The organism is Demequina activiva (assembly GCF_016862815.1).
In the GTDB taxonomy this organism is placed as follows: domain Bacteria; phylum Actinomycetota; class Actinomycetes; order Actinomycetales; family Demequinaceae; genus Demequina; species Demequina activiva.
This window is the reverse complement of record NZ_BONR01000003.1, coordinates 1-225484: the sequence shown is the minus strand read 5'-3', so window position 1 is coordinate 225484 and position 225484 is coordinate 1. Positions and strand designations below refer to the sequence as shown.

The following is a 225484-nucleotide window of genomic DNA, read 5'->3' as shown; positions in this document are numbered from 1 at the left end:
GAGCCGTACTTCGCGGAGCCGTAGGGATGCTCGGCCGGGGAGGACAGCCGGAAGAAGCACAGCTGGCCGATCTTCATGCCGGGCCACAGGTTGATGGGCAGCGTCGCCGTGTTGGACAGCTCAAGCGTGACGTTGCCCTCGAAGCCGGGGTCGATGAAGCCGGCGGTGGAGTGGGTCAGCAGGCCCAGGCGGCCCAGGGAGGACTTGCCCTCGAGGCGTGCCGCGATGTCGTCCGGAAGCGTCACGGACTCGTAGGTCGAGCCCAGCACGAACTCTCCGGGGTGGAGCACGAACGGCCGGTCCGCCTCGACGTCGACGAGGCGCGTGAGGTCCGGCTGCTCGATCGACGGGTCGATGGCCGCGTACTTGTGGTTGTCGAACACCCGGAAGAACCGGTCCAGCCTGACATCGATCGACGAGGGCTGGATCATGTCCGGCTCGTAGGGGTCCAGAGCCACGCGCCCGGAGTCGAGCTCGGCGCGGATGTCGCGGTCGGAGAGCAGCATGGCGACACCGTACCGGGTGGCAGGTCCGCTGCCCAGGCGTGCGCGCGTGGACCGCGCGGACGAGCGTGCTCGAATCGTTACGTCGCAACGTTTCGACTTCCAGTAGAGTGTGTCCGTTCCACTGACGAACGGAAGGCTCCACCCATGCAGTTCGGCCACTTCGACGACGAAGCCCGCGAGTACGTGATCACGACTCCGCACACCCCGTACCCCTGGATCAACTACCTGGGTTCGCAGGAGTTCTTCGGGCTGGTGTCGCACACCGCCGGTGGCTACTGCTTCTACCGGGACGCGAAGATGCGTCGCCTGACCCGCTACCGCTACAACAACATCCCCGTCGACGACGGTGGCCGGTACTTCTCGATCAACGACGGCGGCGACGTGTGGAGCCCGTCCTACCGCCCGTACAAGAAGGATCTCGACCGCTTCGAGACGCGTCACGGCATGGGCTACTCGCGCATCACCGGCGAGCGTGGCGGCCTCGAGGCCTCCGTGCTGTTCTTCGTGCCGGTGGACGTCAACGCGGAGATCCACCAGGTCACCCTGACCAACACCTCCGATGCCCCCAAGTCAGTGGACCTCTTCAGCTTCATCGAGTTCTGCCTGTGGAACGCCGAGGACGATCAGACCAACTACCAGCGCAACCTGTCGATCGGCGAGGTCGAGGTCGAGGACGGCGCGATCTTCCACACCACCGAGTACCGCGAGCGTCGCAACCACTACGCGGTCTACGGCGTCAACGCCCCCATCGCCGGCTTCGACACCGATCGCGACGCGTACCTGGGATACGGCAACCGCTTCGACGAGGCGGTGGTGCCGCACAGCGGCGCATCGACCAACTCGGTGGCCTCCGGCTGGTACCCCATCGCCTCCCACCACCTGAAGGCGGATCTCGCTCCGGGAGAGTCCACGCAGTACACCTTCGTGCTGGGCTACCTCGAGAACGCCGAGGACGACAAGTGGGAGGCCCCCGGCGTCGTCAACAAGGCCGCAGCGAAGGAGCTCCTTGCCCGCTTCGCCAGCAACGAGCAGACGGACGCAGAGTTCGCGCGCCTGGGCGAGTACTGGGCCAACCTGCTGGGCAGCTACACGGTGTCCTCCACCGACAGCAAGCTGGACCGGATGGTCAACATCTGGAACCAGTACCAGTGCATGGTGACCTACAACATGTCCCGTTCGGCCTCGTACTTCGAGACCGGCATGGGGCGCGGCATGGGGTTCCGCGACTCCAGCCAGGACCTCCTGGGCTTCGTGCACCTGGTGCCCGAGCGCGCCCGCGAGCGCATCATCGACATCGCGTCCACCCAGTTCGAGGACGGCAGCGCGTACCACCAGTACCAGCCGCTGACCAAGCGCGGCAACCACGCGCTCGGCTCCGGCTTCAACGACGACCCGCTGTGGCTCATCCTGGGCGTCGCCGCCTACATCAAGGAGACCGGCGACTTCGCGATCCTCGACGAGATGGTGCCGTTCGACAACGACGAGTCCAAGGCCGCCAGCCTCATGGAGCACCTCAAGCGCTCGTTCGACCACCCTCTCGAGAAGGCCGGCCCGCACGGGCTGCCGCTCATCGGCCGTGCGGACTGGAACGACTGCCTCAACCTCAACTGCTTCTCCACCACCCCGGGCGAGTCCTTCCAGACCACGGGCAACAAGACCGGCGGCGTCGCCGAGTCCGTCTTCATCGCGGGCATGTTCTGCGCGATCGGCCCCGACTATGCCGCGCTGGCACGCCGGCGCGGGGACGAGGCGGAGGCGCAGCGCGCGGAGAAGGCCGTCGCGGACATGCGTCAGGCCGTCACGGACCACGGCTGGGACGGCGAGTGGTTCCTGCGCGCCTACGACTACTACGGCAACAAGGTGGGCACGCACGAGACCAAGGACGGCCAGATCTGGATCGAGCCGCAGGGATACTGCGTCATGGGCGGGATCGGCCTCGAGGACGGCAAGGCCGTGGCTGCCCTAGACTCGGTCCGCGAGCGTCTCAACACCCCGCACGGGATCGTGCTGCTCAACCCGGCGTACACCGAGTACCACGTGGAGCTGGGCGAGGTCACGAGCTACCCGCCGGGCTACAAGGAGAACGCGGGCATCTTCTGCCACAACAACCCTTGGGTGATCATCGCGGAGACCATCGTCGGCCGCGCAGAGAACGCCTGGGAGTACTACAAGCAGATCGCCCCGGCGTACCGCGAGGAGATCTCCGAGGTGCACCGGACCGAGCCATACGTCTACGCGCAGATGATCGCGGGCAAGGACGCGGAGCGTCACGGCGAGGCCAAGAACTCGTGGCTCACCGGCACTGCGTCGTGGAACTTCGTGACGGTCTCGCAGTACCTGCTGGGTGTGCGCGCCGACTATGACGGGCTCGTGGTCGACCCGTGCATCGGCGCAGAGGTGGGCGAGTTCACGGTCCGTCGCCAGATTCGCGGCGCCGAGTACGTCATCACCGTGACGAACTCCGGCGGCAAGGGCGCAGCGCTGACCGTCGACGGTGAGTCCATCGACGGATCCGTGGTGCCCTACGCCGCACCCGGCTCGACCGTGCACGTCACCGCGACCGTGTAAGGACGGCGCATGCCAGCGAGCGCGGCTCGTGCCGAGACGGTGCTCCGCCCATGATCTCGCATCTGAATCCGGGGTTCGAGCTGGCGTGCTCAGTCAAGCGCGGAGACTCGACGCTGCCGGCCGCGTTCACGACCTTCGCCACGGTGTTCGAGCGTGAGTTCGTGGCGCGGCCTCTCGCCGTGGACCTGGAGCTCCTGCTCACGGGGCGCGGCCCCCTGCTCGTGGCACGCGTATGGATCGAGCGCGAGGCAGCCATCCCGCACCTTCGGGGCCCCGACGGCAGGTACGACGGATATGTCGATTTCATGGAACGGCGCCGCCACGAGCTGCCGCGCATGTTCGCCCAGCACACGGACGCCACAGCCTTCGCGCCATACGTGCGCCGCAAGGGCGTCGAGGTCGAGGACCTCGCGCAGCTCCCGCAGTCGGTGTACCTCTGCGAGTTCGAGGTCGCGGCGATCCAGGCCGTCCATGACGCCGTGGGCGTCGAGACGCTGCGCTCGTGGGGAGCGTCACTCGGCCTGGGAGACGATCTGTGGCTCGTGACGTCGATGGGTGGCGCACCGCCGGTCGTCTTCGTCCAGACCGCAGCACAGGCGACACAGCTGCGGAGCTCCGGTGCGCTCGTCCAGTGGCGTGACGCGTACTTCGCGCTCGCCAGCGCCTACGACGAGTTCCACTGCCTCGAGGTGGGGAGCTGCGCCGTGAGGGTGGACTCGCGGGAGACCTTCGAGACCCTCTACGGCTCGAGCTGGTACCAGTACTGGCACTAGCCCCGTCGCGGCGGAACGTCAGCGACGGGACCTGCCCGGCTGCGAGATCAGCTCTCCCGCGTGGGCTCGGCCTGACGGTCGGAGGGCGAGGACTCGGCCGGCTCCGGCTGGGCCGCGCGGTCGCGCGCCCTGCGAGACACGACCGCACGCGCGGTGAGCACGATCACCAGGCCGATCAGGGCGATGAGCGCGAGCCACGGCAGCAGGACTCCGGTGACCACGAGAACGCCTGCCGTGAAGCTGACGAGTCCGTCCCAGCCGGCCACGAGACCGTCCCAGAAGCTCTGGGGGTCGTCGTCGACGATCACGACCGGCTCCGTGGTGAGAGACAGATCGATCGTGGACATCGACACCTGATCGTCGAGGCCGCGCTGACGTGCCTCGAGGCTCTCGAGCTCGGCCTGCCGACGGTCCAGCTCGTCCTCGAGCGTGATGATGTCGGAGATGTCCTCGGCCTGCACCAGCAGCGCTTCGATGCGCTCCGTCGATGCGCGCAGCGTGGAGATCTGCGCCTCGAGGTCCGTCACCTCACGCGTCACGTCCGTCGAGTTGGTGCTGTACTCGTCGACGGTGCCCAGCTCCCGCAGATCGTCCACCACGGGGTCGAGGCGGTCAGAGGGGATCCGCAGCGTCAGCCATGCCGAGCCGCCGTCGTACTCGTCGGGGGCGATCTCGCTGCGCGCATCCACGCGACCCCCGGCGTCCTGGACCGTGTCGACGGCCTGGTCGGCAGCGGCGAGCGGGTCCTCGACAGTGATGTACAGCGATCCGGTGACGATCACCGAGCGGTCGCCCGGCTGCGCCGCGGCGCCGTCGACGGCGGCGCCGTCCTCGGACTCCGCAGAGGCCGCATCGGCGCCGCCGAAGTCGGCCTCGCTCGCGGTCTCAGCCGAGTCCTGGCTGCCCGACGAGCAGGCGGTGAGGAGGACCGCGGTGGCGAGGATACCGGCGACGATGCCGGCCCAGCGGGTGCGTGCTGTCATGTCGCTCATAGTAGGGAGACGCTCGGCGCACCAGAAGCGTTGGGCGGCAACTGTCGCCGCACCGTGACCTCCCGGGCCTCGGCCCTGAGGGTCCGTGCGGACGCTCGCTTGTGCCTGATGCGCGCGAGCCCAGTACAGTAGCGGGCGTCGCTAAGACCTGACGACGCCCTTTCGCGCGCCCCCAGGTCCTGGCGCGCCGCTCGCCGAACACCGATGGGAACAGCAATGCCGAAAGCCAAGAGCGCGCTCAAGCGTCTCGCCGTCAACCGGGTGACCCGCCCCGCATGGAACGCCGTCTACAAGGTGAGCGGGAAGGCAGCGGGCGGTGACGGCCAGACGAAGGCCGTCGCTCAGCTCAAGGCGCGTGAGAAGCGTGCCACCGAGCAGAGCGCCCTGCGTGAGCGCAAGCTCAACGAGCGCCTCGAGATCCTGCGCTCCCGCGCGGACCGGTCGTCCGCGGAGGTGGTGCGTCAGCGCAAGACGCTGGGCCACGAGGCCACCCTCGCGCAGAGCCTGGCCCTGGGCCTCGACCTGGAGACCGCCGTCATCGACTTCGCGCGCACCTCCAACGGCGAGCTGCAGCGCGTCGACGCGCGTGCCGTGCTCCAGACCCTGTTCGACGGGGACAGCAACCGCGAGCTCGGGGCGCTGGGCCTCGGAATCTTCCTCGACGGAGACGGCCTGACCGCCACCGCCCTCGAGTACTTCCGCATCGCGGGCCACGAGCGGGCACGCGCCGCGGCGCCCTTCGAGTACTTCGATGCGTTCCTGAGCGAGGAGCGCGAGGCGGCCGTCGCCGCGCTGATCGAGTACTACGACAGTGCCGAGCTGACGGCGGAGCACCGCATGCGACTGCTCCAGGCCCTCGCCAAGCACCACGTCGAGAGCGAGCTCGAGCCCCGCGCGCTCGCGCTGTGGCAGGAGGAGCAGGAGGAGCCGCGCCTCACGGGCGACGACGCCGTCCAGATCGCGTGGTACCACTCGACGCTCACCCGTCCCACCCCGGACTACGTGACGGACCCTGACGTGGTCAACATCGCGGTCATGGACTACAAGCTCCTGGACTACCGCCGCACCTCCAGCAACCGCGGCGACTACGTGCAGACCCTGGCGGCGCTGTCTCATGTGGTGCGCTTCAGCGACATCGAGTTCGTGGGCGACACCCCCATCGCCGGATACCTCGACGGACTCAAGGACCAGGTCGATCCCGACCGTCGCATCGAGGGCGTCACGACCAAGGTGCAGCCCGTCGAGCTGGACCGCGACTTCGCGAGCGGCCGCGAGTACCCGGACGACACCTGGCTCATCTGCAACGGGTGGTTCATGCACCGCTCGTTCAAGGGCCCGGTGGACTTCCCCTTCCCGGAGACCGTGAACCCCATCATGATCTCCTTCCACATCCAGGACCCCGACGTCCTGACGCCCACGGTGGTGCGCCACCTGCGCGAGGTCGAGCCCGTGGGCTGCCGCGACTGGACCACGGTCTACCGCCTGCGTGACGTGGGCGTGAAGGCCTTCTTCTCGGGCTGCGTCACCACCACGGTGGGCCAGGTGCTGCCGCACGCCGCTGGCACCGGAGACAACAAGCTCGCGCTGGTCGAGACGCCGCTGGACCGCAAGAAGTACGCCGGATGGACGCACGACGAGTTCATCCAGGTGGGACCCCAGGTCCGCGACTTCTCCCTGGTCGAGGGCCTCGAGGACGCGCGGCAGATGCTCGCGGAGTACGCGCCGTACGACGAGGTCGCGACGTCGCGCCTCCACTGCTACCTCCCCGCCCGGTCCATGGGCCTGCCCGTGGACTTCCGTCCCAAGAACCGCGCGGACGTGCGCTTCGAGGGCCTGCTCGACCTGGGCGAGGAGGAGTTCGGAGCCATTCGCGCCGGCATCGAGGACCTCCTCGAGCAGCTGCTGCGAGCCATCCTCGATGGCGCCGGCCGCGACGAGGTCCGCCAGCTGTGGCTGGACCTCACCGCAGACGCCGTCGCGCGCGCCGAGGAGTACTGCACCACGTACGAGCCCGCGCCCGCGTCCTCGATCGATGTGGGCGCCAGCGTGGCGGACCTGCTCGCGACCCGCACGGTGTTCGATCGGTCCCAGGCCGTCTCCGGCGACGAGGTGCACACGGCCTACGCACTCGACCAGAACCTCGAGGACGTGTTCCCGGTGGTGCTGCAGTCCGTCGCGGACCACACCGAGCGCGCCATCACATGCCACGTGATGACCCGTGGACTCGGGGACGAGTTCCGTGAGCGCGTGGTGGGACTGTTCCCGCAGTTCTCGTTCGTGTTCTACGACTTCGACGCCGTCGACTACGGCGACGAGGTGAACCTGCTCAAGCACATCTCGGTCAGCACCATGGACCGTCTGTTCCTGCCCGAGCTGCTGAGCGACCTCGACCACGTGGTCTACCTCGACATCGACATCCTGGTCCAGGCGGACGTGGGCGAGCTGTGGGACATCGAGCTGGGCGACAACGCCTTCGCCGCCAAGCGCACGCGCCTGCGCAGCTGGGCGAACCTCGTGCGGCCCATCACGCGCGCCTCGCTCCGTTTCGAGCCGGAGAAGGCCTGGGACATGCGCCGCCGCCTGCACGACGAGTCGAACCTCACCGCCCGCACCTTCAACGCGGGGATCCTGTCGATCAACCTCGAGCTCATGCGCTCCGAGGACTTCACCGCCCGGCACATGTTCCTCGTGGAGTCCTGCGCGATGAACGACCAGGACGTGTTCAACATCTACTCGCGCGACCGCGTGGTCGAGCTGGACACCGCGTGGAACACCGTGCCCAGCCAGGACTTCATCGAGCAGCCGCGCATCATCCACTGGGCGGGCCCCGCGAAGCCGTGGAAGCCCACGTACGTGCTCTACAAGGACCGCTACGAGGCCACGCGCGACGCGGTCGCCGCCCGGGCGGGGGCCTAGCGGCCACCGACAGCCGCCACGAACGGCGGCGACGGACAGACAGAGGGCCGATGCCCGGGCGACCCGGGCATCGGCCCTCCGCCGTTCCTCGAGACTGTGCCGGGCACGCCGGTGCGGGAGCCCTTCGGAGCCGCGCCGGACGGCGGTGACCACGAAAGCGAAAGAAACTTCGACCAGGGTGCATCCAAACCGGCTCCTCCGCCGGAAGTAGTGAGTGAAGGAGGTCGCAACCGGCGGTCTCCCGAACGTAGGAGGAGAAGGATCATGCGCAAGTCAGCAATCGCCGGCGTCGCCGCTGGTGCACTCATCGCAGCGGGAGTCGCCATCCCTGCAGCCGCCGTCGAGGACGGCATGTCCGAGCTGTCCGTGCTTCACGGCATCCCCGACACTCCGGTCGACGTGTACGTCAACGGCGAGAACACGATCGACGACTTCCAGCCCGGTGACCTTGCCGGCCCCCTGAGCCTCGAGCCCGGCGACTACGAGGTCGCGCTCACCGCGACCGACGCCGCCGACGACTCGGAGCCGGTGCTCGGCCCCATCACCCTGACCCTCGAGGCGGACATGAGCTACACGGCCGTGGCCCACCTCGACGCGGACGGCAACCCCACCGCGAACCTGTTCACCAACGACATCTCCGAGACCGCTGCGGGCGAGGGTCGCCTGACGGTTCGCCACACCGCTGCCGCTCCCGCGGTCGACGTGTGGGCGGACGGCGCGGTGCTGTTCGAGAACCTGTCGAACCCCGATGAGGTCATGGGCGACGTTCCCGCCGCCACCTACGAGGCCGCGGTGTCGCTGACCGGCGAGACCGACCCCGTCCTGGGCCCGGTCGACGTGGAGATCGCGGATGGCGTCAACACCATCGTCTACGCGTGGGGCTCGGCTGAGGCCGGCAACCTCGACGTTGCGGTCCAGACCGTCGACACGCACGCGTCCAGCCCGTCCGGCGTCGCCGCCGGCACCCAGGGCCTCGCGGACGAGCGCGGCGTTCCCGCCGGAGCCGTCGCAGCGATCCTGATCGCCCTGGCGCTCGCGCTGGGTGCGGGGGCCCGCCTGGCGGTCACCCGCCGCTGACGTAGCCCGTACGCTGCGGGGGTGCGGCGATCGACGCACCCCCGCAGCCCCGACTCCGGACAGCCCGATTCTCGACTAGGAGCAGCCATGCGTGCCGTCGCCCTCCTCGCCTTGTGCCTGGTGCTCACCGCATGCTCTGCAGGCGGCAGCGTTCCCGGTGCCGCGAGCACGCGCGACGGCCGCGCTCCTGTTCCAAGCCCCAGCGCCAGCGCCAGCGCCGGCTCCGAGGTGGGGGCGGTTCGGGCGCCCGCCCTGCTGGGCGAGGTGGAGGTGCGCGACGCCTCTCCGGAGTCGCTCGAGCAGCTGCGCTCCGAGCCCCCGCAGAGCCTCCAGATCGACTCGCTCGGCATCGACATGACCGTCGCCGATGTGGGCCTGGCGGAGGACGGCTCGATGGAGATCCCCGCCTCCGCCGCGGTCGCCGGCTGGTATCGGTTCGGCCCCGCACCGGGGGCCGCCTCCGGCAACGCGGTGCTCGCCGCCCATGTGGACGACCCCGACATCGGACTCGGCCCCTTCGCCAGTCTCAAGGACCTGGGGGAGGGCGACGGCGTCACCGTCACCACCGCATCGGGCGACCCGCTGGACTTCACCGTCACCCGTGTCGAGCGCACCAGCAAGCGCGAGGTCGACATGAGCCTGGTGTTCTCCCGCGACGGAGAGCCGCAGCTGGTCCTGGTGACCTGTGGTGGACGCTTCGACTGGGATACGGGACACTACGAGGACAACGTCGTGGTCTACGCGACGCCGAGCACGGAGCCAGCGGCATGAACGCCGTGGCGGTAGAGGAGAGACCTGCAACGATGGCAGCAGTCCCAGCGTCGCAGCCGGACCGCGCCGCCGTGGCGCGTGCCTTCGCTGCCGGCGACGAGAACGCGCTCGAGGATCTGTACCGGGACCTGTCGCCCCTGATCTACACGATGGCGATGCGCGCGCTCGGCAGCGAGCCGGACGCGGAGGACGTCACGCAGCAGACCTTCGTGTCCGCGTGGCGCGGCCGTGAGTCCTTCGACCCCGAGCGTGGAGACCTGCGCGGCTGGGTGGTGGGAATCCTGCGCCGCCGCGTCGCCGATGCGCTCGAGGCCAGGTCTCGCGAGAATCGGCGCCTGGAAGCAGTCCGCGACGCCGCGCCAGCCGAACCAGCACGGGGAGACGACGCCGACAGCGTGCTCCTCGCGTACGAGGTGGAGGCCTTGGGAGACCCGCGCGCGACCATCGTGTCGCTCGCGTTCTTCGAGGGCGCCACACATGAACAGATCGCGCAGCGGCTCGAGATGCCCTTGGGCACCGTCAAGAGCCACCTGCGCCGCAGCCTGATCCAGCTCCGTCACCGATGGGAGGTGTCCGATGTCGCATCTTGATGAGGAGGCTCTCGCCGCGCTCGCGCTCGGCGACGGACGCCCCGACGACTCCTCGCACGTGGGTGCCTGCGCGCAGTGCCGCAGCGAGCTCGACGCCTTCGAGGCCGCCGCGCTGCGCGTGGGCGCCGCATCGGGCGCCGGGCCCCTGCTGACGCCACCTGATCGGGTGTGGGACGCGATCCGTGCGGACGTCGCCGCGCCGCGCGCGGCCCAGCCGGTGGAGCCCATCCATGCCGTCCAGGCGAGCGAGCAGCGCGAGCGAGCCCGAGCATCGGCCGTCGAGGACGACCTCGCCCCGCGGCGGCGTCGCGCGCCGGCATGGGCGATGGTCGCGGCGGCCGTGGGCGGCGCCGTGCTGGGCGCGGCAGCGGTGATCGGCGGGCTGACGCTGGCGACGGCCGATGCCGGCGCCACCGTGGTCGCCGAGGCGCCGCTGCAGGACCTGTCGACCGAGACGGACGCCGGCACGGCAGTGCTGGAGACGCGCGAGGACGGCACCGAGGTGCTCGTGGTCGACACGGACTTCGTCGAGCCCGACGACGCCTACCTCGAGGTCTGGCTGATCGACGAGAGCATCGAGGGAATGGTGAGCCTGGGCCACCTCACCGGGGAGCGCACGGAGTTCGTGCTGCCCGCCGGGTTCGATGCCTCCGCGTTCCCCATCGTCGACATCTCGGTGGAGCCGCTGGACGGGGTTCCCACGCACAGTGGGGACTCCGTGACGCGGGGCGTGCTGACCGTCTGACGGTGACTACGGGCGGTTGGCGAACCTCATCACGAGGTCCTCGTCGCCGCCGATCACCATGACGTCGTCCGGGTGGATGATCGTGCTCTTGTGTCCGTACTCGAACTCGCCCTCGGGGGACATGACGCCGATCACCTGGATACCGTACTTGTCGCGCAGCTGCAGGTCCGCGAGGGAGAAGTTGTGGGTCTCGCGCGGCGGTCGCATCTTCACGATCGAGAAGCCGGCATCGATCTCGATGTAGTCGAGCATGCGGCCGCCCACCTGGTGGGCGACTCGATATCCCGACTCGGACTCGGGCAGCACCACGTGATGGGCCCCGATGCGCTTGAGGATCTTCGCGTGCTCGTCCGAGATCGCCTTGGCCCAGATCTCCTGCATGCCGGCGTCGTGAAGGTTCCCGGTGATGAGCACCGAGGCCTCGAGCGACGTGCCCACGCTCACCACGGCGGCGGCGAACTCCTTCACGCCGGCCTGCTCCAGCGACAGGGGATCCGACGCATCGGCCTCCACCACGGGGAAGTACTTCGAGTAGCGCTCGACGAGGACGGGGTCGCGCTCGATCGCGAGCACCTCCTGGTCCATGCTGTCCAGGGAGTTGGCGAGGGCGGATCCGAACCTGCCCAGGCCGATGACCAGGACGCCGGATGCTGAGTTGCTAGCCAATGATCGGCCTTTCTGACGGGTAGCGGATCACGCGCCGCTGCTTGTTCAACGCTAGCGCGGCCGCGATCGTGAGCGACCCCACGCGGCCCAGATACATCATCGCGATGAGGGTGCCCTTGGCCTCGGGCGGGAGGTCGGCGGTGATGCCGGTGCTCAGACCGCAGGTGGCGTACGCAGACACGACCTCGTACAGCGCCTGGTCGAGGGGGATGTCGGTCTGGGCCATGAACACCGTGGTGCCGATGATCACGATGAACAGCCCGATGAGCGTGATCGCGACGGCCCCGCGCAGCACCTCCGTGCCGATGCGCTTGCCGAAGGCCTCCATGTCGCGCCGTCCGCGCGCCTCCGCCCAGATCGCGAGCAGCAGCACCGCCAGCGTGGTGACGCGGATGCCGCCTGCGGTCGATCCCGAGCCGCCGCCGATGAACATCAGCACGTCCTCGAGGAGCCATGTCTGCTCGCGTGCCTTGCCGATGTCGAAGCTGTTGAAGCCTCCGGAGCGCTGGTTGATGGACTGGAAGAAGATGTTGCCGATGCTCTTGGCGGAGGAGTGGTCGCCGAGCGTGTCTGGGTTGGACCACTCGAAGACGGCGAGCAGGCCCGCGGAGACCACCGTGAGCGCGGACACCATGATGAGGGTGAGCTTGGTGTGCAGCGACCAGTCCCGCGGCCTGCGCCAGCCGCGGATCAGGTTGAGGTAGACCGGGTAGCCGAGGGCGCCCACGAGGACGCCGAGCCCGATGGGCACCAGCATCCAGAAGTCGCCCGCGTAGGGGATCAGGCCCAGCGGATCCGGGGTGAAGCCGGCGTTGTTGAATGCGGAGATCCCGTAGAAGCCCGAGTAGCCGAGGGAGCGCCAGAATCCGTAGTCCAGCGTGAGGAAGCGTGGGAACAGCACCAGCGCGATGGCGATCTCCACGGAGAAGGACACCACCACGACGGTGCGCAGCAGCGAGCGCAGGTCGCCTAGGCCGGCCGCGCGTGCCTCGCCGGCGGCAAGGAGCCGCTGCGTGAGGCCCAGGCGACGCGAGACCGCGAGCCCCACGAGCGAGGCGAGGGTCATGATTCCCAGGCCCCCGACCTTGATGCCGAGCGCGATGATCCCGAGCCCCCACCCGGACCAGTACAGGCCCGTGTCCACGGTCACCAGCCCGGTGACGCACACCGCGGACGTGGCCGTGAACAAGGCGTCGATGAAGGGGGCGCGCTCGCCCGTCTCCGTGGCGATCGGAAGCGACAGCAGGCCGGTGAACAGGAGGATCACGATCGCGAAGCTGCCCAGCGCCAGGCGCGCGGGGGACTTGAGGAGGGACGTGTCGACCCATTCGCCGACAGCGGCGCCCGCCTCGCGCAGCTTGTCCATGCGACTCCTTGTCAGCCCCGGTTCCACCCACCGCGGGCACGCCGCGACGAGGCGCGCGAATGCCCGCCTCTAGACATCATCGGCACGTTTCCCACTCTTCACAACTGTCACTTCTGCCACTACAGTTGGGGAAGCGTTCAGCCGATAGCCTTGCCGAACGCGAGATGAGGGAGACAGGAAACGCATGGCTGACAACGGCGCGTCGCGCACCACGTTCCTCACCGTCGCTGAGGTCGCAGACATGCTGCGGGTGTCGCGCATGACGGTGTACCGCTGGGTCCACGCCGGCGACATGCCCGCCGTCCGCTTCGGTCGCTCTTTCCGCGTCCCCGCCGCCGCCGTCGAGACCTTCATGGAGCAGGCCGAGCTCCAGGGCGGATTCGTCGAAGATGACGACCAGCGCTCCGGCACGGTAGGCTAGATCCTTGTCTGTCGCGTCCAGCGCGTTCTGGACGTCGTAGCACCACTCATCTAGTCGAGGTAGGTTCCGTGGGATCCGTCATCAAGAAGCGTCGCAAGCGCATGTCGAAGAAGAAGCACCGCAAGCTGCTTCGCAAGACGCGCCACCAGCGCCGCAACAAGAAGTAGTCCCGCGCCGGGTCTGACCCGGCAGCGATCACGCACACGCCCGTGTCACCGGTTCCGGTGGCGCGGGCGTCGTCGTGTCCCCGCCTCCCCCCACCTCCCAGAATTTGGCACCATTTTCATCGCCCAAGTCGCGAGAAGAGGAAGAAACCTCCACGCGGCACCCGTGCATCGGCCGATGCGCGGTCACCCACGCGTGGAAGTTTCTTCCTCACGCACTCGCTGAGGCGACGAAAAGGGTGCCAAACTCCCCGGGAGAAAGCGGGGGTGGGAGCGGGCGGGCCCTACAGGCCCTTCGCCTCGTCATCGTGGACCCGCGGGGTGGGCCCGACCTCGGCCGTGCGTGCGCGCACGGGCCGCAGCGCTCCGCGCACCGCGGCCCTGACGCCACGCGCGACCGCCAGTCCGGCCCAGACGGTGCCCGTGATCGAGCCCTTCACCACTCCGCGGCGACCGCTCTTGGTGCGCTTGCGAAACTCCTGGATGGGCCAGCCGCGCTCGCGCGCGAAGCGCCGGAGCTTGGTGTCCGGGTTGATCGCGCAGGGGTGGCCCACCGCCTCCAGCATGGGGCCGTCGTTCATCGAGTCCCCGTAGGCGTGGCATCGGTCGAGGTTGAGCCCCTCCTCCAGTGCCAGCTTCCGCACCGCCGTCGCCTTCGCCTCGCGGTGCAGCATGTCGCCCACGAGGCGCCCGGTGTAGTAGCCGTACTCCTGCTCGGCGACCGTGCCGAGCGCTCCGGTGCACCCCAGGCGCCGTGCGATCACGCTGCCCACCTCGATGGGGGAGGCGGTCACCAGCCACACCTGGTGCCCTTGAGCACGGTGCTCGTCGATGATCGCCTTGGTGCCGGGGTAGATCCGCAGCGCGAGCACCTCGTCGTAGACCTCTTCGCCCACCGCGACCATCTCCGCGGCCGACCATCCCTTGATGATGCCCAGGCCCTCATGGCGGAGATCGTCGATCTGCTCCTTGGTCTCGCCGAACATCGAGTACTTGGCGGACTCCCATCCGAACCTCAGGATGTCGCGCTTGCGCAGGTATCCGCGCTGATGCAGGCCGCGCGCGATGTGGTAGGCGGACGCTCCGCGGACGATCGTGTTGTCCACGTCGAAGAACGCGGCGATTCCGGTAGCGCCGGCGTCGCGTGCGGGGCCTGTCACGGTGCCACCCTACCTACCGCGCGCCAACCTCCGAGCCGTACCCTGGTCCGCATGGCCCCCCGCGTCTCCCTTCTGGTCCGCGCTGGCTGCCACCTGTGCGCGGACGCTCGCGCGCTCGTCGAGCAGGAGTGCGCGACGGCGGACGTGGACTGGCGCGAGGTCGACGTCGACGCGCACGAGCGGCTCGCGGAGCGGTTCGGCGACGAGGTGCCCGTGGTCATCGTCGACCAGCAGGTGGTGGGATTCTGGCGCATCGACCCGGCGCGCCTGCGGGCCGCGCTGCAGGCGGGGCCAGGTTCCGTGCACGCCTGAGCCTGGGCGACAATAGACATCATGCCCACGGTCCACCTGCTCCGTCACGGCCACGTCCACAACCCGGACAAGGTCCTGTACGGACGCCTGCCACAGTTCCGCCTGTCGGACGCGGGACAGGCCATGGCGCAGGCGGTCGCCGACGACCTGGTCGCCCGGGGCGCGACGGTGGGCCGCGTGGTCGCCTCGCCTCTCCAGCGCGCGCAGGAGACCGCCGCGCCCATCGCGGCCGCGTTCGGCCTGGGGATCATCACGGACGAGCGCCTGATCGAGGCGGCGAACGCCTACGAGGGACGGCCCCTCCAGTCCGGCGCCGCAGACTTCATCCACCCTCGCAACTGGTGGCTGCTGCGCAATCCCTGGAGACCGTCCTGGGGCGAGCCGTACACCGAGCAGCGCGACCGGATGTGGGCTGCGATCCGCGACGCCGCCGCGGCGAACCCGGGCACGGACACGGTGATGGTCAGCCATCAGCTCCCCATCTGGGTGGCGCGCCTGAGCTTCGAGAAGCGCCGCTATCTGCACGATCCCCGCTCCCGTGAGTGCGGCCTCGCGTCGCTGACGAGCTTCGCGTTCGAGGACGGCGAGCCGGTGGCGATGGACTATCGGGAGCCCGCCGCGCACATCGAGGTCCCGGCGTGAAGCGGTCCGCGCGGCTGGTGCTGCTTGCCGCGGTGCTCATCGCCGTGGTGCTGTGGCTCACGGCGTGCGCGCCCGGCGACGCCACGGAGTCGCCCGGGTACGTCTCCGGCGACGGCACCGTCACCGAGTGGGCCGTGGCCGAGCGCGGCGAGCCCGTCGACCTCGCCGGCACCAGCTTCGAGGGCGAGGCCGTGGACGTCGCGGACTACCGGGGCCAGGTGGTGCTGATCAACACGTGGTACGCCTCCTGCCCGCCGTGCCGGGCCGAGGCGCCCGATCTGGTCGCGCTCGATGCTCGCGAGGACGTCCAGGTGCTGGGCATCAACAGCCGGGACGATGCGGAGACCGCCCTCGCGTTCGACCGCACCTTCTCGGTGGAGTACCCGAGCATCGAGGACGACGACGGCCAGGCGATCGCCCGCCTGCAGGGCCTCGTCGCGATCAATGCGGTGCCCACCTCGCTGATCCTCGACACCGAGGGCCGTGTCGCGGCGCGCGTCATCGGCCGCGTCGAGCCGTCGACGTTGCAGGCGCTGGTCGACGGGGCGGCGTCCTGATGGGTGGGGCGCTCGCGTCCGGGATCGGCACCGAGCTGTCCTCGACCGTGCTGACCGGCTCGCTGCTGGCGGCGATCCCCATCGCGCTGCTGGCGGGCCTCGTGAGCTTCGCCTCCCCGTGCGTGGTGCCGCTGGTTCCCGGCTACCTGGGCTACGTCTCGGGGATGGCGGGGGCCGATGCCGGGGGCAAGGCCTCGCGTCCGCGCCTCATCCTCGGCGTGCTGCTGTTCATCCTGGGCTTCTCCGCGGTCTTCGTGACCCTGAGCATCGTCGTGTCCACCGCGGGTGCGGAGTTCCGGGCGCAGCTCGACATCATCACCCGCGTGCTGGGCGTCCTGGTGATCCTGATGGGACTCGCCTTCATGGGCGCCGTGCCGTTCCTGCAGAATGAGCGTCGCCTGCACATCAGCCCCAAGGCCGGCCTCGCGGGAGCCCCGGTGCTGGGCGTGGTCTTCGGACTGGGCTGGGCGCCGTGCATCGGCCCCACGCTGTCCGCCGTTCTCGCGCTCGGGCTCAACGAGGGCACCGTGCTGCGGGGGTCCATCCTGGCCGTCGTCTACTGCCTGGGCCTGGGCCTGCCGTTCCTCGCGCTCGCGATCTGGTTCGAGCGGTCCGGGACCATCCTGCGGTGGCTGCGCAAGCACCGTCGCGGACTGCAGCTGTTCGGCGGCGCGATGCTGGTGGTGCTGGGCGTGATGCTCGTGACGGGCCTGTGGGGGCAGCTCACCGCATTGCTGCAGGGCTGGATCGACGGCTTCTGGGTGGCGGTGTGATGGCTCGCGTCAAGATGGACAACTACGCCTACGCGGCGGTCCCGAGGCTGGGCTTCGTGGGCTGGCTGCGGTGGATCTGGCGCCAGGTCACGTCGATGCGAGTGGCGCTGATCCTGCTGCTGCTGCTCGCTCTCGCGGCCATCCCCGGGTCCGTGCTGCCGCAGTGGCCCCAGGACGCGGGCGACACGCGCGCCTTCATCGACGCGAACCCGTTCTGGGGCCCGCTGCTGGACGCGACCGGCTTCCTCGACGTGTTCGGATCCGCGTGGTTCACCGCGATCTACCTGCTGCTGTTCGCGTCGCTCATCGGCTGCATCATCCCCCGGTGCCTGGTGTACTGGCGTGAGCTGCGCGCGCCCGTCCCGGCCACCCCCTCACGCCTGGACCGCTATGAGCCCACCACCGCATCGGCCGATCAGGAGCCGCGCGAGGCGCTGGAGGACGTTCGCGTGGCGCTCGAAGGCACCGGCCCCGCGCCGTGGCGCTGGCTCTCCGGCTACCGCGTGCGGATCGACGAGCGCAGCGCCCGTGAGGGCACCGAGCTCGCGCTCAGCGCCCACCAGGGCCACCTGCGCGAGCTCGGCAACCTGATCTTCCACGTCTCGCTCGTGGGCATCCTGCTCGCGGTCGCGGCGGGATCGGTGCTGACGTATCGCGGCCAGGCGCTGATCGTCGAGGGCGACACGTTCACGAACGCCGTGGTGGCGTACGACTCCTACGAGTCCGGCGCGCTGTTCAGCGAGGACCAGCTCGAGCCGTGGACGCTCTCGCTCGACAGCTTCGACGCGCAGTTCAGCCTCGCGGGCGCCCCCACCGAGTTCACGGCCTACGCGACGCTGACCGAGCCCGGCCAGGAGCCGCGTGAGGTCGAGGCACAGGTCAACCGCCCCATTCAGGTCGACGGCGCCAAGATCTACCTGCAGGGCAACGGCTACGCCCCTGTGTTCACCGTGACCGACTCCTCGGGCGAGGTGGCCTTCCGCGGTGCGGTGCCGTTCTTGCCGCAGGACGAGGTCTACACCTCGACGGGCGTCATCAAGGTGCCCGATGTCACCGAGGGCGAGCAGCTGGGCTTCAAGGCGACGCTGCTGCCCACGAGCTCCGGCGACGCGGTGGGTGCGCAGTCGCTGCACCCGTCACCCACCAACCCCGTGATCTATCTCCAGGCCTACACGGGCGACCTGGGACTCGACGCGGGCATCCCGCAGAACGTCTACCAGCTCGACGAGTCCCAGCTGAGCCCCGTGCGCGGCGACGACGGCCAGCCGCTGCTGGTCGCGATGACGCCCGGGCAGACCATCGACCTGCCCGACGGCCTGGGCAGCGTCACCTGGGACAGCCTGCCCCGCTTCGCCGCCTTCGACCTGCGCCGCGACCCGTCGCTACCGTGGCTGCTGGCGGCGGCCATCGGCGCGCTCGCGGGGCTCGCGATGAGCCTGTTCGGGACCCGCCGGCGCATCTGGCTCGTCGCCCCCGCGACAGCGCCCCCAGGCGGCGCGGCTACAGTGGTGACGGCGGCTGCGTGGGCGCCGGCGCACGACTCAGGAGCGGCCGAGGAGCTCGACCGGATCCTCTCCACCGCCCACCTCACGCCCGCCACGAACGAGCACCCCCCGGAGGACCGATGACCGCGCAGGAACTGAGCTGGTACGCGCTGTGGGGTGCCACCGCGCTGTACGCGATCGCGATGGTCGCCTCCTCGATCCACCTCGCGCGAGTGGCCGATGCGAAGGCCGCCGCCAAGGGCAAGGTGCGGTCCGCGGTGGGCGCCTCGAGCGCTGGCTCGAGCGCCGCCGAGGGAGACGCTGCCACGACCTCTGCCCGTGCATCGGCCATTCCCGCGGAACCGATGCGCACCAAGGCCGCAGGCATCGCCGCCTCGACCACCCTGGTGGGCGCGGTGCTCCAGGGCATCGGCGTGGTCGCCCGCGGCATCGAGGCCGGCCATGTGCCGTGGTCCACGATGTACGAGTACACCATCACCGGCACCTGGGTGGCGGTGGTGGTCTTCCTCATCGTGCAGCGCAAGCGTGACGTGTCCTACCTCGCGCCGGGAGTGACCGGATTCGCGGCCATCGCGTTGGGTCTGGGCCTCACCACGCTGTACCAGGCCTCGACGGGCCTGCAGCCCGCGCTCCAGAGCTTCTGGCTGGTCATCCACGTGTCGATCGCGATCATCGCGACCGGCGTCTTCACGGTCGCGTTCGTGGCGACCGTGCTGCAGCTCATGCGCGATCGCCGGGAGGATGAGCCCGTCGACACGGCCGGCGCCTCGAACGCTCTGATCCGGTGGGGCCGGCAGTGGCGCAACGCGAACCTGCGGTTGCTGAAGCGCTTGCGGTGGCTCGAGGGGGTGCCGGAGCCGGAGAAGCTCGAGGCGCTCTCCTTCCGCCTGCACGCCGTGGGCTTCGTGCTGTGGACCTTCACCGTCATGGCCGGAGCGGTGTGGGCCGAGCACGCCTGGGGTCGGTACTGGGGCTGGGACCCCAAGGAGGTGTGGTCCTTCGTCATCTGGGTGATCTACGCCGCCTACCTCCACGCCCGCACCACCCAGGGCTGGGCCGGGCGCCGCAGCGCGTACATCGCCGTCGCCGGCTTCGTGGCGCTGCTCATGAACTTCACGGTGGTCAACCTCGTGTTCCAAGGCCTCCACAGCTACGCGGGGGTCTAGCGGTCGCATGAAGATTGCGATGGTCCTGGACGACTCGATCGACCGTCCGGACGGGGTGCAGCAGTATGTGCTGACCCTGGGGGCGTTCCTCGAGCGTGAGGGCCACGAGGTCCACTACGTGTGCTCGGAGGCGTCCCGCACCGACGTCACCGTGCACTCGCTGGCCCGCAACGTGGGGGTCACCTTCAACGGGAACGGGCTGCGCGTGCCGCTGCCCACCTCGCGATCCATGCTGCGCGATTTCCTCGAGCGCGAGCGCTACGACGTGATCCACGTGCAGATCCCGCACTCGCCGCTGTTCGCCTCGCGCGTGGTGGACGAGGCTCGCCGGGTGCAGGCCCGCACCGTGCGGATCGTGGGGACCTTCCACATCCTTCCCGACGGCGCCGTGAGCGAGTACGGCACCCGGATGCTGGGGCGGTGGCAGCGTCGCAACCTCGCCAAGTTCGACGCATTCTGCGCCGTGTCCGCGCCCGCTGCGCAGTTCGCGGCGCGCGCCTTCGGCATCACCGCAACCGTGATCCCCTGCGCGATCGACACCACTCTCTTCCAGAATTTGGCACCATTTTCATCGTCCAGGGCCCTGGACGATGAAAATGGTGCCAAATTCTCGGAAAGGCGGGGGGAGGGCGGTCGGCTGCGCATCGTCTTCCTGGGACGCCTGGTCGAGCGCAAGGGAGCGCTCGAGCTCATCGCGGCCCTCGGGGCCCTCCCGAGCTCCGTGCGAGACCGGCTCGAGGTGCGCATCGGCGGCAAGGGTCCGCTCGCGGGAGCCGTCGAGGCGGCGGCAGCCGCGCACGGGCTCGAGACCATGGTGACGCTCGACGGCTTCGTGGCGGAGGAGGACAAGCCCGCGTACTACGCGGCTGCGGACATCGCGGTGTTCCCCGCCACCGGCGGGGAGAGCTTCGGGATCGTGCTGATCGAGGCGATGGCGTCCGGCGCCGGAGTGGTGCTGGGAGGCGCGAACCCCGGGTACCTGTCGGTGCTGGGAGACCGTGCGGAGGTCAGCGTCGACGCACGCGACACGGCCGCCTTCGCCGGGGCGCTGCGACGCCTCATCGAGGACGACGCGCTGCGTGCCGAGCTCCACGCCGAGCAGGCCGAGCGGGTCAAGCGCTTCGATGTCGCCGTGGTGGGCGAGCAGATCCTCGCGCTCTACGCCGCCTGAGCCACGAGCCTCCTCCGGGTGAGGGGCTACTCGCCGCCCTGGCGCTTGCGACGGCGCTCCTGGTCGCGCAGCCACGCGAGGTACTCCGGGTCGTCGTCAGGGGCGATGGGGCCGCGCTGCTGCTGGCCACCTGAGGCCGGTCGCGAGAACTTCAGATAGAGCCAGACGCCGGCGCCGATGTACGGGAAGAACAGGATGATGAGCACCCACGCCCAGCGCGGCAGCCCGTACGGCTGCTCCTCGGGATGCTGGACCGCATCAGCGATGCAGTAGACGGCGAGTGCGATGGGGATCACGAACAGCAGGACGCGAAGCATGGCGTCACTCTAACCCCGCGTAATCTGTTCTCATGAAGATCTTCGCCTACTGGGCCGCCCGGACCGGCATCTTCTTCGCCGTGGTCGCCGCGCTGTGGCTCGTGGGATGGTTCGACATCATCGCGGTCATCGCCGCGTTCGTGGTCGCGTGGCTGATCTCCTACCTCGCCCTGCCGCGGCTGCGGCGCGAGGCGCAGGAGCAGATGGCCACCATGCTCGACAGGTCGGGCAAGGCGCGTCGCGCGGAGGATGCCGAGGAGGACGCGGAGATCGGCGGCGAGGACTCGCAGAGCCGGCGCTGAGCGGCGGCGGTGGGGCTCAGCGCCCGGACGCGCGACGCAGCCGGCGGCCCACGGAGGCGTCGTACAGGAACGCGACGCCGCAGCCGATGAAGGCGAGGCCCATGAGCCCCATCCCCACTGCGGACAGCACCGAGCCGGTCACGAGCGACAGCAGCGCGAACAGCAGCAGCGGCAGCGCCACGACGATGAGGCAGATGCCTCCGACGGTCGACCAGACGGGCTCGAACAGCCCCCAACGGATGCCGCCGCGCGGCTCGAAGGGCTGCGTGTAGAGGGACGGCTGGGCCGAGGCGTTGGATGGATCAACCGGGGCGACTCGCTCGTGTGCCGTCCACGCCGTGCCGTCCCACCAGCGCTCGAGCCCGTCGGAGCGCCGGTACCACCCTGGCGGGGCAGCAGGAGCGGACATGCGCCGAGGCTACCAGCGGACGTGTGCGGCGCACGGCCTCACAGCAGGATCCCCACGGCCATCAGCAGGCCGTAGACCAGGCCCACCGCGGACAGCCCCGCGAAGATCGTCTTGAGCCCGCCGGCGGGCATGCCGGTGCGCTCCCGCAGTGCGCCGTCCACGCGCATCGCGATCGCGAAGTACAGGCTCGGCAGCGCCACCACGGTCGCCAGCAGCACCCACGGGTGCGCGAAGGACACGACGATCGCGACCGCCACGGGGGCCAGCACCACCGCGGCGAACACCTGTCGAGCGCGGAACGAGCCGAGCCGCACCGCGAGGGTGATCTTGCCGGACGCGGCGTCGGTGTCGAGGTCCCGGATGTTGTTGACCATGAGCATCCCCACCGCGTACAGGCCCACGCCGATGGACGCGATCACCGCCCACCACGTCACCGTGCCGGCCTGCACGTACAGCGTGCCCAGCAGCGCCACGGGACCGAAGAACACGAACACGCTCAGCTCGCCCCACCCCGAGTACCCGTAGGGGCGGTCGGAGCCCGTGTAGGTCCACGCCGCGATCATCGCGAACATGCCGACGAGCAGCAGCCAGTACGTCGAGGTCAGGACCACCAGCGAGATCCCCGCGACCGCCGCGACGGCGAAGCTGAGGAATGCCGCTCCCTTGACCGCGCTCGGGGTGGCCTTGCCGGTGGCGACCAGGCGGTCGGGGCCGATGCGGTCCACGTCCGTGCCCTTCACCCCGTCCGAGTAGTCGTTGGCGTAGTTGCTGGCGATCTGCAGCGCGAGCGCGACCACGAGGCACAGCAGCGCGGCGGTGGCCTCGAACGCTCCCAGCGCCGCCGCGCTCGCGGAGCCGACGGCGACTGGCGAGATCGCGGTCCACAGGGTGCGCGGGCGCGCGCCCGCGATCCAGTCGGCACTGCTGGTCATGGGGCCTCCTCCGCAGCGCGCGCGACGATCGCGCGCGCCGTGCTGCGGTCGATCTTGCCAGCATCCGTGCGCGGCACGGCATCCCTCGCCAGGATGAACCGCGGCATCGCATGCCCCGGCACGTCGAGCATCCCGCGCAGCGCGTCGACATCCGGCACGCCCTCGCTCGCGGACACCACGAGGGCCGCGACCCGTTCGCCCCACTCGGCGTCCGGCACCCCCACCACCACGGCGTCGACGATGCCGGGAACCGTGAGCAGCGCACGCTCCACCGCCGCGGGATGGACGTTGAGGCCGCCGGAGATGATGACGTCGTCCGCCCGCCCGTGGACGGCCAGGCGCGAGCCATCCCATGCCCCCAGGTCCGACGTGAGGAACCAGCGTTCACCGTCGCGCTCCACGAAGGCCCCATCGTCACCATCGGCGTAGCCGTCCGCGAGCGTGGGCCCGGCAAGGAGGATGCGCCCCTGTGCGTCTGTGGTGGCGCCGACCGCCGACAGCGGCGCCCCGTCGTAGACGCAGCCCCCACAGGTCTCCGTCATCCCATACGTCTCCACGGCGTTGGACGGCAGCGCCATGCCGGGCGGAGCGCCGCCCACGAGCACCGCGTCGAAGCGCGCGAGCGCCTCCGAGCCCTCAGGACTGGCCAGCAGCCGTCGCACCTGAGTGGGCACGAGCGAGACGTAACGGCGCCCCTGGGGCATGCGCGAGGCCGCCGCAGCGAACCCCTCCGGCGTGAACCTGCCCGCCGCGGTCTCGACCACGGCTCCGCCGCCCACGCGCGCACGAGCGACCACCATCGCTCCGGCGATGCGATCCGTCGGCAGCGCCAGCAGCCAGTGGCCGGCGCCCCCCAAGCGCTCCAGCGTGGCGCGGGCAGAGGCGACCACCGCATCTGCGCTCAGGAGCACCTCGCGCGGCTCCCCGGTCGAGCCGGAGGTCCGCGCCGCCACGCCCCGAGCGCGGCCCGCGAGCGCGTGGTCGATGGCGTCTGCGCCTGCGTCGACGAGCCGGGCGTAGTCCATGGACCCAGCGTATGCCGCGCCTACAATGGCCCACATGAAGAGCCAGCGCATCGCGTCTGTGTCCGCCCTCGCCACTGCGATCGCCGTGGGGCTGACGGCGTGCGCCTCGTCGCCCGACGTCGAGTCCGGTCCGGCGACCACCGCCAGCATCGCCCCCACCCCCGAGCGCACCATCGCGCCGTCGCCGCCGGAGGACCCGCGTCCAGACGTGGTCTGGCCGCTCACCGGGGTGGACGCCGAGAGCGCGGATCCCACGGACCTGGAGCGCCCCGCGCTGTCGATCAAGATCGAGAACTCGGACAACGCGAAGCCCCAGTCGAACCTGCAGTACGCGGACATCGTGTTCGAGGAGCAGGTCGAGTACGGCATCTCGCGGCTGGTCGCGATCTATCACTCGGAGACCCCGGAGACGGTGGGCCCCATCCGCTCGATGCGGCCCATGGACCGGAACATCATGGGCTCCCTGGAGGGCCCGCTGGTCTTCTCCGGCGCGCAGCGAGGCTTCATCAGCGCCGCGCAGTCCTCGGGCCAGGAGCTGATCGCCCAGGACACGGGCGGCTACGGGTTCTTCCGCACCTCGGACAAGCCTGCCCCGCACAACCTTCACGGCACGCTCGCCGACTTCTACGCGCAGACGGACGCCACGGCGCCGCCACAGCAGTTCGAGTATGCGTACCCGTCCGAGGACTCGAATGTCATCGCCGAGGGCACGGCGACCACGACGATCGACATCTACGCGTCGCCGCGCATGCAGCCGCAGTGGGACTGGGACGAGTCCGCGGGAGCGTGGATGCGCTCCGAGGCCGGCACTCCCCACACCACGTCGGACGGAACGCAGCTGAGCGCCACGAACGTGGTGGTGCTGTGGGTCGACATCGTCCCCAACTCGTCCGGAGGCGGCTCGGCTGTTCCCGAGACCGTCGTGGTGACGGACTCCGGCACGGGGTACGTCGCCGCCGAGGACACCTACGTCCCGATCACGTGGTCCAAGGCCGGCCAGTTCGACCCGTACGTCCTCGAGACCGAGTCAGGTGAGGTCGTGGAGCTGGTGCCCGGCAAGACCTGGGTCGAGCTGGTGCCGCAGTCCGGTGGCGCAGGCAAGGGCACCGTCGCGTTCAGCTGACGGCGCGCCGCCCCGGGGCAGGTGCGCGGGCTCAGAACGCGTACGGGAACCGGGTCCAGTCAGGATCGCGCCGCTCGAGGAACGCATCGCGGCCCTCCTGGGCCTCCTCGGTCATGTACGCCAGGCGGGTGGCCTCGCCGGCGAACACCTGCTGGCCCGCGAGCCCGTCGTCCGCGAGGTTGAACGCGAACTTCAGCATGCGGATCGCCTGCGGTGACTTCGCGGCGATCGCCTGCGCGTACGCGAGAGCGGTCGTCTCGAGCTCGGCGTGTGGCACGGCCTCGTTGACGGCGCCCCAGCGCTCGGCGTCCTCCGCCGAGTACTCGCGAGCCAGGAAGAAGATCTCTCGCGCGCGCTTGTCGCCCATCTGGCGCGCCAGGAGCGCGGATCCGTACCCGGCGTCGAAGGAGCCCACGTTCGCATCGGTCTGCTTGAAGCGGGCGTGCTCGCGGCTCGCGATCGAGAGGTCCGCGACCACGTGCAGACTGTGTCCGCCCCCCGCGGCCCAGCCGTTGACGGCGGCGATCGTCACCTTGGGCATGGTCCGCATGAGCCGCTGGACCTCGAGGATGTGCAGGCGGCCGCCGTGGGCGGGAGCGTCCGCGGCGCTGCCCTCGTACAGGTAGCCGTCCTTGCCGCGGATGCGCTGGTCGCCGCCGGAGCAGAACGCCCAGACGCCGTCCTTGGGAGCGGGACCGTTGCCGGTCAGGATCACCGCGGCCACGTCCGCCGTCTGACGAGCGTGGTCGAGCGCCCGGTACAGCTCGTCGACGGTCTGCGGGCGGAACGCGTTGCGGACCTCGGGCCGGTTGAACGCGATCCTCACGGCCGGCAGGTCGAGCTCCTGGTCGCCGTCGCGCGCCACCCAGCGGTGGTAGGTGATGTCGCCATCGGGGAAGCCGTCGATGGAGCGCCACCGCTGCGCGTCGAACGTGTCCGAGACCTGGGCCGGGATGTCGCTCATGCGAGTCAGCGTAGTCGCGCCGCATGCTCCCCCCTCGCCCGGCGGGAGCGAGGAGGGCGGGCGGCAGGTCGCAGGGCCGATGCGCGGCGCGCAGGCGCGTGCGTCGCCGTAGGCTGTGGCCATGGAGTTCCGGCCCTTCACCGTCGAGCTCCGCACGCGTTTCCGCGGCCTCACCAGCCGCCACGGCGTGCTGATCCGCGGCGCGGACGCCGACGGCACGGAGCACTGGGGCGAGTACAGCCCGTTCGCTGACTACGACGCCGCGCGAGCCAACCGGTGGTGGACGTCCGCGATCGAGGCGGCCCGCGGCGCCTGGCCGGACCCGGTGCGCGACTCGGTGACCGTCAACAGCATCGTCCCCCAGGTCGATCCCGCCTCCGCCCGCGCGTATGCCACCGCTGGCGGGGCGCGCACCGCGAAGGTCAAGGTCGCCGGCGGTGCCGCGCTGGCCGAGGACGCGGCGCGCATCGAGGCGGTGGCCGATGCGCTGGGTGCAGGCGGCGCGATCCGCATCGACGTCAATGGCGGCTGGGAGGTCGACGCCGCCGTGACCGCGCTCGCGGAGCTTGAGAGGGCCGCACGCACCGGCGGCATCGAGCGCCTGGAGTACGTCGAGCAGCCGTGCGCGCGGGTCGAGGATCTCGCCGAGCTGCGCCGCCGCACGGACACCCCTGTGGCCGCGGACGAGTCCATCCGCGTCGCGGGCAGCGCGGATGCGGTGCTGGCCGCGCACGCCGCGGACGTCATCATCCTCAAGGCACAGCCGCTGGGAGGCGTGCGGCGCTGCCTCGAGATCGCGGAGCAGGTCTCGCCGCTGCCCATCGTGGTGGCCAGCGCCCTGGAGTCATCGGTGGGACTCGCGGCCGGGATCGCCCTGGCGTGCGCTCTGCCGGAGGAGCCCCTCGCGTGCGGGCTCGGGACCGGTGCGCTGCTGGCGACCGACACCGTCCGCGACACCCTGCTGCCGGGCGCCGGGCGCATCGGCCCCCGCCCCCTGGAGGTGATCGCGTGAGCGCGAACCCGTCCGCCGCCTTCGCCCGTGAGCTGATCGCCTCGCTGGCGGCCAAGGGCGTCGAGGACTTCGTGCTGTGCCCCGGCTCGCGCTCGGGCCCCCTCGCGCATGCGCTCGCGGACGCCGGCGGCGACAACCCGCAGCTGGGTGCGCCCCGCGTCAACCTGCATGTGCGCATCGACGAGAGATCAGCGGCGTTCCTCGCGCTCGGCATCGCCCGTGGCCGCAAGGCGATCGGACAGTGCCGTCCCGTGGCCGTCATCACCACGTCCGGCACGGCCGTGGGAAACCTGCTGCCCGCAGTGATGGAGGCCCACCACGCGGGAGTGCCGCTGCTGCTGCTCACAGCTGACCGTCCCGGCGAGCTGCGCGGCGTGGGCGCGAACCAGACCACGGACCAGGTGGGCATCTTCGGCACCTTCGTGCGGTGGAGCGCCGATGCATCCGCGCCCGTCGCAGGAGACGCGCCCCGGCACGCCGCGACTCTCGCGTACCGAGCGGTCGCGATCGCGATGGGCGACCCGGCGCGCGACGACATGACCGGCACCCCCGGACCCGTGCACCTGGACCTCGAGTTCCGGGATCCGCTGGGCGCGGACGGCGGCGTGTGGCACGACCCGCCGCACGTGGAGGACATGCCCTCGTACGGCACCAGCATCGTCACGCCCGCCGAGGCTCCTGCGGCGCTGCCTGGCGTCGAGCGCGGGGTGGTCATCGCGGGCGACGGCGCGGGGGAGGTGGCCCGTCTGGTCGCCGAGGCGCACGGCTGGCCTCTGCTGGCGGAGCCGACCTCCGGCGCTCGTGCGGGCGAGGCGGCGATCGCGCGCTACCTCGACCTGCTGACCACTCCAGCGGGCCAGGACCTCGCCGATCAGGTGCACCAGGTGGTGGTGATCGGACGGCCCACGCTGTCGCGTCCCGTCCAGCAGCTCATCGCTCGTGCGCCCGCGCTGATGATCGCGGGTCATGGAGCCCGATGGCGCGAGGCGCCGCGGCACGCGGAGCGCGTGCTGCGCGAGGTGCCTCAGGCGTGGCTGGCACGCCACGACGGGCAGCTGGACCTGGGCGACTCGACGTGGTTGTCCGTGTGGCGCGACGCTGCCGCCGCGGTCGAGACCGACCAGCGTCCCTGGGGCAGGCGCGCGATCGCGGGCGCGTTCCTGGATGCGCTGGGCGAGGACGACGTCGCGCTGCTCGGATCGTCCGGCCCCATCCGGGCGGTGGATCGTGTCGCGCCGGCGTGGCCCGTGGGCCGCGCGCCGGCCCTGGTGGCCAATCGCGGCCTGGCGGGCATCGACGGCACGGTCTCGACCGCGGTGGGCCTCGCCCTCGCGACGGGCCGCCCCACGCACGCGCTGATGGGGGACGTGACCTTCCTTCACGACGTGGGCGGCCTGCTGGTGGGTCCGCGTGAGCGCCGGCCGCGCCTGCGCATCGTCGTCGTGAACGACGGAGGCGGCACCATCTTCTCCGGCCTCGAGCATGCGACGGCGGCGCCCGCTGACGTGGAGAGGGTGTTCACCACGCCCCACGGCGCGGACCTGGCGGCGCTGTGCGCTGGCTACGGCGTCGCGCACGCGTCCGTGCGCAGCGCGGATGCGCTGGCCAAGGCGCTCGCGCAACCGCCGCAGGCGCTCGAGGTCGTCGAGGCGCGGCTGCGGTGACCCAACGTCCGCGACTCGGCATGCGTTGTCCTGTCAGGGGAGGTGGGTCGATGCGCGCTGGAGCGATCGTGGCGGCCGCGCTGGCGCTGCTCGCTGGCTGCGCGGGCGACGATGAGGCGCCGCCCGGTCTCGACCCATGGCCCGAGCCCATGGTCGCCGCGATGGTCACCGAGCCCGGACCCGAGGCCTCCACCGTCCCGAACGTGGGTGGATCGGCCCTCGTGCTCGTGGGCGAGGACGGCATCGCGCGCTGGCACAGCGGCGCGGCGGAGACCGTCACCGAGGGCCTCGGACTGGACGGCACCTCGTGGGTGAGGGCCGAGGCGATCGCGTCCGGCGCCCGCTCGGCGCTCGTCACCGCGACCGTCGACGATGCGTTCTCCGTGAGGCTCTGGGCCGTGTGGGACCTGGAGACGGACGCGGTGACGGCCCTGCAGTGCGCGGGGGGCGAGCCCGACGTTCTCGGCCTGCTCGAGCCGCGCGGGGACACCTTCCTGGTGCTCGGCGGGTGTGGAGGCCCCGCGACCGTCGCGACCGTGGACGCCGCGACCGGCGAGGTGACGCCGGGCGAGCCTGCCGCCCGGGAGGCATCCGCGATGTGGCTGCCAGACCGCGATGCGTTCGTGTCCGTCGAGGGCGCCCCGGGGCCCTGCGTCGCGAGCGGCATGCTCGCGGAGACCGAGGTCGCCGTCACCTGCGATCGGGAGGATGCGCTGTTCGAGATCGGCACGGTCACGCTCAGCACGGCCGATGCGCAGTCGGGCACGTATGCTCCGCATCCGCAGTGGGGCGAGTACCCGCAGTTCCACCGGTCCACGGCCTTCGTGGCGCTGGGGCGCCACTGGGTCAGCGCCAACACCGTCGAGGGCACCCCGCTGCTGGCGACCGCGCAGTCCGAGGACGAGTTCTGGCTGACCCCGCTGGGGCACCTGCAGGATCGCATCCTCGCGGGACGCGGCCTCGACTCGTACGGCCCCGTGATCGGCGACGGCCCGGCGCTGGGCTGGTACGACCCCGTCGCGGGAGAGTTCACCCCGCTGCCGCTGCCCGAGGGCGCGCGCGGTGTGTCGCATGCGGCGACCGGCGTGCCGGTGGGCTAGCCGACCTCGAGGACCACCTTGCGCTGGTCGGGGCGCGGCCTCATGGCCACCTCGAACGCGCGCTCCACCTGGTCGATGGGGTAGACGTTGGTGACCATGTGCTGCGCGAGCATCGCGTGCGCGGTCAGGTAGTCCTGGGCCCTCTCCAGCATGGCGCGGTGATCGCGGGTCACGCCGGTCACCAGCGTGCCGTTGCGCCGGAAGAACTCGCGCAGCGGCAACGCGTACCAGTCGTCGTCCGGAACCCCGAACGCGACCACGGTGCCACCCGTCGTGATCGCGCTCATCGCATCGGCGAGAGTCGAGGTCTGATGCCCCACCATCTCCAGCACCACGTCCGGGCGATCGCCCTCCGCGATGTCGCGCGACCATCCGCGCGCGGTGTCGCGCACCAGCGCGTCGAACGGCAGTCCCACGGCGTCCTTCGCGCGGTCCACCGGGTCCACGCCCACGATCCGGCCGGCACCATGGTGATGCGCGAGCGCGCTGGCCATCAGTCCGAAGGGCCCCACGCCCACGATCGCGACGCTGCGGCCCGCCAACGGCCCCAGCCGGTCGAACACCGTCATGAGGCACGCGACCGACTGCGCCACCGTGACGTGGGCGTCGATTCCCGGCATCCGCACCTTGGCGACCTGGTCGCCTGCCGTCACGAAGCGTTGGCGCAGCGCGTCCCACTGGGACGCCCAGCCCACCACCCGGTCTCCAGCGCAGAAGTCCGCGTGCTCCGTCGCGATCACCACGCCCACGACCTCATGCAGCGGTCGCCCCGGCAGGCCCGCTCCCGCCGCCGGCACCATGGCGCCGCGCGCGAAAGGCAGGTCGGAGCCGCACACGGCCCCCGCCGTGAGCTCCACCAGGATCTCGCCCCGTCGCAGCGGGGGAGGCGGGCGGTCCTGAACCCGCTCGAAGCGGTGGGGCGCCGCGACTCGGTAGGCCCAACCAGTGTCCATGCTCATGAAGCGGACGCTAGCGCCGCGCGCGGGCTGCGCCCTGGGACCGAAGGCCGTGGTGCTCTCGCGCAGCGACCTCAGCCGTGGCGCCGGGCCACGAGCACGGAGTCCCGCAGCAGTCGTTCGTGGCCGTCCGCGTCGCGCGTGGTGCGCTCGCGCAGCGTCGCGGAGACCTCCCACTCGGCGCGATCCAGCACGTCCGAGACGTCCTCGGCGGCGAAGGCGGTGTCGCGCAGGTCCTCATGCTCCTGCGCGTGCGGATCGGTGGGGTGATGGCCGATCACCAGCAGCATGCCCCCAGGCGCGACGCCCGGGGCGAGCGTCTCCACGAGCCATCGCCCACCCTGCTCCGGGTGCGTGTAGAGCGACGTGACCAGATTCCACGGCCCGTGGTGGGCGATCACGTCCGCGACGTCGTCGTCGGTGAAGTGGATGTGCTGAGCGACGCCGGCCTCCTGCGCACGCCCGCGCGCCCTCTCGAGCGCGGTCGTCGACAGATCCACGGCGGTCACGAGCCAGCCCTGACCGGCGAGCCACACGGCATCGGCGCCCTCGCCGCACCCCACCTCGAGGGCGGTGCCGGGACTCGTCAGATGCTCGACCTCGTCCACCAGGGGCTGGTTGGGCTGGCCGCTCCAGATCGCGGGTCGCGAGCGGTACCGCGCCTCCCACGAGTCGCGACCCAGGTCGCGCATCGGCTCGTCATCGTGGCTGTGGTCGTGTCCCTCGTTCACGGCGCCTCCCCAGGTAGGCGACGGCCCCGGGCGCCGTCATGCCTGCGCGCCCAGAGCCCGTCGCATCGGCTCGAGCTTCGCTTCCGATTCTGCCCATTCTGCGCCCACTTCGCTCGCCGCGACGATCCCGCAGCCTGCGAACAGCCGCAGCCGTGTCGGGTCGGCAGGCGAGATCTCCGCGCTGCGCAGCCCGATGCACCACTCGCCGTCGCCTGCGGCATTGATCCACCCCACCGGTCCGGCATAGCGGCCACGATCGAGGCCCTCGAGCGCGTCGATCACGCGCGCCGCCGTCAGAGTGGGGGTGCCGCACACCGCTGCGCTGGGGTGCAGCTCGCGAATGAGCTCGAGGGCGCTCGCGTTGTGGCTCAGCACGCCGGTGACATCGGTCGCCAGGTGCATCACGTTGGGCAGGTGGAGCACGCTCGGCTCCTCCGGAACGTTGACGGAGCCGCAGTGAGACTCCAGCACGCTCGTCACGGAGCGCACCGCGTACTCGTGCTCCTCGCGGTCCTTCGAGGAGCGGGCGAGCGCCGCCGCATGGGCGAGGTCCGCGGTCTCGTCCCCGGTGGGCCGGATCGTTCCCGCGAGCACCCGCGACGTCACCAGGCCGTGGTCCACGCGCGCCAGGAGCTCGGGCGTGGCGCCCACCAGGCCGTCCACGTGGAAGGTCCAGCAGCTCGGGTACTCCGTGGCGAGGGTGGCCAGCAGCGACCTCACGTCCACCGGCGCCTCGGCGCGGGCCTGGACCGCGCGGGCCAGCACCACCTTGTCGAGCTCTCCTGCGCCGATGCGCTCGACAGCGGCGGACACGGCGCGCGACCAGGCGTCGCGGTCGCCGGTCGCGATCTCGACGCGGGGCAGCGCAGGCACGGTGGCGGTGCGTGCCGCGACGTCCGCGAACGCCGGCATTGCGGTCAGCCCGTCCTCGGAGATCACGGTGAGCCACGCCTCGTCCCCGCGCACGCCCACGACGTACCGCGGGATCACCAGGGCGCCGCCCGCGTCCGAGGCGTCGGCGAAGGAGAACGCCCCGAAGGCGATGAGGCCCGTGCCCGGCCGGTGGACGTCGTCGCGCACCACTGCGTGGCGGCTCACCCGGCGCCACCAGGCGTCAGCCTCGTCGATGCGGCTGGCGCCGCGAGAGTCGAGGCGAGCCACCTCTCCCCAGGCCACCAGTCCCTCGCCGCGCCGCACCCACGAGATGCCGGCCTCGGGCATGGTCGCGAGCAGGTCCTCGGGCGGGTCGATCGCCACCGTGCGGACCGTCAGCGGCCCCGGCATCGCAGCTTGCACACTCACCCCGTCAGCCTACGTCCGGCCCGCGACCGCGCCGTGCACCGCTCATTCAGGCAGCGGCACTCGCACCCCCACGTAGTCGCCGTCGAGGAACAGCGCTCCCTCGCCCGGGGTGCCGCGGCCCACGAGGGCCTTGGGGATCGACTGGCCCAGCGCCTGGGTGCCCAGGAGGCTGGACGCAGGCTGCAGGACGATGCCTCGCGCGGCCTTCTTGGCCTCCGCGATGGGCCCGCTGAACGCGGTCGCGACGGAGCCGGTGCGCGCCGCCGCGACGTACGTGCGGTTCGCGCCATCCATCATCAGCGCCGCCTCGAGCGGGGTGTCGCGGATGGTGTCCGCATCGTCCACGAGCACCACCGTGCGACCGGGCGGCGGCGTGCCCAGCGTCGCGGCATCGGTCGCGGTGTCCGTCACCACCGGCACCCCGGCCGCGGCGGCAGCCTGCGCGAGCGGCGACGAGCGCGGCGCCACGGCGAGCACGGAGTCTCCGCGCCGCGCCAGCTGGGTGCACAGTGCCGCCAGCACCGTCGACTTCCCGCTCGCGCGCTCGCCGGTGACGAGCAGGTGCTGACCGGCGCCCACGTCGACGGTGAAGCGCGACAGCTCGTCGCCACCCACGGCCACCACGGGATTGGCAGGGTCGCAGCCCTCGGCGGCGGGCAGCGCGAGGGCATCCGCGAGCGAGATGCGGCCGGGGAGCGTGTCCACCCGCATGGGGTGGGTCGCGAGAGCCACGGCGCTCCAGTGGGAGGCGACGCTCGCGATCACGTCGATCGCGTGGCGGTGCTGCGCCTCACCCGACACCTCGGGCGAGTGCACCACCCATTGGAGCTCCCGGCCGTCGGCGCCGTGCATGGCGCGGCCCGCGGGCAGGTCCTCCGGCAGCTCGCGGATCATGATGCCCGCCGAGCGATAGTCGGCGATGTCGCGCATCGGCAGCACGTACGTGGTGTTGACCGCGCCCGCGATGCGGTCCGCGGGCAGCGTGCGGTCGCCGCTGAGCACGAGCGTCATCCCGGTCGCGGGGCCCTCGCGCACGATGCGCATCATCTTGTCTCTCAGCGCGGTCATCTCGTCAGGAGTCATGGTGGCCGAGGCACGCTCCCAGCCGTCGACGACCATCGCGATGATGGGCAGGCGCGCGGCAGGGTCGCTCTCTCGCGCCCGCTGCTCCGCGAGCGATCCCACGCCGGCCGCGGACAGCAGTCCCTGGCGGCGGGTGAGCTCAGCCAGCAGCCTGTCGAGCAGACGTGACACGCGTGCGGCCTCCAGCCCGGGGACGATCGCACCGGTGTGAGGAGCGGCGTCGAAGGGCAGCAGCGCCCCGTTGCCGTAGTCGATGCCGTACAGGTGCAGGTCCTGCGGGGAGAAGCGCTGGACCATCTGGAGCATGAGGGAGCGCAGCGCCGTGGTGCGTCCCGATCGCGCGCCGCCGGCGATCAGCATGTGCGAGTCGTCGAGGAGGTGCCACAGGCGCGGGGCCTGGCGCTGCTCGCCGGGGATGTCCTCGAGCCCGATGATGAGGGCCCCGGACGGCAGCCGCTGGCCCACGAAGTGGTCGAGCGTGAGCACCGGCGGCAGCGGCGTGAGCCACGGCGACGCGTTCTTGGGGATGCCGGCGCGCTCGGCGGCGGCGAGCACCACGTTGACCAGGGCGCGCAGGTCGGTGTCGTCGTGGTCGACGTTGGCCGTGGCGCGCACCTGCTCCGGCGGGAACTGCAGTGCGTAGGCGACCACCTCCCAGTCCACCCGCGCCGCCGGGGGCGCGCCGCGGTGCTCGGCCACCGTGCCCGGTCGCACCCCGGCGACGCGAGCGGCCTGGAAGGCGGTGGGAGCCTGGTTGGCGCCGGCCTTGATGTACCCGCGGCCGGGCGTGGTGGTGCTGATGAGAGCGGCCTCGCCGGAGCCCAGCACATCCGAGGAGTCCGCCTGGTCCGTGACGCGCAGCGCGACGCGCATGTTGATGTTGGACTGCATCTCCGGCGTCACCGCGCCGGAGGGACGCTGCGTCGCGAGCACCAGGTGCACGCCCAGGGAGCGACCCACGCGGGCGATGCGCACCAGTCCGTTGATGAAGTCAGGCAGCTCGGTCTTGAGCTCCGCGAACTCGTCGATCACGAGCACCAGGCGCGCCAGGCCGGCGGCGGCGGCGGCCTCGGGGTTCTTGGCCCACGCGACGTCCACGTCCTTGGCGCCGATCTCGTCCTTGAGCACGCGCTCGCGGCGCTTGAGCTCGGCCTCGAGAGACGCGAGCGCGCGCTCCGTCTCGCGGGCGTCGAGGTTGGTGACCATGCCCACCGTGTGGGGCAGGCGCTCGCAGTCCGCGAACGCGGAGCCGCCCTTGTAGTCCACGAGCACGAAGTTGAGCGCATCGGGGCGGTTGGCCATCGCGAGCGCGATGATGAGCGTCTGGAGGAACTCCGACTTTCCGGATCCGGTGGTTCCCGCGACCAGCGCGTGCGGACCCGCCGTGGCGAGGTCGATCGCCACCTCGCCGTCCGCATCGGCGCCCACCACGACGTAGGTCTGGCGCGGGGTGCGCGACCAGCGCTCGAGGATCGGCTCCGGCCGCTCGAGGTCGACGCCCAGGAGGTCGACGTAGCGGACGCTGCGCGGCATCACCCCGTCATCGCCGATGCCGCTGATGTGGTGGTAGCCGCACAGCGTTCTGGCGATCTCCTCCGCCGCGGCGAGCGACATGCCGTCGAGCAGCACGCGAGCGTGGAACTCTCCCCGTGACTGGACGCGTGCCATGGCGGCGTCCGTGCGGTCGATCTCGATCACGGTCGCGGCCTCCTCGGGAAGGCGTGATCGGTCGTCGTCGAGCGCGAGCACGAAGATCCCGTGGTGGTGGCCGTGCTTGAGGAGCTCCACCATGCCGGGGAGCATGCGGTAGCGACGAGCGCCGTCGAGCACCACGAAGATGTGCGATCCGGCAGCGACGCCCTGAGCCGAGGCGAGGCGCCGCATCTGCAGCGTCGCCGCGAGCTCGCGCAGGCGCTCGCGTCGGGAGTCCTCGGTGTTGCCGATGGTGGCGCCCAGGCGCGCGTCCTCGTGGGTGTGCGGCAGCCAGGAGGTCCACGCCCACTGGTCGGGGTCGTCATCGCAGATGACCACGATCTGGCAGTCGCGCGGCGAGCGCAGGGTCGCGACGGACGCGAGCGCGGCTCGCGCCACCAGCCGGGTCGCGTGCGCCGTGCCGGCGACCCCGATGGGTCCCAGTGCGGCGTCGATCGACACCGGCTCGGGTGACACACCCGCGCTGTGGGGCTGCTCGCGGAACTTCTGTCCGCCGCCCTCGAACTTCACGCGCAGGTCGCCCTGTGCGACGCCGATGCGCACGCGCAGCGCGTCGGGATCGTCGTAGCGACGCTCCCACAGGCGGGCGGTGGGTCGGGTCGCGGTGTCGTGGATCACGACGGGGTCGGGCTGGTCGTACCAGCTCTGGATGCGTTGCTCGCGCACGAGCGAGTCGATGCGCTCCTCGGTGTCGCGGATCTCCTCGCGCCACGTCGCCTCCGTGCGCTCGCCGCGGCGGCGGGCGAGCTTGCGGTTCGCGAGGAAGGACCCGACCACCATGATGGGCGACGCGGCGGCCATCAGCAGCATCACGGCACGCCCGAAGATCATCGCCATCGAGACGCCCAGCACCACGGGCACGATCGCGGACAGCCAGGGCAGCGGCGTGCCCTCCTCCTCCTCGGGACGCTCTCCGGGGAGCGAGACGATCGGCTCGTCCGTGCGCGGCAGGATCCGCGACGGGCGGTTGAAGCCGCGCAGCCCGGTCTCGTCCTGCGTGAGGTCCGCGTCGCTCGCGGGTGCCATGCCCAGGCGCATGATGTGCGCGCCCATCTGCACCACGTCCGCGGGAACCGTGGTGAAGCGGTCCTCGTGGACCGTGACGCCGTTGCGCACCACGAGCGCGCCGGGTGCGGGTTCGATCACGAGCGACAGCGGACCGCCCGCCTCGGGCGCGTCGAGGGTGACGTGCGCGTGGATGGGCTCGAGGTAGGTGTCGTCGATCGTGACGTCGGCGTCGGTGGCGGCGCCGATCGAGAGGCGCTGGCCCGGCACGAGCGGGACGCTGTGCCCCGACAGCGGACCTCCCACGATCTCGAGGCGCAGCTGTCCCGCCGGCTGCAGGTGGTGCGGACGCGCGAGGTTGGTGCCCGAGGCGACGCCCGCCGCATGGAGGGTGAGGTCCGTTCCCGTCGCTCCCACGAGGGCGCTGGGCTGGACCCCAATCGCCGCAGCGAGCTCCTCGACCGTGGTGCCGTCGTCGACGTCGACGAGCCAGTCGAGAGCGGTGTCCGAGCCGTCATCGCTCGGTGTCGTCAGTCGCAGGCGGGTCACAGGACTCCTCGGGTGGACGGGTTCATGGCAGCACGGGGACGCGCGACCACAGGGCGCTCAGGATGCCAACGTCAGCGCCGGGGTCCTGGGTGGGGGTGCTGGGCGGCGCCGGCGTGGCCAGGGGTGCGGTCGCGCCGGCGACGGGCGCGGCCCCGGCCAGGCGCACGGACTCGGCGGTGGGGGAGACGGTGATGCTCGCGGCGGCGGAGCGCCCGTCCGGAGCCGTGAGGATGACGCTCACCTGATCCTCGAGGTCGCCGGGAGCGTCGCCGCGGGTGAACGTCACGGAGTCGGCCGTGCAGGTCACGGAACCCCGGGCCGTCGGGGGGCACTCGACGATGCTCCACTGGGCGCCGAGCGGGTCCGCGACCAGGTCTGCGGCGTCCCACGCGACGGTCTCCTGGAGGGGCACCACCAGGTGCAGGCCATGTCCGCCCTCCGCGTGCGAGGCTAGGAGCGGCACCGTGATCTCCGCTGGCTGTGACGCCGTCTGAGCCCCGTCGCGGACGGTGACGGCGATCACGGCCTCCGTGACGTCCGCGTCCGCGTCGATCACCAGGTGTCGCTCGGCTATCCAGGCTCGCACCCGCACCGGCCCGTCCTCGGGGTCGACGGCCTGCGCGCTCGCGGCCACGCCGGTCGAGCAGAAGGTGCACTCGGCGACCAGCGCCGCGAGAGGGATGAGGGTCCGCCCGCCGGCGACTCCTGGCGACTCGAACGGCCCCGCGACGGGCGTCGGGGCCTCCGGCAGCGCCAGCGCGAGCGTGTAGTCCAGGGTGCGGGGGTCGCCCGACTCGGTCGTGACCTCGATGGGGAAGGGCCATGGACCTGCGTCGGGGTCGAACGCGCTCGCGGTGACGACCACGCCGCCGGACTGGTCCTCGCACGACACCTGGACCGGCGCGCCCTCGGGAGCCGCCGGGCATGCGGCGAGGTCCCACGCCGCATTGATCGAGACCTGCGCCTGGGCGAGGTAGGGAACCTCGATGGTCATGGGGTCGACGGGTGCGGCCGATGCGCCAGGATCGGTGGCATCCGCGTTCGGCTCGAGCGCCGCGCCAGCGGGAGGTGCGAGAGCGATCACCGCGCCTGCGCAGACCGCGACGAGGACTGCCCGGCTGGTCGCGCCTGGGCGACGCGGGTGCGCGTCTCGGCTCATCCGGGCATCCTCCCGCGTCCCCCTATGATGCTGGTGTCACCCACCGCGATCGACGGTCGCCGCGAGTCTATCCGGCAGGACGTGAGGGAACAATGAGCGCCCCTGAGGGTCATCACCGCGTCAGTCATGATGACTACGCAGGGCGTGCCCTGCCGTTCGGCGACGCGCAGGCCGCGCGCGTGCGACTGGAGTCTCCGCGGCGGGTGCTGCCCGAGGTCGAGGAGGCGCAGAGCGCGGGGCGCCGCTGGTTCCGTCACCCCGCATTCATCGTGTCGATCGTGACGACGGTGCTCGCGATCGTCGCGATGGTGGTGCTGCTGGTGCTTGACCCGTTCGGGGACGACGACGCGGCCGCCGCGGTGGACGGCCTGACGATCACGACCGGCGACGGCTCCGTGTCCCTGGCATGGAGCGGCGCCGCGGACGGGGCCGCGCTGTACGCGTACGACCCTGGTGACGAGGCACCCGCGGATCTCAGCCAGCTGGTGCAGGGCCAGACCGCGTGGATCCCGCTCAGCGCGGGGCTCTACACCCCGCGCACGTGCTTCGCGGTGATGCCCGTCTCCGAGCCGCCTGCGCCCGTGCCGACCGCCGCGAGCGGAGCCGAGGATGCCGGCGGCTCGATGATCTGCGTGTCCGACGGGTGAGCCCGCTCCGCCTGGCGCTGGTGCTCGCCACCGCCGTCATCGTCGCGGGCTGCAGCACGAGTGCGCCGCCGGCAGGGCCCTCTCCCTCGGTTCCGGCGGGTCTCGACGCGATCCCGGCCACGCCTCTGCCAGCCGAGCGCAACGGGATCGAGGAGATGCCCTCCGCGACCGTCGAGGCCGCGATCCTGACGGCGGTCGACGCCCAGACGTCTGCGGAGGTCTCCGGCGCCCTGGTGCGCTCGACGACTCGGGAGGACGGCACGGTGACGCAGAGCCCCTTCTCGTTCACGTTCGCCGGGACGGAGCGTGCGTTCGACGCGAGCGCCACGTGGTCGGGCGCGACGGTGGCGCTGTCTGGCGCCGGCGAGGAGCTGTGGATCGCGGCCGACCCGGCTGCGGCGTCAGCGCTCGGGCGGCCCGACGCCGCGGGGCTGTGCCTCGCTTCCGACGATCCGCTGCGGGCGCAGTGGGCGTGGCTGGGCAGCGGGCGGGCCATCGTCGAGACGCTGCTGGGCGACGCCGAGCTGGGAGGAGCGGAGGTGGACGACACCGGCCAGTCGGTGACCTTCCAGGTGCTCGCCGGAGGCGCCGTGGTCGGCACCGTCGAGGTCTCCGCGACGGGACAGCCCGTGCCGTCACGGATCGAGCTCGAGGACCCGTCGGGTGCCGCGACCGTCGAGTTCTCGCGGTGGTCCGCGCCACCCGCTCCGATCGCCTCCGGGTGTGATGATCTCGACACCGAGTGAGGGTCGCGTGCGTCTAGACTTTCGTCCGACTCGCAACCAGGGGGAGTGAACCGAACGTGGCAGCACAGTGCTCGTACTGCGGCAGCGATCTGCGCCCCAACAGCATGTTCTGCCTGGACTGCGGCCAGCTGGTGACGCGCCAGGGTCCCGAGCCCGTGGGCGCCGGTTCTCGCAGCGATCGCTCGGAGAGCACCGCGCCACCGCAGCCTCGAGCGCCCGAGCCGCCGGCCCCGCCCGCGCCGTCCGCGTCCCCCGCGCCCGTCGCCGTCCCGCCATCCGCGGGGGGCGCCGCGCCCGAGCCCGCGGTGGCATCGCCGTCGGCCCCGCCCCCAGGTGCGGCGTCCTACGTGTGGGTGCTCGCGGTCGATGGAGCCGAGCATCTGCTGTCCCGTGACGTGGTCGTCGGCCGGCGGCCCGCGCCGGACGCAGGGGCGGATGCGATCGCCGTCGAGGACCCGAGCCGCACGGTGTCGCGCAGCCATGCGGTGATCCGTCGCCGCGGCGACGCGCTCACCATCGAGGACCTGGGATCGGCGAACGGGACCCGCGTCGAGCGCGGTGGCCGAACGGCGACGTGCGCTGCCGGTGCACCGCTCGCGATCGGCCACGGCGACGTGCTGTCCTTCGGCGATGTGCGCGCGACCCTCACGGCGCGGCTCGACGGCTAGTTCACGACCTCCCACCCACGAAGGAGCACCATGGCAGGCATCGACGACTACTGCGCGGCGGCGAAGGAGCCCACGGTGCAGCTGATGGCGGCCGTGTTCGACATCCAGACGGACCCCGCCAAGGGCGCCGAGGTGGTGGCTCTGGTGGACCAGCTGCTCGCGAACGAGGCGGCTCGTCCCTCGGAGCTGCCGGCCTCGGCCGACGGCTGGGTCAGGCACGGGACGCAGACGCTGCGCGACATGCGTGCCGCGGCGCAGGCCGGCGACGGCGCACGCGTCTGGGAGGTGTTCTCCGACAAGGAGCGCGGCATGTACCTGCTGGGCAACACCTGCCAGGGCCGCGCCGGCTGGTGACCCTGAGGGCCCTCAGTCCCTGATGCCCAGCCTGCGCAGGTGCTGGTTCGCGAACCGCCCCGCCGGGTCCAGCCGCTCGAACTGAGCCTTCGCGTCGGCCAGCCGCGGCGTGACCGCCGCCACCGCATCGGCCGTCATGGTGTGCACCTTGCCCCAGTGGGGTCGCGCTCCGAACGGCGCCAGCGCGGCCTCGATCCGGGGCGTCAGAGAGGCGACGGCGGCGGCGTCGTTGCGCCACGTGAAGTGGATCGCGAGCGTGTCGCGCCCGTATGCCCCGGACAGCCACAGGCTGTCCGCGGCCACCGTGCGCAGCTCCGTGATGAGCAGGTGGGGCGCGATGGCCTCACCCAGCTCGCGGACGGCCCGCAGCGCGTCGGCGCCGTCCTCCAGGGCGACGAAGTACTCGGTCTGGATCTCGTCGCCGTTGGACGGCGTCGAGTCGAGCCGGAAGTGAGGAAGCCGCTCGAGCCACGCACCCTCGACTCCGCCCTTCACGGTGAGGTTGTCCGGCGGCACGTCGACCAGGCCCGACTCCTCGGGTCGCTCGATGCGTGCGCCCATCCAGCGCTCCGCGGGCTCCTCGCCGGCGCCGATGCGGGTCTTGCGCCACACCTGCTGCACCGTCGGCTCGGCCCACATGGTGAATGCGCTGACCGAGTAGCCCGAGGCCATCACGGCCGGCAGGTCTGCGAGCAGGGTGTCCCACGGCAGGCCGCGGTAGACGTCCTGGCGCACCAGGTAGGTGGGCTGGATGTCGAGGGTGATGCGCACCGCGATCCCGTACGCGCCCAGCCCCACCACGAGGCCCTCGAACCCTGGGTCCCCGCGCCGGGACACGGCGAGCGCCCCGGACGCATCGACGTACTCCAGCGCCGCCACCGCATCGGACAGGCAGCCGTTCGTGACGCCCGATCCGTGGGTGCCGGTCGCGACCGCTCCACCCACGGAGATGTGGGGCAGGGAGCCCATGTTGTGCAGCGCCCATCCGCGGGACTCGAGCCATGTCGCGAGGTCGCCGTAGCGCGTGCCCGCGCCGACCGTCACGGTGCGGGCGTCGTGGTCGAGCACGGGGTCTGCCGGGATGCCGGTCACCGTCACGAGCGTGCCGGCGGTGTCCGCGAGGTCGTTGAAGCTGTGGCGGGTGCCGAGCGCGCGGACGGGTCCGCGGGTGTCCCGGACGGCGCGTGCGACGTCCTCGATGCTGGTCGCCTCGATCAGGGCGGCAGCGGTGAAGGTGTGGGTCCCGGCCCAGGTGGCTCCGATGCTCATGCCGTCACCCTACGGTTCCCGAATAAAGATACGTGCGAGTTGCTTTTTCTGAACGGGGAGGGCGCCATTTCGCGTACGGGACCACACCCTCACAGCGCGTAGGCTTGGGACGTGAATTTTGCGGCCGATGTGATCGTGGTGGGCGCCGGACCCGGCGGCTCCGCAGCCGCGCACTACCTGGCCCAGGAGGGCTTCGACGTCATCGCGCTCGAGAAGTCCCGCTTCCCCCGCGAGAAGGTCTGCGGTGACGGACTCACCCCCCGCGCCGTGCGCGAGCTCGAGCTCATCGGCCTGCCCACGCCGCGCGAGGAGGGCTGGATCCCCAACTGGGGCCTGCGCATGGTGGGCGGCGGCCACCGCCTCGAGTTCCCCTGGCACGAGCAGGACTCCTTCCCCAGCTATGGCCTCTCGCTGCCGCGCTCGAGCTTCGACCACAAGCTGGCCGAGCATGCCCGGACCGCGGGCGCCGATGTGCGCGAGGGCTGGTTCGTGACCGGCGCCGTGCGGGACGAGCGCACGGGCCGCGTCACCGGCGTCACCGCCCGGCAGACGGACGAGAAGGGCCGCAAGGTGGGCGACGAGGTGACCTACTCCGCGCCGCTGGTGATCGCGGCGGACGGCGTCAGCGCACGCATCGCCCTGGGCCTGGGGATGGAGCGCCTCGACAACCGCCCCATGGGCGTCGCCGTGCGCACGTACTTCGAGACCGCACGCCACGACGAGGAGTGGATGGAGGGCCATCTCGAGATCTGGGACGGCCCGCGCGGCGAGTCGCGGCTGCTGCCGGGCTACGGCTGGATCTTCCCGCTGGGGGACGGCACCGCCAACGTGGGTTTGGGCACGCTCAGCCCTCGCGGCGCGCCGTCCAAGCTTGACCACCGCGCGCTGTTCGACGGCTGGGTCCGCCACGGCACCGAGGGCTGGGGCTTCGACGCCGACGCGCCGGTCGAGAAGGTCCAGGGAGCCGCCATCCCCATGGCGTTCAACCGCCAGCCGCACTACGTGCCGGGCCTCATGCTCATCGGGGATGCGGGCGGCATGGTCAACCCGTTCAACGGCGAGGGCATCGCGTACGCCATGCAGGCCGCACGCCGCGCCGCCGAGCAGGCCGTGGCCTGGCGCGAGGCCTCGGACGATGCCGCCAAGGAGGCCGCGCTCGCGGCCTACGCGGACCGCATGAAGGAGGACCTGGGCGGCTACTACAGCCTGGGCCGGGTGTTTGCCAGCCTCATCGCGAACCCGTCCGTCATGAAGGCCTGCACCCGGTATGGTCTGCCACGGCCCGTGGTCATGCGGTTTACGCATAAACTCTTGGCAGATGTGTATGAACCGCGCGGCGGCGATTGGGCCGACAGGCTGATGGCCACCCTCACCCGGATCGCGCCAGCGGCATGAGGCGCGGTCGGGCCGAAGGATACGAGAACGACAGGGGAGCGAACGCGTGAATCCGTACGTGCCTATCGTGGTGATGGTCGTCATCGCCGCCCTCATGGCGGCTGCCGGCCTCGTGGTCAGCTCCCTCGTGGGCGGGCCCAAGCGGTACAACGCGGCGAAGGTGGACAAGTACGAGTCCGGCCTTCAGCCCACCCCCGGAGCTCTGGGCGGCGGGCGCGTGCCCATCAAGTACTACCTGGTGGCGATGACCTTCATCGTCTTCGACATCGAGGTCGTGTTCCTGTACCCCTGGGCCGTCGCTCACGACGCGCTCGGGTGGTTCGGGCTCATCGCGACCATGACCTTCCTCGCCCTCATCACGATCCCGTTCGTGTACGAGTGGCGCCGCGGCGGATTCGAGTGGGACTGATCTGACATGGGAATCGAAGAGAGTGCACCTCCGTTCATGCTGGGCACGGTCGAGAAGTTCGTCGGCTACATGCGAGCGGGCTCGCTGTGGCCGGCCACCTTCGGCCTGGCCTGCTGCGCGATCGAGATGATGGCGACGGGAACCCCGCGCTTCGACATCTCGCGCCTGGGCTCCGAGGTCTTCCGCGGCTCGCCGCGGCAGGCGGACATGATGATCGTCGCCGGTCGCGTGTCCAACAAGATGGCGCCGATCGTGCGCCAGGTGTACGACCAGATGGCCGAGCCCAAGTGGGTGCTGTCCATGGGCGTCTGCGCCTCCTCGGGCGGCATGTTCAACAACTACGCGATCGTCCAGGGCGTCGACCACGTGGTGCCGGTCGACATCTACCTGCCCGGCTGCCCGCCGCGCCCGGAGATGCTCCTCCACGCCCTGCTCGAGCTCCAGCAGCAGGTGCGCGACCGTCCCATGGGCGCGAACCGCCGTGAGATCGCCGCGGCCGCCGAGGCCGCCGCCCTGCAGGCGACGCCCACCTCGGACATGAAGGGGCTGCTGCGGTGACGGACGACAAGCACCTCGAGGCACTCGCACCGCAGGGACGGGAGCCTCTCACGCTCATCAACGTGCGCGAGGGCATGTTTGGCGCCAAGGGCGACACCTCGGGCTACGACGGCCTCGTGGAGCGCGTCCAGATGCCGGGCGCCTCGGAGCGACCGTACGGCGAGTGGTTCGACGGCGTCGTGGACATCCTGACCGAGCTGCTGGGAGACGCGGCGGACCAGGCCATCGAGTACGTCGTGGTCGACCGCGGCGAGCTCACGCTGTACATCCAGCGCGACCACCTCGTGGACGTCTGCCGCCACCTGCGCGACGACCAGGACCTGCGCTTCGAGATGTGCCTGGGCGTGTCCGGCGTGCACTACCCGTCGGACACGAGCCGCGAGCTCCATGCGGTGTACCCGCTGCAGTCGATCACCCACAACCGCCGCCTGCGGCTCGAGGTCGCCGTGCCGGACGCCGATGCGCGCATCCCCTCGATCGTGTCCGTGTACCCCATGAACAACTGGCACGAGCGCGAGACCTGGGACTTCTTCGGCATCGTCTTCGACGGCCACCCGTCGCTGGCTCGCATCGAGATGCCCGACGACTGGCAGGGCCACCCCCAGCGCAAGGACTACCCGCTGGGCGGCATCCCCGTCGAGTACAAGGGAGCCGAGATCCCGTCGCCCGACGAGCGGAGGCAGTACCGATGAGCACGCAGACCCCGCACGCGCCCCGCGCCTTCGTCGAGGACCCCGACGCCCCCGAGTACACCGTCTACGGTGCCGACTGGTCAGAGGTGGTCGAGGAGGCCAAGCGCCTGGGCCAGCAGCGCATCGTCGTCAACATGGGCCCCCAGCACCCCTCCACGCACGGCGTGCTGCGCGTGATGCTCGAGATCGAGGGCGAGACGGTCACGGAGACCCGCGCCGGCATCGGCTATCTCCACACCGGCATCGAGAAGAACATGGAGTACCGGACGTGGACGCAGGGCGTCACGTTCTGCACCCGCATGGACTACGTGGCGTCGATGACGCAGGAGCTCGCGTACTGCCTGGGCATCGAGAAGCTGCTCGGCATCACCGACGACATCCCCGAGCGCGCCTCCGTGCTGCGGGTGCTCATGGCCGAGCTCACCCGCATCGGCTCGCACCTGGTCGCGGTCGGCACCGGAGGCAACGAGCTGGGCGCGACCACGATCATGACCACCGCGTTCGTGGCGCGCGAGGAGACCTTCCGGGTGATCGAGGCCATCACGGGCCTGCGCACCAACAACAACTACATCCGCCCCGGCGGCGTGTCTCAGGGCCTGCCCGAGGACGGCGTCGCGCAGATCCGCGCGATGATCCCCAAGGTCAAGGCCAAGCTCGACGAGCTGATGGCGCTGCAGGGCGCCAACCCCATCCTGAAGCTCCGTCTCCAGAACGTCGCCGAGCTCAACCTCTCCGCGTGCATGGCGCTGGGGATCACCGGCCCCATGCTGCGTGCGACCGGGCTGCCCTACGACCTGCGCAAGTCCGAGCCCTACTGCGGCTACGAGACCTACGACTTCCAGGTGCCCACGTCGACGGATCAGGACGCCTGGGCTCGCGTGATGCTGCGCATGGAGGAGTGCTACGAGTCCCTCAAGATCGTCGCGCAGTGCGCGGACCGTCTCGAGCAGCTGGGCGACGGCCCCGTCATGGTCGCGGACAAGAAGATCGCGTGGCCGGCTCAGCTCACACTGGGCGCGGACGGCCAGGGCAACTCGCTCGACCACATCCGTCACATCATGGGCGAGTCCATGGAGGCCCTGATCCACCACTTCAAGCTGGTGACCGAGGGCTTCGAGGTCCCCGCGGGGCAGGTGTACCAGGCCATCGAGGGGCCCAAGGGGCTGCTCGGCGTGCACCTGGTCTCGGACGGCGGCACCAAGCCGTGGCGTGCGCACTTCCGCGACCCGGGCTTCAACAACCTGCAGGCGCTGGGGATCATGTGCGAGGGCGGCCAGGTGGCCGACGTCGTCGTGGCCATCGCCTCGATCGACATGGTGCTGGGAGGCGTGGACCGATGACCTATGCAGCAGACACCCTCGCGCAGCTGGAGAAGGACGCCGCGGAGATCCTGGGCCGCTACCCGGTCCGGCGCTCGGCGCTGCTGCCCCTGCTGCACCTCGTGCAGTCGGTGGACGGCTACGTGAGCCCTGACGGCATCGCCTTCTGCGCGACGCAGGTCGAGCTCACGAGCGCCGAGGTGAGCGCGGTGGCGACGTTCTACACCCAGTACAAGCGCCGCCCCAACGGCGAGTACCAGGTGGGCGTGTGCACCAACACCCTGTGCGCGATCATGGGCGGCGACGAGATCTGGCGCCGTGTGAGCGAGCACTGCGGCGTGGGCCACGACGAGACCACCCCGGACGGCAAGATCACCCTCGAGCGACTCGAGTGCAATGCCGCGTGCGACTACGCACCGGTGATGATGGTCAACTGGGAGTTCTTCGACAACATGACGCCGGACCGCGCGCTGCGCGTGGTCGACGACATCCTCGAGGGGCGCGACGTGGTTCCCACGCGCGGCTCCGCGAAGGTCGCGCCGTTCAAAGAGGTCTCGCGCGTGCTCGCAGGCTTCGAGGACGGCCGCGCGGATGAGGACCAGGGCATCGGCGAGCCCACCGTGGTGGGACTGAAGGTGGCCCGCGAGCAGGGCTGGGAGGCGTCCAAGTGACCGATCTGACCCCCGTACTGAGCGCCACGTGGGACGCCGAGCAGTCGTGGAAGCTCGGCACCTACGAGGAGCACGGCGGCTACGGCGCGCTCAAGAAGGCGCTCGGCATGCCGCCCGCGGACATCATCCAGGCCGTTAAGGACTCCGGCCTGCGCGGCCGTGGCGGCGCCGGCTTCCCCACCGGGATGAAGTGGGGCTTCCTGCCTCCCGACGACGGCAAGCCTCGCTACCTGGTGGTCAACGCGGACGAGTCCGAGCCGGGTACCTGCAAGGACATCCCCACCATGCTGTCCGCCCCGCACGTGCTGGTCGAGGGCGTGGCGATCACGTCGTTCGCGATCGGCTGCAACCACGCCTTCATCTACCTGCGTGGCGAGGTTGTCCACGTGTACCGGCGCCTGATGCAGGCGGTGCGTGAGGCCTACGAGGCCGGCCACCTGGGCAAGGACATCCACGGCAGCGGCTACGACCTGGACGTCACCGTGCACGCCGGCGCGGGCGCCTACATCTGCGGCGAGGAGACGGCGCTGCTCGACTCGCTCGAGGGCCGTCGCGGCCAGCCGCGCCTCAAGCCGCCGTTCCCCGCGGTCGAGGGCCTCTACGCGCGTCCCACCGTGGTCAACAACGTCGAGTCGATCGCGTCCGTCCCGTCGATCGTGGACAAGGGCGTGGACTGGTTCACGTCGATGGGCACCGAGCGCTCCAAGGGCATGGGCCTGTTCTCGCTGTCGGGCCACGTCAACAAGCCCGGCCAGTACGAGGCTCCGCTGGGCATCAGCCTGCGCGAGCTCATCGACATGGCCGGCGGCATGCGCGGCGGCAAGGAGCTGAAGTTCTGGACCCCGGGCGGCTCGTCGACGCCGCTGTTCACCGCGGAGCACCTGGACACGCCCCTGGACTACGAGTCCGTGGGCGCGGCAGGCTCGATGCTGGGCACCCGTGCGCTGCAGATCTTCGACGAGACCACCTGCGTGGTGCGTGCCGTCACGCGCTGGACCGAGTTCTACAAGCACGAGTCGTGCGGCAAGTGCACGCCGTGCCGCGAGGGCACTTTCTGGCTCGCCCAGATCCTGGAGCGCCTCGAGGACGGCCACGGCACGGACGCCGACATCCAGCAGCTGCTGGACACCTGCGACTCGATCCTGGGACGCTCGTTCTGCGCGCTGGGAGACGGCGCGACCAGCTGCATCACCAGCTCCGTGAAGCTCTTCCGCGAGGAGTACGAGGCTCACGTGCAGCAGGGCGGGTGCCCGTTCGACCACAGCGCCGCGGCACTGTTCGACTACGCATCTGCTGAGACCGCCGAGGAGGCGCACGCATGACCTCGACCGCGGACACGGCCACGTCCGAGGCCGTCGAGACCGTCACCCTGACCATCGACGGCACGGAGGTGACGGTCCCCAAGGGAACCCTCATCATTCGCGCCGCCGAGCAGGTAGGCATCGACATCCCCCGCTTCTGCGACCACCCGCTGCTGGCGCCCGCCGGCGCGTGCCGCCAGTGCCTGGTGGATGTCGCGGCCCCCGACCGCGAGGGCAACGTGCGAGCGTTCCCCAAGCCCCAGGCCTCGTGCACGATGCAGGCGATGGACGGCATGATCGTCAACACGCAGCACACCTCCGACGACGCCAAGCGCGCCCAGGAGGGCGTGATGGAGCTGCTGCTCATCAACCACCCGCTGGACTGCCCGGTGTGCGACAAGGGCGGCGAGTGCCCGCTGCAGAACCAGGCGCTCAGCCACGGACGCCCCGAGTCGCGCTTCATCGACGTCAAGCGGGTGTTCGAGAAGCCTCTCGCCCTGAGCTCGGAGATCCTGCTCGACCGCGAGCGCTGCGTGCTGTGCCAGCGCTGCACCCGCTTCTCCAAGGAGATCGCCGGCGACGCCTTCATCGACCTGCAGAACCGCGGCGCGATGCAGCAGATCGGCACCTTCAACGAGGAGGTGCTGAACTTCGACGGCTACGAGCCCATCGGCGTGGCCGCCGAGGACGAGTCCGGCAAGGCCTTCTCCTCGTACTACTCCGGCAACACCGTGCAGATCTGCCCGGTCGGTGCCCTCACCTCCGCTGCCTACCGCTTCCGGTCGCGTCCCTTCGACCTGGTGAGCGCCCCCGGCATCTCCGAGCACGACTCGTCCGGCGCGGCCATCCGCACGGACCACCGTCGCGGCAAGATCCTGCGCCGGCTCTCGGACAACGACCCGGTGGTGAACGAGGAGTGGATCACGGACAAGGACCGCTTCGCCTTCGCGTGGCAGAACCTGTCCGACCGTCTCACGCGCCCCCTGGTGCGAGGCGAGGACGGCGAGCTGCACGAGGCCTCGTGGCCCGCTGCGATCGCACGCGCGGCCGAGGGCCTGCGCGCCGCGGCCGGTCGCACCGGCACCGCCGCTGACAAGAAGGCCAAGGGCGTGGGCGTGCTGCCGGGCGGACGCATCACCCTCGAGGACGCCTACGCGTATCAGAAGTTCGCGCGCGTCGCGCTCGGCACCAACGACATCGACACGCGCACCCGCATCTCTTCGGACGAGGAGCAGGCGTTCCTGGGCGCCGCCGTCGCGGGCACCGGCCTGGGCGTGACGTTCAGCGACCTCGAGAAGGCTCCCGCGGTGCTTCTCGCCGGCTTCGAGCCCGAGGACGAGGGCGGCGTGGTGTTCCTCCGCCTGCGCAAGTCGTGGGGCACGCAGCAGGTGCTCACCGTGGCGCCCTTCCTGAGCCGGGGTGCGGAGAAGCTGTCCGCCACGCTGATCGAGACCGTTCCCGGTGCCGAGGCAGCCGCCCTCGCAGCCATCAAGGCCGGTACCGAGACGGCCGATGCGCTGGGCCAGGACGGTGCTGTCATCGTGCTGGGCGAGCGCCTCGCCGGCTCTCCGGGGGCACTGTCCGAGGCGCTTCGCCTCGCCAAGCGCACCGGAGCACGACTGGCATGGATCCCCCGCCGCGCCGGAGAGCGCGGAGCGCTCGAGGCGGGCGCCCTGCCGGGACTGCTGCCGGGCGGACGCGATGCCGCGAGCGCATCGGCCCGTCAGGCCGTCGCGGACGCCTGGGGCGTGGACGGGCTGCCCGAGACGGACGGCCGCGACGCGGACGCCATCATCGCGGCGGCCGCCGCGCGCCAGCTGGACGCCCTCGTGGTGGGCGGCGTCACGCCGTCCGACCTGACCGCTGACCTGCGCAAGGCGCTGGACCGGGTGGGCTTCGTGGTGAGCCTCGAGGTGCGCCGCACCGAGGTAGCGCAGTACGCGGACGTGGTGCTTCCGGTCGCGCCGCCGTCGGAGAAGCCCGGCACGTTCGTCAACTGGGAGGGCCGCCTGCGCGGTTTCGCCACCGCGATCCGCACGGACGCGATCTCCGATCACCGCGCCCTGGACTTCCTTGCACGCGAGCTGGGCGTGGACCTCAAGGTCGGCACCGTCAGCGACGTGAACGAGCAGCTGGCCGCCCTGGGCGCTGCGGGCAAGGGCGAACGCGTCAAGGCGCCCACCGCCAAGGCTGCGAAGGCCTCCGCCGGCGCGAGCGACGAGCTGGTGCTGGCCTCGTGGCACCTGCTGGTCGACGAGGGCGCGCTGCAGGACGGCGAGCCCTACCTCGCCGGCACCGGCCGCACCGCCGTGGCGCGACTGTCGCAGGCCACGGCCGAGCGCATCGGCGTGAAGGACGGCGTGGTCACGGTCTCCGGTGAGCGTCGCAGCTCGATCGAGCTGCCCGTGGTCATCACTCCCATGGCCGATGGCGTGGTCTGGCTCCCGGCGAAGTCGCCCGGGTCGTGGGTCGCTCAGGAGCTGGGCGTCGAGCCCGGTGCACGCGTGAGCGTGAAGGGGGGCATCTGATGACGTCGATGAGCGCGCTGCTCGCGGACGCCGCTGTCGAGGACCTCACCAACGCGGAGGCCCTGGCGAACGACCCGCTGTGGATGTCGATCGTCAAGGCGGTCATCATCCTGGTCTTCCTGCTGACGTCCGTGCTGTTCGCCGTGTGGTTCGAGCGGCGCGTGATCGGTCGCCTGCAGGAGCGGCCCGGACCCAACCGCCACGGCCCGTTCGGTCTGCTCCAGTCCGTGATGGACGCGATGAAGCTCCTGTTCAAGGAGGACATCACCGTCCGCGCCGCCGACAAGGTGCTGTACATCATCGCGCCTGCGATCTCCGTGTTCTGCGCGTTCCTGATCTTCGCCGTGATCCCCTTCGGACCTGTCACGCACATCCCGGGCACGGACATCCACACGCCGCTGCAGCTCACCGACTTCCCCGTCGCGGTGCTGTTCATCCTGGCGTGCGCCGCGCTGGGCGTGTACGGCATCGTCCTGGGTGGCTGGGCATCGGGCTCGACCTACCCGCTCATGGGCTCGATCCGCTCGACCGCGCAGGTGATCTCCTACGAGCTCGCGATGGGCCTGTCGCTCGTCACGGTGTTCCTGCTCTCGGGCACCATGTCGACCTCCGGCATCGTCGAGGCGCAGACCGACCGCTGGTGGATCTGGCCGCTGTTCCCGGCGTTCATCCTCTACGTCATCTCGATGGTGGGCGAGACCAACCGCCTCCCCTTCGACCTCCCCGAGGCGGAGGGCGAGCTGGTCGCCGGCTTCATGACCGAGTACTCGTCCATGAAGTTCGCGTGGTTCTTCCTCGCGGAGTACATGAACATGATCAACGTGTCCGCGGTGGCCGCGACGCTGTTCATGGGCGGATGGCGAGCCCCGTGGCCCACCTCGTGGGCCGGCGCCGAGTTCCTGAACTCCGGGATGTTCCCGCCGCTGTGGCTCATCCTCAAGATCTGGCTGCTGATGTTCGTGTTCGTGTGGATCCGCGGGTCGCTCCTGCGCTTCCGCTACGACCAGTTCATGAAGTTCGGCTGGAAGGTGCTGATCCCCGTCGGCCTGGGCTGGCTGGTCTTCTTCGCCGTGGGCCGCGAGGCCTTCGCCGCCTGGGGCCGTGACCTCAACGTCTACGATGCGGTGGCGGGCGTGGTCGCCGTGCTGCTCACCATCGCGGTCGTCAGCTTCCTCAAGGGCGAGCCCATCGAGGAGGCGCCGCCGGAGCCGGAGGAGCTCGACGCCTTCGCGGGCGGCTACCCGGTTCCCCCGCTGCCCCATCAGAGCCTGCCGCCCTCGCCCCGCTCCGGACGCACCGTCGAGGCGCGCACCGGTGGCACCGACACGGAAGGAGACGCGTCCGCATGAGCGAGTCCGACGACGTCTGGAAGGTCAACCGCGAGCGCGACGGCGAGGCGCAGCGCTTCGAGTCGAACTTCCCCCAGTACGGCCCCGTGGGCCGCGCCTTCGCGCCGGTCGCGGGCTTCGGCGTGACGCTGCGCAACTTCTTCCGTCCCACCGTGACGGAGCAGTACCCGGACAAGAAGACGCCGGCCATGCCGCGCTACCACGGCCGTCACCAGCTCAACCGCTACGCGGACGGGCTGGAGAAGTGCATCGGCTGCGAGCTGTGCGCGTGGGCGTGCCCTGCGGACGCAATCTACGTCGAGGCGGACTCCAACACCGAGGACAAGCAGTACTCGCCCGGTGAGCGCTACGGACGCGTCTACCAGATCAACTACCTGAGATGCATCTTCTGCGGGCTGTGCATCGAGGCGTGCCCCACCCGCGCGCTGACCATGACCAACGAGTACGAGCTCGCCGGCCCCACCCGCGAGGGACTCATCTACGAGAAGCAGGACCTGCTGGCGCCGCTCGAGGACGGCATGCTGCAGGCGCCGCACCCCATGGTTCCCGGCACGGTCGACGACGACTACTACAAGGGCGACGTCACGAAGGTCGTGAAGGAGCAGACGGAGTGGGTGCGCGAGCACCGTCCCGAGGACCCGACGCTGCCGGAGAACCAGAAGCAGGAGGCCGGTCGTGGTTAGCCCCGTCCTGTTCTGGGTCGTCGCGATCCTCACCGTGGTGCCGGCGCTGTCGCTGCTGTTCGCCCGCAAGGCCGTGCACATCGCGATGTCCATCGTGTGCGTCATGGTGGGGCTCGCCGCCGCGTACGTGGGCCTCGACGCTCCGTTCCTGGGAGTGGTCCAGATCGTCGTCTACACCGGCGCCGTCATGATGCTGTTCCTGTTCGTCCTCATGCTCGTCGGAGTGGACCAGCGCGAGGACACCAGGGAGACCATCAAGGGCCAGCGCTGGATCGCCTTCTTCACGGCAGGCGGCATCGCGTTCCTGCTCATCTCCGTCCTGGGCCGCGTGTCGATCGCTCCGCAGGCGGCCCGCGTGGGCAACCCCGAGGAGATCGCCCTGGTGCTGTTCGGCCGCTACGTCCTGGTGATGGAGGTGCTGGGCGCGCTGCTCATCACCGCCGCGGTGGGCGCGCTCATCATGACGCACACCCCGCGCCTGACCCCGCGCCGCACCCAGTCCGAGGTGCAGGCGGCGCGCGTGCTCGCGGGCGCCGACCCGGTCAACAAGCCCATGCCTGGCGTGTTCGCACGCCACAACGCCCTCGACGTCCCGGCCCGCGACCCGGAGGGCAAGCCCATCGAGCACTCGGTGTCCCGCGTGCTCGAGGCGCGTCACCAGATGTCCGACGGCGACGAGTTCCGCACGCGACTGGAGAACACCTCGAACCCCGAGGACTCTCAGCTCCCCAACGGCGCGCCCTCGGCGGACAGCGACGAGCGCACCCCCCGCATCGGCGAGGAGGACCAGAAGTGAACCCCATCAACTTCGTGATCCTCGCCGCGATCCTGTTCTCGATCGGCTCTGCGGCGGTGCTGCTGCGCCGCAACGCGATCGTCGCTTTCATGGGCGTCGAGCTCATGCTCAACGCCGCGAACCTCGCGCTCGTCGCGTTCTCGCGCATCCACGGTCAGCTCGACGGTCAGGTCATGGCGTTCTTCGTCATGGTCGTCGCCGCCGCTGAGGTGGTGGTGGGCCTCGCGATCATCATCGCGCTGTTCCGCGCCCGCCAGACCATCTCGCTCGACGAGCCCGCCGAGCTGAAGGGGTAACGGAATGCTGACTCTGACCTGGCTGCTCATCGCTGTGCCATTGGCGAGCGCGGCAGTGCTGCTGCTGGCCGGCCGCAGGGCCGACGCCTGGGGCCACTGGCTGGGCGTCGCCGCCTCGGGCACGGCGTTCGTCGTGGGCTTCGTCGCCTTCCTGCAGATGCTGGGCCTCGAGTCCGAGGAGCGCGCCACCAGCGTGCACCTGTTCTCGTGGATCCCCGGCGGGGAGCTGAACCTCGACGCCGGCCTGCTGGTGGACCCGCTGTCGATGACGTTCGTGCTGCTCATCACGTTCGTGGGCACGCTCATCCACGTCTACTCCGTGGCATACATGGAGCACGATGCGGACCGCCGCCGCTTCTTCGCGTACCTGAACCTGTTCGTGGCCGCGATGCTGCTGCTGGTGCTCGCCGACTCCTACCTGCTGCTGTTCGTCGGCTGGGAGGGCGTGGGCCTCGCCTCGTACCTGCTCATCGGCTTCTGGAACTTCAAGCGCGAGTACGCGACCGCCGCCAACAAGGCGTTCTTCGTCAACCGCATCGGCGACCTGGGGCTCATCTTCGCGATGGGCCTCATGTTCAGCTACTTCGGTGCGCTCGACTTCGACTCCGTGCTGTCGCAGGCACCGGAGGCGACCACGGCGCAGCTGACGGCCATCGGCCTCATGCTGCTGCTCGCCGCATGCGGCAAGTCCGCGCAGTTCCCGCTGCAGTCCTGGCTGGGAGACGCGATGGCGGGCCCCACACCCGTGTCCGCGCTCATCCACGCCGCGACCATGGTGACCGCTGGTGTGTACCTGATCGTCCGCTCGGCCCCCATCTTCAACGGTGCGCCCAACGCCCAGGTGGTGGTCGCCGCCGTCGGCGCGTTCACGCTCATCCTGGGTGCGCTCATCGGCATGGCCAAGGACGACATCAAGAAGGCGCTCGCCGCCTCGACCATGTCGCAGATCGGCTACATGATGCTCGCCGCGGGACTGGGTCCCATCGGCTACGCCTTCGCGATCTTCCACCTGGTCACGCACGGCTTCTTCAAGGCCGGCATGTTCCTGGGCGCAGGCTCGGTGATGCATGCGATGAACGATCAGGTCGACATGCGCCGGTTCGGCGCGCTCAAGGGCGCCATGGTGGTCACCTGGGTGACGTTCGGCCTCGGGTGGCTCGCGATCCTCGGCGTGCCGCCGTTCTCCGGCTTCTTCTCCAAGGACAAGATCATCGAGGCGGCCTTCGTGGGCGAGGGCTGGCAGCCCTGGGTGTTCGGGGGCGCAGCGCTCATCGGCGCCGGCCTGACGGCCTTCTACATGTCGCGTCTGTTCTTCATGACGTTCCACGGCAAGGCCCGCTGGACCGACGAGGTGCACCCGCACGAGAGCCCCGCTCTCATGACCGTGCCCATGATGATCCTCGCCGTGGGCTCCGCCTTCCTGGGCCTGTTCCTCGCGATGGGTGATCGCTTCACTCACTGGCTCGAGCCCGTGACCGGCCACGCCGAGCACCACGAGCCCGTGCTGCCCGTGCCGGTGCTGATCGCCCTCACCCTCATCCTGGTCGCCGCCGGCGGTCTGCTCGCATGGCTCAGGTACGGCCGCGCCGAGGTGCCGGAGACGGCGCCCTCGGCGTCCCTGGCCACGCTCGCCGCGCGCAACGACTTCTTCCAGGACTCGGTCAATCGAGCCGTGGTGCAGCGCCCCGGCCAGCACCTCACACGGACCTTGGTCTACGTGGACGCCACCGTCGTCGACGGTGCCGTCAACAAGCAGGCGCGAGGCTGGGCCGGCCTGGGCGAGGCGTCCCGTCGCCTCCAGAACGGACAGGTGCGTTCCTATGCCGCGACGATGCTCGTGGGTCTCGTCATCGTCGTCGCCGTCATCGTGGTGGGGGGTCTCTAAGCCGTGTTCCCGTTCCTGACCATCCTCGTCGCGCTCCCCGCCGCGGGCGCCGCGCTGCTGTGGGCCCTGCCCGCTCCCGCGCGTGCCCGCTCGCGGGAGATCGCGATCGGCGTCACCGGCCTCGAGCTCGTCCTGTTCGTCGTCATGGCGCTGCAGTTCGACAAGGCCGATGCAGGCGCCTTCCAGTTCTCTGAGACCTACGCCTGGATTCCGCAGATCGGCACCAGCTGGGCCCTCGGCGTCAACGGCTTCGGCCTGCTGCTGATCGCGCTCGCCGTGATCCTCACGCCGCTCGCCATCCTGGCTGCGTGGCGCGAGGACACGGATCTCAAGGCGCGCCGCGACTACCTCGCGCTGATCCTGGTGAGCCTGTCCTTCATGGTCGGCATCTTCGCCGCGCGCGACGTGTTCCTGTTCTACGTCCTGTTCGAGGCGATGCTGATCCCGCTGTACTTCCTCATCGGCCGCTTCGGCGGTCTGCAGAGGCGCTACGCCGCAGTGAAGTTCCTGCTGTTCTCCCTCGCAGGCGGGCTGGTCATGCTCGTCGGCGTCGTGGCCCTGTACTTCCAGGGCCCCGGCGGCGAGGACGGCTTCCTCACGGACAGGCTCACCGGGCTCGAGCTGTCCACCACGACGGAGAGGCTGCTGTTCCTGTCCTTCTTCCTCGCGTTCGCGATCAAGGCGCCCATGGTGCCGGTGCACACGTGGCTGCCGGACGTGGCCGAGTCTGCGCGGCCGGGCACCACCGCTCTGCTGGTGGCCGTGCTCGACAAGATCGGCACCTTCGGCATGCTGACGCTGTGCCTGGTGCTGTTCCCCGAGGCGTCGCAGTGGGCAGCTCCGGGAGTGATCGTGTTCGCCGTGATCTCCGTGATCTACGGCGCGCTGCTGGCGATCGGCCAGAAGGACATGCTGCGCCTGGTGTCGTTCACGTCGGTGAGCCACTTCGGCGTGATGATCCTGGGAATCTTCGCGTTCCAGCAGACGTCCATCGAGGGCGCCGCGCTGTACATGTTCAACCATGGCCTGTCGACAGGCGCTCTGTTCCTGCTGGTCGGCTTCCTCGTGGCCCGCACGGGCACCGCCGACGTCGACGCCTACGGCGGGCTCCAGAAGGTGGTGCCGGTGTTCGCCGGCTACTTCCTGGTGGTGGGCCTGTCGTCGCTGTCGTTGCCTGGCCTGTCGCCGTTCATCTCGGAGATCATGGTCTTCGTGGGCGCCTACCCGGTCGCCGCGGTCGCCGTCATCATCTCCGCGATCTCGGTGGTGCTGGCCGCCCTGTACATCCTGCTCACCTACAAGAGGGTGTTCACCGGCCCGCCGCGCGAGGAGCTCGCCGCCACGCGCGAGCTCACCGTGCGCGAGCGGCTCGTCGTGGGCCCGCTGATCGCCCTCATGCTGCTGCTCGGCTTCCTGCCGGGCATCGCCATCGACTACCTGAGCGCCCCGTCCGCTGACGCGGTGTCGCAGGTCGCCATCGAGGAGGCCGGCGCGTGAACTTCGTGACTCCTGAGATCGCCTGGGCTCCGCTGGCGCCCATCATCATCGTCCTGGGGGCCGCCGCCATCGGCGTGCTCATCGAGGCTTTCGTGCGGCGCCCGGCGACGCGCCGCACCATCCAGCTCGGGTTCGGGCTGGTGGTGCTGATCGCCGCGCTGGGCACCACGATCGCGCAGTGGGCCGCCCTCGAGGGCGGTGGCACCACGGTCATGCAGTTCATGCTCACCGTGGACCGCCAGGCCCTCGCATGGCAGACCGTCATCCTCGTGTTCGGCATCCTGGGGATCATCCTGTTCGCCGCGCGCACCCGCGCGGGCGAGCCTGCGTTCACCGCGTTGGGATCCGCGAGCCCCGGTTCGCTCGAGGAGACCCTCGCGCGCCGCCGCGGGCTCGAGGTGACCGAGGTCTTCCCGCTGCTGCTCTTCGCCGTGGGCGGCATGATGCTCTTCACCTGCGTCACGGACTTCGTGTTCCTGTTCGTCGCACTCGAGGTGTTCTCCCTGGCGCTGTACATCCTGGTGGCGCTCGCGCGCCGACGTCGCCTGATGTCGCACGAGGCCGCGCTCAAGTACTTCCTGCTGGGCGCGTTCTCGTCAGCGATCTACATCTTCGGCGTGGCGCTCATCTACGGCGCCACCACCCAGACCTCGTTCGCCCCCGTGGGACGCGCGATCGACGTCATCAGCGACCGTGACCCGCTGCTGCTCACGGGCGTCGTGCTGGTGCTCGTGGGCCTGCTGTTCAAGCTGGGCGCGGTGCCGTTCCACTCCTGGACCCCGGACGCCTACCAGGGCGCGCCCACGCCCGTCACCGCGTTCATGGGTGCGGCGACCAAGGCTGCGGCCACCGCTGCGCTCGTGCGCATCCTGTACACGTCGCTGTACCCGCTCGAGTGGGAGATCAGCTGGATGATCTGGGCGGTCGCGTGTCTCTCGATGGTCCTGGGAACCGTCCTGGCGCTCGTGCAGACCAACGTCAAGCGCATGCTGGCGTACTCGTCCGTGGCGCACGCGGGCTTCATCCTCGTCGCCTTCGCTGGCCTCACGAACGAGGCCGTGGCAGCGCTGCCGTTCTACCTGCTGGCGTACGGCCTCGCCACGATCGGCGCGTTCGCGGTGGTCTCCCAGGTGCGCGAGCGCACCGAGGACGGCTCCGTGGGCGCGGAGGCGGTGCGGCTGGGCCAGTGGGCAGGGCTGGGCAAGCGCTCGCCGCTGCTGGCGGGCGCGATGGCCCTGTTCCTCCTGTCCTTCGCCGGCATCCCGCTGACCGCGGGCTTCATCGGGAAGTTCGAGGTGTTCTCCGCGGCGATCGCCGGTGGCGGCTGGCCGCTGGTGCTGGTCGCGGTGATCGCCTCTGCCGTGGCGGCGTTCTTCTACGTGCGCCTCGTGGTCCTGATGTTCCTCACCGACGTGCCCGAGGGGATCGAGGACGCCGTCGAGGTCGAGGACAGCCCCCTGGCCACGCTCGTGGTCGTGGTGACAGCCGCCGGCGTCATCGTCCTGGGCGTGCTGCCCGCGGGGGTGCTGAGCGTGTTCGAGAGCGCCGCGCAGTTCCTGGTGCTGTCGAACGGCTGACCAGTGACCTCCCTGCCACTCGGCTCCGCCGCCCTCGAGGAGGCGCTCACCCCGCGCCTCGCGCTGGTGGAGGAGCGACTGCGCGACGCGGTCGCGCAGTCGGACCGTTTGGCACACGCGACCTCGCGTCACCTGGTCGACGCCGGCGGCAAGCGTCTGCGTCCCATGCTCACGCTGCTCACCGCACAGCTGGGCGACGGCGCCAGGCCCGAGGTGGTCGAGGCCGGCGTGGTGGTCGAGCTGACGCACCTGGCCACGCTGTACCACGACGACGTCATGGACTCTGCGCCCACCCGTCGCGGCGCTCCCGCCGCGCACGAGGTCTGGGGCAACTCGGTGGCGATCCTCACGGGCGACCTGCTGTTCGCCCGCGCGTCGCGGGTGGTGGCCGGGCTGGGCCCGGAGGCGGTGCGCATCCAGGCGCAGACCTTCGAGCGCTTGTGCCTGGGCCAGCTGCACGAGACGGTGGGCCCTGACGAGGACGCCGATGCGGTGGCGCACTACCTCCAGGTGCTCGCCGACAAGACGGGCTCGCTCATCGCCACCTCGGCGCGCTTCGGCGCGATGTTCGCCGGCTGCATGCCGTCGGTGGTCCAGCAGGTGACCGAGTACGGCGAGTACGCCGGCGTGGCCTTCCAGCTCGCTGACGATGTCATCGATGTGCGCTCGGATGCGGAGACCACCGGCAAGACGCCGGGAACGGATCTGCGCGAGGCCGTCCCCACCATGCCCGTGCTGCTGCTGCGGCAGCGCGTGGCAGGTCCGGACGCGACGGACGACGACCGGCGCCTGCTCGCGGACATCGACGGCGACCTCAGCGCCGACGAGGTGCTCGCGGACGTGGTGGCGCGGCTGTCCCGTCACGCCGTGGTGGACGAGACCGCGGCGCTCGCGCAGGCATGGGCGCGCAGAGCCAAGGACGCGGTGGCGGGCCTGCCCGAGGGCGAGGTGCGCGACGCGCTGATGACGTTCGCCGACGCGCTGGTGGCCCGCGCCGCCTGAGGCGGCGTCACCCCGCGCCACGCGAGCCCGCCGTGGCACCGTCCGCCGCGCATCTCGTTAGGGTGGCGGCATGGACCAACGGTGGCAGGACGTGGACGCGTACATCCAGAGCAGTGTGCTGGGCGAGGACTCCGAGGGCGAGAGGGTGCTCGGTGCTCAGCAGTCCGCGGAGCTGCCGGACATCGCGGTCAGCCGCCCGCAGGGCCGCCTGCTGAGCGTGCTCGCGCGCTCCATCGGGGCCGAGCGCGTGGTGGAGTTCGGCACGCTGGGCGGATACTCGACGCTGTGCCTCGCGCGGGCGCTGCCGCCGCACGGCAGGGTCGTCACCTTCGAGCTCGACGAACGCCACGCCTCCGTCGCGCGCGCGAGCCTTGACGCCGCCGGCGTGGGCCACCAGGTGACCATCCGCGTGGGCCCCGCGCTCGAAAGGATCGAGACGCTCGCGCACGACGAGCCCTTCGACCTCGCGTTCATCGACGCCGACAAGCCCAGCAATGTCCACTACTACGAGGCCGCGATGACCCGCATGCGCCCTGGCGGGCTGGTCATCGTCGACAACGTGGTGCGCGACGGCGAGGTCGCTGACCCGAACAGCGCGGACGAGCGCGTTCAGGGCTCACGCGCCGTGATCGACCGCGTGGGAGCGGACCCCCGCGTCGAGGCCACCGTCATCCAGACGGTGGGCTCCAAGGGCTACGACGGCATGCTGATCGCGACCGTGCTGGACTGACCGGCCCCCAGGCGCCTCCGCCCAACGATCTGTCGCCCGGCTCCGTTCAGGGGGGTAGAACGACGACGAAGGGGAGGTCCGATGGTGTCCTGGGAGCCGTTGGTCGAGCAGCTGGTCCGCGAGCGTGGACCGCGGCTGACCGCGTACGCCGCGTTGCTGGTGGGGCGCGACGGGGACGCCGAGGACCTGGTGCACGATGCGCTGGTCAAGGTGTTCTCCAGGAGACGACGCCTCGCGTCTGTGGGACAGGCTGAGGCGTACGTCCGCTCTGCCATGCCCAGCATCGTCATCGACCGCGCCCGCAGCGCCGCGAGCCGCCGCCGTGCGACCACACGGGCATTCCAGCGGGACCCCGCGCGCTCGGACGTGGAAGCCGGTCTGGACGTGCGACGCGCCCTGCGGGAGCTCCCGCCCCGCGAGCAGGTGTGCGTGGTGCTGCGCTTCTTCGACGACCTCACTGTGCCGCAGATCGCGGACCGGCTGGGACTCGCCGAGGGCTCCGTCAAGCGCTACCTGTATGACGCGACGGCGAGGCTCGCGCCGCTGCTGGACGTGACCGACGAATGGGACGAGGAGCCGATGACCGCCGCAGTGGTCGCGACCAAGGAGAGGGGACGCTGATGCGAGAACTGAGGGACGTGCTGCACGAGGCCTTCACTGGCCACGCCCGCGCGCTGGGGGACAGCGGGGTGGAGGTCGCGCCGGCATCGGCGCTCGGCGACATCCGTCGCAGGCGCGCGCGCCGGTCGGCGGTCGCGGTCGGTGGTGCCGCCGCGGCGTGCGGAGCGATCGCTTTCGCCGCCGTGGCCGTGCCGGCCATGGGCGGCGACGGATCCTCCGTTGCGGCCCCGAACGACGCCGAAGGAGTGCCGGTGCCCGCCGCGGGAGCGCCGCAGTGGTGCCACGTCGACGGCTATCCGGCCCCGAACCCCGAGGCATTCGGTCCGGCAGAGTACGGCGGCCGCGCGTACGCCGACTACGGCGCTGGGCAGTTCCTGTTCGTCGCGCCCGACGGCTCGGTCGAGCAGATGCGCCGCAACGCGGACGGCGACTACGAGGCCACCGGCGCCGCCGGCATCACCATCTCGGTCCCAGGTGAGGACGGCCCGGGCATGCCGTACGTGCACTACGCGTTCGACTTCTTCGGCGGAGGCGGGGGCGGCGGACCGTACCTGGCGTCTCCTGCTGGTCCGCAGCTGGGCTACGAGTGGACCACGGAGGCTCCCGACGACGCACCACGCTGGGTGGACCCGGTGGCGCTGATGCAGGTCCACTCTGCCACGCTCGGCTACTCCGGCATGGGCTTGTCGGGTGCCGTCGCAGGCGCGGATGCGGTGGTCGAGTCCGTGCTGCGCTACGACGACGGCGACGAGCAGGTCAGCGAGATCGGCTTCGGTGAGCCCGGAGCCGCGATCCGGGACTTCGACGGGCTCGTGAGTGCCTCCATCCGCGCGACCAGCCCCGAGGGCGAGACGTACGAGATCACGTCGCACTACGACGCCTCCCAGACCTACGAGGCGGCATGCGGTGTGGCGCTGCCGCTGCTCGAGGAGGATTCCCAGGACGGCTCCGTCCCGGAGCCGGTCGGCTTCGAGGCCGGTGCGTACCTCGAGGGCCCGGAGTCCGACACCTTCCAGTGCCTCGCTCCCGTCCCGGAGGCGCTGATCGCGCAGCCGAGCCGGGTCGAGCACAAGATGGGCTCGTACTACGAGGTCACTGAGGCCGGCATCGAGTTCGACTTCGGTGACGGCGGATACATCGTGGGGGCACCAGAGGAGACCTATCCCGGAGTGGAGGCCCAGTTGTATCAGTACTCCGGATGGAGCAGCTCGTCGTTCGAGATCGGCGGGGCGGTCGAGGGCAACGTCGTCTACGAGGCGCTGATCTGGGTCGACGACGACGGCACGATCATCGCGCGCCAGCAGCACTACACCGAGGAGGACCCGGGCCTGATGTTCGGTCCCGGGCAGGACGATCTGCTTCCCTTGCCCGGATCGCTGGACGGCGAGCACCTCTGGTACATCGGCGATGTGTCGGACCTGGCCCTTGCGTGCGAGGGCATCCAGCCCGCACAGATCGAGGATGCCGAGCTGGGCATGATCTTCGGGCACGGCCCCAGCGAGAGCGAGATGGCCTGGAGCGTCTACTTCCCGGGACGGAGCGCGACGGACTAGACGGGCTCGGCTGGCTCGACGCGCGCGACGCCGCGTCGGGGCCGGCCGCGCCAGCCGTCCACGGTGAGCACCACGAGCGCGACCCATACCAGGATGAAGCCGATGCACCTGGACACTGGCATGGGCTCTCCGAAGTGCCACACCGCCAGGATGAACATCAGCGTGGGCGCGATGTACTGCAGCAGTCCGGTGACGTAGAGCGGCAGGCGCCGCGCACCCGCGGCGAACAGCAGCAGCGCGCCGGCGGTGAAGACGCCCGTCGACATCAGCAGCAGGTCGTGACCGAGTCCCAGGCCCTCCTCGCCGCGCTCGCCGAACGTGCCGCGCCCGGTCTCCTGGATCCACCACAGGCCCACGAGAGCGACGGGCAGCAGCACCAGTGTCTCGACGGTGAGCCCCGTGATCGCGTCGACGGACCCGCCCACCCGCTTCTTGATGAGCCCGTACAGGCCGAACGAGGTCGCGAGCGCGAGCGCGATCCACGGGAACTCGCCCAGCCCCACGCCGATCACCACCACGGCCGCCACGGCGATGCCGATCGCGACCACCTGCAGGCGCCTCAGCCGCTCGCCCAGGAAGATCACGCCCAGCGCGACCGTGAACAGCGGGTTGATGTAGTACCCGAGCGCGGCGGAGTTCACGTGGTCGGTCACCACGGCGTACACGTAGATGAGCCAGTTGATCGCGATGAAGAAGGCGGCGACCGCCAGCACGCCCAGCGTGCGGCGGTTCACGAGCGCGGCGCGCAGCCGCCGCCAGCCGCGCATCACCGCGACGATCACGAAGCACACCAGCACGGACCAGACGGCCCGATGCGCGGTGATCTCGAGGGCGCCCGCGGGCCTCAGGGCATTCATGAGCAGGGGGAAGGTTCCCCAGACCAGGTACGCGCCGGCGCCGAAGGCGAGGCCCGGTCGACTGAGGTTCTCGCTCACCGAGCGATTGTCTCACCGGGGCGAGACCTGCCCGGCCGATGCGCACCAGTGGTGGCAGGCAGGCGCCAGTCGGGCGGTGGCTGGCACCGCCCGACTGCCTCCGGCTAGGCGGTCGCGATCCAGGCGAGCATGTACGCTCGCGAGTTGCCGTCGTCGATCGCGTCGTCGGGCAACGCGATCGCCGCGTCCCACGCGTCCTCCTTCGCCTGCGCGCCTGCGAGCGAGGCGTACATCAGCAGGTAGTCCGCGAAGAGCAGCTCGTCGCTGGGCGCCGTCGCCTCGTCGACGGCGGCCTGGATTCGCTCGCCGTCGACCGCGCCCAGCACGGCCAGCTGCGCCGGCTGTGCTGGCAGCACCTGGATTCCCAGCATCGCGCTGGGCTCGGGGGAGAACCAGGTCGCGTAGTCGCGCTTGGCTCCCCACTCGAGCGCGATGATCTGGTGCTCGAACGCGGGGAACGGCTCGAGATCGGGGGCGAGCCACAGGCGGCGCGCCGCATCGGCCTCCGAGGCGAGCAGCCATCGGGCGCGCTGCTCGAGCGCCTCGTCGCCGCGCGCGGCGGCCCAGAGGGCCAGACCGTTCCACGCCGCGACCGCCTCGGAGCTCGACTCCTGGTTGTTGCCGTCCGCGAAGGGAGAGAAGCCGGAGGCCCACGAGTGGCCGGCGACGGGGTCGAACACCCGCATCGCAGGCATCGGCCCTCCGGTGCCAGCGATGTCCGCGGCGACCAGGTCGAACACGGGGCCGATCTCGTCGGCCAGCGCGGGCTCGGCCTCGACTGCCACCGCCGCGGCGTACAGGAAGTAGCCGTAGTGGAAGTGATGATCGTTGAACTGCTCCGAGCCGAACGACGGCGTGAGTCCCACGACGCCCTCGAGCTCTGTGTCGTACACGAAGCAGCGGGCGTCCGCGCTCGCGCAGCGCTGTGGGTCGCCCCACTCCCGCAGGGCAGGGGACAGCACCGCGAGGACGTCCTGGGCGGCCTCGTCCTCCCCGAGGGCCTGCGCCAGCGACACGAGGTTCGCGAGGCGTGCGAGCGCCTTGCCGCCAAAGTACGTGTCGGAGGGCAGCGGCGGGATGCTCGCGGCGTCGGCCAGCAGCTGCGCGCGGATCTCCGCCTCCTGCTCGGCCGTGACGCCGTCGAGGTCGAGCGTCGCAGACGGCTCTACCGCGGGCACGCTCCACGTCACCTCGCGCGTCGCGCACACTGCGAACGGTCCGTCGATGGTCGCGTAGGTGCCGAGGCTGCAGTCGAGCCCCGATCCCTCGGCGCGCTCCATGGGCATCGTCGCCACGGTCTGCACCCCGTAGTCGAGCGTGGTGCTCACCGTGTCCCCGTCAGAGGCGCCCGCCCAGCCCAGGCTCGTGATGGGCTCGCTCAGTGCGGCCGCGAACGCGGTCGCGTCGCCGCCCTCGGGGACGGCGAACAGCTGGATCGAGCCGCCCTCATCGAGCGTCAGCAGGGCGCCGTCGACGGTCCCGCCGTCCAGCCGCATCCCGTACGCGCGGCCATCGACCTCCGCGGTCGCGAGGGTCTCGGAGACTGCGTCGAACGGTGCGGAGAGCGTCGCGGTCAGATCCGTTGCCGCCGTCATGCCCACCACCGGCCATCCCTGCGCGAGCATCACCGCTGCGCTGTCCCAGCTCACGGCGACGTCCGACGGTCCTGCGTGGGAGACCACGCCCGCGCCGCTCTCGCCGTCGATCATCACGCTGACATCGGCGCGCGCCGGCGCGATGATCGCGGCGGCGCTCGCCTCGGGCGAGGTCACTCCCACCGCGAACCCCCCGGAGACGGTGGAGAAGGCGAGCGGCTTGGGGAACACCGGCAGCCCCTCCTCGCCGAACGCCAGGGAGGAGTACCACCGGTTGGTGGGTGGCGGGACGCCGTCCGCCAGTCGCGTGACGACCTCCTCTGCGGCGGACCGCTCGGGCAGGAGCGCCACGTCTGCGGCCGCGTCTGCGGCGATGTCCGGGGATGCGCTCGGCGTCGCCGCGGGCGCGTCGCCCTCGTCGCAGCCGCTGATCGCGACGGCGAGGCCCGCGGCCAGCAGCGCCGCACTCGCGCGGCGCGCCGTCACAGCCCGATCCTCGCCGCGAAGTCGCGCACCATGTCCTCGACGCCGGCGAGTGGACCGTCGTCGCGCAGGTCGAGGGTGGCCTCGAGCGGGGTGCCCGGCTTCACCAGTGCGTCGTCCCGGCTGTCCTCCAGCGCGATCGACTCGACGCGCGCGGTGACGTGCGCCTCGCCGTCCAGCGTCTCGACGTCGATGTCGGCGACCGTCCCCGTGAGCGTGCGGCGGTCGGGAAGCATCAGCTCGACGGTCGCGGCTTCCTCGAGGCGCCCGAAGTCGCGGCCGGAGAGCACGAACTCCGCCTGCGCGAACAGCGTGCCGTCGGCCTCGATGGTGGCGAGCACGTCTCCGGCCTGCGCGTAGCCGCCCTCGCCGATCGCGACCGCACCCACGGTGCCGGAGGTGCTGGCGCGCACCACGAAGGCTGCGTCGGAGTTCACGGACGGCTCGTCCGCGGACACCAGCCCGTTCTCGACGTCGCGCTCGAGCTGCAGGCTCTCGATCACGAACATGCGCTGTCCCTCGCCCACGTGGTCGCCCTCGGTGACGAAGGACTCGGTCACGAGCCCGCTGTAGTCGGTGCCGACGCCGTACATCGCCGCGCCGATGCTCGCGGAGCTGCTCTCGACCTGCGTGGCGCGCTGATTGAACACGAACGTCGCTCCTGCGACGAGCACGAGCACCATCAGGGTGCCCAGCAGGAGACGAAAGCGATTGCCCCAGGTCATGACGGCTCCTCCGTTCTGTGGTCTCGGCGCGACGAACGCGTGCCCGCGGCGACGGTCTCGCGAGGCTCGCGCTGCAGCGGCTGCTCGGACTGTTCGCTCGCCCGTTCCGCCGACAGGTCCACCGGCTGCCAGCGCACGGGCGATGGCCGCGGCACTCGGGCTTCGCGGGGCAGCGGCGCGGCGAGCTCGAACGGTGCCGGATCGGGGACACGGGCGGGATGGCGCGCGGGCAGCGGCGCGGGCGCGGTGCGGCGACTGCGTCCCGGACCGGCCCAGGCGGCGTCACGGTCGAGGGCAGGCACGGCCACACGAGCGGGCCGTCGCGAGGGAGTGCCCTCCGGGCGGGCCACGACCGTGCGCAGCACCGCGGCCTCCTCACCAGCCTCAGGAGCGACGGGCGGCGACAGCGGCCGCCCCTTGCGCAGGGCTCGCGCCTCGCGCCTCGCGGCGTTGAGGAACGCCCCGAGGATCAGCGTGTTGGTGACGTTCCACGCCGTCGCGAGCGTGAGCACGCCGTTGTCGACGTCGCGCCAGATGGCGACTGCGGAGGTCAGCAGCAGGAACTGGAAGAACAGGATCTGGGGGATCACGAAGTTGTACGGCGAGCTCTTGCGGGCGGTGCCGGTGGACTGCCAGCCCACGTCCTTGCCCGTGAACGCGTTCACGAACGCCTTCGCGTAGATCGCGAAGGACACGGTCGCGAGCGTGAGCGTCTCCCAGCGGAAGGAGCCCAGCGTGTACCAGGCCAGCAGGATCTGCATCGCGTAGAAGCCGCAGTAGTACAGCGCCCAGGTCAGCACCGTGAGCGAGAGGTTCATGGGTCGCAGGTCGAAGTAGATCTCAAGCGGCGGCACGAGCAGCAGCAGCAAGGGGCAGATCCCCGTGAGATAGAAGCTCGCGGTCACGAAGTACTGGATGCGCTGGTCCATGGTGAGGCGGCGGTTCGCGAGCGGGTTGCGGGTGAGGAGGATCTCGAACCCGCCGGTGGCCCAGCGCAGCTGCTGCTTCGAGTACGCCTCGATCGTCTCCGGCGCCTCTCCCATCGCCAGCACCTCCGGGATGAAGACCGAGCGCCAGCCCCGCTCGTGCAGGGCGAGCGACGTCCACACGTCCTCCGACTTGGAGTCCGTGCAGATGCCGTCGACGTCCTCGATGGCGGCGCGCCGGAACAGGACGTTCGTGCCCACGCAGAACGCGGCGTTGAAGCGGTTGCGGCCAGGCTGGATGAACCGGTAGAACACCGCCTGCATGTACGCGGCGCCACGAGCCACCGTGGTGTGCAGGTTGTCGTAGGCCTGCGGCGTCTGCACGAACGCGACGCGCTCGTCCACCATGAACGGCAGCGTCTCCTGCAGGAAGGTGGGGTCGGGCACGAAGTCGGCATCGAAGATCGCGAAGAACTCCGCCTTCGCGAGAGTGAGCGCGTGGTTGACGTTCCCGGCCTTGGCACCGCCGGAGCTGAGCCGGCGCACGTAGCGGGCTCCCAGCTCGTGGGCGAGGTCGCGCACCTCATCCGATCGGCCGTCGTCGAGGATCCAGGTGCGGTGGCGGCCGTGCATCGCCAGCGCCGCCGTGGCGGTGCGCCGGATCACCTCGACGTCCTCGCCGTACACCGTGATGAACACGTCCACGTCGACCCTGCGCCCGCTGATCAGCAGCGGCCACTCACGAGGGTTCGAGCCGTGCGAGCGTCCGTGCAGCCCGTCTCGTGCGCGGTGGTACGCGAAGTCGCGTGGGTCCTGGCCTCCCGACAGGATGGTCCACATCGCCAGCAGCGCGTGGAACACCAGCACCGTCTCCGCGGAGATCACCATCGCGTAGGGGATGAGATCCCCGCGGTTGGCGGGGTTCAGCAGGAATGCGGCGTAGACCAGGATGCCCACCGTGCTCACGAGCACGAGGAGGATCATCACGGGCGACGGGCCACCGCGACTCTCGTGAGCAGCGGGCATGGGGGATTCGACTTCGGCTGGCGCGGGCATGCGGCACCTCCGGACGCGGGACAGAGCAGGGGCGAGGGAGATCGACGTCAGCGGCGGTGGCGCCAGAGGTGGCGCCCTGCGGGTCGTGACGGAGCTCACATGCGCGTGTCTCCGGTCGATACCATCGTCGCCGCGCCGTACGGGCGTTGTCCAGCGCCCTGCGTTAAATCTGCGTGTCCAGCATGTGTCCGTGCGTCTGACGTGTGGCGTATGTCACGTGTGGATGCCGCACTCCGTCTTGCCCTGCCCGGACCAGCGGCCCGCACGCGCGTCCTCCCCAGGGGCGACCTTGCGCGTGCAGGGAGCGCAGCCGATGCTCGGGTAGCCCTGCGCGACCAGCGGATTGCGAGGGAGGCCGTGGGTCTCCTGGTAGCGCTCGACGTCCGCGTCGTCCCACAGGGCGAGCGGGTTGATCTTCACCAGGTTGTGCTTGGCGTCCCAGCTCACCACCGGCATCTCGGAGCGGGTCACGGCGTCGATCCGTCGGGCCCCGGTCACCCAGGCGTCGTAGCCTTCCAGCGCTCGCGCCAGGGGGTCGACCTTGCGCATGAAGCAGCACAGGTTCGGGTCGCGCTTGAACAGCTCGGCGCCGTACTCCGCGTCCTGCTCCTCGACCGAGAGACGCGGCATGACGTTCACGATGGTCACGGGAAACGCCCGAGCGGCCTCGTCACGGGTCTCGATGGTCTCCGCGAAGTGGTAGCCGGTCTCGAGGAACAGCACGTCGACGCCCTGCAGCCGCGAGCCGAACAGGTGGGGGAGGATCGTGTCCTGCATCGAGGAGGCGACGCCCAGTCCCTTGCCGAAGGTCGCGACGGCCCAGTCCGCGATGTGCGACGCGGACGCGGTCTCGAGGCGAGCGTTCACCTCGGCACAGGTCTCGGCGTTCCACTCGCTCGGGTTCAGAGCGGTGAGCGCGAGGCCTCCGGAGAGGGACGGGATGGTCACTTGATGAGCTCCTCGTCGGCACGGAAGGCCCAGTCCGCGAAGCTCTCGTCCGCGGACTCGCGGTCCTCCAGGTAGTTCTGCGTCACGCGCTCCACGTACTCGGGCATGCCTGACTGCGTGACCTTGTGAGCGCGAATCTTGCGGCCGAAGTCGTTGTCCTCGCCGCGACCGAGGCGTCCGCCCAGGTGCACCTGGAAGCCGGGAACCTGCTCCCCTGACTCCTCGTCGAGCACCAGCTGGCCCTTGAAGCCGATGTCCGCAATCTGCACGCGGGCGCAGGAGTTGGGGCAGCCGTTGACGTGCACCGTGATCGGGTTGTCGAGGGTGGGGAACTTCTCGTCGAGCACCTTGACGACCTCGCGGGCCGTCGCCTTGGTCTCGACGATGGCGAGCTTGCAGTACTCGATGCCGGTGCAGGCGATCACGTTGCGGTGGAACTCGCCGGGCTCGGACTCGAGCTCGAGCGCGCGCAGCCCGTTGACCACGTCGCTGACACGGTCCTCGGGGATGTCCAGCACCAGGATCTTCTGCAGCGGCGTGAGACGGATGCGGTCCGAGCCCACGGACTCGGCGATCTGAGCGATGCGCTGCATCTTCTCGCCGGACACGCGTCCTGCGACCGGCGCGACGCCCACGTAGTAGCGGCCGTCGGCCTGCTGGTGGATGCCCACGTGGTCGCCACGGTCCCCGCGGCTCGCGAGCTCGGGTGCGGGACCCTTCGGCAGCTCGTACCCCAGGTAGTCGTCCTGCAGCACCTGCAGGAACTTCTCGCCGCCCCACGCCTTCACGAGGAACTTGAGACGCGCGCGGGTGCGCAGGCGCCGGTAGCCGTGGTCGCGGAAGATGCTGACCACGCCCTTCCACACCTCGTGGGCGATCTCCGGCCGGACGAACACGCCCAGACGCACGCCGAGGTGGGGGTTGATCGACAGCCCGCCGCCCACCCACAGGTCGTAGCCCACACCCAGCTCGGGGTGCTCGACGGCGCAGAACGCGACGTCCTGCACCTCATGGAGGATGTCCGGCACGCGCGTGCCGGTGAAGGCGGTCTTGAACTTGCGCGGCAGGTTCGAGAACTCGGGGGAGCCGATGTACCGATCCATGATCTCGCGGATCTGGGGCGTGGGGTCGATCAGCTCGTCCTTGGCGATGCCCGCCACGGGCGAGCCCAGGATCACGCGGGGCACGTCGCCGCACGCCTCGGTGCACAGCAGCCCCACCTCCTCGACGCGACGGAAGATCTCGGGGACGTCCTCGATGCGGATCCAGTGCAGCTGGATGTTCTGGCGGTCGGACACGTCGGCGGTGTCGCGACCGAACTCGGAGGAGATGCGACCGATCTCTCGCGCCTGCGCCACGGACAGCTGCCCGCCGTCGGAGCGGATGCGAAGCATGAAGTACTCGTCGTCGAGCTGGTGCGGCTCGAGCACGGCGGTCTTGCCGCCATCGATGCCCTGACGCCGCTGCGTGTACAGGCCCCACCAGCGGAAGCGTCCGCGCAGGTCACCAGGGGGGATCGACCAGAATCCCCACTTGGAGTACATCGACTCGATGCGCTGGCGCACCTCGAGGGGGTCGCCTGCGGCCTTCATCTCCTCGTTGGGGTTCAGCGGCGTGCGGTCGCCCGCGGCCCACTGGCCATCCTTGGAGGCGGTGTTCTTGCGCGCGGCGGCCTCGCGAGTGCGAATCATGCGCGCCTCTTCGCGGTGGCGGCGGCGCTCGTCGGCGTCGGCGATCTCCTGCGCGCTGCGCGCATCCGGGGTGCTGGCGTCGGTGCTGGTCACCGATTCTCCTCGACTCGTGGTGTCTTCAGGGAGCGAGGCCGTCCGAGCGCGACTGGTGCGCGCTCGCCGGCCGAGCGCCCAGGGCTACAGGGGGGGTGTATCCGTGGGCTCAGGCCTCGGGACACATGGCGCAGCAGACACAGCACATCATCGATGCGCATGCGGTCCGCGTGTCAGCCATGCCGGACAGTCTCGCACACGGCACGGCCGATTCGCTAGCCCGTCGCCACGGGCGCCGCGACGGACGTCCGGTGGAACGTCAGCAGCTGCTCGATCAGCGCGGTCGAGCGGGTCTCGAGGGCGATCTCTCGGGTCCCCAGCCGCACCCCGCCCAGCACGAAGTTGTGCGAGCCGGTGATCGCCACGCGCTCGCCGCCCGCCATGGTGAACACCAGGCACTTGGCGTGCAGGTACCGGCGTGACCGGTAGCGAGTCCGGTAGCCGGTGACGGCCATCGAGCCGGCGATGAGCGCGCGATTGGCGGGCGAGGCGTTGCGGGGCGCGTTGAACCACAGCTGGTGCGGGCGCGCCGCGATCGCTCTGCCGAGCGGCCCGGTGGGGCAGTACTGCGACACCAGCAGCACGTGCTCCGCCTGTGACGCCAGGGTGAGAGCGCGCTCGTAGATGACGGACTCGCCCGGCATCCCTCCGTCCACCAGCACCGCATCCTCGCCGCGCTGCAGCACGGCGGACCGGTGGCCTCGCTCGCACGCGTTCATGCGGACGATGCGTCCGTACACCGCGGTCAGCTGGTCCGCGAGCAGGGGATCCGCCAGGCGCAGCATGTAGTCGACATTGGTCGCACCGCGATCGTCCAGGTTCACGCCCCCGAACGCGTACGCGACGTCGTCGACCACGCACAGCTTGGTGTGGGTGCGGCCGCGCCAGATCAGCCCGCGCTCGGAGCCCAGCCAGGTGAAGCGCACCCCGGCATCGCTCAGCCGAGAGGCCAGCGCGGAGGACTCGCGGCGCCGACGGGTGAGGTAGCGGCGCGGCAGGAAGGTGCCCGCCGCATCGGCGTAGGTGAACACGTCCGCGGCGACCCGCACGTCGACGCCTCGCCGCGCCGCGGCCACCAGGGCCTCGATGAGGTCGCCCGTCCGGTCCTCGTCGGCGATGGTCAGCGTGGTGACGCGCACGCGGGTGCGGGCCTGCGCGATCGCGGCCGTCGCGTCGGCCAGGTACTCGTGAGGCAGCAGCAGGCGCGCCGGCGCAAGGGGGACGTCGACCACGGCCGATGCGGCGGTGGTCGGGGTGCGGAGGGGCAGCGCGGGCGCGGTCACCATGGTCCGAGCGTGGCACCGGGGCAGGGCCTTCGCCAGAGCCGCGCGGAACGGCCATCAGACGTTCATGTCTATACTCATGGCCATTGCGCGCAGAGTGTCCTGCCCGCCTGCCCCCTGCACCCCGTGAGGATTGCGAGTCCTGCTGTGACCACCGAACGCCCCTTGCGCGTCGCCATCATCGGCGCCGGGCCCGCCGGCACCTATGCCGCCGACATCCTGTCCAAGTCGGACGTCCCCACCTCGATCGACATCATCGAGCGCCTTCCCGCCCCGTTCGGTCTGGTGCGGTACGGCGTGGCGCCTGACCACCCGCGCATCAAGCAGATCGTGGTGGCGCTCGCGAACGTGCTGGGCCGCGGCGACATCCGCCTGCTGGCCAACGTCAACATCGGCACGGACCTGACGCTCCAGGACCTGCGCGACCACTATGACGCCGTCATCTTCGCGACCGGCGCGTTCAAGGACTCTGACCTCAACATCCCTGGCATCGACCTGGACGGGTCCTATGGCGCCGCGGACTTCGTGAGCTGGTTCGACGGCCACCCGGACGTGCCTCGCACCTGGCCGCTGGAGGCCAAGGAGGTCGCGGTGTTCGGGGTCGGCAACGTCGCCCTCGACGTCGCGCGCATCCTGGCCAAGCACCCCAAGGACCTCGCCTCCACGGAGGTGCCGGCCAACGTCATGGAGCTGCTCGAGGCCTCGCCGGTCACCGACGTCCACGTGTTCGGCCGTCGCGGCCCTGCCCAGGTGAAGTTCTCGCCGCTCGAGCTGCGCGAGCTGGGCCACGTGCCGGACGTCGACGTGGTGGTGTATCCGGAGGACTACGACTTCGACGAGGCCTCGATCGACGCCGCCGAGAACAACAAGCAGACCAAGCAGGTGGTCAAGACCCTGACGGACTGGACCCTGCGCGAGCCTGGCAACGCCTCGCGTCGCATCCACCTGCACTTCCTCCAGAGCCCGCACGAGGTGCTGGGCGAGGACGGCAAGGTCACCGGCGTGCGCGTCGAGCGCACCGCCTTGCAGGGTGACGGCACGGTCAAGGGCACGGGCGAGTTCATCGACTACCCGGTCCAGGCCGTCTACCGCGCGGTGGGCTACTACGGCACCGAGATCGACGGCGTGCCGTTCGACGCCTCGAAGGGAACCATCGCGAACGAGGCCGGCCGCGTGGTCGACGGCGGCGACGTGGTGCCTGGCTTCTACACCACCGGCTGGATCAAGCGCGGCCCCGTGGGGCTCATCGGCCACACCAAGTCGGACGCGCAGGAGACCATCGCGAATCTGGTCGAGGACGCCCCGCGCCTGTATGCGGAGACGCAGGCGGGCGCTCAGCAGCTGAGCCCCGACAACCTGCTGCACCTGCTCAAGGATCGCGGCGTCGACGTGGTGCAGTGGCACGACTGGGAGATCCTGGACCAGCACGAGCGCGCCCTGGGCGAGGCCGACGGCCGTGAGCGCGTGAAGATCGTGCCGCGCGACGAGATGACGGACATCGCGCTCAAGCGCGCGTAGCGCGTGAGCGAGCACGGGGCCGGCGCAGGGAGCGATCCCGCGCCGGCCCTCGTGCGTCTGGCGGTCCTGTCGGACGACCACGACGCCGCGGCGGTGTCGCGGATGCTTGCCGCGTACCTGCTCGAGACCGAGCGCGAGAAGGGCGCGAGCGTAGCCGGCGCATCGGCCCTGCCAGAGCGCTACCGTCACGAGGTCGAGCAGCCGGCGCGGGCCTTCGCGGCCGCTGAGGTGTGGATCGCGCAGGCGGACGGCGCGATCGCAGGCATGGCTGTGCTCACCGCGCCCGAGCAGGGACGATGCGAGATCAAGCGGCTCTGGACGGAGCCGTGGGCGCGGGGCACAGGGGTAGGGCGACGGCTGGTCGAGCACTGCGTCGACCGGGCGCGTGGACGCCGTGACACGGCGGTCGAGCTCACGGTGTGGCGGTGGCGCGAGGGTGCCATCAGGCTCTACGAGCGTGCCGGCTTCGCCGCAGTGGAGTCGTGGGACGACCGTGCCGGTCTGGTCTGTCTGCGGCATGTGCTCCGCGACCGCTGACGCCACGGGAACCGCGCTGTCACGCTGGCCGTTCTTTCTCCGGTAGAAATGTCTCCCGGAGGGTGAGTTGGGAAAGCGATACTTCAACGGTCTCAAGACCGGCGGCCTGTTCGTGCTGCTGTGGGTGGTGCTGCTCGCCGTGGGCTCGTTCGTGGGCAGCGGCCAGTACATCTGGATCTTCGCCGGTCTGGGCGTGATCGGCACCATCTACGGGTACTGGAACTCGGACAAGCTCGCGATCCGCGCGATGCACGCGCGGCCGGTCACGGAGGTCGAGCAGCCGGCGATGTACCGCATCGTGCGGGAGCTCTCCGCACAGGCGAACCAGCCCATGCCTCAGCTCTATGTGTCCCCCACCCAGGCCCCGAACGCGTTCGCCACCGGGCGCAATCCCAGCAACGCCGCGGTGTGCTGCACCGAGGGCATCCTGGGCCTGCTCGACGAGCGCGAGCTGCGGGGCGTGCTGGGTCACGAGCTCATGCATGTGTACAACCGCGACATCCTCATCGGCTCCGTGGCGGCGGCGTTCGCCGGCATCATCACCGCGGCCGCGCAGATGCTGTTCTTCTTCGGGGGTGGCGGCAACGGCCGCGACAATCCCCTGGGTCCCATCGGGATGCTCGCGATGCTGTTCCTCGCGCCCATCGCCGCGGCCCTGATCCGCATGGCGATCTCCCGCACGCGGGAGTACGACGCCGACGAGGACGGCGCGAGCCTCACGGGCGACCCCCTGGCGCTTGCCTCCGCCCTGCGCAAGCTCGAGCGTGGCACCGAGGCGCGCCCGCTGCCGCAGGATCCGAAGCTCGAGAACGTCTCCCACATGATGATCGCGAACCCCTTCACGGGCGCCGGCATGGCCAAGCTGTTCTCGACGCACCCGCCCATGGACGAGCGCATCGGGCGCCTCGAGGGCATGGCGCGAGCGAACGGCCAGCACTTCTAGGCCGCCGTCCACGGAATGCCTGCGCACGGCTGACGCGTTGGCCTGAGTGGGCGCGGAACGTCGCCGACCGTGCGACGCTCGCCCGCGACGGAGGCATGATGAGCCGCACGATCGCAGGAGACATCGTCACGGCGCTGGCCGATCACGGCGTCACGCAGGTGTGGGGAGTGGTGGGCGACGCCCTCAATCCCCTCACCGATGCGATCCGCACCGAGGAGCGCGTCGAATGGATCGGCGTGCGTCATGAGGAGGCAGGCGCGTTCGCCGCGTCCGCTCAGTCGCAGCTCACGGGGACCATCGGCGTGTGCATGGGGACCGTGGGTCCCGGCTCGCTGCATCTGCTCAACGGCCTGTACGACGCCCAGAAGTCCCACACTCCCATGCTCGCGATCTGCGGGCAGGTTCCCACGGCGGAGATCGGCACCGACTACTTCCAGGAGATCCACAACGACCGCGTCTTCGACGACGTCGCGGTGTGGAACCAGACCCTGACCTCTCCCGATCAGATGCCACAGATGCTCGAGCAGGCCGTCAACGCGGCATACGCCGAGCGCGGCGTGGCTGTGCTGACTATCCCTGGCGATGTGGGCGGGCTGGACGTGCACGATGATGCCCCGGCGCCGCGCTTCGCGCCCGCCCCTCGCCCGCCGCTGCCCGACGAGGAGCAGCTGGCCGCCGCCGCATCGGCGCTGCAGGACGCGCACAGCGTGACGATGCTCGTGGGGCAGGGCGCCGCTGGAGCCCGCAACGAGGCGCTGGCCCTGGCCGCTCGCCTGCAGGCGCCCATGGTCGTGACGCTCAAGGGCAAGCCGGGCTTCGAGGGCCACAATCCGTATGAGGTGGGCCAGGCCGGGCTGCTAGGCAACCCGGGCGCGATCGAGGCGCTGTCCTCGTGCGACGTGCTGCTCATGGTGGGCACCGACTTCCCCTACCGCGAGTTCTACCCGTCCGACGCGACGGTGATCCAGATCGATGCCCGTGCCCAGCACATCGGCAGGCGCGTGAGCGTCGACGTCGCCGTGGTCGCCGATGCGGCCGATGCGCTCTCGGCGCTGCTGCCGCAGCTGGACGTGCGCGCCGACACCGCGCACCTGGAGGCTGCGCGATCGACGTACGGCGCCTGGCGCGAGCGCCAGCGCAAGGTCGCGGACCCTGACTACGAGGACAGCGGCCTGGTGGCGAAGGTGCGCTCGGTGTTCGACAACCCGGACGACCGCATCCGGCCGGAGGCGCTCGCCGCCGCCGTGGACCGCCACGCGCCTGACGACGCGGTCTTCACGGTCGACACCGGCATGTCGACCACCTGGCTCGCGCGGTTCGTCGAGATGCGTGGCCAGCGAGAGCTGATCGGGTCCTTCAACCTGGGATCGATGGCCAACGCGCTTCCCCAGGCGTTGGGCGCGCAGGCGCTCGATCGCACGCGCAGCGTGGTGAGCATGAGCGGCGACGGCGGGCTGATGATGCTGCTGGGCGACCTGCGCACGGCGGTGGCCTTCCGGCTGCCCATCGTGGTCGTCGTGTTCGACAACGCGTCGCTGGGCATGGTCCAGCTGGAGCAGCAGGAGGCCGGACAGGCCTCCTTCGGCACGGAGCTCGACAACCCGGACCTCGCTGCTGTCGCAGCCGCGATGGGGCTGCAGGCCCGACGCGTCGAGGACCCCGGTGCGGTGGACGACGCGGTGGCGTGGGCCTTCGCGCAGGACGGCCCCGTGCTGCTGGATGTCATCACCAATCCCGATGAGATCGCCGTGCCACCCCACCCGAGGGCATCCCAGGCGTGGGGCTACGCCGTCGCCAAGATCACCGAGGCAGTCGAGAGCAGGAGTTGAAGGTCATGAGGACGCAGGAAGCAGAGCAGCTGGTCGCATTGGAGCGGGACGGCTGGGACGCGCTCACCCACGGGCATGCGCGCGAGTTCTACGACGAGGTCCTGACCAGTGAGGCCGTGATGGTGTTCCCGTTCGGCGTGATGGAGCGGGGCGATGCGATCGACGGCATGGCGGAGTCGCGTCGCTGGCGTGACTACTCCCTCGATCACATCGAGGTGCACGACCTGGGCGCGGGCCTGGCCGTCGTCACCTATCACGTCCACGCCGAGCGGGACGAGGAGGACCCCTTCGACGCGATGCTCGCGAGCACCTACGTGCGCTCGCGCGGCGGCTGGCGCATGATGCTGCACCAGCAGTCGCCGTGAGCGCGCGAGGCCTGCCTAGCGGAAGTTGACGAACTGCAGGTCCACGTCCACGTCAGCACCCTTGAGGAGCTGGATGGTCTTCTGGAGATCGTCACGCGACTTGGACTGCACTCGCAGCTCGTCTCCCTGGATCTGCGACTTGACGGACTTGGGCCCCTCCTCGCGGATGATCTTGCCCAGCTTCTTGGCCGTCTCCTGAGTGATCCCCTCCTTGAGGTCCGCGACCAGGCGGAACTCCTTGCCGGAGGCCACCGGGTCGCCGTACTCGAGCGACTTCATGGAGATGCCGCGCTTGGCGAGCTTGCCGATCAGCACGTCGAGCACCGCCTTCACGCGCTCCTCGGAGTTGGCCTTCATGAGGATCGCCTCGCCGGAGAACTCGATCGAGGCTCCCACCCCGCGGAAGTCGTAGCGCTGGTTGATCTCCTTGTGCGCCTGGTTGAGCGCGTTGTCGACCTCCTGGCGGTCGATCTTGCTCACCACGTCGAAGGTGCTGTCGCCTGCCATGGTTCCTCCTCGAGTCGGGGCGCGCGGAGCGCCGCTGCGGTCGCCGGTGCGGCGGGCCCCGTACCGGTTAGCGCTGGGGCCGTTTCTGTTGCTATCCTTCCATGCGCGCCGCGTTCGCTTCGAGCGGGGAGCACGGCAGGTTGCCCGAGCGGCCAAAGGGAGCTGACTGTAAATCAGCCGTCATCGACTTCGGGGGTTCGAATCCCTCACCTGCCACACACACGAAGGCCCGGCGCTTGAGCGCCGGGCCTTCCGCGTTGGTGTCGCCTGCGCGCCCCAGCGGTCCGTGAGTGTCGGTTACGGACCCGCGGCGCGTCCCAGCGGTCAGTCGATGTGAGCCGGGCCCGCGGTCTCGCGCACGAAGTGCCCGCGCTTGACCTTGACGTCGGAGTTCATCGCCTCGAGCTCCATGCCCTTGGTCTCCGGCACTCGGAAGAACACGAACACCAGCGACAGCAGCGCCATCGAGGCGTAGAACCCGTACGCGAACGTCAGGCCGATCGAGGCCATCTGCGGGAACGAGACCGTGATGGCCCAGTTGGCCAGCCACTGCGCGGCAGCGGCGACGGCGAGGGCCGATGCGCGAATCCGGTTGGGGAACATCTCGCCCAGCAGCACCCACACCACGGGGCCCCAGGTCGCGCCGAAGAACACGACGAAGGCGTTCGCGCCGACCACGGCGATGGTGCCCCACGCGCCCACGAAGTCGGTGACCTCTCCGGCGTCGTCGGTGATCGCCTGCGAGAAGGCGACCGCCATGAGCCCCAGGGAGACGGTCATGCCGGCGGATCCGATGAGCAGCATCAGTCGCCGCCCGATGCGGTCCACGAGGATGATGGCGACGACCGTGACCACGATGTTCGTGATCGACGTGATGGTCGAGGTCAGGAACGCCTGGCTCTCCTCGAATCCCACGGACTGCCACAGGGTGGTCGAGTAGTAGAAGATCACGTTGATGCCCACGAACTGCTGGAACACGGACAGCAGGATGCCAGTCCACACGATGGGCTTGAGCCCCAGGGCACGGCCCCGCAGGTCGCGCAGGCTCTGCTTCTCCTCGCGGTGCAGCGACTCCTCGATCTCCTCGATCTTGTGGTCGACGTCCTCGACGCCGGTGAACATCCGCAGCACCTCGGCGGCCTGCTTGTCGTCTCCGCGCCCCACGAGGTAGCGCGGCGACTCGGGAAGCCTCAGGGCGGCGAGGCCGTAGATGGCGGCCGGGATCGCCTCCGCCATGAACATCCACCGCCACGCCTCGAGTCCGAACCAGAACTCCTCCGATGCGCCGCCGGCAGCCTCCGCGAAGAGCTGGCCGGTGAGCAGCGCCGTGAAGATTCCGGTCACGATCGCGAGCTGCTGCAGCGAGCCCAGGCGCCCGCGGAACTTCGACGGCGAGACCTCCGCGATGTACGCCGGCGCGATCACCGAAGCGGCTCCCACGGCGAGTCCGCCCAGCACGCGCCAGATGACCAGGTCCCAGATGCCGAAGGCGAGGCCCGATCCCAGAGCGGATGCGAGGAACAGGATCGACGCGAGCACCATCACGCGGATGCGCCCGTAGCGGTTCGCGATGGTCCCGGCGAACCACGCGCCCACGGCGCAGCCCAGCAGCGTCGACGCGACGGCGAAGCCGGTGAAGGCGTCGGAGAGCTCGTACTCGCCTTGGATCGAGTCGACGGCACCATTGATGACGGAGGAGTCGAAGCCGAAGAGGAAGCCTCCCAGCGCGGCTCCGATGCTGATGCCGATGACGCGGCGATTGAGGCGCGAGGCCACGGGGCTGGCGGGTGCTGGGGACTCGGTCACGGAGTTCTCCTCGTCTCATCTCGCACGCGCCGGTGCGCGCGGGCCTTCGTCTCGAACACTAACCCCGCTCCCCGCATTCCGCCTGGTCAGCCAGCGAGGGCCACGGCGAGCCCGGTCGACAGGTCGCCGCGATCCGCGACCGCGATGGTGTCCAGGCCCAGCCAGCCCCGCATCACCTCCAGCTCCGCGGCCGCCTCGGCGGCCACGCGGTCGCCCGCCATGCGCGTCGCACCGGGCGCGCGCCCCGGCTCGAGCCACGCCGCCTGCACCAGCAGCGCGCCGCGCTTGCGGTCCGCCTTGAGGTCGAGGCGGGCCACGATGCGGTCGCCCACCAGCAGCGGCAGCGCGTAGTACCCGTAGACGCGCTGAGGCTCGGGAGTGTAGATCTCGATGCGGTAGTCCACGCCGAACATCCTCAGCAGTCGCGGCCGGAACCAGCACACGGGGTCGAAGGGGCTGAGCAGCGCGACCCCGGTGGTGCGACCGGGGTCGCGTGCGACGCGCCTCCACGGCGCTTGCGCATCCGGCTCCGCGCTGGCGAGCAGCGCCGGCTCCTTCCATCCCTCGACGCTCACCCACTGCGCCAGCCCCCTCTCGACGGCAGATGCCGCCCACGCCTTGCCTCCCGCCACATCGGGGGTGCGCGTGCCTGCCTGGTAGGGCAGCCGGAAGTGGTCGCACAGGTCCTTCGCGGTGCCGATCCCGCATGCCGACAGCGCTCGATCGAACAGTGCCTGATGCGCATCGGCCGGTCGCATCCCCCAGTCGCCCTGGGACGCCGGCGGGCGGCCCCACGCACGCCCGGGCGCGTCGTAGGTGCGGGAGAAGTGGCGGCCGCGGGACGCGGCCACCTCTCCCGTGATGAACAGCAGCTCGAGCGCGTCCTTCACGTGACCGTGGTCCCACCAGCTGCCGCGAGCTCCCTGCGCAGGCGCGAGGTGCTCCAGGTCGCGTGCGACGAGCGGTCCGCTGTCGTCGACGGCGGAGGTCACCTGCGCGATGAGGCCCGGGCGCTCCGACTCGAGCGCGACGCGCCTGCGCGCCTTCCACGAGGTGGCCTGGACCATCCGGTGGTGCATCGCGGGCAGCAGGTCCAGCGGCATCACGGACGCCTCGTGGCCCCAGTGCTCGAAGGCGTGCGCGGAGTGCCCGTCAGCAGCGCCCCAGAGGAACGCATCGAGACGGGCAGGTTCGTACGGACCCCAGCGCGAGTACAGCGGCAGGTAGTGAGCCCGCGCCAGCACGTTCACCGTGTCGAGCTGCAGCACTCCCTGGCGCTCGAGGTACGTCGCGAAGTCCGCGTCACGCGGCCGCCGGGACGGGCGCCGCCGCGAGAGGGACTGGGCCTCCAGGAAGATGCGACGCGCCTGGGCGGCGCTGAGCTCTGGACCGAGGTCGAGGGGGAGTTCTACGCTCACATCGCCACCCTAGCCAGGGGCTCGGACACCGCCGTCAGCCCGATTTCACAAGCACCCGCTGTGGCATGTATTCTTGTCCGGCTTGCCCCGATAGCTCAGTCGGCAGAGCGTTTCCATGGTAAGGAAAAGGTCCAGGGTTCGATTCCCTGTCGGGGCTCTGAGAAATGCTTCGCCGCCGTCCTCTCACGAGGCCGGCGGCGGTGCCATTCTCGCGGCGGGGTAGCTCAGTTGGTTAGAGCACACGACTCATAATCGTGGGGTCGCGGGTTCAAGTCCCGCCCTCGCTACGCAGCAGACGACCTGTCTGCGACCGCGCTTGTCGAGCGCGTCATCACAAGGCTGGGAGAGAACCATGGCCAAGAACGACGTCCGTCCCAAGATCACCCTCGCGTGCACCGAGTGCAAGGACCGCAACTACATCACGCGCAAGAACCGTCGCAACAACCCTGACCGTGTCGAGCTCTCCAAGTTCTGCCGGAAGTGCGGCAAGCACACCGCGCACCGCGAGACGCGCTGACACCTCAGCATCCAGCGAAGGCCCGCCCCTCCCCGAGGGTGCGGGCCTTCGCCATTCTCGCCCCGGGGCGTGCGACACTCACGCCATGAATCGCACGACGCATGCGGGGACCGCCACCGTCGCGCCCGCCGGTCACGGACCCTGGCGGAGTGCCGGCCTGAGCCTCGGATGGGTCGCTCTCGCCGCGCTCCTCGTGCCCGTCATCGCCCGTGCCACCGGCTGGGAGACGGGGCCGCTGGCCTTCCTGGTCGCGCTCATGCCGTGGATGACGCTGGCGTGCCTGGGTCCCCTCGCGCTCGCGGCGCTGGTGCGCAGCGCGCCGCTGGCCGTCGCCTCCGCTGCGGCGCTCGCGCTCGGCGTGGCATGGCAGGCGCCCCTGTTCACAGCGGCCGATGCGACAGGCGACCCCGTGCTGACGGTCGCCTCCGTGAACCTCACCTACGGCGGCGCGGATGCGCGGGCTGTCGTGGACCTGGTCCGCGAGGGCGACGTGGACGTCCTCGTGGCGCAGGAGGTCACGCCCGAGTCGGTGGAGGCTCTCGAGGCGGCGGGCCTCACCGACCTGCTGCCTCACGCGGAGGTGGCCGCCGAGCCCGGCGTCACCGGCACGGGGCTGTGGGCGAGCACGCCTCTGGGGGACGCCGAGTCGCTCGCGGGCTTCACCACGGCGTCCTCGACCGATCGCTATCTGTCCCGCGCGGTGCGCGCGGACATCGAGGTCGGTGACGAGTCCGTGAGCGTCCTCGCCGTCCATCCCGCGGCGCCCGGCCCGGTGGAGCACTCCGGCTGGGACGCGAGCATGACCGCGCTCACCGAGCATCTGTCGCAGCAGACGGGCCCGATCGTAGTCGCGGGCGACTTCAACAGCACCCGAGACCATCGCGCGTTCCGAGCCATCGAGGCGCTCGGCTACCTGGACGCGGCGGACCAGGCCGGGTCCGGGCTCCAGTTCACCTTCCCGCAGGGCCGCCGGCCGTGGCCCCTGGCGGCCATCGATCACATGCTGGTGCGGGATGCGGCGCTGGTCGCGACGTCGACGTGGACTGCTGCCGTGCCGGGCGCGGACCACCGCGCGCTCGTGGTCGAGTACGCGAGGCGCTGACCCGGCGGTGCGCGCCGGGGACCTTCGCTAGGCTGATGGCGTGCCAGTGAACCCAGAAGCAGTGGGCCGCTCCTACGGCCCGTTCGAGCCCTACGAGGTGACCCGCGTGAAGATCCGCGAGTTCGCGGACGCCGTGGATGCCTTCTCCGGAGCCCACCGCGACGTCGCGGTCGCGAATGCGGAGGGCTTCGCGGACCTGGTCGCCCCCACCACCTTCGCCGTGGTGATCGCGCAGCGAGCGGAGTTCCACGTCGTGACCGACCCCGAGGTGGGAGTCGACTTCTCGATGGTCGTGCACGCAGACGAGCGCTTCACCCACGTCCGCCCCCTGGTCGCCGGGGACGTCATCACCACCACGGTCCACATCGACTCCATCACGCAGCGCGCGGGCATCTCGATGGTGACCACGCGATCCGAGCTCGCTGATGCGGACGGTGCTCCGGTGTCCACCGTGCTCAGCACGCTCGCCGTGAGGGAGGCCGCATGACCGAGTCGACCAGCCCCAGCTTCGACGGGCTCGAGGTGGGCCAGGTGGTCGCCACACGCGAGGTGGCCTTCACGCGCGCGAGCCTGGTGCGCTACGCAGGAGCGTCCGGCGACTTCAACCCCATCCACTACAACGACGTGGTCGCGCAGGAGGTGGGACTGCCGGGCGTGATCGCGCACGGGATGCTCACCATGGGTGCGGCGGCCTCCGTGGTCGAGGAGTGGGCAGGCGCCGGCAACGTCTCGGACTATCAGGTGCGCTTCACGCGCCCCATCACGGTGCCGAACCCGGGAGAGGCGGTGATCGCCGTGACGGCCAAGATCGGCGCCCTCGACGAGGAGCGCCGCACGGCGCGCGTCGACCTCACGGTGCAGCACGGCGAGGCTCGTGTCCTGGGCAAGGCCCAGGCGGTCGTCGACTGCGAGTAGAGCTCAGCGCTCCGGGTTGACCGGACCGGTGGAGGTCCCCTGGCGGAACTCCAGCGGCATCCAGATCTGCGACGGCGTCTCTCCGTCCAGCAGCTCCTGGACCTCGGACGCCAGCGCGTCGCCCTTGGCCACGCCGTCCTGGATCACTGTCGTGAGCTCGAGGGGTGCGAGCCAGGGGATGTCGATTCCGTCGAAGCCCGTGATGGACACGTCCTGAGGCACCTTGAGGTCGAGCTCCCGCGCGGCGAGCACGGCGCCGGCTGCGAGGATGTCGGACTGCGCCACGATCGCGGTGGGAGCCGACTCGTGGGTGAGCGCGAGGTGGCCCGCGGCGATGCCCTCGGCGACCATCGTCTCGCGCGCCTCGACCACCACGCAGGGCTCGACGCCCGCGAGCCGGAAGGCCTCGAGTCGGTTGTGCATGGGCGCCCACGCGGACTTGGGCATGTAGTTCGGGGATCGCAGGCCCGTCTCGACTCCGGGCGCGTGGGGCAGAGTGATGGTGCCGATCCGCTCGTGGCCCAGCGACTGCAGGTGCTCGATGAGCTGGACCGTCGAGGAGGCGTCGTCGATCGACACCTGACCCGCGCCCGCAGGCGCGTCGCCGTCCATCACCACGAACGGCACCGAGCGCTTGCGCAGCTTCTCGACCGCAGGCTCGTCGTGATCGCGCACGCGGAACACGACCGCGGCATCCATCGGAGCGGAGTCGAGCAGAGACTTCTCGTCGCTGTCCCCCGTGGGGTTGGGGATCAGCAGCACCCCCAGGCCCATGTCGCCCAGCTTGGAGATCAGGCCGTCCATGACGTTGAGGATGTAGGGGGAGCGGAACGCCAGGGTGAACGTGTCGTGGATCACGACCCCCACCACGTGCGAGCGGCCCGAGCGCAGGGCTCTGGCCTGGGCGGACGGGCCGCTGTAGTCGAGCGACAGCGCCGCCTGCTCCACGCGCGCCTTCATCTCGGGCGAGATGGGTCCCGCGCCCGAGTACGCAAGAGAGACCGTGGACAGCGACACACCAGCCCGCGCGGCCACATCGGCCATGGTCGGACGTCTCTTGGCTGCCACGGTGCCCCTCTCGCGATTTTGACGCTGGTCACAGCGTAGTCGCACAATGGTCGAGCGGGGCCGCATCCGCAGCCCCCGAGCGCCGACGATGGCGCGCCGTCGCCATGCCCGGCGCCGCCACGATCGACAGGACACCATGCCCCTCACCTTCGGCCTCGAGCCCACCACCACGCCCACGCCTGCGCGCGTGCGCACCGCTCGCTGGGGCGTGCTCGGCATGTTCGCGATCATGGGCGCGATGCTGTCGACCTTCCTGTCGCGCGTGCCATCGGTGCGGGACCTGCTCGAGGTCAGCGTGTCCGGGCTGGCCAACCTCATCATCTTCGGCGCGTTCGGTGCGCTCGTGGGCCTGATGGTCACCGGCTGGGCGGCGGCGAGGTTCGGCACCCGGGCGCTGCTGTTCTGGTCCGCGCTGTCGCACCTGGCCGCGTTCAGCCTCGTCGCCCTGTCCACGGTGACCTCCTCCGGCGTGATGTTCGCGATCGGCCACTTCTTCGTGAGCTTCTCCTTCGCGTTCACCAACGTCGCGATGAACGCGGAGGCCGCCGAGGTCGAGCGACGCATGGGTCGCGCGGTGATGCCCCAGTTCCATGGCGCGTTCTCGATCGGCATGGCCGTGGCGCTCGGCCTGGGCGCGATCCTCTCCCACGCCGGAGTGCAGCCCGTCTGGCACTTCATCGGCGTGGCCGCGATCCTCACCGTGATCCGCATCGCGATCATCCCCGCCTCCGCGATCAACGGCCGGCCGGACGAGGACGCCGCTGCCGCGACGCTCGGCGGTCCCTTCGCGACCGCGCGCAAGGAGTACACGGAGAAGCGCGTGGTGCTGATCGGGCTCATCGTGTTCGCCGCGTCGATGACGGAGATGAGCGCCGCGCAGTGGATGTCGCTCGCGGTGGTGGACGACTTCGGCATGCCGGAGGCGATGGGCGACCTCATGTACTGGGTGTTCGTCGTGTCGATGGTCAGCATTCGCTGGTTCGGGGCGCCCATCATCGGGCGCCTGGGACGCGTGGTCTCGCTGCGCGTCAGCGCCGTGAGCGTGGTGTGCGGGTTGCTGCTGTTCGCCCTCACGCCCGTCTTCTGGCTGGTGCCCGTGGCCGCGATGCTGTGGGGCCTGGGTGCAGCGCTGGGCGTTCCCATCGGCTTCTCCGCCGCGGCGGACGAGCCCAAGCGCGCCGCCGCCCGCGTCGCGGCCGTCGCGTCCTTCTCGACTGTCGCTGGACTCATGGTGCCCCCGCTCATCGGCCACCTTGCCGAGGTCGTGCCGCTCAACGACGCGCTGCTGGTGGTGGCCGCGGCCTCGACCACCTCGTTCCTGCTCGCGCGCGCGGTCCGCAAGGAGGGCGCGCTGTTCACCAGCCGTCGCGCCCAGGAGCGCAAGGTGGGAGCCGCGCGGCTGGCGCTCGCGGACAAGGAGCGGGCCCTGGAGGAGCCGGTGGTCGCTCCGGGCTCGGCCACCGGGACGGGCGCTCCCGACGCGCCGGTGCGCGGCCAGTGATGGGCGCGTCGGCGCTCGCGGGCCTCACTACGCTGAGGCCATGACCCGTCTCGCGGACCTGACCACGCTGCGCGTAGGCGGCGCCGTGCGCTCGCTCGTCCAGCCCGCGACCGAGCGCGAGCTCATCGATGCGGTGCGCGCCAGCGACGCGGCGCACATGCCGCTGCTGGTGCTGGGCGGCGGCTCGAACATCCTCGCGGCAGACGCTCCCTTCGATGGCCTGGTGGTGCGCGACCCGCGCCGCTCGGTGTCCGTCCAGGACGACGGCATGTGCGGAGGCGTGTCCGTCACGGTCACCGCGGGCACGCCGTGGGACGACGTGGTCGCGCGCGCCGTGGACGAGGGCTGGGTGGGGATCGAGGCGCTCAGCGGGATCCCCGGCTCGACGGGAGCCACGCCCGTGCAGAACGTGGGCGCGTACGGCGCCGAGGTCGCGGACGTGATCGCGCTGGTCAGAGTGTGGGATCGGCTCGAGAGTAGGGTGCGCTCGCTCGCGCGGGTGGACTGCGGGTTCGCCTACCGCGACTCGCTGCTGAAGCGCTCGATGCGCGGGGCGGCGCCGGACGCCGGGGTGTGGTCGCCGTCACCGCGCTACGTGGTGCTCGACGTGACGTTCCAGATGCGCCAGGGCACGCTGTCGTCGCCCATCCGCTATGCCCAGCTCGCTGCGGCGCTCGATGTCGCCGAGGGCGAGCGCGCGCCGCTCGCGGACGTGCGTGCCGCCGTTCTCGCGGTGCGCGGGAGCAAGGGCATGGTCCTCGACGACGCGGACCCGGACACCTGGAGCGCCGGCTCCTTCTTCACGAATCCGATCCTCGATGAGGCCGTGGCGGCGACGCTGCCCGAGGACGCGCCGCGCTTCGCGGCAGGCGAGGGGCGGGTCAAGACCTCGGCCGCGTGGCTGATCGAGCAGGCGGGCTTCACGCGCGGCTTCGCGGTGACAGAGGGTGCGCCGGCGACGCTCAGCACCAAGCACACGCTCGCGCTCACCAATCGGGGCGCCGCGTCCGCGGCCGATGTGCTCGAGCTCGCGCGCGCGGTCCGCGATGGGGTGCGCGAGCGCTTCGCCGTCGAGCTGGTCCCGGAGCCGGTGCTGCTGGGCGCCACGCTCTGAGTCACCGCTGCGCGGCCGATGCGCCGGCCGTCCTGACGCACGAGGGCCGGGTCACCGTGGGGTGACCCGGCCCTCGTGCGCGTGCGGAGACGAGCGTCAGCCGTCCGTGGCGATGGCTTTGAGGATGTCGAGCCGCGATGCCCGCCAGGCGGGCCAGATGGCCGCCAGGACGCCGGCGATCGCCGCGAGCACCGTGTAGACGATCAGCCAGATCCACGGCACCGTGACGCCGTCGAACCCGAAGTCCTCGAGCGCGAGCACCAGGGCGGAGCCGAGCGACACTCCCAGGATCATGCCCAGGATGGTGCCGAACACCGCCATCACCATGGACTCGACCGTGATCATCCGCCACACGGATGAGCGCTTGAGGCCCACCGCCCGGAGGAGGCCGATCTCTCGCGTGCGCTCCGTGACGGACAGCAGCAGCGTGTTCGCCACACCCAGGATCGCGATCACCAGAGCGCTGGCGAGCAGCGCGGAGATCACTCCCAGCAGCAGGTCGATGAACTGGTTCGCGAACTGCTCGAGCGCGCCAGGCTGCTGGAGCGCCACGAGCGGGAAGTCGTCAGCGAGGGCGTCCTGGATCTGGGTCTGCGCCTCGTCGACATCCATGCCGTCCTCGAGCACCACCATGCCGCCTGAGGTCTCGAGCGTGTCGCCCGCGAGCTCGACGCCCTGCGCCCAGTCCACCCACAGCGAGGCCTCCTCGCTGGTGGCCATGGTGCCCGTCACGACCAGCGTCACGTCGCCTTCAGGCCCCTCGAGCGTGACCTCGTCGCCCACGGCGACGCCCGCGTCCCGGACGTCCGGAGAGATGAACACCCCGCCGTCGATGCCGGAGAACTCGGGCTCCGTGTCGTAGTCGAAGGCGCGGTCGACGGTGTCGGCGTCGAGCGCGGACAGCTGGTACGACTGCCCGTCGAGGTCGACGGACATGTATCCCTGACGCACCACGGCCGAGACCCCGTCCTGCTCCGCGATGACGTCGAGAGCGCCCTGCGGCACGGGACCCTGCGCGGAGAACACGAAGAACTCGGCGCTGGTCTGCGAGAACTGCGCGGTGACCACCGTCTTGAGCGACTCCGTGAACGTGGCGACCAGCGCCAGCAGCATCACGCCGATCATCAGTGCCGCGGCGGTGTTCGCGCTGCGTCGCGGCTCGCGGCGAATGTTGTTCGCGGCGAGCTTGCCGTCCACCCCGAACATGCGGGTGAGGAGGCTGCGCAGGCCGAACGCCATCGGCACGAGCACCTGCGCCGCCAGGAGCGTCACGCCGATGACGAGTGCCACGGCACCGGCACCGACGTAGATGTAGGGGCGCTCGAGATCGAGGAAGAGCCCCATCCAGATGACGATCCCGCCCACCAGAGCCAGCGCGGTGCCCACGATGTTGCGCACCTTGAGCGGCTTCTTGCCGCTCGTGGCGGACTCGCGCAACGCCTCCATGGGGGAGATCTGCGAGGCGTGGATCGCCGGCAGCAGCGCGGAGACGAGCGTCACGAGCGTGCCGAGCCCGTAGGCCCACAGGATCGCGTCGATCGGCAGCGTCATGGTGCCGAAGATGTCGCCCACGAACAGGCTCACGAGAGCGGACGCCCCGAGCGCGAGCAGGTAGCCGGCGATAATGCCCAGCGTCGACGCGAGGATCGCGACCACGATGGCCTCGAGCAGGATCATCGAGCGCACCTGCGAGCCGGTCACGCCGATCGCGCGCATGAGGCCGAACTCGCGCGTGCGCTGGGTGACGATGATGCGGAAGGTGTTGACGATGATGTACGCGCCCACGAACAGAGAGATGAGCGCGAAGGCGATCGCGAAGATGTCGACGTACTGCAGCACGTCGTCGAGCGCCTCGGTCTCCTCTGCCGCCTTGTCCTCGCCGGTGATCGCACGAGTCCCGTCCGGGATCACCTCGCCGATCGACCCGGCCACCGCCGAGGCGTCGGCGCCGTCCTCGACCAGGACGCTGATCTGCTGGAAGTTGGGGTCTCCGGCGAGCGCGTGCGCGTCCTCGTCCGCGAGGTAGGCCAGGGTGGCGCCCTGCAGGCTGTTGGACTCGCCGAACTGCACGGTGCCCACGAGCTCGAAGTCCTGGACGCCGCCATCCGTCGCGATGCGCACCGTGTCGCCCAGCTCGTAGCCCAGCCCGGGCGCGGAGTCGATGTCGAGGACGATCTCGCCAGCCTCGGGTCCGCGACCGTCCACGAGGGTGGACTGGTCGATCTCCGGGATGCCGGACCAGTTGAAGATCTGGCTGGGCGGCCCGCCCGCGAACGGGTCGGTGGGCGCGTCCTCTCCCGTGTCAGGGGGCAGCACGGAGCCGGCGACCTGGATGCCGCCCACGGCGACGTCGACGCCGTCCACCGCCGCGACGTCGTCGACCACTGCGGGCTCGAAGACGGCCTCGACGGCCGCGAAGGGGTCGCCGCCGTCGGACTCAGCGGACTCCGGGTCGGTCTCGACGATCACGTCGGTGCCGGCGTAGATCTCGGAGAAGAGTCCCGAGAAGCCGCTCGACAGCGCGTTGGTGAAGGTGTGCGACGCGGCCACCAGAGAGACGCCGAGCGCCACCGCGATCGCGGTGAGGATGAGCCTCTTCGGGTTGTGCCGGACGGACTTCAGCGCAAGTCTGAACATCGTGGCCTAGTGCCCCATCTGCTTCATGCGGTCGAGCACGCGCTCCGCGGTGGGCTCGCGCATCTCGTCCACGATCTGACCGTCCTCGAGGAACAGGATCCGGTCCGCGTAGGACGCGGCGGTGGGGTCGTGGGTGACCATCACGATGGTCTGGCCGAACTCCTTGACGGCGCGCTGCATGAAGCCCAGCAGCTCCGCGCCGGAGCGCGAGTCGAGGTTGCCGGACGGCTCGTCCGCGAAGATGATCTCGGGGCGCGACACGAGCGCGCGTGCGACCGCGACGCGCTGCTGCTGGCCGCCGGACAGCTCGGCCGGCAGGTGGGTCAGGCGGTCACCCAGCCCGAGGATCCCAATGATCTCGTCGAACCACGCCTTGTCGACGTCCGTGCCGGAGATGTCCAGCGGCAGCGTGATGTTCTCCTTCGCGGTGAGCGAGGGGATGAGGTTGAACGACTGGAAGACGAAGCCGATGTACTTGCGTCGCACCTCGGTGATCTGAGCCTCGCTGAGCGTCGTGATCGTGGTGTCCGCGATGGTCGACGCGCCTGCCGTGAGCCGGTCGAGCCCTGCGAGGGTGTGGAGCAGGGTGGACTTGCCGGAGCCGGACGGGCCCATGATCGCCGTGAACTCGCTGCGGGCGATGTCGACGTTGACGCCGTTGAGGGCGCGCACGGCGGCGTCGCCGAAGCCGTAGTCCTTGTAGCCGTCGCGCATCGTCGCCGCGAGCGCGGGAGCAGCCGTGGTCGTCATGGGGTGACCTTTCATCTGAGGGGGTCGAACGGGACCAGTCTGCCAACGGCGGCCGATGCACGGATATCCCTCGCGAGAACGGTTCGGCTCCGTCGTCCTCAGGGATGACCCTTGCGGGCTCAGCCGCGCGGAAGGACGATGCCGGAGTCGTAGGCCTCGACCACGGCCTGCACGCGGTCGCGCACTCCGAGCTTGGTGAGGATGTGGCTCACGTGTGTCTTGACGGTGGTGGGGGAGACGAATAGCTCGGATGCGATCTCCTGGTTGGACATGCCGCGCGCCATGAGCTGCAGCACCTCCACCTCGCGCTCCGACAGGTCGCCGATGGCCTCGGGGGAGGGCACGTGGGTCTCCGGGTCGGCAGGCGCGCCGAGCGGCTCCAGGTCCCGGCCGGCGAAGCGCTCGATCACGCGGCGGGTGACCTCTGGCGCCAGCAGCGCCTCGCCGGAGGCGACCACGCGGACCGCATTGACGAGCGTGTCGCCGTCCGCGCTCTTGAGCAGGAACCCCGACGCACCCACGCGCAGGGCCTGGTAGACGTACTCGTCGTCATCGAACGTGGTGAGGATCACCACGTGGGCGTCGGGGTGGGCTGCGAGGACCTGCTCGGTGGCGGCGAGGCCGTCCATCCCGGGCATGCGAATGTCCATGAGCACCACGTGAGGCGCGTGGTCGCGCACCAGGGCGACCGCGTCGGCGCCGTCGGAAGCCTCGCCCACGATCTCGATGTCGGGCTCCGCCTCGAGGATCATCTTGAGACCCACGCGCACCATCGCCTGATCGTCGACCAGTCCCACTTGGATCACGCTGTCACTCCTTCTGCTGTGGCGGGCCTGTCGCCCCGGATCTGATCGTCTCCCGACGGCAGCACGGCGTGCACCTCGAAGCCTCCGCCACGGCGGGACCCATGCGACAGCGAGCCGCCCAGCGCCTGGACCCGCTCCGCCATGCCGGTCAGGCCGTGGCCTCCTGGGAGCCTCACGGTCTCGGAGGTGGCTCCGCGACCGTCGTCGACCACGGTGATGCGCACCGCATCGGCCGTGCGCTTGACCGTGACCTCCGCGCGCGCCCCTGACCCTGCGTGCTTGAGGGCGTTCGTCAGCGCTTCCTGCACGATGCGATAGGCGCTCACCTCGACTCCCGCGGGCACGTGCGCCGAGCCAGAGATCTCGAGCGTGACCGGCAGCCCTGACTCCTGGACGTGACGCACGAGCGTGGGCAGCGCAGCCAGCGATGGCATGGGCGACAGACCGTCGAGCACGCTCGCGCGCGGGGGAGCCGTCCCGGCCGCGAGGGCGCGATCCGCGTCCGCGCGCTCGTTGGCCTCCTGCTCGGAGGCGCGCAGCACCCCGATCATGCGCTGCATCTCCTCGAGTCCCGTGCGGCCAGACGCCGCGATGGTGGCGAGCGCCTCCCGAATCTCGGGGTCGCGCTCTCCGAGCGTGCGGCGGGCGCCCTCGGCCTGCAGGGTCATGACGGTGATCTCGTGCGCGACCACGTCGTGGAGCTCGCGCGCGATGCGGGCCCTCTCCGCGCGCACCGCGTCCGTCGCGGCCTCGAAGCCGGCCTGCTCACGCCTGACGTTGGCGACCTCCAGCTCGGTGATGCGCTGGCGGCGGCGCCGGTCCGCGATGCCCAGCGCAAGCGGGATCAGGACTCCCAGCGGCACGGCCACGAGCGCGGACCAGGGGATGTTGTCGTAGGTCGCGAGCCCTGCCGCCGTCCACGTCATCATGACGCCCAGCAGCACGGCGCCATGCCTGATCGCCGTCCAGCGCGGCAGGTACGCACCCACACCGTAGATCGCGACGAAGACCGCGAGCATGGCCGGTCCGGACTCGTAGCCCAGACCCACCGTCACCACCCAGACGCTGCCCGTGAGCCACAGCACCGCGCGCGGGAAGCGCTGACGCCAGATCAGCGGGATCACCTGACCGATCAGCAGCAGGTAGCCCCACAGGTCCATGTCGCGCGACGCGGACAGCAGCTCGGCGCTGTCGAGCGAGACCGCCCACAGCACCCCGAGGATGAGCAGGCCTGCGGCGACGAGCGCATCGTTCCAGCGCGGGGGCCTCAGGTCCATGGCTCCACAGCGTAAGCCCCTGGAACGACCGGCGCATCGGCCGTGCGCACGAGCGCTCAGCCCACGAAGCGGTAGCCGACCCCCCGGACCGTCTCGATCGCGTCCGGTCCCAGGTGCGTGCGCAGGTAGCGGATGTACACGTCGAGCACGTTGTCCTTGGCGGCGGCGCCCCAGACCTCGTTGAGCGCGTCCGCCCGCGGCACCACCTCGCCTCGCCGCGACATGAGCAGCTGCGCGAGCTGGAACTCGCGTGGGCTGAGCGGGATCTCCGCGCCCCCGCACAGCAGCGTGCGGTCCACCGGGTCGAGCTCGCAGCGGCCCACGCGCAGAGTGCCCGTCTCCGGCTGCTCGCCCTCGCCGGGGGTGCGAGCGCGCAGGCGCACGCGCGCCACCAGCTCGTCGAAGCTGAACGGCTTCGCCATGTAGTCGTCCGCGCCTCGCTCGAGGCCCCGCACCGTGTCCTCGGCGGACGTGCGCGCCGTGAGGATGATCACGGGGAGGTCGGAGCCCGTCGCGCGCAGTCGACGCAGCACGGTGAACCCCTCCTGATCCGGCAGGCCGATGTCCAGGACCATGATGTCGAAGTCGTTCTCGATCGCCAGGGCGAGCCCCTCGCGTCCGGTGCGTGCGCTCGTGACGGCGATGTCGGCCGTGCGCAGGCCCTGCGTGAGGGTCGCGACCAGCTTGTCCTCGTCCTCCACCAGCAGCATCCGAATCATGACGTTCCTCCGTTCCGGGGAATGATCAGCGCGAACGCCGAGCCCTCTCCCAGGGTCGAATCTACGGCGAGACGGCCCCCGTGCGCCGCCGCGATCGCCGCCGCGATGGGCAGTCCGAGGCCGGCGCCCTCCGCCTCGGGGTCGACGCGGCTGAAGCGCTCGAGCACGCGCGCCTGGTCCTCGGGCGCGAGCCCGATGCCCTCGTCGCGCACCCACAGGTGGGCCTCGGCTCCGACGATCGCCGTCCCGAGCGCCACCGTCGAGCCCTCGGGCGAGAACTTCACCGCGTTGGCCGCGAGCTGCAGCCACGCCTGCGTGATGCGCTGCGCGTCGACCATGATGGCGCCCGTCCCGGTCGACTCGAGCTGCCAGTCGCGCTCGCCCAGTGCCGTGGCCCGCGCGAACGTGGTCTCGGTGAGCTCGTGGAGGTCGACCCGTTCGCGCAGCACGAACTCGGGGCGGTCGGACTTGGCGAGCGTGACCAGGTCGTCGACGAGGCGCGACATCATGTTGACCTCGTCCAGCAGGTCGCGCTGCGTGCGCTGCACCTCGTCCGGGTCGCGCGGCTCGATCAGCTCGAGGTTGGTGCGCATGATCGCGAGCGGGGTGCGCAGCTCGTGCGAGGCGTCGTCGAGCAGCTGACGCTGGTCCGCGAACGCCCGCTCCAGGCGGTCGAGCATGCCGTTCACCGTGCGCGTGAGCCGCGACAGGTCGTCGTGCCCCGTGACCGGGATGCGCTCGGCCAGGTCGTGCTCGTTGATGTGGCGCGCCTTCTCCTCGAGCACGGAGATGGGGCGCAGCATGCGCCCCACGGTGGTCCAGGCGACCACGCCGATCATCGCGAGCGCGACCGCCGCCACGAGGGCGTAGAGGCGGAAGGTCTCGCGCAGGTTGTCGATGAGCGCGCCGCGGTCCGTGGCGATCGTGAACACGCCCACCGTGGTGCCGTCCGGCTCGACGATCGGCACCGCGGCATAGCGGTAGTCCGCCAGCTCCGTGATGGTCGAGCGCACGCGCACGACCTCGGTGGCGTTGTCCGAGGCCGCCTCCAGGAACTCGCGATCATCCTCGAGGCGGAGCCGGTTGGGCGCTGAGGGCACGAAGCGCGGGATGGTGCCGTCATGGGCCACGGCGCTCTCCGTGGGCGTGGCGACCATGCGGATCATCGCCTCGCGCATGAGGTCGTCGGACGAGGCGTAGGGCTCGCCGGTGGCGGGGTTCGGCTCGTTCGCCAGGTCGATGAACGCCTCGGTGCGCAACGCGATCACCTCGGTGATCGAGGCGTCGATGCGGGCGCGTTCGATCCCGAACGCGGTGATTCCTGCGACGGTCAGCGCGAGAGCGGTGAGGCCCACCAGGTACGCGAGGACGCGCGCCCGGACGGACATGCGGCGTGCCGGGCGCGTGAGCGTGTCATACAGGCGCGCGATAGGACCCTCCCGAGGCCCACGCTACCGCCCGTGCCGCCGCGGAAGACGGCATCACCGTTCCCGGTGGCTCCATGCGCGGTCGCTGAGGCGGTGCGAATCCCAGCCGCGTGAGGCGTGGTGGCGGCCATGGTCGTGGCCCGACCAGCGCGACCGGTGCTCCTCCCACGACGCCTCGGCCATCTCCCTGCGCCAGTCCGCGGTCTCGAGACCGCAGTCCTGCGCCGCCGCGGCGAGGTCCTCCGCCCACGCCCTCACGCTGCGCTCCCACGCGCGGCGGTCGCCGTGCTCGGGCCGCTCAGGACGCACCGGGAGGTCGCATGACTCGGGGGCGCTCGCGTGCGAGGCGGACGTCGCGGCCGCCGGCTCCGTCTCGCTGGCACTCACGTCGTTCGCCACCGTGGACGTCTGTGGCGGCTGGACGCCGCACACGCCCTCCGGCGTGCACTCGATGGGCGCTGCCGGCACCTCGACCGCGGTGGCCGGGGGCGCCTCGTCCGCTGAGCTCTGCAGCGAGGCGTCGTTCGCCGGACCCTGCTCGATGGTCACCGCCGTGGCGACCGGCTCGTCGCTGGGCTGCGCCGTCATCGCCGTCGCGGCTCCGGCCACCACGAGCGACAGCCCCAGGAACGCGGTGGCCACGGCCACGGTACGGATGCTCGGAGCATTCATGGCGTCCAGTGTGCCCCGCACGCCCTGAGGGTGCTCTCAGAACCGCACGAGCGCATCGGCCGTGGTCCTGGATGCCTCAGCGGTCGTCGGGTCGCTGCCAGCGGAACGTGCGCACCGCGACGACGAGGCCGATGACGAACCACACGGCGAGCACCGCGGCCGTGAGCCCGTGCTGCCAGCTTCCCGCGGCCTCCTGTGCCGCGAAGGACTCCGGCAGGAACACCGATCGCATGCCCTGTGCGAGCCACTTCAGGGGGAACACCTCTGCCACGTGCTGAAGCCACTCGGGCAGCTGGGTGAACACGAAGAACACGCCGGACGTGAACTGCAGGAACAGCACGATGGGGGTGAGGATCGCCGAGGCTGCCTTCGCGTTGCGCAGCAGCGAGCTGGTGGCGATGCCCAGGGCGGTCGACGCCGCCGTGCCCAGCAGGAACACCCACGCGAACGTGAGCCATTGCGATCCGGACGGCACCTGGACGTCGTAGAGCGCGACGCCCATGGCCACGAGGATCGCGATCTGCACCAGCGAGACGAGCAGCACCTGCGCGATCTTTCCCGCGAAGAACGCCGTCGCGGGCAGCGGCGTGGCGTGGATGCGCTTGAGCGCGTCCTCGTCGCGGTCGATCGCGATCGAGATGGCGAGCGACTGGAACCCGGTGTTGAGGATGCCGCTGGCGACCATGCCGGCCATGAGGTACTGCGAGAAGGTCACGCCGGTGTCGCCCAGGGTCTGGCCGCCGAAGATCGCGCCGAACATCGCGAGCAGCAGCAGCGGGAACGCGAAGATGAAGATCATCTGCTCGCGTGAACGGGTGAAGTCCTTGAGGTCCACCACCAGGCGATCGAGCGCCAGGCTCGTCCAGGTGGGACGGGTCGTCGCGGTGGTGGTCATGACGCCTCCTGGGCGAGGGCGGGCTGGTCGAGACCGACGAGGTCGAGGTAGACGTCCTCGAGCGACGGGTGGCGCACCTCGAGGTGCTGGATCTCGCCGTCGTGACGCGAGAGCAGCGTGCGCAGGAATGCCGACGGCGTGGTTGTGGACTCGGTGCGCGGCTCGCCGGCCTCGGTCCAGCTCACCTGCGCGCCGGTGGCGCGCGCCCGCAGCCCCGCAGGGGTGTCGAGCGCCACCAGCGAGCCCTGGGCGATGATGCCGATGCGGTCCGCCAGGTAGTCCGCCTCGTCCAGATAGTGGGTGGTGAGCACGATCGTGGTGCCGTCGTCCTTGAGGGACTCGATGAGCCGCCAGAACTGGCGCCGTGCCTCAGGGTCGAAGCCGGTGGTGGGCTCGTCCAGGAACACCAGCTCGGGGCGGCCGATGACCGCGAGCGCGACGTCGAGCCGGCGGCGCTGGCCGCCGGACAGCAGCTGTGGCTTGACGTTCGCCTTCGCCTCGAGACCCACGGCCGCGAGGGTGTCGTCCACGCCCCGCGCGTGCGGGTAGAGCTTGGCGGCGTGGTGCAGCGCCTCGCGCGCGGACAGGAAGGACCGCCCCGAGGTGGTCTGCAGCATGACGCCGATGCGCTCGCGGAACGCGCGGTCCGCGTGCTGGGGGTCCTCGCCCAGCACGGTCACGTCGCCCGCGGTGCGCTTGCGGAACCCCTCGAGGATCTCGACGGTCGTCGACTTCCCGGCGCCGTTGGGGCCGAGGAGCGCGAACACCTCGCCGCGGCGGATCTCGAGGTCGAGATCGGCCACGGCGACCAGTTCGCCGTAGGTCTTGCGCAGGCCGCTGACGGCTATCGCGGTGTCGGTCATGCACACGAGGCTAGCGGCGCCCTCATGGGCGCGCATCGGCCTCGCGGGTGAGCGTCGCCGCGAGGCGGTCCAGCTCGCGCTCATCCAGCCGCGGGTGGCCGTGCGAACGCAGCACGAACTCACCGATGAGCGTGCGGTACAGGAGCTGCGAGCGGGTGAGTGCCGCCGCGGGAGCGAGGCCGCAGCTCTCGATCAAGCCCGCCACGTACTCGATGCGCCGCGCGTCGACGCGCGCCGCGACCGTGCGGGCTCGATCGTCCCTGACGGCCCAGGCGCGGATGCCGAGCTCGATGCCATCGTGCTCCGGCTGGCCGAAGGTGTGGTGCACGAGTGCGCGCAGGCGCGCCTGCGCGTCGGACTGCTCGGCCTCCACGTGGGCGATGATCGCCTCCGTGCCGCGCTCCTCCCACAGCTCCAGCACCGACTCCAGCAGTGCGTCGCGGTTGGCGAAGTGCCAGTAGAAGGAGCCCTTCGAGACCCCGAGGCCCTCGGCGAGGGGCTCGACCCGCACCTGGTCCGCCCCGTGGGTGGCCAGTCGGGTGGCGGCGGCGACGGTCCAGTCGCGCGCGGTGAGGGTGGCCATGCCTTGACCATACGCCACCGTATGTCCTAGCCTCTCCATACGGCACCGTATGGCGTGCCACGGCGAGAGGCGACATCAATGGCGGCATGGGCAGCGGCGATCATCCTGGTGGGCATCGGCATCGCGCATTCGGCGCTCGGGGAGGCGCAGATCCTGCGGCCCCTCCTCGCCTCGCGCACGTGGTCCATCCCCGCGATCCCGAGGGGCGCCATCGACCGTCTGCTGCGGTTCGCCTGGCACCTCACCACTCTCGCGTGGTGGGCGCTCGCAGCCACGCTCGTGGGCGTCCCCGTCGCCGTGACCTTCGCTGCCACGTGCCTGAGTGCCGCGGCCATCATCCTCGCGGTGCTGCCCGGCCACCTCGCCTGGCCAGGGTTCCTCGCGGCGGGACTGCTGGCGCTCGGCTCCGCCGGCATGCTCCCCGCCTGGCTGCTGGGAAGCGTGGTCGCGGTCGCGGTGGTCGTGGCGCTCGTGGCGGCAGGGTTCCATGTGGCATGGACGCTCGGCTCACGCCGGGGTGTCGCCAACGTGGTGCCGCAGCGATCGGACGGCGGCGAGCGCACGTTCGTCCCCGGGCCCGTGCCCACCGTGGGCGTCGCCGTGCTCCTGACCGTCTACGCGATCCTCGTGCTGCTCAGCGCCTCCGGGGAGCCTGCGGGGTGGGCACGCTGGCTCCTGATCGCGGCGCTCGTGGTGCTCTCGCTGCGGGTCATCGGTGACGGACGCTGGATGGGGGTCACCAAGCGCGTGCGCGACACCGGGTTCGCGCGGGCGGACGATCGCTGGTGGACGCCCGCCGCCGCGCTGCTCGCCACGGGTGCCGCCGCCGCTCTCGCCCTGGGGTGAGCCGCGCATCGGCCGCCGGGGCGGTCGCCGCTACTCGGCGAGCAGCCTCTGGATGCGGCCCACGCCCTCGGCCAGGTCGTCGTCGCCCAGCGCGTAGCTGAGTCGCGCGAAGCCCGACGGGCCGAACGCCTCTCCCGGCACGATCGCGACCTCGGCCTCCTCGAGGATGATGGTCGCGAGCTCCGCCGAGGTGGTCGCGACGCGGCCGCGGATCTCACGGCCCAGCACGCCCTCCACCGACGGGTAGGCATAGAACGCGCCGGTCGGAGTCGGCACCTGGAAGCCGTCGATCGCGGACAGCATGTCCACCATGGTGCGCCGGCGGCGGTCGAAGGCCGTGCGCATCTGCTCGACCTCCTCGAGGCCGCCGTTCAGCGCCGCGATCGCGGCGCGCTGCGAGACGTTCGCGACGTTGCTCGTGAGATGGCTCTGGAAGTTGGTGGCCGCCTTGATGACGTCCTGGGGGCCCACCATCCAGCCCACGCGCCAGCCGGTCATCGCGTAGGTCTTCGCCACGCCGTTGAGGACGATGCACGTGTCCGCGAGATCGGGGACCACGGAGAGCATGGGGGTGAACTGCGCGTCGTCGTAGAGCAGGTGCTCGTAGATCTCGTCGGTGATGACCCAGATGCCGTGCTCGAGGGCCCACTCGCCGATGGCCTGCGTCGCCTCGGGGGAGTACACGGCGCCCGTGGGGTTCGACGGGCTGCAGAACAGCAGCGCCTTGGTGGCGTCCGTGCGGGCGGCCTCGAGCTGGTCGACCGTGACGAGGTAGTCCTGGTCCGCGCCGGCGAACACCTCGACGGGCCGTGCGCCGGTGAGGCTGATCGCCTCGGGGTAGGTGGTCCAGTACGGGGCGGGCAGGATGACCTCGTCGCCGGGGTCGAGCACAGCGGCGAAGGCCTGGAACACCGCCTGCTTGCCGCCGTTCGTGACCAGGGTCGTGGCGGGGTCGATCTCATAGCCCGAGTCGCGCCGGGTCTTGTCCGCGATCGCCTGGCGCAGCTCCGGCAGTCCGGCTGCGGGCGTGTAGCGGTGGTTCCTGGGGTCCTTGGCGGCCTCGATCGCGGCGTCGACGATGAACTGCGGCGTGGGGAAGTCAGGCTCGCCGGCGCCGAACCCGATGACGGGGCGGCCAGCGGCCTTCAGGGCCTTCGCCTTCGCATCGACGGCGAGGGTGGCGGACGGCGCGATGGCGCCAAGGCGGGCGGAGACGCGGTTCTTGGAGGTCACGGCCCTGATTCTTCCACGTCTGCGCGGTAGGGTCACCCGAGGGGCGCGGCCCGGGTCGCGCATGCGGACGGCCGATGCTCGCACCGGCCGCAGGGGCCGGTTCGCATTCCCGCGCCGGAACCCGTACTATTGCAAGTCGGCGATTGACAGTCGTCATGATGACTCGCGCCCCGGCGCGGTTTGACGGTGGCTGTCGAGATCCGCGGGAGTTCCCACCTCTCCCGAAGGGCAGTGGCGCAATTGGTAGCGCATCGGTCTCCAAAACCGACGGTTGGGGGTTCGAGTCCCTCCTGCCCTGCGGAGCGTGGCGCGTCCGCGCCGCACAGCACCCCCACACACGTAAGGACTTCCTGGTGAGCGAATCTGCCGTGACGGATTCCGGAGACAAGGACCCGCGGCACGAGAGCCGCGAGGGCCGGAGCATCTTCGGCCGCATCGCGCTGTTCGTGCGTCAGGTGATCTCCGAGCTCAAGCGCGTGGTCACCCCCACGCGTGAGGAGCTCATCCGCTACATCTGGATCGTCCTCGCGTTCGTCGCGGTGATGATGGTCATCGTGTTCGTGCTGGACTTCGTATTCAACTGGCTGTCGGCTGCCGTCTTCGGCGCCTGACGGCCACCTGAAAGGTAAGTGATCACCCGTGAGTGACGACAAGCTCGACGCAGCAGGCGACAAGCTCGATGAGCTGGTGGCCGACATCGCCGAGGCGACCGAGCGTGCCCAGGAGGCCGCCGATGCGCCCGCGGACGAGACCACGCCTGCCGTCGACGAGGCGTCGCTGAGCGACGCCCCGGAGGACGCGGTGGTCGAGGGCGACGACGACACCGTCCCCGGCGACGCGTCGGAGGACGTGGTCGAGGCCGAGACCGCTGAGGCGATCGCGGTCGAGGACGCTCCCGCCGAGCCTGCGGAGGACCCGGCCGAGGACTTCCGCCTCGAGCTGCGCATGCAGGAGGGCGACTGGTACGTGGTCCACAGCTACTCGGGTCACGAGAAGCGGGTCAAGCAGGCCATCGAGCACCGTCGCGCCAGCCTCCACATGGAGGACTACATCTTCCAGGTCGAGGTCCCCATGGAGGACGTCACCGAGGTCAAGAACGGCCAGCGCAAGCTGGTCACCCGCGTGCGCATGCCCGGATACGTCCTGGTGCGCATGGACCTCACCGACGAGTCGTGGGGCACCGTCCGCAACACCCCTGGAGTGACCGGATTCGTCGGTCACGCCCAGCAGCCCGTGCCGCTCACCCTCGACGAGGTGTACGGCATGCTCGCGCCGTCGCAGCCCGCGACGTCGTCGTCCGAGCCCGAGCCCGACTCGGCGGCCAAGGCCGTCGAGGTGGACTTCGAGGTCGGCGAGTCGATCACCGTCATCGACGGACCGTTCGCGACCCTGCCCGGCACCATCTCCGAGATCAGCGTGGAGTCTCAGAAGCTCCACGTCCTCGTTTCCATCTTCGGCCGGGAGACCCCGGTCGAGCTGGGGTTCACCCAGGTCACGAAGATCTAGTTCCCCCAGCACACCCGGCGGCAACCGTCGCCACGAAACACAGAAGGACCCGAAACCACCATGGCAGCACCGAAGAAGAAGGTCGCCGGCCTGATCAAGCTCCAGATCCAGGCAGGCGCCGCCAACCCCGCGCCGCCCGTGGGCCCCGCCCTCGGTCAGCACGGCGTCAACATCATGGAGTTCTGCAAGGCCTACAACGCGGCCACCGAGTCGCAGCGCGGCAACGTGATCCCCGTGGAGATCACGGTCTACGAAGACCGTTCCTTCACGTTCATCACGAAGACCCCGCCGGCAGCAGAGCTCATCAAGAAGGCCGCAGGCGTCCAGAAGGGCTCCGGCGTCCCGCACACCGACAAGGTCGGCTCGATCACCGATGCGCAGGTTCGCGAGATCGCTGAGCAGAAGATGAGCGACCTCAACGCCAACGACATCGACGCCGCCGCGAAGATCATCGCCGGAACCGCGCGTTCGATGGGCATCACCGTCAACTGACGCACCACCCCAGTGGGAGGGCCGCGCTGGCCCGGAACCACGACTGCACAGGAAAGAGAAGCAGATGACCAAGCGCTCCAAGGCTTACAAGGATGCGGCGCAGCTCGTCGACCGCACCCAGCTGTACACCCCGCTCGAGGCCGTGCGCCTCGCGCAGAAGACGTCCTCGAAGAACACCGACTCGACCATCGACGTCGTGTTCAAGCTCGGCGTCGACCCCCGCCACGCGGACCAGTCGGTCCGCTCCACCGTCATCCTGCCCCACGGCACCGGCAAGACCGCTCGGGTCCTGGTCTTCGCCAACGGTGACAAGGCGGAGGCGGCCCGCGAGGCCGGCGCCGACTTCGTGGGCGGCGACGAGCTGATCGAAGAGGTCCAGAACGGCAAGCAGGACTTCGACGCCGTGGTCGCGACCCCGGACCTCATGGGCAAGGTGGGACGCCTCGGAAAGGTCCTCGGACCCCGCGGCCTCATGCCGAACCCCAAGACCGGCACCGTGACGATGGATGTGGCGAAGGCCGTGTCCGACATCAAGGGCGGAAAGATCGAGTTCCGCGTCGACAAGCACGCCAACCTGCACACGGTGATCGGCAAGGCGTCGTTCGGCGACGAGAAGCTGCTCGAGAACTTCCAGGCCGTGCTCGACGAGGTCCAGCGCGTCAAGCCGTCCGCCTCCAAGGGTCGCTACATCATCAAGGCCGCCGTCTCCGCGACCACCGGCCCGGGCATCCCGGTCGACACCGCGGTCAAGGCCGACAGGTAGTCCCTGACACCAGCCGCCCTCGCGCGCGGTCCGGAGACCCCGGTCCGCACGTCTGAGAGCATGTGCGCTGCGGCTCCCGCCTACCCGGAGGGGCCCAGCGCGCCATGGTCCGGCTCCCGTCCGGGAGCCGGACCATCACCGCGTGGGGTCGCCGAGAACCGGCGGGCCGCGTACTACGATCAATGGCAAAGACGCCCGGCACTCGAGCGTGGACATGCGGCTCGTGCCCAGCGCTAAGGAGTCACATGGACATGTCAGGAGTCGTCGTCTGCTCGTTCTACACGGCGGATGACTACTATCGCGCCCACGCGGAGAGCCTTCGCAAGAACCTCGAGAACCTGGGGATCGAGCACGTCCTCGAAGAGGTCGAGAAGAAGGAGGGCGAGGACTGGGCAGACATCTGTCGCAAGAAGATCGGCTTCCTCGCGGGAGTGTGCGAGAGCCACCCTGACAAGCGCGTCTTCTGGATCGACGTGGACTGCAAGCTCCTCGACCTCCCCGAGTACGTCGCGGGCTTCACCGCGGACATCCTCGGCTTCCAGCGCGGCTTCGGCTCGCCGCTGAAGATCGGCTACCACCGCCGCACGCGCTTCTGGGAGCCCTGCTTCTTCGGCATCGCGCCCACCCCCATGGGACGCAAGTTCATCCGTGACGCGTACGAGTACGAGCGCTCCGCTGACATCAAGGCGACCGACGACTACTTCTTCGAGGAGTCCTGGCGCGCCAACGCCGGCACCCTGTCCTTCCAGATGCTCCCTCGCACGGCCGTGGTGGCCCCCGAGGTGGGCGCCGACACGGATGCCCGCCCCTTCTTCTCGTTCGGCTCGAGCGGCAACGTCGCGGAGTTCAAGGGCAAGGTCGTCCAGCACACCGGTGACATGGACACCGTCAAGATTCCGCTGAGCGTGCGCGTGCGGGAGGCAGGTCGCAAGGCCGCCAAGCGCGCCGAGCGCGCGCTTCCTGCGCGCGCCGCGAAGACGCTGCGCCGCGTGTCCGACACCGCCGGCGTGACGGGAGTCCTCACCGGAGGATCGTTCGGGACCGCCGAGGCGACCCTTGGCGCGGCGTCCGACTCGCCGCACCGTCAGGCCATCCTGCGGGAGATCCTCCGTCACGGCCAGAACGGCGATGTCGAGGCGCTGCAGGATCGCGCCGCCGCCCTCACCCGCCTGGGGATCCCCACCACCAAGGAGCGCAACGCCATCCGCGGCGCGGAGGCGTTCGCGTACTACGCCTCCCGCGGCCAGGGATCGCCGCTTCCCATGGTGTGGTGGGCCCGTCCGTTCCCTGGGAACTTCGGCGACTGGCTGAGCCCCCTCATCGCTGCTCACTACACCGAGCGTCCCATCACCTTCCTGCCGCCGACGGCGGTGTCGAGCAAGCCCAACATTGTGAGCATCGGCTCGATCGGTCGCTTCATCAAGAGCAACTCCGTGGTGGTGGGCACCGGCATCTCGAGCCTCGACGTCGAGCTGGTCAAGAAGGCCACCTACGTCTCGGTGCGAGGCCCGCTCACGGCGCAGGCGCTCAAGGACAGCGGCGGCGAGGACGTCGACTCGTTCGGCGACCCCGGTCTGCTCGTGTCGAGGGTGCTGCCCATCTCGCGTGGTGAGACCAACGGCCGCATCGCCCTGGTGCGCCACTACACGCACATCCCGATCCACCTGCAGCTGCCGTCCGACGTCGACGAGCTGAGCGTGCTGCGCTCGCACCCCGACGACATCGCGGAGTTCCTCGAGTCGCTCGTCAAGTACGACATGGTCGTGACGAGCGCGATGCACGTGATGATCGTATGCCACGCGTATGGCATCCCGGTGACCCTGGTGACGTTCGAGGGCTTCGAGTCCTCGGTGCACGGCACGGGGATCAAGTACGAGGACTACTCGCGCGGCGCGGGCCTGCAGCGCGTCTACGAGCCCATCAACGTTCCGATCGACCTCCGTGAGGTGGACCTGCGCGGCATGGCGATCGAGGAGAAGGTGAGCGACGCGAAGCTGGACGAGATCGAGGCCGCGATGCGTCGCGGACTCGAGCTGCTCGAGAACGAGACCGGCGCCTGACGATGCTGGCGCACCTGTGGGGTGCGCTGCGTGAGCTGTTCCCGGCGCGGCGCCACAAGAACGTCATCCTGGGGCTCATCGTGGTCATCGCGATCGTGCCGCTGTCCGAGATGGCGGTGGCGAAGCTGTTCTCCGGGATGGTCATCGACGGTCCCGAGCTGATCCGCACCGATCCGCAGGCGGTGTTCGTCCAGATCGCGATCTTCTTCGCGGCCTTCATCGTGGCGCGCGGGATGCAGCACGCCGCCCGGGCCTATCGGGTGCGCGCGATCAACACCGCGTTCAGGGACTCCGACCGCGCCCCCAGCCCCAGTCAGCAGAGCTGGGAGTGGGCGCTCGCCTTCGAGCTCACCGGGGTGCTCGCGACGCTGGTCCAGGCCGCGGTGTTCTCGCTCCTGTTCCTCGTGCTGGATCCGCTCATCGGCATCGTCAACCTGTTCGTCGCGGGCTTCGTGATCGCCCTCGTCGCCTCGATGTTCGACCGTCAGCTGCGCATCCAGCGCGAGTTCGCGTACACGCGCGCCAAGCCCAGCTCGGACTCGATCGCGCTGCGCGTGCGCACCCGTGTGATCACGGGCGAGCAGGGCGCGATGATCGGCTCCGCGGCGCTGGTGCTCATGCTCGGGGCGCTGCTGTGGCAGGTGCTCGCGGGGGAGGCGCCGCTCGACAACGCGATCGTGCTGTTCCTGGGCCTGCGTCTGATGTACGGACAGCTCAGCAACCTGTCCTCTGGCGCGATGCGCTTCGCCCGGGCGCTCGCGAACCGCGACAAGGGCCTCGTCGGCGCACGGCGCGGCCAGCTGCCCGACGTCACCATCGGCTACTCGAGCCTGTCGTCCCGGCTCGAGGGGATCCCGGACCCGGCGTCCATGCGCGGCGCTGAGGTGGTCGTGGTCGCCCAGACCGGCGGCGACCAGGGCCCGTCGGAGTCGGAGCAGGAGACCATCGCGGCGCTCGAGGACAAGGGGGCGGCCGTCACCGTCCTGCGCTCTCGGGGCGTCGCCAAGAGCCGTAACGAGGTGATGCGCCAGGCGACGCGCAAGTACCTGGTGTTCTGCGACGACGACGTGACGGTGGACCTCGACGGCATCTCCGACGTCGTCGCGCACATGCGGGACACGGGGGCGGCCTTGGTGCTCGCACGCGCCGTCGACGAGGACGGCAACCTGCGCAAGAAGTACACGACGCGGGACCGCCGCCTGTCGCTGCTGACCAGCGGGAAGGCCGCGACCTACGAGATGGTCGTGGACATGGACCAGGTCAAGGCGCAGGACGTCTGGTTCGACGAGCGGTTCGGCGCCGGCGCCCGGCTGTACCTCGGCGACGAGTACATCTTCATCGCTGACGTGATGCGCGCCGGCATGCGTGCGGAGGCCGTGCCCATCACCATCGCGATGCACCCGCGGGAGAGCTCGGGCTCGCGCTGGGCGACGGACGAGGACCTCGAGGCTCGCGCCGCCGCGGTCACCCGCGCCTGGGGATCGCGGGCGTGGCTGGGCCGGTCGCTGTTCGCGGCTCGCCACGTGCGCACCTTCGGCCCCTCCGGCGCCGTCCGCTTCGTCCGCGGCCCCCACGGTCTCTGACGCTCGGTTGCGGGCGGCCCCGCCGGTCGCGTATGCTGTCAAGGCCCAAGACCGCCGGTCGTCGGGTCCGGAGCATCCGGATACGACCGAAGTCCCGCAGCAGCGGGGACCAGCGCAGGTGAGATCGAGAGTGCTTCGCGCGCACACCTCAGGGCGACCTTCGGGTCGCCTTTCGTGTGTGAGGCCGATGCGCCACCGGCCCCGCCTGCGCGGGGCCTTGTCTGTTCCCGGGACGGGCCGTCTCCGCAAGGAGGCGACGGCGGTCACCCAGAGGAAGGACAAACATGGCGACGCCAGACAAGGTGGCGGCAGTCAAGGAGATCGCGGACCGTTTCCGCGAGTCCAACGCTGTCATCGTCACCGAGTACCGCGGTCTGTCTGTTCCGCAGCTCGCTGAGCTGCGTAGCAACTTGCGCGGCGCCGCGACCTACAGGGTCGCGAAGAACACTCTCACGGCGCTCGCGGCCAAGGAAGCCGGCGTGGAGGGTCTCGACGACCTCTTCGTGGGCCCCACGGCCATTGCATTCGTCACCGGTGATCCGGTGGAGGCTGCAAAGGGTCTGAAGGAGTTCAGCAAGACCAACGACGCGCTCGTCCTCAAGGGCGGCGTGCTCGACGGAAATGTGCTCTCGGCATCCGAGATCCAGAAGCTCGCAGACCTCGAGTCCCGCGAAGTGCTGCTCGCCAAGGCAGCGGGTGCCTTCAAGGCATCGCTGTTCGGTGCGGCATACATGTTCCAGGCACCGCTCGCTCAGGCGGCGCGTGCTGTCGACGCCCTGCGTGCCAAGCAGGAAGAAGCGGCCTGAGGGCCGCGCACCCCATCTCACCCCCCTGCTCCACGCAGATAACAGGTAAGGAAACACATCATGGCTAAGCTCTCCACCGAGGAGCTCATCGAGCAGTTCAAGGAGCTCTCGCTCATCGAGCTGTCCGAGTTCGTCAAGGCGTTCGAGGAGACCTTCGAGGTCACCGCCGCCGCTCCGGTCGCCGCCGCTGCCCCCGTCGCCGCTGGCGCCGCCGCCGAGGAGGTCGAGGAGAAGGACGAGTTCGACGTCATCCTCGCCGCCGTCGGCGACAAGAAGATCCAGGTCATCAAGGAGGTGCGCGCGCTCACGTCGCTCGGCCTCGGTGAGGCCAAGGCGCTCGTGGACGAGGCTCCCAAGCCCGTCCTCGAGGGCGCGAAGAAGGAGGACGCGCAGAAGGCGAAGGAGCAGCTCGAGGCTGCCGGCGCCACGGTCGAGCTCAAGTAGTTCCGACCCTCGCTCCACGCAGAGGCCGGGTCGCCCTTCGGGGCGGCCCGGCCTCTGTGCTTGCCCTTCGGGGACGGCCGATGCGGGCATCGGCCGTCCAGGTGAGGGGGAGTGGGTCACGATCTGGTGACGTTACGGTGCGGCGCGCTTGACGATGAGCGCGCACCGGGTGGACAATCCGGCGCGCCGCGACTACTGTAGGTAGTTGCGCTGTCTATGCCCTGCCCTCACATGCCTACCTGGCGTGCGTCCGCTCTGAGAGTGGTTTCGCCCCAGGGTCCGGTGGAGCCGTGGTTCAAGACTCGCGTCACGCACGCTATCAAAAGGGAAGGACCCGCCCTTGGCTGCCTCGCGCACCCCCTCGGCAACTGCCATCGCCAACCGCTCCGCATCACCGCGCATCTCCTTTGCACAGATCGACGAGCCGATCGAGGTCCCCAACCTCCTCGGCATCCAGACCGAGAGCTTCGACTGGCTCGTCGGCAACGCCTCCTGGAAGGCCCGTGTCGACGCTGCGAAGAAGGAGGGACGCGACGACGTCCCCGAGATCGCCGGACTGCAGGAGATCTTCGAGGAGATCTCGCCCATCGAGGACTTCGGTCAGACGATGTCGCTGAGCTTCTCGGACCCGTACTTCGAAGAGCCGCGCCACACTCCTGAGGAGTGCAAGGAGAAGGACTTCACCTACGCGGCACAGCTGTTCGTGACCGCGGAGTTCATGAACAACACGACCGGCGAGATCAAGTCGCAGACCGTGTTCATGGGCGACTTCCCGCTCATGACGCCCAAGGGCACGTTCATCGTGAACGGCACCGAGCGCGTCGTGGTCTCGCAGCTGGTCCGCTCGCCCGGCGTGTACTTCGAGCGCACGGCGGACAAGACCTCCGACAAGGACATCTTCACCGCGAAGGTCATCCCCTCGCGCGGAGCATGGCTCGAGTTCGAGATCGACAAGCGCGACGCCGTGGGCGTCCGCGTCGACCGCAAGCGCAAGCAGCCGGTCACGCTGTTCCTCAAGGCCCTCGGCCTGAGCGACGAGCAGATCGCCGACGAGTTCAAGGACTTCCCTGCCGTCCTCGAGACGCTCGAGAAGGACACGGTGCACTCCCACGAGGAGGCGCTCGTCGACCTGTACCGCAAGCTCCGCCCGGGCGAGCCGCCCACGGTCGAGGCCGGTCAGAACCTGCTCGACAACTTCTACTTCAACGCCAAGCGCTACGACCTCGCCAAGGTGGGTCGCTTCAAGCTGAACAAGAAGCTCAAGGTCGGCAAGGCCCTGGGCGACTCCGTCCTCAGCGTGGACGACATCATCGCCACGGTGAAGTACATCGCCGCCGCGCACGCCGGTCACGCCACCTTCGAGTCCCTCGCGGGCACCGTCGAGGTCGAGACCGACGACATCGACCACTTCGGCAACCGTCGCATCCGCGCCGTGGGCGAGCTGGTCCAGAACCAGATCCGCACCGGCCTGTCGCGCATGGAGCGTGTGGTGCGCGAGCGCATGACGACTCAGGACGTCGAGGCCATCACGCCGCAGACCCTGATCAACACGCGCCCCGTGGTCGCCGCCATCCGCGAGTTCTTCGGAACCTCGCAGCTGTCGCAGTTCATGGACCAGAACAACCCGCTCGCGGGTCTGACCAACAAGCGCCGCCTGTCGGCGCTCGGCCCGGGCGGCCTGTCGCGCGACCGTGCCGGCATGGAGGTCCGTGACGTCCACCCGTCGCACTACGGCCGCATGTGCCCCATCGAGACGCCTGAAGGCCCGAACATCGGCCTCATCGGCGCGCTCGCGACGTACGGCCGCGTGAACCCGCTCGGCTTCGTCGAGACCCCGTACCGCAAGGTCATCAAGGGCAAGGTCTCGGACAAGGTCGACTACCTCACGGCTGACGACGAGGACCACTTCGTCATCGCGCAGGCCAACGCCGAGCTGTCCGACGACAACTCGTTCGCCGAGGAGCGCGTCCTGGTCCGCTCGAAGGGCGGCGAGGTCGAGTTCGTGCCGCGCGACGCCGTGGACTACATGGACGTCTCGCCGCGCCAGATGGTGTCGGTCGCGACGGCCCTGATCCCGTTCCTCGAGCACGACGACGCCAACCGCGCGCTCATGGGCGCCAACATGCAGCGTCAGGCGGTCCCGCTGGTCCGCTCCGAGGCGCCGCTGGTCGGCACCGGCATGGAGCGCCGTGCGGCGATCGACGCCGGCGACGTGGTCGTGGCCACCAAGGCCGGAGTCGTCACCGAGGTGAGCTCTGACCTGGTCACCGTCGCGAACGACGATGGCACCACGGGCTCGTACCGCATCGCCAAGTTCGAGCGCTCGAACCAGGGCACCAGCTACAACCAGCGCGTGCTGGTCGACGAGGGCGACAAGCTCGTCGAGGGCTCCGTGATCGCTGACGGCCCCGCGACGGACAACGGCGAGCTCGCGCTCGGCCGCAACCTGCTCGTCGCCTTCATGTGCTGGGAGGGCCACAACTACGAGGACGCGATCATCCTGTCGCAGCGCCTCGTGGAGGACGACGTCCTGTCCTCGATCCACATCGAGGAGCACGAGGTCGACGCCCGTGACACCAAGCTGGGTCCCGAGGAGATCACCCGCGACATCCCGAACGCCTCCGAGGAGGTCCTCGCGGACCTGGACGAGCGCGGCATCGTGCGCATCGGCGCCGAGGTCCGTGCCGGAGACGTCCTGGTCGGCAAGGTGACGCCCAAGGGCGAGACCGAGCTCACCCCGGAGGAGCGCCTGCTGCGCGCGATCTTCGGCGAGAAGGCCCGCGAGGTGCGCGACACCTCGCTCAAGGTCCCTCACGGCGAGTCCGGCACCGTCATCGGCGTCCGCGTGTTCACCGAGGAGGAGGGCGACGACCTTCCTGCCGGCGTCAACGAGCTGGTGCGCGTCTACATCGCGCAGCGTCGCAAGATCCAGGAGGGCGACAAGCTCGCCGGCCGCCACGGCAACAAGGGCGTCATCTCGGTGATCCTGCCGCAGGAGGACATGCCGTTCCTCGAGGACGGCACCCCGGTCGACGTGGTGCTCAACCCGCTGGGCGTGCCCGGCCGCATGAACGTCGGTCAGGTCCTCGAGACCCACACCGGCTGGGTGGCCAAGCACGGCTGGGACGCCACCGACGTGACGGCTGACTGGGCTAAGCGCCTGCCGGACGCCGCTCGCAGGTCGGAGCCGGGCACCCCGGTCGCGACCCCGGTGTTCGACGGCCTCCAGGAGGACACCCTCATCAACCTGCGCTCGACCATCAACCCCAACAGGGACGGCGAGCGTCTGGTGAACGACGACGGCAAGGCGCGGCTGTTCGACGGCCGCTCCGGCGAGCCGTTCCCCGAGCCGGTGGCGGTGGGCTACAAGTACATCCTGAAGCTCCACCACCTCGTGGACGACAAGATCCACGCTCGCTCGACCGGTCCGTACTCGATGATCACGCAGCAGCCGCTGGGTGGTAAGGCCCAGTTCGGTGGCCAGCGCTTCGGCGAGATGGAGGTCTGGGCCCTCGAGGCCTATGGCGCCGCCTACGCCCTCCAGGAGCTGCTGACCATCAAGTCTGACGACGTGGTGGGCCGCGTGAAGGTGTACGAGGCCATCGTCAAGGGTCAGAACATCCCCGACCCCGGCCTGCCGGAGTCGTTCCGCGTGCTGATGAAGGAGATGCAGTCGCTGTGCCTGAACGTCGAGGTCCTCAACTCCGAGGGTCACGTCGTCGAGATGCGCGAGTCCGAGGACGACGCGTACCAGGCCGCCGAGTCGCTCGGCATCTCCCTGTCCAGCCGCCCCGACGCCTCGAGCGTCGACGAGATCTAAGCAAAGGAACTGACTGTGCTCGATGTCAATGAGTTCGGCGACCTCCGCATCGGTCTGGCCACGGCGGAGGACATCCGCACCTGGTCGCATGGCGAGGTGAAGAAGCCCGAGACGATCAACTACCGCACGCTCAAGCCGGAGAAGGACGGACTCTTCTGCGAGAAGATCTTCGGTCCCACCCGTGACTGGGAGTGCGGCTGCGGCAAGTACAAGCGCGTCCGCTACCGCGGCATCATCTGCGAGCGCTGCGGCGTCGAGGTGACCCGCTCCCGCGTGCGTCGTGAGCGCATGGGCCACATCGAGCTCGCCGCTCCCGTGACCCACATCTGGTACTTCAAGGGCGTCCCGTCGCGCCTGGGGTACCTCCTCGACCTGGCCCCCAAGGACCTCGAGAAGGTCATCTACTTCGCCGCCTACATGGTGACCGAGGTGGACGAGGACGGCCGTCACGAGGACCTTCCGAAGCTCCGCAACGAGATCGAGAAGGAGAAGAAGCTCATCGCGAACCAGCGCGACGCGGACATCAACGCCCGCGCCGAGAAGCTGGAGAAGGACATCGCGGAGCTCGAGGCCGAGGGCGCCAAGGCCGATGCGAAGCGCAAGGTCAAGGACGGCGCCGAGCGGGAGATGGCGAACCTGCGCAAGCGCGCGGACGCCGAGATCGACCGCCTCGACCAGGTCTTCGACCGCTTCGCGAACCTCAAGGTCCAGGACCTCGAGGGCGACGAGCTGCTCTACCGCGAGCTGTCGCGCCGCTACGGCTCGTACTTCAAGGGCTCGATGGGCGCCGAGGCGATCCAGAAGCGCCTGCAGACTTTCGACCTCGAGGCCGAGGCCGAGAGCCTGCGCGACACCATCGCGAACGGCAAGGGCCAGCGCAAGACGCGCGCGCTCAAGCGCCTCAAGGTGGTCAACGCGTTCCTGACTACCACCAACTCGCCCGTGGGCATGGTGCTGGACGCAGTTCCGGTCATCCCGCCGGACCTGCGTCCCATGGTCCAGCTGGACGGCGGTCGCTTCGCGACCTCCGACCTCAACGACCTCTACCGCCGCGTCATCAACCGCAACAACCGCCTCAAGCGCCTGCTCGACCTCGGTGCCCCCGAGATCATCGTGAACAACGAGAAGCGCATGCTGCAGGAGGCGGTGGACGCCCTGTTCGACAACGGCCGCCGCGGCCGTCCCGTCACGGGTCCTGGCAACCGTCCCCTCAAGTCCATCTCGGACATGCTCAAGGGCAAGCAGGGACGCTTCCGCCAGAACCTCCTGGGCAAGCGCGTCGACTACTCCGGCCGCTCGGTCATCGTGGTGGGTCCCCAGCTCAAGCTGCACCAGTGCGGTCTGCCCAAGCAGATGGCGCTCGAGCTCTTCAAGCCGTTCGTCATGAAGCGACTGGTCGAGCTCAACCACGCGCAGAACATCAAGTCCGCCAAGCGCATGGTCGAGCGCTCGCGTCCCGAGGTCTGGGACGTGCTCGAGGAGGTCATCACCGAGCACCCGGTGCTGCTGAACCGTGCGCCCACGCTGCACCGACTGGGCATCCAGGCGTTCGAGCCCCAGCTCGTCGAGGGCAAGGCCATCCACCTCCACCCGCTCGTGTGCGGCGCGTTCAACGCCGACTTCGATGGTGACCAGATGGCCGTGCACCTGCCGCTGAGCGCGGAGGCGCAGGCGGAGGCCCGCGTGCTGATGCTCTCGAGCAACAACATCCTCAAGCCCTCGGACGGCCGTCCGGTGACCATGCCCTCGCAGGACATGATCATCGGCCTGTACCACCTGTCCCTGGGCAAGGAGGGCGAGAAGGGCGAGGGCCGCTCGTTCAGCTCGGTCAGCGAGGCACGGATGGCGTTCGACTCCGGCGACATCTCGCTCAACGCCGAGATTCGCCTGCGCGTGGATGGCGACACCATCCCGCCGCTGGGCGTCGAGCTGCCCGAGGGCCACATCGAGGGCGAGCCCTACACGCTCACCACCACGCTGGGTCGCGCGCTGTTCAACGAGCTGCTCCCGGTCTCCTTCCCTTACGTCAACCGCGACGTGGACAAGAAGATCCTCGGCGGCATCGTCAACGAGCTCGCCGAGCGCTATCCCAAGGTCGAGGTCGCTGCCTCGCTGGACGCGCTCAAGGCAGCCGGCTTCCACTGGGCGACCCGCTCGGGCGTGACGATCGGCATCGGCGATGTCGCGACTCCTCCGAACAAGCAGGAGATCCTGGAGCGCTACGAGGCTCAGGCCGTCAAGGTCCAGGAGCAGTTCGAGACCGGTCTGATCACGGATGACGAGCGCCGTCAGGAGCTCATCGAGATCTGGACCCAGGCGACGAACGAGGTCGACCGCTCCATGCGGGAGAACTTCCCCAAGCACAACACCGTCCACACCATGGTCGGCTCGGGTGCGCGTGGTAACTGGATGCAGGTCCGTCAGATCGCCGGCATGCGCGGCCTGGTGGCCAACCCCAAGGGTGAGATCATCCCGCGTCCGATCAAGTCGAACTACCGCGAGGGACTGTCCGTCCTCGAGTACTTCATCGCAACGCACGGAGCCCGCAAGGGCCTGGCGGACACGGCACTGCGCACCGCCGACTCCGGCTACCTCACGCGTCGTCTGGTCGACGTCTCGCAGGACGTCATCGTCCGCGAGGCCGACTGCGGCACCGAGCGTGGCCTGGCCATGCCGATCGTGGAGACCACGGCCGGCGGCGAGAAGGTCAAGCACGAGCGCGTGGAGACCTCGGTCTTCGCCCGCACGCTTGCGACCGACGTGCTCGACGCGTCGGGCGCGGTCATCGGCACCGCTGGCGCGGACATCGGCGACGTCCTCATCGACGCGCTGATCGCGGAGGGCATCGAGGAGGTCAAGGTCCGCTCGGTCCTGACCTGCGAGTCCGCCGTGGGCACCTGTGCCAAGTGCTACGGCCGCTCGTTGGCGACCCGTGAGCTGGTCGACATCGGCGAGGCCGTCGGCATCGTCGCGGCCCAGTCGATCGGCGAGCCCGGAACGCAGCTGACGATGCGCACCTTCCACACCGGTGGTGTGGCATCTGCGGACGACATCACGCAGGGTCTGCCCCGCGTCCAGGAGCTGTTCGAGGCCCGCACCCCCAAGGGTGAGGCCCCGATCTCCGAGGTCGCGGGAACGCTCAAGGTGGACGACTCCGAGGCGACGCGTCGACTCGTGGTCATGCCCGACGGCGGCGACGAGCCCTTCGAGTACCCGGTCACCAAGCGTTCGCGCCTGCTCGTGCAGGACGGCGAGCGCGTCGAGGTGGGCCAGCAGCTCGTGGCCGGCGCCGTCGACCCCAAGAGCGTGCTGCGCATCCTTGGGCCCCGTGCCACCCAGAAGCACCTGGTGGACGAGGTCCAGGAGGTCTACCGCTCGCAGGGCGTGGAGATCCACGACAAGCACATCGAGGTCATCGTCCGTCAGATGCTGCGTCGCGTGACGGTCCTCGAGGCCGGCGACGCCCCGCTGCTGCCGGGCGAGCTCGCGGAGCGCTCGCGCTTCGAGACCGCCAACCGTGAGACCGTGACGAAGGGCGGCAAGCCGGCATCGGCCCGCCCCGAGCTCATGGGCATCACCAAGGCGTCGCTCGCGACCGAGTCGTGGCTGTCGGCGGCCTCCTTCCAGGAGACCACCCGCGTCCTCACCGAGGCGGCGATGTCCGGCAAGTCGGACCCGCTGCTGGGTCTCAAGGAGAACGTCATCCTCGGAAAGCTCATCCCTGCGGGAACCGGACTGCACCAGTACCGGACCGCGACGGTCGAGCCCACCGAGGAGGCCAAGGCCAACCTGTTCCCGACCTTCGGGTACGAGGAGTGGGACGGACAGTACTTCTCGGAGGGCACCGGCGAGGCCGTGCCGCTCGAGGAGTTCGACATTCCTCGCGAGTAGCACCGTCCGGGCCGCGGGGCGCGCCTGCTCCGCTTTGACGAGGGCGCGGGTCACGGGTATCGTTGATACTCGTGCCCGCGTCGTCGGGCCCTCCAGCGCGCCCAGTCGGACGTGCTCACCACTGGAACGACACGCCCGGGCGCGGGGGTCGGACCATCACGAGTTTCGCAACATACAACAGACGGAGATGTAGTGCCTACGATTCAGCAGCTGGTCAGGAAGGGCCGGCACCCCAAGGCCGGCAAGACCAAGACGCCGGCGCTCAAGGCGAGCCCCCAGCGTCGCGGCGTGTGCACGCGCGTCTACACGACCACGCCTAAGAAGCCGAACTCGGCTCTGCGCAAGGTCGCTCGCGTGCGCCTGTCCACGGGCATCGAGGTCACGGCCTACATCCCGGGTGAGGGCCACAACCTTCAGGAGCACTCGATCGTGCTCGTCCGCGGCGGTCGTGTGAAGGACCTGCCCGGTGTTCGCTACAAGATCGTCCGCGGCTCGCTCGACACCCAGGGTGTCAAGGGCCGCCAGCAGGCCCGCAGCCGCTATGGCGCGAAGAGGGAGAAGAAGTAATGCCTCGCAAGGGACCGGCCCCGAAGCGGCCCATCATCAACGACCCGGTGCACGGCGCCCCCGTCGTCACCCAGCTCATCAACAAGGTGCTGCTCGACGGCAAGAAGTCGACGGCCGAGGCCATCGTGTACGGCGCCCTCGCGGGCGTCGCCGAGAAGTCCGGCCAGGACGCCGTCACGGTCCTCAAGCGCGCGCTGGAGAACATCCGCCCCGCGCTCGAGGTCCGCAGCCGCCGCGTCGGTGGCGCGACCTACCAGGTCCCGGTGGACGTGCGCCCCACGCGCTCGACCACGCTGGCGCTGCGCTGGCTCGTCGACTTCTCTCGCGCACGCCGCGAGAAGACCATGACCGAGCGGCTCATGAACGAGATCCTCGACGCTTCCAACGGCCTCGGCGCCGCGGTGAAGCGTCGCGAGGACATGCACAAGATGGCCGAGTCGAACAAGGCGTTCGCGCACTACCGCTGGTAGTCGCCGCCGCGTTCGACAGAGAACCAAGGAGAACCACTCGTGGCACAGGACGTGCTCACGGACCTCACGAAGGTCCGCAACATCGGCATCATGGCGCACATCGACGCCGGCAAGACCACCACCACCGAGCGCATCCTGTTCTACACGGGTGTGAACTACAAGATCGGTGAGACCCACGACGGTGCGTCGACGACCGACTGGATGGAGCAGGAGCAGGAGCGCGGCATCACGATCACCTCGGCCGCGGTGACCTGCTTCTGGGACAAGAACCAGATCAACATCATCGACACCCCGGGTCACGTGGACTTCACGGTCGAGGTCGAGCGCTCGCTGCGCGTCCTCGACGGCGCGGTCGCGGTCTTCGACGGCAAGGAGGGCGTGGAGCCCCAGTCCGAGACCGTGTGGCGCCAGGCCGACAAGTACGACGTCCCCCGCATCTGCTTCGTCAACAAGATGGACAAGCTGGGCGCGGACTTCTACTTCACCGTGGACACGATCATCAACCGCCTGGGCGCCAAGCCGCTGGTCATCCAGCTGCCCATCGGCGCGGAGAACGACTTCGTCGGCATCGTCGACCTGGTCGAGATGAACGCCAAGGTGTGGCCCGGCGACGCCAAGGGCGACGTGACCATGGGTGCGACCTACGAGACCACCGAGATCCCCGCGGACCTCCAGGACAAGGCGGACGAGTACCGCGCCATGCTCCTCGAGGCCGTCGCGGAGGCCGACGACGAGCTGCTCGAGAAGTACCTGGGCGGCGAGGAGCTGACGCTCGAGGAGATCAAGGCGGGCATCCGCAAGCTCACGATCAACTCGGACATCTACCCCGTCCTGTGTGGCTCGGCGTTCAAGAACCGCGGCGTGCAGCCCATGCTCGACGCCGTGATCGACTACCTCCCCGGCCCGCTCGACGTCCCCGCCATCCAGGGCCACGACGTCAAGGACGAGGAGCTCATCATCGAGCGCCACGCGGATGCCGAGGAGCCCTTCGCGGCCCTCGCGTTCAAGGTGGTCGCGCACCCGTTCTTCGGTCGTCTCACCTACGTCCGCGTCTACTCCGGCCACCTCGAGACGGGTGACCAGGTCGTCAACTCGACCAAGGGCAAGAAGGAGCGCATCGGAAAGCTCTTCCAGATGCACGCCAACAAGGAGAACCCGGTCGAGACCATCCAGGCGGGCCACATCTACGCGGTGATCGGCCTCAAGGACACCACCACGGGCGACACGCTGTGCAACCCGAACCACCAGGTCGTCCTCGAGTCCATGACCTTCCCCGAGCCCGTCATCGACGTGGCGATCGAGCCCAAGACGAAGGGCGACCAGGAGAAGCTGTCCATCGCGATCCAGAAGCTCGCCGAGGAGGACCCGACCTTCCGCGTGCGCCTGGACGAGGAGACCGGCCAGACCGTCATCGGCGGCATGGGCGAGCTCCACCTGGACATCCTCGTGGACCGCATGAAGCGCGAGTTCAAGGTCGACGCCAACGTGGGCAAGCCGCAGGTGGCCTACCGCGAGACCATCCGCAAGACGGTCGACAAGTACGACTACACGCACAAGAAGCAGACCGGTGGATCCGGCCAGTTCGCGAAGGTGCAGATCTCGCTCGAGCCCCTCGCGGCCGACGCCGAGGTCCAGTACGAGTTCGTGAACGCCGTCACCGGTGGCCGCGTCCCCCGTGAGTACATCCCCTCGGTGGATGCCGGCATGCAGAGCGCGATGGAGCTGGGCATCCAGGCCGGCTACCCCGTCGTGGGCGTGAAGGCGACGCTGCTCGATGGTCAGTACCACGACGTCGACTCCTCGGAGATGGCGTTCAAGATCGCCGGCTCGATGGCCTTCAAGGAGGCTGCGCGCCTCGCGAAGCCCGTGCTGCTCGAGCCGATGATGGCCGTCGAGGTGCGCACGCCCGAGGAGTACATGGGCGACGTCATCGGCGACATCAACTCGCGCCGCGGCCAGATCCGCCAGATGTCCGACGCCGCCGGCGTCAAGGTCGTCGACGCGCTGGTTCCGCTGTCGGAGATGTTCGGTTACGTCGGTGACCTGCGGTCGAAGACCTCAGGCCGCGCGGTGTACTCGATGTCCTTCGACAGCTATGCGGAGGTCCCCAAGGCTGTCGCCGACGAGATCATCGCAAAGACCCGGGGCGAGTAGTCCCACCGGTTGAAAACTAGATAAATACAACGACCAGTAGGGATGAAGCCCCGAATGGCCTCGCAGGCCCCCCAGGGATTAGCATCTTTACCCGAGTCTCACTAATCAGGAGGAACACCTCATGGCTAAGGCCAAGTTCGAGCGGACCAAGCCGCACGTCAACATCGGCACCATCGGTCACGTCGACCACGGTAAGACGACGCTGACCGCTGCCATCTCGAAGGTCCTGCACGACCTGTACCCGGACCTCAACCCCTTCACGCCTTTCGAGGACATCGACAAGGCCCCTGAGGAGCGCGAGCGCGGCATCACGATCAACATCGCGCACATCGAGTACCAGACCGAGAAGCGCCACTACGCGCACGTCGACGCCCCGGGTCACGCTGACTACATCAAGAACATGATCACCGGTGCCGCCCAGATGGACGGCGCGATCCTCGTGGTCGCCGCGACCGACGGTCCCATGGCCCAGACGCGCGAGCACGTGCTGCTCGCCAAGCAGGTCGGCGTCCCGTACCTGCTGGTCGCGCTGAACAAGTCCGACATGGTCGACGACGAGGAGATCCTCGACCTCGTCGAGATGGAGGTCCGCGAGCTGCTGTCGTCGCAGGGCTTCGACGGCGACGACGCTCCCGTCATCCAGGTCTCGGCGCTGAAGGCGCTCGAGGGCGACGAGAAGTGGGTCAAGTCGGTCCAGGACCTCATGAACGCCGTGGACGAGAACGTCCCGGAGCCCGTGCGTGACATGGACAAGCCCTTCCTCATGCCTGTCGAGGACGTCTTCACGATCACCGGTCGTGGCACCGTCGTCACCGGCAAGGTGGAGCGCGGCAAGCTCGCGATCAACTCGGACGTCGAGATCCTCGGCATCCGCGAGCCCCAGAAGACCACCGTCACGGGCATCGAGATGTTCCACAAGCAGATGGACGAGGCGTGGGCCGGCGAGAACTGCGGTCTGCTCCTGCGTGGAACCAAGCGCGAGGACGTCGAGCGTGGCCAGGTCGTGGTCCAGCCCGGCACCACCACGCCGCACACCAACTTCGAGGGCAAGGTCTACATCCTCAACAAGGATGAGGGTGGCCGCCACAACCCCTTCTACACGAACTACCGCCCGCAGTTCTACATCCGCACCACGGATGTGACCGGCGTGATCACGCTGCCCGAGGGCACCGACATGGTCATGCCCGGCGACACCACCGAGATGTCGGTCGAGCTCATCCAGCCGATCGCCCTCGAGGAGGGTCAGGGCTTCGCGATCCGCGAGGGCGGCCGCACCGTCGGCTCCGGCACGGTCACCAAGATCGTCAAGTAGTTCCTCGACGCCCTTCCGATGCGGGGCCTGGCTCTCGGGTCAGGCCCCGCATCGGCGCGTAGGGCCTGGGACGGGTCGCCGTAGGGCGCCCCGTGGCAGGGACCTTGCGCGCAATCCGTGGCCGCCACCCTCTCGGTTGGCGTCGCGGGCCGAAATCTGGCACAATATTCAGGTTGCCTTCTGCGGGCAGCCGCACACTCACCCACGACTACTCGAGAGATCGAGAAGCGCGCCAGTGCGTCGCGAATACGCGACACGCCCGAGCGCGGGGGTCGGAGGTGAGGGACCACAAGTCGTACGAGAGAAAAGGCAGAACCACGCCATGGCGGGACAGAAGATCCGCATTCGGCTGAAGAGCTATGACCACGAGGTCATCGACTCCTCCGCCCGCAAGATCGTCGAGACGGTCACGCGCGCCGGCGCCTCGGTGGTCGGCCCCGTGCCGCTCCCGACGGAGAAGAACGTGTTCTGTGTGATCCGTTCGCCGCACAAGTACAAGGACTCCCGCGAGCACTTCGAGATGCGCACCCACAAGCGCCTCATCGACATCGTGGACCCCACGCCCAAGGCCGTCGACTCGCTCATGCGTCTCGACCTGCCCGCGGACGTGAACATCGAGATCAAGCTCTAGAGCTGACGTAAAGGAAACCAAGCACCATGACTACGACTTCCAATGCCCAGCGCACCGTCCGTGCGCTGCTGGGTACGAAGCTGGGCATGACGCAGGTGTGGGACGAGGAAGGCCGGGTCATCCCGGTGACCGTCGTCCAGGTCGACACCAACGTCGTGACCCAGGTGCGCAACGCTGAGCGCGACGGCTACGAGGCCGTCCAGCTCGCGTTCGGCACTGTTGACCCCCGTCGTGTGACGGACCCCCTCAAGGGCCACTTCGAGGCAGCTGGCGTCACGCCGCGCCGCCACGTGGCCGAGGTCCGCACCGCTGACGCCGCCGACTACTCGCTGGGCCAGGAGCTCACCGCTGAGGTGTTCGAGGCAGGTCAGAAGGTCGACGTGACCGGCACCACCAAGGGGAAGGGCACCGCCGGTGTCATGAAGCGTCACGGCTTCGCCGGCGTCGGCGCCTCCCACGGTGCTCACCGCAACCACCGCAAGCCCGGATCGATCGGCGGCGCCTCGACGCCGTCGCGCGTGTTCCGTGGCCTCAAGATGGCCGGCCGCATGGGTAACGACCGCAAGACCGTCCAGAACCTCACCGTCCACTCGGTCGACGCCGAGAAGGGTCTGCTGCTCGTCAAGGGCGCGGTTCCCGGCAACAAGGGCGGGGTCGTCCTCATCCGCTCCGCTGTGAAGGGTGCGTGACACCATGGCTGATGCACAGACCGTCGACGTGCTCGACGCCGCAGGCAAGAAGGCCGGCACCGCCGAGCTTCCCGCCGAGGTGTTCGACGTCGTCACCAACGTCCCCCTGATCCACCAGGTCGTGGTCGCCCAGCGCGCCGCCGCCCGCCAGGGAACCCACTCCACCAAGACTCGCGGCGAGGTCGCGGGTGGTGGCCGCAAGCCGTACAAGCAGAAGGGCACCGGCCGCGCCCGTCAGGGCTCGATCCGCGCGCCCCAGTTCGCTGGCGGTGGCACCGTCCACGGCCCGCAGCCGCGCGACTACTCGCAGCGCACCCCCAAGAAGATGAAGGCCGCCGCCCTCCGTGGCGCGCTCTCGGACCGCGCTCGCGCGGGCCGTGTGCACGTGGTCGAGTCGCTTGTGAAGGGTGACGTCCCGTCCACGAGCACCGCTCTGGCGGCGCTGTCCTCGATCACCGATGGCCGTCGTGCCCTCGTGGTGCTCGAGCGTGCCGACCAGATCGCGTGGAAGTCGCTCCGCAACGCGGCAGCCGTGCACGTGCTCGCCGTGGACCAGCTCAACACCTACGACGTGCTCGTGAACGACGACACCGTCTTCACGACCGGCGCCCTCGAGGCCTTCCTCGCTGGCCCGGTCAAGGGCAAGTCGGCGACCGCCGTCGCGACCGAGTCCGAGGCGGAGGAGAACTAACGTGACCACGCTGAACAAGAACCCCCGCGACATCCTGATCCGACCCATCGTGTCGGAGAAGAGCTACTCGCTCATGGATGAGGGCAAGTACACCTTCGAGGTCGACCCTCGCGCCAACAAGACCGAGATCAAGATCGCGGTCGAGCAGATCTTCGGCGTCAAGGTCGTCTCCGTCAACACCATCAACCGCAAGGGCAAGACCCGCCGGACTCGCTTCGGCATGGGCAAGCGCAAGGATGTCAAGCGCGCGATCGTCACCGTCGGTGGCGGCGAGGCCCTCGACGTCTTCTCTGGCCACGTGGGCTAGGCAAGGAACAGGAATCTCATGGCTATTCGCAAGTACAAGCCGACGACGCCGGGCCGCCGTGGCTCGTCGGTCGCCGACTTCGTCGAGGTGACCCGTTCGGAGCCCGAGAAGTCGCTGACGCGTCCTCTGCACAAGAAGGGCGGCCGCAACAACACGGGCCGCATCACCACCCGTCACCAGGGTGGCGGCCACAAGCGCGCCTACCGCGTGATCGACTTCCGTCGTCACGACAAGGACGGCGTGCCTGCCACCGTCGCTCACATCGAGTACGACCCCAACCGCACGGCGCGCATCGCGCTCCTGCACTACGCGGACGGCGAGAAGCGCTACATCATCGCGCCGGACAAGCTCGCGCAGGGCGCGGCCGTCGAGGCCGGTGCCGGGGCGGACATCAAGCCCGGCAACAACCTGCCGCTGCGCAACATCCCCGTCGGTACTGTCATCCACGCGATCGAGCTCAAGCCGGGTGGCGGCGCCAAGATCGCCCGCTCCGCGGGCGCCTCGGTGCAGCTGGTCGCCAAGGAGGGGCGCTTCGCGCAGCTGCGCATGCCCTCCGGCGAGATCCGCAACGTCGACGCGCGCTGCCGCGCGACCGTCGGCGAGGTGGGCAACGCCGAGCAGTCCAACATCAACTGGGGCAAGGCCGGCCGCATGCGTTGGAAGGGCAAGCGCCCGACCGTCCGTGGTGTCGTCATGAACCCGGTCGACCACCCGCACGGTGGTGGTGAGGGCAAGACGTCCGGTGGTCGCCACCCCGTCTCGCCGTGGGGCAAGCCCGAGGGCCGCACCCGCAAGCCGGGCAAGGAGTCCGACAAGCTCATCGTCCGCCGCCGTCGTACTGGCAAGAAGCGCTAAGGAGCCTGAAGAATGCCACGCAGTCTGAAGAAGGGCCCCTTCGTCGACGACCACCTGCAGAAGAAGGTGGACGCCCAGAACGAGGCGGGTACGAAGAACGTCATCAAGACCTGGTCGCGCCGCAGCGTGATCACCCCGGATTTCCTGGGACACACCTTTGCCGTGCATGACGGTCGCAAGCACGTTCCCGTGTTCGTGACCGAGGCGATGGTCGGGCACAAGCTCGGCGAGTTCGCCCCCACCCGCACGTTCAAGGGCCACGTGAAGGACGACCGCAAGGGCCGCCGCTAAGGCGCCCGAGCGTAGGTAAGAGGAGTAGAGATGGAAGCCAAGGCGCAGACGCGATACGTTCGCGTGACCGCCCAGAAGGCTCGCCGTGTCGTGAACCTGGTCCGCGGGCAGAACGCCACCGAGGCGATCGCCTCGCTGAAGTTCCAGCCGCAGGCAGTCGCCACCGATGTGCGCAAGCTCATCGAGTCGGCGGTCGCCAACGCGCGGGTCAAGGCGGACGCAGCAGGGGAGCGCTTCGACGAGTCCGAGCTCGTGATCGCCGCGATCACGGTCGACGAGGGCCCGACCATGAAGCGCATCCAGCCGCGTGCCCAGGGCCGCGCGAACCGCATTCTCAAGCGCACCAGTCACATCAGCGTGACGGTGGCGACGCCGGTCAAGGAAGGGGCCAAGTAATGGGTCAGAAGATCAACCCGCACGGCTACCGCCTGGGTATCACCACCGACCACCGCTCGCGTTGGTTCGCGGACTCGACCAAGAAGGGCGAGCGCTACCGCGACTACGTGGACGAGGACGTCAAGATCCGCAAGCTCATGTCGCAGGGCCTCGAGCGCGCAGGCGTCTCCAAGGTCGAGATCGAGCGCACGCGTGAGCGTGTCCGCGTGGACCTTCACACCGCCCGTCCGGGCATCGTGATCGGTCGCCGCGGCGCCGAGGCCGACAAGCTTCGCGCGAACCTCGAGAAGCTCACGGGCAAGCAGGTCCAGCTGAACATCCTCGAGGTGAAGAACGCTGAGATCGACGCCCAGCTGGTCGCTCAGGGCATCGCCGAGCAGCTCGCGTCCCGCGTGTCGTTCCGTCGTGCCATGCGCAAGGGCATCCAGTCCGCGCTGCGCGCCGGCGCCAAGGGCATCCGCGTGCAGTGCTCCGGCCGCCTCGGTGGCGCGGAGATGTCGCGCTCGGAGTTCTACCGCGAGGGCCGCGTGCCCCTGCACACGCTCCGCGCGAACATCGACTACGGCTTCTTCGAGGCCCGCACCACCTTCGGCATCATCGGTGTCAAGGTCTGGATCTACAAGGGCGACATGACGGAGAAGGAGTGGGCGGCCGAGCAGGCCAAGGCCCCTCGTCCGCAGCGTGGCCGTGGTCGTGGCGACCGCGGCGCCGACCGCGGCCCCCGTCGTGACGGCGCCCCCCGTCAGTCCGCTGAGGCCCCCAAGGCCGATGCGCCTGCCGCTGCCGAGGCCCCCAAGGCCGACGCAGGGAAGGAAGGCTAAGCCATGCTCATTCCCCGTCGAGTGAAGCACCGCAAGCAGCACCACCCCAAGCGGTCGGGTGCTGCCAAGGGCGGCACCGAGGTGTCGTTCGGCGACTACGGCATTCAGGCTCTCGAGCCCGCCTACGTCACGAACCGCCAGATCGAGGCCGCTCGTATCGCGATGACGCGCCACATCAAGCGTGGTGGAAAGGTGTGGATCAACATCTACCCCGACCGCCCGCTGACCAAGAAGCCCGCCGAGGTCCGCATGGGCTCCGGTAAGGGTTCCCCCGAGTGGTGGGTCGCCAACATCAAGCCGGGTCGCGTGATGTTCGAGCTGGCCGGCGTCGACGAGCCCCTGGCTCGCGAGGCGCTGCGTCGCGCTCAGCACAAGCTGCCCATGAAGACCCGTTTCGTGACCCGTGAGGGTGGTGACATCTGATGGCTATCGGTACCAAGTCCCTCATGCCGTCCGAGCTGGACGCTATGGAGAACGAGCGCCTCGCGGAGGAGCTCAAGAAGGCCAAGGAAGAGCTGTTCAACCTGCGCTTCCAGTCGGCCACGGGCCAGCTCGAGAGCCACGGCCGCCTCAAGGCCGTGAAGCGCGACATCGCCCGCATCTACACGATCCTGCGCGAGCGTGAGCTCGGCATCCGGACGGCGCCCACGGCGTCGGCCGAGTAAGGAAGTACGACAATGTCGAGTAACAAGCACGCGACGGCCACGGCCGAGCACCGCGCGTATCGCAAGACGCGCCGCGGCTACGTCGTCAGCGACAAGATGGACAAGACGATCACCGTCGAGGTCGAGGACCGCGTCAAGCACCCCCTCTACGGCAAGGTTCTGCGCCGCAACAGCAAGATCAAGGCGCACGACGAGAACAACACTGCCGGCATCGGCGACCTCGTGGTCGTGATGGAGACCCGTCCGCTGTCCGCTTCCAAGCGGTGGCGCCTGGTCGAGATCGTCGAGAAGGCCAAGTAACGAACGTTCGACCAGGCTCGGTCAGCACCGCTGAGCGAGAACCAGACGACAGGAGACAGACATGATTCAGCAGGAGTCGCGGCTTCGCGTCGCCGACAACACGGGTGCCAAGGAGATCCTTGTCATTCGCGTGCTCGGCGGCTCCAAGCGCCGTTACGCCGGCATTGGCGACATCATCGTCGCCACCGTCAAGGATGCGATCCCGGGCGGCAACGTGAAGAAGGGCGACGTGGTCAAGGCCGTCGTCGTCCGCACCGCCAAGGAGCGCCGTCGTCCCGACGGCTCGTACATCAAGTTCGATGAGAACGCCGCAGTGATCCTCAAGGGCTCCGAGGGTGGCGAGCCCCGTGGCACGCGCATCTTCGGCCCCGTGGGCCGCGAGCTGCGTGACAAGAAGTTCATGAAGATCATCTCGCTCGCACCGGAGGTCATCTGATGGCGAAGATCAAGAAGGGCGACCTCGTGGTCGTCATCGCCGGACGCGACCGTGGCCAGCAGGGCCGCGTTCTCGAGGTCATCACGGAGAACGACCGTGTGATCGTCGAGGGCGTCCAGCGCGTCACCAAGCACATCAAGCCGGGCACGACTCGCGACAACCAGTCGGGTGGCATCGTCACCTCTGAGGCGTCGCTGCACATCTCGAACGTGATGCTCGTGGACCCGGAGACCAAGAAGGGCACTCGTGTGGGCTACCGCACGGAGGAGGTCGAGCAGGACGGCCGCACTCGCACCAAGCGTGTGCGCGTGGCCAAGCGCTCGGGTAAGGACGTCGAATGAGCACCGCAACGGCTCAGCCGCGGCTCAAGGAGAAGTACCGCGGCGAGATCATCGCCAAGCTCCAGGAGGAGTTCGGCCACGAGAACGTCAACCAGGTTGCCGGTCTGACCAAGATCGTCGTCAACATGGGTGTCGGAGACGCGGCCAAGGACTCGAAGCTCATCGAGGGCGCGATCCAGGACCTCACCGCCATCACCGGCCAGAAGCCGCAGGTGACGAAGGCCCGCAAGTCGATCGCCCAGTTCAAGCTTCGTGAGGGCCAGCCCATCGGCGCGCACGTCACGCTGCGTGGCGACCGCATGTGGGAGTTCCTCGACCGCCTGCTGTCGATCGCGCTGCCGCGCATCCGCGACTTCCGCGGACTGAGCCCCAAGCAGTTCGACGGCAACGGCAACTACACCTTCGGCCTCACGGAGCAGTCCATGTTTCACGAGATCGACCAGGACAAGATCGACCGCGTCCGCGGCATGGACATCACCGTGGTGACCACCGCGACCACGGACGACGAGGGTCGCTCGCTGCTCAAGCAGCTGGGCTTCCCGTTCAAGGAGAAGTGACACATGGCCAAGACTGCGCTGAAGAACAAGGCCAACCGCAAGCCCAAGTTCGCGGTCCGCGCCTACACCCGGTGCCAGAAGTGCGGACGTCCGCACTCGGTGTACCGCAAGTTCGGCCTCTGCCGCGTGTGCTTCCGCGAGATGGCTCACGCAGGTGAGCTTCCCGGAATCACCAAGAGCAGCTGGTAAACAACAACGCCGCAGGTCCGCGACGCGGATACCACGGCGAGGAAGAGTTCAAGACTCATGACGATGACTGACCCCATCGCAGACATGCTGACCCGTCTGCGCAACGCCAACTCGGCCTACCACGAGACGGTGTCCATGCCGCACTCCAAGCTCAAGGCGAACATCGCCACGATCCTGGAGGCCGAGGGATACATCTCCGGCTCGGAGACCGCCGACGCAGAGGTGGGCAAGACGCTCACGCTGACCCTCAAGTACGGACCCAACCGCGAGCGTTCGCTCGCCGGCGTCCGCCGTGTCTCCAAGCCCGGCCTCCGCGTTTACGCGAAGTCGACGAACCTTCCCAAGGTTCTCGGCGGCCTGGGCGTGGCCATCCTGTCCACCTCCTCCGGTCTGCTGACCGACCGCGAGGCCGAGAAGAAGGGCGTCGGCGGCGAGGTCGTCGCGTTCGTCTGGTAAGCGGAAAGGAAGAAAGCTATGTCACGCATCGGCAAGTACCCCGTTCCGGTTCCCTCCGGAGTGGACATCACCATCGACGGCGCCGTGGTCACGGTCAAGGGCCCCAAGGGCACCCTGAGCCACACGGTCGCCTCGCCCATCACCGTGGAGAAGGGCGACGAGGGCATCGCCGTCAAGCGTCCCAACGACGAGCGCGTCGCCAAGTCGCTCCACGGCCTCACCCGCACGCTCATCTCGAACATGGTCGAAGGCGTCACCAACGGCTACGAGAAGAAGCTCGAGATCGTCGGCACGGGTTACCGCGTCGCGCTCAAGGGCCAGGAGCTGGAGTTCGCTCTGGGCTTCTCGCACCCCGTGATCATCGCTCCTCCGGAGGGAATCACGTTCGCTGTCGAGGGCCCCACCAAGTTCTCGGTCGCGGGCATCGACAAGCAGCAGGTCGGCGAGGTCGCCGCCAACATCCGCAAGGTGCGGCCCCCGGAGCCCTATAAGGGCAAGGGCGTCCGCTACGCGGGCGAGCACGTGCGCCGCAAGGCAGGAAAGACGGGTAAGTAAGCCATGAGCATCACCATCAAGGGCAAGGGGAAGACGGTCCAGCGCAAGCGCCGCCACTTCCGCCTTCGCAAGAAGATCTCCGGCACGACCGCGCGTCCGCGCCTGGTCGTGACCCGCTCGTCCCGTCACATGGTCGCCCAGATCGTCGACGACACCGTGGGCAAGACCCTCGTGTCGGCCTCCACCCTCGAGGCGGACGTTCGCTCGCTCGACGGTGACAAGACGGCGAAGGCCACCAAGGTGGGCGAGCTCGTCGCCGAGCGCGCCAAGGCCGCCGGCATCGGCACCGTGGTGTTCGACCGCGGAGGCAACAAGTACCACGGTCGTGTGGCCGCGGTCGCAGACGGCGCCCGAGAGGGTGGCCTGGCTCTGTAGGCCGGGACCACGAAAGGAATTCGTATGGCTGACAACAACCGCCGCGACAATCGTCGCGGCAACGAGCCTGACAACAAGTTCATCGAGCGCGTGGTGACCATCAACCGCGTGTCCAAGGTCGTCAAGGGCGGACGTCGCTTCAGCTTCACCGCGCTGGTCGTCGTCGGTGACGGCGAGGGCAACGTGGGCGTGGGCTACGGCAAGGCCAAGGAGGTGCCCGCGGCTATCTCCAAGGGCGTCGAGGAGGCCAAGCGCAGCTTCTTCCGCGTGCCCCGCATCCAGGGCACCATCCCGCACGCCGTGCAGGGTGAGGCCGCTGCGGGTGTCGTGTACCTGCGACCCGCGTCCCCCGGTACCGGTGTGATCGCCGGTGGTCCGGTGCGCGCGGTGCTCGAGTGCGCCGGCGTGCACGACATCCTGTCGAAGTCGCTCGGCTCGTCGAACGCGATCAACATCGTGCACGCGACCGTGGACGCCCTCAAGCGTCTCGAGCGTCCCGAGGCCGTCGCGGCTCGCCGTGGCAAGGCCGTGGAGGACGTGGCTCCGGCCGCGATGCTCCGCGCCCAGGCAGCGGGGGTGAAGTGATGGCTCGGCTCAAGGTCCAGCAGAAGAAGTCGACGATCGGCATCAAGCCGCAGCACCGCGAGACCCTGCGTTCGCTCGGTCTCAAGCGCATCGGCGACATCGTCGTGAAGGAGGACCGTCCCGAGATCCGCGGGATGGTCAAGGCGGTCGACCACCTGGTCGTCGTCGAGGAGGTGGAGTAATGGCTGAGGACAAGAAGGCCGCTGCCGAGAAGAAGCCGGCTGCCAAGAAGCCCGCAGCTTCGAAGGCCGCCGCTGAGAAGAAGCCGGCTGCCAAGAAGCCCGCTGCCAAGAAGCCTGCCGCTTCGAAGGCCGCTGCGGAGAAGAAGCCTGCCGCCAAGAAGCCTGCCGCTTCGAAGGCGACGGCTGCCGACAGCACGGCCGCGGACTCCAAGGCTGCTGCCAAGAAGCCCGCAGCTTCGAAGGCTGCTGCCAAGAAGCCCGCTGCCGACAAGGCTCCCGCGGAGGCCAAGGTGACCACGCTCAAGATGCACCACCTCCGTCCCGCCGAGGGCGCGCACACCCGCAAGACCCGCGTGGGTCGTGGTGAGGCGTCCAAGGGCAAGACGGCTGGCCGCGGCACCAAGGGCACGGGCGCTCGCTACCAGGTGCCCGAGCGCTTCGAGGGTGGTCAGACGCCCATCCACATGCGCATCCCGAAGCTGCCTGGCTTCAAGAACCCGTTCAAGGTGACCTACCAGGTCGTCAACGTCTCGCAGATCGCCGAGCTGTTCCCCAAGGGCGGCGACGTGACGAAGGCAGACCTGGTGGCCAAGGGTGCCGTCCGCAAGAACCAGCCCGTCAAGGTGCTGGGCGAGGGCGACATCGCGGTCAAGGTGACCATCGTCGACGCCGACAAGGTTTCGCAGTCGGCGAAGACCAAGATCGAGGCTGCAGGCGGCTCGGTCAACGAGGGCTAGAGTCGAGGGCGGGCCGCACAGCATCGTGCGGCCCGCCCCGACGTCTGCATACGCACAGCCCACCACCGTGGAGGATCAATGCTGAGTGGCTTCCTGAGTGCTTTCCGCACCCCTGACCTGCGCAACAAGCTGCTCTTCACCCTGGGCATCCTTGCGATCTATCGCCTGGGTGTCTCCATCCCGACCCCCGGCGTGAGCTACGAGAACGTGCAGCAGTGCGCGAACATCTCCTCGACCAACTCGGCGTTCGAGGTCCTCAACCTGTTCTCCGGCGGCGCCCTGCTGCAGCTGTCGATCTTCGCGCTGGGCATCATGCCGTATATCACGGCGTCGATCATGGTCCAGCTCCTGCGCGTGCTCATCCCGCGCTTCGAGGCCCTCTACAAGGAGGGCCAGGAGGGCCAGGCGAAGCTCACCCAGTACACGCGCTACATCACGGTCGGCTTCGCGGCCCTGCAGTCCGCGTCCTACATCACCATGGCGCGCAACAACGTCTTCTTCCCCGACTGCACGCTGCCGATCATCCCCAACGACTCGTGGAACGTCATCGCCGTCATGGTGCTGACGATGACCGCCGGCACCGTGCTGATCATGTGGCTGGGCGAGCGGATCACCGAGCGTGGCGTCGGCAACGGCATGTCGCTGCTGATCTTCACCTCGATCGCAGCCTCGTTCCCCGGCGTGGCCTCCGCGATCTGGAACTCCTCCAACGGGCTGTCGAACGCGATCATCGTCGGCATCGTGGTGCTCGTCGTGATCGCCGCCGTCGTGTTCGTCGAGCAGTCGCAGCGCCGCATCCCGGTGCAGTACGCCAAGCGCATGGTGGGACGTCGCATGCTCGGCGGCTCCTCCACCTACATCCCGATCAAGATCAACATGGCCGGCATCATCCCGGTGATCTTCGCCTCGTCGCTGCTGATGCTCCCGCAGGTGATCATCCAGTTCACCGGCGAGGACTCGTCCGACTGGGTGATCTGGCTGCGCGACAACGTGGCGGACCCGGCATCGCCGCTGAACATCGCGCTGTACATCCTGCTCATCATCTTCTTCGCCTACTTCTACACCGCGATCACCTTCAACCCGAACGACGTCGCGGACAACATGAAGAAGTACGGCGGGTTCATCCCCGGCATTCGACCCGGAGAGCCCACCGCGGACTTCCTGTCCTATGTGCTGTCCCGCATCACCGCCGCCGGCTCGCTCTACCTCGCCGCAGTGGCGCTGATCCCCACGGTGACCTTCGTCGCCTTGGGTCTGAGCACCTCCATCCCGTTCGGCGGAGCGTCGATCCTCATCCTGGTGGGTGTGGGACTCGACACCGTCAAGCGCATCCAGTCGCAGCTGGAGCAGCGCCACTACGAAGGGTTCCTGAAGTAATGCGCACCGTTCTCCTCGGACCTCCCGGAGCAGGCAAGGGCACGCAGGCCGCGCGCCTGGCCGAGCGCTGGGGCATCCCGGCCATCTCGACCGGAGACATCTTCCGCGCGAACGTGCAGGGCAGCACCGAGCTGGGACGCAAGGCCCAGGAGTACATGTCCGCGGGTGCCCTCGTTCCTGACGAGGTCACGAACGCCATGGTCCGCGACCGCCTGTCGCAGGACGACCTCGGCGACGGCTTCCTGCTCGACGGCTACCCCCGCAACCCGGACCAGGCCGTGGAGCTCGAGTCGATGCTCAGCGATCTCGGCGTCGAGCTGGACGTCGCTATCGAGATCACCGCGGACGCGGATGCCGTGACCGCTCGGCTGCTCAAGCGCGCCGAGATCGAGGGGCGCGAGGACGACACCGAGCCCGTGATCCGCAAGCGCCTCGAGGTGTACGCGCTGCAGACCGCTCCCGTCTCTGCGTACTACGAAGGACGTGGCCTGCTCGTGCAGATCGACGGCCTGGGCGAGATCGACGAGGTCACCGAGCGCATCGTCGCCGCCGCCGAGTCCCGCTGACGCGTGGCTGACCGCATCGAGTACAAGACCCGCGACCAGATGCGGGTGATGGCCCGCGCAGGCGTGATCGTCGAGCAGGCCCTGGCGGCCGCTCGCGCCGCCGCCGTCGCAGGCGCCACCACCGGCCACGTGGAGGCAGCGGCGGCCGCGGTGATCGCGAACGCCGGCGCCACCTCCAACTTCCTGGGCTACCACGGCTTCCCCGCCACGGCCTGCGTGTCCGTCAACGAGGAGGTCGTGCACGGCATCCCCGGCGAGCGCGTGCTCGAGCCAGGAGATGTGGTGTCCATCGACTGCGGCGCGATCGTCGACGGCTGGCACGGCGACTCCGCGATCAGCCTGATCGTGGGCGAGCCGCTGTCCGAGGCCGATGCGCGGCTCGTCGAGCAGACCCGTCGATCCCTGTGGGCAGGCATCGCCGCTCTCGCGACAGCGAAGCGCCTCGACGAGGTCTCCGCCGCCATCGAGGACGTGACCGATGCGGCAGGCCTCCATCCCCTGGTGGGGTACGTGGGCCACGGCATCGGCACCGCGATGCACCAGCCACCGGACGTGCTGAACTACCGCGCGCGCGGTCGCGGGGCACGCGTCCGTCCAGGCATGTGCGTCGCCATCGAGCCGATGACGGTCCTGGGCACCTCGGAGTCCACCGTCCTCGACGATGACTGGACCATCGTGTCCGCCGACGGCTCGCGCGGGGCTCACTGGGAGCACTCGATCGCCGTGCACGAGGACGGCATCTGGGTCCTCACCGCGTCCGACGGGGGCGCTGCCGGCCTCGCTCCGTGGGGCGTCACGCCCGCGCCCCTGGGCTGAGGCGTGCGCCGCGGCGTGTGACGAAGTCCACGGCGGGTCACCGGATCGTTACACCAGGGCCATCGGTCCGCAACGGCGCGTCGCTAGCGTGAGTCACGCGAGCACTGCTCCCAGCCCCAGGGAGCGGACGCGCACCGGAGGCACCACCATGGCACGCGGATTCAACTATGCGCCCGGCGCGAGCGACGAGGTCGAGCTCGCCGGCAAGCCCGATCTCACTCGTACGATGGTGCAGTCGCTCGCGAGCGGCCGCAACGCGGTGGTGCGAGAGGTGATCGCCCAGCGTGGCGACCTGCCGCTGGGCACCATGGTGGGACTGGCGCACGATCGTGCGACCGAGGTCCGCGCAGCGCTGGCCGCGAACCCCGCCGCCACCGAGCCCGTGCTCGAGCATCTGTCCACGGACAGGCATGTCGAGGTGCTGCACGCCGTGATCGCGAACCCCCAGGTCCCCGCAGGGATCGTGGAGAGGCTGGCCTTCCACCGCAAGGACGAGGTGCGCTCCCACGCGGTGCGACGGCTCGACGAGCTGGCGCCGGTGCACGAGTCCGTCGATCACGGCACCCCGGAGCTGCGCGAGCGCGAGCCCATGGCTGATGTGGTCCCCATGCGCAGCCAGCAGGTGTCGCTGCACGATCAGGGTGGCCCGAGGCCCGTGCGCACGGCTCCCGTGCGGGGATTCCTTCCCGCGGAAGAGGCCTGATGGCCTCTGGGCCGCGGGCATGCCGAATGTTCATCTGGCCGCAAGCGAGTCGTCAAGGCACGGTCATCTGACCTCCGTATCGTCGCTCCGAATCGGCTGGGAGGCGACGCATGGCAGATGGGCACCGCGACGACGGCTCCTGGTCGCGCGCCTTCATGGCGAGCTCGGGGATCGGGGTCTCGACGGGGGAGCAGCGTCACGAGTCGCCCGAGCGTCACGAGGCCGCCGGCGCGGATCTGCCGCGTTCGCGATTCGCCGAGCTGGCGCATCATCGCGATGCCGGGGTGAGGGAGGCGCTCGCGCGCCGTCCTGACTGTCCCATGGCGGTGCTCGCCACTCTCGCCCACGATGCCCGCACTCCTGTGAGGGTCGCGGCGGCGGCCAATGCCGGAGCGAACGCCGCGATACTCGAGCACCTCGCCCGCGACCGTGAGGTGGCGGTCCTCAAGGCGGTCGCCCGGAACGTCTCGACCCCAGCGCATGTGCGCGCGGCTCTGTCACGACACCGCAAGGCCGATGTGAGGCACGTCGCCCAGCGCGTCGCCGCCGAGATCGCGCAGACTCCTGCGCCGACTCCGGCGGATCCCTCGGCGCTGCCGTTCGAGCTGCGCGACCGAGCGGGGGAGCAGCCGGCCAAGGCGGACGAGGGGAGCGCCCCCGCCCGCCGCAACGCGCCCCACACCTATGCGCCGCGCCCGGCGGTGGGCCGCCCGCCACGGCGCTCCGCGCCAGAGGCGGAGCGGCGCATCGAAGGCCTGCTTCCGGAGGGCCCCCACCCGGCGACCGGTTGAGACGCGGCCGCCTCGCCTGGCGGTCGTGCTCTGCGGTGCCGCGGCGCCCCGGGCGCGACGCGTGTCGCGGCATTTGTCGGATTTCTCACAGTGTCTCGCACGCCACGGCCAGGGTGCCTAGAGTGGCGGCACAGCCGCAGTCATCCACGAGGATCCGTGGGCGAAGGAGGAAGGTCAGTGGGCATCTCCCCTGCACGTGGTGCATCCGAGGATGTCGCGAAGGCGCTCGACCCGGACCTGGCCAGCGCGGAGCTGCTCCGGCTCGCAGTGCATCGCAGCGCGCAGGTCCGCGCCGCGATCGCCTCGCGATCCGACTGCCCTGTCGCCGCTCTGATCTCGCTGGGGCACGATCACGATCAGCACGTGCTGCGCGCGCTCATCGGGAACCCCCGGACGCCGTCCTCCGTGGTCCGCAACCTGGCCGACCATCGCGTGACGGCGATCTCGGACGCCGCGGTGCAGCGGCTGCGCAACAGCTTCCGCTGACGGCACGGCCGCCAGCCGCGGCACCGGTGCCGCCGGTTGAGAAGGTCTCTCCATTCGCGTATAGTGATGCGTCGGGCGTTTTCGCGCGCCCGAACACACCAATCAACGTGAGTGGAGTCCATGGCCAAGAAAGACGGCGTCATCGAGGTCGAGGGCACGGTCGTGGAGGCGCTTCCTAACGCCTCCTTCCGTGTGGAGCTGACCAATGGTCATCTCGTCCTCGCACACATCTCAGGCAAGATGCGACAGCACTACATCCGGATCCTCCCCGAGGACCGCGTAGTGGTCGAGTTGAGCCCGTACGACCTGTCCCGCGGCCGCATCGTCTACCGCTACAAGTGATCGTCGCAGGCACGCTGCGAGCGTTTCGCGTGCCGAGCGTCAGGAAGAAACATGAAGGTTAAGCCGAGCGTCAAGCCGATCTGCGACAAGTGCAAGGTGATCCGTCGCAATGGCCGAGTCATGGTCATCTGCGAGAACCTGCGCCACAAGCAGCGTCAGGGCTAGACAACACCAGAGAAGACCTCGTTCAGGCGACCGAGAGGTACACCCCCGGCTCGGAGGCCGGGGCCCGCACCACATCCAGCGGGAAGCCTGAGCGTCAGACCTCCGACTACTGAGGAGTAGAAGAAGAACAATGGCACGCATCGTTGGCGTCGACCTCCCGCGCGACAAGCGCATGGAGATCGCGCTCACCTACATCTACGGGATCGGCCGCACTCGTGCGCAGCAGATCCTCGCCGCCACCGGCGTCAGCCCCGACCTCCGCGTCAAGGATGCCGGAGACACCGAGCTGGTCGCCATCCGCGACTTCATCGAGGCCAACTACGAGGTCGAGGGCGACCTGCGCCGCACGGTGCAGGGCGACATCCGCCGCAAGGTCGAGATCGGCAACTACCAGGGCCTGCGCCACCGTCGTGGCATGCCGGTCCGTGGTCAGCGCACCAAGACCAACGCCCGCACCCGCAAGGGCCCCAAGAAGACCGTCGCCGGAAAGAAGAAGTAAGCCATGGCAGCTCCCACGCGCAAGCCGCGCAAGAAGATCAAGAAGACCGTCGCGCACGGTCAGGCTCACATCAAGTCGACCTTCAACAACACGATCATCTCCATCACGGACCCCTCGGGTGCCGTGGTGTCGTGGTCGTCGTCCGGTCAGGTGGGCTTCAAGGGCTCTCGCAAGTCGACCCCCTACGCCGCGCAGATGGCCGCCGAGGCTGCCGCTCGCCGCGCGCAGGACGCCGGCATGTCCAAGGTCGACGTGTTCGTCAAGGGCCCGGGCTCGGGTCGCGACACCGCGATCCGCTCGCTGACGGCCGCCGGCCTCGAGGTGACCTCCATCAAGGACGTCACCCCGCAGGCGCACAACGGCTGCCGTCCGCCCAAGCGTCGCCGCAACTAGTCGCATCGGCGCCTCACCGCGCCACCCCGTCGCCCCGGCGCTGTCACCAGCGTCGGGCGCGGCATCCAATTGAAGAACCGTGACCCCGGCGGCCCAACGCCGCCGGATCTTGCGAGCATCAAATAGCGGGTGCTCGGAAAGGATATGAACAGTGCTCATCGCACAGCGTCCCCAGCTGACCGAGAAGGTCATTTCGGACAACCGTTCGCAGTTCTCCCTCAAGCCCCTGGAGCCCGGCTTCGGCTACACGCTCGGCAACTCCCTGCGTCGCACCCTGCTGTCGTCCATCCCGGGCGCCGCGATCACGTCGGTGCGCTTCGAGGGCGTCCTCCACGAGTTCACGACCATCGAGGGCGTGAAGGAGGACGTGACGGAGATCCTGCTCAACCTGAAGAACCTGGTGGTGTCGTCGCAGCACGACGAGCCCGTGGTGATGTACCTGCGCAAGTCCGGCGCTGGCGCCGTGACGGGTGCGGACATCGCGCCGCCCGCCGGCGTCGAGGTGCACAACCCCGAGCTCCACGTCGCGACGCTCAACTCGAAGGCGAAGTTCGAGGTCGAGCTGACCGTCGAGCGCGGTCGCGGCTACGTGCCCGCATCGATGAACAAGAGCTACGACGCGGAGATCGGTCAGATCCCGGTCGACTCGATCTACTCGCCGGTGCTCAAGGTCACCTACAAGGTGGAGGCCACCCGCGTGGCCCAGCGCACCGACTTCGACGAGCTGATCATCGACGTCGAGACCAAGAACTCGATCTCGCCGTCCGACGCCCTGGCGTCCGCCGGCTCCACCCTCGTCGAGCTGTTCTCGCTGGCCAAGGGCCTGAACGAGGCAGCGGAGGGCATCGAGATCGGCCCCTCGGACTCGGAGGACTCCATCGAGGAGGACTACAACCAGCCCATCGAGGAGCTGAACCTCACCCAGCGTTCGTACAACTGCCTCAAGCGCGAGGGGATCCACACCGTCGGCGAGCTCACCGCTCGTTCGGAGGCGGACCTCATGGACATCCGCAACTTCGGGCAGAAGTCCATCACCGAGGTCAAGGAGAAGCTCGCCGAGCTGGGCTTCTCGCTCAAGGACGGCGCCGTCGAGTACGACGGCGGTTCCGCGGGCGTGTACTTCTCGGGCAGCGAAGAGTAACAAGGAGAACCATCCATCATGCCTACCCCCACTAAGGGAGCGCGCCTCGGCGGCGGTCCTGCGCACGAGCGTCAGATCCTGGCGAACCTCGCGCAGAGCCTGTTCGAGCACGGCCGCATCACCACCACCACCGCCAAGGCCAAGCGCCTGCGCCCGTACGCCGAGCGCCTCATCACCCACGCCAAGCGCGGCGACCTCGCCGCGCGCCGCAAGGTGCTGGGCATCCTCTCGGACAAGGGCGTCGTGCACACCCTCTTCACCGAGATCGGCCCCGGCTTCGCGGACCGCGACGGCGGCTACACCCGCATCACGAAGGTGGGCGTCCGCAAGGGCGACAACGCCCCCATGTCCGTGATCGAGCTGGTCGAGTTCGGCACGCCTGCCAAGAAGGCCGTCAGCAAGGAGGCCGAGAAGGCCACCAAGAAGGCTGCGCCCGCGAAGGCCGAGCCCCAGGCGGAGGAGGCCCCCGCGGCCACCGACGCCGAGGCCACCGAGCCCGAGGTGAAGCCCGAGGACGTCCAGGGCGAGCACGCCGAGGCCGCCGCCGAGGGCGACGACAAGTAACGACGGCCGATGCGCGGCTCACGCCGCGCCGAGGTCTCATCGAGGCGGGCTCTCATGACCGAACTGCAGCGCAGTGACGTCGTGAGGGCCCGCCTCGACCTTTCCTACGACGGCACGGCCTTCGCGGGCTGGGCCGTGCAGCCGGACCTGCGCACCGTGCAGGGCGAGCTCGAGTCGGCACTCGCCCGCATCATTCGGGACGACGCGGGCGGCTCCGTGCCCGTGCGCGTCACCGTCGCGGGCCGCACCGACGCCGGCGTCCACGCCCGCGGCCAGGTCGCGCACATCGACATCCCTCACGCAGCCTGGGAGCGCCTGCCTGGCCGTTCCGACCGCACTCCCGCCGAGGGTCTGCGCGAGCGCCTCGGCGGCGTGCTCCCCGAGGACATCGTCGTCCGCGACGCCACGATCGCGCCCGAGGGCTTCGATGCCCGCTTCTCCGCCACCGAACGGCGCTACGCGTATCGCGTGTGCGACCGCGTCGACCTTCGTGACCCGCTGACGCGCCGTCACGTGCTGTGGCACGACGCGGACGTCGATGTCGAGCGCTTGAACCTCGCATCGGCCGCTCTGCTGGGACTGCGCGACTTCGCGCCGTTCTGCCGGGCACGGGAGGGTGCGACCACCATCCGCGAGCTCAAGGAGCTGTCCTGGGAGAGGGTCGCGGCTGGCCCCGATGCCGGCCTCGTCGTGGCCACGGTGAGGGCCGATGCGTTCTGTCACTCGATGGTGAGGTCCCTGGTAGGCGCTCTTCTGCCCGTGGGGCAGGGACGCCGCGAGGTGGCCTGGCTGGAGGAGGTCGCGTCGGGGTCGGAGCGCTCGCAGGCGATCGCCGTGGCGCCCGCTCAGGGTCTGACGCTGGAGCACGTCGCATATCCGAAGGACGCGGAGCTGGCCGCGCGAGCCGAGCAGACTCGGGCCCGGCGAGAGTCCTGAATTGACCGGCCCCGCCGGGTGCCGGTAGACTTGCTCGTCGTTGTGCGCTCCATGACACGGTGCCTCCCACTCGCCTGCTTTGGACCCGCCGACCGAACCCTCGCGGCGCTGACGCGCCGCACCACCGTTGACTAGTAAGAAGGCTTCACAGTGCGTACGTATTCTCCCAAGCCGGGTGACGTCACCAAGGACTGGTACGTCATCGACGCAACTGACGTGGTTCTCGGTCGTCTGGCCTCTCAGGCCGCTTCGCTGCTCCGCGGCAAGCACAAGGCGACCTTCGCGCCCCACGTCGACGGCGGCGACTTCGTGATCGTCATCAACGCGGAAAAGATCTCGCTGTCGGGAGCCAAGCTGACCGACAAGATGGTCTACCGCCACTCCGGCTACCCGGGCGGCCTCTCCGCCGTCCCCATCGGCGAGCTCCTCGAGAAGAACCCCCAGCGGGTCATCGAGAACGCGGTCAAGGGCATGCTGCCCCACACCAAGCTCGGCCGTGCCCAGCTGTCCAAGCTCAAGGTCTATGCGGGCCCCGAGCACCCCCACGCCGCGCAGCAGCCGCAGGCGTTCGAGATCTCGCAGGTGGCGCAGTAAGCGCCCCCGGACCCCAAGGATTCATGCAGATGACTGAGACGACTGTCGAGAACGACACCCCCACCGAGTACACGTCCGAGTCCGCGCCCGAGCGCGGCAAGGGCGCCTCGGCCATCGCCCCCGGCGCCGGCCTCGGCCGCCGCAAGGAGGCCATCGCTCGCGTCCGCCTGGTGCCCGGCACCGGCGAGTGGAAGATCAACGGGCGCACGCTCGAGGACTACTTCCCCAACAAGGTGCACCAGCAGCTCGTGAACGACCCGTTCACGCTGCTCGACATCGAGGGCAAGTTCGACGTCCACGCCCGCATCACCGGCGGTGGCCCCTCGGGCCAGGCCGGCGCGCTGCGCTTGGGCGTGTCCCGTGCGCTCAACGAGATCGACGAGGACACCAACCGCGCCGCCCTGAAGAAGGCCGGCTTCCTCACCCGCGACGCCCGCGTCGTCGAGCGCAAGAAGGCCGGTCTCAAGAAGGCCCGCCGCGCACCGCAGTACTCGAAGCGTTAATCTCGCGCGCATGGCGCGACTGTTCGGCACGGACGGGGTCCGCGGCCTGGCGAACCGTGACATCACGGCTGAGCTGGCCGTGGACCTCGCCGTCGCTGCGGCCCATGTGCTGGCCGAGCGGGGCGAGTTCTCCGGACACCGGCCTCGCGCCGTGCTCGGGAGGGATACCCGCATCTCCGGTCAGTTCCTGTCCTCCGCGGTGGCCGCAGGCCTCGCGTCGGCGGGCGTCGACGTGCTCGACCTGGGCGTGGTGCCCACCCCAGGAGTGGCCTATCTGACCGGCTCGACCGATGCCGATCTGGGCGTGGTGATCTCGGCGTCGCACAACCCGATGCCCGACAACGGCATCAAGTTCTTCGCGCGCGGCGGCACCAAGCTCGACGACGCCGTCGAGCAGGCCATCGAGGAGCGCCTGGGCGAGCCGTGGGAGCGGCCTCTGGGGGCACAGGTGGGGACCATCACCTCCTCCGAGCGCCTGGCGCAGGACTACGTCGACCATGTGGTCTCCGCGGTGCGCTCGTTCGCAGGAGCGGAGCGCCCCCTCGAAGGTGTGACGGTCGTCGTCGACACCGCTCACGGAGCGGCCAGCGTCCTCGGGCCGCGGGCGCTCGTCCTTGCGGGCGCGACGGTGCACACGATCCACGCCGAGCCCGACGGGCTCAACATCAACGACGGGGTGGGCTCGACCCATCTCGAGGTCCTCCAGCGCACCGTGGTCGAGCAGGGCGCGGACCTGGGCGTCGCGTTCGACGGAGACGCCGACCGGTGCCTGGCCGTCGATCACACGGGAGCCGTGGTCAACGGCGACGCGATCATGGGCCTCCTGGCGCTCGCGCTCAAGGAGAGCGGCGCGCTGTATCACGACACGCTGGTCGCGACGCTGATGAGCAACCTGGGCCTGCACCGCGCCATGACTGCCGCTGGCATCACGATCGTCGAGGCTGCCGTGGGCGATCGCTACGTGCTCGAGGCGATGCGCGACGGTGGGTTCACTCTGGGCGGCGAGCAGTCGGGCCACATCATCGTGTCCGACTATGCGACTACGGGCGATGGCGTGCTCACCGCGCTGCTCGTGGGCGCGCGGGTGCGCTCCGGCGCGTCCCTGCGCGAGCAGTGCGCGAGCATCGAGACGCTGCCACAGGTGCTGCTCAACGTCACCGGAGTCGACCGCTCGCGCGTGTACTCCGACGTGCTGCTCCAGGAGGCGCTGGGCCGCACCCGGACGGAGCTCGGAGACGACGGCCGTGTGCTGCTGCGCCCCTCAGGCACCGAGCCTGTGGTGCGCGTGATGGTCGAGGCGGCGACGGCCGAGCTCGCCAGGAGCCACGCCGATGCGCTCGCGACGGTCGTGCGCGATCGACTCGCCCTCTGACGCCCCTCAGGGTCTGCGCCTGCCTGGGCCGCCTCGCGCATCGGCCGTGAGGATGAGCGCGAATCAGCAGATCGCCCCATCGCGCGCATCCGTGACGCCTGGGAGACTTGGCCTGTGAGCGACCGCACCTTCACGGACTGGATCCTGCACTTCTCCTCGACTGTCGAGGAGTGGGTGCTCGAGCTGAGCGAGTCCCTGTGGATCTACCCCGGCGTCTTTGGCGTGTCCCTCGTGGACGGCGTGTTCCCGGTGGTTCCCAGCGAGTCCGTCATCATCGCCGTCTCGACCGCGTCGTACCAGACCGGCAGCCCCATCCTCGTGCTGATCTTCCTGTGCGCAGCGGTGGGAGCGTGGTGCGGAGATCAGCTCGCGTACGCCATCGGCGCACGGTTCGATGTGCGCCAGTGGCGTCTGTTCCGTCGCAGCCGCGCTCGCCGCGCGCTCGACGTCGCTGAGACGCAGCTCGAGCGCCGTGGAACCACCTACATCATCGCCGCTCGCTTCATTCCCATGGGCCGTGTGCTCGTGAACCTCACGGCGGGAGCGCTGCGCTATCCCCACCGGCGCTTCATGGGCGTCGATGCCCTTGCCGTGAGCATCTGGGCGGCGTGGAGCGTCGCCGTCGGCACGGTGGCCGGTGCGATCTTCCCCGAGGACAACCTGGTGCTGTCGATCATCGTGGGCGTGGTGGCGGGCGTGGTGCTCGGCATGCTCGTCGACCGCATCCTGGGCTGGATCGGCTTCGAGTCGCCGGAGCTGCCCGACCTCGCGGGAGACATCCAGGAGTCGATGACGCCGGAGGAGAGGGCGCGCGCGGACGAGCTCGAGCGCCAGCGGCTCGCGCGCCGCGAGGAGCGGGTCGAGCGGCGCGAGGAGCGCCGCGGCCGCACCGGTCCGGCCACGATCGGGGGACGTCGGCGCGAGCAGGGAGACGCCGACGGTGACGCGGACGACGAGGCGCTGGACCGCGACTGAGCGGACCGCGCCCGGGCCCTAGAGCTTGCGCATCTGCACCGTCTGGACCTGGTGGTCGCCCGCCTTGTTGAGGATGATGGTCGCCCGCGAGCGCGTGGGCGCGATGTTGCGGGCGAGGTTGGGGGCGTTGATCGAGTCCCAGATCTGACCGGCCCGCGCCGTCGCCTCGACGTCGCTCAGCTGCGAGTACCCGTGAAAGTAGCTCTCGGGCTTGGTGAACGCCGTCGCGCGGAGCTCGAGGAAGCGCTCGATGTACCACCGGCGCACGTGGTGCGGCTGCGCGTCGACGTAGATCGACACGTCGAAGTAGTCGGAGACCGCCAGCGCGGTGTCGTCCAGGTCGCGTGGCGAGGCCGGCTGCAGCACGTTGAGGCCCTCGACGATCAGCACGTCCGGCTGACGCACCACGATGCGCTGGTCCGGGACGATGTCGTACGTGAGGTGCGAGTACACGGGAGCGGACACCTCGGCGCGCCCCGACTTCACGTCCGCGATGAACTGGCGCAGCGCTCGGCGGTCGTAGGACTCGGGGAAGCCCTTGCGCTCGAGCAGCCCGCGCTCGCGCAGCACCGCGTTGGGGTGGAGGAAGCCGTCGGTGGTGACGAGCTCGACCCTGGGGGACTGCGGCCAGCGGGCCATGAGCTCGCGGAGCACGCGTGCCGTGGTGGACTTGCCTACGGCCACCGAGCCGGCGACGCCGATCACGAACGGGGTGCGGGATGCGCGCTCGCCCAGGAACTCGCTCGACGCCGCGTGCAGCGCTCCGAGCGCGCCGGAGTAGAGGTCGAGCAGGCGCGACAGCGGCCGGTAGATCTGGTCCACCTCGGCCAGGTCGATCGGGTCGCCCAGGCCGCGCACGCGCGCGATGTCCTGCTCGGTGAGCGGCAGGGGGGTCGCCTGGGCCAGCGCTGACCACTCGGGTCGCGTGAAGGTGACGAAGGGACTGTCGACGTCCTCCGGGGAGCGCTCGTTCACTCGCCCATTCAACCGCATCGGCCGTGGTCGCCTCTCTCGTGCCGCGACCGCGGCCTCCCAGAGGCGGGCGCCACGGGCGTGGTGGGAGCCGGATACCGTCGAAGTGGTGCCAAATTCCACGTGGGGGAGGGCGGGCGGGTGCCGCACCCGTAGACTCGACTGCATGTGCGGCATCGTCGGATACGTCGGCTCGGCCGAGCCCAGTGACCGTGCCCAGGGCGTGATCATGGGCGGGCTGGCTCGCCTCGAGTACCGCGGATACGACTCCGCGGGTATCGCGCTCGTGGGCTCAGGAGGGGATCGCGTCGCGGTCGCCAAGAAGGCAGGCAAGCTCGAGCGCCTCGCGAAGGCCATCGCGGAGCAGCCGCTGCCAGCGGCCACCGCCGCGATCGGCCACACGCGGTGGGCCACCCATGGTGCGCCCACGGACGTGAACGCGCACCCGCATCTCGCGGCAGGCGGACGCCTCGCGATCATCCACAACGGCATCATCGAGAACCACGGAGCGCTGCGCGACGAGCTCGCGGCCACGGGCATCGACTTCCTGTCCGACACCGACACCGAGGTCGCGGGGCATCTGCTCGCCTCCTTCGTGATGGGCGGGATGGGCCTGGCCGATGCGATGCGGGCGGTCGCCGGCCGCCTCGAGGGAGCATTCACGCTGCTCGCCGTCGACGCCCTGGATCCCCGCACCGTCGTGGGCGCCCGCCGCAACTCGCCCCTCGTGGTGGGCTTGGGCGACGGGGAGAACTTCCTGGGCTCGGATGTGGTCGCCTTCATCGAGCACACCCGCAGCGCGCTCGAGCTGGGCCAGGACGAGGTCGTGGAGATCACGCCGGACAGCGTCATCGTCACGGACGCCAAGGGCGCCGTGGTCGAGCGCGAGCCCTATGCGATCGACTGGGACGCCGCCGCTGCCGAGAAGGGCGGGTTCGCGTCCTTCATGGACAAGGAGATCCACGACCAGCCCGCCGCGGTCGCGGACACCCTGCGAGGGCGGCTCGACGCCCAGGGACGGCTCAAGCTCGACGAGGGCGTGGTGGACGAGTACGTGCTCAAGTCGATCGACAAGATCATCGTGATCGCGTGCGGCACCGCGAGCTACGCGGGTCTCGCGGCGCGCTACGCCATCGAGCACTGGACGCGCATCCCGGTCGAGGTCGAGCTCGCTCACGAGTTCCGCTATCGCGACCCCATCGTGTCCGTCAAGACGCTCGTGGTGGCGATCAGCCAGTCGGGCGAGACCATGGACACCATCATGGCGGTGCGTCACGCGCAGCAGCAGGGCGCCACCGTGATCGGCATCGTCAACGCCCAGGGGTCGACCATCGCGCGCGAGGCCGATGCGGTGCTGTACACCCGCGCAGGGCCGGAGATCGCGGTGGCGTCGACCAAGGCGTTCGTGTCCCAGATCACCGCGGGATTCCTGCTGGGGATCTACCTGGCGGAGCTGCGCGGCAACAAGTTCCCTGACGAGATCGACGCGCTGCTGAGCGAGCTCGATGCGATCCCCGCGAAGATCCAGCGCGTCCTCGACACGGCCGCGCCCATCCGTGAGGTCGCCGCGTCCATGGCGAACGAGCGCACCGTCCTGTTCCTGGGGCGTCACGTAGGCTTCCCCATCGCTCTCGAGGGTGCCCTCAAGCTCAAGGAGCTGGCGTACATTCATGCGGAGGGCTTCGCGGCCGGCGAGCTCAAGCACGGCCCGATCGCGCTGGTCGAGCAGGATCAGCCCGTGTTCGTGATCGTGCCCAGCCCGCGTGGACGCGAGTCGCTGCACTCGAAGGTGCTGTCCAACGTGCAGGAGGTCCGTGCTCGCGGCGCTCGCACGCTGGTGATCGCGGAGGAGGGCGACACGGTGGCCGCCCAGCATGCGGACGAGATCTTCTACGTGCCGGCCGCCCCGGTGCTGATGACTCCGCTGCTGTGCGTGGTGCCGCTGCAGATCTTCGCGCTCGAGCTCGCGGCTGCGAAGGGCTACGACGTGGACCAGCCTCGTAACCTCGCCAAGTCGGTGACGGTCGAGTAGCCGTGGCGATCGTGGGCGTGGGGATCGACGTGGTGGCGATCGCGAGGTTCGAGGAGGCGTTGGCCAAGTCGCCCGGGTTCCTTGAGCGCGTGTTCACGCCGTCCGAGCGCGCGCTGGGACACCACAGCCTCGCCGCCCGCTGGGCCGCCAAGGAGGCGCTGGCCAAGGCGCTGGGCGCTCCCGCGGGCATGTCGTGGCAGGACGCCGAGGTGCACCGCGAGGACGGCGGCAGGCCGATGCTCGAGGTCAGGGGCACCGTCGCGGCTCGCGCAGCAGCGCTCGGCATCGATCGCTTCCACCTGTCCCTGTCGCATGACGCCGGCATCGCGTCCGCTGTGGTGATCGCGGAGGCGGACGCGTGAGCGCGCTCGAGGTGAGCGTCGACTATCGCGCGATCACGCGCAACGTCGAGGTGCTGCGCAGCCGCGCCGCTGGAGCGGACGTGATGGCAGTGGTGAAGGCCGATGCGTACGGTCACGGCCTCGCGGCGGCCGCGAGCGCGGCGCGCCAGGGCGGCGCGGCCTGGCTGGGCGTCGCGCAGCCAGGGGAGGCGCTCGCGCTGCGCGCGGCGGGCGACACCGGTCGCATCCTGACGTGGCTGTACGGTCCGGCCTTCCCGGCCCGCGAGCTGGTGATGGCGGACGTCGATCTGTCCGCGTCGTCCGCGGACGTCCTGGGCGAGATCGTCGCCGTGACACGAGAGCTGGGCACTCCCGCTCGCCTGCACCTGTGCGTGGACACTGGACTGGGACGCGAGGGCGTGCCCGCCGGCTCGCTCGAGGCGCTGCTGGACCTTGCCGTCGCCGCTCAGGACGAGGGGCTCGTGCGCATCGTCGGCATGTGGTCCCATCTCGCGTGGGCGGATGCCCCCGGCCACCCGACGATCGACGCGCAGGCCGCGGTGTTCCGGGACGCGCTGGCGCTCGCCGAGCGCCGTGGCGTGGAGCTCGAGGTGCGCCACCTCGCGAACTCCGCGTGCACGCTGACCCGGCCAGACCTGCACTTCGACCTCGTGCGGCCAGGCATCGCGATCTACGGCCTTCCTCCGGTTCCGGACCCCGACGGCGAGCGCTTCGGTCTCACCGCGGCGATGACGGTGCGCTCCGAGGTGATCCTCGTCAAGGACGTGCCCGCCGGTCACGGCGTGAGCTACGGGCACGACTACGTCACGCCGTACCCCACCACGCTGGGGCTGATCAGCGCGGGCTATGCGGACGGGGTGTTCCGCTCCGCCGGCAATCGGGCCGAGGTCGACATCCGCGGCCGCCGCTACACCATCGCCGGGCGCGTCTGCATGGATCAGTTCGTGGTGGATCTGGGTCCGGTCACGGAGGTCAGGGCCGGTGACGTCGCCACCCTCATCGGCCCGACTGGGCCCACCGCGACCGAGTGGGCTCACGCGATCGACACCATCGACTACGAGGTGGTGTGCCGCTTCGGAGCCCTGCGCGCCAAGGAGCCGGCATGATCGACGTGACGGCCACCGTGCCGGACGCGGAGTCGATGCGGCGGTTGGGTGCGGACGTGATCGCGCCGCTGCTGCGGGCAGGCGACCTCGTGATCCTCACGGGCGATCTGGGCGCGGGCAAGACCACCTTCACCCAGGGACTGGGCGCCGCCCTGGGCGTGCGCGGAGACGTGGCGAGCCCCACCTTCATCATCGCGCGCACCCACCCGTCGCTCGCCGACGGCCCCGATCTGGTGCATGTGGACGCCTATCGCCTCACCTCGCTCGCGGAGCTCGACGACCTCGACCTCGACACGTCGCTGGACGACGCGATCACGGTGGTCGAGTGGGGCGACGCCGCCGCGGCGCTCGCGGAGGACCGCCTGCACCTCACGATCCTGCGCGAGCGCGGCGGCGAGGTGGACATGGCCGACCCCTCCGGAGGCGAGCGGACGGTCCGGATCACCTCGCACGGACCCCGCTGGGATGGCCTCGAGCTGCCCGAGCTCTAGGCTGGTGCGCGTGATCCTCGCCATCGACACCTCCGGCTCGGTCTCCGTCGCGCTCGTCGACCGGGGCCGCGTCCTCGCCTCTCGCTCCGAGTTCGCGCCCCGCGGGCACGCCGAGCTGCTCGCGGGCTTCGTCCAGGAGGTGCTCGCCGAGGCGGGCGTCCACGGCCGTGACGTCGAGTCGATCGTGGTGGGCACCGGACCCGCGCCGTTCACCGGCCTGCGCGTGGGACTCGTCACGGCCCGCACGCTGGGCTTCGCCTGGGGAGTGCCGGTGCGGGGCGTGTGCTCGCTCGACGCGATGGGCGCGGCCCACGGCGATGCGGTGGTCGTGGCCGATGCTCGGCGCAAGGAGGTCTACTGGGCTCGCTACGAGAGCGGCGCCCGTGTCGAGGGCCCCGCCGTCGCCGTGCCCGGCGACGTCCCTGACTCACCTGTCGTGGTGGGACGCGGAGCGCTGCTGTACCCCGACGCGTTCCCCCACGCGATCGCGGGCGACCCGGATCCGGCGGCGCTGGTGCCCCTGGTCGAAGCCGCGATCGCGGCGGGGGAGACGGAGTTCCCCACGGAGCCTCTGTACCTGCGCCGGCCCGACGTCCACGGCGTGCCGGGCGCGTGACCGAGAGCGCATCGGCTGTTCCTGAGGCGCCGGTGATCCGCGACCTCGAGGAGGCCGAGCTGCCCTGGGTGGTGCAGCAGGAGCGCGAGATCTTCGGTGCCGCCGCCTGGTCCCCGGAGCTGGTGCGGGAGGACTTCCTGATGGGCGCGTCGCGGTGGCGCGGCGTCGAGCTCGAGGGCGAGCTCGAGGGCTATGCGGTGTACGGCTTCGACGGCGACGCGTTCAGCCTGATGAACGTCGCGATCCGTGCCGACGCCCGAGGCCGCGGCCTGGGCCACGCGGTGCTCACGGACTTCCTCGAGGAGGCGCGGCGTCTGGAGGCCCCGGAGGCATGGCTCGAGGTGGCGGTCACCAACAGCGCGGCGCTTGCTCTGTATCGCTCCCACGGCTTCGAGGACGTGCGCGTGCGCCGCAAGTACTACCAGCCGGAGGGCGTGGACGCACTGGTGATGCGCAGGCGGCTCAGATAGCGGGAGCGGGCGAGAGATCCAGGCGCGATCGCTTCCGCAGCCAGCGCTCCATCGGGATGGTGGTCAGCGGCGGCACGGCGGCGATGAGCACCACGAGCGTGAGCCCGATGCTCCAGCGGAAGCGCAGCGCGCACGCCAGTGCGAGCGCACCGTAGACCAGGAACGCGCCGCCGTGCAGCGGACCGAACACCGTGACTCCCAGCTCCGTGACGTGCAGCACGTGCTCGAGCAGCATGCCGACGAGCAGGCCGGTCCAGGTGACCGCCTCGACGATCGCGATCGCGACGAACGACCTCCCGAGGCGGCTGCCCGGCATGGGCGCGCTCACGCGACCATCACCGCCTGATCCGCCCCCAGCCGGCCGCGCCGCTGGCCCGCGCCATGGTCACCCGCCGCCGGGTAGCCCACCCCGAAGAGGACCTCGGAGCGCCAGGACTTCCCGGCCAGCAGCGCCTGGTCCATGGCAGCCTTGTCGAACCCGCCGTACGGGCGCACGGCGAGACCGAGGGCGCGCAGCCCGATGATGAAGTAGCCGGTCTGCAGCATCGCGCCCGCATGCGACATCGAGGCGCGCTTCGCGGGGTCGGACTCCAGGCGCTCATAGGTCGAGGCGCTGCCGCCGCCCGTGACGTCGAACGTGTCGTGGAAGCGCTCGTCGCGGGCCGCGACCAGCAGCAGGGGAGCCTTCTCGAGCTTCGCGCGATTGCCCTCCAGCGCGTGTGCGATCACGGCCCCGCGGGCCTCGGGCGACTGCGCGACGAGCAGGCGCATGGGCACCGTGTTGTTGCCGGTGGGTCCCCACTTGATCAGCTCCCACACCTCGCGGATGGTGTCCACGGACACCTCGCGATCGGCGAAGCGGATGGAGGAGCGCGCCTGCGTGAAGAGGGCGTCGCGCGCACGGTCGTCGAGCGAGAAGGGGGTTGACATGTCAACCATTCTCGCCCACGCGCGCCGGTGCTCGGATCGGATTCGCGGTGGACGGGCGGGGCCAGCGGCCGCCGGTAGTCTTGTCGCGTGGAGCCGCTGGTGCTGGGAATCGAGAGCACGTGCGATGAGACGGGCGTCGCGCTCGTCCAGGGCACGGAGCTGCTCGTCGACGTGACCGCATCGTCGATGGACGAGCACGCCCGCTTTGGCGGCATCGTCCCCGAGGTCGCGTCGCGCGCGCACCTTGAGGCCTTCGTCCCCACGCTCGAGGAGGCCCTGTCGCGCGCGGGCCGCATCCTCAGCGACGTCGACGCCGTCGCGGTGGCGGCTGGTCCGGGACTGGTGGGCTCGCTCACCGTGGGCAACGCCGCCGCCAAGTCGCTCGCCCTGGCGCTCGACCGTCCGCTCTACGGGGTCAACCACGTCATCGGCCACGCCGCGGTGGACGAGCTGGTGCACGGCGAGTTCCCCGAGCGCGTGATGGCGCTCGTGGTCTCCGGCGGCCACACCTCGCTGCTGCTCGTGGACGACATCGCGACCAATGTCCGCGAGCTGGGCCACACGCTCGACGACGCCGCCGGGGAGGCCTTCGACAAGGTCGGACGACTCCTGGGGCTGCCGTATCCCGGCGGGCCGCACATCGACCGCCTCGCTCGCGAGGGCGACCCCACGGCGATCCCGTTCCCGCGCGCACTGACCGCTCCTAAGTTCCAGGCGTCGCACGCCTACGACTTCTCCTTCTCCGGGCTCAAGACCGCGGTGGCCCGGTGGGTCGAGGCCGAGCGCGACGCGGGCCGCGAGATTCCGCTCGCCGATGTCGCGGCGTCCTTCGCGGACGCGGTCGCGGATGTGCTCGTCATGAAGACCCTGAACGCGTGCCGCGAGCACGGCGTGGAGACGCTGGTGATCGGCGGCGGCTTCAGCGCGAACTCGCAGCTGCGGGAGATGGCGGCCGCCCGCGGCGAGGCGGTCGGCATCGACGTGCGCATCCCGCCCATCCGCTACTGCACGGACAACGGTGCGATGATCGCTGCCCTGGGCTCCGCCGTCGCGCGGCGGGAGCTGCCTCCCAGCTCGCTGGGCTACGGCGTGGACTCCTCGATGCCGCTCGGCCTCGTGGTGGCCTGAGGCGGTCATGACATCTGCGCGACGGCCCGCCGCCGCGCTCGGGGCGACCCTGGGCGTCCTGGTGGCGCTCGCGGCGGCGGTGGTGGTCCCCGACCTCGACCCGAGCGAGGTCGCCGCGCCTCTGGCGCCAGCATCGGCGCCCGAGCCCGACGTCACCCCGGCCGTGGTGGCGCCGTCCCTCGACGTGGCCGAGGATCGCGCCTGGGGGCCGAGCGGACAGCAGTGGAGCGAGGCCCTCGCCGCCGCGCAGGGGCTCAGCCTCGAGGCTGCCGCCGGTCAGGTGATCGTGCCGCGGTGGAGCTCGCCGAACGCCGGTGCGCTCGCCGCGACCATGCACCAGGGCGGCTGGGGCGGTGTGATCCTGATGGGCGGCGCCGTCACCACAGCCGATGCGCTGGCGACGCTCACGGACGCCGCCCAGGCGGCGGACGGCGGGCGAGCGTGGGGCACCCTGATCAGCACGGACCAGGAGGGCGGGACGGTCGCGCGTCTGAGCGGCCTCGTGCCGGACCTGCCAGGGTTCATGGCGGCCGGGGCCGCACGGGACAAGGAGGCCGTGGAGCGGGTCTACGCGCAGGCGGGCGTGGACATGCGCGAGCTCGGCATCACGATGGACTTCGCGCCGGTGGCGGACATGACCATCGGCATGGCGGACCCGATCATCAGGACCCGCTCGGCCGGCAGCAAGGTCGACAACGTCTCCGCCACCGTGGTGAGCGCGGTCGACGGCTACCTCGACGGCGGCGTGGTGCCCGTCATCAAGCACTTCCCGGGGCATGGGTCCGTGACGGTGGACTCGCACGCCGCGCTTCCGGTGCAGGCCGCCTCCCTTGAGGACCTGGAGCGACGGGACATCGTGCCGTTCGAGCGTGCCATCGAGGCCGGAGCTCCCGCGATCATGATGGGCCACATCGCCTTGGCGGCGTGGGGCGGGCAGCCGGCGACGGTCGCCCCGGCCGCCTACGCCTACGTCCGGCAGGACCTGGGCTTCGACGGGCTGATCATCACCGACGCCCTCGACATGGGAGCCATCACGGACTCCTACGTTCCCGGCGATGCGGCCGTGGCGGCGCTCGCGGCCGGAGCGGACGTGCTCCTCATGCCGATCGACCCGCTGGCGGCCCGCGATGCCATCGTCCGGGCGGTGGACTCGGGCGAGCTGCCCCGGGAGCGTCTCGACGAGGCGGCCGCCCGGATGATCGCGCTGCAGGCGTGGCAGCAGCGGCTGGGGCCACGGGTCGACACGGGGGCGAACTACGGGCGCGATCTCGCCGTCGAGGGTGCGACGGTGGCGGCGCAGCGATGCGGCGGCTCTCTCGTGGGCGATGCCGTGGTGGTCTCCGGCGCGGCCGTCGCGGACCGTGCCCGGGTGGCGGGCGCGCTCGAGGCGAGGGGGGTCGACGTGGTTCGCAGCGACTCCGCGGCAGCGGAGGCAGCCACCACCGTGCTGCTGCTGGGCTCGGATGGCGCGAGCGGCACGGCCGATGTGGTGGTCGCCCTGGCGGGGCCGTGGGGGCTGTCGTCGTCGACGGCTCGAGCCTTCGTGGGCCTGTACGGTCGCAGCGCGGACGCGATCGCGGGCCTCGCCGATGTGCTCACGGGCGCTGCCGATCCCGGTGGCCAGTGGCCCGTACCCGTGGACGTGCCTTACGACACCTGCTCCTGAGCGTCGCCGAGCGCACCACGTGCTGCCGCGATTACGGCTTCGGCCACGTGGGTGAGCGCCGTCGAGGACAGCCGCCACTGCTGCCAGAAGAGCGGCACGTCGAGCGTGGGTCCGCCCAAGTCCACGAGATCCGAGCCGTGCACGTCGGCCGCGAACAGCATGCCCCACCCCATCCCGAGGTGGATCGCCTCGCGGAACTCGGTGGAAGACGGCACCTGATGGCGCGGTGGCGTGGCGCCCGGCGCGTGCTCGGACAGCCAGCGCGACTGCAGATTGTCGTCGCCATCGAAGTCCACCACGGGCGCCCGCGCCAGGGAGGCGGCCGTGGGGCCGTGCGGCAGCCAGCGGTCGGCGTAGGTGCGCGAGGCAGCTGCGCGGTAGCTCATGGTGCCGAGCGGCGTGACGGTACAACCGGGCACGGCGGCACCGCGGGTAGTGATGGCCGCGAGCACCGAGCCGTCGACCAGCAGGTCCGCGGTCCGTGCCTCGTCCTCACGGTGCAGGGCGACGGCGATGCCGTGGCGCTCGCATACCCGCGCGAGCGGTGCAAGCAGCCAGGTTGACAGCGAGTCCGCGTTCACGGCGAGCCGGACGCGCGGCGTGTGCTCCGCGTCCGCGCCCAGCGCGCTTGCCAGATCATCGTGGAGGTGCTCGAGCTGGCGGGCGTAGCGGATGACGGCGCTTCCGGCCGGAGTGGCGCGGACCGGACGCGATCGGACCAGCAGCACCTGGCCCACGGCGCGCTCAAGGGCAGCGATGCGCTGGCTGACCGCGGACTGCGTCAGATGCAGGTGACGCGATGCCGCATCGAGGGAGCCAGCGTCGACCACGACGGCGAGCGTGCGCGCGAGATCGTCAGGTACCTGCATATCAGCAATGCTACTGATACTCCAGAAAGTCTTGCTGGTGCTTCATCTAACCGCCACCTACCGTGGCCGCATGACGATCTTCCTCGCCGGCCTGGGATTGGGCCTGTCGCTCATCGTCGCCATCGGGGCGCAGAACGTGTTCGTGCTGCGCCAGGGCATCCGGCGGGAGTACGTCGCGCTGGTCGTGGCCATCTGCGCAGTGTCCGATGCGGCGCTGATTGCCGCCGGGGTGGCGGGTCTGGGCGCGGCCATCACCGCGCACCCGTGGATCACCGTGGCTGCGCGGTTTGGCGGCGCCGCCTTCCTGCTCGGCTATGCCGCGCTCGCCGCACGCCGTGCGCTCAGGCCCTCTGACCGCGGCATGGACGTGCAGGCGGTCGAGGTCCCGACCGCGGAGGCCGGCGAGCCCAACGCCAGCAGCGAGCGCGTCGCCACGCGTGCCGTCGTGGCGCCCACCGCATCGGCCCGTACGGTCGCTGCCACCGCCCTCGCGCTCACCTGGCTCAACCCCCACGTCTACCTGGACACGGTGCTGCTCGTCGGATCCGTGGGCGCCTCGCAGGGTGACCTCCGATGGCTGTTCGCCGCAGGTGCGATGACCGCGAGCGTGCTGTGGTTCAGCACCCTGGGATACGGCTCGCGACTCCTGAGCGGCGTGCTCGCGCGCCCCGGTGCATGGAGGGTTCTCGATGGCGTCATCGCGGTCGTGATGGTGGTGCTGGCGCTCTCGCTCGCGTTCGGGGGATAGCGCGTCTGCAGGGCGCTCTGCGACCACGAGAAGCGGAGAGATCGTTCTTACAGCGGCTCGACGATGAGGGCCATGCGGCGGCCGCCCACACGGGTCACGATGACCGTGGCGCGGGAGTCACCGTGAAGCTTGAGCTGCGGCCGCAGCTGCTCCGGGGTCACGTCGACGCCGCGCTTCTTGATGTCCACGGTCCCGACGTGGCGAGCACGCAGCGCGGCGGCGAGGGCCTTGACCTTGAACGGCAGCGCCTCCAGCACCCGGTAGCCGTGGGCGAAGGGGGTGGCGACAGGCCTGGCGGCGGCGAGGTAGGCGATGGTCGGGTCGACGACGGTCGCGTCGAGGCGAGCGGCGAGCTGCGCCACGATCCCTGACCGGATGACCGCTCCGTCGGGCTCGTAGAGATAGTCAGTCAACTCACCAAGAGGTGCGCGCTCTGTCGAGCCGGCCAGCCGGTGCGCTCCATCGGAGTCGATCACGAGAGCGGCGTGACCGGGCGACTCGGCGAGCGGGCCGAACCACAGCCCTGCCTCCACCACCGCGCCGTCGACGCTCACCCATTCGGCCTCGGCATCGGCCGGGATGGCGTCGTGAGGGATCGCGGGTCCCACCTTGACCCCCAGCGCCGGCACGCGCTCGCGCAGCGCGAGCACGCCGTCCAGCACCGGCGAGTAGTCCCGTGGATCGTGGCGGCGTCCGCGAGCGTTCCGGCGCGCAGGGTCCGCGAAGAGTCCCTCCACGTCGAGCGCGGCGGCCACCGTCATCGCGTCCGCGTTCACCACGCGCGCCGCGTCCCAGTGACGCAGGTTGTGATCCGCGATCAGCGCGGTGGCCTCGTCGACCTCGACGGCGGTCACGTCCAGGCCGAGCGCTGCCGCGGCCATCGCATCGGCGCCGATCCCGCAGGTGAGGTCGCCCACCCGGTCGATGCCCGCAGCGCGGAAGCGCTGCGCGTGAAGCGCCGCCACCTGCAGCCGCGTCGCCTGCTCGAGCCCGTCCTGGGTGAAGAGCATCCCGGCGGCGAAGTCGCCTAACTTGGCGCGCGCATCGGCCCTCATGCGGGACTGCGTCAGGACCGCAGCGACCAGTTCCGGGGCGATGCCACCGTCGCGCAGCTCGCGTCCCACGCGCTCGGCCTCTGTGGGCGAGTAGGGAGGCAGCGCGTCCACCAGCGCCACCCCGTCCGGCGAGGTCAGCAGTCGTGCCAGGGCGGCGTCCATGCCGTGATCCTTTCACGCGCCGCGAACACGCGACGAACGGTTAGCACTCGCGGGTGCTGAGTGCTAAATTGGGCAGTGCTCCATACGGAGCGCGTGGCACCAACGCCCCACCCTCTGACCCCCGCGACGGCAGGGAGTGAGACGGCCGCGATCCAGTTCAGACATTGGATGAATGGAAGGTGAGGTCCGCAGTGTCGGTCTCTATCAAGCCTCTTGAGGACAAGGTCGTGGTGAAGCCGGCAGCCGCCGAGCAGACCACCGCGTCTGGCCTCGTGATCCCCGAAACCGCCAAGGAGAAGCCCCAGGAGGGCGAGGTCCTGGCGGTGGGCCCCGGCCGTGTCGACGACAACGGCAACCGCATCCCGCTCGACGTCGCGGTGGGTGACAAGGTCATCTACAGCAAGTACGGCGGCACCGAGGTCAAGTACGGCGGCGAGGATCTGCTGATCCTCTCGGCGCGCGACCTGCTGGGTGTGGTCGGCTGACGCCGTCCCCCAGACAAGACAAGGCCCCGGAAGAGATCTTCCGGGGCCTTCGTCGTGCTCGTGCTGAGGGAGGTCAGCTGGCCTTCTTGAGGCGGCCAGCGAGCATCGCGTGACGCTCGTCCTCGCTCATTCCTCCCCAGACCCCGAACGGCTCGCGCGCCATCAGCGAGCGCTCGCGGCAGGTGTCGAGGACGGGGCAGCGCTCGCAGTACTCCTTCGCCGCCTCCGCGCGGCGTCGTCGCGCCGAGCCTCGTTCGCCCTCAGGGTGGAAGAAGAGATCGGGATCCGCATCCCGACATGCACCTTCGTACTGCCATTCCCACTGGTCCTGCGTTGGTGCCGGCAGCTTCGCAACCGTATCCATGGCGCTCCCATCTCCTGTGTCGGGAATCGGCCACCCCCTCGCCGTTGAGCGGGAACCGATTGGTGCACTTCACCGTATTCCGGATGAATCGGACAGGTCAAGACCCGATAACATCCGTAGCACAATTCATGCACTACCCCCATTCATACCTGGAATGACTGGCGTTGGCTAGACCCCCGATGGCGCCGTCACCGCGCCTTCACCGCTTGGTCACCGCTTGGCTGGTCGCGGCCGTCCGTGGCCCCCTGCGTTGTTCCGTAGAATCGGACGATGGCGCCCACTGAGACAGACCCCTTCGGCTTCACTGGACTCACCTACGACGACGTTCTGCTCCTGCCGGGACAGAGCGACGTCATCCCCTCCGAGGTGGACACGAGCACTCGCCTCACCCGAGAGATCACCATCGCCATCCCGCTCCTGAGCGCCGCGATGGACACCGTCACCGAGGCGCGCATGGCGATCGCGATGGCGCGCCAGGGCGGCATCGGCGTGCTGCACCGCAACCTCTCCATCGAGGACCAGGCGCACCAGGTCCAGATCGTCAAGCGCTCCGAGTCCGGGATGATCTCGGATCCCGTCACCGTGGGCCCCGACGCGACGCTCGCGGAGCTCGACGCCCTGTGCGGCAAGTACCGCGTCTCCGGCCTGCCCGTGGTGGACCAGGACGGCACGCTGCTCGGCATCATCACCAACCGCGACCTGCGCTTCGTGAACCCGAACGAGTTCGAGGCCCGCAAGGTGCGCGAGGCCATGACTCCCATGCCGCTCATCACCGGCCGCGAGGGAATGTCCAACGCGGAGGCAGCCGAGCTGCTGGGCCAGCACAAGATCGAGAAGCTGCCGCTGGTCGACGATGCGGGCCGGCTCACGGGATTGATCACCGTGAAGGACTTCGTGAAGTCCGAGCTGTACCCCAAGGCCACCAAGGACGAGCACGGTCGCCTGCGGGTCGCCGCAGCGGTCGGATTCTTCGGGGATGCCTGGGAGCGCGCTGTCGCACTCGTCGAGGCCGGCGTGGACGCCCTCGTGGTCGACACCGCCCACGGTCACGCCCAGGCGATGATCGACATGATCCGCCGCATCAAGACGGACCCCGTGACGCAGCACGTGCAGGTGATCGGCGGCAACGTCGCCACCCGCGAGGGCGCGCAGGCGCTGGTGGATGCCGGCGTCGACGCCGTCAAGGTGGGGGTGGGCCCGGGCTCGATCTGCACGACGCGGGTGGTCGCCGGCGTGGGCGTGCCCCAGGTCACCGCGGTCAACGAGGCGTTCAAGGCGGCCGGTCCCGCCGGCGTGCCCGTGATCGCGGACGGCGGCCTGCAGTACTCGGGCGACATCGCGAAGGCGCTGGTCGCGGGCGCGGAGTCGGTGATGCTCGGCTCGCTGTTCGCCGGATGCGCGGAGGCGCCCGGCGACCTGGTGCTCGTGGGCGGCAAGCAGTACAAGTCGTATCGCGGCATGGGATCCATGGGAGCGATGGCCTCCCGCGGCCGCGTCTCCTACTCCAAGGACCGGTACTTCCAGTCGGACGCCCCGAGTGACGACGACATCATCCCCGAAGGCATCGAGGGGCGGGTGCCGTTCAAGGGCTCGCTGCGTGACGTGTCCCGTCAGCTCGTGGGTGGCCTGGGGCAGTCGATGTTCTATGTGGGCGCGCGCACCATCGACGAGCTGCGCGAGCGCGGCAAGTTCGTGCGCATCACGCCGGCAGGGCTCAAGGAGTCGCACCCGCACGACATCCAGATGACCGTCGAGGCGCCCAACTACTCCGGACGCTGACCTCTCCGTGGAGGTCACGTGGGAGGTCCTCGCGCTCCTCGCGCTGGTGGCGCTGCTGGCCGGATGTCTCGACACCCTCGCCGGGGGAGGCGGGCTGCTGACGGTGCCAGCGCTGCTGCTGGCCGGGCTGCCCCCGCTCCAGGCGCTCGCGACCAACAAGCTCCAGGCTCCTGCGGGCACTGGAATGGCGACGTATCAGGTGATTCGCAAGCACGGGGTGCGGTGGGCGGATGTGCGCTGGCCCATGCTGTGGGCGTTCCTGGGATCGGTGGCCGGCACGGTGGCGATCCTGTTCCTGTCGACGGACGCACTCGAGATCGTGATCCCGCTGGTGCTGGCGCTCATCGCGGCGTACTTCCTGCTGGTGCCCAGGTCGCATGAGCCGCCCGCGCGACCCCGCATGAGCGACCCCGTCTACGAGGCCACGGTGGTGCCGGCGATCGGTGCGTACGACGGCGCCTTCGGGCCCGGCACGGGCTCGCTGTACGCGCTCTCCGGCACCGCTCTGCGAGCCCTGCCGCTGCGCCGCTCGACCGCGATCGCGAAGACGCTGAACTTCGCCACGAACATCGCGTCGCTCTTGGTGTTCGTGATCGCCGGCAAGATCGTTTGGGTGGTGGGCGGCGTGATGATCGTGGGCCAGCTCATCGGCGCGTATGTGGGCTCGCACATCCTGCTGCGGGTGAACCCCCTCGTGCTGCGGGTGCTCATCGTGGTGGTGTCCCTCACCATGTTGTGGCGCGTCCTCGCGTCGTGACTGCATGGGCGCGACGGTGCCGCCGTGAGCGCACTGAGCCCGCTGCAAGGTGTCATGATGGGCTCTATGTCCCGCACCAGGTCTGCCATCGCGGCGGACGCCGCCCGACCGGCCCGGCGAGAGGGGAGAGGGCGAGGACCTTGGCCAAAGTACCCGGCGTCGCGTGCCGCGCGGTGGGGACTGCGGCTCTTGATGTCGCTCCCGTTCCTGGCAATCACCGCAGTGCTCGCTCGCGACAGCGACGGATACTTCTACACCGACACGCCCAACGCCGCTCTGGTTGACCAGGTGTCCGCGCTAGCGGAGCTGACCGCAAGCGTCGACATCCTTGTAGCGCTGTACCCCCCAGTGACGACCCTGGTGGCGGTCGCCATGCCAGGAGGAGTGGTGGGGCTTGCCGTGGCCGGGTCCCTCGTCGCTGGCTTCTTTCTCCAGCGGGTGCTGGAGTGGCTGCAGCGGCGGGACTACCACCGGCCAGAACGGGCGCTTGTGGCGCTCATGCTGGGGGCGACTCCGCTGTTCGCTGCCAACGTGACGACCAACCTCGAGATTACGCTCGCGGTCGCGCTCTTTGGGCTCGGTTTGATCGATGTGGTGCGTTTCATCGTCTTCGCCAACACGCAGGCAGGCTTCCGTGCCGGGATCCTCTTTGCTCTAGCGGCCTTGTCCGCTCCGGCTCTGCTGTTCTCCGTGGTGATCGCGGGAAGCGTGGTGCCCTTCCTGGTCCACTCCCGGCGGGGAGCGACCATCGCGAATGCGCTCGTCCTGGTCTTTCCAACGGTCGCGGCGTTCAGCGCCGTCTCGATCTTGGGTCTCGTGTTCCGCTCCGACCTGTTCTGGGTGTTCGACGGCGAAGGCCTGGAGATCGACCTGGAGCGGGCGAATCTCGTGCGAGACGTGCTGACCGGTCCGTGGGGATGGCTGTACTTCGCGCCGGCCGTGGCCGGCGTGGTCTTCGCGCTCGCAGTGCGCCGTCCGCTCCTCGCGCTGATGCCGATCCTGGTCACGGCTTCGATCCTGCTCGCCGTGGTTCTGGGAGCCACGCCGAGCGGCTCGGCCGGCGTCACGTTCCTTCTCCTGCTCACGATCGGCATCGCGCTGCTGCCGCGCCGACCTCGCGGCGGCTATCTCGCCCTCACTATGGGTCTCGCGGCGAGCCAAGCGGTGGTGGCGTGGACGACAGCGTTCGTGCTCTATCCCGCATCCAAAGCATGGTTGGATGCCTTCGTGCAAGGGTGGTCGGCATGACGCGGGTTCACATGGCTGACGCTGAGGTGGCACGCGAGGCGACCTACGGTCTCTGGGAGCGCAATCCGCGGCTCTCTGCTCGTGTGGTCCTGCTCCGCTCGCAGAAGATCATGGTCGCGATCACACTCATCGCGCTGGTCGTGGCGCTGGTGCTCGCGCCGGTCGGCACCGTGGTCGCGGTCGTGGGCGTGTCGAGCGTGGTCTTCCTCGCATCCACGGCGTTCAAGTTCTGGGTGTCGCTGCGCGGCGCGCGCTACGACCTAGTCGACCATATCGATCCTGAGGAGATCGCTGCGCTCGACGACGCCGAGCTTCCCGTCTACACGGTGCTGGTTCCAGTCTTTCGGGAGGCGAACATCGTGCATCGTCTCGTCACGAATCTGGGCGCCCTCGACTACCCCTCGGACAAGCTCGAGGTGCTTATCCTCGTCGAGGAGGAAGACGACGAGACGCGCGCCGCGATCGACGCCTCCCATACCCCGGACTACATGACGGTGGTGGTGGTGCCTCGTGGCAAGCCGCAGACCAAGCCGCGAGCGTGCAATGTGGGCCTATCGTTGTGCACCGGCGAGTTCGTGGTCATCTACGACGCCGAGGACGCTCCCGATCCTCTCCAATTGAAGAAGTCCTTCCTGGGGTTCCGTCACGCGGGGGATCGCACAGCCGTGATGCAGGCGCAGCTGAACTACTTCAACGCGCGCGAGAACGTGCTCACTCGCATGTTCACGCTCGAGTACTCGTACTGGTTCGATTACATGCTCCCCGGGCTCGATGTCGACACTCTCCCCATCCCACTTGGCGGTACGTCGAACCACTTTCGTACGAGCATGTTGAGAGAGCTCGGCGGCTGGGACCCGTTCAATGTCACCGAAGATGCGGATCTGGGCATCCGCGCAGGAGCACTCGGCTATCGGGTGGGAATCGTCGACTCGGTGACGTGGGAAGAGGCCAACACCTCCATCCCGAACTTCATTCGTCAACGCAGCCGCTGGATCAAGGGCTACATGCAGACATCGCTGGTTCACGCTCGCTCGCCCAGGCTCCTCATCGCGGAACTCGGTTGGCGCAGGTTCTGGGGCTTCGCTCTGCTCATCGGAGGCACCCCGCTCACGTTCCTCGGAGTTCTGCCTTTTGCGGTCATCACCTTCGTCACGTGGCTGACGCCCGCGGACGTTCTCGACGCGTACTTCCCGCCAGCAGTCCTCGCCGTGTGCCTGCTCAACTTTCTGCTCGGCAACAGCCTGGTCATCTACCTCAACATGATGGGGCCGTTCAAGCGCGGGGCATTCTGGCTCGTGCCGTGGGCGCTCTTGAACCCGCTGTACTGGGTGCTGCACTCGATCGCGGCGTACAAGGGGCTGGGACAGCTGATCCTCCGCCCGCACTACTGGGAGAAGACGGAGCACGGCTTGAGCGCCCAAGAGGGGCCGGCGCCAGCCGACGCACCTGTGGCGTGACGACGAAGCGCTCCGCCGCGGTCGAGACCGCAGATCAGCGCGTCAGGGGTAGAGGCCCCGCAGATCGTGGGCCTCGATCACACGCTGAACGGCGAGCGCGGTGGCGGCCTCGCGGTAGGACATGCGATGTGCTCCGGCGTAGTCGACGACGGCGTGCCACGCGCGCTCCATGCGCTCCTCGAGACGTTCCTGCACCTCGCGCTCGCGCCACTGATACGCCTGGTTGGACTGCACCCATTCGAAGTACGAGACGATCACTCCGCCCGCGTTGGCGAGGATGTCCGGCACCACGAGGATGTCCTTGTCCGCGAGGATCGCATCCGCCTCGTTGGTCGTGGGGCCGTTGGCTCCCTCGACCAGGATGCGGGCCTGGATCCTGTCCGCGTTCGCCGCGGTGATGACGCCCTCGACGGCCGCCGGGACCGCCACGTCCACGTCAAGCGTCAGGACGCTCGCGGGGTCGATCGACTCCGCGCCGTCGAATCCGGCCACGGTCCCTGCGCTGTCCGCATGGTCGCCCAGGTGCGTGATGCCGAGACCGTCCCCGGCCCAGATCGCGCCGTCGACGTCGCTGACGGCGACCACGCGCACGCCCGCCTCCGACAGGAAGCGAGCCGCATCGCGACCTACCTTCCCGAAGCCCTGCACAGCGGCGGTGGCCCCCACGGGATCGATGCCTCGGCTCGTCATCGCCATGAGAGCGACGTGCGCGACGCCACGGCTCGTGGCGCTGGCACGTCCCAGCGAGCCGCCCAGGCTGATGGGCTTGCCGGTGACCACGCCGGGGACCGTGTGGCCCACGGCAGCCGAGTAGGTGTCCATGATCCAGGCCATGGTGCGCTCGTCCGTGCCGATGTCCGGCGCCGGGATGTCCACGTCGGGGCCGATGATGGGGAGGATCTCGGAGGTGTAGCGACGTGTCACTCGCTCCAGCTCGGCCTGGCTGTGGTCGCGGGGCTCGATCGACACGCCGCCCTTCGCGCCGCCGTAGGGCACATCCACGAGCGCGCACTTCCAGGTCATCCACATCGCCAGCGCCCGGACCTCGTCCAGGTCCACCGCGGTCGAGAAGCGCAGGCCGCCCTTGGCCGGCCCGCGGGAGAAGTTGTGCTGGACGCGGAAGCCTTCGTAGACCGCGGTGCTGCCGTCGTCACGGCGCAGCGGCACGGAGACGGCCATCTCTCGGCGGGAGATGGACAGCATGCGGTGAACGCCGTCGCTCACTCCCAGATGCTCGACGGCGCCGGCCAGCTGTGCGCGAGCGTCGATCAGTGGCCCGGCTGCGACCGGAGCCTGGTTGGGCGGCGTCATCGCCACCTCCTTCGCAAGGGTTCCTGTTCCACTCTAGGCACACCGCCGGCGGTCGACCGGGATCAGACGGCGAGCGGCCATTCCGGTCGTGGAAGGTCCTCGGTCCGACCGCGTGAGCGCAGCCAGGCGGCGAACTCCAGTGCCCACTCACGGTGCGCATCGGCCTGCTGACTGTGCAGGTCCGCCAGCGCGGACTCACCGATCGCGGGATACCGCGTCGCCATCGCTCTCAGCACGTCGAGCGTGGCGAGCACGTCCGCGTCCGCCGCGTGAAGATCGTCCGCGACCACGGTGACGCCGTAGGTCGCGCACATGTCGATCAGCTTGCGCTTGCCCTTGCGCCAGCGGTCCAACTTGCGATCGAGCACCAGCGGGTCCACCACGGGCGCGACCTGGCCGTTCGGCACCCGCGATCCGAGCGACGGCAGCCCATGGCGGGCGAGCTCCGCCTCGAGGATCGACACGTCGAACTGCGCGTTGAACGCGACCACAGGGAAGCCGGCCGCCATCGCGCCGGCGAGTATCGAGGCGATCTCCTCGAGTGCCACGGCCGGCTGAGCGCCCTCGGCCCGCGCCTGCTCGGTCGAGATCCCATGCACCTCCGTGGCGCGCGCCGGGATCTCGATCCCGGGATCGATGAGCCACGTGCGCGCGGTGACGTCGTCACCCGTGCGCGTGATGATCGCCGCGGTCACGATGCGATCGTGCGCGGTCGAGATGCCCGTGGTCTCCGTGTCGAAGCCCACCATGGTCGCGTCCAGCCAGCTCATGCGACCACTGTCCCACGCGGGACCGACAGCGCACCCGCGACGGGCCGCGCGCTGAGGCCCCACGCGCCGTCCGCGAGTCCAGATAGGCTATTGCGGTGAGCAACGAGATCGAGATCGGGCGCGGCAAGCGCGGACGCCGCGCGTACTCCTTCGACGACGTGGCGGTGGTGCCCTCCCGGCGCACGCGCGACCCGGAGCAGGTGAGCCTGTCGTGGCAGATCGACGCGTTCCAGTTCTCGATCCCCGTCATCGCGGCTCCCATGGACTCCGTGATGAGTCCCGCGACCGCGATCGCGCTCGGCAAGGCCGGCGGCCTGGGAGTCCTCGACCTCGAGGGTCTGTGGACGCGCTACGAGGACCCGGAGCCGCTGCTGAAGCAGATCGCCGGCTTCGACGCGGCGGACGCGACAGCGCGCCTGCAGGAGATCTACCGCGAGCCCATCAAGGACGAGCTCATCGCCGCGCGGCTCCAGGAGATCCGTGCGGCGGGCGTGCCCGTCGCGGGAGCCCTGTCCCCGCAGCGCACGCAGGAGCACTACGCGACGGTGCTCAAGGCGGGCGTGGACCTGTTCGTGATCCGCGGCACCACGGTGAGCGCCGAGCACGTGTCCGAGGAGGTCGAGCCGCTCAACCTCAAGAAGTTCATCTACGACCTCGACGTCCCCGTGATCGTGGGCGGCGCCTCCACGTATCAGGCGGCGCTGCACCTCATGCGCACCGGAGCGGCGGGAGTGCTGGTGGGATTCGGCGGCGGCTCAGCGCAGCGCACCCGCACCACGCTGGGCATCCACGCCCCCATGGCCACCGCCGTGTCCGACGTGGCCGCCGCGCGCCGCGACTACCTGGATGAGTCCGGCGGTCGCTACGTGCACGTGATCGCGGACGGCGGGCTGGGGCGTGCGGGCGACCTCGTGAAGGCGTTCGCGTGCGGAGCCGATGCGGTGATGATCGGCGCAGCGCTGGCGCGTTCCACCGAGGCTCCCGGAGGCGGCTTCCACTGGGGCCAGGAGGCGTATCACGCCGAGCTGCCGCGCGGTGAGCGCGTCGAGGTGGGCCAGGCCGGCACGCTGCAGGAGATCCTCCACGGCCCCGGCCACCGCGCGGACGGCACCACGAACATCATGGGCGCGCTGCGCCGCTCGATGGCCACCACCGGCTACTCGGACCTCAAGGAGTTCCAGCGCGTCGACGTGGTGGTCTCTCCGTACCACCCCGCGTAGGGGCGCCCGCATGATCGAGATCATGAGCCCGGGTGAGGTCGCGCGCGGGCGGGAGACCGGGGCCCTGGTGGGCTCCATCCTGCAGACCATGCGCGAGCGCGCGGTGCCGGGCGTCAACCTCTTGGACATCGACCGCTGGACCCAGCAGATGATCGCGGAGGCGGGCGCCGAGTCCTGCTACGTCGACTACGCACCGTCCTTTGGCAGCGGGCCCTTCGGCCACTACATCTGCACCGGGGTCAACGACGCCGTGCTGCACGCGCTGCCCACGGACTACGACCTCCAGGACGGCGACCTGCTCACGCTGGACCTCGCCGTGCTGCTGCACGGCGTCGCGGCCGATGCGGCGATCAGCTTCGTGGTGGGCGAGGCCGAGGCTCCTCAGAGCGACGCGTTGATCGACACGACCCGCCGGGCTCTGGCAGCGGGCATCGCCGCGGCCGGCCCGGGCGCGCGCATCGGCGATCTGTCCCACGCGATCGGCGAGGTGCTCACGGCAGCGGGGTACCCCATCAACACCGAGTTCGGCGGCCACGGCATCGGCTCGACCATGCACCAGGACCCCCACATCCCCAACTCCGGACGCGCGGGCCGAGGCTACAAGCTCCGCCCGGGTCTGATGCTCGCGCTCGAGCCCTGGATCATGGCGGACACGGACGAGCTGGTGGTGGACCAGGACGGCTGGACCCTGCGCAGCGCGACGGGGTGCCTGACCGCGCACACCGAGCACACCATCGTCATCACCGATGACGGCGCGGACGTCCTGACGCTGCCGCGGTGACCCGGACTCGCTAGCGGCGGCGCAGGAGCACCACGCCGTCGGTGAGGTGGCCGGGCTCGCCGTCCGGACCCGTCGCGTCGCGCTCCACGAGCTCGACCCGCCCCTCCTCCCACTGCTGGGGATCGAGCGCCAGCGCATCGGCCTCCTCCCGTGCGTCAAGAAACGTGTGGTGGCGCACGTGAGCCGGGTCTGCCCACGGCGGCGCGGCCGCGTGGGTGATGATCAGCAGGTGACCGCCGGGCGCGACGGCGGCCGATGCGCGCCGCAGTATCGCCGTCCGGTCCAGTGACACGGGTGAGTGGAAGAACGATGCCGTGACGAGGTCGTACGAGCCGTCCGCCTCCCACTCGCTGAGGTCCGCTGCCTCGAAGGAGGCGTGCGCGCCTGCGCCTGCGGCCGCCGTCCGTGCTCGCTCGATCGCCCTGGTGGAGATGTCGACTCCGTGGGCGTCCCAGCCCGCCAGCGCCAGGTGGATCGCATCCGCCCCTTCCCCGCACCCCAGGTCGAGCGAGCGGCCAGGCGCCAAGCCCGCCACGGCATCGGCGAGGGTGGCATTGACGGTGCCGGACCAGGCGGGCACCGAAGCGCCGTAGCGCTGCTCCCAGAACTCCGTGGGAGCGACGTCACGCCACTCGTCGCCGGCGTGCAGCGCCAGGTCGACGTCCTCCCCGACCAGGAACCCGTTGATGCGCGCGCCCGCGACCGCGCCGGCGCTCGCGGCCATGGGCACGCTGTCCATGGGGCTGACGACGTTCCCCGCTGCCCACACGCGTGGGTGGCTCGTCGCGCCGTCCGGTGCGACGGCGATGAGGCTCGTCCCCGGCCCGTCGGTGCGCCCGAGGCCCAGCGCCGCGACGGCGCCGTCGTGCGGCTCAGGGACGCCGCCGGTGAAGATCGCGTCGAGCTCGTGACGAGCGCCGTTCGCGGTGACGACGTGGGTGATCGCGGTGCCCTCGCCCTGGACGGAGACCACGGCCGAGTCCACAACCTCGACGCCGCGCGCGGCCAGGCGCGAGCGCTCCTCGTCAGCGACCAGCTCGCGCGACTGAGCGAACACCGTCACGCGGGCGCTGAGCTGGCGCATCATCTGTGCCAGATGCACCTGGCCGGCGGCGGAGACCAGCACGCCGATGCGCTGATCGCGCACCTCCCAGCCGTGGCAGTAGGGGCAGTGGGCGACGGTGACGCCCCAGCGCTCGGCGAGCCCCGGGATGTCGGGCAGGTGGTCCGTGATGCCCGTGGCGAGCACGACCGCGCGTGCACTCTCGACGGTGCCTGCGGTGTGGACGGCGAGGGTCGCGCCGTCGTCATCGACGCTCTCGACCCATCCCTCCCGGATCTCGACGTCGTACCGCTCGAGCTCTCTGCGTCCGCGAGCCAGCAGATCGGCGGGGTCGAGGCCGTCGTGCCCCAGCACGCCGTGCATGTGTGACGCGAAGCGGTTGCGCGGAAGTCCGGCGTCGATCACGAGCGTGCGGCGGCGTGAGCGGCCAAGCATCTGCGCCGCGGACAGGCCCGCTGCTCCGCCGCCGATAACGATGGTGTCCCAGATGTGTGCGGTCATGGAGCGATCATGCGGACGTCGATGCCGCCAGCGCAAGCAGACTTGCAGAATATGCAAGACTGCTGGGGTGAACGAACTGGCACAGGTGGGGCCGCGGCTGCGGGCGGCACGGCAGGCGCGCGGGTGGACTCTCGATGATCTGGCGTCCCGCGCCAGCATCTCTGCGAGCACCCTGTCGCGGCTGGAGTCCGGCAAGCGTCAGGCGACGCTCGAGCTGGTGGTGCCGCTGACGCGACAGCTGGGCATCCGAGTGGACGATCTGCTGCCTCCGGCCGACCGCGACCCGCGCGTGCGACGCCCGGAGATGCGCCGGGACGGCATGGTGATGGTGCCTCTTGCACCAGAGTCCTCGAGCATGCGCGCCTACCGGATCACGTACACGCCGCAGCATCGCGGCGGCGAGCTGCGCGTCCACGACGGACACGAGTGGCTCTATGTGCTGTCAGGGAGACTGCGGCTGCTGCTCGGCGACCAGGACCTGGTGCTGGAGCCAGGAGAGGCCGCCGAGTTCGACACTCGTATGCCGCACTCCATGACATCCGCGGACGGTGCGGAGGTAACCGTGCTGAGCCTGTTCAGCGAGGCTGGAGAGCGCATCCACACCTGGGGCGCCGGGGTCCCGCCCGATCCGGAGGGGACGTCAGTCCGCGAGGTGCGTGAGCCCGTCCAGGACATCGGCCCTTCGTAGGATGCGGAAGTGGCCGCCGGTGTCGAGCATGATGTTGGTCGCGCCGGGAAGCTCGCTGCGTTCCGGGATGTGCGGGTCGAAGCGCGCGTAGACGGACACGATCCTGCTGTTCACCTCCGTCTGCTCGGCCAGGCCCGCGATCGACGGGTGGCGCGAGGAGAAGGCGCGCAGCGAAGGCAGCCACATGAAGCGTGCGTAGCGCGATCCGCCGAAGGGCGTGGCGATCGCGAGCATGCCCCGCACGCGGTCGCCGCACTCTCCCGCCATCACGCGCTTGCCCGCGAGGCCGCCCTTGCTGTGGGCGACCACGATGACGTCGCGCAGGTCCGCCGCCTCGAGGTACTCCTCGACCCGCTCGGCCATCTCCTCGACGGGGCGATGGCTGCGGCGCAGGCTCTCCACCACATGCACGGGATGGCCCCGACGATGGAGCCGGTCGATCACCGGCTGCATGAACGTCCAGGTCTCGTAGATCCCGGGCAGCACCACGACGGGCGCGCGGGATCCCGCGTGCAGGGATGCCGGATCGGTGCGGATCGCGAGTGCCTTCGCCTGCCACCAGAGCGCGTCGACGTAGTCGGCGGCCCACCACGCTCCTGACTGCAGGACGTCCTTCACGCTGCGGCCGACCGACCCGGCTCGACCGCCGTGGTCGCTACTCGTTGTCGCCGCCCGTGGACTGGGCGCCCTGCAGGGCGCGCCGGCTGTCCTCGTCCGCATCGGGCCACACCCAGTTCGCCACCACGGGGATGTCCTCGCCGTGCTCCCGTGCATACCGGCGCGCGGCGAGGCGCCGGTCCGACAGGTCCTGGCGCAGCGACGCGGCACGCGTCCCCAGCGATGGCACCCGGTCGATCACGTCCATGACCAGCGAGTAGCGATCGATGTCGTTCAGCATCGCCATGTCGAACGGTGTCGTCGTGGTGCCCTCCTCCTTGTACCCGCGCACGTGAATGTTGCTGTGACCGTTGCGCCGGTAGGTCAGGCGGTGGATCAGCCACGGATAGCCGTGGTAGTTGAAGATGATGGGCTTGTCCGTGGTGAAGAGCTGGTCGAAGGCTCGCGAGGACAGCCCGTGCGGGTGCTCCTCCTCCGGCTGCAGCCTCATCAGGTCCACGACGTTGATCATGCGCACCTTGAGCTCCGGCAGCTCCTGACGGATGATGTCGATCGCCGCGAGGATCTCGATGGTGGGGACGTCTCCGGCGGCGGCCATCACCACGTCCGGCTCCTCACCCAGCGGCACGGTGGATGCGAACTCCCAGATGCCCACCCCTCGTGTGCAGTGATCGATCGCCTGGTCCATGGTGAGCCACTGCGCCTGCGGCTGCTTGCCGGCGATGACGACGTTGACGTAGTCGCGTGAGCGCAGGCAGTGGTCGTAGGTGGACAGCAGCGTGTTGGCGTCCGGGGGCAGGTAGACGCGGACGATCTCCGCCTTCTTGTTGACGACGTGGTCGATGAAGCCGGGGTCCTGGTGAGAGAAGCCGTTGTGGTCCTGGCGCCACACATGGCTGGACAGCAGGTAGTTGAGCGAGGCCACCGGCTGGCGCCACGCGAGCTCCCGCGAGACCTTCAGCCACTTCGCATGCTGGTTGACCATCGAGTCGATGATGTGGATGAACGCCTCGTACGACGTGAACAGGCCGTGGCGGCCGGTGAGCAGGTAGCCCTCGAGCCAGCCCTGGCACTGATGCTCGGAGAGCATCTCGATCACGCGCCCCTGGGCGCCGGTGTGGGTGCCGTCGTCCTCGCGCTCCGCCTGCCAGACCTTGTCGCTGACGTCCAGCACGTCCTGGAGCCGGTTCGACGCCAGCTCGTCCGGCGCGAAGATGCGGAAGTTGTCCCGGTTGCCGTCCATGACCGCGCGCAGGAACAGACCCAGCTGCTTGGTGGCCTGCTCGGGGCCGGCGCCGGGGGAGGGGACGTCGACGGCGAAGTCCCGGAAGTCCGGCATGCGCAGCCCGCGCAGCACGCGCCCTCCGTTCGCGTGCGGCGAGGCGGACATGCGCAGGTCGCCCTGCGGCGCGATCGCGCGCGCCTCCGGCGTGGGTGCACCGGACTCGTCGAACAGCTCGTCCGGGCCGTAGGACTGCAGCCAGCTCTCGAGGGTGCGCAGATGCTCGTCGGTGTCGCGAGCGTTGGACAGCGGCACCTGGTGCGCGCGCCAGGAGCCTTCGGTCTGGCTGCCATCGATCTGCGCGGGGCACGTCCAGCCCTTGGGAGTGCGGAAGACGATCATCGGCCACTGGGGCCGGTCCATGTCGGGGTCCTCGGCGGCCTGCGCCTTGATCGCGGCGATCTCGTCCATGACGTCGTCCAGCAGCGCCGCGAAGCGGGCGTGGATCTCATGGTGGGACTCGTCGTCGAAGCCGGCCACGAACACGTGGGGCTTGTGGCCGTACCCCCGCATCAGCGAGTCCAGCTCGTGGTCGCTGATGCGCGCCAGCACGGTGGGGTTGGCGATCTTGTAGCCGTTGAGGTGCAGGATGGGCAGCACCACGCCATCGGTGGCAGGGTTGATGAACTTGTTCGAGTGCCAGCTCGTGGCCAGCGCGCCCGTCTCCGCCTCGCCGTCGCCCACGATCGCCGGCACCAGCAGCCCGGGGTTGTCGAAGGCCGCTCCGTAGGCGTGGGAGAGGGCGTAGCCCAGCTCCCCGCCCTCGTGGATGGAGCCAGGAGTCTCCGGCGCCACGTGAGACGGGATGCCTCCAGGGAAGGAGAACTGCTTGAACAGGCGCTGCACCCCGCGCTCGTCGTACGAGATGTCGGGGTAGGTCTCGGTGTAGGTGCCCTCGAGGTAGCTCGCGGCCACCAGCCCCGGACCGCCGTGGCCGGGGCCGATGATGTACATCGCCTCCTGCTGGCGAGCCCTGATCATGCGATTGAGGTGCCCGTAGAGGAAGTTCAGGCCTGGCGTGGTCCCCCAGTGGCCCACGAGGCGCGGCTTCACGTGGTCTCGATGCAGCGGCTGGCGCAGCAGCGGGTTGTCGAGCAGGTAGATCTGCCCCACGCTCAGATAGTTGGAGGCCCTCCACCAGCGGTCGATCGCCTCGATCTCCTCCGGCGTGGCGGCGTCGGTGGTGCGTGTCCTCCAGGCGGTTCCCGTCATGCTGACCTCCAAGTCGTGAAGCGAACATCGTCAGCATTTCACCCTCGCGACCGATGCGCGCGGGCTTAGGTCCTAGGCGCTCTCCCCGTGAGGCGAGACAGCAGGCTCGTGGCGGGGCCGGTGGCCCCGGCGCGCGGGGGCCCGTCGAGCTGCCGGATCCGCCGGTCGAGCAGGTAGCACCAGGCGTCCGAGCGGGGCTCGGCGTCGAAGGACATCAGCAGCACCACCGTCCCTCCCAGGATCAGCAGCACGAGCGCCACCAGCCAGCCCCAGATGGTCTCCGCCGGCGGCCACAGCGCGAGTCCCACCACAGCCAGCGAGGCGACCACCCCCAGCGCCACCGCGGCGCCCGCGACGCCGCCGCTCGCCCGCTCGGTGATGCCGGCGCGCAGCGTCACGAGCGCGCGCGCATCCTCAGCGGCACCGATCGCAGCGGCGTCCTGCCGCGTGACCGCGCGGACCTTGCCCCAACGGTTCATCACCGGGCGGAACCCGATGTCGGCGGCGGAGGCGACGGCGGCGCGCGACAGGTAGGTCATGGTCCACACTCTTGCGGGATTGCGCGCGGTCCGCAACGGCGCCCGAGTGCGAGGGGGGGATCGAGGATCCCTGGATGAGCGCTGCCTTCATCCGCGACGGCGGAGCCCCGAACCTGGAGGTCCACCACCGAAGGGAGACGCTCATGTCCACTCGTCCACTTGCCCTCATCACGGGCGGCAGCCGCGGTCTGGGGCGCGCGACCGCGCTCGCGCTCGCGTCGCAGGGAGTCGATGTGGTGATCACCTACCGCACGGGTCTGAAGGAAGCCGATGCTGTGGTCGCCGTCGCGCGCGAGCACGGCGCGGCGGCGCTCGCCCTCGAGCTCGACGTCAGCGATCCGGACGCGATCGCTGCGTTCGCCGAGGCGCTGCCACACGCGCTGCGGGAGAGCTGTGGCCGCGATCGCCTCGATCACCTCGTCAACAACGCGGGCCACGGCACCGTCACGCCCATGGGTCAGACGGACGCCGACACCATCGATCACCTCTACGCGGTGCACTTTCGCGGGCCCTACCTCCTCACGCAGGCGCTCGAGCCGATGCTCGTGGATGGCGGAGCCATCATCAACCTCTCCAGCGGCCTCGCCCGCTTCGCGGTGCCAGGCCAGGCGGCATACGGCGCTCTCAAGGCAGGCGTCGACCACCTCACCTGGTACTGGGCCAAGGAGCTGGGTCCGCGCGGCATCCGCGTGAACTCCGTCGCTCCGGGTCCCGTCGCCACCGATTTCGGGGGTGGCCGCAACAGGGACAACGAGCAGCAGCGTCAGTTCCTCGCGGCCCAGACCGCCTTGGGCCGCGTGGGAGAGCCCGAGGACATCGGCCCGCTCATCGCGACGCTGCTGACGGGAGCCACCGGTTGGGTCACCGGACAGCGCATCGAGGCGTCCGGCGGGATCTTCCTGTAGGCGTGGAAGGATGACGAGCATGGACCGCGCGCAGCTCGCCGACTTCCTGCGCACTCGGCGCGAGGCGCTGTCGCCCGAGGACGTGGGGATGCCGCGCGGGCCCCGCCGTCGGGCCACGGGCCTGCGTCGCGAGGAGGTGGCGGCGCTCGCGCAGATGTCCGTCGACTACTACTCCCGCCTCGAGCAGTCGCGGGGCCCACAGCCGTCCGAGCAGATGCTCGCGGCGCTGTCGCGGGCCCTGCGACTGTCGCTCGACGAGCGCGACCACCTGTTCCGGATCAGCGGCCATGGCACGCCGTCGCGGTCGGTGCGGTGGGAGCACATCTCGCCCGGCCTGATGCGGGTGCTCGACCGGCTCGAGGACACCCCCGCACAGGTGATGAACGTGCTGGGCGAGACGATGGTGCAGACGCCGTCCGCCGTGGCCCTGCTGGGCGATCAGACGCACTTCACGGGCCTGTACCGCAACGCGACGTATCGGTTCTTCATGCACGAGGCCTCTCGCGCTCGCTACCCGCGCGAGGACCAGGACCATCACGCCCGGGTGTTCACCTCGGACCTGCGCGAGGCCGCGTCTCGCGTGCCCGACGAGCCGCGCGTGAGCGACGTGGTCGACGCGCTGCAGGACGCCAGCGTGGAGTTCGCGCGCGTCTGGGCCGCTCACGAGGTGGGGCGCCACCACGACGAGAAGCGACTGGTGCATCCTGAGCTGGGCGTCATCGAGGTCCACTGCCAGCACCTGCACGACCCCGCCCAGATGCAGAACCTGCTGGTGTTCACGGCGACGCCGGGCTCCGAGGACGCGGAGAAGCTCGCGTTCCTCAACGTCCTGGGCCGTCAGCAGGTGGGGTGACCTGCCCTCACACGCCCAGGCGGTCGCCCAGCTCCAGCCACCTCTCCTCGAGCTCGGCGGTCTCAGCGTCGTGCTCGCGCAACTGTGCTGTCAGGCGTGCCAGGCCCTCGAAGTCTCCCTGATCATGGGTGGCCATGTCCGCGTGGATGGCCTCGCTCTCCCGCATGAGCCGCTGCAGGCGCCTCTCCACGGAGGCGATCTCCTTCTCCAGTGAGCGGCGCTCCGCGCCTGAGAGGTCCGTCGCGCCCGTCGGCGCAGGCGCGAGGTCGGCGGTGCCACCGGACGCGCTGTCGACGGCCCCGCTGCCGAACGTGCCCACGCCGCCGGTTCCCGCGCGGCGCTCGCGCGACAGACGCACATACTCGTCGATGCCGCCCGGCAGGTGGCGGAGTCCGCCGTCCACGACGGCGTACTGCTGGTCGGTCACACGCTCCATGAGGTAGCGGTCGTGACTCACCACGATCAGCGTGCCCGGCCACGAGTCCAGCAGGTCCTCCATGGCCGCGAGCACATCAGTGTCGAGGTCGTTGGTGGGCTCGTCGAGCACCAGCACGTTGGGCTCGCTCAGCAGCACCAGCAGCAGCTGGAGGCGGCGCCGCTGGCCTCCGGAGAGCTTCTTGACCTGGGTCTTGAGCTGGATCGAGGTGAAGCCCAGCCGCTCCAGGAGCTGGGTGGGCGACATCTCCTGGCCGTCGGACAGCTCGACGGACTTGAAGCGCTTGACGACGCCGGACACCCGCTCCTCAGCGTGCTCGTCCAGCTCGGCCAGACGCTGCGACAGCGTCGCGACCCGCACCGTCATACCCGTCTTCACGCGGCCGGAGGTGGGCTCGAGGTCGCCGGTGATGAGCTTGAGGAGCGTGGACTTGCCTGCGCCGTTCTCCCCCAGGATTCCCGTGCGCTCTCCGGGGCCGATGTTCCAGTCGATCTCGCGCAGCACCTCTCGCTCGCCGCCGTCCGCAGTGGGGTAGCGAACCGAGCAGCGGATCAGCTCCACGACGTCCTTGCCCAGCCGTGCGGCGGCCATGCGCGACAGCTGGACCTTGTCGCGCACCGGCGGCACGTCCGCGATCAGAGCGTTGGCGGCGTCGATGCGGAACTTGGGCTTGGACGTCCTCGCGGGCGCGCCGCGCTGGAGCCACGCGAGCTCCTTGCGCATGAGGTTCTGCCGCTTGGACTCCGTGGCGGCGGCGATGCGGTCGCGCTCCACGCGCTGCAGCACATATGCGGCGTATCCGCCCTCGTAGACGTCGATGGTGCCGTCGTGCACCTCCCACGTGCGCTGCGTGACGGCGTCGAGGAACCAGCGGTCGTGCGTCACGACGGCGAGCGCCCCGCGCCCGCGGGCCCAGCGCCGGTTGAGGTGCTCCGCGAGCCACGCGACACCCTCGACGTCGAGGTGGTTCGTGGGCTCGTCCAGGAAAACCACGTCGTGATCGTCGACGAGCACGTGCGCGAGCGCGACCCGCCGCTGCTGGCCGCCGGACAGCGTGCCGACCACGGCATCGGCGGGAAGGTCAGGAACGAGGCCGGACATCACGTCGCGGATGCGCGGATCCGAGGCCCACTCGTGGGTGTCGGCGCTGCCGCCCACGATCGCCTCCAGCACCGTGAGCGACTCGTCCACGTGATCGGACTGGTCGAGCACTCCCACACGGGTCCCGCGGGTGACGGTGATGGCCCCGCCATGCGGCTCGAGGCGCCCCGCCAGGGTCTTCATGAGCGTCGACTTTCCGGCGCCATTGGAGCCGACGATGCCGATGCGGTCGCCGTCCTCCACACCGATGGTCACCTCATCGAGGACCGTGCCGGTGCCGAAGTCGACGTGAAGCGCCTGAGCGCCAAGAAGGTGAGCCACCCATCAAGGGTAGTCGCGTGCGCTGCGAGCGGTGACGCGGCCTAGCGGCGCTCGCTGTCGAGGCGAGCCGATGCGGGCGCCGGGTTCCACTCGGCGGGGGCCTTGACGATGACGAGCGGCCACAGCGGGTCCCGGGACAGGATGCGCGCCGCACCGTCCGCCTTGAGCTGGGCGATCTCGTCGAACACGTCCTCCATGAGCGCCGCGAGGTTGCGGTGCAGCGCGATGGGATCCTCGCCCATCGTGGTCGCATCCACGGTGTAGGTCGAGTAGCCGTTCGCGCGCAGCAGGTCCTCTCGCTCGAAGGCGTCCTCGACGTCCTCGCCGGCGGCCGCGTACAGGAACGGCACGACGGCGCCGTGCGACTCGGGACGCAGCTGGGCTCCCGAGTGGTCGTCGAACGTGTCGATCGCCGTGAACTGCGGCTCTGTGATCACCGTGGTCGCGACGAGGTGCGGATCCTGCTTGGCGGCGACGATGGCCGCGGCGAGCGCGGAGTGTTCGCCCGTGTGGAACGCGTGCAGCGACTCCGGGCCGTACATGTCGCCAGGGATGAGTGCTGACATCGGGGTGAAGCCGTGATCCTTCGCGCCGCACTCGCCGGCCGCGAAGTAGTGGGTGCGGAGGCGCCGCTTGTGCGTCGCGCGGTCCACGTGAAGCAGCACCAGAGAGTGGAGGAGCTGGGAACGCCACGGGCAGGTGCGCGACGTCGTCGCGAGCCTCTCGCGCCACTTCCGGTCGATCGCGGTCAGGAACTGCTCGGAGGGCTCGCGTGTCGCGTGCGCGGTCCAGGTGGTGACATCGATCACTGTGGCGGGCGTCCTCAGGGTTGGGGCCTCGGTTCGAGGCGCTGCCCTGAAACGATAAGTGCGGCGTGGAGGCCTGGCGGGCCACGACGCTGTGGCATTGGCCACACCTCCCGCACGCGCGGGCAAAAGCGGACGATCAGGACACGGCAGCGATGGACTGCAGCGCTATCTCGCGTTCCTCATTCGTGGGCACGACCCACACCTGGACGGCCGAGTCGTCCGCGCTCACCAGAGTCGCCTGCTTCTTGCGGCCGGAGTTGCGCTCCGGATCCATGACGATCCCCAGCGCCTCGAGGCCCGAGAGCGACGACAGGCGCACGGCGTCGTCGTTTTCTCCGACGCCCGCCGTGAAGGTGATCGCGTCGAGGGCGCCCAGCTGCGCGAAGTACTGGCCCACGTACCCGCGGATCCGCCGGCAGTAGACCTCCAGGCCCACCTGGGCGTCGCGGGATCCGCTATCGGCGGCGGAGCGGACGTCGCGCATGTCCGAGTACCCGGTGAGCCCCAGCATCCCCGACTGTCGGTTGAGCAGGGCGTCGACCTCGTCGATGGTCATGCCGGCCGTGCGTGCCAGGTGCAGCGTGACGGCCGGGTCGATGTCCCCGGATCGGGTCCCCATCACGAGGCCCTCGAGCGGCGTCAGGCCCATCGACGTGTCCACCGAGCGACCCCCCTGGATGGCGCACGCGGAGGCGCCGTTGCCCAGGTGCAGCACGATCATCGAGACATCCTCGATGGGACGGTCCATGAGGCGCGCGGTCTCACGCGACACGTAGCTGTGCGAGGTGCCATGGAACCCGTAGCGGCGCACGCCGTGCTCGTGCGCGACGCGACGGTCGATCGCGTACGTGTACGCCGCCTCCGGCAGCGTGGCGTGAAAGGCGGTGTCGAAGACCGCGACGTGCGGCAGGTGAGGGAAGGCGGCGCGAGCGGAGCTGATGCCGGCGAGGTTCGCCGGTATGTGAAGTGGACCAAGCGGCGAGAGCATCGCGATGTGCTTCTCCACGGAGTCGTTCACCACGGTAGGACCGGAGAACTCCTCGCCACCATGGAGGACCCGGTGGCCCACGACCGTGAGCCTCTCGAGGTCGACCCCGGATCCCGGCTCCGAGAGCTGAGAGATGATGGCGCGGATCGCGTCGCCGTGGTGAGTGACCCGCTCGATGAGCCCGGAGGCCAGCGGCTCGTCCTGGGTGGTGTCCACCACCTGGTACTTCACCGAGCTGGAGCCGCAGTTGAGGACCAGCGCGAGTCCCACGTAGTTCACGCTCACGTGTTCAGTCCTCCTGGGTCTCCAGGCTCTGTGCCTGGATCGCGGTGATGGCGACGGTGTTGACGATGTCCTGGACGAGCGCTCCGCGGGACAGGTCGTTGACGGGCTTGCGCAGCCCCTGGAGCACCGGGCCCACGGCGACGGCGCCCGCCGACCGCTGCACGGCCTTGTAGGTGTTGTTGCCGGTGTTGAGATCCGGGAACACCAGCACGGTGGCCTGACCCGCGACGGGCGAGTCCGGTGCCTTCGAGGCGGCCACTGATGGCTCCACGGCGGCGTCGTACTGCATCGGTCCGTCCACCACGAGGTCGGGCCGGCGCTCGCGCACCAGCCGGGTGGCCTCCCTGACCTTGTCGACGTCGGAGCCGCTGCCGGAGGCGCCCGTCGAGTAGGACAACATCGCGATCCGAGGCTCGATGTGGAACTGCAACGCGGTCTCCGCAGAGGAGATCGCGATGTCCGCGAGCTGCTCCGCGGTGGGATCGGGGTTGACGGCGCAGTCGCCGTACACCAGGACGCGGTCCGCGAGGCACATGAAGAACACCGAGGACACGATCGAGACGCCCGGTGTGGTCTTGATGACCTGGAAGGACGGCGTGATCGTGTGCGCCGTGGTGTGCGCTGCGCCCGACACCATGCCGTCCGCGAGGCCCGCCTGGACCATCATGGTGCCGAAGAAGCTGACGTCCTGGACCACCTCGTGCGCCTGCTCGACGGTCATCCCCTTGTGTGCTCGCAGCTCTGCGTAGGTCTCCGCGAAGCGCTCGACGAGCTCGCGGTCGCTGGGGGAGACGATGCGCGCCGCATCGATCTCGAGCCCCAGCTCTGCGGCGCGGCCGCGGATCGCGGGCTCGGAGCCGAGGATGGTCAGATCCACGACGTCGCGGGTGAGCAGCGTGGAGGCGGCGCGCAGGATGCGGTCGTCGGAGCCCTCGGGCAGCACGATGTGCTGGCGGCTGGCGCGCGCGCGGTCCAGCAGGTCGTACTCGAACATCAGGGGCGTGATCACGTCCGTGCGGGCGACGTCGAGCGCGCGCGTGAGGGCGACGACGTCCACGTGGCGATCGAACATGCTGAGCGCGGTGTCGACCTTGAGGCTCGACTCGCGGGCCAGACGTCCACGGGTCTTCGCGCACGCGCGTGCGGTCTCGTAGGTATCGAGCGGTGTCGAGACGATGGGCAGTGCGCTCCCGAGCCCCTCGACCAGCCGGGCGATCGGCTCGGACGAGCGGAACCCGCCGTTGAGGATGATGCCGGAGAGCTTGGGGAAGCCGTCCGCGGCATGCGCCGCGAGCAGGGCGAGGAGCGTGTCCGCGCGGTCGCCGGGCGTGATGACCACCGCGCCCTCCGCGAGGCGCTCCAAGAGGTGCTCGGGCATCATCGCGCCCACGATGAGGTCGCGGACCTCGCGATTGAGGAGCGCCGTGTCGCCGGCGACCACCGTGCCGTCGACTGCCTCGACGAGAGCGGACAGCAGCGGCGCCTCGAGAACCGGGTCCGCAGGGAGCGCACCCACGCCCACATCGTCCGGGAGCACCGCGTTGATCTCGTCGAGCTGCGCGGGATCGCAGCGGTTCGCGAACACTGCCGCCACCTTGGCGTGATGGTCCTCCAGCTCGAGGCGCGCTCGGCCCACGACCTGTGCGATCTCCGCGGGCGTGCGGCTCTGGCCATGCACCACCAGGGCGACAGGTGCGCCGAGGTTGGCGGCGATGCGCGCGTTGAACTCGAACTCCGCCGCTCCGGACACGTCGGTGTAGTCGGTGCCCACGATCACGACGGCGTCACACCTGCGCTCCACCTCGTGGAACCGGGACACGATGGTCGCGAGCGCACGCTCGGGATCGCTGTGGACGTCCTCGTAGGTCACGCCCACGGCATCCTCGTACGAGAGGTCCACGCCGTCGTGGCCCAGCAGGAGGTCCAGGACGTAGTCGGAGCCATCGGACACACGGGCCACCGGTCGGAACACGCCCACGCGGCCCACGGTCCGCGTGAGCAGGGCCGTCACGCCCAATGCCACCGTCGACTTGCCGCTGTCGCCCTCCGCGGAGGTGATGTAGATGCTTCGTGCCACGACCACCATCCTCCCATGCGCAGCATCGCCGCGCCTGCGACCCAGGTCCCGGCCGCAATTGGAGACATCCGTGCATGTGGAGCGCGCCACAGTCCATTCCGCGCGTCTGGCCCCTCGCCTAGACTCAGGGAACTCCCGACGATCAGGGAGTGGTGCCGTGGGGGAGTGCCGGCCTCACCCGCGGCCTCCCGCAACTGTGACCGCCGACGTCCGAGGCAGCGCCATGACCAAGAACCGTGCCCGTGGGCCGTTCGCGCGCGCTCTCGTCGGGGTGGTCAACGCCGGCGTCACGCCCTTGGACCGCATGCGCGCGCGCTCGGTCATGGCAGCCAACCGGTTCTTCCTGATCGCGGCGGTCGTCAGCCTTCCCTGGGCGCTCATCATCGCCCTGGCGGACCCGCCTGTGACCCTGGCCCCCGGGCTCACGCACCTGGCGATGGTCTGCATCTGGGTCATCTGCGTGGACCTCAACCGCCGCCAGCTGTACCTGTCCGCAGCGGTCAGCGGCCTGCTGGTGCCCATCGCGCAGTTCACGTATCTCGCATCGGTGTTCTCCGTGGACGCGGGCTTCCAGCTCCCGCTGCTCACGGTGGGCGCGCTCGCCTTCGTGATCTTCACGCCGCCGGAGTGGTGGGGCGGGCTCGCGCTGACCATCGTCGCGACGCTCGCACTGGTGTGGACCTATGGCGGAGCAGCGTTCGACAGCGGCCAGGTGGACATGGGTACGCCGGAGCTGAGGGTGCTCGCGGTCTCGAACGTCGTCGTGGTCGTCATGATCCTGTCCGTGCTGGCGTGGTTCAACAACTACTTCTTCGTGCGCGAGCGACGCCGCAACGTGCGCCTGCTCGCCGAGGCGGAGGTCGCGGCCCGCACCGACTCGCTCACCGAGGTCTTCAACCGACGTGGAGTGTCACCGGTCCTGTCCCAGACGGCGCGGGACGGCCACTACAGCGTGGCGCTCGCCGATCTCGACCGCTTCAAGCGCATCAACGATCGCCTGGGTCACGGTGCTGGCGACGTGGTGCTCTCCAACGTCGCGCGCACGCTCGTCGAGGCGGTGGGCGAGCGCGGCACGGTGGCTCGCTGGGGCGGTGAGGAGTTCCTCGTGGTGCTGCCGGGAATGGCGCTCGACGAGGCCGTCGAGCACATGGAGCGCGCGCGCACGGCCATCGAGAAGGAGTATGGGGCAGAGGGAGTCCTCGAGAACGTCACCATGTCGGTGGGCGTCGCGCACGCGCCTCGCTTCACGAGCAAGGACGAGGTGCTCCGGCTCGCGGACGCGAAGCTCTACGAGGCCAAGGCCTCGGGCCGCAACCTGGTGGTCGGAGCCACCCTGGTGGGCGTGCGCCGGGCGTGACGGGTGCACGCGGGCCGTCGGTCGCATCGGCCTCGGACGGCTGAGCGGGTGCGCCGCGATCGGTAGGCTGAGCCCTGTGGGAGCGCAGGCGCGCCCGGCGTCAGGGGCGCCGAACGTGACACCTCTCGGGGGAGGAGATCCATGGGGGCGGAAGACGCGAGCGTGAATGGGCGCCAGCTGAGCGACATCGTCGGACGCGTGCTCGATCGACGTGTCGGCAGGCTGGGCGGCGAGGCCGGGCGAGCGGTCTCCACGACGCATGCGATCGCCGTCTTCGGGCTCATCATCACCCTGTCCTACACCGCGTTCTTCGCGACCTACGACTTCGAGGCCTTCCGTGGGCTCGTCGCTCTCAACGCCGCGTTCTGCGTCGCGTACCTGGGCATGCTGCTGCTCGCACGCCTGGGGCGCCAGCTCGCCGCGGCCCTCGCATTGCTGTGCGCGGCGATCGCGCAGCTGCTGATCTCCACCGCCTGGGTGGGCTGGGAGGCCGGCCTGCACCTGTACCTGCTGCTGGCGGCACAGCTGGTCTTCATGGTGTTCACCCAGCGCCAGCGTCCGTTGCGCTGGATCTTCGCCGCAGTCGCGCTCGCGGCCTTCCTTCTTGCGCAGTTAACGATGCCCGCGTCCGGCGCCGTGGTCCAGATGGCGGACGTGATCCTCAACACCATGCTGTCCGTCAACGCGCTGCTGGTGGCGAGCATGCTCTTCATCCTCGCCGCGTACAGCCACTATCGCGCGGAGAAGGCGCAGGCTGACGCGTCCGAGAGCGCCGCGCGAGCCGAGTACCTGGCCAACACGGACGCTCTCACGGGCCTCGCGACTCGGCGCCCCGTGATGGAGCGCCTGGAGGTGCTCTCGCAGGCGGGCGGCGACGAGTACTGCCTCGCCCTGGCGGACCTGGACCACTTCAAGGCGATCAACGATGCGCACGGCCACGCGTGCGGCGACGCGGTTCTCGCAGAGGTGGGAACCCGGCTGCGCACGAGCCTGAGGGTGAGCGATTCTGTGGGACGCTGGGGCGGTGAGGAGTTCATCTTCGTGCTGCCGGACGCGAGCCTCGGCGACGCGACCATCATGATGGAGCGGGTGCGCTCCCGGGTGGGCTCGACGTCCATCTCCTGCGGCGATCACGAGCACGCCATCACGGTGTCCATCGGACTGACCGCCGGCGACTACGCCGGCACCCCGCATCACGCGATCCGGCGCGCGGACGACGCGCTGTACGAGGCCAAGGCCGCCGGCCGCGATCGGGTGTGCGTCACCCGTGCGGTGGAGCCGTCCGCAGCGCCCGCGGTCGCCTCCGAGAGCGAGACCGCACCGCCCAAGCCCCGCCGTCGCGCTTCATGACCGCACGCGGTCCCGTTCGCTGGGGTCACGTGATCCCAGCGGCGATCCTCGCGGCGGGCGCCGTGGCCGTCTGCGGAGCGCTGGGATGGTGGCAGTGGACCCGCGCCTCGGAGCAGGGCGAGGTGCGCCAGCCCGATCCGGCCGTGCCCATCGCGGATCTCATCGCCCCCGCGACGGGAGCGAGCGGCATCGGCCGCGACGTGTGGGCGGATGGCGCGTGGGCCGATGCGGACGTCGCGCTGATCCCCGATCGTGAGGTCGAGGGCGAACCCGCGGTGCTGGTGGTGCGTGCCTTCCGCGTCGGCGCCGACGCGACGGGCACCGGGGAGACGGCGACCCTTCCCGTGGTCGTGGGCTGGCTCGCCCCGGAGGACGTCGAGGGATTCGACGCGGCCGAGCCCGACGCGGACCGTGTCGAGGGGCACCTGCGCTCGGCGGAGGGCGCCGCTCCCGCACCGGGGCCGGAGGCCGCGCCGCCCGAGGGCACGTTCTGGGCGTCGGGGCTGTCGCCCGCGGTGCTCGCCCAGCAGTGGGAGAGCCCGCTGTACTCCGCTCTGCTGACGGCGACCGAGCCCGAACCCGGGCTGACCGGGCTCCCGCTTCCCGACGCGGAGCGGTCGCTCGACTTCCGCTCTCTCACCTACGCGATCGAGTGGTGGCTGTTCGGCGCCTTCTTCGTGTTCATCGCGGGACGCTGGATACGGGACAATGGACGCGCACGGCCCCGGGCGGCTTCGCCCGACGCCCCGGAAGATCCCCAGGGAGGACCCTCGTGACGGACCCCGCAGCCACCCCAGCCGAGTCCGCGGAGGCGACCCGCGCATCGGCCGTCACCCCCGGTGCGCTGCTGCGCTACCGCGTGATGGCGATCATCACCGGCGTGCTGCTCATCGTCGTGTTCCTGGGGATGCTGCGATACGTGGGCCTGTTCGAGCGCACCGAGGAGGTCGAGGAGGCCTTCGGCATCCTCGCGCAGGTCCACGGGTTCGTGTACATCGTCTACCTCGTGACCGTGGTGCAGCTGTGGCTGCAGGCCAAGTGGGGCTACGGGCGACTCGCGACCATGTTCTTCGGCGGCATCGTGCCGCTGCTGTCCTTCTTCATCGAGCGCCGCGTCACCCGCGAGCTGCGACCCGCCCAGGAGGAGCGCGCATGAGCCCCACCCAGCATCGTCCCGTCCTCGTCGTCGACTTCGGCGCCCAGTACGCCCAGCTGATCGCGCGGCGGGTGCGCGAGGCGAACGTCTACAGCGAGATCGTCCCCCACTCGATGAGCGCGGCAGACATGCTCGCGAAGGACCCCGCGGGCGTGATCCTGTCCGGCGGTCCGTCCTCGGTCTACGCGGATGGGGCGCCCTCGATCGACCCGGCGCTGTTCGAGGCAGGGGTCCCCGTGATGGGCATCTGCTACGGCTTCCAGGCCATGGCGCAGGCGATGGGCGGCACCGTCGCGCAGACCGGGCTGCGCGAGTACGGCCGCACGCAGGCGACGGTGTCCGAGCCGGGCACGGCGCTCGCGGGCAGCCCGGGCGTCCAGGAGGTGTGGATGAGCCACGGCGACTCCGTGCAGTCCGCGCCCGAGGGATTCACCGTGCTCGCCACCACCGAGGGAGCCCCCGTCGCTGCCTTCGAGAATCTCGAGGCGCGCATGTGCGGCGTGCAGTGGCATCCCGAGGTCAAGCACTCGCCCCTGGGTCAGGCGGCGATCGAGAACTTCCTCTACAACGTGGCCGGCATCCAGCCCGACTGGACCAGCGCCAACGTCATCGACGAGCAGGTCGAGCGCATCCGCGCCCAGGTGGGCTCCGCCCGCGTGATCTGCGGGTTGTCCGGAGGCGTGGACTCAGCGGTCGCGGCCGCGATCGTCCAGAAGGCCGTCGGCGACCAGCTCACGTGCGTGTTCGTGGATCACGGGCTGCTGCGCGAGGGCGAGGCGGAGCAGGTCGAGCGGGACTACGTCGCCGCCACCGGCGTGAGGCTGGTGGTCGCAGACGAGCGCGAGCGCTTCCTCGAGGCGCTCGACGGCGTCACCGATCCTGAGACCAAGCGCAAGATCATCGGCCGCGAGTTCATCCGCGCGTTCGAGGCGGCCGAGCGGGACATCGTCGCGGCCGCGCCCGAGGGCGAGCCGGTGAGGTTCCTGGTGCAGGGGACGCTGTACCCCGACGTGGTCGAGTCAGGCGGCGGCGAGGGCGCAGCCAACATCAAGAGTCACCACAACGTCGGGGGACTGCCGGAGGACCTCGAGTTCGAGCTCGTCGAGCCGCTGCGCACCCTCTTTAAGGACGAGGTGCGCGCCGTGGGCGCAGAGCTGGGCCTGCCGGAGGACATGGTGTGGCGCCAGCCCTTCCCTGGGCCCGGGCTGGGCATCCGCATCATCGGCGCCGTCACGGAGGAGCGCCTCGAGATCCTGCGCCGTGCGGACGCCATCGCACGTGACGAGCTCACCAAGGCGGGACTCGACCGCGACATCTGGCAGTGCCCCGTGGTGCTGCTCGCGGATGTGCGCTCCGTGGGCGTGCAGGGCGACGGCCGCACGTACGGCCACCCCGTGGTGCTGCGACCGGTGTCCTCCGAGGACGCCATGACCGCTGACTGGACGCGCGTGCCCTACGAGACGCTCGCCCACATCAGCAACCGCATCACCAACGAGGTGGCCGAGGTCAACCGCGTGGTGCTCGATGTGACGAGCAAGCCGCCGGGCACCATCGAGTGGGAGTGAACCCGGCTACTTGATCTCGGAGCTCTCGAGGATCGTGTGCAGCACGTCGCCCTCGGCTGAGCCGTCGACGTAGCCGTCCACGTCCACGTTTGAGGGGCGCGCGAGGATCCAGACGTCGCCGTGAAGAGCGAACAGCTCGTCCGCTCGACGTCCCTCCTCGTCCTCGGTGACCAGGTGCACCAGCGGCACGTCACGGCCATCGATCACTGCGGCGTCGCCGCCGCGGCCCTCCTCCAGCAGTGAGGCGAGCTGGCTGGCGTCCTCCGGCGCCGGGCCTCCGTACGGCGTCTCCTCGCCGACTCGGTAGGTCTCGACGTGCACCCACACGGAGTCGCGGTACGCGTCCGAGCCGGGCTCTGACAGGTCGAACGGCTGGGAGGCGTCGACGAGCACGGCGTAGGGACGGGTTCCGTCGCCGTAGGTGCCCTCGTACTGCCAGTCCTCGGGCAGCTCGATCGCGATGGTCGCCACCGCCGTGCCCACGGACGCCATGCCCTCCGCATCCTGCGCGCCGGCCGTCGGGTCGCCCGAGGAGTCGACGTCGGGGTCCGGCGAGGGCACGCTGGTCGGGGTGGAGGTCTCGTCCGCAGTGGGGGCGACCGTCGCGGTGGGGTCGCCGTCGCCGTCCGCGTCGCCGGAGCATCCGGTCAGGATCAGCGCAGCGGCCGTCGGGACGGCCCACCAGGAGCGAGCGAAGGTGCGGTGTTGAGGTGTCATGCCCGTACCAACGCGGCACGGCGCAGGGGCCTTCCCCGCGAGCGTGTCAGCGCTCGCGGTCCCGCTCGTTCGGGGCGTCATCGGGCTCGTCGGGGTCCTGGGCGCTGGTCGCTGCGTCCGCGTCCACCGGCGAGGCCTCGTCGTCCTCCGCGGTGAGTGGCGCGGTCTCTCCCTCGCTGTCCTCGGTGGCCGTCGCGGGGCGCGCCGGTGCGGCCTCCTCGACGGTGGGTGCGGTGGCCCGAGCGATCTCCTTGCGACGGCCAAGACCCGACACCGCCGCTGACAGGAGCAGCCATCCGCCCACGGCCGCGAGCACGATGATCGCCCCCAGCTGCAGGTCGATGTCGTAGCCGGACAGCGCGGCGATCATGAGAGCGCCCGAGCCCATCACGAGCAGTCCCCAGACTGCTGCGGAGATGCGCTGGCCCGCACGGCGGCGCAGAGTGAGTGCGGTGGTCATGAGGCGACCTCCTCCAGGTAGATGACGGTGCCGTCGCGTCCGGTGATCGTGAGCACCGGGTCGTCGGCGTTGGTGGCGCTGATCACGCGCACGGGATCGCTGTCCACGGGATTCCCGAACTCGTCCCAGTCGGCCTCCGACCAGTCGTAGCAGGAGATGTCGCGGTTCTCCCAGATCACCGTGGTGGTGCCCAGGCCGAGGATCTCGATGCTGGTGCCGGCCGGCACCGCGACGTGGGTGTAGGCCGCATCGAGATCGATCGCGGTGTCCTCGGCCACGATGTCGAGCCGCATGGTCGCGGTGTCATCGCCCCAGAGGGAGACCTCCTCCCAGGGCTCCATGGACACCGGGGTGGTGCAGCTGCCTGCGGCGTAGATGGTGCCGTACTCGCTTGCGAGCTCCGCACTCAGATCGATGGGCGTCTGCACCTCGGTGGGTTCCGGGGCGGGCTCCGGCGCAGCGTTGATGGTGACGTCGACGTTGCCGTCCCAGCTCCACGACGAGTCGTAGCTGCGGCGAAGTTCCTCGGCGTTCGCGGTGAGGAGCAGGCTCAGCACGACCGCGACCACCGACAGGAAGCCCAGGAAGCCCAGCTTGCGTCCGGCGAGAGCGACGATCACCAGGATCGCTCCCAGTCCCACGGTGATGCATGCGCCCCACGCGAGCAGCGGGTGGACGCCGAGCTCGCCGGCGCGGTCCAGTCCGGCGACGATCGCCGCGGACAGGATCAGCACGCCCAGGAATCCCAGGTAGCCCCCCTTGCCGGGACCTGGCACGTGGGGACGTGGCGGTGCCGGAGGCGCTGGCGGCCCGTAGTACGCGGGCGGCGCCGCGGCCGATGCGGGCGGAGGCCCCTGCGCAGGTGCCCCCGCCGCAGGCGGCGCGGGAGGCACCGGCCCACCGGCCACGTAGCGCGCGCCGGCAGCGGCACCGCGCGACGGAGCGGCGCCAGCACGCGGGTCGCCCGGGAGGAGCGCGGGCTCCCACGGCTGAGGGGTGTGCACTGCCGTGGCCGCAGGGGTCGCGCCCACGGCCGCGAGCCCTGCGTTCCCCGGGGCCTGCGAGGGCGCGTCCACCGGTGCGGACGGCGAGCTCTGCGACTCGGTGACGTCCGCATCGGCCCGGGAGGCCTCGTCGCCCTGCGGCGCAGGTGCGGGTGCCCCGTCCGCAGCAGGAGCGGCGGGCGGTGGCGGCGTCGCACCGGGAGCAGGCGCGCCGGGCATGGGTGGATTCTTGGAGCGTCGAACCAACCAGACGACCAGCACCACGAGGCCCGCGAGGATCGCCAGCGGGATCAGCACCGCGAGCACAGCGAGGACCGCGCGGAACGGGTGGAAGCCACCGTCGCCGAGGTTGTCCCACGGGAACGGATCCCCGCCCCAGCCGAAGACGCCGAACAGCGGTCCGCCGTCGAGGCCGCCGAAGCCGAAGAGCGTGAGCACCGCGATGCCCAGGAGCGCTCCCACGTTGGTGACGCCGCGGCCGAAGTTCTGGATGATGATGTTTCCGCGGCGATCCGGGAGCAGGCCCCAGGCGGCCGCGTATCCCAGCATCACGAGTCCTGGCAGCAGGAGCCACGCAAGAACCGTCAGCAGGCGCGCGGGGACGGCCGCCATGCCGATGCGCTGACCGAGCCCCTCGACCACGCCGCCCACGAGACCGTTGGTGCCGCGAGCCAAGCCCCAGCCTCGGATGGTGGTGAAGAACGCGGCCTCCCTCGGGGGCTGCGGTGTCTCAGTCATGGCTCTCCTCGCACTGTCGTGGCGCCGTCGAGACGCCGGTATGGCCTCCAGTGTCCGCTCCTGCGCAGGGCCTCCGCTATGAGGTACCACCCTGATTGGGACCCTGATCTGTGCGCGGGGCGCACCCTGAGATGTGGCCCAGACGCCCCCACGCGTGCGGGCGCTGTGTGACGATTGCTCCATGACCTCCCAGGCACAGCGTCCGGTCGCGCATCCCCTCGCGCGCCGCCGTGGAGTGCCCGTGGTGTGGCGCGTGCTGGCCGGGGCCGCCCTGCTGATCGTCGCCGCCGTGATCGCTCTGGACCGTTGGGGCTTCGACGAGCTCCCCGCGTGGATCATCCCGCTCGTGGTCTACCTCGCGGGCCTGGGCCTGGTGTGGAGCCCGCTCGACGGAGTGTTCGGGCAGGACGCTCGGCGCCTGGACGTCGCAGGGATCTTTCGCCGCGACGCGTGGCTGCGGCTGCTCGTGGGTCTCGTCCTCGGTGTGGGCGCCCTGTGGTGGTTCGCCGCCTGGGACTACACCGATGCGATGGTGGTGCGCGCGATCGTGACGCCCATCGTGGTCGCGCTGGGTGGCGCGCTGCTGCTCGCGCCGTGGTGGCTGAGGCTCATCCGTCAGGTGGGCATCGAGCGCAACGAGCGCATCCGCGAGCACGAGCGCGCGGAGATCGCCGCGCACCTGCATGACTCCGTGCTCCAGACGCTCACGCTCATCCGCGCCCGGGCGGACGATCCGGATGCCGTGTCGCGGCTGGCCCGCGCCCAGGAGCGCGACCTGCGCTCGTACCTCTACCAGGATCGCCCCAGCGTCGAGGAGTCGGTGGCGACCGCCGTGAAGGATGCCGTGGCGGAGGTCGAGGACGCCCAGGGCGTGACCATCGACGCCGTGTGCGTGGGCGACAGCCCCACGGACGAGCGGCTGTGGGCTGCGGTGCAGGCCGCGCGGGAGGCGATCTCGAACGCCGCCCGGCACGGCGCGGAGCCCATCTCCGTCTATGCGGAGCTGACCGCGACCGAGTACGAGGTGTTCGTGCGCGATGCCGGTCCCGGGTTCGACCCGGATGCCGTCCCGTTGGACAGGCTCGGCATCCGACAGTCGATCATGGGGCGGGTGGCGCGCCACGGCGGCGAGGCGGAGGTGCGCAGCGCACCCGGCTCGCGCACCGAGGTGAGGATCATGATGCCCAGAGGAGGCTCGCGATGAGCGTGACAGTGGTGATCGTGGACGACCACGATGTGATCAGAGTGGGTGTGCGCGAGTCGCTCGACCCCGACATCGACGTGGTGGGCGAGGCGCGCGACGTCGAGTCCGCCGTCGCCGAGGTGCTCGAGCATCGTCCCGAGGTGGTGATCCTCGACGTGCATCTGCCAGGAGGTCAGGGCGGCGGCGCCCTGGACGTGCTCGCGGATCTCAAGGGTCGCGTGGAGGGCACCCGAGTGCTCGCGCTGTCCGTCTCCGACGCGGCGGAGGACGTGGTGTCCGTGATCCGTGCGGGCGCTCGCGGCTATGTCACGAAGTCGATCTCGGGAGCTGAGCTGTCCGACGCGGTGCGCAGGGTCGCCTCGGGAGACGCCGTCTTCTCGCCGCGGCTCGCGGGCTTCGTGCTCGACGCGTTCGGCGCGGCGGGCGGCGAGGTCGCGTCCGCGGACGAGGACCTCGACAAGCTCACCGCCCGCGAGCAGGAGGTGATGCGGCTCATCGCGCGCGGCTACACCTATCGGGAGGTGGGGGAGAAGCTGTTCATCTCGATCAAGACCGTCGAGACGCACGTGGGCAAGGTGCTGCACAAGCTGCAGCTCACCAACCGCCACGAGCTCGCCCATTGGGCAGCCCAGCGACGCATCGTTTAGGAGGCCCCTGCGAGGGCCACGCGAAGGGCCTGCTACAGTGGTGGTACTTGCAGGACCATCCCCGGTCCTCCTGCGTCGCAGATTGCTTCCACTTCTCGCCGCGACCCGGCCATGTGCCCAGGGTGCGGCTCGTAGAAATTCTCTTCGGCGAACGGACGCGGACACCTCCGCGATTCGCCACCACCGCCGGTGCCGTGAACCTCACGGTCTGTGTCGCGCCCAGCCGCGTGACGCACCGGCGCCCTGCCTGAAAGGCAACCTGACTTGTCAGACACCACCTTCGGCGCGCTCGGCGTGCCCGCCAAGATCACCGACGTCCTCGACCGCGAGGGCAAGACCCACGCGTTCCCCATCCAGGTCGACACGCTCCCCGACACGCTCGCCGGACGCGACGTGCTGGGCCGCGGCCGCACCGGCTCGGGGAAGACGCTCGCCTTCTCGATTCCCATGGCCGCCCGTCTGGGCGCCCGCGGCGGTCGTGCGAAGCCGGGCCGCCCCCGTGCGCTGGTGCTCGCCCCCACCCGTGAGCTCGCCACGCAGATCGACGCCGTCATCGCCCCCCTCGCCGCGGCGTACGGCCTCAAGACCACCACCATCTTCGGCGGCGTGAAGCAGCACCGTCAGGAGCAGGCGCTGCGCGCCGGTGCCGACATCGTGGTGGCCTGCCCCGGCCGCCTCGAGGACCTCATGAAGCAGGGTCACCTCTCGCTCGACGCGATCGAGATCACCGTGCTGGACGAGGCCGACCACATGGCGGACCTGGGCTTCCTGCCCGGCGTCACGCGCATCATGACCGCGACCCCGGAGAAGGGCCAGCGCCTCCTGTTCAGCGCAACGCTCGACAACGGCGTGGACAAGCTGGTGCGCCGCTTCCTGTCCAACCCCGTCACGCACTCCGTCGACAGCGCAGAGAGCCCCGTCGACGCGATGACGCACCACGTCTTCAACGTGGGCGGCGCCGACGCGAAGAAGGACCTGGTCCAGGCGCTCGCCTCGGGCACCGGTCGCCGCATCCTCTTCATGCGCACCAAGCACCACGCCAAGCGCACCGCCAAGCAGCTCACCGCCGCGGGCATCCCCGCGGTGGACCTGCAGGGCAACCTGTCGCAGAACAAGCGCGATCAGAACCTCGCGAAGTTCTCGGACGGCTCCGTGCGCGTGCTGGTCGCCACCGATGTGGCCGCGCGTGGCGTGCACGTGGACGGCGTCGAGCTCGTGGTCCACGTGGACCCGCCCACCGAGCACAAGGCGTACCTCCACCGTTCGGGCCGCACCGCCCGCGCCGGCTCCGCCGGCGACGTCGTGACGATCGTGCTGCCCGAGCAGCGCCGCGACGCGCAGGCGCTGCTGCGCCGCGCCAAGATCGACGTGCAGCCCCAGCAGGTCAACGCGACCTCTCCCGCAGTCAAGGAGCTCGTGGGCGAGACCGCTCCCTATGTGAAGCCCGCTCCCGAGCAGGACGCGCCTGCACGCGGCCAGGGGCAGGGGCGCGCGCGCTCGCAGCGTCCCGGGCAGGGCGCAGGTCAGGGCCAGGGTCAAGGTCGCGGTCGAGGCCGTGGACGCTCCGGCGCCCAGACCGACCACCGCCGCCCTGAGGGTGAGCACGGTCAGCACAGGCCGGCGCGCCGTCGTGGCGGCGCCGGTGCGGCGTCCTCGGCCGGCTCCACGGGGGGAGCCGCGGCGTTCTCGGCCGGCTCGCGCCGCCGCTCTCGCTGACCCCGCCGGACCCTCGCGCGTGAACGTCGAGTGACGATCATGCGCGAGCGGGTGCGGCTCGTGGCCGAATTGTGCAGAATCTGAGGTATGAGCCTGCGCTTCGGTGAGCGGAACGGTGCGCGGCGACTGCGGGTCACCCTGCCCCCGGTCGTCCCGCAGGACACTGCGCGCCGCACCTACCGAGCGATGCTCACGGACCAGGTCACTCCCGTGCTCGAGGACTGGGGCTTCGAGTCGGACGGCGAGCGCTTCACCTATCCCAGCACGGTGTGGCATCTGGGCGTGGGCTTCGCGCCCATGGCCTGGAGCACGGTGACCGCGCACCGCTTCGACGTCCTCGTGTTCGCCGTGCCCCGCGAGGCGTGGACGCAGTGGCGCGTGCGCGAACCCGCGCTGCCGGACTCCCCGGACCCGACCGTGTACTACGCGCAGGACGCGTCCGCGCCGGGCGGGCTCACGGCACGCCTGGGCGAGCTGGACGCCGGGAGAGCCGATGCACGGTGGACGGTGCATGCGGGCGTGGATCCGACCCCGGTCGCGGTCACGGTCCTGACCGCGCTGCGCAGGCACGTGCTGCCGGCCTTCGCCGGGCGCTCCGAGATCGCGCGAGCCGCGGTCTGAGCACCGGCACCAGGCGAGGGGTTGCCAAAGGGACGATTCGGAGTATCTTGAGGCTCCAGGAGCGGGCGCCGCGTGAGCGCCCGGGAAGCATGACGACGATGGCAGGCGCCTCGATGCGCCACGAGAGCGATGACGCACGGCTGCGCGCGCTGGCGTTCTGGGTGGGCCACCACCAGGCGTCCCAGCCCGCCCCGCGCATCGGCCCTGCAGGCCCCACACCGGGCGAGACGGCCGCGGAACGCGAGCGTCGCATCGGTGATCTGGTGCGGATGGTTCCCGAGCTCAAGCAGCTTGCGAAGGACTCGCGGCCCGCTGTCCGTGCCACGGTCGCGCGCAGCTTCGCGATCCTTGCGACAGCCCACCGCGCCCCCGCGGACCGTGAGATCTGGCGGCTGCTGCTGGGCCTGGCCAAGTACGACGAGGATCCAGACGTGCGAGCGGCGGCGGAGGCAGCGCTGGCCGCGCTCGAGCGCTACGGCGCAGTGGCGGCGAAGGCCTCCTGACGCATCACGAGCCGGCAGCCCCGAAGCCCACGCCGGCTCCGTTGACCGCGAACGCGGCGTCGGACTCCCACACCAGGAGCTCATGCAGCACCACCTGGTCGGGATCGGAGTAGTCGACGCCGTTCGCGACTGCCTCCTCCAAGGCGTGGAGAGTCATGCCGGCGCTGAGCGTCACGACGGGTTCGCCGTCCGTCCACTCCGCGCGACACATGACCGTGCGAGCGACGTTCGAGGTACCCATGCACTCCGGGTCGTGCGTCGGCTCGGCACCCAGGTGGTCGCTGAGGTCCTCCACGAACTCCCCGAACGACGCCTCGAGGCCGTCCGTCTCTCCGAACGTCCAGCAGGAGGTGGGGGCGTCCTCGGCGCCTGGTGCCCAGTCCTCCAGAAGGTCCGCGCACACGACGGACTCGACGCGCGCATCGGACGGCATCCATCCGGAGGCGTCGACCTGCGGCGGCGACGAGCAGGCCGCCAGCAGAAGGGCGGACGCGGCCACGAGCGCGGTTCTCATGACGGCACTGTAGGCCAGCGATCGTCCCCGCGCGTCACCGCCAGCGCCTAGACTCGTCCGCGTCATGGATGCGCTCTTCGATATCGCCGGCACCCCCCACTCGCCCCTGGTGGAGGGACTGAATCCTTCGCAGACCGAGGCGGTCCTGCATGAGGGCGAGGCCCTGCTGATCATCGCCGGTGCCGGCTCCGGCAAGACGCGCGTGCTGACGCACCGCATCGCGCACCTGCTCGAGACCGGGCGGGCGCGTCCGCACGAGATCCTCGCGATCACGTTCACCAACAAGGCTGCGGGCGAGATGCGCGAGCGCGTCGAGGCGCTCGTGGGCCCCGAGGCGCGCCGCATGTGGGTCGCGACGTTCCACAGCGCGTGCGTGCGGATCCTGCGCGCGGACCACGAGGCAGCCGGTCTCAAGTCGACCTTCTCGATCTACGACACGGCGGACTCCCAGAACCTCATGAAGCTGGTCATGAAGGAGCTGGACATCGACCCCAAGAAGTTCACGGCGAAGGCCATCCTCAACCGCATCGGCACCTTCAAGGACGAGCTGATCGATCCGGCCACGGCGCTGGCCGCGACGGAGATGGCCAGCCGCTTCTCGATCGAGCACGCGGCAGGCCGGGCGTACGGCGAGTACCAGCGCCGCCTCGAGGCCGCCAACGCCGTGGACTTCGACGACATCATCGTCAAGACCGTGCGCCTGCTGCAGGACAACCAGGACATCGCCTGCCGCTACCGGGAGCGCTTCCGCCACGTGCTCGTGGACGAGTACCAGGACACCAACCATGCGCAGTACGTGCTGGTGCGCGAGCTCGTGGGGCCGGAGGGCGACGCGAGCCTGCCGCCCGGCGAGCTCACCGTCGTCGGCGACGCGGACCAGTCCATCTACGCGTTCCGCGGCGCGACCATCCGCAACATCCTGGAGTTCGAGAAGGACTACCCGCGCGCGCACATCGTCCGTCTCGAGCAGAACTACCGCTCGACCCAGAACATCCTCAGCGCCGCCAACGCGGTAATCTCCAACAACACCGGCCGCCCGCCCAAGAACCTCTGGACGGACTCGGGCGCAGGCGAGCGCATCCGCGGCTTCTCCGGCGATACCGAGCAGGAGGAGGCGAAGTACATCGCGGACGAGATCGCCCGGCTGATCCGCGAGGAGGACGTCGCGCCCGCGGACGTCGCCGTGATGTATCGCGCCAACGCTCAGTCCCGGGCGATCGAGGAGCGGTTCATGCGCGCGGACGTGCCGTACAAGGTCGTGGGCGGCACCCGCTTCTACGAGCGCAAGGAGATCAAGGACGCGCTCGCGTACCTCGCCGCAGTGGTCAACGAGGCAGACGACGTGGCGATGCGTCGCGTCATCAACACCCCCAAGCGCGGCATCGGCGACACCGCGGTCGAGGGAGTCGACCGGCTGCGTCGTGAGCTGACCACGGCCGATGCGCCAGTGAGCTTCGGCGCCGCGCTGCGGCGCGCGGAGGAGGCCGGCCTGCAGGCGCGCGCGGTGCGGGCGATCAACGACTTCGTGGCACTCATGGACGACCTGCGCGCGCTCGCCGTGGACAACGGGCCGGCCGGGGTGCTGGACGCGATCGCGGACCGCTCCGGGATGCTCGCCGCGTACCGCGCGTCCGACGACCCTCAGGACGCGAGCCGCGTCGAGAACCTCATGGAGCTGGTGTCCGTGGGACGGGAGTTCTCCGAGGAGAACCCCGACGGCACGCTTCCGGACTTCCTGGAGAAGGTCGCGCTCGTCGCCGATGCGGACCAGCTCCCGGACGCCGACGGCAGCGGTGGCGTGGTCACGCTCATGACGCTCCACACGGCCAAGGGCCTCGAGTTCCCGGTGGTGTTCCTCACCGGACTCGAGGACGGCACCTTCCCGCACATGCGCTCGATCGAGTCCGGCTCGCCCAAGGACATGGAGGAGGAGCGGCGGCTCGCGTACGTGGGCCTCACGCGCGCGCGCGAGCGGCTCTACCTCACACGCGCAGAGATGCGCGCGAGCTGGGGCGCGCCCCAGTACTTCGCCGCCTCGCGCTTCTGCGAGGAGATCCCTGCGGAGCTGATCGAGTGGACGCGCTCCGAGCAGTCGATGGCGTCGCTGCGGGCGCGCACCGAGCGCCGGGGCTCGTCGAGCTGGTCCTCCATGGGCTACGGGGGATCGCAGGACCGCGAGGACGGCAACACCTACTCGCGCGCGGGCGCGGTCACCTCGCGGCGCGTGCCGCCGTCGCCGCCTGGCGGTGCCGGCGGGGACGTGGGCTTCGAGCCCGGCGAGCGGGTCATCAGCGACAAGTTCGGGATGGGCAAGGTGGTGGGCACCGAGGGTGCTGGCCGCAACGCCGTGGTGAAGGTGGACTTCGGCTCCGAGGGCGTCAAACGCCTGGTGCTGCGCTTCAACACCCTCGAGAAGCTCTAGCGCTCAGGCCCACCCCGGCCCTTCAGTTCCCTCACCGACATCGAGGGGGAGCTGATGAAGTGGTGGCTGGTAGGTGGCACCGTGGCGCTCGCCGCGGGCGTCGCGCTGGCACTGCCGGTGTGGCCCGCGGCGACGATGGCCGAGGCCCCCGTCGAGTTCAGCGAGCGCTTCACCTCCGAGGAGCACGACGCGTGCTTCGATCTCGACTTCGACGCGACGCTGAGCGGGCTCGAGCATCGCCCCGCGCTCACGGCTCTGCCGTGGTCTCGATGGACGGAGGTGTCCCTGGGCGACGACGTCGTGATGCGGGTGTCCATGCCGGAGGGGTGCGAGGCACCGCACGGCACGGTCGAACGCATCGAGGGTCACGTGATCGTCGGCAAGCAGGACTGCGGTCAGTGGGACCTGGCGCCGGGAGGCGTCGACGTGATGCCTGTGGGGACCACCACCACCGGCTGCGATGGCCAGACGGTGTACTTCCACGTCGCCACCGATGCGCCTGACGAAGGCTCCACGATGCACACCGGGCTCCTCGACGGTGAGCTCTGGGGCGGCTCGAACGGCTGCCTCGACGTCACCCTGTACGGCGTGGTCGAGATCGATCGCGAGGGTGGCGCATTCCTCGAGGGCATGGCCAGCGATGCGGATCGCGCCGCCGGAGCCGACGGCTCGGAGCCGTCGGCGACGATCTGCCTGCCGACGGCCCGCGAGTCCTAGATCGAGATGGTCGGGTCGGGCTCGGCGACGGTTGCCGGTGCCTCCGCGCGCGGGTGCTCCGCGGGGCCGCGAAGGATCGCGAAGACGACGGAGAGGACCGCGAGCACCGCTCCCCCGAGCACCACGTCCCCAGGCGACAGCGGGCGCAGGGTCGCGGCGAGGATCACGAACGCCGCAGCGAGGACCACCCAGAGCACCCACGCATGCAGGCGCAGCGCCTCGGCAACGCGCTGAGAGCGCCAGCCATGGTGGTCCAACCACCCCGTCACCCGGCCCAGGGTGCGCGACCCTGCCGCACGGGTGCGCACGGCGAGGATGCCAGGCCCTGCCAGCAGGCCCGCGATGATGGCGATCACGCCGGCGAGCACGTAGGCGAGCATGACGGCCGTGACCTCTGCGGTGAGGGCGCGGTAGACCACGTTCGTCGCCGCCGTGGGAACCTGCGACGCGACAGCTGCCGCGACCACCGATCCGCCGATGCTGATCGCGCTGGCTAGCAGCGCGCCTTCCACGAGCAGCAGCGTGCCACCGAGCAAGACGCCGCGAGACGTGCGCGGGTGGCCCAGCACGCCCACCACCAGCAGGCCGATCGCGACCCACGGCAGCACCAGTCCCACGGTCAGGAGCAGGGAGTATCCCAGCCGCACCTGCGCGATCTGCGGAATCTCGGCGATCACGATGGTCGCGTCGATCTCCGGGATCGAGTTCGCGAGCGAGAAGCCGGCGTCGACGAGCGCGGGCTTGAGCGCGGCGATGATGGGCTCGAGCTGAAGCTCCACCACTCCGGTGTCATCGATCGTGACGGCGCCGTCGTTGTCAGCCTCGAGCACGCCCACCGCCTGAGCGTGCGTGATGCGCACGGTCTGCTCCCAGATCGCCGGGAAGGCGTCCGACTCGACCACGCGGGTGACCGCCGTGCGCGTCGCGGTGCGCGCTTGGTCCGCGAGCAGCGGACCCAGCCGCTCGGACGCGGCCGCTAGTCGTGGCCGCGACTCCTCGTCGATCAGCGCGCCCAGCAGGTTGTCGACCAGGGCATCGGTGCCGATCGCCTCGTCGATCGCCGTGCTCGCCTCGTCGATCACGAGCTGCTGCACCGCGGGATCGTCCGCCAGGGGCGCAAGCTCCTCGACGAACGCGTCGGTGTCGCTCAGCTGGCGCGCGCCGAAGGCGGCCACGGTCGCCACCGGGGCGAGCAGCGCGCCGACCACGATCAGGGTCACCGCGACGGCTGCTCGGCCGCGTGAGCTCCGCTCCGTGGCGGCCGCGGGGGCGGGAGCCGCGACGGCCCCGCTGCTCGCGGCGCGCTCGCGCTCCTCCTCGACCTCCGCGCGCAGCCGTGCGTTCTGCGCCTCGAGCTCGTGGAGCCTGGCCTCGATCTCTGCCTTGGTCTGTCGCGGCATGCCGTCCCCTTCGATCGTGCGCGGATGCGCGGTCCTCCAGTGCTGAGCCTAGGGCCCGGCCCGCGGGCACGCTGGGAGCGGCGCGGGCCCGCGCTCCGGTGTGAGCGTCGCTAGGCTGAGTGCGTCGTCGTCATCACTGGAGGAGCACGTGGAAGCCAAGACCTCGAAGGTGTCCATCGTCGGCGCGGGCGCGGTGGGAGCCACCCTCGCCTACGCCGGGCTGATGCGCGGCTTCGCGCGCACGGTCGCGCTGTACGACATCAACAAGGCCAAGGTCGAGGCGGAGGCCCTCGACCTCGCCCAGGGCGTGCAGTTCATGCCCGAGGCGACCGTGCTCGGGTCTGACGATGTGAGCGTGGTCGAGGGCTCGGACGTCGTGGTGATCACGGCAGGGGCGAAGCAGCAGCCCGGCCAGTCCCGGATGGACCTGGCAGGCGCCACCATCGGTCTGATGGACAAGGTGATCCCGCCGCTGATCGAGGCGGCGCCGAACGCGATCTACATCCTCGTCACCAATCCCGTGGATGTGGTGACGTACGCCGCGCTCAAGAAGTCGGGCATGGACCCCGCCCGCATGTTCGGCTCCGGCACGGTCCTGGACAGCTCGCGCCTGCGGCACCAGATCGCCGCCGAATGCGACGTCGCGATCGGCAACGTCCATGCCTATGTCGCGGGGGAGCACGGAGACACCGAGGTTCCGCTGTGGTCGTCAGCGACCATCGGGGGGCTTCCGCTCAGCGAGTGGAAGGGCCGTGACGGCGAGGTGGTGATGACGGACGAGGTGCGCGAGCGCATCCATCACGACGTGATGCGCTCCGCCTACACGATCATCGAGGGCAAGGGTGCGACCAACTACGCCATCGGCGCCGCGGGTGCGCGCATCGTCGAGGCTGTCATGGGGGACCAGCGGCGGGTCCTGCCGGTGTCCACGCTCATCGACTATCCCGGGGTCGGCGAGGTCTGCATGTCGCTGCCGGCCGTCGTGGGCCGCAACGGCGTCGAGCATCAGGTCGAGGTGCCGGTGTCCGCCACCGAGCGTGCGGCTCTCGAGGCGTCCGCCCGCTCGATTCGGGAGACGGCGCAGCGGTTCGGCGCTGTCTGAGCCCGCGCATCGGCGGCCCGCAGTGCCGCGTCAGGCGGCTCGTGACTGGTGCACGATCACCGGGGTGCCCACGGGCGCCTGAGCCCCCAGCTCGATCGCGACGTCGTTGGGCACGCGGATGCAGCCATTGGAGACGTTCTCTCCCAGCAGCTCCGGCTGATTGGTGCCGTGGACCGCGATCTGGGGCGGGCCGCCGTTGAACTCCTCGAGGGTCTCCGAGAATCCGTTGAGCCCCAGCGCGTACGCGCCGTACACGCCGCTGTCGTTCGCGCTGAAGTCCAGTGGGTCCGTGACCCAGAAGGTCCCCACAGGCGTGGGGGACTCGTCGGCGCCGATGACCGCTCGCGTCGTCAGCTCCACCTCGCCGGCGCGCGTGAGGTCCACCTCGCGCTCGTCGAGATAGACGTGAATGGCGACGTCCGTCGCCGTGACCTCGACGTCCGCCTCGCGCACCCACGCGCGACGGTGGTTCGGAGCGCCCACGAGCTCGACCGCGATCCACGTGCTCCCGTCGACGTCCTGCGTGTCGAAGCCCAGCAGGGTGGTGGGGGAGCCGTACAGCGACCACTCCTCGAGCTGCTCCGACGGCTCGGCGTCGCCAGCGCGCGCGTACAGCTGGATGGGCTCTCCGGTGGTCGTGACCACGATCTCGCCGGGAGCGACCCCCGCCGTGGCGCTGGGGCTCGGGCTGGGTGCTGCGGAGTGCGCGCTGGGCGCGGGCATCGCGGAGGTGGGCTCGGCGGCGGTCGCCGGAGCGGCAGGATCGCCACCGCTCAGAGCGATCGCGAGCACCGTGCCGGCGACGGCGACGGCCGCGACGGCCACTGCCGCGATGACGAGCGCGCGGCGGCGGGGCCGGGGAGCGGTCGGTGGGCTGGTCGAGGTCACTCGCACAGGCTAGTGGGAGCGCGCGCGTGGGCGGGACCGCTGACGGCGGTCCCGCCCACGACGTGGTGGTCGATCAGACCCGTGCGAGCGTGCGCTCGTCCTGATCCTCGTCCTCGGGGGCGACGTGCTCGTCCGCCGGCCCCTCGATCCGCACCTGGGGCAGCCACTGCAGCCACCCTGGGAGGTACCAGTTGGCGCGACCGAGCAGGGTCATGATGGCCGGCACCAGCAGGCTGCGAATCACCGTGGCGTCGAGGATCACCGCCGCCGCGAGCCCGAATCCCATCTGCGAGAACTCCGCCAGATCGCCCAGCGCGAAGCCGGAGAACACGGCGACCATGATGAGCGCCGCTCCGGTGATGAGCGAGCCCGTGCGGCTCAGGCCGTGGGCGATCGACGCGCGGTTGTCACCAGTGGCGTCGACGTGCTCCTTGATGCGGCTCAGCAGGAACACGTGGTAGTCCATCGACAGACCGAACAGGACGGCGAACAGGAACAGCGGGATCCACGGCGCGATGCCGTCGACCTGCGGGAAGCCCAGCAGGTCGCCTCCCCATCCCCACTGGAACACCGCGACGAGCATGCCGAACGCGGCGGCGGTCGACAGCAGGTTCAGCGCGATGGCCACTGCTGGCACCACGACGGACCGGAACGCGATCATCAGCAGCAGGAAGCTCGAGCCCAGCACGATGGCGAGAACCCACGGCGCCATGTCGCGGATCATGTCGGAGAAGTCGACGGATCCCGCTTGCTCCCCGCCCACGTGCGCCACGGCGCCCGTGCCCTCCAGGTGCTCCGGCACCACCACCTCGCGAAGGTTCTCGATGGCCTGTTCCGCCAGCGGGTCCGCGGCGTCGTACGAGTCGCGCGTGTCGATCAGCGCGATGTCGCCCACCCAGGTGATCGCGGTCTCGGCGAAGGCCGGGTCCGCCTCGATGTCCGCGGCGAGGGCGTCCACCTGCGCGGACGCATCGGCGGCGCTCTCGATCGCGATCAGAGTCGCGGACTGGCCGTGCCCGAAGTCCTCCACGAGCGTCTCCGTGGCGAGCCTCAGCCCGTTGTCCTCGGGGAGCGAGTCGATGCCGGGGAACGTCAGGCGCATGTCCAGCGCAGGCAGCGCGAGCATCACCAGGATCGCGAGTCCCGACACGGCCCACAGGACGGGACGGCGGATCACGGCCTGAGCGATGGACTCCCATCGCCGCGGCGCGGCGCCGGGGTGCGCCCACGGCAGCCGACCCTTGTTCACGCGGTGCCCGAGCAGCCCCAGCACGGCGGGAAGCAGGGTCATCGCTGCGGCGACGGACATGACGGCGACGATGATCGCGCCGGCCCCGAGCGACCGCATGATGGTCGACGGCACGATCAGCAGACCGGCCAGCGAGATCACGACGGTGATGCCGGAGAACAGCACGGCACGGTTCGCGGTCCCACCGGTGATCGCCACGGCGTCGAGCACGCTGCGACCTCGTGCGAGCTCCTCGCGGAAGCGCTGCACCGCCACCAGGCTGTAGTCGATGCCCAGCGCCAGACCCATCATCGTGATCATGTTGACCACGAAGAAGGACAGCTCCGTCGCCTGTCCGACGATCGCCGTGGCACCCACGGCCATGACGATCGACACGATCGCGACCATGAGGGGGATGCCCGCGGCCACGAGCGCTCCGAAGACCACGAGCAGGATCACCAGGGCGACTCCGATCCCGATCGCCTCGCCGCGGATCAATCCCTCCTCCGCGAGACGATCGAACTCCGCCTCGCCCGTGACCGGACCGATCCCGCGCAGCGTGAAGCCGTCCTGCGCGGCGCTCTCGTAGGCAGCCAGCAGCCCTTGAGCGACCGCGCCGTCCTCGTCCGGCGTGACGGTCACGCTCACCAGCGCGGTGTCGCCCGTCTCCGACACCGGGAACGGCTCGGCCTGCGTGGGCACCGCGACGTCCTCGACTCCGTCCACCGCTGCGAGCACCTGCGCCAGCGACACGAGCGTGGCGTCGAAGGCCGCGTCGCCGAACCTGGCGGACTCCGCCTCGACGATGACGGTCTCGACCGCCTGATCTGCGTCCGCGTCCGCGCCTCGAGCGAGCTGGTCGACTTCGTCAGCCGTCTGCGACTCGGTGGTGATCAGCATGCGCTCCTCCTGCGTGAGCGCATCGCCCAGGCCGCCTGCGGCGACGACCGCGGCGGCGAGCGCCACGACCCACAGGCCCACGGTGATCCACGGCCTGCTGGCCGCGCCTCGGGCGATCCGCCCGGTGACTGACATCCTCATGTTTCCTCCAAGATCCAGGGACAGTGCCGACGCTACGAACGAGCAGGGGCGCCGGTCTGCCCGCTGAGGAGCGAAAGTGCGCCGGTGAGGAGGGACGCCTCGAGGGCGACCGGGGGAGGTGCGGAGCAGGTCGCTCCCTCGCACGGGGGAGGTGAGGTTCGGCCGCACGGGTGTGGGCACGACGGGGCGCGACGGGGCACGATGGTCCCGTGAGATACCTGGGTCGCTACTTCGCCGTGATGTGGTCGGGGCGCACCTGGCGCGCGATCTCGTACCACCTGCTGAGCCTTCCGGTCGCGGTGGTGTGGTTCGTGTACGTGATCACGATGTATGCGGTGGGCGTCTCGCTTCTCATCATCTGGGTGGGGATCGTGGTCCTCGCCTTCGCTCAGTGGACCCTGCGGCCCATCGGCGAGATGGAGCGTCGGCAGGCGAACGCCCTCGCCGACGCCGGCATCGCCAAGCCAGGTGCGCGCCGCTATCGCATCCATGCCCCCGGCGCCTCGCCCACGCTGTCCGACTGGGGACGGTGGGGCCACGCGCTGCTGCACGATGGCCAGTCGTGGCGTGTGCTCGCGTGGCTGGCCATGAGGATCGTGCTGGCCCCCGTGGGATTCACGCTCGCGATCGTCGCGGTGGTGGTGCCGATCACGCTGGTCGCGGCGCCGCTGCTGGCCGGTGGCTACACGATCGGCGCTCTCGCCGGTCCGGGGGCGTCGGACCCGACCGCGCAGCGCATCGTCGACGAGGTGGCGATGTGGGTGCTCCTCGGCACTCCGGTGCTCCTCGCGACGGCCCCTCTGATGATGTGGGTCTGCCATCACTTCACGAGCCTGACCTCGGTGGTCGCGCGGTGGGCTCTGGGTCCCTGCGACGAGGACCGCGTCGCTGAGGCCACGGAGCGCGCCGAGCTCGCAGAGACCCAGGTGAGGATCGACCAGGAGCTGCACGACAGCATCGGCCACATGATCACCATGAACATCGTGCAGGCCGGTGCCGGCGCCCACGTGTTCGAGACCGACCCCGAGTTCGCGCGGCAGGCGCTGCGCAACATCGAGGAGCGCGGTCGCGTGGCGATGGGGGAGCTGGACCGGATCATCGCGGCGATCCGTGGCGACGACGCCGAGCCGCGGGCGCCCTTGCCGACGCTCGCCGACGTTCCTCGACTCATCGACCAGGCGAGGGCGGCCGGGCTCTCCATCGAGGACAGGCTGGAGGCCCAGCAGGTGGCGGCGCCGCTGTCGCGCGCCGCCTACGCCATCGTGCGCGAGGGCGTGACCAACGCCGCCAAGCACGCGCCGGGCGCTGTCATCCACGTGCACACCTCGACGCTGCGGGACGCTCTCGCGGTGGGAGTGTCGAACGGTCCGGCCGATGCTGTGGCGGAGCCGATCGCGGCCCTCACCCACGCCCGCTCCGGGCTGCGCCACGGCATCGCCGGCATCCGTGACCGCGCCGCTCTGCTGGGCGGCTCGAGCATCGTGGGTCCCGACGGCCGAGGCGGGTTCGAGGTGCTGGTCCTCATCCCGCTGGAGCTCGGTCTCGCGGGGCCGGCCGAGGACGAGGACGCGACCTGCTGCCGGTGGAGTCGCGTGCGTGCCAAGGTGGACGCATGAGGATCGCGATCGTCGACGACGACCCGTTGGTGCGGATGGGACTGCGGGCCATCCTCCAGTCCGAGGCGGACTGGGAGGTGGTCGCGGAGGCCGGCGATGGCGCGACGGCGGTCGCCCAGGTGCGCCGCAGCGCGCCCGACGTGGTGCTGATGGACGTGCGCATGCCCGGCGTCGACGGCTTGGAGGCGACGCGTCAGATCGTCGCGTCGGGCTCCGAGGCGAAGGTGCTGGTGCTCACCACCTTCGACGTCGACGAGTACGTGTTCGAGGCGATGCGCTCGGGTGCGTCAGGCTTCGTGCTCAAGCGCGTGCCGCCCACCGAGCTGATCGAGGCGGTCCGGGTGGTCGCGACGGGAGAGTCGCTGCTGTTCCCCGCGTCGACGCGCGCGGTGATCGAGCGCTTCACCGGGCCCGAGGGCTACGACCTTCCTGACCTCACCGAGCGGGAGCAGGGCGTGCTGCGCGAGCTCGCGCGGGGCCTGTCCAACCAGGAGATCGCGACAGGCCTGTTCGTGTCCGTCGAGACCGTGAAGTCCCACGTGGCGTCGATCCTCACCAAGCTCGGGGTGCGCGACCGCACGCAGGCGGTGATCGTCGCCTACGAGTCGGGCTTCGTGCGTCCGGGTGACGCCGCTGACCTCTAGCCGGCGAGCGCGTCGGCCGGCAGGAACGGCGAAGGGGCGGGACCGGGTGGCCCCGCCCCTTCGCATCTGCAGGATCAGCCCGTGAAGGTGGCCTGGATCGCCAGCGCGACCGGGTCCACGATCACGCCGTTCGCGGCGCCGTCCTCGTCGAGCTCACCGCCATCCGTCAGCGTGTAGGTGACCGTCATGCGGTCGGCGGACAGCGTCGCCCCCGGGATGGCCTCCCAGCCGCTGTCGGAGACCTTGAAGGCGCTCGTGAACGGGCGGGGGGCCGTGAGCGTGAGGGTGACGGTGTCGCCGGCCTCGGGGACTGCGACGGAGAACGTCGCGGCTCCGAACGGCAGTGCCGTGCCGGCGGGCGGCGTGGGCAGATCCGCGACGTCTACCCAGGCGATGCCCGTGACAGCGAGCGCCGGGCTCGCCGTTCCGGTCAGGGTGCCGCCCGGGGTCGAGACCTCGAACGCGACGGTGCCGGCCTCGACCACGGGGGCCTCGACCTCCGCGGCGCCGATGTCCCCGGCACCGCCCTGGGGGCGCGAGACGCCCCGCTGGTCCACATCGACCGTGAGCGAGCCCGCAGGGATCGCGTCGATCAGCGGGCTGTCAGCGGACGGCAGCGCCGTGAGGGTGGAGCCGCCGTTGTCCGCGAGCGCGCCCAGCATGGCGTCCAGGCCATCGCCGAGGTCGCCCTCGCCGGACCAGTCGCCGGTGCACGAGCCGTCGTCGAACACGTACGACGTGGCGATCGCCACGTCGCCGTATGCCGCGCAGGCCGCGACGCCTGCCGAGGCGAACGCCGTGCCGTGGATCGTGGCGGAAGTGCCTTCCAGCAGGAGCACCTCGGCGCCGGTCTCGTCGTCCAGGGTGTTGCCCACGAAGGTGGACTGGTGCAGGTCGAGCTCGGCGTTCTCGGCCAGGAGCAGCGTGGCACCTCCATTGACGTTGTCCGCGAACGTGCTGTTGACCACGGTCGCGCTGGCGCCCGCGCCGCTGTCGAAGTCGCTGATGAGCGCGACGGCGGCGCCACCCATCGGAACCTCGCTCAGCCCATCAGGCGAGGTGACGGAGTCGTTCGCGGCGATGGTCGAGCCCGTGAGCGTGAGGTCGGAGGCGGCGAGCAACGCGCTGCCGAGCGTTCCCACGTTCGCAGTGAAGGCGGAGTCGGTCACGGTCATCGCGCCCATCGAGATCACGGCACCGCCCACGTAGGCGGAGTTGCCCGTGAAGTCGGAGTCGCTGATCGAGACGGAGGGTGCGTCGTCGAGGTCACCCTCGCCGGCGAACTGGTAGAGCAGGTTCGACACCGCGCCGCCGTACAGGCCGGAGTTGCCGGTGAAGGTGGAGCCCTCGATGGTCAGGTCGCCGGACGCTGACACGGCGGTGAGGAAGAGCGCCTCGAACGAGGGCGACTCCTCGTCGATGGCGATGCCGTTGTCCGTGAAGGTGGAGCCTGAGATGTGGAGCGGGGCGCCAGAGGCGACCAGCACGCCGGCGGAGGCGGTGAAGTCCGCGAGGTGCACGTTCTCGAGAGTGATGGAGCCCGGGCCTGCGGGGAGCTCCGCCATCGGCTCGATCTCGTTGATCGACGCGGACGGCTCGATCGGCTGCTCGTCGAGGAGCTCGGTGTCGCCGAGGATCTCCTGCGGCGCGGACGGCCCGAACAGCTCGATGGGCAGAGCGACGAGGAAGCTGCCCAGAGTCGGGTCGCCCATCTCCTCACCGGGCTGTCCCGAGACGACGACCCCTGGCTGTGCCGTGATCGTGAGCGGCTGGGTCCCGTAGTACTCGTTGCGCTGCAAGGCGGGGATCGAGAAGTCGTCGATCAGTGTGATGCGCTGAGCGCCCTCGGACGCCTGCGACGCGCACGCCAGCGCGTCCGCGTACTCGTCGGCGGATGCGACGTCGAACTCCGAGGAGTCCGGGCACGGGATCTCCGCGCCGGCGGGGGCCGCGGAGAGCGTGCCTGCCACGAGTGCGGCGGCGGTCACAAGGGAGGCACGGCGCAGGCGCGCGCGTGAGTGAATCGTTGACATGGAGCCCCTCAGCTGGAGTGTTTGTCCTGGTGGTTCGGCGCGAACGTATCACATGCGTCGGTGTAGCAGAAGGCCGGTGTGGCGCGTCCGGCGCGCGGGGCTGGCGCCGCCCCTGCCGGGCCTGTCCTTCCCGCTTCACACGGTGCTCGTGACTCCGCCGTGCTCTTCCGTCATCCGCTCGTCACATGCGCCCATTAGGCTGGGCGGCACCGAACCCAGGCGGCGCGCGCACACCCCGCGCGCCCGCGCGACAGCAAGGACGCACATGGACCTGTACGAGTACCAGGCGCGCGACATGTTCGAGAAGCACGGTGTGCCCGTGCTGCCGGGCATCGTCGCTGAGACCCCCGCGGAGGCGAAGGCCGCCGCCGAGCAGCTGGGAGGCGGCACCGTGGTCGTCAAAGCCCAGGTGAAGACCGGCGGGCGTGGCAAGGCCGGCGGCGTGAAGCTCGCCCACTCCCCGGAGGAGGCGGAGGCCGCCGCACAGGCGATCCTCGGCATGGACATCAAGGGCCACACCGTGCACCGCGTGATGATCGCCGCGGGCGCGAAGATCGCGGAGGAGTTCTACTTCTCCGTGCTGCTGGATCGCGCCGAGCGCCGCTACCTCGCGATGTGCTCGGTCGAGGGTGGGGTCGAGATCGAGCAGCTCGCGGTCGAGCGGCCCGAGGCGCTGGCGCGCGTCGCCGTGGACCCGCTGACCGGCATCGATGCCGCCAAGGCTCAGGAGATCGTGGAGGCCGCGAGCTTCCCGTCTGACCTCCAGGGCCCGGTCGCAGACGTGATCCAGAAGCTGTGGACCGTGTACGCGAACGAGGACGCGACGCTGGTGGAGGTCAACCCTCTGGTGCGCACCGAGGACGGCCAGGTGATCGCCCTCGACGGCAAGGTCTCGCTCGACGAGAACGCCGGCTTCCGCCACGAGGACCACGAGGCACTCGAGGACAAGGCCGCCGCGGACCCGCTCGAGGCCAAGGCGAAGGCGCTCGACCTCAACTACGTGAAGCTCGATGGCTCGGTGGGGATCATCGGCAACGGTGCGGGCCTGGTGATGTCGACCCTCGACGTGGTCGCCTACGCCGGCCAGGCGCACGGCGGCGTGAAGCCCGCGAACTTCCTCGACATCGGCGGCGGCGCCTCCGCCGCGGTCATGGCCAACGGCCTGGACGTCATCCTGAACGACCCGCAGGTGAAGTCCGTGTTCGTCAACGTGTTCGGCGGAATCACCAGCTGCATCGAGGTCGCCAACGGCATCGTGGGCGCGCTCGAGCAGCTGGGCGACGAGGCCACCAAGCCCCTGGTGGTCCGCCTGGACGGCAACTCGGTGGAGGAGGGCCGCGAGATCCTCGCCGCCGCCGACCACCCGCTCGTGACCATCGTCGAGACCATGGACGGAGCCGCGGCCAAGGCCGCCGAGCTCGCGAACGCGTAAGGAACAGCGAATGTCGATCTTCATCAACTCCGACTCCAAGGTCATCGTCCAGGGCATGACCGGCTCCGAGGGCTCCAAGCACACGGCGCGCATGCTCGCCTCCGGCACGACCATCGTGGGCGGCGTCAACCCGCGCAAGGCCGGCACGTCCGTCGACTTCGATGGCCAGAGCATCCCGGTGTTCGGCTCGGTGGCCGATGCGATGGCGCAGACGGGCGCGGACGTCACCGTGCTCTTCGTGCCGCCCGCGTTCACCAAGTCCGCCGTGATCGAGGCCGTCGACGCCGGCATCCCGCTCGCGGTGATCATCACCGAGGGCGTGCCGGTCGCCGACACCGCCGAGTTCTTCGCCTACGCCCAGTCCAAGGGCACACGGCTGATCGGCCCCAACTGCCCCGGGCTCATCACGCCCGGCCAGTCGAACGTGGGCATCACGCCCGCCAACATCACCGGCCCGGGCAAGATCGGTCTGGTGTCGAAGTCCGGCACCCTGACCTATCAGATGATGTTCGAGCTGCGGGACATCGGCTTCTCCACGGCCGTCGGCATCGGCGGCGACCCGGTGATCGGCACCACGCACATCGACTGCCTCGAGGCGTTCGAGAACGACCCGGAGACGGCGGCGATCGTCATGATCGGCGAGATCGGCGGCGACGCCGAGGAGCGCGCGGCCGCGTACATCAAGGACCACGTCACCAAGCCCGTGGTGGGCTATGTGGCCGGCTTCGAGGCGCCCGAGGGCAAGACCATGGGCCACGCCGGCGCGATCGTTTCCGGCTCCGCCGGCACCGCGCAGGCGAAGAAGGAGGCCCTCGAGGCCGCCGGCGTCAAGGTGGGCAAGACGCCCACGGAGACGGCCGAGCTCATGCGCCAGATCATCAACGGCTGAGCGCTCCCAGCGACACGACGGCCCGTCCCGGCACCAGCCGGGGCGGGCCGTCGTCCATCCCTCCTCCGTGCATCGGCCGTCCGAGTCCTCGCGCGCCCGAGCGGCCCTGTGACGGCGGGCCGCGAGCCGCTCCAGCGATTCTCGGGCCCTCCGGGAGACCATGGAGCCATGTCGACCCGCTCCCTCGCCTCGGACCTGCGTGCCCTGGGCCGGCGGGGCATCGCCGCAGTCAAGGCCGCACCCGCATGGCTGGGCGGGATCCTGACGGGAGCGCAGGGAGCGCTGCTGTCCTACCTGCTGGTGCTCGCTCCCTCGATGGCGGTGGTGGCGTCCGCCCCCACCAGCTCGCTGTCCAGGGGGGTGGACTGGTCCGGCGCGGCCGGCTTCGCCTCCCAGCTGTGGCTGCTGGCCCATGGCGTGCCGATGGCGTCCGTGGCGGGACAGGTCAGCCTGATCCCGCTGGGACTGACCCTCGTGTGCGGCGCGATCCTCGCGGGGGTCGCCCGGCGGTTCGCGGCCCGCACCTGGGGGTCATGGGTGCTCGCGGTCGCCTCCTACGCCGTCCTGGTGGGATCGGTCGCGTCGATGGTCGGCGGGCCGCAGGCCCAGGGTGCGACGGTGCGGGCGGTGCTGATGGCCATCGCGATCGCGGCACCCTCCGTCGCGATCGGCATCTGGCGCGCGCATGGCATGGAGCTGGCGTGGCTGGCGCGCATCCCCGAGCTCGTGCGCGTGGCCACGCGCCGTGCCAGCGCATCCGTGGCCCTGATCGTGTGCGCGGCCGCCCTCGCGCAGACCGCCTGGGCGATCGTGGGGCGCGAGGGCATCGGCGATGCGGCGACGGCCCTGGGGCTCGACGGCGTCGGGGCTCCGGTGCTCGCCGTCGCGGAGCTCGCGTACGCGCCCACGATGGTCGCGTGGATGGTCGCCTGGCTGTCCGGTCAGGGCTTCAGCGTGGGGCTCGGAACCTCGTATGCGCCCGATGCTCTCGCGGTCGAGCAGGTCCCGGCGCTGCCGATCCTGGGCGCGCTGCCCTCGGCCGCGGGCGGGCTGCTCGTGTGGGCGCCGCTCGTGATCGTGGGCGTGGTCGCGGCGGTGCGGGTGCTCACGCCACGCGGCGCGCTGTCGTGGCGCGCTCACGTCGCGTCGGACGGTCTCGCGGTGAGCGCCGTGGGCGTGGCGGTCGCGGTGGTCTGCCTCCTGTCCAGCGGTGCTGCGGGTCCTGGGAGGCTGGAGACGGTGGGCCCGGATGCGCTGCCCGTCGCGGTCGCGGTGGCGGGTCTCGCAGCGCTGGGGTTCATGGTGGGCACCGTGGTCCGTCTCGCGGTCGACCTGCCCTTGGTGCGGCGCCTGTCCGGTGGCGTGCGCCGTGGCGCTCCCACCACGGCCGAAGCGCCGGCGAGCCCGCCCGGCGCGCGTCGGCCCGCAGACGCCTCTACGGCGCGCTGACCCCGAAGCGTCCGAGCACGTCGTCCACGGTGTCCGCGACGGACTCCTCGTACTGAGCCTCGCACTGCGCTCGTGCCTGCTGGGTGACGGCACGGCCGTTGCAGTCCCTCAGCTCGGAGACGGCGTCGGAGAACACCGCGAAGGTGATCGCCATGAGCACAGAGAACAGCGACATCAGGATGCCGAAGCCCAGCGACACCCGGAACACCGTGATGCCGGGCGCTGACCGCGACCGGTACAGCGCGCGTGCCCCGAAGAACGCGCCGACGGGGCCCGTGAGGATCATCGCGAACGCCCAGGGCACGGAGAGCAGGTACAGCAGCGAGGTCACGCCCAGCATCACGAGGAAGATCTGGCTGTCGCGACGGGCGGGCGCGGGGATGGGACTGACGCGCTCCTCGGGCTCCGCCACGGGTGCTCCTCACGGTAGGTGTGGTGACCAGCATGCCTATAGGCTCGGCCCGTGACAAACCCGCGCCTGCCCCGCCGTCTGGTGGTGCTCATCTCCGGCGCCGGATCGACCATGCGCGCGGTGCTCGAGGCCAGCGCGGACCCCGCCTACGGGGCGCAGATCGTGGCGGTGATCTCGGAGCGCGCGGACGCTGCCGGCCTGGCGATCGCCGCGGATGCCGGCATCCCCACGCAGGTGGTGTCGCTGGCGGACTTCGAGGATCGAGCGCGGTGGGACGAGGCGCTCGCGGACGCCATCGCACGGCTCGAGCCGGACATCGTCCTGTGCGCAGGGTTCATGCGCCTGCTGGGCGCTCCATCCCTGGAGCGGTTCGGCGGACGCATCGTCAACACCCACCCCGCGCTGCTTCCCTCGTACCCCGGCGCGCACGGCGTCCGGGACGCGCTGGAGGGGGGAGCGAAGGTCACAGGCTGCACGGTCATGCTGGTCGACGAGGGCGTCGATACGGGACCGATCATCGCTCAGGCCGCGATCGAGGTCTGGGACACTGACACCGAGGCCACCCTCCACGAGCGCATCAAGCAGGTCGAGCGCGGCCTGGTGGCGACCACGGTGGGGCGGATGGCGCGCGAAGGATGGACCGTCGACGGACGGCGGGTGACCATGGGCGAGCAGGAAGGCGAGGCATGAGCGAGCGGCAGGCGGTACGGCGGGCATTGATCTCGGTGTACGACAAGACCGGCATCGAGGACTTCGCGAGGGGCCTGGCCGATGCGGGCGTCGAGATCGTGTCGACGGGATCCACGGCCGCACGCATCGCTGCGGCGGGGGTGGCCGTCACTCCGGTGGAGGACGTCACAGGCTTTCCCGAGTGCCTCGGCGGGCGCGTGAAGACGCTGCACCCGCGCGTCCACGCCGGCATCCTCGCTGACCGGCGGCTCGACACCCATCGCGCCCAGCTGGACGAGCTCGACATCGAGCCGTTCGACCTGGTGGCCGTCAACCTCTACCCGTTCGCGGCGACCGTCGCATCGGGCGCCGGACAGGATGAGGTGGTCGAGCAGATCGACATCGGCGGGCCCTCCATGGTGCGCGCCGCGGCCAAGAACCACCCCTCCGTCGCGGTCCTGGTGGACCCCGCAGGGTACGGCACGGCGCTCGAGGCCATCCGCGACGGCGGCTTCACGCTCGCGCAGCGTCAGGCCCTCGCGGCCACCGCGTTCCGCCACACCGCGGACTACGACATCCATGTCGCCTCCTGGATGACCAGCGTGGTCGCGCCGGAGGAGGGCTCGCCCTTCCCCCGCTGGATCGGTGCCTCCTTCGAGCGTCTCAGCACGCTGCGGTACGGCGAGAACCCTCACCAGGGTGCGGCCGTGTACACCGACCCCCTTGCGCAAGGCGGGCTCGCCCAGGCCAGGCAGCTGCACGGCAAGGAGATGTCCTTCAACAACTACGTCGACGCCGATGCGGCGATCCGCGCCGCTTTCGACCAGTCCCGCCCGGCGGTGGCAGTCATCAAGCACGCCAACCCGTGCGGGATCGCCGTGGGCGACGACATCGCTCACGCGCACGCTCGTGCGCACGAGACCGATCCCGTCTCCGCCTTCGGCGGCGTGATCGCGGCGAACCGCCCGGTGACGGTCGCGGCGGCCGAGCAGATCGCGAAGATCTTCACCGAGGTCGTGGTCGCGCCCGGCTTCGAGGACGGCGCGCTCGAGATCCTCCAGGCGCGCAAGAACGTGCGCGTGCTCGAGGTGGACCCGGCCGCGCTGCAGGTCGAGTGGCGGCGCATCACGGGTGGGCTGCTGGTGCAGCACGCCGATGCGGTGGATGCGCCGGGCGATCCGGCCGTCAGCTGGAACCTCGTGGCTGGCGACGCCGCGGATGCCGCGACGCTGTCCGACCTCGAGTTCGCGTGGCGCGCCTGCCGGTCCGTGAAGTCCAATGCGATCCTGCTGGCCAAGGCTGGTGCCGCGGTGGGCATCGGGATGGGTCAGGTCAACCGGGTGGACTCGTGCCGCTTGGCGGTCGACCGCGCCGGAGCCGAGCGCGCTGCGGGCTCCGTGGCCGCATCGGACGCGTTCTTCCCGTTCCCCGACGGCCTTCAGGTGCTGGCCGATGCCGGCGTCAAGGCGATCGCCTCGCCGGGCGGCTCCGTGCGCGACGGCGAGGTCATCGACGCCGCGCGAGAGGCGGGCATCACGCTGTACCACACGGGCACCAGGCACTTCTTCCACTGATGCGCGAGACTCCGCTCACCACTGCCGCCGTCGCGGCCGGTGCGCTCGCGGTCGTGGGCGGCATCGTCGCCTTCGGCGTGCTCGTGGACGTGCAGGCGGCAGTGCTGACGCTTGCCGGCGTCGCCCTGCTCGCTGCTGCCGCGCGACTGGCCCTGCCGGCGACGCGCGTGTTCTCCGTGCGCCGACGCGCGGTGGACGTGGCGATCATGCTGGCGTTCGCCGTGGCGCTCGCGGGGCTGGGCCTCACCACCGCGCTGTGAGGTGATGCACCACGGCCGGCCACCCGCAGGGGTGGCCGGCCGTGGTGCATGCACGGGCGTCGTGCCCGCAGTGGCGTCAGTCCTCGACGACCGCGACCGCCTCGACGCGCTCGATGATGATGAGGTCCTCCTCCGGGCCGAACGCGCGGAACAGCAGGCCAGCGATCGCGGCGCCCAGCAGGGGAGCCACCCAGAACAGCCACAGCTGCTGCAGAGCCCACGGGTCGGAGAAGATCGCCGTCGCGGTCGCACGCGCCGGGTTGAGGGCGCCATTGGTGAACGGGATCGCGATCATGACCAGGAAGCCCACGGTGAGACCGATCGCGAACGGCGCGGCGGCGGCGCCTGCCTTCTGGCGGATCGACGTGACGGACAGCACCACGGCGACGAGCAGTGCCGCGATGATCACCTCGATGATGAGCCCCGCGACCAGCGGGAAGCCGGCGGGCGAGTGGTCGGCGAAGCCGTTCGATGCGCCGGACATGTTCGCTCGAGCCGCCTCGTAGCCCGCGATGTTGGGATGGCTGAGCGTCACGGCGAGCAGGATCAAGGCCGCGAGGGCCGCGCCTACCGTCTGCGCCACGATGTAGGGCGCGACGTCGCGGCCGGGGAACCGTCCGCCCAGCCAGGCGCCCACGGTGACCGCGGGGTTGAGGTGGGCGCCGGAGATCCCGCCAAACACGATCGCGGCGATCATGACTCCCAGGGCGAAGCCGAACGAGACGGCGAGCGTGCCGTTGTCGCCGAGCCCGAAGAACAGGGCGCCGCCCACTCCCATGAACACCAGGATGAAGGTGCCGGCGAGCTCCGCCATCATGCGCGAGATCAGGCTGGGGCCGGAGGTGTCCTCCGCCCACACCTCGTCCTCCAGCTCCTCGGCGAACGCGGCGTCGTCGGTCTGGTCCGTCTTGCTGAGCTTGTCCGGCTCGCTCATGGGGCTCTCCTTCTGGTCGGGGCGCACCGGTGCGCCTGCCAGCATCCTTCCACCTGCGCACCGCCGATGCGCGGCGGACGGTGCGGCGAGCCGTGGTCATCCACGGCGCGACTCCCGCATCGACCGTCGCCGCACGCCGGAGGCGACCACGAGTGGACTAGCCTAGACAGCGAAACCGGCACCCCAACGTAGATGTGAGGCACACGCATGGCGAAGATCAAGGTCGAAGGCACCGTCGTCGAGCTCGACGGCGACGAGATGACGCGGATCATCTGGCAGTTCATCAAGGACCGCCTGATCCACCCGTACCTCGACATCGATCTCGAGTACTACGACCTGGGCATCGAGTCCCGCGATGCGACGGACGACCAGGTCACCATCGACGCGGCGCACGCGATCAAGAAGCACGGGGTGGGCGTGAAGTGCGCGACCATCACGCCGGACGAGGCCCGCGTGGAGGAGTTCGGACTCAAGAAGATGTGGGTGAGCCCCAACGGCACCATCCGCAACATCCTCGGTGGTGTCGTGTTCCGCGAGCCCATCATCATCTCGAACATCCCCCGGCTGGTCCCTGGCTGGAACAAGCCCATCATCATCGGCCGTCACGCCCACGGCGACCAGTACAAGGCCACCAACTTCAAGGTCGCCGGTGCTGGCACGCTGACCATGACCTTCACGCCCGAGGACGGCTCGGAGCCCATCGAGCAGCAGGTGGTGGTGTACCCCGAGGGCGGCGGCGTCGCCATGGGCATGTACAACTTCAACGAGTCCATCAAGGACTTCGCACGCGCGTCGTTCTCGTACGGGCTCAAGCGCAACTACCCGGTCTACCTGTCGACCAAGAACACGATCCTGAAGGCCTACGACGGCCAGTTCAAGGACCTGTTCCAGGAGGTCTTCGACGCCGAGTTCGCCGATCAGTTCGCCGAGGCCGGACTCACCTACGAGCACCGTCTCATCGACGACATGGTCGCCGCCGCGATGAAGTGGGAGGGCGGCTACGTCTGGGCGTGCAAGAACTACGACGGCGACGTGCAGTCGGACACCGTCGCGCAGGGATTCGGCTCGCTGGGCCTGATGACGTCGGTGCTGATGACCCCGGACGGCCAGACGGTCGAGGCGGAGGCCGCGCACGGCACCGTGACCCGTCACTTCCGCCAGCACCAGGCCGGCAAGCCCACGTCGACCAACCCCATCGCGTCGATCTTCGCGTGGACCGGCGGGCTCAAGCACCGCGGCAAGCTCGACGGCACGCCTCAGGTGATCGAGTTCGCCGAGACCCTCGAGGACGTGGTCGTCACGACCGTCGAGAGCGGCAAGATGACCAAGGACCTCGCGCTGCTCGTGGGTCCCGACCAGGAGTGGCTGACCACCGAGGACTTCCTCGCCGCGCTCGACACCAACCTCGCCGCGCGGCTCGCGTAGGCACGTCCCAAGGAGCGAATCGCTGTGAGCACCACCCCTGTCACCGTCACCGTCACCGGCGCCGCCGGCCAGATCGGCTACGCCCTGCTGTTCCGCATCGCGTCCGGCCAGCTGCTGGGCGCGGACGTCCCGGTCAAGCTGAACCTGCTCGAGATCCCGCAGGGGATGAAGGCCGCCGAGGGCACGGCCATGGAGCTGGACGACTGCGCGTTCCCGCTGCTGGCCGGCATCGACATCCACGACGACGCCGCGGCGGCGTTCGACGGCGTCAACGTGGGCCTCCTCGTGGGCGCTCGACCCCGTGGAGCCGGCATGGAGCGCGGCGACCTGCTCGCCGCGAACGGCGGCATCTTCGGCCCCCAGGGCGCGGCCATCAACGCGGGTGCCGCGGATGACGTGCGCATCCTGGTGGTGGGCAACCCCGCGAACACCAATGCGCTGATCGCCTCCGCGCACGCCCCTGACGTGCCGGCTGAGCGCTTCAACGCCATGATGCGGCTGGACCACAACCGCGCCCTCGCGCAGCTCGCCGCCAAGACGGGAAGCTCGGTCGCGGAAGTGAAGAGGGTCGCGATCTGGGGGAACCACTCCGCCAAGCAGTACCCGGACATCGCGCACGCCACGATCGCGGGACGCCCGGCGCCCGAGGTCGTGGGCGACTCGGCGTGGGTCACCGACACGTTCATCCCGACCGTCGCCAAGCGCGGCGCGGCCATCATCGAGGCGCGCGGTGCATCGTCCGCCGCATCCGCCGCGAACGCCGCCATCGAGCACGTGCACGACTGGGTCAACGGCACGCCTGAGGGCGACTGGACCTCCGTGGCGATGCCCTCGGACGGCTCGTACGGCGTTCCGGAGGGACTGATCTCCTCCTTCCCCGCGGTCTCCCGCGACGGGCGGTGGGAGATCGTCCAGGGCCTCGACATCGCGGCAGATGCGCGGGCCGGGATCGATGTCTCCGTCGCCGAGCTCGCCGAGGAGCGGGACGCGGTGAAGGAGTTCGGGCTGCTCTAGGGTCTGCTCGCCTCTCGAGGGCCACGGCGCTGCGGCGCCGTGGCCCTCGCCGCTTTCCAGGCAGGATGCCACCCGAGGGCCGGGTGCTGCGTTCTCGAGCTCCGCGCGCGCCCGGTGTTTCGGACGTGTGGCCCCGTGGTCACGGAACGATAACTTTCGAAGTCGAAACGTTCTGACCGCTTGCGCGTATTTGGTTAGTAACCTTTACTAACTAACCATGACGACTGAAGAGGCGCGTCAGGCGACCGCCGGCACCCGAGCACAGCAGCTCGCTGGTGCGCGCCCTGCGCCCTCGCGGGCCCGGGCGGCCGCGGTGCGGCCCGGCGCTCGGGTCCGTCCCGAGCACGCCCGTCGTCACAACCGTGCGTTGGTGCTCCAGGCGCTGTACCGCGGCGGCGGCATGAGCCGCGCGGACGTCGCTCGTGAGGTGGGACTCACGCGTGTCACCATCTCCGACCTCGTGGGCGATCTCATCGCGGAGAACCTCGTGATCGAGCTCGGCATCCGTCCCGACTCGCGCCCCGGCAAGCCGGCCACCCTGCTGGACATCAACCGTTCAGGCTTCAGCATCATCGGGCTGGACCTGTCGCACAACGCTGCGTTCCGCGGCGTCGTGACCAACCTCGACGGCACGGTCCTCGAGCGTGGCGAGGTCGCCGTGACCGGCGTCACCGGCGACGCGGCGCTCGACGCCGTGTGCGCCCTGCTCGACGATCTCCTGGCGCGCGCCAACGCCCCCGTCATCGGCCTGGGCATCGGCAGCCCCGGCCTCGTCGACCTCGACGGCACCGTGGTGAGCGCACCCAACCTCGACTGGCACGGCCTTCCGCTCCAGCGCATCGTGGGCGAGCGCTACGACCTTCCCGTCCAGGTGGCCAACGACGCGAACATGGCGGCAGTGGGCGAGCGCAGCTTCGGCGGCGCCGGCGCGGACATGATGCTCATCCGCGTGGGCCGCGGTGTGGGATCCGGAATCGTCGTGGGCGGCCAGCTCGTGTACGGATCGGGCTTCGCGGCAGGCGAGATCGGCCACGTCGTGGTCGGCACGGACGGTGGCGATCCCTGCGCATGCGGCAAGTCGGGCTGCCTCGAGACCTGGCTGGCGACCCCGCGCCTCGAGGTCAGGCTGTCCGCTGCCCCCGACGATGCGGCGCGCGAGGCGATCCTGCGCGAGGCGGGGGAGCGGCTCGGCATCTCGCTGGGCCCCGTCGTCGGCGCCCTCAACCTCGGCGAGGTCGTCCTCGCCGGTCCACAGAATGTGCTCGGCGGAGCCCTCCTCGAGGGCACCGCGGAGACGCTTCGCAGCAGAACGATGGCCGAGCTTCACGGCGATCTGACGCTGCGGATGACCACGCTCGGACGCGACATCGTCGTGCTCGGTGCCGTGGTCATGGTCCTCACCGGCCAGCTGGGAGTCTCCTGACGACCGGCACCACCACGACGTGGCCCCGCGGTCACGGACGGCACACACACAACAGAAGGAAGTAGCGCAATGAAGAAGATGACAAGCGGAGCAGTGGCGTTCGCCGCCGCGTCTGCCATCGTCCTCGCAGGATGCTCGTCGTCCGGATCGGACGAGGAACCCACCACCGACGCCACGGATGACGCCACCACGGAGGAGGCCACCGAGACCGTCGCTCAGGACATCACGCTGTGGCTCATGGGTGCGCCTGACACCCCCGAGCCGCTGGTCACCTACCTCCAGGACACCTATGCCGAGAACAACGGCGGCACGCTGACCGTCGAGGCCGTTGCCTGGAGCGACGCGCTTCCCAAGCTCACGACCGCCCTTCCCGACGCGGCCAACACCCCTGATGTGGTCGAGATCGGCAACACCTGGGCACCCACCTTCACCTCGGTGGGCGCGTTCTCCGACCTGTCCGACATCTACGACGAGCTGGGCGGCGACGACCTCCTCCCCTCGTTCACCGAGGTCGGCTCGGTCGACGGCACGCCCTACGCGCTGCCGTACTACTTCGGCTCGCGCAACATGTGGGCGCGCACCGACATCTACGAGGCAGGCGGCGTCGAGGTCCCGACCACGCTCGCCGAGGTGACCGAGGTTCACGCCTCCCTCAAGGACAAGGGCCTGGGCGGCCTGTACCTGGGTGGCCAGGACTGGCGCAACGCGATCTCGTGGATCTTCGCCCACGGTGGCGACCTCGCCGCCAAGGACGGAGACCAGTGGGTCTCGACGCTCTCGAGCGCTGAGAGCCAGGAGGGCATCGCCGCGTGGCAGGAGATGTTCGAGACGGCGTCGATCGCTCAGGCGAACGACACCGACGCGGACAACTACTTCATCATCAACGATGGCACGCTCGCGAACATCCCGGCCGCGGCATCGATGGCCCCGTCCTGGGCCTCCTGCTGCATCGGCACGCCCGTCGAGGGCGGCGAAGAGGGCGAGGTCGCATGGGATGACACCATCAACACGGCCTACGGTCTGCCCGGAGTCGACGGTGGCCTCGCCCCCGTGTTCGCCGGCGGCTCGAACATCGGCATCTCCGCCACGTCGGAGAACCAGGAGGGCTCGCGCGACCTGCTGCGGATCATCTTCTCGGATGACTTCCAGGCGATGCTCGGCGAGAACGGTCTGGGCCCGGCGAACGTCAACGCGAAGGACTCCTTCGTGACCGACGACTTCCGCCAGATCGCCTGGGACACCGCCCAGGTCTCCAAGCTCACCCCGGCGGCGCCGGGCTGGGCCTCCGTCGAGGGCTCCGGCCTCCTGGAGGAGTTCTTCCAGGCCGTGGCCGAGGGTGGCGACGTCGCCGCCCTGGCAGCGGAGTACGACGAGAAGATCACGGCTCAGCTGAACGGCTGATCCACCTCCCGGCTCGGGCGCCCGCAGGGGCGTCCGAGCCGGGACCCTCGGGGCGCACCTTCGCCCCGACGGTGCGGCCGGCTGAGGCCCCGCCGCCCACCTCCCGCGCGCACCCGGTCGCGCCTCACCCACCTGCTTTGCTCGAAAGGCTTCGCCATGCCCGCTCCCACCGCCGCACCGCCGGCAGAGGTCCTGCCGCCCGTGCAGTCCGACCCGCCAGCGCCGCGGGGACGTCCTCGGAAGTCCCGCCTTCCGTACTACCTGATCATCCCGGCGATCGTCGTGGTGCTCGTGGGCACCGGCTATCCGCTGGTGTGGCAGTTCGTCACCTCGTTCCGCGAGTATGGGCTCGCGCAGCAGTTCGGCACCCCCGCGCCGTTCGTGGGCTTCCAGAACTACGTCGAGATGCTCACGGACTCCGGATTCTGGGTCATCGTGCTGCGCTCGGTCATCTTCTGCGTGGTGACCGCCACGGTCAGCATGGGCCTCGGCATCCTGCTCGCGGTGATCATGAAGAACGTGGGCAAGGGCGCGCGGCTCAGCCTGCAGATCGCGCTGCTGCTCGCCTGGGCGATGCCCATCGTGGCCTACATGACGGTGTGGATCTGGATCTTCGACGACCGCAACGGCATCCTCAACTACCTGCTGTCGCTCCTGCCAGGAGTCGACATGATCGGCCACAACTGGCTGGTGAACCCGCTGAGCTTCTTCGCAGTCGGCTCGATCATCATCATCTGGTACTCCGTGCCCTTCATCGCCTTCTCCGCGTACGCCGGCTTCACCCAGGTGAGCGACGAGGTGCTCGAGGCCGCGCAGCTCGACGGCGCCTCCGGGGCCGCCATCACCCGGCGCATCGTGCTGCCCATCATCAAGCCCGTGCTGTCCATCGTGTTCCTGCTCCAGCTCATCTGGGACCTGCGGGTGTTCGCGCAGATCCAGCTGCTGCAGGATGCCGGATCCTTCGGACAGCAGTACGACCTGCTGGGCACGTTCATCTACAAGCTGGGCACCGGCTCGCAGGACTTCGGCCTGGCCGCCACCGCCGCGATCGTGGTGATGCTGCTCACGCTGGGCCTCAGCTGGGTCTACGTGCGCCAGCTCCTCAAGGAGGACGACGAGTCATGAATCTCACCAAGAAGAGTCCCGCGGCGCGCATGGCGTGGACCACGCTCGCGCTCGTCGCGACCATCGCGTGGGCTTTCCCCGTCTACTGGATGATCAACTCGTCGTTCCTGTCGAATGCGACGCTCCAGTCCCTCACCCCCACGCTCGTGCCGTTCGGCGGCGACCTGGACAACTTCGCCGCAGCGCTGTCCGACGGCAGCTTCCTGACGGCCCTGGGGATGTCCGCGATGATCACGGGGCTCACCCTGATCGTGTGCATCGCTTTCGCGTTCTTCGCGGCGCTCGCCATCTCGCGCTTCCGCTTCCGCGGCCGCAAGTCGTTCGTGCTGTCGGTGCTGGTGATCCAGATGATCCCGGCGGAGGCGCTGTTCATCGCGCAGTACAAGATGATCGCCGGCTTCGGCCTGCTCAACACCGTCGTGGGCGTGTCCCTCATCTACACCGCTACGGTGATCCCGTTCACCATCTGGATGCTGCGCGGCTTCGTCGCCGGCATCCCTGCGGACCTAGAGGAGGCGGCGATGGTCGATGGCCTGAGCCGAAACCAGGCCTTCATGCGGATCACGTTCCCGCTGCTGGCTCCTGGACTGGTGGCCTCCGGCGTGTACGCGTTCCTCCAAGCCTGGAACGAGTTCGCGGTGGCGCTGATCCTGCTGCCCGAGGGGCAGAAGGCCACGCTGCCGTTGTGGCTGCGCGGCTTCCTGCAGGACAGCGCCGTGAACCAGACCAACTGGGGCGAGGTCATGGCGGCCTCGACCCTGGTGGCCGTGCCGGTGATCGTGTTCTTCATGTTCGTCCAGGGACGCATGACGCAGGGTCTCGTGGGCGGGGCGGTGAAGGGATGACCGCGCTCGCCACGCTCATGCCGGGCTTCGAGGGCACCGAGCTTCCTGACTGGGTCGAGCGCCGCCTGCGCGAGGGGATGGGCGGGGTGTGCCTGTTCGCCACCAACGTCCAGTCGCCCGAGCAGCTGCGCTCGCTCACCGACCGCATCTATGCGGCCAACCCCGACGCGATCGTGTCGATCGACGAGGAGGGCGGTGACGTGTCGAGGCTGTACCAGCGCGAGGGCTCGCCGTTCCCGGGCAACGCCCTGCTGGGCCGGATCGACGACGTCTCGCTCACCCGCGCGGTGGGCGAGCAGGTGGGCCGCGAGCTGCGGGAGGCCGGCGTGAACCTCACGCTGGCCCCGGACGTGGACGTCAACTCCAACCCCGGCAACCCGGTGATCGGCGTGCGCAGCTTCGGCGCGACGCCTGAGCTCGCGAGCCGTCACGGCGTGGCGTGGACGCAGGGCGTGCAGTCGGTGGGCGTCGCAGCCAATGCCAAGCACTTCCCGGGCCACGGCGACACGGCCCAGGACTCGCATGTCTCGCTGCCCACGGTGGACGTGGACGTGGAGACGCTGCGGCGTCGTGAGCTCGCTCCGTTCGCGGCTGCGATCCACGGTGGCGTGCAGACCATCATGAGCTCCCACATCAGGGTGCCGGCACTCGACCAGGACGACCCCGCGACCTTCTCGCGCACCATCCTCACGGACGTGCTCCGCGGCGAGATGGGCTTCGACGGCGTCATCGTGTCAGACGCGCTCGACATGGTGGGGGCCTCGGGCGAGATCGGCATCCCTGCCGCGGCCGCACGCGCTCTCGCCGCCGGCTGCGACCTCCTGTGCATCGGCACGGCCAACACGGATGACCAGATGAGCGACATCGTGACGCGCATCGACGACGCCATCGCAGCGGGCGACCTCGCTCGCGAGCGCGTCGAGGACGCCGCCGCGCGCAACCGCGCCCTCGCCCGCTCGCTGCGCGAGGTGCCCTCGCCCGCGCCGCTCGACGCGAGCGGCCGCGGTCGCATCGTCGGTCTCGACACGGCCCGGATCCGCCAGGCCTTCGAGATCTCCGACGGCGCGCGCGCGACGCTCGACCTCCACCGCTCGGCGGGAGCCCCGATCCACTGGGTCCGCCTCGAACCTGCGGCGAACATCGCCGTGGGTCCGTCGCCATGGGGTCCGTTCGCCGCCGGCGCGACGGCCGATGCGACGGTGGGGCCGGACGACGCGTTCGACGCGGCCTCGGTGCCGGATCACGCCACGGTGGTGGTGGTCGGCAAGGACAACCATCGGCACGCCTGGGCCCGCGCCGTGATCGATGCGCTCCGTGACCGCGGGGCGATCGTGGTCGACATGGGCTGGCCGGATCCGGACGACGGCTACGCGGACATCGCCACCTACGGCGCCTCGAGGCTCGTGGGCCAGGCCCTGCTGGAGGAGCTCGCATGAGCGCGGTGCGCATCGGCGTCGACATCGGTGGGACCAAGGTCGACGCGGTCGTGCTGGATCCCGGCGGCGACATCGTCGCTCGTCACCGGGTCCCGGTCCGCATGGGTGATGACGGCGTGGTCGGATCGGCGCGCGACGCCGTCAGTCATGTGTGCGACATCGCAGGTGTGACGGCGAGCGACGCCGGCGCCATCGGCGTGGGTGTCCCTGGCGCGGTCACGGGCGGCGTGGTGCGCCACGCCCTCAACCTGGGCGTCACCGAGCTCGATCTGTCCTCGCAGCTGAGCGCCGCCTGGGGCGTGCCGGTGCACGTCGAGAACGATGTCAATGCTGCGGCGATCGGCGCCTGGCACCTGTTGGGCGACGGCCGCACGTCCGTCGCCTACCTCAACGTCGGCACCGGGCTGGCCGCAGGGATCATCCTCGACGGCAGGCTCTGGCGCGGCGCTCGGGGCGCGGCGGGCGAGATCGGGCACATCGGCATCGACCCGGCAGGTCCCGTCGGTGCCGACGGGCTTCGCGGCGGGCTCGAGACCTACGCGTCGGGCAGCGGTGTCGCCCTGCAGTGGGGCCGCGAGGGCCAGGCCGCGGTCGAGGTCCTGCGCGCAGCTCAGGACGGCGACGTCCGGGCGCGGGAGATTCGCGAGCGGCTGCTGGGGGGCGTGGCGCATGCGGCGCGCATCCTCATCCTCACCCTCGACGTCGCGCATGTGATGCTGGGCGGTGGACTGACCGGGATGGGCGCGGAGCTGCTCGACGGAGCGCGCGAGGTGATCCGCGAGTGGGAGGAGGCGTCTGCCTTCCTCGCCTCCCTGGAGATCGGCAGCCGGCTCAGCCTGGTCCCCGGAGACCAGCCGGTCGCGGCCATCGGTGCGGCGATGCTGGAGGTGGACCATGGCTGAGGTGCTCGTGTTCGACTCGAAGGAGGCCGGCGCCGCGGTGGTGGCCGACCACATCGCGGCGCTCGTGCGGCGCGTGCCGACAGCGACGCTGGGGGTCGCCACCGGCTCCACTCCGCTTCCCGTCTACGCGGCGCTCGCCGAGCGAGCCGCGGCCGGAACGGACTTCACCCGGGCATCGGCCTTCGCGCTGGACGAGTACGTGGGGCTGCCTGCGGGCCACCCCGAGTCCTATCGCTCGGTGATCGACCGCGAGGTGACGGGACCGCTCGGTCTCGACCCTGAGCACGTGCGCGTGCCCGACGGATCGGAGACCGGCATCGAGACGGCCGGGGAGCGCTACGAGCAGGCGATCATCGCCGGTGGTGGTGTGGACGTGCAGCTGCTGGGAATCGGCACCACCGGCCACCTGGGCTTCAACGAGCCTGGCTCGAGCTTCGCGTCGCTGACCCGCGTCAAGACGCTCACGGAGCAGACCCGGCGCGACAACGCTCGCTTCTTCGACTCGCTCAACGACGTTCCCATGCACTGCGTGACGCAAGGGCTCGGCACCATCCTGCGCGCGCGGCACCTCGTGCTGCTCGCGTTCGGCGAGGGCAAGGCCGAGGCGATCGCCGGCGCGGTCGAAGGCCCCGTGAGCGCGTCGATGCCGGGTTCCGCGATCCAGCTCCACCCGCACGTCACCGTGGTGCTCGACGACGCCGCCGCGAGCGCGCTGCAGCATCGCGACTACTACCGTTGGTCCCAGGACCACAAGCCTGCATGGCAGGGCATCTAGGAGGCACGGTGACCGTGCTCACCGACATTCACTGTCACGGCGGGGGAGGACACGCCTTCGGCGAGACCCTGGAGGGGACGCTCGCAGCCGCCGCTGCGCACCGTGGGAGCGGGACCGGCGGCGTGGTGGCCTCCTTCGTGTCGCTGTCGCTGGAGAGCACCCGGGCGCAGCTCGACGTCATGCGGGCGGCGATGCGGCGGGATCCGTCGATCCTCGGCGTGCACCTCGAGGGTCCCTTCCTGTCTCCCCGGCGCAAGGGCGCGCACGATCCGGCGGCTCTCGCCGCGCCCGAGGAGCCGCTCGTGAGCGCCCTGCTCGAGGCGGGTGACGAAGTCCTGCGCCAGATCACCATCGCGCCGGAGCTGCCCGGGGCGCTGGAGGCCATCGAGCGCTTCGCCGCGGCCGGGGTCACGGTCGCGGTGGGACACACCGAGGCCGATGCGTCGCTCGCTCGCGAGGCGTTCGACGCCGGCGCGCGTCTGCTCACCCACGCGTTCAACGCGATGCCAGGGATCGGAGCGCGCGCCATCGGGCCCGCGGGTGCGGCCCTGGCCGACGAACGCGTCGCGCTCGAGGTGATCGCGGACGGCATCCATGTGGACCCGGGACTGATCGCGGCCATGTTCCGGGCCGCGCCCGGGCGCGTCGTGCTGGTGACGGATGCGATGGCCGCCGCCGCGTCCGCGGACGGCGACTACGTGCTGGGGACCCTGCCGGTGGAGGTACGCGACGGACGCGCTCTCATCGCGGGCACCGACACCCTGGCCGGCTCGACCCTCACGCTGACCCGCGCCATCGAGGTCTGCGTCCAGGCGGGGGTGCCGCGCGAGGACGCTGTCAGCGCCGCGTCGGAGGTGCCCAGGCGAGTGCTCGGCCTCCGGTGAGGGTGCGCCGGCCGGCGATATCAGCTGCCGATGCGCGTCCGGGTGCCGCAGCCGTGTGAGCGCACGATGTGGCGGGCTCTGAGCATGAGCTCGTGGGGGCCCGCGCCGTCGAGGCTGAGAGCCATGCGGGACTGCCGGTCGACGACGCGGTCCCCCGAGCGCCCCTCGCACTGCGCGCCTTGGTGCCCGCTAGGTGCCGCTGCGTCGGGTGGAATCCGACCACGCTGATGCCGTCGTGAAAGGGGTCGCCTGCGGGGACGTGGGAGCCAACGACCGCCGGGGCGCGCGGCTCGCGAAGGACATGGTGGTGTCCGTGAGCACGGACGCGTCCGTCCCGGGGAAGATCTCGGTGCCCATCGCGTACTCGGTGTCATCGCCCCCTGGCGACCCGTGATGCCCTCGTGGAGGAAGGCTGCCATCTGGCCGCGGGTGACGGGCGTCGGAGGGCCCTCAGCTGACCACGTCGCCCACGCGCGTGAAGGTGCCGCAGGAGACCGACCACACGAACCGACCCCGCGGCAGCTCGAGCTGCAGGTACCCGCCACCAGTGGTCCAGCCGAACTCGGTGCTGTGCTCGATCGCGTCGTCCCAGTGGCGATACTCGCAGCCGGGCCCGCCCGGCGCTCGGTAGGTCCCCGGACGCATGTGATAGCCGACCGCGTGCGTCCCCGGTCCGAAGGTGCTGGCGTTCGGGGAGCTGGGGCGCAGGGGCACCCACCCTGTGCAGCCGTCGTACGTGAAGTACCCGTCGGTGGGCTGGATGGTGACGATCGTCTGTCCCGGACGTCCGTACACGAAGAGCCGCTCGCCCGGCGCACCATCGTCATCCGCGTAGCGGGAGATTTCGCAGTACGCGTGGATGGCGTCGGGAGTGAGCTGCTGGGCGACGTACGTGCCGGGGAAGATGTCCTTGCCCACCTTGTACATCGTGTCGTCGTCGCCGTGCAGCGCAGTGCTGCCCTTGTAGAGGAAGGCTGCCATCTGTCCGCGCGTGACGGCGTCGGAGGGGCCGAACCGGCCATTGGCGTATCCGGAGGTGATGCCGGAGTCCGCGAGCCACTCGATGTGG

224 protein-coding genes and 4 tRNA genes (1 of these 228 cut by a window edge) are annotated in these 225484 nt (G+C 70.1%); 163 read left to right on the top strand and 65 right to left on the bottom strand.

What is annotated here, in order from left to right:
• A protein-coding gene (gene dcd / locus Dac01nite_RS08500; protein WP_203655907.1) for a dCTP deaminase crosses the window boundary here: on the bottom strand, window positions 1–506 show its 5' portion. 70 nt of this gene lie to the left of the window's left edge; the window shows 506 of its 576 coding nt (coding positions 1–506); its start codon is at window positions 504–506; its stop codon lies off the left edge, out of view.
• Between the two features lie 144 nt (window positions 507–650).
• Between dcd and Dac01nite_RS08495 the strand changes: the two genes are divergently transcribed.
• Window positions 651–3074: a glycoside hydrolase family 94 protein gene (locus tag Dac01nite_RS08495; RefSeq protein ID WP_203655898.1), complete on the top strand. Its 2424-nt coding sequence runs from the start codon at window positions 651–653 to the stop codon at window positions 3072–3074.
• A gap of 50 nt (window positions 3075–3124) precedes the next feature.
• A complete protein-coding gene (locus Dac01nite_RS08490) occupies window positions 3125–3847 on the top strand; it encodes a hypothetical protein (RefSeq protein WP_203655896.1) in 723 nt (240 codons plus the stop codon).
• Between the two features lie 47 nt (window positions 3848–3894).
• Here Dac01nite_RS08490 and Dac01nite_RS08485 read toward each other — a convergent pair whose 3' ends face one another.
• The gene (locus Dac01nite_RS08485) at window positions 3895–4830 is read right to left on the bottom strand and encodes a DUF4349 domain-containing protein (RefSeq protein ID WP_203655894.1); all 936 of its coding nucleotides are present in this window, start codon (window positions 4828–4830) and stop codon (window positions 3895–3897) included.
• A gap of 225 nt (window positions 4831–5055) precedes the next feature.
• Between Dac01nite_RS08485 and Dac01nite_RS08480 the strand changes: the two genes are divergently transcribed.
• The 5 genes from Dac01nite_RS08480 (at window position 5056) to Dac01nite_RS08460 (ending at window position 10938) form a co-directional block, all read left to right on the top strand.
• Window positions 5056–7755, top strand: coding sequence for a glycosyltransferase family 8 protein (locus Dac01nite_RS08480; RefSeq protein WP_203655892.1), 2700 nt, complete (start codon window positions 5056–5058; stop codon window positions 7753–7755).
• A 264-nt stretch (window positions 7756–8019) separates the two neighbouring features.
• On the top strand, window positions 8020–8832 hold the full coding sequence (locus Dac01nite_RS08475; protein ID WP_203655890.1) for a DUF4397 domain-containing protein: 813 nt from the start codon (window positions 8020–8022) through the stop codon (window positions 8830–8832).
• A gap of 87 nt (window positions 8833–8919) precedes the next feature.
• The gene (locus Dac01nite_RS08470; RefSeq protein ID WP_203655888.1) at window positions 8920–9603 is read left to right on the top strand and encodes a class F sortase; all 684 of its coding nucleotides are present in this window, start codon (window positions 8920–8922) and stop codon (window positions 9601–9603) included.
• A gap of 32 nt (window positions 9604–9635) precedes the next feature.
• Window positions 9636–10193: an RNA polymerase sigma factor gene (locus Dac01nite_RS08465; protein ID WP_203655885.1), complete on the top strand. Its 558-nt coding sequence runs from the start codon at window positions 9636–9638 to the stop codon at window positions 10191–10193.
• Window positions 10180–10938: an anti-sigma factor gene (locus Dac01nite_RS08460; RefSeq protein WP_203655883.1), complete on the top strand. Its 759-nt coding sequence runs from the start codon at window positions 10180–10182 to the stop codon at window positions 10936–10938. The genes Dac01nite_RS08465 and Dac01nite_RS08460 overlap by 14 nt, the downstream gene beginning before the upstream one ends.
• 6 nt (window positions 10939–10944) lie before the next feature.
• Here Dac01nite_RS08460 and Dac01nite_RS08455 read toward each other — a convergent pair whose 3' ends face one another.
• Window positions 10945–11604 (bottom strand): potassium channel family protein, encoded by a 660-nt coding sequence (locus Dac01nite_RS08455; RefSeq protein ID WP_203655881.1) that lies wholly within the window; start codon window positions 11602–11604, stop codon window positions 10945–10947.
• Complete coding sequence (locus tag Dac01nite_RS08450) at window positions 11597–12970, bottom strand: TrkH family potassium uptake protein (RefSeq protein ID WP_203655879.1); 1374 nt, start codon at window positions 12968–12970, stop codon at window positions 11597–11599. The genes Dac01nite_RS08455 and Dac01nite_RS08450 overlap by 8 nt, the downstream gene beginning before the upstream one ends.
• A 184-nt stretch (window positions 12971–13154) precedes the next feature.
• On the opposite strand from Dac01nite_RS08450, the gene Dac01nite_RS08445 reads away from it, so the two are divergent.
• Together Dac01nite_RS08445 and Dac01nite_RS08440 are read left to right on the top strand one after the other, a co-directional pair.
• Complete coding sequence (locus Dac01nite_RS08445) at window positions 13155–13391, top strand: helix-turn-helix domain-containing protein (protein ID WP_203655877.1); 237 nt, start codon at window positions 13155–13157, stop codon at window positions 13389–13391.
• A gap of 68 nt (window positions 13392–13459) precedes the next feature.
• On the top strand, window positions 13460–13558 hold the full coding sequence (locus tag Dac01nite_RS08440; protein ID WP_005504750.1) for a 30S ribosomal protein bS22: 99 nt from the start codon (window positions 13460–13462) through the stop codon (window positions 13556–13558).
• Window positions 13559–13839: 281 nt separating this feature from the next.
• Here the strand turns inward: Dac01nite_RS08440 and Dac01nite_RS08435 are convergent, their stop codons facing one another.
• Complete coding sequence (locus Dac01nite_RS08435; RefSeq protein WP_203655875.1) at window positions 13840–14715, bottom strand: HAD family hydrolase; 876 nt, start codon at window positions 14713–14715, stop codon at window positions 13840–13842.
• A gap of 51 nt (window positions 14716–14766) precedes the next feature.
• On the opposite strand from Dac01nite_RS08435, the gene Dac01nite_RS08430 reads away from it, so the two are divergent.
• The 7 genes from Dac01nite_RS08430 to Dac01nite_RS08400 are packed head-to-tail and all read left to right on the top strand — an operon-like array spanning window position 14767 to window position 20841.
• Entirely contained in the window at window positions 14767–15027 is a 261-nt protein-coding gene (locus Dac01nite_RS08430; protein ID WP_203655873.1) for a glutaredoxin family protein, read from the top strand.
• A 21-nt stretch (window positions 15028–15048) separates the two neighbouring features.
• The gene (locus Dac01nite_RS08425) at window positions 15049–15669 is read left to right on the top strand and encodes a histidine phosphatase family protein (protein ID WP_203655871.1); all 621 of its coding nucleotides are present in this window, start codon (window positions 15049–15051) and stop codon (window positions 15667–15669) included.
• On the top strand, window positions 15666–16226 hold the full coding sequence (locus Dac01nite_RS08420) for a TlpA family protein disulfide reductase (RefSeq protein WP_239066587.1): 561 nt from the start codon (window positions 15666–15668) through the stop codon (window positions 16224–16226). The genes Dac01nite_RS08425 and Dac01nite_RS08420 overlap by 4 nt, the downstream gene beginning before the upstream one ends.
• Window positions 16226–16999, top strand: a complete 774-nt coding sequence (locus tag Dac01nite_RS08415; protein WP_203655869.1) for a cytochrome c biogenesis CcdA family protein — start codon at window positions 16226–16228, stop codon at window positions 16997–16999. Before Dac01nite_RS08420 ends, Dac01nite_RS08415 begins: the two co-directional genes overlap by 1 nt.
• Window positions 16999–18627, top strand: coding sequence for a cytochrome c biogenesis protein ResB (resB, locus tag Dac01nite_RS08410; RefSeq protein WP_203655867.1), 1629 nt, complete (start codon window positions 16999–17001; stop codon window positions 18625–18627). The genes Dac01nite_RS08415 and resB overlap by 1 nt, the downstream gene beginning before the upstream one ends.
• Window positions 18624–19670 (top strand): c-type cytochrome biogenesis protein CcsB, encoded by a 1047-nt coding sequence (ccsB, locus tag Dac01nite_RS08405; RefSeq protein WP_203655865.1) that lies wholly within the window; start codon window positions 18624–18626, stop codon window positions 19668–19670. The genes resB and ccsB overlap by 4 nt, the downstream gene beginning before the upstream one ends.
• A 7-nt stretch (window positions 19671–19677) precedes the next feature.
• Entirely contained in the window at window positions 19678–20841 is a 1164-nt protein-coding gene (locus Dac01nite_RS08400; RefSeq protein ID WP_203655863.1) for a glycosyltransferase family 4 protein, read from the top strand.
• Between the two features lie 26 nt (window positions 20842–20867).
• Here Dac01nite_RS08400 and Dac01nite_RS08395 read toward each other — a convergent pair whose 3' ends face one another.
• Window positions 20868–21158: a PLD nuclease N-terminal domain-containing protein gene (locus Dac01nite_RS08395; RefSeq protein WP_203655861.1), complete on the bottom strand. Its 291-nt coding sequence runs from the start codon at window positions 21156–21158 to the stop codon at window positions 20868–20870.
• Window positions 21159–21190: 32 nt separating this feature from the next.
• On the opposite strand from Dac01nite_RS08395, the gene Dac01nite_RS08390 reads away from it, so the two are divergent.
• Window positions 21191–21460 carry a DUF4229 domain-containing protein gene (locus Dac01nite_RS08390; RefSeq protein WP_203655858.1) on the top strand — a complete coding sequence of 90 codons (270 nt, stop codon included), beginning with the start codon at window positions 21191–21193 and terminating at the stop codon, window positions 21458–21460.
• 16 nt (window positions 21461–21476) lie between these two features.
• Here the strand turns inward: Dac01nite_RS08390 and Dac01nite_RS08385 are convergent, their stop codons facing one another.
• Genes Dac01nite_RS08385 through Dac01nite_RS08375 form a run of 3 tightly spaced genes read right to left on the bottom strand, consistent with a single transcriptional unit; the run spans window position 21477 to window position 23826 of the window.
• Window positions 21477–21869 (bottom strand): DUF2510 domain-containing protein, encoded by a 393-nt coding sequence (locus Dac01nite_RS08385; RefSeq protein ID WP_203655856.1) that lies wholly within the window; start codon window positions 21867–21869, stop codon window positions 21477–21479.
• A gap of 38 nt (window positions 21870–21907) precedes the next feature.
• Window positions 21908–22801, bottom strand: a complete 894-nt coding sequence (locus tag Dac01nite_RS08380; RefSeq protein WP_203655854.1) for a 1,4-dihydroxy-2-naphthoate polyprenyltransferase — start codon at window positions 22799–22801, stop codon at window positions 21908–21910.
• Window positions 22798–23826, bottom strand: coding sequence for an AMP-binding protein (locus Dac01nite_RS08375; protein ID WP_203655845.1), 1029 nt, complete (start codon window positions 23824–23826; stop codon window positions 22798–22800). The genes Dac01nite_RS08380 and Dac01nite_RS08375 overlap by 4 nt, the downstream gene beginning before the upstream one ends.
• A gap of 34 nt (window positions 23827–23860) precedes the next feature.
• Here Dac01nite_RS08375 and Dac01nite_RS08370 point away from each other — a divergent pair, with 34 nt between their 5' ends.
• Window positions 23861–24949, top strand: coding sequence for a DUF3048 domain-containing protein (locus tag Dac01nite_RS08370; RefSeq protein WP_203655843.1), 1089 nt, complete (start codon window positions 23861–23863; stop codon window positions 24947–24949).
• A gap of 31 nt (window positions 24950–24980) precedes the next feature.
• Here the strand turns inward: Dac01nite_RS08370 and Dac01nite_RS08365 are convergent, their stop codons facing one another.
• Window positions 24981–25913: a 1,4-dihydroxy-2-naphthoyl-CoA synthase gene (locus tag Dac01nite_RS08365; RefSeq protein ID WP_203655841.1), complete on the bottom strand. Its 933-nt coding sequence runs from the start codon at window positions 25911–25913 to the stop codon at window positions 24981–24983.
• 121 nt (window positions 25914–26034) lie between these two features.
• On the opposite strand from Dac01nite_RS08365, the gene Dac01nite_RS08360 reads away from it, so the two are divergent.
• From Dac01nite_RS08360 to Dac01nite_RS08350, 3 genes are read left to right on the top strand one after another with little or no spacing between them, the layout of a single operon-like run.
• On the top strand, window positions 26035–26925 hold the full coding sequence (locus Dac01nite_RS08360; RefSeq protein WP_203655832.1) for an o-succinylbenzoate synthase: 891 nt from the start codon (window positions 26035–26037) through the stop codon (window positions 26923–26925).
• Window positions 26922–28589 carry a 2-succinyl-5-enolpyruvyl-6-hydroxy-3-cyclohexene-1-carboxylic-acid synthase gene (gene menD, locus Dac01nite_RS08355; protein WP_203655825.1) on the top strand — a complete coding sequence of 556 codons (1668 nt, stop codon included), beginning with the start codon at window positions 26922–26924 and terminating at the stop codon, window positions 28587–28589. The genes Dac01nite_RS08360 and menD overlap by 4 nt, the downstream gene beginning before the upstream one ends.
• Window positions 28590–28639: 50 nt before the next feature.
• Window positions 28640–29689, top strand: coding sequence for a hypothetical protein (locus tag Dac01nite_RS08350; RefSeq protein ID WP_203655815.1), 1050 nt, complete (start codon window positions 28640–28642; stop codon window positions 29687–29689).
• On the opposite strand, the gene Dac01nite_RS08345 is transcribed toward Dac01nite_RS08350, so the two are convergent.
• The 5 genes from Dac01nite_RS08345 to Dac01nite_RS08325 form a co-directional block, all read right to left on the bottom strand.
• Window positions 29686–30648, bottom strand: a complete 963-nt coding sequence (locus Dac01nite_RS08345) for a zinc-binding dehydrogenase (protein ID WP_203655813.1) — start codon at window positions 30646–30648, stop codon at window positions 29686–29688. The two genes, Dac01nite_RS08350 and Dac01nite_RS08345, sit on opposite strands and share 4 nt — an antisense overlap.
• A 71-nt stretch (window positions 30649–30719) precedes the next feature.
• A complete protein-coding gene (locus Dac01nite_RS08340; protein WP_203655811.1) occupies window positions 30720–31376 on the bottom strand; it encodes a class I SAM-dependent methyltransferase in 657 nt (218 codons plus the stop codon).
• Window positions 31377–31412: 36 nt separating this feature from the next.
• Entirely contained in the window at window positions 31413–32678 is a 1266-nt protein-coding gene (locus Dac01nite_RS08335; protein WP_239066586.1) for an isochorismate synthase, read from the bottom strand.
• A 42-nt stretch (window positions 32679–32720) separates the two neighbouring features.
• Window positions 32721–37028 (bottom strand): type VII secretion EssC family protein, encoded by a 4308-nt coding sequence (locus Dac01nite_RS08330; RefSeq protein ID WP_203655809.1) that lies wholly within the window; start codon window positions 37026–37028, stop codon window positions 32721–32723.
• 22 nt (window positions 37029–37050) lie between these two features.
• On the bottom strand, window positions 37051–38187 hold the full coding sequence (locus Dac01nite_RS08325) for a hypothetical protein (RefSeq protein ID WP_203655807.1): 1137 nt from the start codon (window positions 38185–38187) through the stop codon (window positions 37051–37053).
• Between the two features lie 92 nt (window positions 38188–38279).
• Between Dac01nite_RS08325 and Dac01nite_RS08320 the strand changes: the two genes are divergently transcribed.
• From Dac01nite_RS08320 to Dac01nite_RS08305, 4 genes are read left to right on the top strand one after another with little or no spacing between them, the layout of a single operon-like run.
• A complete protein-coding gene (locus Dac01nite_RS08320) occupies window positions 38280–38834 on the top strand; it encodes a hypothetical protein (protein WP_203655805.1) in 555 nt (184 codons plus the stop codon).
• A complete protein-coding gene (locus tag Dac01nite_RS08315; protein WP_203655803.1) occupies window positions 38831–39580 on the top strand; it encodes a hypothetical protein in 750 nt (249 codons plus the stop codon). Before Dac01nite_RS08320 ends, Dac01nite_RS08315 begins: the two co-directional genes overlap by 4 nt.
• Window positions 39581–39636: 56 nt before the next feature.
• Complete coding sequence (locus tag Dac01nite_RS08310) at window positions 39637–40248, top strand: FHA domain-containing protein (RefSeq protein WP_203655801.1); 612 nt, start codon at window positions 39637–39639, stop codon at window positions 40246–40248.
• A gap of 30 nt (window positions 40249–40278) precedes the next feature.
• Window positions 40279–40602: a hypothetical protein gene (locus tag Dac01nite_RS08305; RefSeq protein ID WP_203655799.1), complete on the top strand. Its 324-nt coding sequence runs from the start codon at window positions 40279–40281 to the stop codon at window positions 40600–40602.
• A gap of 12 nt (window positions 40603–40614) precedes the next feature.
• Here Dac01nite_RS08305 and Dac01nite_RS08300 read toward each other — a convergent pair whose 3' ends face one another.
• Window positions 40615–41871: an FAD-binding protein gene (locus tag Dac01nite_RS08300; protein WP_203655797.1), complete on the bottom strand. Its 1257-nt coding sequence runs from the start codon at window positions 41869–41871 to the stop codon at window positions 40615–40617.
• A gap of 111 nt (window positions 41872–41982) precedes the next feature.
• Between Dac01nite_RS08300 and Dac01nite_RS08295 the strand changes: the two genes are divergently transcribed.
• From Dac01nite_RS08295 to Dac01nite_RS08205, 19 genes are all read left to right on the top strand, one after another.
• Window positions 41983–43266, top strand: a complete 1284-nt coding sequence (locus Dac01nite_RS08295; protein WP_239066585.1) for a geranylgeranyl reductase family protein — start codon at window positions 41983–41985, stop codon at window positions 43264–43266.
• Between the two features lie 46 nt (window positions 43267–43312).
• Window positions 43313–43675, top strand: a complete 363-nt coding sequence (locus tag Dac01nite_RS08290) for an NADH-quinone oxidoreductase subunit A (protein WP_203655789.1) — start codon at window positions 43313–43315, stop codon at window positions 43673–43675.
• A gap of 6 nt (window positions 43676–43681) precedes the next feature.
• Window positions 43682–44233 (top strand): NADH-quinone oxidoreductase subunit B, encoded by a 552-nt coding sequence (locus Dac01nite_RS08285; RefSeq protein WP_203655787.1) that lies wholly within the window; start codon window positions 43682–43684, stop codon window positions 44231–44233.
• The gene (locus tag Dac01nite_RS08280) at window positions 44230–44925 is read left to right on the top strand and encodes an NADH-quinone oxidoreductase subunit C (protein WP_203655784.1); all 696 of its coding nucleotides are present in this window, start codon (window positions 44230–44232) and stop codon (window positions 44923–44925) included. Before Dac01nite_RS08285 ends, Dac01nite_RS08280 begins: the two co-directional genes overlap by 4 nt.
• On the top strand, window positions 44922–46265 hold the full coding sequence (locus Dac01nite_RS08275) for an NADH-quinone oxidoreductase subunit D (protein ID WP_203655763.1): 1344 nt from the start codon (window positions 44922–44924) through the stop codon (window positions 46263–46265). Before Dac01nite_RS08280 ends, Dac01nite_RS08275 begins: the two co-directional genes overlap by 4 nt.
• A complete protein-coding gene (nuoE, locus tag Dac01nite_RS08270) occupies window positions 46262–46915 on the top strand; it encodes an NADH-quinone oxidoreductase subunit NuoE (protein ID WP_203655762.1) in 654 nt (217 codons plus the stop codon). The genes Dac01nite_RS08275 and nuoE overlap by 4 nt, the downstream gene beginning before the upstream one ends.
• Window positions 46912–48237, top strand: coding sequence for an NADH-quinone oxidoreductase subunit NuoF (gene nuoF, locus Dac01nite_RS08265; protein WP_203655760.1), 1326 nt, complete (start codon window positions 46912–46914; stop codon window positions 48235–48237). Before nuoE ends, nuoF begins: the two co-directional genes overlap by 4 nt.
• Window positions 48234–50744: an NADH-quinone oxidoreductase subunit G gene (locus Dac01nite_RS08260; RefSeq protein ID WP_203655758.1), complete on the top strand. Its 2511-nt coding sequence runs from the start codon at window positions 48234–48236 to the stop codon at window positions 50742–50744. The genes nuoF and Dac01nite_RS08260 overlap by 4 nt, the downstream gene beginning before the upstream one ends.
• Before the next feature lie 8 nt (window positions 50745–50752).
• The gene (nuoH, locus tag Dac01nite_RS08255) at window positions 50753–52093 is read left to right on the top strand and encodes an NADH-quinone oxidoreductase subunit NuoH (RefSeq protein ID WP_203656157.1); all 1341 of its coding nucleotides are present in this window, start codon (window positions 50753–50755) and stop codon (window positions 52091–52093) included.
• Entirely contained in the window at window positions 52090–52776 is a 687-nt protein-coding gene (gene nuoI / locus Dac01nite_RS08250; protein WP_203655757.1) for an NADH-quinone oxidoreductase subunit NuoI, read from the top strand. Before nuoH ends, nuoI begins: the two co-directional genes overlap by 4 nt.
• Complete coding sequence (locus Dac01nite_RS08245; RefSeq protein ID WP_203655755.1) at window positions 52769–53572, top strand: NADH-quinone oxidoreductase subunit J; 804 nt, start codon at window positions 52769–52771, stop codon at window positions 53570–53572. Before nuoI ends, Dac01nite_RS08245 begins: the two co-directional genes overlap by 8 nt.
• Complete coding sequence (gene nuoK, locus Dac01nite_RS08240; RefSeq protein WP_203655753.1) at window positions 53569–53868, top strand: NADH-quinone oxidoreductase subunit NuoK; 300 nt, start codon at window positions 53569–53571, stop codon at window positions 53866–53868. The genes Dac01nite_RS08245 and nuoK overlap by 4 nt, the downstream gene beginning before the upstream one ends.
• A gap of 4 nt (window positions 53869–53872) precedes the next feature.
• The gene (gene nuoL / locus Dac01nite_RS08235) at window positions 53873–55753 is read left to right on the top strand and encodes an NADH-quinone oxidoreductase subunit L (RefSeq protein ID WP_203655751.1); all 1881 of its coding nucleotides are present in this window, start codon (window positions 53873–53875) and stop codon (window positions 55751–55753) included.
• Window positions 55754–55756: 3 nt separating this feature from the next.
• Window positions 55757–57250, top strand: a complete 1494-nt coding sequence (locus Dac01nite_RS08230) for an NADH-quinone oxidoreductase subunit M (RefSeq protein WP_203655737.1) — start codon at window positions 55757–55759, stop codon at window positions 57248–57250.
• Window positions 57247–58827, top strand: a complete 1581-nt coding sequence (gene nuoN, locus Dac01nite_RS08225; RefSeq protein WP_203655736.1) for an NADH-quinone oxidoreductase subunit NuoN — start codon at window positions 57247–57249, stop codon at window positions 58825–58827. The genes Dac01nite_RS08230 and nuoN overlap by 4 nt, the downstream gene beginning before the upstream one ends.
• A gap of 3 nt (window positions 58828–58830) precedes the next feature.
• Entirely contained in the window at window positions 58831–59829 is a 999-nt protein-coding gene (locus tag Dac01nite_RS08220; RefSeq protein WP_203655734.1) for a polyprenyl synthetase family protein, read from the top strand.
• A gap of 70 nt (window positions 59830–59899) precedes the next feature.
• The gene (locus tag Dac01nite_RS08215; protein WP_203655732.1) at window positions 59900–60559 is read left to right on the top strand and encodes an O-methyltransferase; all 660 of its coding nucleotides are present in this window, start codon (window positions 59900–59902) and stop codon (window positions 60557–60559) included.
• A gap of 81 nt (window positions 60560–60640) precedes the next feature.
• Entirely contained in the window at window positions 60641–61180 is a 540-nt protein-coding gene (locus Dac01nite_RS08210) for an RNA polymerase sigma factor (protein ID WP_203655727.1), read from the top strand.
• Window positions 61180–62733 carry a hypothetical protein gene (locus Dac01nite_RS08205; RefSeq protein ID WP_203655726.1) on the top strand — a complete coding sequence of 518 codons (1554 nt, stop codon included), beginning with the start codon at window positions 61180–61182 and terminating at the stop codon, window positions 62731–62733. Before Dac01nite_RS08210 ends, Dac01nite_RS08205 begins: the two co-directional genes overlap by 1 nt.
• Here Dac01nite_RS08205 and rarD read toward each other — a convergent pair.
• The 7 genes from rarD to Dac01nite_RS08170 form a co-directional block, all read right to left on the bottom strand.
• Window positions 62730–63668: an EamA family transporter RarD gene (gene rarD / locus Dac01nite_RS08200; RefSeq protein ID WP_203655725.1), complete on the bottom strand. Its 939-nt coding sequence runs from the start codon at window positions 63666–63668 to the stop codon at window positions 62730–62732. The two genes, Dac01nite_RS08205 and rarD, sit on opposite strands and share 4 nt — an antisense overlap.
• Window positions 63669–63772: 104 nt before the next feature.
• Complete coding sequence (locus Dac01nite_RS08195; RefSeq protein ID WP_203655724.1) at window positions 63773–65749, bottom strand: glycosyl hydrolase; 1977 nt, start codon at window positions 65747–65749, stop codon at window positions 63773–63775.
• The gene (locus tag Dac01nite_RS08190) at window positions 65746–66471 is read right to left on the bottom strand and encodes an efflux RND transporter periplasmic adaptor subunit (protein ID WP_203655722.1); all 726 of its coding nucleotides are present in this window, start codon (window positions 66469–66471) and stop codon (window positions 65746–65748) included. The genes Dac01nite_RS08195 and Dac01nite_RS08190 overlap by 4 nt, the downstream gene beginning before the upstream one ends.
• Window positions 66468–68423 (bottom strand): glycosyltransferase family 2 protein, encoded by a 1956-nt coding sequence (locus Dac01nite_RS08185; protein ID WP_239066584.1) that lies wholly within the window; start codon window positions 68421–68423, stop codon window positions 66468–66470. The genes Dac01nite_RS08190 and Dac01nite_RS08185 overlap by 4 nt, the downstream gene beginning before the upstream one ends.
• A 243-nt stretch (window positions 68424–68666) precedes the next feature.
• The gene (locus Dac01nite_RS08180) at window positions 68667–69401 is read right to left on the bottom strand and encodes a phosphoadenylyl-sulfate reductase (protein ID WP_239066583.1); all 735 of its coding nucleotides are present in this window, start codon (window positions 69399–69401) and stop codon (window positions 68667–68669) included.
• Window positions 69398–71092, bottom strand: coding sequence for a nitrite/sulfite reductase (locus Dac01nite_RS08175; protein WP_203656155.1), 1695 nt, complete (start codon window positions 71090–71092; stop codon window positions 69398–69400). The genes Dac01nite_RS08180 and Dac01nite_RS08175 overlap by 4 nt, the downstream gene beginning before the upstream one ends.
• A gap of 308 nt (window positions 71093–71400) precedes the next feature.
• A complete protein-coding gene (locus tag Dac01nite_RS08170) occupies window positions 71401–72471 on the bottom strand; it encodes a phospholipase D-like domain-containing protein (RefSeq protein ID WP_203655720.1) in 1071 nt (356 codons plus the stop codon).
• A gap of 144 nt (window positions 72472–72615) precedes the next feature.
• Between Dac01nite_RS08170 and Dac01nite_RS08165 the strand changes: the two genes are divergently transcribed.
• From Dac01nite_RS08165 to Dac01nite_RS08145, 5 genes are all read left to right on the top strand, one after another.
• Window positions 72616–73986, top strand: a complete 1371-nt coding sequence (locus tag Dac01nite_RS08165; protein WP_203655718.1) for an FAD-dependent oxidoreductase — start codon at window positions 72616–72618, stop codon at window positions 73984–73986.
• Window positions 73987–73989: 3 nt separating this feature from the next.
• On the top strand, window positions 73990–74523 hold the full coding sequence (locus tag Dac01nite_RS08160) for a GNAT family N-acetyltransferase (protein WP_203655716.1): 534 nt from the start codon (window positions 73990–73992) through the stop codon (window positions 74521–74523).
• A gap of 67 nt (window positions 74524–74590) precedes the next feature.
• The gene (gene htpX, locus Dac01nite_RS08155) at window positions 74591–75466 is read left to right on the top strand and encodes a zinc metalloprotease HtpX (protein ID WP_203655714.1); all 876 of its coding nucleotides are present in this window, start codon (window positions 74591–74593) and stop codon (window positions 75464–75466) included.
• 98 nt (window positions 75467–75564) lie between these two features.
• Complete coding sequence (locus Dac01nite_RS08150) at window positions 75565–77295, top strand: thiamine pyrophosphate-dependent enzyme (protein WP_203655712.1); 1731 nt, start codon at window positions 75565–75567, stop codon at window positions 77293–77295.
• A 5-nt stretch (window positions 77296–77300) separates the two neighbouring features.
• A complete protein-coding gene (locus tag Dac01nite_RS08145) occupies window positions 77301–77660 on the top strand; it encodes a nuclear transport factor 2 family protein (protein ID WP_203655710.1) in 360 nt (119 codons plus the stop codon).
• 15 nt (window positions 77661–77675) lie between these two features.
• Here the strand turns inward: Dac01nite_RS08145 and Dac01nite_RS08140 are convergent, their stop codons facing one another.
• Window positions 77676–78167 (bottom strand): YajQ family cyclic di-GMP-binding protein, encoded by a 492-nt coding sequence (locus Dac01nite_RS08140; protein WP_203655708.1) that lies wholly within the window; start codon window positions 78165–78167, stop codon window positions 77676–77678.
• A gap of 134 nt (window positions 78168–78301) precedes the next feature.
• Between Dac01nite_RS08140 and Dac01nite_RS08135 the strand changes: the two genes are divergently transcribed.
• Window positions 78302–78383: transfer RNA gene (locus Dac01nite_RS08135), tRNA-Tyr, on the top strand.
• A gap of 108 nt (window positions 78384–78491) precedes the next feature.
• On the opposite strand, the gene Dac01nite_RS08130 is transcribed toward Dac01nite_RS08135, so the two are convergent.
• Together Dac01nite_RS08130 and Dac01nite_RS08125 are read right to left on the bottom strand one after the other, a co-directional pair.
• The gene (locus Dac01nite_RS08130; RefSeq protein WP_203655706.1) at window positions 78492–79973 is read right to left on the bottom strand and encodes a sugar porter family MFS transporter; all 1482 of its coding nucleotides are present in this window, start codon (window positions 79971–79973) and stop codon (window positions 78492–78494) included.
• Window positions 79974–80059: 86 nt separating this feature from the next.
• A complete protein-coding gene (locus tag Dac01nite_RS08125) occupies window positions 80060–81391 on the bottom strand; it encodes a winged helix-turn-helix domain-containing protein (protein ID WP_203655704.1) in 1332 nt (443 codons plus the stop codon).
• Between the two features lie 84 nt (window positions 81392–81475).
• Between Dac01nite_RS08125 and Dac01nite_RS08120 the strand changes: the two genes are divergently transcribed.
• The 6 genes from Dac01nite_RS08120 to Dac01nite_RS08095 all read left to right on the top strand — a co-directional run bounded on the left by Dac01nite_RS08120 (window position 81476) and on the right by Dac01nite_RS08095 (window position 83925).
• Window positions 81476–81548 (top strand) — tRNA-Thr (locus Dac01nite_RS08120).
• Window positions 81549–81604: 56 nt separating this feature from the next.
• Window positions 81605–81678 (top strand) — tRNA-Met (locus Dac01nite_RS08115).
• Window positions 81679–81743: 65 nt separating this feature from the next.
• On the top strand, window positions 81744–81908 hold the full coding sequence (gene rpmG / locus Dac01nite_RS08110; protein WP_042213233.1) for a 50S ribosomal protein L33: 165 nt from the start codon (window positions 81744–81746) through the stop codon (window positions 81906–81908).
• Between the two features lie 85 nt (window positions 81909–81993).
• Complete coding sequence (locus Dac01nite_RS08105) at window positions 81994–83010, top strand: endonuclease/exonuclease/phosphatase family protein (protein WP_203655702.1); 1017 nt, start codon at window positions 81994–81996, stop codon at window positions 83008–83010.
• A 40-nt stretch (window positions 83011–83050) separates the two neighbouring features.
• Window positions 83051–83497, top strand: coding sequence for an FAS1-like dehydratase domain-containing protein (locus Dac01nite_RS08100; RefSeq protein WP_203655700.1), 447 nt, complete (start codon window positions 83051–83053; stop codon window positions 83495–83497).
• The gene (locus tag Dac01nite_RS08095) at window positions 83494–83925 is read left to right on the top strand and encodes a MaoC family dehydratase (RefSeq protein WP_203655698.1); all 432 of its coding nucleotides are present in this window, start codon (window positions 83494–83496) and stop codon (window positions 83923–83925) included. Before Dac01nite_RS08100 ends, Dac01nite_RS08095 begins: the two co-directional genes overlap by 4 nt.
• A gap of 3 nt (window positions 83926–83928) precedes the next feature.
• On the opposite strand, the gene Dac01nite_RS08090 is transcribed toward Dac01nite_RS08095, so the two are convergent.
• Window positions 83929–84993, bottom strand: coding sequence for a LacI family DNA-binding transcriptional regulator (locus tag Dac01nite_RS08090; protein ID WP_203655696.1), 1065 nt, complete (start codon window positions 84991–84993; stop codon window positions 83929–83931).
• A gap of 136 nt (window positions 84994–85129) precedes the next feature.
• Here Dac01nite_RS08090 and Dac01nite_RS08085 point away from each other — a divergent pair, with 136 nt between their 5' ends.
• Both Dac01nite_RS08085 and Dac01nite_RS08080 read left to right on the top strand, forming a co-directional pair.
• Entirely contained in the window at window positions 85130–86494 is a 1365-nt protein-coding gene (locus Dac01nite_RS08085) for an MFS transporter (protein ID WP_203655694.1), read from the top strand.
• A 40-nt stretch (window positions 86495–86534) separates the two neighbouring features.
• A complete protein-coding gene (locus Dac01nite_RS08080) occupies window positions 86535–87608 on the top strand; it encodes a UDP-N-acetylmuramate dehydrogenase (RefSeq protein ID WP_203655692.1) in 1074 nt (357 codons plus the stop codon).
• Window positions 87609–87704: 96 nt separating this feature from the next.
• On the opposite strand, the gene Dac01nite_RS08075 is transcribed toward Dac01nite_RS08080, so the two are convergent.
• The 10 genes from Dac01nite_RS08075 to Dac01nite_RS08030 all read right to left on the bottom strand — a co-directional run bounded on the left by Dac01nite_RS08075 (window position 87705) and on the right by Dac01nite_RS08030 (window position 98237).
• Window positions 87705–90245, bottom strand: a complete 2541-nt coding sequence (locus tag Dac01nite_RS08075; protein ID WP_203655690.1) for an ABC transporter permease — start codon at window positions 90243–90245, stop codon at window positions 87705–87707.
• 6 nt (window positions 90246–90251) lie between these two features.
• Window positions 90252–90995 (bottom strand): ABC transporter ATP-binding protein, encoded by a 744-nt coding sequence (locus tag Dac01nite_RS08070; protein WP_203655688.1) that lies wholly within the window; start codon window positions 90993–90995, stop codon window positions 90252–90254.
• 119 nt (window positions 90996–91114) lie between these two features.
• Window positions 91115–91801 (bottom strand): response regulator, encoded by a 687-nt coding sequence (locus Dac01nite_RS08065; protein ID WP_203655686.1) that lies wholly within the window; start codon window positions 91799–91801, stop codon window positions 91115–91117.
• Window positions 91798–93078 carry a sensor histidine kinase gene (locus Dac01nite_RS08060; RefSeq protein ID WP_203655684.1) on the bottom strand — a complete coding sequence of 427 codons (1281 nt, stop codon included), beginning with the start codon at window positions 93076–93078 and terminating at the stop codon, window positions 91798–91800. The genes Dac01nite_RS08065 and Dac01nite_RS08060 overlap by 4 nt, the downstream gene beginning before the upstream one ends.
• 56 nt (window positions 93079–93134) lie before the next feature.
• Window positions 93135–93797 (bottom strand): response regulator transcription factor, encoded by a 663-nt coding sequence (locus Dac01nite_RS08055; protein ID WP_203655682.1) that lies wholly within the window; start codon window positions 93795–93797, stop codon window positions 93135–93137.
• The gene (locus Dac01nite_RS08050; RefSeq protein ID WP_203655680.1) at window positions 93794–95185 is read right to left on the bottom strand and encodes a sensor histidine kinase; all 1392 of its coding nucleotides are present in this window, start codon (window positions 95183–95185) and stop codon (window positions 93794–93796) included. The genes Dac01nite_RS08055 and Dac01nite_RS08050 overlap by 4 nt, the downstream gene beginning before the upstream one ends.
• A gap of 93 nt (window positions 95186–95278) precedes the next feature.
• Complete coding sequence (locus Dac01nite_RS08045; RefSeq protein WP_203655678.1) at window positions 95279–95896, bottom strand: hypothetical protein; 618 nt, start codon at window positions 95894–95896, stop codon at window positions 95279–95281.
• Window positions 95897–95972: 76 nt separating this feature from the next.
• Window positions 95973–96791 carry an ABC transporter permease gene (locus tag Dac01nite_RS08040; protein WP_203655676.1) on the bottom strand — a complete coding sequence of 273 codons (819 nt, stop codon included), beginning with the start codon at window positions 96789–96791 and terminating at the stop codon, window positions 95973–95975.
• A complete protein-coding gene (locus Dac01nite_RS08035; RefSeq protein ID WP_203655674.1) occupies window positions 96788–97654 on the bottom strand; it encodes an ABC transporter ATP-binding protein in 867 nt (288 codons plus the stop codon). Before Dac01nite_RS08035 ends, Dac01nite_RS08040 begins: the two co-directional genes overlap by 4 nt.
• Before the next feature lie 22 nt (window positions 97655–97676).
• Complete coding sequence (locus tag Dac01nite_RS08030) at window positions 97677–98237, bottom strand: TetR/AcrR family transcriptional regulator (RefSeq protein ID WP_203655672.1); 561 nt, start codon at window positions 98235–98237, stop codon at window positions 97677–97679.
• A 78-nt stretch (window positions 98238–98315) separates the two neighbouring features.
• Between Dac01nite_RS08030 and Dac01nite_RS08025 the strand changes: the two genes are divergently transcribed.
• Entirely contained in the window at window positions 98316–99083 is a 768-nt protein-coding gene (locus Dac01nite_RS08025) for a DUF3995 domain-containing protein (protein ID WP_203655670.1), read from the top strand.
• A gap of 30 nt (window positions 99084–99113) precedes the next feature.
• On the opposite strand, the gene Dac01nite_RS08020 is transcribed toward Dac01nite_RS08025, so the two are convergent.
• Window positions 99114–100325, bottom strand: a complete 1212-nt coding sequence (locus Dac01nite_RS08020) for a pyridoxal phosphate-dependent aminotransferase (RefSeq protein WP_239066595.1) — start codon at window positions 100323–100325, stop codon at window positions 99114–99116.
• 216 nt (window positions 100326–100541) lie between these two features.
• Here Dac01nite_RS08020 and Dac01nite_RS08015 point away from each other — a divergent pair.
• The 53 genes from Dac01nite_RS08015 (at window position 100542) to Dac01nite_RS07755 (ending at window position 142466) form a co-directional block, all read left to right on the top strand.
• Window positions 100542–100614: transfer RNA gene (locus tag Dac01nite_RS08015), tRNA-Trp, on the top strand.
• A 55-nt stretch (window positions 100615–100669) separates the two neighbouring features.
• A complete protein-coding gene (gene secE, locus Dac01nite_RS08010) occupies window positions 100670–100927 on the top strand; it encodes a preprotein translocase subunit SecE (RefSeq protein ID WP_203655666.1) in 258 nt (85 codons plus the stop codon).
• A 28-nt stretch (window positions 100928–100955) separates the two neighbouring features.
• Window positions 100956–101822 (top strand): transcription termination/antitermination protein NusG, encoded by an 867-nt coding sequence (gene nusG / locus Dac01nite_RS08005; RefSeq protein WP_203655659.1) that lies wholly within the window; start codon window positions 100956–100958, stop codon window positions 101820–101822.
• A 60-nt stretch (window positions 101823–101882) separates the two neighbouring features.
• Window positions 101883–102314, top strand: coding sequence for a 50S ribosomal protein L11 (gene rplK, locus Dac01nite_RS08000; protein WP_203655657.1), 432 nt, complete (start codon window positions 101883–101885; stop codon window positions 102312–102314).
• Window positions 102315–102378: 64 nt separating this feature from the next.
• Window positions 102379–103077: a 50S ribosomal protein L1 gene (rplA, locus tag Dac01nite_RS07995; RefSeq protein ID WP_203655655.1), complete on the top strand. Its 699-nt coding sequence runs from the start codon at window positions 102379–102381 to the stop codon at window positions 103075–103077.
• Window positions 103078–103328: 251 nt separating this feature from the next.
• Window positions 103329–105137: a polysaccharide pyruvyl transferase family protein gene (locus Dac01nite_RS07990; RefSeq protein ID WP_203655653.1), complete on the top strand. Its 1809-nt coding sequence runs from the start codon at window positions 103329–103331 to the stop codon at window positions 105135–105137.
• A gap of 2 nt (window positions 105138–105139) precedes the next feature.
• A complete protein-coding gene (locus Dac01nite_RS07985) occupies window positions 105140–106720 on the top strand; it encodes a glycosyltransferase family 2 protein (RefSeq protein WP_203655651.1) in 1581 nt (526 codons plus the stop codon).
• Between the two features lie 284 nt (window positions 106721–107004).
• The gene (gene rplJ, locus Dac01nite_RS07980) at window positions 107005–107526 is read left to right on the top strand and encodes a 50S ribosomal protein L10 (protein WP_203655649.1); all 522 of its coding nucleotides are present in this window, start codon (window positions 107005–107007) and stop codon (window positions 107524–107526) included.
• Between the two features lie 60 nt (window positions 107527–107586).
• On the top strand, window positions 107587–107970 hold the full coding sequence (gene rplL / locus Dac01nite_RS07975; RefSeq protein ID WP_203655647.1) for a 50S ribosomal protein L7/L12: 384 nt from the start codon (window positions 107587–107589) through the stop codon (window positions 107968–107970).
• 340 nt (window positions 107971–108310) lie between these two features.
• The gene (rpoB, locus tag Dac01nite_RS07970) at window positions 108311–111790 is read left to right on the top strand and encodes a DNA-directed RNA polymerase subunit beta (RefSeq protein ID WP_203655645.1); all 3480 of its coding nucleotides are present in this window, start codon (window positions 108311–108313) and stop codon (window positions 111788–111790) included.
• A gap of 15 nt (window positions 111791–111805) precedes the next feature.
• Window positions 111806–115681, top strand: coding sequence for a DNA-directed RNA polymerase subunit beta' (locus tag Dac01nite_RS07965; RefSeq protein WP_203655643.1), 3876 nt, complete (start codon window positions 111806–111808; stop codon window positions 115679–115681).
• A gap of 192 nt (window positions 115682–115873) precedes the next feature.
• Entirely contained in the window at window positions 115874–116248 is a 375-nt protein-coding gene (gene rpsL / locus Dac01nite_RS07960; RefSeq protein WP_203655641.1) for a 30S ribosomal protein S12, read from the top strand.
• Window positions 116248–116718: a 30S ribosomal protein S7 gene (gene rpsG / locus Dac01nite_RS07955; protein WP_203655639.1), complete on the top strand. Its 471-nt coding sequence runs from the start codon at window positions 116248–116250 to the stop codon at window positions 116716–116718. The genes rpsL and rpsG overlap by 1 nt, the downstream gene beginning before the upstream one ends.
• A gap of 39 nt (window positions 116719–116757) precedes the next feature.
• Window positions 116758–118872 carry an elongation factor G gene (gene fusA / locus Dac01nite_RS07950; protein ID WP_203655631.1) on the top strand — a complete coding sequence of 705 codons (2115 nt, stop codon included), beginning with the start codon at window positions 116758–116760 and terminating at the stop codon, window positions 118870–118872.
• A 121-nt stretch (window positions 118873–118993) separates the two neighbouring features.
• Entirely contained in the window at window positions 118994–120184 is a 1191-nt protein-coding gene (gene tuf / locus Dac01nite_RS07945) for an elongation factor Tu (RefSeq protein WP_203655629.1), read from the top strand.
• A gap of 322 nt (window positions 120185–120506) precedes the next feature.
• The gene (rpsJ, locus tag Dac01nite_RS07940) at window positions 120507–120815 is read left to right on the top strand and encodes a 30S ribosomal protein S10 (protein ID WP_042213186.1); all 309 of its coding nucleotides are present in this window, start codon (window positions 120507–120509) and stop codon (window positions 120813–120815) included.
• Window positions 120816–120841: 26 nt separating this feature from the next.
• Window positions 120842–121504, top strand: a complete 663-nt coding sequence (gene rplC / locus Dac01nite_RS07935; protein WP_203655627.1) for a 50S ribosomal protein L3 — start codon at window positions 120842–120844, stop codon at window positions 121502–121504.
• Window positions 121505–121508: 4 nt separating this feature from the next.
• Window positions 121509–122195: a 50S ribosomal protein L4 gene (rplD, locus tag Dac01nite_RS07930; protein WP_203655625.1), complete on the top strand. Its 687-nt coding sequence runs from the start codon at window positions 121509–121511 to the stop codon at window positions 122193–122195.
• Window position 122196: 1 nt separating this feature from the next.
• Entirely contained in the window at window positions 122197–122502 is a 306-nt protein-coding gene (gene rplW / locus Dac01nite_RS07925) for a 50S ribosomal protein L23 (protein ID WP_203655623.1), read from the top strand.
• A gap of 18 nt (window positions 122503–122520) precedes the next feature.
• Window positions 122521–123357, top strand: coding sequence for a 50S ribosomal protein L2 (rplB, locus tag Dac01nite_RS07920; protein WP_203655621.1), 837 nt, complete (start codon window positions 122521–122523; stop codon window positions 123355–123357).
• Between the two features lie 12 nt (window positions 123358–123369).
• Window positions 123370–123648 (top strand): 30S ribosomal protein S19, encoded by a 279-nt coding sequence (gene rpsS / locus Dac01nite_RS07915; protein ID WP_203655619.1) that lies wholly within the window; start codon window positions 123370–123372, stop codon window positions 123646–123648.
• 30 nt (window positions 123649–123678) lie between these two features.
• Window positions 123679–124044 carry a 50S ribosomal protein L22 gene (gene rplV / locus Dac01nite_RS07910; RefSeq protein WP_203655617.1) on the top strand — a complete coding sequence of 122 codons (366 nt, stop codon included), beginning with the start codon at window positions 123679–123681 and terminating at the stop codon, window positions 124042–124044.
• Window positions 124044–124865, top strand: a complete 822-nt coding sequence (gene rpsC / locus Dac01nite_RS07905; RefSeq protein WP_203655607.1) for a 30S ribosomal protein S3 — start codon at window positions 124044–124046, stop codon at window positions 124863–124865. Before rplV ends, rpsC begins: the two co-directional genes overlap by 1 nt.
• 3 nt (window positions 124866–124868) lie before the next feature.
• Window positions 124869–125288: a 50S ribosomal protein L16 gene (gene rplP / locus Dac01nite_RS07900; protein ID WP_203655605.1), complete on the top strand. Its 420-nt coding sequence runs from the start codon at window positions 124869–124871 to the stop codon at window positions 125286–125288.
• Window positions 125288–125530: a 50S ribosomal protein L29 gene (gene rpmC / locus Dac01nite_RS07895; protein ID WP_203655597.1), complete on the top strand. Its 243-nt coding sequence runs from the start codon at window positions 125288–125290 to the stop codon at window positions 125528–125530. The genes rplP and rpmC overlap by 1 nt, the downstream gene beginning before the upstream one ends.
• A 12-nt stretch (window positions 125531–125542) precedes the next feature.
• Window positions 125543–125830 carry a 30S ribosomal protein S17 gene (gene rpsQ / locus Dac01nite_RS07890; RefSeq protein ID WP_203655595.1) on the top strand — a complete coding sequence of 96 codons (288 nt, stop codon included), beginning with the start codon at window positions 125543–125545 and terminating at the stop codon, window positions 125828–125830.
• Window positions 125831–125891: 61 nt separating this feature from the next.
• A complete protein-coding gene (gene rplN / locus Dac01nite_RS07885) occupies window positions 125892–126266 on the top strand; it encodes a 50S ribosomal protein L14 (RefSeq protein ID WP_203655588.1) in 375 nt (124 codons plus the stop codon).
• Window positions 126266–126607, top strand: a complete 342-nt coding sequence (rplX, locus tag Dac01nite_RS07880) for a 50S ribosomal protein L24 (RefSeq protein WP_203655586.1) — start codon at window positions 126266–126268, stop codon at window positions 126605–126607. The genes rplN and rplX overlap by 1 nt, the downstream gene beginning before the upstream one ends.
• Entirely contained in the window at window positions 126604–127164 is a 561-nt protein-coding gene (gene rplE / locus Dac01nite_RS07875; RefSeq protein WP_203655584.1) for a 50S ribosomal protein L5, read from the top strand. The genes rplX and rplE overlap by 4 nt, the downstream gene beginning before the upstream one ends.
• A 3-nt stretch (window positions 127165–127167) precedes the next feature.
• On the top strand, window positions 127168–127353 hold the full coding sequence (locus Dac01nite_RS07870) for a type Z 30S ribosomal protein S14 (RefSeq protein ID WP_084105079.1): 186 nt from the start codon (window positions 127168–127170) through the stop codon (window positions 127351–127353).
• 57 nt (window positions 127354–127410) lie between these two features.
• Window positions 127411–127809 carry a 30S ribosomal protein S8 gene (gene rpsH, locus Dac01nite_RS07865; protein WP_203655582.1) on the top strand — a complete coding sequence of 133 codons (399 nt, stop codon included), beginning with the start codon at window positions 127411–127413 and terminating at the stop codon, window positions 127807–127809.
• An 18-nt stretch (window positions 127810–127827) separates the two neighbouring features.
• Window positions 127828–128364 carry a 50S ribosomal protein L6 gene (rplF, locus tag Dac01nite_RS07860; RefSeq protein WP_203655580.1) on the top strand — a complete coding sequence of 179 codons (537 nt, stop codon included), beginning with the start codon at window positions 127828–127830 and terminating at the stop codon, window positions 128362–128364.
• Window positions 128365–128367: 3 nt separating this feature from the next.
• Window positions 128368–128739 carry a 50S ribosomal protein L18 gene (gene rplR, locus Dac01nite_RS07855; RefSeq protein ID WP_203655578.1) on the top strand — a complete coding sequence of 124 codons (372 nt, stop codon included), beginning with the start codon at window positions 128368–128370 and terminating at the stop codon, window positions 128737–128739.
• Window positions 128740–128763: 24 nt separating this feature from the next.
• A complete protein-coding gene (rpsE, locus tag Dac01nite_RS07850) occupies window positions 128764–129324 on the top strand; it encodes a 30S ribosomal protein S5 (RefSeq protein WP_203655576.1) in 561 nt (186 codons plus the stop codon).
• Window positions 129324–129506, top strand: a complete 183-nt coding sequence (gene rpmD, locus Dac01nite_RS07845; protein WP_203655551.1) for a 50S ribosomal protein L30 — start codon at window positions 129324–129326, stop codon at window positions 129504–129506. Before rpsE ends, rpmD begins: the two co-directional genes overlap by 1 nt.
• Window positions 129506–130243 (top strand): 50S ribosomal protein L15, encoded by a 738-nt coding sequence (gene rplO / locus Dac01nite_RS07840; protein ID WP_203655543.1) that lies wholly within the window; start codon window positions 129506–129508, stop codon window positions 130241–130243. The genes rpmD and rplO overlap by 1 nt, the downstream gene beginning before the upstream one ends.
• 78 nt (window positions 130244–130321) lie before the next feature.
• The gene (gene secY / locus Dac01nite_RS07835) at window positions 130322–131620 is read left to right on the top strand and encodes a preprotein translocase subunit SecY (protein WP_203655541.1); all 1299 of its coding nucleotides are present in this window, start codon (window positions 130322–130324) and stop codon (window positions 131618–131620) included.
• Entirely contained in the window at window positions 131620–132186 is a 567-nt protein-coding gene (locus tag Dac01nite_RS07830) for an adenylate kinase (RefSeq protein ID WP_203655539.1), read from the top strand. Before secY ends, Dac01nite_RS07830 begins: the two co-directional genes overlap by 1 nt.
• Before the next feature lie 3 nt (window positions 132187–132189).
• Window positions 132190–133002, top strand: coding sequence for a type I methionyl aminopeptidase (map, locus tag Dac01nite_RS07825; RefSeq protein WP_203655537.1), 813 nt, complete (start codon window positions 132190–132192; stop codon window positions 133000–133002).
• A gap of 148 nt (window positions 133003–133150) precedes the next feature.
• The gene (locus tag Dac01nite_RS07820; protein WP_203655529.1) at window positions 133151–133705 is read left to right on the top strand and encodes a hypothetical protein; all 555 of its coding nucleotides are present in this window, start codon (window positions 133151–133153) and stop codon (window positions 133703–133705) included.
• Window positions 133706–133815: 110 nt separating this feature from the next.
• A complete protein-coding gene (locus Dac01nite_RS07815) occupies window positions 133816–134496 on the top strand; it encodes a hypothetical protein (protein WP_203655527.1) in 681 nt (226 codons plus the stop codon).
• Between the two features lie 177 nt (window positions 134497–134673).
• Window positions 134674–134982, top strand: a complete 309-nt coding sequence (locus tag Dac01nite_RS07810; RefSeq protein ID WP_203655525.1) for a hypothetical protein — start codon at window positions 134674–134676, stop codon at window positions 134980–134982.
• A 120-nt stretch (window positions 134983–135102) separates the two neighbouring features.
• Window positions 135103–135324, top strand: a complete 222-nt coding sequence (gene infA / locus Dac01nite_RS07805) for a translation initiation factor IF-1 (protein WP_061960952.1) — start codon at window positions 135103–135105, stop codon at window positions 135322–135324.
• A 51-nt stretch (window positions 135325–135375) separates the two neighbouring features.
• Window positions 135376–135489, top strand: a complete 114-nt coding sequence (rpmJ, locus tag Dac01nite_RS07800) for a 50S ribosomal protein L36 (RefSeq protein ID WP_062069916.1) — start codon at window positions 135376–135378, stop codon at window positions 135487–135489.
• A gap of 130 nt (window positions 135490–135619) precedes the next feature.
• The gene (gene rpsM / locus Dac01nite_RS07795; RefSeq protein ID WP_203655523.1) at window positions 135620–135988 is read left to right on the top strand and encodes a 30S ribosomal protein S13; all 369 of its coding nucleotides are present in this window, start codon (window positions 135620–135622) and stop codon (window positions 135986–135988) included.
• A gap of 3 nt (window positions 135989–135991) precedes the next feature.
• Window positions 135992–136381, top strand: a complete 390-nt coding sequence (gene rpsK / locus Dac01nite_RS07790) for a 30S ribosomal protein S11 (RefSeq protein WP_061963598.1) — start codon at window positions 135992–135994, stop codon at window positions 136379–136381.
• Between the two features lie 151 nt (window positions 136382–136532).
• Window positions 136533–137522, top strand: a complete 990-nt coding sequence (locus tag Dac01nite_RS07785) for a DNA-directed RNA polymerase subunit alpha (RefSeq protein WP_203655512.1) — start codon at window positions 136533–136535, stop codon at window positions 137520–137522.
• A gap of 18 nt (window positions 137523–137540) precedes the next feature.
• Complete coding sequence (rplQ, locus tag Dac01nite_RS07780; RefSeq protein WP_203655510.1) at window positions 137541–138086, top strand: 50S ribosomal protein L17; 546 nt, start codon at window positions 137541–137543, stop codon at window positions 138084–138086.
• Between the two features lie 54 nt (window positions 138087–138140).
• Complete coding sequence (gene truA, locus Dac01nite_RS07775; RefSeq protein ID WP_203655508.1) at window positions 138141–139022, top strand: tRNA pseudouridine(38-40) synthase TruA; 882 nt, start codon at window positions 138141–138143, stop codon at window positions 139020–139022.
• Between the two features lie 150 nt (window positions 139023–139172).
• Window positions 139173–139616, top strand: coding sequence for a 50S ribosomal protein L13 (gene rplM / locus Dac01nite_RS07770; protein ID WP_203655506.1), 444 nt, complete (start codon window positions 139173–139175; stop codon window positions 139614–139616).
• 29 nt (window positions 139617–139645) lie between these two features.
• A complete protein-coding gene (gene rpsI / locus Dac01nite_RS07765) occupies window positions 139646–140119 on the top strand; it encodes a 30S ribosomal protein S9 (RefSeq protein ID WP_203655491.1) in 474 nt (157 codons plus the stop codon).
• A gap of 10 nt (window positions 140120–140129) precedes the next feature.
• A complete protein-coding gene (gene glmM / locus Dac01nite_RS07760) occupies window positions 140130–141491 on the top strand; it encodes a phosphoglucosamine mutase (protein ID WP_203655489.1) in 1362 nt (453 codons plus the stop codon).
• A 114-nt stretch (window positions 141492–141605) separates the two neighbouring features.
• A complete protein-coding gene (locus Dac01nite_RS07755) occupies window positions 141606–142466 on the top strand; it encodes a DedA family protein (protein ID WP_203655487.1) in 861 nt (286 codons plus the stop codon).
• A gap of 18 nt (window positions 142467–142484) precedes the next feature.
• On the opposite strand, the gene coaA is transcribed toward Dac01nite_RS07755, so the two are convergent.
• Window positions 142485–143459 carry a type I pantothenate kinase gene (gene coaA / locus Dac01nite_RS07750; protein ID WP_203655485.1) on the bottom strand — a complete coding sequence of 325 codons (975 nt, stop codon included), beginning with the start codon at window positions 143457–143459 and terminating at the stop codon, window positions 142485–142487.
• Between the two features lie 145 nt (window positions 143460–143604).
• Between coaA and glmS the strand changes: the two genes are divergently transcribed.
• The 6 genes from glmS to rimI are packed head-to-tail and all read left to right on the top strand — an operon-like array spanning window position 143605 to window position 148515.
• Window positions 143605–145470: a glutamine--fructose-6-phosphate transaminase (isomerizing) gene (glmS, locus tag Dac01nite_RS07745; RefSeq protein WP_203655483.1), complete on the top strand. Its 1866-nt coding sequence runs from the start codon at window positions 143605–143607 to the stop codon at window positions 145468–145470.
• Between the two features lie 2 nt (window positions 145471–145472).
• The gene (locus Dac01nite_RS07740) at window positions 145473–145832 is read left to right on the top strand and encodes a holo-ACP synthase (RefSeq protein WP_203655481.1); all 360 of its coding nucleotides are present in this window, start codon (window positions 145473–145475) and stop codon (window positions 145830–145832) included.
• Window positions 145829–146938 (top strand): alanine racemase, encoded by a 1110-nt coding sequence (gene alr / locus Dac01nite_RS07735; protein ID WP_203655479.1) that lies wholly within the window; start codon window positions 145829–145831, stop codon window positions 146936–146938. Before Dac01nite_RS07740 ends, alr begins: the two co-directional genes overlap by 4 nt.
• Window positions 146935–147429: a tRNA (adenosine(37)-N6)-threonylcarbamoyltransferase complex ATPase subunit type 1 TsaE gene (gene tsaE / locus Dac01nite_RS07730; RefSeq protein ID WP_203655478.1), complete on the top strand. Its 495-nt coding sequence runs from the start codon at window positions 146935–146937 to the stop codon at window positions 147427–147429. Before alr ends, tsaE begins: the two co-directional genes overlap by 4 nt.
• Before the next feature lie 10 nt (window positions 147430–147439).
• Window positions 147440–148045, top strand: coding sequence for a tRNA (adenosine(37)-N6)-threonylcarbamoyltransferase complex dimerization subunit type 1 TsaB (tsaB, locus tag Dac01nite_RS07725; RefSeq protein ID WP_239066582.1), 606 nt, complete (start codon window positions 147440–147442; stop codon window positions 148043–148045).
• Window positions 148042–148515 carry a ribosomal protein S18-alanine N-acetyltransferase gene (gene rimI, locus Dac01nite_RS07720; protein WP_203655463.1) on the top strand — a complete coding sequence of 158 codons (474 nt, stop codon included), beginning with the start codon at window positions 148042–148044 and terminating at the stop codon, window positions 148513–148515. The genes tsaB and rimI overlap by 4 nt, the downstream gene beginning before the upstream one ends.
• Here rimI and Dac01nite_RS07715 read toward each other — a convergent pair.
• Together Dac01nite_RS07715 and Dac01nite_RS07710 are read right to left on the bottom strand one after the other, a co-directional pair.
• Window positions 148508–148843 carry a DUF3817 domain-containing protein gene (locus Dac01nite_RS07715; RefSeq protein ID WP_239066581.1) on the bottom strand — a complete coding sequence of 112 codons (336 nt, stop codon included), beginning with the start codon at window positions 148841–148843 and terminating at the stop codon, window positions 148508–148510. The two genes, rimI and Dac01nite_RS07715, sit on opposite strands and share 8 nt — an antisense overlap.
• Window positions 148840–149445 carry a malonic semialdehyde reductase gene (locus Dac01nite_RS07710; RefSeq protein ID WP_203655454.1) on the bottom strand — a complete coding sequence of 202 codons (606 nt, stop codon included), beginning with the start codon at window positions 149443–149445 and terminating at the stop codon, window positions 148840–148842. Before Dac01nite_RS07710 ends, Dac01nite_RS07715 begins: the two co-directional genes overlap by 4 nt.
• Window positions 149446–149532: 87 nt before the next feature.
• Between Dac01nite_RS07710 and tsaD the strand changes: the two genes are divergently transcribed.
• Window positions 149533–150573, top strand: coding sequence for a tRNA (adenosine(37)-N6)-threonylcarbamoyltransferase complex transferase subunit TsaD (tsaD, locus tag Dac01nite_RS07705; RefSeq protein WP_239066580.1), 1041 nt, complete (start codon window positions 149533–149535; stop codon window positions 150571–150573).
• A 7-nt stretch (window positions 150574–150580) separates the two neighbouring features.
• The gene (locus tag Dac01nite_RS07700) at window positions 150581–152239 is read left to right on the top strand and encodes a glycoside hydrolase family 3 N-terminal domain-containing protein (RefSeq protein WP_203655452.1); all 1659 of its coding nucleotides are present in this window, start codon (window positions 150581–150583) and stop codon (window positions 152237–152239) included.
• Here the strand turns inward: Dac01nite_RS07700 and Dac01nite_RS07695 are convergent.
• Window positions 152221–153108, bottom strand: coding sequence for a LysR family transcriptional regulator ArgP (locus tag Dac01nite_RS07695; RefSeq protein ID WP_203655450.1), 888 nt, complete (start codon window positions 153106–153108; stop codon window positions 152221–152223). The two genes, Dac01nite_RS07700 and Dac01nite_RS07695, sit on opposite strands and share 19 nt — an antisense overlap.
• Before the next feature lie 70 nt (window positions 153109–153178).
• Here Dac01nite_RS07695 and Dac01nite_RS07690 point away from each other — a divergent pair, with 70 nt between their 5' ends.
• The gene (locus Dac01nite_RS07690) at window positions 153179–153856 is read left to right on the top strand and encodes a LysE/ArgO family amino acid transporter (RefSeq protein WP_203655448.1); all 678 of its coding nucleotides are present in this window, start codon (window positions 153179–153181) and stop codon (window positions 153854–153856) included.
• A gap of 47 nt (window positions 153857–153903) precedes the next feature.
• Here the strand turns inward: Dac01nite_RS07690 and Dac01nite_RS07685 are convergent, their stop codons facing one another.
• Window positions 153904–155073 carry a THUMP-like domain-containing protein gene (locus Dac01nite_RS07685; protein WP_203655439.1) on the bottom strand — a complete coding sequence of 390 codons (1170 nt, stop codon included), beginning with the start codon at window positions 155071–155073 and terminating at the stop codon, window positions 153904–153906.
• Between the two features lie 191 nt (window positions 155074–155264).
• Between Dac01nite_RS07685 and groES the strand changes: the two genes are divergently transcribed.
• Window positions 155265–155558, top strand: coding sequence for a co-chaperone GroES (gene groES / locus Dac01nite_RS07680; RefSeq protein ID WP_084038433.1), 294 nt, complete (start codon window positions 155265–155267; stop codon window positions 155556–155558).
• A 73-nt stretch (window positions 155559–155631) separates the two neighbouring features.
• Here groES and Dac01nite_RS07675 read toward each other — a convergent pair whose 3' ends face one another.
• Window positions 155632–155922 carry a WhiB family transcriptional regulator gene (locus Dac01nite_RS07675; RefSeq protein ID WP_203655437.1) on the bottom strand — a complete coding sequence of 97 codons (291 nt, stop codon included), beginning with the start codon at window positions 155920–155922 and terminating at the stop codon, window positions 155632–155634.
• Between the two features lie 270 nt (window positions 155923–156192).
• Between Dac01nite_RS07675 and guaB the strand changes: the two genes are divergently transcribed.
• The 4 genes from guaB to Dac01nite_RS07655 all read left to right on the top strand — a co-directional run bounded on the left by guaB (window position 156193) and on the right by Dac01nite_RS07655 (window position 161163).
• Window positions 156193–157701 (top strand): IMP dehydrogenase, encoded by a 1509-nt coding sequence (gene guaB, locus Dac01nite_RS07670; protein ID WP_203655435.1) that lies wholly within the window; start codon window positions 156193–156195, stop codon window positions 157699–157701.
• 7 nt (window positions 157702–157708) lie between these two features.
• Window positions 157709–158458, top strand: a complete 750-nt coding sequence (locus tag Dac01nite_RS07665) for a TSUP family transporter (RefSeq protein ID WP_203655425.1) — start codon at window positions 157709–157711, stop codon at window positions 158456–158458.
• Window positions 158459–158680: 222 nt separating this feature from the next.
• The gene (locus tag Dac01nite_RS07660; protein WP_203655417.1) at window positions 158681–159706 is read left to right on the top strand and encodes a hypothetical protein; all 1026 of its coding nucleotides are present in this window, start codon (window positions 158681–158683) and stop codon (window positions 159704–159706) included.
• Window positions 159631–161163: a glycosyltransferase gene (locus tag Dac01nite_RS07655; RefSeq protein ID WP_239066579.1), complete on the top strand. Its 1533-nt coding sequence runs from the start codon at window positions 159631–159633 to the stop codon at window positions 161161–161163. The genes Dac01nite_RS07660 and Dac01nite_RS07655 overlap by 76 nt, the downstream gene beginning before the upstream one ends.
• Window positions 161164–161205: 42 nt before the next feature.
• On the opposite strand, the gene Dac01nite_RS07650 is transcribed toward Dac01nite_RS07655, so the two are convergent.
• Together Dac01nite_RS07650 and Dac01nite_RS07645 are read right to left on the bottom strand one after the other, a co-directional pair.
• Window positions 161206–162474 carry a Glu/Leu/Phe/Val family dehydrogenase gene (locus tag Dac01nite_RS07650; protein ID WP_203655415.1) on the bottom strand — a complete coding sequence of 423 codons (1269 nt, stop codon included), beginning with the start codon at window positions 162472–162474 and terminating at the stop codon, window positions 161206–161208.
• 62 nt (window positions 162475–162536) lie between these two features.
• Window positions 162537–163244 carry an exonuclease domain-containing protein gene (locus Dac01nite_RS07645; protein WP_203655413.1) on the bottom strand — a complete coding sequence of 236 codons (708 nt, stop codon included), beginning with the start codon at window positions 163242–163244 and terminating at the stop codon, window positions 162537–162539.
• Window positions 163245–163339: 95 nt separating this feature from the next.
• Between Dac01nite_RS07645 and Dac01nite_RS07640 the strand changes: the two genes are divergently transcribed.
• A complete protein-coding gene (locus Dac01nite_RS07640) occupies window positions 163340–164464 on the top strand; it encodes a GuaB3 family IMP dehydrogenase-related protein (protein ID WP_203655411.1) in 1125 nt (374 codons plus the stop codon).
• A gap of 10 nt (window positions 164465–164474) precedes the next feature.
• Window positions 164475–165245 carry a type I methionyl aminopeptidase gene (map, locus tag Dac01nite_RS07635; RefSeq protein WP_203655409.1) on the top strand — a complete coding sequence of 257 codons (771 nt, stop codon included), beginning with the start codon at window positions 164475–164477 and terminating at the stop codon, window positions 165243–165245.
• Between the two features lie 10 nt (window positions 165246–165255).
• Here map (Dac01nite_RS07635) and Dac01nite_RS07630 read toward each other — a convergent pair whose 3' ends face one another.
• The gene (locus Dac01nite_RS07630; RefSeq protein ID WP_203655401.1) at window positions 165256–166809 is read right to left on the bottom strand and encodes a bifunctional NAD(P)/FAD-dependent oxidoreductase/class I SAM-dependent methyltransferase; all 1554 of its coding nucleotides are present in this window, start codon (window positions 166807–166809) and stop codon (window positions 165256–165258) included.
• 67 nt (window positions 166810–166876) lie between these two features.
• Between Dac01nite_RS07630 and Dac01nite_RS07625 the strand changes: the two genes are divergently transcribed.
• Window positions 166877–167497, top strand: coding sequence for a helix-turn-helix domain-containing protein (locus Dac01nite_RS07625; RefSeq protein ID WP_239066578.1), 621 nt, complete (start codon window positions 166877–166879; stop codon window positions 167495–167497).
• Here the strand turns inward: Dac01nite_RS07625 and Dac01nite_RS07620 are convergent.
• The 3 genes from Dac01nite_RS07620 to Dac01nite_RS07610 all read right to left on the bottom strand — a co-directional run bounded on the left by Dac01nite_RS07620 (window position 167450) and on the right by Dac01nite_RS07610 (window position 171148).
• The gene (locus Dac01nite_RS07620) at window positions 167450–168115 is read right to left on the bottom strand and encodes an esterase/lipase family protein (RefSeq protein WP_203655384.1); all 666 of its coding nucleotides are present in this window, start codon (window positions 168113–168115) and stop codon (window positions 167450–167452) included. The genes Dac01nite_RS07625 and Dac01nite_RS07620 overlap by 48 nt on opposite strands.
• Before the next feature lie 37 nt (window positions 168116–168152).
• Window positions 168153–170609, bottom strand: a complete 2457-nt coding sequence (locus Dac01nite_RS07615; RefSeq protein ID WP_203655379.1) for a phosphoketolase family protein — start codon at window positions 170607–170609, stop codon at window positions 168153–168155.
• Between the two features lie 65 nt (window positions 170610–170674).
• Window positions 170675–171148 (bottom strand): hypothetical protein, encoded by a 474-nt coding sequence (locus Dac01nite_RS07610; protein WP_203655378.1) that lies wholly within the window; start codon window positions 171146–171148, stop codon window positions 170675–170677.
• 74 nt (window positions 171149–171222) lie between these two features.
• Here Dac01nite_RS07610 and Dac01nite_RS07605 point away from each other — a divergent pair, with 74 nt between their 5' ends.
• Complete coding sequence (locus Dac01nite_RS07605) at window positions 171223–172053, top strand: SDR family NAD(P)-dependent oxidoreductase (protein WP_239066577.1); 831 nt, start codon at window positions 171223–171225, stop codon at window positions 172051–172053.
• Window positions 172054–172072: 19 nt separating this feature from the next.
• Window positions 172073–172906, top strand: a complete 834-nt coding sequence (locus Dac01nite_RS07600; RefSeq protein ID WP_203655375.1) for a helix-turn-helix transcriptional regulator — start codon at window positions 172073–172075, stop codon at window positions 172904–172906.
• Window positions 172907–172913: 7 nt separating this feature from the next.
• On the opposite strand, the gene Dac01nite_RS07595 is transcribed toward Dac01nite_RS07600, so the two are convergent.
• From Dac01nite_RS07595 to pta, 4 genes are all read right to left on the bottom strand, one after another.
• Complete coding sequence (locus tag Dac01nite_RS07595; protein ID WP_203655373.1) at window positions 172914–174764, bottom strand: ABC-F family ATP-binding cassette domain-containing protein; 1851 nt, start codon at window positions 174762–174764, stop codon at window positions 172914–172916.
• 41 nt (window positions 174765–174805) lie between these two features.
• Window positions 174806–175573: a phosphoketolase family protein gene (locus tag Dac01nite_RS07590; protein WP_203655371.1), complete on the bottom strand. Its 768-nt coding sequence runs from the start codon at window positions 175571–175573 to the stop codon at window positions 174806–174808.
• A 136-nt stretch (window positions 175574–175709) separates the two neighbouring features.
• The gene (locus Dac01nite_RS07585) at window positions 175710–176831 is read right to left on the bottom strand and encodes an acetate/propionate family kinase (RefSeq protein ID WP_203656148.1); all 1122 of its coding nucleotides are present in this window, start codon (window positions 176829–176831) and stop codon (window positions 175710–175712) included.
• Window positions 176832–176850: 19 nt separating this feature from the next.
• The gene (gene pta / locus Dac01nite_RS07580; RefSeq protein WP_203655369.1) at window positions 176851–178923 is read right to left on the bottom strand and encodes a phosphate acetyltransferase; all 2073 of its coding nucleotides are present in this window, start codon (window positions 178921–178923) and stop codon (window positions 176851–176853) included.
• A 223-nt stretch (window positions 178924–179146) separates the two neighbouring features.
• Here pta and Dac01nite_RS07575 point away from each other — a divergent pair, with 223 nt between their 5' ends.
• The 5 genes from Dac01nite_RS07575 (at window position 179147) to guaA (ending at window position 184351) form a co-directional block, all read left to right on the top strand.
• A complete protein-coding gene (locus Dac01nite_RS07575; protein ID WP_203655367.1) occupies window positions 179147–180280 on the top strand; it encodes a GGDEF domain-containing protein in 1134 nt (377 codons plus the stop codon).
• 141 nt (window positions 180281–180421) lie between these two features.
• Window positions 180422–181630, top strand: a complete 1209-nt coding sequence (locus Dac01nite_RS07570; protein WP_203655365.1) for a GGDEF domain-containing protein — start codon at window positions 180422–180424, stop codon at window positions 181628–181630.
• 29 nt (window positions 181631–181659) lie between these two features.
• Window positions 181660–182406, top strand: coding sequence for an SURF1 family cytochrome oxidase biogenesis protein (locus tag Dac01nite_RS07565; protein WP_203655363.1), 747 nt, complete (start codon window positions 181660–181662; stop codon window positions 182404–182406).
• Window positions 182403–182786 (top strand): DUF3817 domain-containing protein, encoded by a 384-nt coding sequence (locus Dac01nite_RS07560; protein ID WP_203655361.1) that lies wholly within the window; start codon window positions 182403–182405, stop codon window positions 182784–182786. The genes Dac01nite_RS07565 and Dac01nite_RS07560 overlap by 4 nt, the downstream gene beginning before the upstream one ends.
• Window positions 182783–184351: a glutamine-hydrolyzing GMP synthase gene (guaA, locus tag Dac01nite_RS07555; protein WP_203655359.1), complete on the top strand. Its 1569-nt coding sequence runs from the start codon at window positions 182783–182785 to the stop codon at window positions 184349–184351. The genes Dac01nite_RS07560 and guaA overlap by 4 nt, the downstream gene beginning before the upstream one ends.
• 6 nt (window positions 184352–184357) lie before the next feature.
• Here the strand turns inward: guaA and Dac01nite_RS07550 are convergent, their stop codons facing one another.
• Genes Dac01nite_RS07550 through Dac01nite_RS07540 form a run of 3 tightly spaced genes read right to left on the bottom strand, consistent with a single transcriptional unit; the run spans window position 184358 to window position 187270 of the window.
• Window positions 184358–185068, bottom strand: a complete 711-nt coding sequence (locus Dac01nite_RS07550; RefSeq protein ID WP_203655357.1) for a hypothetical protein — start codon at window positions 185066–185068, stop codon at window positions 184358–184360.
• 46 nt (window positions 185069–185114) lie between these two features.
• Window positions 185115–185528 (bottom strand): hypothetical protein, encoded by a 414-nt coding sequence (locus Dac01nite_RS07545; protein WP_203655355.1) that lies wholly within the window; start codon window positions 185526–185528, stop codon window positions 185115–185117.
• Complete coding sequence (locus tag Dac01nite_RS07540) at window positions 185525–187270, bottom strand: PspC domain-containing protein (RefSeq protein ID WP_203655353.1); 1746 nt, start codon at window positions 187268–187270, stop codon at window positions 185525–185527. The genes Dac01nite_RS07545 and Dac01nite_RS07540 overlap by 4 nt, the downstream gene beginning before the upstream one ends.
• A gap of 181 nt (window positions 187271–187451) precedes the next feature.
• Between Dac01nite_RS07540 and Dac01nite_RS07535 the strand changes: the two genes are divergently transcribed.
• From Dac01nite_RS07535 to Dac01nite_RS07515, 5 genes are all read left to right on the top strand, one after another.
• Entirely contained in the window at window positions 187452–188474 is a 1023-nt protein-coding gene (locus tag Dac01nite_RS07535) for a sensor histidine kinase (protein ID WP_203655351.1), read from the top strand.
• Entirely contained in the window at window positions 188471–189121 is a 651-nt protein-coding gene (locus tag Dac01nite_RS07530) for a response regulator (RefSeq protein ID WP_203655349.1), read from the top strand. Before Dac01nite_RS07535 ends, Dac01nite_RS07530 begins: the two co-directional genes overlap by 4 nt.
• 264 nt (window positions 189122–189385) lie before the next feature.
• A complete protein-coding gene (locus Dac01nite_RS07525) occupies window positions 189386–190837 on the top strand; it encodes a DEAD/DEAH box helicase (RefSeq protein ID WP_203655347.1) in 1452 nt (483 codons plus the stop codon).
• A gap of 87 nt (window positions 190838–190924) precedes the next feature.
• Window positions 190925–191458 (top strand): hypothetical protein, encoded by a 534-nt coding sequence (locus Dac01nite_RS07520; protein WP_203655346.1) that lies wholly within the window; start codon window positions 190925–190927, stop codon window positions 191456–191458.
• A 98-nt stretch (window positions 191459–191556) separates the two neighbouring features.
• Window positions 191557–191961, top strand: a complete 405-nt coding sequence (locus Dac01nite_RS07515; protein WP_203655344.1) for a HEAT repeat domain-containing protein — start codon at window positions 191557–191559, stop codon at window positions 191959–191961.
• A 4-nt stretch (window positions 191962–191965) separates the two neighbouring features.
• Here the strand turns inward: Dac01nite_RS07515 and Dac01nite_RS07510 are convergent, their stop codons facing one another.
• Window positions 191966–192475 (bottom strand): hypothetical protein, encoded by a 510-nt coding sequence (locus Dac01nite_RS07510; RefSeq protein ID WP_203655342.1) that lies wholly within the window; start codon window positions 192473–192475, stop codon window positions 191966–191968.
• Between the two features lie 64 nt (window positions 192476–192539).
• Between Dac01nite_RS07510 and pcrA the strand changes: the two genes are divergently transcribed.
• Together pcrA and Dac01nite_RS07500 are read left to right on the top strand one after the other, a co-directional pair.
• A complete protein-coding gene (gene pcrA / locus Dac01nite_RS07505; protein WP_203655340.1) occupies window positions 192540–194897 on the top strand; it encodes a DNA helicase PcrA in 2358 nt (785 codons plus the stop codon).
• A gap of 54 nt (window positions 194898–194951) precedes the next feature.
• Complete coding sequence (locus Dac01nite_RS07500) at window positions 194952–195614, top strand: hypothetical protein (protein ID WP_203655338.1); 663 nt, start codon at window positions 194952–194954, stop codon at window positions 195612–195614.
• Here Dac01nite_RS07500 and Dac01nite_RS07495 read toward each other — a convergent pair.
• Entirely contained in the window at window positions 195611–197014 is a 1404-nt protein-coding gene (locus Dac01nite_RS07495; RefSeq protein WP_203655336.1) for a hypothetical protein, read from the bottom strand. The genes Dac01nite_RS07500 and Dac01nite_RS07495 overlap by 4 nt on opposite strands.
• A gap of 148 nt (window positions 197015–197162) precedes the next feature.
• Here Dac01nite_RS07495 and Dac01nite_RS07490 point away from each other — a divergent pair, with 148 nt between their 5' ends.
• Window positions 197163–198116 carry an L-lactate dehydrogenase gene (locus tag Dac01nite_RS07490; RefSeq protein ID WP_239066575.1) on the top strand — a complete coding sequence of 318 codons (954 nt, stop codon included), beginning with the start codon at window positions 197163–197165 and terminating at the stop codon, window positions 198114–198116.
• Between the two features lie 30 nt (window positions 198117–198146).
• Here the strand turns inward: Dac01nite_RS07490 and Dac01nite_RS07485 are convergent, their stop codons facing one another.
• Together Dac01nite_RS07485 and Dac01nite_RS07480 are read right to left on the bottom strand one after the other, a co-directional pair.
• A complete protein-coding gene (locus tag Dac01nite_RS07485) occupies window positions 198147–199004 on the bottom strand; it encodes a L,D-transpeptidase (RefSeq protein ID WP_203655334.1) in 858 nt (285 codons plus the stop codon).
• A gap of 73 nt (window positions 199005–199077) precedes the next feature.
• Entirely contained in the window at window positions 199078–201267 is a 2190-nt protein-coding gene (locus Dac01nite_RS07480) for an MMPL family transporter (protein ID WP_203655332.1), read from the bottom strand.
• A gap of 215 nt (window positions 201268–201482) precedes the next feature.
• Between Dac01nite_RS07480 and Dac01nite_RS07475 the strand changes: the two genes are divergently transcribed.
• Window positions 201483–202889, top strand: coding sequence for a sensor histidine kinase (locus tag Dac01nite_RS07475; protein WP_203655330.1), 1407 nt, complete (start codon window positions 201483–201485; stop codon window positions 202887–202889).
• Window positions 202886–203533 carry a response regulator transcription factor gene (locus Dac01nite_RS07470; RefSeq protein ID WP_203655328.1) on the top strand — a complete coding sequence of 216 codons (648 nt, stop codon included), beginning with the start codon at window positions 202886–202888 and terminating at the stop codon, window positions 203531–203533. Before Dac01nite_RS07475 ends, Dac01nite_RS07470 begins: the two co-directional genes overlap by 4 nt.
• A 74-nt stretch (window positions 203534–203607) precedes the next feature.
• Here the strand turns inward: Dac01nite_RS07470 and Dac01nite_RS07465 are convergent, their stop codons facing one another.
• The gene (locus tag Dac01nite_RS07465; protein WP_203655326.1) at window positions 203608–205566 is read right to left on the bottom strand and encodes a right-handed parallel beta-helix repeat-containing protein; all 1959 of its coding nucleotides are present in this window, start codon (window positions 205564–205566) and stop codon (window positions 203608–203610) included.
• On the opposite strand from Dac01nite_RS07465, the gene sucC reads away from it, so the two are divergent.
• The 3 genes from sucC to Dac01nite_RS07450 all read left to right on the top strand — a co-directional run bounded on the left by sucC (window position 205565) and on the right by Dac01nite_RS07450 (window position 209336).
• Entirely contained in the window at window positions 205565–206998 is a 1434-nt protein-coding gene (gene sucC, locus Dac01nite_RS07460; RefSeq protein ID WP_373307242.1) for an ADP-forming succinate--CoA ligase subunit beta, read from the top strand. The genes Dac01nite_RS07465 and sucC overlap by 2 nt on opposite strands.
• A gap of 10 nt (window positions 206999–207008) precedes the next feature.
• Window positions 207009–207887 (top strand): succinate--CoA ligase subunit alpha, encoded by an 879-nt coding sequence (gene sucD / locus Dac01nite_RS07455; RefSeq protein ID WP_203655323.1) that lies wholly within the window; start codon window positions 207009–207011, stop codon window positions 207885–207887.
• A gap of 168 nt (window positions 207888–208055) precedes the next feature.
• The gene (locus Dac01nite_RS07450; protein ID WP_203655322.1) at window positions 208056–209336 is read left to right on the top strand and encodes a cell division protein PerM; all 1281 of its coding nucleotides are present in this window, start codon (window positions 208056–208058) and stop codon (window positions 209334–209336) included.
• Here the strand turns inward: Dac01nite_RS07450 and Dac01nite_RS07445 are convergent.
• Window positions 209323–209748: a DUF4199 domain-containing protein gene (locus tag Dac01nite_RS07445; RefSeq protein ID WP_203655321.1), complete on the bottom strand. Its 426-nt coding sequence runs from the start codon at window positions 209746–209748 to the stop codon at window positions 209323–209325. The genes Dac01nite_RS07450 and Dac01nite_RS07445 overlap by 14 nt on opposite strands.
• Before the next feature lie 51 nt (window positions 209749–209799).
• On the opposite strand from Dac01nite_RS07445, the gene purN reads away from it, so the two are divergent.
• From purN to Dac01nite_RS07430, 3 genes are read left to right on the top strand one after another with little or no spacing between them, the layout of a single operon-like run.
• A complete protein-coding gene (purN, locus tag Dac01nite_RS07440) occupies window positions 209800–210438 on the top strand; it encodes a phosphoribosylglycinamide formyltransferase (RefSeq protein WP_275404538.1) in 639 nt (212 codons plus the stop codon).
• On the top strand, window positions 210435–211991 hold the full coding sequence (gene purH / locus Dac01nite_RS07435; protein WP_203655320.1) for a bifunctional phosphoribosylaminoimidazolecarboxamide formyltransferase/IMP cyclohydrolase: 1557 nt from the start codon (window positions 210435–210437) through the stop codon (window positions 211989–211991). The genes purN and purH overlap by 4 nt, the downstream gene beginning before the upstream one ends.
• Window positions 211991–212251 carry a hypothetical protein gene (locus Dac01nite_RS07430; protein ID WP_203655319.1) on the top strand — a complete coding sequence of 87 codons (261 nt, stop codon included), beginning with the start codon at window positions 211991–211993 and terminating at the stop codon, window positions 212249–212251. The genes purH and Dac01nite_RS07430 overlap by 1 nt, the downstream gene beginning before the upstream one ends.
• Window positions 212252–212327: 76 nt before the next feature.
• Here the strand turns inward: Dac01nite_RS07430 and Dac01nite_RS07425 are convergent, their stop codons facing one another.
• Complete coding sequence (locus tag Dac01nite_RS07425; RefSeq protein ID WP_203655318.1) at window positions 212328–213185, bottom strand: aquaporin; 858 nt, start codon at window positions 213183–213185, stop codon at window positions 212328–212330.
• Window positions 213186–213392: 207 nt separating this feature from the next.
• On the opposite strand from Dac01nite_RS07425, the gene Dac01nite_RS07420 reads away from it, so the two are divergent.
• The 11 genes from Dac01nite_RS07420 (at window position 213393) to Dac01nite_RS07370 (ending at window position 224809) form a co-directional block, all read left to right on the top strand.
• Complete coding sequence (locus tag Dac01nite_RS07420; protein ID WP_203655316.1) at window positions 213393–214610, top strand: NADP-dependent isocitrate dehydrogenase; 1218 nt, start codon at window positions 213393–213395, stop codon at window positions 214608–214610.
• 24 nt (window positions 214611–214634) lie between these two features.
• Entirely contained in the window at window positions 214635–215624 is a 990-nt protein-coding gene (locus Dac01nite_RS07415) for a malate dehydrogenase (protein ID WP_203655314.1), read from the top strand.
• Window positions 215625–215841: 217 nt separating this feature from the next.
• The gene (locus Dac01nite_RS07410; RefSeq protein ID WP_203655312.1) at window positions 215842–217047 is read left to right on the top strand and encodes an ROK family transcriptional regulator; all 1206 of its coding nucleotides are present in this window, start codon (window positions 215842–215844) and stop codon (window positions 217045–217047) included.
• A gap of 69 nt (window positions 217048–217116) precedes the next feature.
• Window positions 217117–218448: an extracellular solute-binding protein gene (locus Dac01nite_RS07405; protein WP_203655310.1), complete on the top strand. Its 1332-nt coding sequence runs from the start codon at window positions 217117–217119 to the stop codon at window positions 218446–218448.
• Between the two features lie 156 nt (window positions 218449–218604).
• Entirely contained in the window at window positions 218605–219573 is a 969-nt protein-coding gene (locus tag Dac01nite_RS07400; protein ID WP_203655308.1) for a carbohydrate ABC transporter permease, read from the top strand.
• Window positions 219570–220418, top strand: a complete 849-nt coding sequence (locus Dac01nite_RS07395; RefSeq protein ID WP_203655307.1) for a carbohydrate ABC transporter permease — start codon at window positions 219570–219572, stop codon at window positions 220416–220418. Before Dac01nite_RS07400 ends, Dac01nite_RS07395 begins: the two co-directional genes overlap by 4 nt.
• A complete protein-coding gene (locus Dac01nite_RS07390; protein WP_203655305.1) occupies window positions 220415–221854 on the top strand; it encodes a glycoside hydrolase family 3 protein in 1440 nt (479 codons plus the stop codon). The genes Dac01nite_RS07395 and Dac01nite_RS07390 overlap by 4 nt, the downstream gene beginning before the upstream one ends.
• Window positions 221851–222756 carry an ROK family protein gene (locus Dac01nite_RS07385; protein WP_239066574.1) on the top strand — a complete coding sequence of 302 codons (906 nt, stop codon included), beginning with the start codon at window positions 221851–221853 and terminating at the stop codon, window positions 222754–222756. Before Dac01nite_RS07390 ends, Dac01nite_RS07385 begins: the two co-directional genes overlap by 4 nt.
• Window positions 222749–223531: a glucosamine-6-phosphate deaminase gene (locus Dac01nite_RS07380; protein WP_203655303.1), complete on the top strand. Its 783-nt coding sequence runs from the start codon at window positions 222749–222751 to the stop codon at window positions 223529–223531. Before Dac01nite_RS07385 ends, Dac01nite_RS07380 begins: the two co-directional genes overlap by 8 nt.
• A gap of 8 nt (window positions 223532–223539) precedes the next feature.
• Window positions 223540–224415, top strand: coding sequence for an N-acetylglucosamine-6-phosphate deacetylase (locus Dac01nite_RS07375; RefSeq protein ID WP_203655301.1), 876 nt, complete (start codon window positions 223540–223542; stop codon window positions 224413–224415).
• Window positions 224416–224650: 235 nt separating this feature from the next.
• Entirely contained in the window at window positions 224651–224809 is a 159-nt protein-coding gene (locus Dac01nite_RS07370; protein ID WP_203655298.1) for a hypothetical protein, read from the top strand.
• A gap of 56 nt (window positions 224810–224865) precedes the next feature.
• Here the strand turns inward: Dac01nite_RS07370 and Dac01nite_RS07365 are convergent.
• The coding region (locus Dac01nite_RS07365) for an S-layer homology domain-containing protein (RefSeq protein ID WP_203655296.1) at window positions 224866–225484 on the bottom strand (619 nt) is incomplete at its 5' end.

What these genes read in the sequence shown, in the direction of transcription:
- Dac01nite_RS08495 (WP_203655898.1), top strand. Translation starts at nt 651, where the DNA reads ATGCAGTTCGGCCACTTCGACGACGAAGCCCGCGAGTACGTGATCACG.
- Dac01nite_RS08490 (WP_203655896.1), top strand. Translation starts at nt 3,125, where the DNA reads ATGATCTCGCATCTGAATCCGGGGTTCGAGCTGGCGTGCTCAGTCAAG.
- Dac01nite_RS08485 (WP_203655894.1), bottom strand. Translation starts at nt 4,830, where the DNA reads ATGACAGCACGCACCCGCTGGGCCGGCATCGTCGCCGGTATCCTCGCC.
- Dac01nite_RS08480 (WP_203655892.1), top strand. Translation starts at nt 5,056, where the DNA reads ATGCCGAAAGCCAAGAGCGCGCTCAAGCGTCTCGCCGTCAACCGGGTG.
- Dac01nite_RS08475 (WP_203655890.1), top strand. Translation starts at nt 8,020, where the DNA reads ATGCGCAAGTCAGCAATCGCCGGCGTCGCCGCTGGTGCACTCATCGCA.
- Dac01nite_RS08470 (WP_203655888.1), top strand. Translation starts at nt 8,920, where the DNA reads ATGCGTGCCGTCGCCCTCCTCGCCTTGTGCCTGGTGCTCACCGCATGC.
- Dac01nite_RS08465 (WP_203655885.1), top strand. Translation starts at nt 9,636, where the DNA reads ATGGCAGCAGTCCCAGCGTCGCAGCCGGACCGCGCCGCCGTGGCGCGT.
- Dac01nite_RS08460 (WP_203655883.1), top strand. Translation starts at nt 10,180, where the DNA reads ATGTCGCATCTTGATGAGGAGGCTCTCGCCGCGCTCGCGCTCGGCGAC.
- Dac01nite_RS08450 (WP_203655879.1), bottom strand. Translation starts at nt 12,970, where the DNA reads ATGGACAAGCTGCGCGAGGCGGGCGCCGCTGTCGGCGAATGGGTCGAC.
- Dac01nite_RS08445 (WP_203655877.1), top strand. Translation starts at nt 13,155, where the DNA reads ATGGCTGACAACGGCGCGTCGCGCACCACGTTCCTCACCGTCGCTGAG.
- Dac01nite_RS08430 (WP_203655873.1), top strand. Translation starts at nt 14,767, where the DNA reads ATGGCCCCCCGCGTCTCCCTTCTGGTCCGCGCTGGCTGCCACCTGTGC.
- Dac01nite_RS08425 (WP_203655871.1), top strand. Translation starts at nt 15,049, where the DNA reads ATGCCCACGGTCCACCTGCTCCGTCACGGCCACGTCCACAACCCGGAC.
- Dac01nite_RS08415 (WP_203655869.1), top strand. Translation starts at nt 16,226, where the DNA reads ATGGGTGGGGCGCTCGCGTCCGGGATCGGCACCGAGCTGTCCTCGACC.
- resB (WP_203655867.1), top strand. Translation starts at nt 16,999, where the DNA reads ATGGCTCGCGTCAAGATGGACAACTACGCCTACGCGGCGGTCCCGAGG.
- ccsB (WP_203655865.1), top strand. Translation starts at nt 18,624, where the DNA reads ATGACCGCGCAGGAACTGAGCTGGTACGCGCTGTGGGGTGCCACCGCG.
- Dac01nite_RS08400 (WP_203655863.1), top strand. Translation starts at nt 19,678, where the DNA reads ATGAAGATTGCGATGGTCCTGGACGACTCGATCGACCGTCCGGACGGG.
- Dac01nite_RS08395 (WP_203655861.1), bottom strand. Translation starts at nt 21,158, where the DNA reads ATGCTTCGCGTCCTGCTGTTCGTGATCCCCATCGCACTCGCCGTCTAC.
- Dac01nite_RS08390 (WP_203655858.1), top strand. Translation starts at nt 21,191, where the DNA reads ATGAAGATCTTCGCCTACTGGGCCGCCCGGACCGGCATCTTCTTCGCC.
- Dac01nite_RS08385 (WP_203655856.1), bottom strand. Translation starts at nt 21,869, where the DNA reads ATGTCCGCTCCTGCTGCCCCGCCAGGGTGGTACCGGCGCTCCGACGGG.
- Dac01nite_RS08380 (WP_203655854.1), bottom strand. Translation starts at nt 22,801, where the DNA reads ATGACCAGCAGTGCCGACTGGATCGCGGGCGCGCGCCCGCGCACCCTG.
- Dac01nite_RS08375 (WP_203655845.1), bottom strand. Translation starts at nt 23,826, where the DNA reads ATGGACTACGCCCGGCTCGTCGACGCAGGCGCAGACGCCATCGACCAC.
- Dac01nite_RS08370 (WP_203655843.1), top strand. Translation starts at nt 23,861, where the DNA reads ATGAAGAGCCAGCGCATCGCGTCTGTGTCCGCCCTCGCCACTGCGATC.
- Dac01nite_RS08365 (WP_203655841.1), bottom strand. Translation starts at nt 25,913, where the DNA reads ATGAGCGACATCCCGGCCCAGGTCTCGGACACGTTCGACGCGCAGCGG.
- Dac01nite_RS08360 (WP_203655832.1), top strand. Translation starts at nt 26,035, where the DNA reads ATGGAGTTCCGGCCCTTCACCGTCGAGCTCCGCACGCGTTTCCGCGGC.
- Dac01nite_RS08350 (WP_203655815.1), top strand. Translation starts at nt 28,640, where the DNA reads ATGCGCGCTGGAGCGATCGTGGCGGCCGCGCTGGCGCTGCTCGCTGGC.
- Dac01nite_RS08345 (WP_203655813.1), bottom strand. Translation starts at nt 30,648, where the DNA reads ATGAGCATGGACACTGGTTGGGCCTACCGAGTCGCGGCGCCCCACCGC.
- Dac01nite_RS08325 (WP_203655807.1), bottom strand. Translation starts at nt 38,187, where the DNA reads ATGAGCCGAGACGCGCACCCGCGTCGCCCAGGCGCGACCAGCCGGGCA.
- Dac01nite_RS08320 (WP_203655805.1), top strand. Translation starts at nt 38,280, where the DNA reads ATGAGCGCCCCTGAGGGTCATCACCGCGTCAGTCATGATGACTACGCA.
- Dac01nite_RS08305 (WP_203655799.1), top strand. Translation starts at nt 40,279, where the DNA reads ATGGCAGGCATCGACGACTACTGCGCGGCGGCGAAGGAGCCCACGGTG.
- Dac01nite_RS08300 (WP_203655797.1), bottom strand. Translation starts at nt 41,871, where the DNA reads ATGAGCATCGGAGCCACCTGGGCCGGGACCCACACCTTCACCGCTGCC.
- Dac01nite_RS08285 (WP_203655787.1), top strand. Translation starts at nt 43,682, where the DNA reads ATGGGAATCGAAGAGAGTGCACCTCCGTTCATGCTGGGCACGGTCGAG.
- Dac01nite_RS08275 (WP_203655763.1), top strand. Translation starts at nt 44,922, where the DNA reads ATGAGCACGCAGACCCCGCACGCGCCCCGCGCCTTCGTCGAGGACCCC.
- nuoE (WP_203655762.1), top strand. Translation starts at nt 46,262, where the DNA reads ATGACCTATGCAGCAGACACCCTCGCGCAGCTGGAGAAGGACGCCGCG.
- Dac01nite_RS08260 (WP_203655758.1), top strand. Translation starts at nt 48,234, where the DNA reads ATGACCTCGACCGCGGACACGGCCACGTCCGAGGCCGTCGAGACCGTC.
- nuoH (WP_203656157.1), top strand. Translation starts at nt 50,753, where the DNA reads ATGAGCGCGCTGCTCGCGGACGCCGCTGTCGAGGACCTCACCAACGCG.
- nuoI (WP_203655757.1), top strand. Translation starts at nt 52,090, where the DNA reads ATGAGCGAGTCCGACGACGTCTGGAAGGTCAACCGCGAGCGCGACGGC.
- nuoL (WP_203655751.1), top strand. Translation starts at nt 53,873, where the DNA reads ATGCTGACTCTGACCTGGCTGCTCATCGCTGTGCCATTGGCGAGCGCG.
- Dac01nite_RS08215 (WP_203655732.1), top strand. Translation starts at nt 59,900, where the DNA reads ATGGACCAACGGTGGCAGGACGTGGACGCGTACATCCAGAGCAGTGTG.
- Dac01nite_RS08210 (WP_203655727.1), top strand. Translation starts at nt 60,641, where the DNA reads ATGGTGTCCTGGGAGCCGTTGGTCGAGCAGCTGGTCCGCGAGCGTGGA.
- Dac01nite_RS08205 (WP_203655726.1), top strand. Translation starts at nt 61,180, where the DNA reads ATGCGAGAACTGAGGGACGTGCTGCACGAGGCCTTCACTGGCCACGCC.
- Dac01nite_RS08190 (WP_203655722.1), bottom strand. Translation starts at nt 66,471, where the DNA reads ATGACCTGGGGCAATCGCTTTCGTCTCCTGCTGGGCACCCTGATGGTG.
- Dac01nite_RS08185 (WP_239066584.1), bottom strand. Translation starts at nt 68,423, where the DNA reads ATGCCCGCTGCTCACGAGAGTCGCGGTGGCCCGTCGCCCGTGATGATC.
- Dac01nite_RS08175 (WP_203656155.1), bottom strand. Translation starts at nt 71,092, where the DNA reads ATGATTCGCACTCGCGAGGCCGCCGCGCGCAAGAACACCGCCTCCAAG.
- Dac01nite_RS08170 (WP_203655720.1), bottom strand. Translation starts at nt 72,471, where the DNA reads ATGGTGACCGCGCCCGCGCTGCCCCTCCGCACCCCGACCACCGCCGCA.
- Dac01nite_RS08150 (WP_203655712.1), top strand. Translation starts at nt 75,565, where the DNA reads ATGAGCCGCACGATCGCAGGAGACATCGTCACGGCGCTGGCCGATCAC.
- Dac01nite_RS08145 (WP_203655710.1), top strand. Translation starts at nt 77,301, where the DNA reads ATGAGGACGCAGGAAGCAGAGCAGCTGGTCGCATTGGAGCGGGACGGC.
- Dac01nite_RS08140 (WP_203655708.1), bottom strand. Translation starts at nt 78,167, where the DNA reads ATGGCAGGCGACAGCACCTTCGACGTGGTGAGCAAGATCGACCGCCAG.
- rpmG (WP_042213233.1), top strand. Translation starts at nt 81,744, where the DNA reads ATGGCCAAGAACGACGTCCGTCCCAAGATCACCCTCGCGTGCACCGAG.
- Dac01nite_RS08105 (WP_203655702.1), top strand. Translation starts at nt 81,994, where the DNA reads ATGAATCGCACGACGCATGCGGGGACCGCCACCGTCGCGCCCGCCGGT.
- Dac01nite_RS08095 (WP_203655698.1), top strand. Translation starts at nt 83,494, where the DNA reads ATGACCGAGTCGACCAGCCCCAGCTTCGACGGGCTCGAGGTGGGCCAG.
- Dac01nite_RS08085 (WP_203655694.1), top strand. Translation starts at nt 85,130, where the DNA reads ATGCCCCTCACCTTCGGCCTCGAGCCCACCACCACGCCCACGCCTGCG.
- Dac01nite_RS08080 (WP_203655692.1), top strand. Translation starts at nt 86,535, where the DNA reads ATGACCCGTCTCGCGGACCTGACCACGCTGCGCGTAGGCGGCGCCGTG.
- Dac01nite_RS08075 (WP_203655690.1), bottom strand. Translation starts at nt 90,245, where the DNA reads ATGTTCAGACTTGCGCTGAAGTCCGTCCGGCACAACCCGAAGAGGCTC.
- Dac01nite_RS08070 (WP_203655688.1), bottom strand. Translation starts at nt 90,995, where the DNA reads ATGACGACCACGGCTGCTCCCGCGCTCGCGGCGACGATGCGCGACGGC.
- Dac01nite_RS08060 (WP_203655684.1), bottom strand. Translation starts at nt 93,078, where the DNA reads ATGGACCTGAGGCCCCCGCGCTGGAACGATGCGCTCGTCGCCGCAGGC.
- Dac01nite_RS08055 (WP_203655682.1), bottom strand. Translation starts at nt 93,797, where the DNA reads ATGATTCGGATGCTGCTGGTGGAGGACGAGGACAAGCTGGTCGCGACC.
- Dac01nite_RS08050 (WP_203655680.1), bottom strand. Translation starts at nt 95,185, where the DNA reads ATGTCCGTCCGGGCGCGCGTCCTCGCGTACCTGGTGGGCCTCACCGCT.
- Dac01nite_RS08045 (WP_203655678.1), bottom strand. Translation starts at nt 95,896, where the DNA reads ATGAATGCTCCGAGCATCCGTACCGTGGCCGTGGCCACCGCGTTCCTG.
- Dac01nite_RS08040 (WP_203655676.1), bottom strand. Translation starts at nt 96,791, where the DNA reads ATGACCACCACCGCGACGACCCGTCCCACCTGGACGAGCCTGGCGCTC.
- Dac01nite_RS08035 (WP_203655674.1), bottom strand. Translation starts at nt 97,654, where the DNA reads ATGACCGACACCGCGATAGCCGTCAGCGGCCTGCGCAAGACCTACGGC.
- Dac01nite_RS08030 (WP_203655672.1), bottom strand. Translation starts at nt 98,237, where the DNA reads ATGGCCACCCTCACCGCGCGCGACTGGACCGTCGCCGCCGCCACCCGA.
- Dac01nite_RS08025 (WP_203655670.1), top strand. Translation starts at nt 98,316, where the DNA reads ATGGCGGCATGGGCAGCGGCGATCATCCTGGTGGGCATCGGCATCGCG.
- rplK (WP_203655657.1), top strand. Translation starts at nt 101,883, where the DNA reads ATGGCAGCACCGAAGAAGAAGGTCGCCGGCCTGATCAAGCTCCAGATC.
- rplA (WP_203655655.1), top strand. Translation starts at nt 102,379, where the DNA reads ATGACCAAGCGCTCCAAGGCTTACAAGGATGCGGCGCAGCTCGTCGAC.
- Dac01nite_RS07990 (WP_203655653.1), top strand. Translation starts at nt 103,329, where the DNA reads ATGTCAGGAGTCGTCGTCTGCTCGTTCTACACGGCGGATGACTACTAT.
- Dac01nite_RS07985 (WP_203655651.1), top strand. Translation starts at nt 105,140, where the DNA reads ATGCTGGCGCACCTGTGGGGTGCGCTGCGTGAGCTGTTCCCGGCGCGG.
- rplJ (WP_203655649.1), top strand. Translation starts at nt 107,005, where the DNA reads ATGGCGACGCCAGACAAGGTGGCGGCAGTCAAGGAGATCGCGGACCGT.
- rplL (WP_203655647.1), top strand. Translation starts at nt 107,587, where the DNA reads ATGGCTAAGCTCTCCACCGAGGAGCTCATCGAGCAGTTCAAGGAGCTC.
- rpsG (WP_203655639.1), top strand. Translation starts at nt 116,248, where the DNA reads ATGCCTCGCAAGGGACCGGCCCCGAAGCGGCCCATCATCAACGACCCG.
- tuf (WP_203655629.1), top strand. Translation starts at nt 118,994, where the DNA reads ATGGCTAAGGCCAAGTTCGAGCGGACCAAGCCGCACGTCAACATCGGC.
- rpsJ (WP_042213186.1), top strand. Translation starts at nt 120,507, where the DNA reads ATGGCGGGACAGAAGATCCGCATTCGGCTGAAGAGCTATGACCACGAG.
- rplC (WP_203655627.1), top strand. Translation starts at nt 120,842, where the DNA reads ATGACTACGACTTCCAATGCCCAGCGCACCGTCCGTGCGCTGCTGGGT.
- rplD (WP_203655625.1), top strand. Translation starts at nt 121,509, where the DNA reads ATGGCTGATGCACAGACCGTCGACGTGCTCGACGCCGCAGGCAAGAAG.
- rplB (WP_203655621.1), top strand. Translation starts at nt 122,521, where the DNA reads ATGGCTATTCGCAAGTACAAGCCGACGACGCCGGGCCGCCGTGGCTCG.
- rpsS (WP_203655619.1), top strand. Translation starts at nt 123,370, where the DNA reads ATGCCACGCAGTCTGAAGAAGGGCCCCTTCGTCGACGACCACCTGCAG.
- rplV (WP_203655617.1), top strand. Translation starts at nt 123,679, where the DNA reads ATGGAAGCCAAGGCGCAGACGCGATACGTTCGCGTGACCGCCCAGAAG.
- rpsC (WP_203655607.1), top strand. Translation starts at nt 124,044, where the DNA reads ATGGGTCAGAAGATCAACCCGCACGGCTACCGCCTGGGTATCACCACC.
- rplP (WP_203655605.1), top strand. Translation starts at nt 124,869, where the DNA reads ATGCTCATTCCCCGTCGAGTGAAGCACCGCAAGCAGCACCACCCCAAG.
- rpmC (WP_203655597.1), top strand. Translation starts at nt 125,288, where the DNA reads ATGGCTATCGGTACCAAGTCCCTCATGCCGTCCGAGCTGGACGCTATG.
- rpsQ (WP_203655595.1), top strand. Translation starts at nt 125,543, where the DNA reads ATGTCGAGTAACAAGCACGCGACGGCCACGGCCGAGCACCGCGCGTAT.
- rplN (WP_203655588.1), top strand. Translation starts at nt 125,892, where the DNA reads ATGATTCAGCAGGAGTCGCGGCTTCGCGTCGCCGACAACACGGGTGCC.
- rplX (WP_203655586.1), top strand. Translation starts at nt 126,266, where the DNA reads ATGGCGAAGATCAAGAAGGGCGACCTCGTGGTCGTCATCGCCGGACGC.
- rplE (WP_203655584.1), top strand. Translation starts at nt 126,604, where the DNA reads ATGAGCACCGCAACGGCTCAGCCGCGGCTCAAGGAGAAGTACCGCGGC.
- Dac01nite_RS07870 (WP_084105079.1), top strand. Translation starts at nt 127,168, where the DNA reads ATGGCCAAGACTGCGCTGAAGAACAAGGCCAACCGCAAGCCCAAGTTC.
- rpsH (WP_203655582.1), top strand. Translation starts at nt 127,411, where the DNA reads ATGACGATGACTGACCCCATCGCAGACATGCTGACCCGTCTGCGCAAC.
- rplF (WP_203655580.1), top strand. Translation starts at nt 127,828, where the DNA reads ATGTCACGCATCGGCAAGTACCCCGTTCCGGTTCCCTCCGGAGTGGAC.
- rplR (WP_203655578.1), top strand. Translation starts at nt 128,368, where the DNA reads ATGAGCATCACCATCAAGGGCAAGGGGAAGACGGTCCAGCGCAAGCGC.
- rpsE (WP_203655576.1), top strand. Translation starts at nt 128,764, where the DNA reads ATGGCTGACAACAACCGCCGCGACAATCGTCGCGGCAACGAGCCTGAC.
- rpmD (WP_203655551.1), top strand. Translation starts at nt 129,324, where the DNA reads ATGGCTCGGCTCAAGGTCCAGCAGAAGAAGTCGACGATCGGCATCAAG.
- rplO (WP_203655543.1), top strand. Translation starts at nt 129,506, where the DNA reads ATGGCTGAGGACAAGAAGGCCGCTGCCGAGAAGAAGCCGGCTGCCAAG.
- secY (WP_203655541.1), top strand. Translation starts at nt 130,322, where the DNA reads ATGCTGAGTGGCTTCCTGAGTGCTTTCCGCACCCCTGACCTGCGCAAC.
- Dac01nite_RS07830 (WP_203655539.1), top strand. Translation starts at nt 131,620, where the DNA reads ATGCGCACCGTTCTCCTCGGACCTCCCGGAGCAGGCAAGGGCACGCAG.
- Dac01nite_RS07820 (WP_203655529.1), top strand. Translation starts at nt 133,151, where the DNA reads ATGGCACGCGGATTCAACTATGCGCCCGGCGCGAGCGACGAGGTCGAG.
- Dac01nite_RS07815 (WP_203655527.1), top strand. Translation starts at nt 133,816, where the DNA reads ATGGCAGATGGGCACCGCGACGACGGCTCCTGGTCGCGCGCCTTCATG.
- infA (WP_061960952.1), top strand. Translation starts at nt 135,103, where the DNA reads ATGGCCAAGAAAGACGGCGTCATCGAGGTCGAGGGCACGGTCGTGGAG.
- rpmJ (WP_062069916.1), top strand. Translation starts at nt 135,376, where the DNA reads ATGAAGGTTAAGCCGAGCGTCAAGCCGATCTGCGACAAGTGCAAGGTG.
- rpsM (WP_203655523.1), top strand. Translation starts at nt 135,620, where the DNA reads ATGGCACGCATCGTTGGCGTCGACCTCCCGCGCGACAAGCGCATGGAG.
- rpsK (WP_061963598.1), top strand. Translation starts at nt 135,992, where the DNA reads ATGGCAGCTCCCACGCGCAAGCCGCGCAAGAAGATCAAGAAGACCGTC.
- rplQ (WP_203655510.1), top strand. Translation starts at nt 137,541, where the DNA reads ATGCCTACCCCCACTAAGGGAGCGCGCCTCGGCGGCGGTCCTGCGCAC.
- truA (WP_203655508.1), top strand. Translation starts at nt 138,141, where the DNA reads ATGACCGAACTGCAGCGCAGTGACGTCGTGAGGGCCCGCCTCGACCTT.
- rpsI (WP_203655491.1), top strand. Translation starts at nt 139,646, where the DNA reads ATGACTGAGACGACTGTCGAGAACGACACCCCCACCGAGTACACGTCC.
- glmM (WP_203655489.1), top strand. Translation starts at nt 140,130, where the DNA reads ATGGCGCGACTGTTCGGCACGGACGGGGTCCGCGGCCTGGCGAACCGT.
- coaA (WP_203655485.1), bottom strand. Translation starts at nt 143,459, where the DNA reads ATGCGGTTGAATGGGCGAGTGAACGAGCGCTCCCCGGAGGACGTCGAC.
- glmS (WP_203655483.1), top strand. Translation starts at nt 143,605, where the DNA reads ATGTGCGGCATCGTCGGATACGTCGGCTCGGCCGAGCCCAGTGACCGT.
- tsaE (WP_203655478.1), top strand. Translation starts at nt 146,935, where the DNA reads ATGATCGACGTGACGGCCACCGTGCCGGACGCGGAGTCGATGCGGCGG.
- Dac01nite_RS07710 (WP_203655454.1), bottom strand. Translation starts at nt 149,445, where the DNA reads ATGTCAACCCCCTTCTCGCTCGACGACCGTGCGCGCGACGCCCTCTTC.
- Dac01nite_RS07700 (WP_203655452.1), top strand. Translation starts at nt 150,581, where the DNA reads ATGACATCTGCGCGACGGCCCGCCGCCGCGCTCGGGGCGACCCTGGGC.
- Dac01nite_RS07695 (WP_203655450.1), bottom strand. Translation starts at nt 153,108, where the DNA reads ATGCAGGTACCTGACGATCTCGCGCGCACGCTCGCCGTCGTGGTCGAC.
- Dac01nite_RS07690 (WP_203655448.1), top strand. Translation starts at nt 153,179, where the DNA reads ATGACGATCTTCCTCGCCGGCCTGGGATTGGGCCTGTCGCTCATCGTC.
- Dac01nite_RS07685 (WP_203655439.1), bottom strand. Translation starts at nt 155,073, where the DNA reads ATGGACGCCGCCCTGGCACGACTGCTGACCTCGCCGGACGGGGTGGCG.
- Dac01nite_RS07675 (WP_203655437.1), bottom strand. Translation starts at nt 155,922, where the DNA reads ATGGATACGGTTGCGAAGCTGCCGGCACCAACGCAGGACCAGTGGGAA.
- guaB (WP_203655435.1), top strand. Translation starts at nt 156,193, where the DNA reads ATGGCGCCCACTGAGACAGACCCCTTCGGCTTCACTGGACTCACCTAC.
- Dac01nite_RS07650 (WP_203655415.1), bottom strand. Translation starts at nt 162,474, where the DNA reads ATGACGCCGCCCAACCAGGCTCCGGTCGCAGCCGGGCCACTGATCGAC.
- Dac01nite_RS07645 (WP_203655413.1), bottom strand. Translation starts at nt 163,244, where the DNA reads ATGAGCTGGCTGGACGCGACCATGGTGGGCTTCGACACGGAGACCACG.
- map (WP_203655409.1), top strand. Translation starts at nt 164,475, where the DNA reads ATGATCGAGATCATGAGCCCGGGTGAGGTCGCGCGCGGGCGGGAGACC.
- Dac01nite_RS07630 (WP_203655401.1), bottom strand. Translation starts at nt 166,809, where the DNA reads ATGACCGCACACATCTGGGACACCATCGTTATCGGCGGCGGAGCAGCG.
- Dac01nite_RS07615 (WP_203655379.1), bottom strand. Translation starts at nt 170,609, where the DNA reads ATGACGGGAACCGCCTGGAGGACACGCACCACCGACGCCGCCACGCCG.
- Dac01nite_RS07610 (WP_203655378.1), bottom strand. Translation starts at nt 171,148, where the DNA reads ATGACCTACCTGTCGCGCGCCGCCGTCGCCTCCGCCGCCGACATCGGG.
- Dac01nite_RS07605 (WP_239066577.1), top strand. Translation starts at nt 171,223, where the DNA reads ATGAGCGCTGCCTTCATCCGCGACGGCGGAGCCCCGAACCTGGAGGTC.
- Dac01nite_RS07600 (WP_203655375.1), top strand. Translation starts at nt 172,073, where the DNA reads ATGGACCGCGCGCAGCTCGCCGACTTCCTGCGCACTCGGCGCGAGGCG.
- Dac01nite_RS07575 (WP_203655367.1), top strand. Translation starts at nt 179,147, where the DNA reads ATGACCAAGAACCGTGCCCGTGGGCCGTTCGCGCGCGCTCTCGTCGGG.
- Dac01nite_RS07570 (WP_203655365.1), top strand. Translation starts at nt 180,422, where the DNA reads ATGGGGGCGGAAGACGCGAGCGTGAATGGGCGCCAGCTGAGCGACATC.
- guaA (WP_203655359.1), top strand. Translation starts at nt 182,783, where the DNA reads ATGAGCCCCACCCAGCATCGTCCCGTCCTCGTCGTCGACTTCGGCGCC.
- Dac01nite_RS07550 (WP_203655357.1), bottom strand. Translation starts at nt 185,068, where the DNA reads ATGACACCTCAACACCGCACCTTCGCTCGCTCCTGGTGGGCCGTCCCG.
- Dac01nite_RS07545 (WP_203655355.1), bottom strand. Translation starts at nt 185,528, where the DNA reads ATGACCACCGCACTCACTCTGCGCCGCCGTGCGGGCCAGCGCATCTCC.
- Dac01nite_RS07540 (WP_203655353.1), bottom strand. Translation starts at nt 187,270, where the DNA reads ATGACTGAGACACCGCAGCCCCCGAGGGAGGCCGCGTTCTTCACCACC.
- Dac01nite_RS07535 (WP_203655351.1), top strand. Translation starts at nt 187,452, where the DNA reads ATGACCTCCCAGGCACAGCGTCCGGTCGCGCATCCCCTCGCGCGCCGC.
- Dac01nite_RS07530 (WP_203655349.1), top strand. Translation starts at nt 188,471, where the DNA reads ATGAGCGTGACAGTGGTGATCGTGGACGACCACGATGTGATCAGAGTG.
- Dac01nite_RS07520 (WP_203655346.1), top strand. Translation starts at nt 190,925, where the DNA reads ATGAGCCTGCGCTTCGGTGAGCGGAACGGTGCGCGGCGACTGCGGGTC.
- Dac01nite_RS07515 (WP_203655344.1), top strand. Translation starts at nt 191,557, where the DNA reads ATGGCAGGCGCCTCGATGCGCCACGAGAGCGATGACGCACGGCTGCGC.
- Dac01nite_RS07510 (WP_203655342.1), bottom strand. Translation starts at nt 192,475, where the DNA reads ATGAGAACCGCGCTCGTGGCCGCGTCCGCCCTTCTGCTGGCGGCCTGC.
- pcrA (WP_203655340.1), top strand. Translation starts at nt 192,540, where the DNA reads ATGGATGCGCTCTTCGATATCGCCGGCACCCCCCACTCGCCCCTGGTG.
- Dac01nite_RS07500 (WP_203655338.1), top strand. Translation starts at nt 194,952, where the DNA reads ATGAAGTGGTGGCTGGTAGGTGGCACCGTGGCGCTCGCCGCGGGCGTC.
- Dac01nite_RS07495 (WP_203655336.1), bottom strand. Translation starts at nt 197,014, where the DNA reads ATGCCGCGACAGACCAAGGCAGAGATCGAGGCCAGGCTCCACGAGCTC.
- Dac01nite_RS07480 (WP_203655332.1), bottom strand. Translation starts at nt 201,267, where the DNA reads ATGTCAGTCACCGGGCGGATCGCCCGAGGCGCGGCCAGCAGGCCGTGG.
- Dac01nite_RS07470 (WP_203655328.1), top strand. Translation starts at nt 202,886, where the DNA reads ATGAGGATCGCGATCGTCGACGACGACCCGTTGGTGCGGATGGGACTG.
- sucC (WP_373307242.1), top strand. Translation starts at nt 205,565, where the DNA reads ATGGAGCCCCTCAGCTGGAGTGTTTGTCCTGGTGGTTCGGCGCGAACG.
- Dac01nite_RS07465 (WP_203655326.1), bottom strand. Translation starts at nt 205,566, where the DNA reads ATGTCAACGATTCACTCACGCGCGCGCCTGCGCCGTGCCTCCCTTGTG.
- sucD (WP_203655323.1), top strand. Translation starts at nt 207,009, where the DNA reads ATGTCGATCTTCATCAACTCCGACTCCAAGGTCATCGTCCAGGGCATG.
- Dac01nite_RS07450 (WP_203655322.1), top strand. Translation starts at nt 208,056, where the DNA reads ATGTCGACCCGCTCCCTCGCCTCGGACCTGCGTGCCCTGGGCCGGCGG.
- purH (WP_203655320.1), top strand. Translation starts at nt 210,435, where the DNA reads ATGAGCGAGCGGCAGGCGGTACGGCGGGCATTGATCTCGGTGTACGAC.
- Dac01nite_RS07430 (WP_203655319.1), top strand. Translation starts at nt 211,991, where the DNA reads ATGCGCGAGACTCCGCTCACCACTGCCGCCGTCGCGGCCGGTGCGCTC.
- Dac01nite_RS07425 (WP_203655318.1), bottom strand. Translation starts at nt 213,185, where the DNA reads ATGAGCGAGCCGGACAAGCTCAGCAAGACGGACCAGACCGACGACGCC.
- Dac01nite_RS07420 (WP_203655316.1), top strand. Translation starts at nt 213,393, where the DNA reads ATGGCGAAGATCAAGGTCGAAGGCACCGTCGTCGAGCTCGACGGCGAC.
- Dac01nite_RS07410 (WP_203655312.1), top strand. Translation starts at nt 215,842, where the DNA reads ATGACGACTGAAGAGGCGCGTCAGGCGACCGCCGGCACCCGAGCACAG.
- Dac01nite_RS07405 (WP_203655310.1), top strand. Translation starts at nt 217,117, where the DNA reads ATGAAGAAGATGACAAGCGGAGCAGTGGCGTTCGCCGCCGCGTCTGCC.
- Dac01nite_RS07400 (WP_203655308.1), top strand. Translation starts at nt 218,605, where the DNA reads ATGCCCGCTCCCACCGCCGCACCGCCGGCAGAGGTCCTGCCGCCCGTG.
- Dac01nite_RS07395 (WP_203655307.1), top strand. Translation starts at nt 219,570, where the DNA reads ATGAATCTCACCAAGAAGAGTCCCGCGGCGCGCATGGCGTGGACCACG.
- Dac01nite_RS07390 (WP_203655305.1), top strand. Translation starts at nt 220,415, where the DNA reads ATGACCGCGCTCGCCACGCTCATGCCGGGCTTCGAGGGCACCGAGCTT.
- Dac01nite_RS07385 (WP_239066574.1), top strand. Translation starts at nt 221,851, where the DNA reads ATGAGCGCGGTGCGCATCGGCGTCGACATCGGTGGGACCAAGGTCGAC.
- Dac01nite_RS07380 (WP_203655303.1), top strand. Translation starts at nt 222,749, where the DNA reads ATGGCTGAGGTGCTCGTGTTCGACTCGAAGGAGGCCGGCGCCGCGGTG.